Source organism: Bradyrhizobium sp. KBS0727 (assembly GCF_005937885.2).
Lineage (GTDB): Bacteria > Pseudomonadota > Alphaproteobacteria > Rhizobiales > Xanthobacteraceae > Bradyrhizobium.
Window position 1 is genome coordinate 115,343 of record NZ_CP042176.1, and the last position, 224,020, is coordinate 339,362.

The 224,020-nt window shown below is 62.3% G+C and carries 209 protein-coding genes, 4 tRNA genes and 3 pseudogenes (2 of these 216 cut by a window edge); 103 read left to right on the forward strand and 113 right to left on the reverse strand.

Annotated features, from left to right (window positions below):
- From ugpB to FFI89_RS00535, 6 genes are all read left to right on the forward strand, one after another.
- Positions 1-884: the 3' portion of a sn-glycerol-3-phosphate ABC transporter substrate-binding protein UgpB gene (gene ugpB, locus FFI89_RS00505; RefSeq protein WP_138831920.1), read on the forward strand. 430 nt of this gene lie to the left of the window's left edge; 884 of the gene's 1,314 nt are visible here — the last part of the coding sequence; the start codon falls outside the window, past its left edge; the stop codon is at positions 882-884.
- Between the two features lie 63 nt (positions 885-947).
- Positions 948-1,829 carry a sn-glycerol-3-phosphate ABC transporter permease UgpA gene (gene ugpA, locus FFI89_RS00510; protein WP_138831922.1) on the forward strand — a complete coding sequence of 294 codons (882 nt, stop codon included), beginning with the start codon at positions 948-950 and terminating at the stop codon, positions 1,827-1,829.
- Positions 1,829-2,677 carry a sn-glycerol-3-phosphate ABC transporter permease UgpE gene (gene ugpE, locus FFI89_RS00515; RefSeq protein ID WP_138831924.1) on the forward strand — a complete coding sequence of 283 codons (849 nt, stop codon included), beginning with the start codon at positions 1,829-1,831 and terminating at the stop codon, positions 2,675-2,677. Before ugpA ends, ugpE begins: the two co-directional genes overlap by 1 nt.
- Before the next feature lie 16 nt (positions 2,678-2,693).
- Positions 2,694-3,785 carry a sn-glycerol-3-phosphate import ATP-binding protein UgpC gene (locus tag FFI89_RS00520; RefSeq protein WP_138831926.1) on the forward strand — a complete coding sequence of 364 codons (1,092 nt, stop codon included), beginning with the start codon at positions 2,694-2,696 and terminating at the stop codon, positions 3,783-3,785.
- A gap of 282 nt (positions 3,786-4,067) precedes the next feature.
- Positions 4,068-4,493, forward strand: coding sequence for an Hsp20 family protein (locus FFI89_RS00530; RefSeq protein ID WP_028347911.1), 426 nt, complete (start codon positions 4,068-4,070; stop codon positions 4,491-4,493).
- A 51-nt stretch (positions 4,494-4,544) separates the two neighbouring features.
- Positions 4,545-4,811 carry a DUF1150 domain-containing protein gene (locus FFI89_RS00535; protein ID WP_138831928.1) on the forward strand — a complete coding sequence of 89 codons (267 nt, stop codon included), beginning with the start codon at positions 4,545-4,547 and terminating at the stop codon, positions 4,809-4,811.
- A 235-nt stretch (positions 4,812-5,046) separates the two neighbouring features.
- On the opposite strand, the gene FFI89_RS00540 is transcribed toward FFI89_RS00535, so the two are convergent.
- The 3 genes from FFI89_RS00540 to FFI89_RS00550 are packed head-to-tail and all read right to left on the reverse strand — an operon-like array spanning position 5,047 to position 8,605.
- Positions 5,047-6,585, reverse strand: coding sequence for a long-chain fatty acid--CoA ligase (locus tag FFI89_RS00540; RefSeq protein WP_138831930.1), 1,539 nt, complete (start codon positions 6,583-6,585; stop codon positions 5,047-5,049).
- Between the two features lie 58 nt (positions 6,586-6,643).
- Positions 6,644-7,765 (reverse strand): DUF5938 domain-containing protein, encoded by a 1,122-nt coding sequence (locus FFI89_RS00545; protein WP_138831932.1) that lies wholly within the window; start codon positions 7,763-7,765, stop codon positions 6,644-6,646.
- 36 nt (positions 7,766-7,801) lie between these two features.
- On the reverse strand, positions 7,802-8,605 hold the full coding sequence (locus FFI89_RS00550; protein WP_138831934.1) for an SDR family NAD(P)-dependent oxidoreductase: 804 nt from the start codon (positions 8,603-8,605) through the stop codon (positions 7,802-7,804).
- 313 nt (positions 8,606-8,918) lie between these two features.
- On the opposite strand from FFI89_RS00550, the gene FFI89_RS00555 reads away from it, so the two are divergent.
- On the forward strand, positions 8,919-9,557 hold the full coding sequence (locus FFI89_RS00555) for a TetR/AcrR family transcriptional regulator (RefSeq protein WP_138831936.1): 639 nt from the start codon (positions 8,919-8,921) through the stop codon (positions 9,555-9,557).
- A 189-nt stretch (positions 9,558-9,746) separates the two neighbouring features.
- Here FFI89_RS00555 and ptsN read toward each other — a convergent pair whose 3' ends face one another.
- The 7 genes from ptsN to FFI89_RS00590 all read right to left on the reverse strand — a co-directional run bounded on the left by ptsN (position 9,747) and on the right by FFI89_RS00590 (position 16,296).
- Positions 9,747-10,208, reverse strand: a complete 462-nt coding sequence (gene ptsN / locus FFI89_RS00560; RefSeq protein ID WP_138831938.1) for a PTS IIA-like nitrogen regulatory protein PtsN — start codon at positions 10,206-10,208, stop codon at positions 9,747-9,749.
- A gap of 230 nt (positions 10,209-10,438) precedes the next feature.
- A complete protein-coding gene (gene hpf, locus FFI89_RS00565; protein WP_138831940.1) occupies positions 10,439-11,038 on the reverse strand; it encodes a ribosome hibernation-promoting factor, HPF/YfiA family in 600 nt (199 codons plus the stop codon).
- 76 nt (positions 11,039-11,114) lie between these two features.
- Complete coding sequence (rpoN, locus tag FFI89_RS00570; RefSeq protein ID WP_138831942.1) at positions 11,115-12,761, reverse strand: RNA polymerase factor sigma-54; 1,647 nt, start codon at positions 12,759-12,761, stop codon at positions 11,115-11,117.
- A 93-nt stretch (positions 12,762-12,854) separates the two neighbouring features.
- Entirely contained in the window at positions 12,855-13,919 is a 1,065-nt protein-coding gene (gene lptB, locus FFI89_RS00575; protein WP_138831944.1) for an LPS export ABC transporter ATP-binding protein, read from the reverse strand.
- Between the two features lie 176 nt (positions 13,920-14,095).
- Positions 14,096-14,764: an LptA/OstA family protein gene (locus FFI89_RS00580; protein ID WP_138831946.1), complete on the reverse strand. Its 669-nt coding sequence runs from the start codon at positions 14,762-14,764 to the stop codon at positions 14,096-14,098.
- 5 nt (positions 14,765-14,769) lie between these two features.
- Positions 14,770-15,495, reverse strand: a complete 726-nt coding sequence (gene lptC, locus FFI89_RS00585) for an LPS export ABC transporter periplasmic protein LptC (protein ID WP_138831948.1) — start codon at positions 15,493-15,495, stop codon at positions 14,770-14,772.
- 186 nt (positions 15,496-15,681) lie between these two features.
- On the reverse strand, positions 15,682-16,296 hold the full coding sequence (locus FFI89_RS00590) for a ribonuclease D (RefSeq protein WP_138831950.1): 615 nt from the start codon (positions 16,294-16,296) through the stop codon (positions 15,682-15,684).
- A 161-nt stretch (positions 16,297-16,457) separates the two neighbouring features.
- Here FFI89_RS00590 and FFI89_RS00595 point away from each other — a divergent pair, with 161 nt between their 5' ends.
- Together FFI89_RS00595 and FFI89_RS00600 are read left to right on the forward strand one after the other, a co-directional pair.
- Positions 16,458-17,213, forward strand: a complete 756-nt coding sequence (locus FFI89_RS00595) for an NYN domain-containing protein (protein WP_138831952.1) — start codon at positions 16,458-16,460, stop codon at positions 17,211-17,213.
- Between the two features lie 177 nt (positions 17,214-17,390).
- A complete protein-coding gene (locus tag FFI89_RS00600; protein WP_138831954.1) occupies positions 17,391-18,647 on the forward strand; it encodes an MFS transporter in 1,257 nt (418 codons plus the stop codon).
- Between the two features lie 38 nt (positions 18,648-18,685).
- Here FFI89_RS00600 and FFI89_RS34185 read toward each other — a convergent pair whose 3' ends face one another.
- Positions 18,686-18,838: a hypothetical protein gene (locus tag FFI89_RS34185; protein WP_168212735.1), complete on the reverse strand. Its 153-nt coding sequence runs from the start codon at positions 18,836-18,838 to the stop codon at positions 18,686-18,688.
- 371 nt (positions 18,839-19,209) lie between these two features.
- Positions 19,210-19,296 (reverse strand) — tRNA-Leu (locus tag FFI89_RS00605).
- A gap of 148 nt (positions 19,297-19,444) precedes the next feature.
- Between FFI89_RS00605 and FFI89_RS00610 the strand changes: the two genes are divergently transcribed.
- Positions 19,445-20,413 (forward strand): complex I NDUFA9 subunit family protein, encoded by a 969-nt coding sequence (locus tag FFI89_RS00610; RefSeq protein ID WP_138831955.1) that lies wholly within the window; start codon positions 19,445-19,447, stop codon positions 20,411-20,413.
- Between the two features lie 56 nt (positions 20,414-20,469).
- Here the strand turns inward: FFI89_RS00610 and FFI89_RS00615 are convergent, their stop codons facing one another.
- A complete protein-coding gene (locus tag FFI89_RS00615; protein ID WP_168212736.1) occupies positions 20,470-21,276 on the reverse strand; it encodes an undecaprenyl-diphosphate phosphatase in 807 nt (268 codons plus the stop codon).
- A 181-nt stretch (positions 21,277-21,457) separates the two neighbouring features.
- Here FFI89_RS00615 and FFI89_RS00620 point away from each other — a divergent pair, with 181 nt between their 5' ends.
- The 3 genes from FFI89_RS00620 to FFI89_RS00630 are packed head-to-tail and all read left to right on the forward strand — an operon-like array spanning position 21,458 to position 23,675.
- Positions 21,458-22,150 (forward strand): glutathione S-transferase family protein, encoded by a 693-nt coding sequence (locus FFI89_RS00620; protein ID WP_138831957.1) that lies wholly within the window; start codon positions 21,458-21,460, stop codon positions 22,148-22,150.
- Positions 22,099-23,295, forward strand: a complete 1,197-nt coding sequence (queG, locus tag FFI89_RS00625) for a tRNA epoxyqueuosine(34) reductase QueG (protein WP_138831959.1) — start codon at positions 22,099-22,101, stop codon at positions 23,293-23,295. Before FFI89_RS00620 ends, queG begins: the two co-directional genes overlap by 52 nt.
- Positions 23,296-23,330: 35 nt before the next feature.
- Positions 23,331-23,675 (forward strand): thioesterase family protein, encoded by a 345-nt coding sequence (locus tag FFI89_RS00630; protein ID WP_246669343.1) that lies wholly within the window; start codon positions 23,331-23,333, stop codon positions 23,673-23,675.
- 121 nt (positions 23,676-23,796) lie between these two features.
- On the opposite strand, the gene FFI89_RS00635 is transcribed toward FFI89_RS00630, so the two are convergent.
- Together FFI89_RS00635 and FFI89_RS00640 are read right to left on the reverse strand one after the other, a co-directional pair.
- On the reverse strand, positions 23,797-24,267 hold the full coding sequence (locus tag FFI89_RS00635; protein ID WP_138831961.1) for a nuclear transport factor 2 family protein: 471 nt from the start codon (positions 24,265-24,267) through the stop codon (positions 23,797-23,799).
- A 27-nt stretch (positions 24,268-24,294) separates the two neighbouring features.
- Positions 24,295-25,110, reverse strand: coding sequence for a carboxylesterase (locus tag FFI89_RS00640; protein ID WP_138831963.1), 816 nt, complete (start codon positions 25,108-25,110; stop codon positions 24,295-24,297).
- A 226-nt stretch (positions 25,111-25,336) separates the two neighbouring features.
- Between FFI89_RS00640 and infC the strand changes: the two genes are divergently transcribed.
- Entirely contained in the window at positions 25,337-25,876 is a 540-nt protein-coding gene (infC, locus tag FFI89_RS00645) for a translation initiation factor IF-3 (RefSeq protein WP_091977533.1), read from the forward strand.
- 201 nt (positions 25,877-26,077) lie between these two features.
- Here the strand turns inward: infC and FFI89_RS00650 are convergent, their stop codons facing one another.
- Positions 26,078-26,500: a hypothetical protein gene (locus FFI89_RS00650; protein WP_138831965.1), complete on the reverse strand. Its 423-nt coding sequence runs from the start codon at positions 26,498-26,500 to the stop codon at positions 26,078-26,080.
- A 262-nt stretch (positions 26,501-26,762) separates the two neighbouring features.
- On the opposite strand from FFI89_RS00650, the gene rpmI reads away from it, so the two are divergent.
- Both rpmI and rplT read left to right on the forward strand, forming a co-directional pair.
- On the forward strand, positions 26,763-26,963 hold the full coding sequence (rpmI, locus tag FFI89_RS00655; protein WP_027540021.1) for a 50S ribosomal protein L35: 201 nt from the start codon (positions 26,763-26,765) through the stop codon (positions 26,961-26,963).
- A gap of 78 nt (positions 26,964-27,041) precedes the next feature.
- Positions 27,042-27,401, forward strand: coding sequence for a 50S ribosomal protein L20 (gene rplT, locus FFI89_RS00660; protein ID WP_138831967.1), 360 nt, complete (start codon positions 27,042-27,044; stop codon positions 27,399-27,401).
- A 22-nt stretch (positions 27,402-27,423) separates the two neighbouring features.
- Here the strand turns inward: rplT and FFI89_RS00665 are convergent, their stop codons facing one another.
- Positions 27,424-27,840 carry a hypothetical protein gene (locus FFI89_RS00665; RefSeq protein WP_138831969.1) on the reverse strand — a complete coding sequence of 139 codons (417 nt, stop codon included), beginning with the start codon at positions 27,838-27,840 and terminating at the stop codon, positions 27,424-27,426.
- Positions 27,841-27,983: 143 nt separating this feature from the next.
- On the opposite strand from FFI89_RS00665, the gene pheS reads away from it, so the two are divergent.
- From pheS to FFI89_RS00695, 6 genes are all read left to right on the forward strand, one after another.
- Positions 27,984-29,066 carry a phenylalanine--tRNA ligase subunit alpha gene (gene pheS, locus FFI89_RS00670; RefSeq protein ID WP_138831971.1) on the forward strand — a complete coding sequence of 361 codons (1,083 nt, stop codon included), beginning with the start codon at positions 27,984-27,986 and terminating at the stop codon, positions 29,064-29,066.
- Positions 29,063-29,473 carry an ASCH domain-containing protein gene (locus FFI89_RS00675; RefSeq protein ID WP_138831973.1) on the forward strand — a complete coding sequence of 137 codons (411 nt, stop codon included), beginning with the start codon at positions 29,063-29,065 and terminating at the stop codon, positions 29,471-29,473. Before pheS ends, FFI89_RS00675 begins: the two co-directional genes overlap by 4 nt.
- A 212-nt stretch (positions 29,474-29,685) precedes the next feature.
- On the forward strand, positions 29,686-30,120 hold the full coding sequence (locus FFI89_RS00680) for an endonuclease domain-containing protein (protein ID WP_138831974.1): 435 nt from the start codon (positions 29,686-29,688) through the stop codon (positions 30,118-30,120).
- Positions 30,117-32,525, forward strand: coding sequence for a phenylalanine--tRNA ligase subunit beta (pheT, locus tag FFI89_RS00685; protein ID WP_138831976.1), 2,409 nt, complete (start codon positions 30,117-30,119; stop codon positions 32,523-32,525). The genes FFI89_RS00680 and pheT overlap by 4 nt, the downstream gene beginning before the upstream one ends.
- Positions 32,526-32,529: 4 nt before the next feature.
- Positions 32,530-33,822, forward strand: a complete 1,293-nt coding sequence (locus FFI89_RS00690) for a toll/interleukin-1 receptor domain-containing protein (RefSeq protein ID WP_138831978.1) — start codon at positions 32,530-32,532, stop codon at positions 33,820-33,822.
- Complete coding sequence (locus tag FFI89_RS00695) at positions 33,819-34,586, forward strand: sulfite exporter TauE/SafE family protein (RefSeq protein ID WP_138831980.1); 768 nt, start codon at positions 33,819-33,821, stop codon at positions 34,584-34,586. The genes FFI89_RS00690 and FFI89_RS00695 overlap by 4 nt, the downstream gene beginning before the upstream one ends.
- A 207-nt stretch (positions 34,587-34,793) precedes the next feature.
- Here the strand turns inward: FFI89_RS00695 and FFI89_RS00700 are convergent, their stop codons facing one another.
- Positions 34,794-36,212: an NAD(P)/FAD-dependent oxidoreductase gene (locus FFI89_RS00700; RefSeq protein WP_138831982.1), complete on the reverse strand. Its 1,419-nt coding sequence runs from the start codon at positions 36,210-36,212 to the stop codon at positions 34,794-34,796.
- Between the two features lie 192 nt (positions 36,213-36,404).
- Here FFI89_RS00700 and FFI89_RS00705 point away from each other — a divergent pair, with 192 nt between their 5' ends.
- The gene (locus FFI89_RS00705; protein ID WP_138831984.1) at positions 36,405-37,355 is read left to right on the forward strand and encodes a YiiX/YebB-like N1pC/P60 family cysteine hydrolase; all 951 of its coding nucleotides are present in this window, start codon (positions 36,405-36,407) and stop codon (positions 37,353-37,355) included.
- 84 nt (positions 37,356-37,439) lie between these two features.
- On the opposite strand, the gene FFI89_RS00710 is transcribed toward FFI89_RS00705, so the two are convergent.
- Positions 37,440-37,715 carry a metal-sensitive transcriptional regulator gene (locus FFI89_RS00710; protein ID WP_138831986.1) on the reverse strand — a complete coding sequence of 92 codons (276 nt, stop codon included), beginning with the start codon at positions 37,713-37,715 and terminating at the stop codon, positions 37,440-37,442.
- Between the two features lie 50 nt (positions 37,716-37,765).
- Between FFI89_RS00710 and FFI89_RS00715 the strand changes: the two genes are divergently transcribed.
- The gene (locus FFI89_RS00715) at positions 37,766-40,171 is read left to right on the forward strand and encodes a heavy metal translocating P-type ATPase (protein ID WP_138831987.1); all 2,406 of its coding nucleotides are present in this window, start codon (positions 37,766-37,768) and stop codon (positions 40,169-40,171) included.
- Between the two features lie 3 nt (positions 40,172-40,174).
- On the opposite strand, the gene FFI89_RS00720 is transcribed toward FFI89_RS00715, so the two are convergent.
- Positions 40,175-41,122 carry a hydroxymethylglutaryl-CoA lyase gene (locus FFI89_RS00720; protein ID WP_138831989.1) on the reverse strand — a complete coding sequence of 316 codons (948 nt, stop codon included), beginning with the start codon at positions 41,120-41,122 and terminating at the stop codon, positions 40,175-40,177.
- A gap of 7 nt (positions 41,123-41,129) precedes the next feature.
- Positions 41,130-42,293: a CaiB/BaiF CoA-transferase family protein gene (locus tag FFI89_RS00725; RefSeq protein WP_138831991.1), complete on the reverse strand. Its 1,164-nt coding sequence runs from the start codon at positions 42,291-42,293 to the stop codon at positions 41,130-41,132.
- Between the two features lie 308 nt (positions 42,294-42,601).
- Here FFI89_RS00725 and FFI89_RS00735 point away from each other — a divergent pair, with 308 nt between their 5' ends.
- On the forward strand, positions 42,602-44,017 hold the full coding sequence (locus FFI89_RS00735; protein WP_138831995.1) for an MFS transporter: 1,416 nt from the start codon (positions 42,602-42,604) through the stop codon (positions 44,015-44,017).
- Between the two features lie 65 nt (positions 44,018-44,082).
- Positions 44,083-44,835 carry a sulfate transporter family protein gene (locus FFI89_RS00740; protein WP_138831997.1) on the forward strand — a complete coding sequence of 251 codons (753 nt, stop codon included), beginning with the start codon at positions 44,083-44,085 and terminating at the stop codon, positions 44,833-44,835.
- Between the two features lie 322 nt (positions 44,836-45,157).
- Here the strand turns inward: FFI89_RS00740 and FFI89_RS00745 are convergent, their stop codons facing one another.
- Entirely contained in the window at positions 45,158-46,135 is a 978-nt protein-coding gene (locus FFI89_RS00745) for an ABC transporter substrate-binding protein (protein WP_138831999.1), read from the reverse strand.
- A 323-nt stretch (positions 46,136-46,458) separates the two neighbouring features.
- Between FFI89_RS00745 and FFI89_RS00750 the strand changes: the two genes are divergently transcribed.
- Complete coding sequence (locus FFI89_RS00750) at positions 46,459-47,226, forward strand: hypothetical protein (RefSeq protein ID WP_138832001.1); 768 nt, start codon at positions 46,459-46,461, stop codon at positions 47,224-47,226.
- Positions 47,227-47,440: 214 nt separating this feature from the next.
- Here the strand turns inward: FFI89_RS00750 and FFI89_RS00755 are convergent, their stop codons facing one another.
- From FFI89_RS00755 to nth, 6 genes are all read right to left on the reverse strand, one after another.
- The gene (locus FFI89_RS00755; protein ID WP_138835981.1) at positions 47,441-48,919 is read right to left on the reverse strand and encodes a DHA2 family efflux MFS transporter permease subunit; all 1,479 of its coding nucleotides are present in this window, start codon (positions 48,917-48,919) and stop codon (positions 47,441-47,443) included.
- A gap of 74 nt (positions 48,920-48,993) precedes the next feature.
- On the reverse strand, positions 48,994-49,509 hold the full coding sequence (locus FFI89_RS00760) for an isoprenylcysteine carboxyl methyltransferase family protein (RefSeq protein WP_138832003.1): 516 nt from the start codon (positions 49,507-49,509) through the stop codon (positions 48,994-48,996).
- Positions 49,506-50,558, reverse strand: a complete 1,053-nt coding sequence (locus FFI89_RS00765) for a type III polyketide synthase (protein ID WP_138832005.1) — start codon at positions 50,556-50,558, stop codon at positions 49,506-49,508. Before FFI89_RS00765 ends, FFI89_RS00760 begins: the two co-directional genes overlap by 4 nt.
- 171 nt (positions 50,559-50,729) lie before the next feature.
- Entirely contained in the window at positions 50,730-52,358 is a 1,629-nt protein-coding gene (locus FFI89_RS00770; protein ID WP_138832006.1) for an MFS transporter, read from the reverse strand.
- Positions 52,345-53,376: an HlyD family secretion protein gene (locus FFI89_RS00775; RefSeq protein ID WP_371722544.1), complete on the reverse strand. Its 1,032-nt coding sequence runs from the start codon at positions 53,374-53,376 to the stop codon at positions 52,345-52,347. Before FFI89_RS00775 ends, FFI89_RS00770 begins: the two co-directional genes overlap by 14 nt.
- Before the next feature lie 213 nt (positions 53,377-53,589).
- The gene (nth, locus tag FFI89_RS00780; protein WP_138832010.1) at positions 53,590-54,363 is read right to left on the reverse strand and encodes an endonuclease III; all 774 of its coding nucleotides are present in this window, start codon (positions 54,361-54,363) and stop codon (positions 53,590-53,592) included.
- A 22-nt stretch (positions 54,364-54,385) separates the two neighbouring features.
- On the opposite strand from nth, the gene FFI89_RS00785 reads away from it, so the two are divergent.
- Together FFI89_RS00785 and FFI89_RS00790 are read left to right on the forward strand one after the other, a co-directional pair.
- Positions 54,386-54,907 carry a DUF2244 domain-containing protein gene (locus FFI89_RS00785; protein WP_138832012.1) on the forward strand — a complete coding sequence of 174 codons (522 nt, stop codon included), beginning with the start codon at positions 54,386-54,388 and terminating at the stop codon, positions 54,905-54,907.
- Positions 54,908-54,963: 56 nt separating this feature from the next.
- Positions 54,964-55,860, forward strand: a complete 897-nt coding sequence (locus FFI89_RS00790; RefSeq protein WP_138832014.1) for a bifunctional helix-turn-helix domain-containing protein/methylated-DNA--[protein]-cysteine S-methyltransferase — start codon at positions 54,964-54,966, stop codon at positions 55,858-55,860.
- Positions 55,861-55,996: 136 nt separating this feature from the next.
- Here FFI89_RS00790 and FFI89_RS00795 read toward each other — a convergent pair whose 3' ends face one another.
- From FFI89_RS00795 to hisC, 9 genes are all read right to left on the reverse strand, one after another.
- Positions 55,997-56,620, reverse strand: coding sequence for a 2,3-bisphosphoglycerate-dependent phosphoglycerate mutase (locus FFI89_RS00795; protein ID WP_138832016.1), 624 nt, complete (start codon positions 56,618-56,620; stop codon positions 55,997-55,999).
- Positions 56,621-56,663: 43 nt separating this feature from the next.
- The gene (dapB, locus tag FFI89_RS00800; RefSeq protein ID WP_138832018.1) at positions 56,664-57,479 is read right to left on the reverse strand and encodes a 4-hydroxy-tetrahydrodipicolinate reductase; all 816 of its coding nucleotides are present in this window, start codon (positions 57,477-57,479) and stop codon (positions 56,664-56,666) included.
- A gap of 63 nt (positions 57,480-57,542) precedes the next feature.
- Positions 57,543-57,845 carry a DUF1330 domain-containing protein gene (locus tag FFI89_RS00805; protein WP_138832019.1) on the reverse strand — a complete coding sequence of 101 codons (303 nt, stop codon included), beginning with the start codon at positions 57,843-57,845 and terminating at the stop codon, positions 57,543-57,545.
- A gap of 21 nt (positions 57,846-57,866) precedes the next feature.
- Positions 57,867-58,577, reverse strand: a complete 711-nt coding sequence (gene pyrF, locus FFI89_RS00810) for an orotidine-5'-phosphate decarboxylase (RefSeq protein ID WP_138832021.1) — start codon at positions 58,575-58,577, stop codon at positions 57,867-57,869.
- Positions 58,578-58,583: 6 nt separating this feature from the next.
- Positions 58,584-59,162, reverse strand: a complete 579-nt coding sequence (locus FFI89_RS00815; protein ID WP_138832023.1) for an NADPH-dependent FMN reductase — start codon at positions 59,160-59,162, stop codon at positions 58,584-58,586.
- A 51-nt stretch (positions 59,163-59,213) separates the two neighbouring features.
- Complete coding sequence (locus FFI89_RS00820) at positions 59,214-59,822, reverse strand: class I SAM-dependent methyltransferase (protein ID WP_138832025.1); 609 nt, start codon at positions 59,820-59,822, stop codon at positions 59,214-59,216.
- A 211-nt stretch (positions 59,823-60,033) separates the two neighbouring features.
- Complete coding sequence (gene dnaJ / locus FFI89_RS00825) at positions 60,034-61,173, reverse strand: molecular chaperone DnaJ (RefSeq protein WP_168212737.1); 1,140 nt, start codon at positions 61,171-61,173, stop codon at positions 60,034-60,036.
- A gap of 144 nt (positions 61,174-61,317) precedes the next feature.
- The gene (dnaK, locus tag FFI89_RS00830; protein WP_138832029.1) at positions 61,318-63,219 is read right to left on the reverse strand and encodes a molecular chaperone DnaK; all 1,902 of its coding nucleotides are present in this window, start codon (positions 63,217-63,219) and stop codon (positions 61,318-61,320) included.
- Between the two features lie 458 nt (positions 63,220-63,677).
- Positions 63,678-64,754 (reverse strand): histidinol-phosphate transaminase, encoded by a 1,077-nt coding sequence (gene hisC / locus FFI89_RS00835; RefSeq protein WP_138832031.1) that lies wholly within the window; start codon positions 64,752-64,754, stop codon positions 63,678-63,680.
- Between the two features lie 412 nt (positions 64,755-65,166).
- Here hisC and FFI89_RS00840 point away from each other — a divergent pair, with 412 nt between their 5' ends.
- Both FFI89_RS00840 and pncA read left to right on the forward strand, forming a co-directional pair.
- A complete protein-coding gene (locus tag FFI89_RS00840) occupies positions 65,167-66,105 on the forward strand; it encodes a hypothetical protein (RefSeq protein ID WP_138832033.1) in 939 nt (312 codons plus the stop codon).
- Between the two features lie 223 nt (positions 66,106-66,328).
- The gene (gene pncA / locus FFI89_RS00845) at positions 66,329-67,054 is read left to right on the forward strand and encodes a bifunctional nicotinamidase/pyrazinamidase (protein ID WP_138835983.1); all 726 of its coding nucleotides are present in this window, start codon (positions 66,329-66,331) and stop codon (positions 67,052-67,054) included.
- Positions 67,055-67,231: 177 nt separating this feature from the next.
- Here pncA and grpE read toward each other — a convergent pair whose 3' ends face one another.
- Positions 67,232-67,837 (reverse strand): nucleotide exchange factor GrpE, encoded by a 606-nt coding sequence (gene grpE, locus FFI89_RS00850; RefSeq protein WP_138832035.1) that lies wholly within the window; start codon positions 67,835-67,837, stop codon positions 67,232-67,234.
- A 118-nt stretch (positions 67,838-67,955) separates the two neighbouring features.
- The gene (gene hrcA, locus FFI89_RS00855; protein WP_138832036.1) at positions 67,956-69,044 is read right to left on the reverse strand and encodes a heat-inducible transcriptional repressor HrcA; all 1,089 of its coding nucleotides are present in this window, start codon (positions 69,042-69,044) and stop codon (positions 67,956-67,958) included.
- A 157-nt stretch (positions 69,045-69,201) separates the two neighbouring features.
- On the opposite strand from hrcA, the gene rph reads away from it, so the two are divergent.
- From rph to hemW, 3 genes are all read left to right on the forward strand, one after another.
- Positions 69,202-69,918 (forward strand): ribonuclease PH, encoded by a 717-nt coding sequence (rph, locus tag FFI89_RS00860; RefSeq protein ID WP_138832038.1) that lies wholly within the window; start codon positions 69,202-69,204, stop codon positions 69,916-69,918.
- 11 nt (positions 69,919-69,929) lie between these two features.
- Positions 69,930-70,559, forward strand: coding sequence for an RdgB/HAM1 family non-canonical purine NTP pyrophosphatase (gene rdgB / locus FFI89_RS00865; protein WP_138832040.1), 630 nt, complete (start codon positions 69,930-69,932; stop codon positions 70,557-70,559).
- 94 nt (positions 70,560-70,653) lie between these two features.
- Positions 70,654-71,775, forward strand: a complete 1,122-nt coding sequence (gene hemW / locus FFI89_RS00870; protein ID WP_246669344.1) for a radical SAM family heme chaperone HemW — start codon at positions 70,654-70,656, stop codon at positions 71,773-71,775.
- 5 nt (positions 71,776-71,780) lie between these two features.
- Here the strand turns inward: hemW and FFI89_RS00875 are convergent, their stop codons facing one another.
- The gene (locus FFI89_RS00875; RefSeq protein ID WP_138832044.1) at positions 71,781-73,073 is read right to left on the reverse strand and encodes a penicillin-binding protein activator; all 1,293 of its coding nucleotides are present in this window, start codon (positions 73,071-73,073) and stop codon (positions 71,781-71,783) included.
- A 229-nt stretch (positions 73,074-73,302) separates the two neighbouring features.
- Between FFI89_RS00875 and rsmI the strand changes: the two genes are divergently transcribed.
- The 4 genes from rsmI (at position 73,303) to FFI89_RS00895 (ending at position 76,938) form a co-directional block, all read left to right on the forward strand.
- The gene (rsmI, locus tag FFI89_RS00880) at positions 73,303-74,256 is read left to right on the forward strand and encodes a 16S rRNA (cytidine(1402)-2'-O)-methyltransferase (RefSeq protein ID WP_138832046.1); all 954 of its coding nucleotides are present in this window, start codon (positions 73,303-73,305) and stop codon (positions 74,254-74,256) included.
- The gene (locus tag FFI89_RS00885) at positions 74,243-74,671 is read left to right on the forward strand and encodes a YraN family protein (RefSeq protein WP_138835985.1); all 429 of its coding nucleotides are present in this window, start codon (positions 74,243-74,245) and stop codon (positions 74,669-74,671) included. Before rsmI ends, FFI89_RS00885 begins: the two co-directional genes overlap by 14 nt.
- Before the next feature lie 92 nt (positions 74,672-74,763).
- Positions 74,764-75,708, forward strand: a complete 945-nt coding sequence (gshB, locus tag FFI89_RS00890; protein WP_138832048.1) for a glutathione synthase — start codon at positions 74,764-74,766, stop codon at positions 75,706-75,708.
- A gap of 246 nt (positions 75,709-75,954) precedes the next feature.
- Positions 75,955-76,938: an MBL fold metallo-hydrolase gene (locus tag FFI89_RS00895; protein WP_144596274.1), complete on the forward strand. Its 984-nt coding sequence runs from the start codon at positions 75,955-75,957 to the stop codon at positions 76,936-76,938.
- Between the two features lie 86 nt (positions 76,939-77,024).
- Here FFI89_RS00895 and FFI89_RS00900 read toward each other — a convergent pair whose 3' ends face one another.
- Positions 77,025-77,618, reverse strand: coding sequence for a hypothetical protein (locus tag FFI89_RS00900; RefSeq protein ID WP_138832052.1), 594 nt, complete (start codon positions 77,616-77,618; stop codon positions 77,025-77,027).
- Between the two features lie 286 nt (positions 77,619-77,904).
- Here FFI89_RS00900 and FFI89_RS00905 point away from each other — a divergent pair, with 286 nt between their 5' ends.
- The 3 genes and pseudogenes from FFI89_RS00905 to FFI89_RS00915 form a co-directional block, all read left to right on the forward strand.
- Positions 77,905-78,219 (forward strand): hypothetical protein, encoded by a 315-nt coding sequence (locus FFI89_RS00905; protein ID WP_246669345.1) that lies wholly within the window; start codon positions 77,905-77,907, stop codon positions 78,217-78,219.
- Positions 78,220-78,362: 143 nt separating this feature from the next.
- Positions 78,363-79,637 (forward strand): GGDEF domain-containing protein, encoded by a 1,275-nt coding sequence (locus tag FFI89_RS00910; protein ID WP_138832054.1) that lies wholly within the window; start codon positions 78,363-78,365, stop codon positions 79,635-79,637.
- Between the two features lie 127 nt (positions 79,638-79,764).
- Positions 79,765-80,412 (forward strand): annotated as a pseudogene (locus FFI89_RS00915) (magnesium chelatase domain-containing protein); the annotation flags it as partial.
- Positions 80,413-80,457: 45 nt separating this feature from the next.
- Here FFI89_RS00915 and FFI89_RS00920 read toward each other — a convergent pair.
- Both FFI89_RS00920 and FFI89_RS00925 read right to left on the reverse strand, forming a co-directional pair.
- Positions 80,458-83,508, reverse strand: a complete 3,051-nt coding sequence (locus FFI89_RS00920) for a plasmid replication protein, CyRepA1 family (RefSeq protein ID WP_168212738.1) — start codon at positions 83,506-83,508, stop codon at positions 80,458-80,460.
- A 106-nt stretch (positions 83,509-83,614) separates the two neighbouring features.
- Positions 83,615-84,130 (reverse strand): hypothetical protein, encoded by a 516-nt coding sequence (locus FFI89_RS00925; RefSeq protein WP_138832058.1) that lies wholly within the window; start codon positions 84,128-84,130, stop codon positions 83,615-83,617.
- Positions 84,131-84,504: 374 nt separating this feature from the next.
- On the opposite strand from FFI89_RS00925, the gene FFI89_RS00930 reads away from it, so the two are divergent.
- Together FFI89_RS00930 and FFI89_RS00935 are read left to right on the forward strand one after the other, a co-directional pair.
- Positions 84,505-85,029, forward strand: coding sequence for a hypothetical protein (locus tag FFI89_RS00930; protein ID WP_138832060.1), 525 nt, complete (start codon positions 84,505-84,507; stop codon positions 85,027-85,029).
- A gap of 204 nt (positions 85,030-85,233) precedes the next feature.
- Positions 85,234-85,467 carry a hypothetical protein gene (locus FFI89_RS00935; RefSeq protein WP_138832062.1) on the forward strand — a complete coding sequence of 78 codons (234 nt, stop codon included), beginning with the start codon at positions 85,234-85,236 and terminating at the stop codon, positions 85,465-85,467.
- 28 nt (positions 85,468-85,495) lie between these two features.
- On the opposite strand, the gene FFI89_RS00940 is transcribed toward FFI89_RS00935, so the two are convergent.
- Both FFI89_RS00940 and FFI89_RS00945 read right to left on the reverse strand, forming a co-directional pair.
- Positions 85,496-86,266: a M15 family metallopeptidase gene (locus FFI89_RS00940; protein ID WP_246669346.1), complete on the reverse strand. Its 771-nt coding sequence runs from the start codon at positions 86,264-86,266 to the stop codon at positions 85,496-85,498.
- Positions 86,266-87,598 (reverse strand): annotated as a pseudogene (locus tag FFI89_RS00945) (YARHG domain-containing protein). Before FFI89_RS00945 ends, FFI89_RS00940 begins: the two are co-directional and overlap by 1 nt.
- Positions 87,599-88,494: 896 nt before the next feature.
- On the opposite strand from FFI89_RS00945, the gene FFI89_RS00950 reads away from it, so the two are divergent.
- Both FFI89_RS00950 and FFI89_RS00955 read left to right on the forward strand, forming a co-directional pair.
- On the forward strand, positions 88,495-89,052 hold the full coding sequence (locus FFI89_RS00950) for a hypothetical protein (RefSeq protein WP_138832064.1): 558 nt from the start codon (positions 88,495-88,497) through the stop codon (positions 89,050-89,052).
- Positions 89,053-89,176: 124 nt separating this feature from the next.
- Positions 89,177-89,365 carry a hypothetical protein gene (locus tag FFI89_RS00955; RefSeq protein ID WP_138832066.1) on the forward strand — a complete coding sequence of 63 codons (189 nt, stop codon included), beginning with the start codon at positions 89,177-89,179 and terminating at the stop codon, positions 89,363-89,365.
- On the opposite strand, the gene FFI89_RS00960 is transcribed toward FFI89_RS00955, so the two are convergent.
- A complete protein-coding gene (locus FFI89_RS00960; protein ID WP_138832068.1) occupies positions 89,362-89,946 on the reverse strand; it encodes a site-specific integrase in 585 nt (194 codons plus the stop codon). The genes FFI89_RS00955 and FFI89_RS00960 overlap by 4 nt on opposite strands.
- 334 nt (positions 89,947-90,280) lie before the next feature.
- On the opposite strand from FFI89_RS00960, the gene FFI89_RS00965 reads away from it, so the two are divergent.
- The 3 genes from FFI89_RS00965 (at position 90,281) to FFI89_RS00975 (ending at position 94,372) form a co-directional block, all read left to right on the forward strand.
- On the forward strand, positions 90,281-92,608 hold the full coding sequence (locus FFI89_RS00965; protein ID WP_138832070.1) for a S8 family serine peptidase: 2,328 nt from the start codon (positions 90,281-90,283) through the stop codon (positions 92,606-92,608).
- Positions 92,609-92,620: 12 nt separating this feature from the next.
- Positions 92,621-93,712 (forward strand): serine protease, encoded by a 1,092-nt coding sequence (locus FFI89_RS00970; protein ID WP_138832072.1) that lies wholly within the window; start codon positions 92,621-92,623, stop codon positions 93,710-93,712.
- A gap of 150 nt (positions 93,713-93,862) precedes the next feature.
- Complete coding sequence (locus FFI89_RS00975) at positions 93,863-94,372, forward strand: DUF1353 domain-containing protein (protein ID WP_210249059.1); 510 nt, start codon at positions 93,863-93,865, stop codon at positions 94,370-94,372.
- 126 nt (positions 94,373-94,498) lie between these two features.
- Here the strand turns inward: FFI89_RS00975 and FFI89_RS00980 are convergent, their stop codons facing one another.
- Entirely contained in the window at positions 94,499-95,665 is a 1,167-nt protein-coding gene (locus FFI89_RS00980; protein ID WP_138832074.1) for a hypothetical protein, read from the reverse strand.
- A 384-nt stretch (positions 95,666-96,049) separates the two neighbouring features.
- Between FFI89_RS00980 and FFI89_RS00985 the strand changes: the two genes are divergently transcribed.
- Positions 96,050-96,508, forward strand: coding sequence for a hypothetical protein (locus tag FFI89_RS00985; RefSeq protein WP_138832075.1), 459 nt, complete (start codon positions 96,050-96,052; stop codon positions 96,506-96,508).
- On the forward strand, positions 96,505-97,185 hold the full coding sequence (locus FFI89_RS00990; RefSeq protein ID WP_138832077.1) for a hypothetical protein: 681 nt from the start codon (positions 96,505-96,507) through the stop codon (positions 97,183-97,185). Before FFI89_RS00985 ends, FFI89_RS00990 begins: the two co-directional genes overlap by 4 nt.
- A 13-nt stretch (positions 97,186-97,198) precedes the next feature.
- Here the strand turns inward: FFI89_RS00990 and FFI89_RS00995 are convergent, their stop codons facing one another.
- Positions 97,199-97,927 (reverse strand): DNA-binding transcriptional regulator, encoded by a 729-nt coding sequence (locus FFI89_RS00995; protein WP_138832079.1) that lies wholly within the window; start codon positions 97,925-97,927, stop codon positions 97,199-97,201.
- A 205-nt stretch (positions 97,928-98,132) separates the two neighbouring features.
- Here FFI89_RS00995 and FFI89_RS01000 point away from each other — a divergent pair, with 205 nt between their 5' ends.
- Together FFI89_RS01000 and FFI89_RS01005 are read left to right on the forward strand one after the other, a co-directional pair.
- A complete protein-coding gene (locus tag FFI89_RS01000; RefSeq protein WP_138832081.1) occupies positions 98,133-98,396 on the forward strand; it encodes a hypothetical protein in 264 nt (87 codons plus the stop codon).
- A gap of 19 nt (positions 98,397-98,415) precedes the next feature.
- Positions 98,416-100,893, forward strand: coding sequence for a hypothetical protein (locus FFI89_RS01005; RefSeq protein ID WP_138832083.1), 2,478 nt, complete (start codon positions 98,416-98,418; stop codon positions 100,891-100,893).
- Here FFI89_RS01005 and FFI89_RS01010 read toward each other — a convergent pair.
- Positions 100,844-102,067, reverse strand: coding sequence for a DNA methyltransferase (locus FFI89_RS01010; protein WP_210249060.1), 1,224 nt, complete (start codon positions 102,065-102,067; stop codon positions 100,844-100,846). The two genes, FFI89_RS01005 and FFI89_RS01010, sit on opposite strands and share 50 nt — an antisense overlap.
- A 386-nt stretch (positions 102,068-102,453) precedes the next feature.
- On the opposite strand from FFI89_RS01010, the gene FFI89_RS01015 reads away from it, so the two are divergent.
- Entirely contained in the window at positions 102,454-102,882 is a 429-nt protein-coding gene (locus tag FFI89_RS01015; protein ID WP_138832087.1) for a DUF6641 family protein, read from the forward strand.
- Here FFI89_RS01015 and FFI89_RS01020 read toward each other — a convergent pair whose 3' ends face one another.
- On the reverse strand, positions 102,883-103,587 hold the full coding sequence (locus FFI89_RS01020) for a hypothetical protein (protein WP_138832089.1): 705 nt from the start codon (positions 103,585-103,587) through the stop codon (positions 102,883-102,885).
- A gap of 197 nt (positions 103,588-103,784) precedes the next feature.
- Complete coding sequence (locus tag FFI89_RS01025; RefSeq protein WP_138832090.1) at positions 103,785-104,018, reverse strand: helix-turn-helix domain-containing protein; 234 nt, start codon at positions 104,016-104,018, stop codon at positions 103,785-103,787.
- A gap of 92 nt (positions 104,019-104,110) precedes the next feature.
- Here FFI89_RS01025 and FFI89_RS01030 point away from each other — a divergent pair, with 92 nt between their 5' ends.
- Positions 104,111-104,566 carry a hypothetical protein gene (locus FFI89_RS01030; protein WP_138832092.1) on the forward strand — a complete coding sequence of 152 codons (456 nt, stop codon included), beginning with the start codon at positions 104,111-104,113 and terminating at the stop codon, positions 104,564-104,566.
- A gap of 260 nt (positions 104,567-104,826) precedes the next feature.
- Here FFI89_RS01030 and FFI89_RS34190 read toward each other — a convergent pair whose 3' ends face one another.
- From FFI89_RS34190 to FFI89_RS01050, 3 genes are all read right to left on the reverse strand, one after another.
- Entirely contained in the window at positions 104,827-105,096 is a 270-nt protein-coding gene (locus tag FFI89_RS34190; protein WP_168212739.1) for a hypothetical protein, read from the reverse strand.
- A 309-nt stretch (positions 105,097-105,405) separates the two neighbouring features.
- Complete coding sequence (locus FFI89_RS01045; protein WP_138832096.1) at positions 105,406-106,449, reverse strand: hypothetical protein; 1,044 nt, start codon at positions 106,447-106,449, stop codon at positions 105,406-105,408.
- A 251-nt stretch (positions 106,450-106,700) separates the two neighbouring features.
- Positions 106,701-107,942, reverse strand: a complete 1,242-nt coding sequence (locus FFI89_RS01050; RefSeq protein ID WP_138832098.1) for a type II toxin-antitoxin system HipA family toxin — start codon at positions 107,940-107,942, stop codon at positions 106,701-106,703.
- Positions 107,943-108,186: 244 nt separating this feature from the next.
- On the opposite strand from FFI89_RS01050, the gene FFI89_RS34760 reads away from it, so the two are divergent.
- The 4 genes from FFI89_RS34760 (at position 108,187) to FFI89_RS01070 (ending at position 112,933) form a co-directional block, all read left to right on the forward strand.
- Positions 108,187-108,978 (forward strand): recombinase family protein, encoded by a 792-nt coding sequence (locus tag FFI89_RS34760; RefSeq protein ID WP_138832100.1) that lies wholly within the window; start codon positions 108,187-108,189, stop codon positions 108,976-108,978.
- Positions 108,923-110,557, forward strand: coding sequence for a recombinase family protein (locus FFI89_RS01060; RefSeq protein WP_246669570.1), 1,635 nt, complete (start codon positions 108,923-108,925; stop codon positions 110,555-110,557). The genes FFI89_RS34760 and FFI89_RS01060 overlap by 56 nt, the downstream gene beginning before the upstream one ends.
- Before the next feature lie 324 nt (positions 110,558-110,881).
- Entirely contained in the window at positions 110,882-111,163 is a 282-nt protein-coding gene (locus FFI89_RS01065; RefSeq protein ID WP_246669347.1) for a hypothetical protein, read from the forward strand.
- 594 nt (positions 111,164-111,757) lie between these two features.
- Entirely contained in the window at positions 111,758-112,933 is a 1,176-nt protein-coding gene (locus tag FFI89_RS01070) for a hypothetical protein (RefSeq protein WP_246669348.1), read from the forward strand.
- A 22-nt stretch (positions 112,934-112,955) separates the two neighbouring features.
- Here FFI89_RS01070 and FFI89_RS01075 read toward each other — a convergent pair whose 3' ends face one another.
- On the reverse strand, positions 112,956-114,740 hold the full coding sequence (locus tag FFI89_RS01075; RefSeq protein WP_138832104.1) for a recombinase family protein: 1,785 nt from the start codon (positions 114,738-114,740) through the stop codon (positions 112,956-112,958).
- A gap of 77 nt (positions 114,741-114,817) precedes the next feature.
- On the opposite strand from FFI89_RS01075, the pseudogene FFI89_RS01080 reads away from it, so the two are divergent.
- The 3 genes and pseudogenes from FFI89_RS01080 to FFI89_RS01090 form a co-directional block, all read left to right on the forward strand.
- A pseudogene (locus tag FFI89_RS01080) lies at positions 114,818-115,729 on the forward strand (YifB family Mg chelatase-like AAA ATPase); the annotation flags it as partial.
- A gap of 747 nt (positions 115,730-116,476) precedes the next feature.
- The gene (locus tag FFI89_RS01085) at positions 116,477-116,944 is read left to right on the forward strand and encodes a hypothetical protein (RefSeq protein WP_138832108.1); all 468 of its coding nucleotides are present in this window, start codon (positions 116,477-116,479) and stop codon (positions 116,942-116,944) included.
- Between the two features lie 178 nt (positions 116,945-117,122).
- Positions 117,123-119,354, forward strand: a complete 2,232-nt coding sequence (locus FFI89_RS01090) for a response regulator (RefSeq protein WP_138835997.1) — start codon at positions 117,123-117,125, stop codon at positions 119,352-119,354.
- Between the two features lie 33 nt (positions 119,355-119,387).
- On the opposite strand, the gene coaA is transcribed toward FFI89_RS01090, so the two are convergent.
- The 7 genes from coaA to hisB all read right to left on the reverse strand — a co-directional run bounded on the left by coaA (position 119,388) and on the right by hisB (position 124,091).
- Positions 119,388-120,344: a type I pantothenate kinase gene (gene coaA, locus FFI89_RS01095; RefSeq protein WP_138832110.1), complete on the reverse strand. Its 957-nt coding sequence runs from the start codon at positions 120,342-120,344 to the stop codon at positions 119,388-119,390.
- Between the two features lie 15 nt (positions 120,345-120,359).
- Complete coding sequence (locus FFI89_RS01100; protein ID WP_092513116.1) at positions 120,360-120,683, reverse strand: phosphoribosyl-ATP diphosphatase; 324 nt, start codon at positions 120,681-120,683, stop codon at positions 120,360-120,362.
- A gap of 83 nt (positions 120,684-120,766) precedes the next feature.
- Positions 120,767-121,543, reverse strand: coding sequence for an imidazole glycerol phosphate synthase subunit HisF (gene hisF / locus FFI89_RS01105; protein ID WP_138832111.1), 777 nt, complete (start codon positions 121,541-121,543; stop codon positions 120,767-120,769).
- 12 nt (positions 121,544-121,555) lie between these two features.
- Positions 121,556-122,305 carry a 1-(5-phosphoribosyl)-5-[(5-phosphoribosylamino)methylideneamino]imidazole-4-carboxamide isomerase gene (hisA, locus tag FFI89_RS01110; RefSeq protein WP_210249061.1) on the reverse strand — a complete coding sequence of 250 codons (750 nt, stop codon included), beginning with the start codon at positions 122,303-122,305 and terminating at the stop codon, positions 121,556-121,558.
- Positions 122,293-122,943, reverse strand: a complete 651-nt coding sequence (hisH, locus tag FFI89_RS01115) for an imidazole glycerol phosphate synthase subunit HisH (RefSeq protein WP_138832115.1) — start codon at positions 122,941-122,943, stop codon at positions 122,293-122,295. Before hisH ends, hisA begins: the two co-directional genes overlap by 13 nt.
- Positions 122,940-123,470 carry a DUF2628 domain-containing protein gene (locus FFI89_RS01120; protein WP_138832117.1) on the reverse strand — a complete coding sequence of 177 codons (531 nt, stop codon included), beginning with the start codon at positions 123,468-123,470 and terminating at the stop codon, positions 122,940-122,942. Before FFI89_RS01120 ends, hisH begins: the two co-directional genes overlap by 4 nt.
- A gap of 27 nt (positions 123,471-123,497) precedes the next feature.
- On the reverse strand, positions 123,498-124,091 hold the full coding sequence (gene hisB, locus FFI89_RS01125; protein WP_138832119.1) for an imidazoleglycerol-phosphate dehydratase HisB: 594 nt from the start codon (positions 124,089-124,091) through the stop codon (positions 123,498-123,500).
- Between the two features lie 234 nt (positions 124,092-124,325).
- Here hisB and hslV point away from each other — a divergent pair, with 234 nt between their 5' ends.
- The 4 genes from hslV to FFI89_RS01145 all read left to right on the forward strand — a co-directional run bounded on the left by hslV (position 124,326) and on the right by FFI89_RS01145 (position 128,168).
- Complete coding sequence (hslV, locus tag FFI89_RS01130; RefSeq protein WP_074821122.1) at positions 124,326-124,877, forward strand: ATP-dependent protease subunit HslV; 552 nt, start codon at positions 124,326-124,328, stop codon at positions 124,875-124,877.
- A gap of 32 nt (positions 124,878-124,909) precedes the next feature.
- Positions 124,910-125,521: a DUF2585 domain-containing protein gene (locus FFI89_RS01135; RefSeq protein WP_138832121.1), complete on the forward strand. Its 612-nt coding sequence runs from the start codon at positions 124,910-124,912 to the stop codon at positions 125,519-125,521.
- A 51-nt stretch (positions 125,522-125,572) separates the two neighbouring features.
- A complete protein-coding gene (gene hslU, locus FFI89_RS01140; protein WP_138832123.1) occupies positions 125,573-126,877 on the forward strand; it encodes an ATP-dependent protease ATPase subunit HslU in 1,305 nt (434 codons plus the stop codon).
- 166 nt (positions 126,878-127,043) lie between these two features.
- Positions 127,044-128,168 carry a hypothetical protein gene (locus FFI89_RS01145; RefSeq protein WP_138832125.1) on the forward strand — a complete coding sequence of 375 codons (1,125 nt, stop codon included), beginning with the start codon at positions 127,044-127,046 and terminating at the stop codon, positions 128,166-128,168.
- A gap of 4 nt (positions 128,169-128,172) precedes the next feature.
- Here the strand turns inward: FFI89_RS01145 and FFI89_RS01150 are convergent, their stop codons facing one another.
- The 3 genes from FFI89_RS01150 to FFI89_RS01160 are packed head-to-tail and all read right to left on the reverse strand — an operon-like array spanning position 128,173 to position 131,013.
- Positions 128,173-128,766 carry a Smr/MutS family protein gene (locus FFI89_RS01150; protein WP_138832127.1) on the reverse strand — a complete coding sequence of 198 codons (594 nt, stop codon included), beginning with the start codon at positions 128,764-128,766 and terminating at the stop codon, positions 128,173-128,175.
- Positions 128,763-130,328: an MltA domain-containing protein gene (locus FFI89_RS01155; RefSeq protein WP_371722368.1), complete on the reverse strand. Its 1,566-nt coding sequence runs from the start codon at positions 130,326-130,328 to the stop codon at positions 128,763-128,765. Before FFI89_RS01155 ends, FFI89_RS01150 begins: the two co-directional genes overlap by 4 nt.
- Positions 130,306-131,013, reverse strand: coding sequence for a Tim44/TimA family putative adaptor protein (locus FFI89_RS01160; protein ID WP_138832131.1), 708 nt, complete (start codon positions 131,011-131,013; stop codon positions 130,306-130,308). Before FFI89_RS01160 ends, FFI89_RS01155 begins: the two co-directional genes overlap by 23 nt.
- Before the next feature lie 557 nt (positions 131,014-131,570).
- Between FFI89_RS01160 and secB the strand changes: the two genes are divergently transcribed.
- On the forward strand, positions 131,571-132,059 hold the full coding sequence (gene secB / locus FFI89_RS01165; protein WP_138832133.1) for a protein-export chaperone SecB: 489 nt from the start codon (positions 131,571-131,573) through the stop codon (positions 132,057-132,059).
- 154 nt (positions 132,060-132,213) lie between these two features.
- Here the strand turns inward: secB and dnaQ are convergent, their stop codons facing one another.
- From dnaQ to FFI89_RS01185, 4 genes are all read right to left on the reverse strand, one after another.
- A complete protein-coding gene (dnaQ, locus tag FFI89_RS01170) occupies positions 132,214-132,909 on the reverse strand; it encodes a DNA polymerase III subunit epsilon (protein WP_138832135.1) in 696 nt (231 codons plus the stop codon).
- Between the two features lie 92 nt (positions 132,910-133,001).
- Complete coding sequence (gene coaE / locus FFI89_RS01175) at positions 133,002-133,601, reverse strand: dephospho-CoA kinase (RefSeq protein ID WP_138832137.1); 600 nt, start codon at positions 133,599-133,601, stop codon at positions 133,002-133,004.
- 29 nt (positions 133,602-133,630) lie between these two features.
- Positions 133,631-134,239: a Maf family nucleotide pyrophosphatase gene (locus FFI89_RS01180; protein WP_138832139.1), complete on the reverse strand. Its 609-nt coding sequence runs from the start codon at positions 134,237-134,239 to the stop codon at positions 133,631-133,633.
- Positions 134,240-134,249: 10 nt separating this feature from the next.
- On the reverse strand, positions 134,250-135,089 hold the full coding sequence (locus FFI89_RS01185) for a pyruvate, water dikinase regulatory protein (RefSeq protein ID WP_138832141.1): 840 nt from the start codon (positions 135,087-135,089) through the stop codon (positions 134,250-134,252).
- 443 nt (positions 135,090-135,532) lie between these two features.
- Between FFI89_RS01185 and hemJ the strand changes: the two genes are divergently transcribed.
- From hemJ to FFI89_RS01220, 7 genes are all read left to right on the forward strand, one after another.
- Positions 135,533-135,955, forward strand: a complete 423-nt coding sequence (gene hemJ / locus FFI89_RS01190) for a protoporphyrinogen oxidase HemJ (protein WP_138832143.1) — start codon at positions 135,533-135,535, stop codon at positions 135,953-135,955.
- Positions 135,956-136,212: 257 nt separating this feature from the next.
- A complete protein-coding gene (rho, locus tag FFI89_RS01195) occupies positions 136,213-137,478 on the forward strand; it encodes a transcription termination factor Rho (RefSeq protein ID WP_138832145.1) in 1,266 nt (421 codons plus the stop codon).
- A gap of 317 nt (positions 137,479-137,795) precedes the next feature.
- Positions 137,796-139,127 (forward strand): tRNA uridine-5-carboxymethylaminomethyl(34) synthesis GTPase MnmE, encoded by a 1,332-nt coding sequence (gene mnmE, locus FFI89_RS01200; RefSeq protein ID WP_138832147.1) that lies wholly within the window; start codon positions 137,796-137,798, stop codon positions 139,125-139,127.
- Between the two features lie 138 nt (positions 139,128-139,265).
- On the forward strand, positions 139,266-141,149 hold the full coding sequence (mnmG, locus tag FFI89_RS01205) for a tRNA uridine-5-carboxymethylaminomethyl(34) synthesis enzyme MnmG (protein ID WP_138832149.1): 1,884 nt from the start codon (positions 139,266-139,268) through the stop codon (positions 141,147-141,149).
- 187 nt (positions 141,150-141,336) lie between these two features.
- Positions 141,337-142,026, forward strand: a complete 690-nt coding sequence (rsmG, locus tag FFI89_RS01210) for a 16S rRNA (guanine(527)-N(7))-methyltransferase RsmG (RefSeq protein WP_168212740.1) — start codon at positions 141,337-141,339, stop codon at positions 142,024-142,026.
- Complete coding sequence (locus FFI89_RS01215; RefSeq protein ID WP_138832153.1) at positions 142,023-142,874, forward strand: ParA family protein; 852 nt, start codon at positions 142,023-142,025, stop codon at positions 142,872-142,874. The genes rsmG and FFI89_RS01215 overlap by 4 nt, the downstream gene beginning before the upstream one ends.
- Before the next feature lie 181 nt (positions 142,875-143,055).
- Positions 143,056-143,943, forward strand: a complete 888-nt coding sequence (locus FFI89_RS01220; protein WP_168212741.1) for a ParB/RepB/Spo0J family partition protein — start codon at positions 143,056-143,058, stop codon at positions 143,941-143,943.
- Between the two features lie 156 nt (positions 143,944-144,099).
- On the opposite strand, the gene holA is transcribed toward FFI89_RS01220, so the two are convergent.
- The 4 genes from holA to FFI89_RS01240 form a co-directional block, all read right to left on the reverse strand.
- Positions 144,100-145,128 carry a DNA polymerase III subunit delta gene (gene holA, locus FFI89_RS01225; RefSeq protein ID WP_138832157.1) on the reverse strand — a complete coding sequence of 343 codons (1,029 nt, stop codon included), beginning with the start codon at positions 145,126-145,128 and terminating at the stop codon, positions 144,100-144,102.
- 3 nt (positions 145,129-145,131) lie between these two features.
- Positions 145,132-145,683: an LPS assembly lipoprotein LptE gene (gene lptE / locus FFI89_RS01230; protein WP_138832159.1), complete on the reverse strand. Its 552-nt coding sequence runs from the start codon at positions 145,681-145,683 to the stop codon at positions 145,132-145,134.
- Positions 145,670-148,294 carry a leucine--tRNA ligase gene (gene leuS / locus FFI89_RS01235; protein ID WP_138832160.1) on the reverse strand — a complete coding sequence of 875 codons (2,625 nt, stop codon included), beginning with the start codon at positions 148,292-148,294 and terminating at the stop codon, positions 145,670-145,672. Before leuS ends, lptE begins: the two co-directional genes overlap by 14 nt.
- A gap of 130 nt (positions 148,295-148,424) precedes the next feature.
- Complete coding sequence (locus tag FFI89_RS01240) at positions 148,425-150,119, reverse strand: diguanylate cyclase domain-containing protein (protein ID WP_138832162.1); 1,695 nt, start codon at positions 150,117-150,119, stop codon at positions 148,425-148,427.
- A 119-nt stretch (positions 150,120-150,238) separates the two neighbouring features.
- Here FFI89_RS01240 and FFI89_RS01245 point away from each other — a divergent pair, with 119 nt between their 5' ends.
- Positions 150,239-150,916: a YggS family pyridoxal phosphate-dependent enzyme gene (locus FFI89_RS01245; RefSeq protein WP_138832164.1), complete on the forward strand. Its 678-nt coding sequence runs from the start codon at positions 150,239-150,241 to the stop codon at positions 150,914-150,916.
- Between the two features lie 122 nt (positions 150,917-151,038).
- Here the strand turns inward: FFI89_RS01245 and FFI89_RS01250 are convergent, their stop codons facing one another.
- Both FFI89_RS01250 and FFI89_RS01255 read right to left on the reverse strand, forming a co-directional pair.
- On the reverse strand, positions 151,039-151,824 hold the full coding sequence (locus FFI89_RS01250) for a 2-keto-4-pentenoate hydratase (protein WP_138832166.1): 786 nt from the start codon (positions 151,822-151,824) through the stop codon (positions 151,039-151,041).
- A gap of 15 nt (positions 151,825-151,839) precedes the next feature.
- Positions 151,840-152,409, reverse strand: coding sequence for a L,D-transpeptidase (locus FFI89_RS01255; protein ID WP_138832168.1), 570 nt, complete (start codon positions 152,407-152,409; stop codon positions 151,840-151,842).
- A 252-nt stretch (positions 152,410-152,661) separates the two neighbouring features.
- Here FFI89_RS01255 and FFI89_RS01260 point away from each other — a divergent pair, with 252 nt between their 5' ends.
- Both FFI89_RS01260 and FFI89_RS01265 read left to right on the forward strand, forming a co-directional pair.
- The gene (locus tag FFI89_RS01260; protein WP_027540370.1) at positions 152,662-153,348 is read left to right on the forward strand and encodes a response regulator transcription factor; all 687 of its coding nucleotides are present in this window, start codon (positions 152,662-152,664) and stop codon (positions 153,346-153,348) included.
- A gap of 54 nt (positions 153,349-153,402) precedes the next feature.
- Positions 153,403-153,843 (forward strand): cyclic nucleotide-binding domain-containing protein, encoded by a 441-nt coding sequence (locus FFI89_RS01265; RefSeq protein ID WP_138832170.1) that lies wholly within the window; start codon positions 153,403-153,405, stop codon positions 153,841-153,843.
- 6 nt (positions 153,844-153,849) lie between these two features.
- Here the strand turns inward: FFI89_RS01265 and FFI89_RS01270 are convergent, their stop codons facing one another.
- From FFI89_RS01270 to FFI89_RS01285, 4 genes are all read right to left on the reverse strand, one after another.
- Complete coding sequence (locus FFI89_RS01270; protein WP_138835999.1) at positions 153,850-154,665, reverse strand: exodeoxyribonuclease III; 816 nt, start codon at positions 154,663-154,665, stop codon at positions 153,850-153,852.
- A 78-nt stretch (positions 154,666-154,743) separates the two neighbouring features.
- Positions 154,744-155,547, reverse strand: coding sequence for an outer membrane lipoprotein carrier protein LolA (locus FFI89_RS01275; RefSeq protein WP_138832172.1), 804 nt, complete (start codon positions 155,545-155,547; stop codon positions 154,744-154,746).
- Between the two features lie 179 nt (positions 155,548-155,726).
- Complete coding sequence (locus FFI89_RS01280; protein ID WP_138832174.1) at positions 155,727-158,183, reverse strand: DNA translocase FtsK; 2,457 nt, start codon at positions 158,181-158,183, stop codon at positions 155,727-155,729.
- A 12-nt stretch (positions 158,184-158,195) separates the two neighbouring features.
- Entirely contained in the window at positions 158,196-159,422 is a 1,227-nt protein-coding gene (locus FFI89_RS01285) for an aminotransferase class I/II-fold pyridoxal phosphate-dependent enzyme (RefSeq protein WP_138832176.1), read from the reverse strand.
- 171 nt (positions 159,423-159,593) lie between these two features.
- Here FFI89_RS01285 and FFI89_RS01290 point away from each other — a divergent pair, with 171 nt between their 5' ends.
- On the forward strand, positions 159,594-159,824 hold the full coding sequence (locus tag FFI89_RS01290; RefSeq protein ID WP_138832178.1) for an AbrB/MazE/SpoVT family DNA-binding domain-containing protein: 231 nt from the start codon (positions 159,594-159,596) through the stop codon (positions 159,822-159,824).
- A gap of 4 nt (positions 159,825-159,828) precedes the next feature.
- Positions 159,829-160,239 (forward strand): type II toxin-antitoxin system VapC family toxin, encoded by a 411-nt coding sequence (locus FFI89_RS01295; protein WP_138832180.1) that lies wholly within the window; start codon positions 159,829-159,831, stop codon positions 160,237-160,239.
- An 861-nt stretch (positions 160,240-161,100) separates the two neighbouring features.
- Here the strand turns inward: FFI89_RS01295 and FFI89_RS01300 are convergent.
- The 7 genes from FFI89_RS01300 to FFI89_RS01330 form a co-directional block, all read right to left on the reverse strand.
- Positions 161,101-161,502 (reverse strand): GFA family protein, encoded by a 402-nt coding sequence (locus tag FFI89_RS01300; protein WP_138832181.1) that lies wholly within the window; start codon positions 161,500-161,502, stop codon positions 161,101-161,103.
- A gap of 26 nt (positions 161,503-161,528) precedes the next feature.
- Positions 161,529-161,711, reverse strand: coding sequence for a hypothetical protein (locus FFI89_RS01305; RefSeq protein ID WP_138832183.1), 183 nt, complete (start codon positions 161,709-161,711; stop codon positions 161,529-161,531).
- Between the two features lie 6 nt (positions 161,712-161,717).
- Complete coding sequence (locus FFI89_RS01310) at positions 161,718-162,347, reverse strand: DUF3658 domain-containing protein (RefSeq protein ID WP_138832185.1); 630 nt, start codon at positions 162,345-162,347, stop codon at positions 161,718-161,720.
- 201 nt (positions 162,348-162,548) lie between these two features.
- Positions 162,549-163,991: an ammonium transporter gene (locus FFI89_RS01315; RefSeq protein WP_138832187.1), complete on the reverse strand. Its 1,443-nt coding sequence runs from the start codon at positions 163,989-163,991 to the stop codon at positions 162,549-162,551.
- A 35-nt stretch (positions 163,992-164,026) separates the two neighbouring features.
- A complete protein-coding gene (locus FFI89_RS01320; protein WP_008142813.1) occupies positions 164,027-164,365 on the reverse strand; it encodes a P-II family nitrogen regulator in 339 nt (112 codons plus the stop codon).
- Between the two features lie 307 nt (positions 164,366-164,672).
- On the reverse strand, positions 164,673-165,980 hold the full coding sequence (locus tag FFI89_RS01325; protein WP_138832189.1) for an ammonium transporter: 1,308 nt from the start codon (positions 165,978-165,980) through the stop codon (positions 164,673-164,675).
- 78 nt (positions 165,981-166,058) lie between these two features.
- The gene (locus FFI89_RS01330; RefSeq protein ID WP_027540360.1) at positions 166,059-166,397 is read right to left on the reverse strand and encodes a P-II family nitrogen regulator; all 339 of its coding nucleotides are present in this window, start codon (positions 166,395-166,397) and stop codon (positions 166,059-166,061) included.
- Between the two features lie 243 nt (positions 166,398-166,640).
- Between FFI89_RS01330 and FFI89_RS01335 the strand changes: the two genes are divergently transcribed.
- On the forward strand, positions 166,641-167,510 hold the full coding sequence (locus FFI89_RS01335; protein ID WP_138832191.1) for a DUF4339 domain-containing protein: 870 nt from the start codon (positions 166,641-166,643) through the stop codon (positions 167,508-167,510).
- Positions 167,511-167,536: 26 nt separating this feature from the next.
- Here FFI89_RS01335 and tesB read toward each other — a convergent pair whose 3' ends face one another.
- Positions 167,537-168,397, reverse strand: a complete 861-nt coding sequence (gene tesB / locus FFI89_RS01340; RefSeq protein ID WP_138832193.1) for an acyl-CoA thioesterase II — start codon at positions 168,395-168,397, stop codon at positions 167,537-167,539.
- Between the two features lie 245 nt (positions 168,398-168,642).
- Here tesB and FFI89_RS01345 point away from each other — a divergent pair, with 245 nt between their 5' ends.
- Positions 168,643-169,863, forward strand: coding sequence for a ubiquinone biosynthesis hydroxylase (locus FFI89_RS01345; RefSeq protein WP_138832195.1), 1,221 nt, complete (start codon positions 168,643-168,645; stop codon positions 169,861-169,863).
- A gap of 146 nt (positions 169,864-170,009) precedes the next feature.
- Here the strand turns inward: FFI89_RS01345 and FFI89_RS01350 are convergent, their stop codons facing one another.
- Positions 170,010-170,207, reverse strand: a complete 198-nt coding sequence (locus FFI89_RS01350; protein ID WP_138832197.1) for a Trm112 family protein — start codon at positions 170,205-170,207, stop codon at positions 170,010-170,012.
- 71 nt (positions 170,208-170,278) lie between these two features.
- Positions 170,279-170,815, reverse strand: coding sequence for a TetR/AcrR family transcriptional regulator (locus FFI89_RS01355; protein WP_138832199.1), 537 nt, complete (start codon positions 170,813-170,815; stop codon positions 170,279-170,281).
- Between the two features lie 93 nt (positions 170,816-170,908).
- Here FFI89_RS01355 and FFI89_RS01360 point away from each other — a divergent pair, with 93 nt between their 5' ends.
- Genes FFI89_RS01360 through FFI89_RS01370 form a run of 3 tightly spaced genes read left to right on the forward strand, consistent with a single transcriptional unit; the run spans position 170,909 to position 172,970 of the window.
- The gene (locus tag FFI89_RS01360; protein ID WP_138832200.1) at positions 170,909-171,259 is read left to right on the forward strand and encodes a hypothetical protein; all 351 of its coding nucleotides are present in this window, start codon (positions 170,909-170,911) and stop codon (positions 171,257-171,259) included.
- A gap of 49 nt (positions 171,260-171,308) precedes the next feature.
- Positions 171,309-172,112: a crotonase/enoyl-CoA hydratase family protein gene (locus FFI89_RS01365; RefSeq protein WP_138832201.1), complete on the forward strand. Its 804-nt coding sequence runs from the start codon at positions 171,309-171,311 to the stop codon at positions 172,110-172,112.
- Positions 172,113-172,157: 45 nt separating this feature from the next.
- Complete coding sequence (locus FFI89_RS01370) at positions 172,158-172,970, forward strand: SDR family oxidoreductase (RefSeq protein ID WP_138832203.1); 813 nt, start codon at positions 172,158-172,160, stop codon at positions 172,968-172,970.
- A 14-nt stretch (positions 172,971-172,984) separates the two neighbouring features.
- On the opposite strand, the gene FFI89_RS01375 is transcribed toward FFI89_RS01370, so the two are convergent.
- Positions 172,985-173,659, reverse strand: a complete 675-nt coding sequence (locus FFI89_RS01375) for an LON peptidase substrate-binding domain-containing protein (RefSeq protein WP_138832205.1) — start codon at positions 173,657-173,659, stop codon at positions 172,985-172,987.
- An 88-nt stretch (positions 173,660-173,747) separates the two neighbouring features.
- A complete protein-coding gene (gene trxA / locus FFI89_RS01380) occupies positions 173,748-174,671 on the reverse strand; it encodes a thioredoxin (protein ID WP_138832207.1) in 924 nt (307 codons plus the stop codon).
- 419 nt (positions 174,672-175,090) lie between these two features.
- On the opposite strand from trxA, the gene FFI89_RS01385 reads away from it, so the two are divergent.
- Positions 175,091-175,165 (forward strand) — tRNA-Gly (locus FFI89_RS01385).
- Between the two features lie 261 nt (positions 175,166-175,426).
- Here the strand turns inward: FFI89_RS01385 and FFI89_RS01390 are convergent.
- Both FFI89_RS01390 and FFI89_RS01395 read right to left on the reverse strand, forming a co-directional pair.
- Positions 175,427-177,013 carry a hypothetical protein gene (locus tag FFI89_RS01390; RefSeq protein ID WP_138832209.1) on the reverse strand — a complete coding sequence of 529 codons (1,587 nt, stop codon included), beginning with the start codon at positions 177,011-177,013 and terminating at the stop codon, positions 175,427-175,429.
- A 42-nt stretch (positions 177,014-177,055) separates the two neighbouring features.
- On the reverse strand, positions 177,056-178,549 hold the full coding sequence (locus FFI89_RS01395) for a hypothetical protein (protein WP_138832211.1): 1,494 nt from the start codon (positions 178,547-178,549) through the stop codon (positions 177,056-177,058).
- Positions 178,550-178,813: 264 nt separating this feature from the next.
- Here FFI89_RS01395 and FFI89_RS34195 point away from each other — a divergent pair.
- The 4 genes from FFI89_RS34195 to FFI89_RS01410 all read left to right on the forward strand — a co-directional run bounded on the left by FFI89_RS34195 (position 178,814) and on the right by FFI89_RS01410 (position 183,637).
- Positions 178,814-178,885, forward strand: a tRNA-Gly gene (locus FFI89_RS34195).
- Between the two features lie 140 nt (positions 178,886-179,025).
- The gene (locus FFI89_RS01400) at positions 179,026-181,335 is read left to right on the forward strand and encodes a DUF2235 domain-containing protein (protein WP_138832213.1); all 2,310 of its coding nucleotides are present in this window, start codon (positions 179,026-179,028) and stop codon (positions 181,333-181,335) included.
- A gap of 331 nt (positions 181,336-181,666) precedes the next feature.
- On the forward strand, positions 181,667-182,929 hold the full coding sequence (locus tag FFI89_RS01405; RefSeq protein WP_138832215.1) for a sorbosone dehydrogenase family protein: 1,263 nt from the start codon (positions 181,667-181,669) through the stop codon (positions 182,927-182,929).
- A gap of 123 nt (positions 182,930-183,052) precedes the next feature.
- Positions 183,053-183,637: a cytochrome c gene (locus FFI89_RS01410; protein ID WP_138832217.1), complete on the forward strand. Its 585-nt coding sequence runs from the start codon at positions 183,053-183,055 to the stop codon at positions 183,635-183,637.
- A 113-nt stretch (positions 183,638-183,750) separates the two neighbouring features.
- Here the strand turns inward: FFI89_RS01410 and panE are convergent, their stop codons facing one another.
- The 4 genes from panE to FFI89_RS01430 all read right to left on the reverse strand — a co-directional run bounded on the left by panE (position 183,751) and on the right by FFI89_RS01430 (position 186,970).
- Positions 183,751-184,671 (reverse strand): 2-dehydropantoate 2-reductase, encoded by a 921-nt coding sequence (panE, locus tag FFI89_RS01415; protein WP_138832219.1) that lies wholly within the window; start codon positions 184,669-184,671, stop codon positions 183,751-183,753.
- Between the two features lie 94 nt (positions 184,672-184,765).
- A complete protein-coding gene (locus FFI89_RS01420; RefSeq protein WP_138832221.1) occupies positions 184,766-185,503 on the reverse strand; it encodes an SDR family oxidoreductase in 738 nt (245 codons plus the stop codon).
- A 129-nt stretch (positions 185,504-185,632) separates the two neighbouring features.
- Positions 185,633-186,217: a 2-hydroxychromene-2-carboxylate isomerase gene (locus tag FFI89_RS01425; RefSeq protein ID WP_138836001.1), complete on the reverse strand. Its 585-nt coding sequence runs from the start codon at positions 186,215-186,217 to the stop codon at positions 185,633-185,635.
- Between the two features lie 147 nt (positions 186,218-186,364).
- Complete coding sequence (locus FFI89_RS01430; protein WP_138832223.1) at positions 186,365-186,970, reverse strand: DUF2239 family protein; 606 nt, start codon at positions 186,968-186,970, stop codon at positions 186,365-186,367.
- 134 nt (positions 186,971-187,104) lie between these two features.
- On the opposite strand from FFI89_RS01430, the gene FFI89_RS01435 reads away from it, so the two are divergent.
- Positions 187,105-187,770 (forward strand): glutathione S-transferase family protein, encoded by a 666-nt coding sequence (locus FFI89_RS01435; protein ID WP_138832225.1) that lies wholly within the window; start codon positions 187,105-187,107, stop codon positions 187,768-187,770.
- Between the two features lie 139 nt (positions 187,771-187,909).
- Here FFI89_RS01435 and FFI89_RS01445 read toward each other — a convergent pair whose 3' ends face one another.
- From FFI89_RS01445 to ggt, 4 genes are all read right to left on the reverse strand, one after another.
- Positions 187,910-189,289, reverse strand: coding sequence for a serine hydrolase (locus FFI89_RS01445; RefSeq protein ID WP_305764653.1), 1,380 nt, complete (start codon positions 189,287-189,289; stop codon positions 187,910-187,912).
- Positions 189,290-189,327: 38 nt separating this feature from the next.
- On the reverse strand, positions 189,328-190,224 hold the full coding sequence (locus FFI89_RS01450) for an NAD(P)-dependent oxidoreductase (RefSeq protein ID WP_138832227.1): 897 nt from the start codon (positions 190,222-190,224) through the stop codon (positions 189,328-189,330).
- Positions 190,225-190,473: 249 nt separating this feature from the next.
- Positions 190,474-191,772, reverse strand: a complete 1,299-nt coding sequence (locus tag FFI89_RS01455; protein ID WP_138832229.1) for an MFS transporter — start codon at positions 191,770-191,772, stop codon at positions 190,474-190,476.
- Positions 191,773-191,964: 192 nt separating this feature from the next.
- On the reverse strand, positions 191,965-193,707 hold the full coding sequence (gene ggt, locus FFI89_RS01460; RefSeq protein ID WP_138832231.1) for a gamma-glutamyltransferase: 1,743 nt from the start codon (positions 193,705-193,707) through the stop codon (positions 191,965-191,967).
- Positions 193,708-193,972: 265 nt separating this feature from the next.
- Here ggt and FFI89_RS01465 point away from each other — a divergent pair, with 265 nt between their 5' ends.
- Complete coding sequence (locus FFI89_RS01465; protein WP_138832232.1) at positions 193,973-195,361, forward strand: MFS transporter; 1,389 nt, start codon at positions 193,973-193,975, stop codon at positions 195,359-195,361.
- Positions 195,362-195,468: 107 nt separating this feature from the next.
- Here FFI89_RS01465 and purH read toward each other — a convergent pair whose 3' ends face one another.
- The 3 genes from purH to FFI89_RS01480 all read right to left on the reverse strand — a co-directional run bounded on the left by purH (position 195,469) and on the right by FFI89_RS01480 (position 200,510).
- On the reverse strand, positions 195,469-197,061 hold the full coding sequence (gene purH, locus FFI89_RS01470; protein WP_138832234.1) for a bifunctional phosphoribosylaminoimidazolecarboxamide formyltransferase/IMP cyclohydrolase: 1,593 nt from the start codon (positions 197,059-197,061) through the stop codon (positions 195,469-195,471).
- 132 nt (positions 197,062-197,193) lie between these two features.
- Complete coding sequence (locus FFI89_RS01475; protein WP_168212742.1) at positions 197,194-198,909, reverse strand: heparinase II/III family protein; 1,716 nt, start codon at positions 198,907-198,909, stop codon at positions 197,194-197,196.
- A 254-nt stretch (positions 198,910-199,163) separates the two neighbouring features.
- Positions 199,164-200,510, reverse strand: a complete 1,347-nt coding sequence (locus FFI89_RS01480) for an RsmB/NOP family class I SAM-dependent RNA methyltransferase (RefSeq protein WP_138832238.1) — start codon at positions 200,508-200,510, stop codon at positions 199,164-199,166.
- 172 nt (positions 200,511-200,682) lie between these two features.
- Between FFI89_RS01480 and FFI89_RS01485 the strand changes: the two genes are divergently transcribed.
- Both FFI89_RS01485 and FFI89_RS01490 read left to right on the forward strand, forming a co-directional pair.
- Positions 200,683-200,907: a DUF1674 domain-containing protein gene (locus FFI89_RS01485; RefSeq protein WP_371722387.1), complete on the forward strand. Its 225-nt coding sequence runs from the start codon at positions 200,683-200,685 to the stop codon at positions 200,905-200,907.
- A gap of 46 nt (positions 200,908-200,953) precedes the next feature.
- Positions 200,954-201,574 (forward strand): thermonuclease family protein, encoded by a 621-nt coding sequence (locus tag FFI89_RS01490; protein WP_210249062.1) that lies wholly within the window; start codon positions 200,954-200,956, stop codon positions 201,572-201,574.
- 45 nt (positions 201,575-201,619) lie between these two features.
- On the opposite strand, the gene FFI89_RS01495 is transcribed toward FFI89_RS01490, so the two are convergent.
- Both FFI89_RS01495 and acs read right to left on the reverse strand, forming a co-directional pair.
- Positions 201,620-202,132 carry a L,D-transpeptidase gene (locus FFI89_RS01495; protein ID WP_138832240.1) on the reverse strand — a complete coding sequence of 171 codons (513 nt, stop codon included), beginning with the start codon at positions 202,130-202,132 and terminating at the stop codon, positions 201,620-201,622.
- A gap of 362 nt (positions 202,133-202,494) precedes the next feature.
- The gene (gene acs / locus FFI89_RS01500; protein WP_168212743.1) at positions 202,495-204,447 is read right to left on the reverse strand and encodes an acetate--CoA ligase; all 1,953 of its coding nucleotides are present in this window, start codon (positions 204,445-204,447) and stop codon (positions 202,495-202,497) included.
- 368 nt (positions 204,448-204,815) lie between these two features.
- On the opposite strand from acs, the gene FFI89_RS01505 reads away from it, so the two are divergent.
- A complete protein-coding gene (locus FFI89_RS01505) occupies positions 204,816-205,997 on the forward strand; it encodes a DNA topoisomerase IB (RefSeq protein WP_138832244.1) in 1,182 nt (393 codons plus the stop codon).
- A 62-nt stretch (positions 205,998-206,059) separates the two neighbouring features.
- On the opposite strand, the gene FFI89_RS01510 is transcribed toward FFI89_RS01505, so the two are convergent.
- Positions 206,060-206,518, reverse strand: coding sequence for an SRPBCC domain-containing protein (locus tag FFI89_RS01510; protein WP_138832246.1), 459 nt, complete (start codon positions 206,516-206,518; stop codon positions 206,060-206,062).
- 97 nt (positions 206,519-206,615) lie between these two features.
- On the opposite strand from FFI89_RS01510, the gene FFI89_RS01515 reads away from it, so the two are divergent.
- Positions 206,616-207,704 carry an adenylate/guanylate cyclase domain-containing protein gene (locus FFI89_RS01515; protein ID WP_138832248.1) on the forward strand — a complete coding sequence of 363 codons (1,089 nt, stop codon included), beginning with the start codon at positions 206,616-206,618 and terminating at the stop codon, positions 207,702-207,704.
- Positions 207,705-207,708: 4 nt separating this feature from the next.
- On the opposite strand, the gene FFI89_RS01520 is transcribed toward FFI89_RS01515, so the two are convergent.
- Positions 207,709-208,122: an EVE domain-containing protein gene (locus FFI89_RS01520; RefSeq protein ID WP_138832250.1), complete on the reverse strand. Its 414-nt coding sequence runs from the start codon at positions 208,120-208,122 to the stop codon at positions 207,709-207,711.
- Between the two features lie 210 nt (positions 208,123-208,332).
- Between FFI89_RS01520 and FFI89_RS01525 the strand changes: the two genes are divergently transcribed.
- On the forward strand, positions 208,333-209,100 hold the full coding sequence (locus FFI89_RS01525; RefSeq protein ID WP_138832252.1) for a haloacid dehalogenase type II: 768 nt from the start codon (positions 208,333-208,335) through the stop codon (positions 209,098-209,100).
- Positions 209,101-209,107: 7 nt separating this feature from the next.
- On the opposite strand, the gene FFI89_RS01530 is transcribed toward FFI89_RS01525, so the two are convergent.
- Positions 209,108-210,103, reverse strand: coding sequence for an NAD(P)H-dependent glycerol-3-phosphate dehydrogenase (locus tag FFI89_RS01530; protein ID WP_371722392.1), 996 nt, complete (start codon positions 210,101-210,103; stop codon positions 209,108-209,110).
- A 1-nt stretch (position 210,104) separates the two neighbouring features.
- The gene (tsaD, locus tag FFI89_RS01535; RefSeq protein ID WP_138832254.1) at positions 210,105-211,178 is read right to left on the reverse strand and encodes a tRNA (adenosine(37)-N6)-threonylcarbamoyltransferase complex transferase subunit TsaD; all 1,074 of its coding nucleotides are present in this window, start codon (positions 211,176-211,178) and stop codon (positions 210,105-210,107) included.
- Between the two features lie 157 nt (positions 211,179-211,335).
- Here tsaD and FFI89_RS01540 point away from each other — a divergent pair, with 157 nt between their 5' ends.
- From FFI89_RS01540 to FFI89_RS01555, 4 genes are all read left to right on the forward strand, one after another.
- Positions 211,336-212,091, forward strand: coding sequence for a uroporphyrinogen-III synthase (locus FFI89_RS01540; protein ID WP_138832256.1), 756 nt, complete (start codon positions 211,336-211,338; stop codon positions 212,089-212,091).
- 108 nt (positions 212,092-212,199) lie between these two features.
- The gene (locus tag FFI89_RS01545; RefSeq protein WP_138832258.1) at positions 212,200-213,390 is read left to right on the forward strand and encodes a COG4223 family protein; all 1,191 of its coding nucleotides are present in this window, start codon (positions 212,200-212,202) and stop codon (positions 213,388-213,390) included.
- Positions 213,391-213,398: 8 nt separating this feature from the next.
- Positions 213,399-215,141: a heme biosynthesis protein HemY gene (locus tag FFI89_RS01550; protein ID WP_138832260.1), complete on the forward strand. Its 1,743-nt coding sequence runs from the start codon at positions 213,399-213,401 to the stop codon at positions 215,139-215,141.
- 83 nt (positions 215,142-215,224) lie between these two features.
- Positions 215,225-215,297, forward strand: a tRNA-Thr gene (locus FFI89_RS01555).
- Positions 215,298-215,548: 251 nt separating this feature from the next.
- Here FFI89_RS01555 and FFI89_RS01560 read toward each other — a convergent pair.
- On the reverse strand, positions 215,549-216,454 hold the full coding sequence (locus FFI89_RS01560; RefSeq protein ID WP_138832262.1) for a LysR family transcriptional regulator: 906 nt from the start codon (positions 216,452-216,454) through the stop codon (positions 215,549-215,551).
- A gap of 110 nt (positions 216,455-216,564) precedes the next feature.
- On the opposite strand from FFI89_RS01560, the gene FFI89_RS01565 reads away from it, so the two are divergent.
- The 3 genes from FFI89_RS01565 (at position 216,565) to FFI89_RS01575 (ending at position 219,431) form a co-directional block, all read left to right on the forward strand.
- Entirely contained in the window at positions 216,565-217,461 is an 897-nt protein-coding gene (locus FFI89_RS01565) for a sterol desaturase family protein (RefSeq protein ID WP_138832264.1), read from the forward strand.
- Between the two features lie 242 nt (positions 217,462-217,703).
- Positions 217,704-217,901: a bacterioferritin-associated ferredoxin gene (locus FFI89_RS01570; RefSeq protein WP_138832266.1), complete on the forward strand. Its 198-nt coding sequence runs from the start codon at positions 217,704-217,706 to the stop codon at positions 217,899-217,901.
- Positions 217,902-217,985: 84 nt separating this feature from the next.
- Positions 217,986-219,431 carry a coniferyl aldehyde dehydrogenase gene (locus FFI89_RS01575; protein WP_138832268.1) on the forward strand — a complete coding sequence of 482 codons (1,446 nt, stop codon included), beginning with the start codon at positions 217,986-217,988 and terminating at the stop codon, positions 219,429-219,431.
- Positions 219,432-219,633: 202 nt separating this feature from the next.
- On the opposite strand, the gene FFI89_RS01580 is transcribed toward FFI89_RS01575, so the two are convergent.
- A complete protein-coding gene (locus tag FFI89_RS01580; protein WP_138832270.1) occupies positions 219,634-221,073 on the reverse strand; it encodes a short-chain fatty acyl-CoA regulator family protein in 1,440 nt (479 codons plus the stop codon).
- A 147-nt stretch (positions 221,074-221,220) separates the two neighbouring features.
- On the opposite strand from FFI89_RS01580, the gene FFI89_RS01585 reads away from it, so the two are divergent.
- Positions 221,221-222,858, forward strand: coding sequence for an isocitrate lyase (locus FFI89_RS01585; protein WP_138832272.1), 1,638 nt, complete (start codon positions 221,221-221,223; stop codon positions 222,856-222,858).
- A 194-nt stretch (positions 222,859-223,052) separates the two neighbouring features.
- On the opposite strand, the gene FFI89_RS01590 is transcribed toward FFI89_RS01585, so the two are convergent.
- Positions 223,053-224,020: the 3' portion of a polysaccharide deacetylase family protein gene (locus FFI89_RS01590; protein ID WP_138832274.1), read on the reverse strand. The gene runs 49 nt beyond the window's last position; the window shows 968 of its 1,017 coding nt (coding positions 50-1,017); its start codon lies off the right edge, out of view; it ends in the stop codon at positions 223,053-223,055.

Consider the following 224,020-nt stretch of genomic DNA (forward strand, 5'->3'; position numbering starts at 1 on the left):
CTTCCTCGATGGTGATGTGGATCAACAAGGACGAGCTGAAGAAGGCCGGCATTGCCGTGATTCCGAAGACCTGGCCGGAAGTGTTCGATGCCGCCAAGAAGCTGAAGGCGGCGGGGCATGCGACCTGCGGCTTCTCCAACGCCTGGGCGACCTGGGCCCATATCGAGCAGTTCTCGGCCTGGCACAACGTGGCGATCGGCAGCAAGGCTAACGGTCTCGATGGGTTTGACACCGAGTTGAAGTTCAACTCGCCGCTGCACGTTAAGCACCTGCAGAACCTGATCGACCTGCAAAAGGACAAGACCTACGATTACGGCGGCCGCGCCAACGCCGGTGAAGCCCGGTTCGGTTCGGGCGAATGCGCGATCTTCCTGACTTCCTCGGGCTACTACGGGACCGCCAAGGGCACCGCCAAATTCGATTTCACCTCGGCGCCGATGCCCTATTATCCCGATGTGGCCGGAGCTCCGCAGAACTCGATCATCGGCGGCGCCTCGCTGTGGGTGATGGGTGGCAAGAAGCCCGAAGAATACAAGGGCGTGGCGAAGTTCTTCGCGTTCCTTTCCGACACCGACCGCCAGGTCAAGCTGCACCAGGAATCCGGCTACCTGCCGATCACCAAGGCGGCCTATGAAAAGACCAAGGCGTCCGGCTTCTACGAAAAGAACCCCGCGCTCGAAACGCCGCTGAAGGAGCTGACCAACAAGGAGCCGACGGAAAATTCCCGCGGCCTGCGCTTCGGCAACATGGTGCAGATGCGCGACGTCTGGGCCGAGGAAATGGAAGCGGCCCTTGCCGGAAAGAAAACCGCAAAGGAAGCACTGGACGCGGCGGTCGCGCGTGGCAACGCCATGTTGCGGACGTTCGAAAAGACGGCAAAGTAACGACGGACAAAGCTCCCTCTCCGTCCGGAGAGGGAGCATCTCTCGCATCATACAGCGTCCTGAATGGAAAAGTCTGTCGTCTTCAACAACAAGCTGCTTCCATGCCTGCTGCTGGTGCCGCAGCTCATCATTACATTCGTATTTTTCTACTGGCCGGCCAGCCAGGCGGTTTGGCAATCCTTCCTGCGCGAGGACGCCTTCGGGCTGACCTCCGAATTCGTCGGCCTGGAAAATTACCAGTCCCTGTTCGTGCAGCCCGAATATTACGCATCGATGCTGACGACGCTGATTTTCTCGTCGCTGGTCGCGGTGCTGTCGCTCTCGATCGCGCTGTTGTTCGCAACCCAGGCCGACAAGAACCTGAAGGCCGCCTCGGTCTACAAGACCTTCATGATCTGGCCCTACGCCGTGGCACCGGCGGTGGCCGGCGTGCTGTGGTTCTTCATGTTTCATCCCTCGCTCGGCACGCTGGCGCGGCCGCTGCGCTGGATGAATTTCGACTGGAATCCGCTGCTGAACGGCAACCACGCCATGATCCTGGTGGTGATGGCCGCGGTGTGGAAGCAGATCTCCTACAATTTCCTGTTCTTCCTGGCCGGGTTGCAGTCGATTCCCAAAAGCGTCATTGAAGCCGGCGCGATCGACGGCGCCGGCCCGATGCGGCGGTTCTGGACCATCATCTTTCCGCTGCTGTCACCGACCACGTTCTTCCTGCTGGTCGTCAACATCGTCTACGTCTTCTTCGATACGTTCGGCATCATCGACGCCGTCACCGGCGGCGGCCCGGCCGGCACCACCACCACCATGGTCTACAAGGTCTATGCGGACGGACGGCTCGGCGGCGACCTCGGCGGTTCGGCCGCGCAGTCGGTGGTGCTGATGGTGATCGTGATCGCGCTGACCGCGATCCAGTTCCGCTATGTCGAGCGCAAGGTGCAGTACTGATGGTCGAGCACCGCCCGCTCAACGACATCATTGCCTACGCGATCCTGACGCTCGGCGTCTTCATCGTCGCCTTTCCGGTCTATCTGGCGCTGATCGCATCCACCCACGACGCCGCGACCGTGGTCGGCGGCAACATGCCGCTGCGGCCCGGCGGTCATGCGCTGGAGAATTACTATCGCGCGGTGTTTGTCGGCGGCTCGCGCACCAGCCGCGAGCCGGTCGGCCATCTGCTGCTCAATTCCTTCATCTCCGCCACCGGCATCGCCGTGGGCAAGATCTTCATTTCGATCCTGTCCGCCTATGCTGTGGTCTATTTCCGCTTTCCGCTCCGCAAGACCGCGTTCTGGATCATCTTCATCACGCTGATGCTGCCTGTCGAGGTGCGCATCTACCCGACCTACAAGGTGGTCGCCGACCTGCACATGCTCGACACCTATGCCGGTCTGATCCTGCCGCTGATCGCCTCCGCCACCGGCACGCTGCTGTTCCGGCAGTTCTTCATGACGGTGCCCGAGGAGCTGCTGGAAGCATCGCGCATCGACGGCGCGGGTCCGTTCCGGTTTTTCTGGGATACGCTGCTGCCGCTGTCGGTCACCACGATCTCGGCCCTGTTCGTGATCCAGTTCATCTATGGCTGGAACCAGTATCTGTGGCCGCTTTTGATTACCACGCAGGATTCGATGCAGACCATCGTCACCGGCATCAAGAAGATGCTGACGACGACCGACGAACTGGCCGAATGGCAGCTCGCGATGGCAACCGCCATTCTGGCGATGCTGCCGCCGGTCGCCGTCGTCGTGTTCATGCAGCGGTTGTTTGTGCGTGGTCTGGTCGAGACGGAGAAGTGAAGATGGCGAGTGGCGAATGGCGAATGTAACGCTGCGCAACGTCCGCAAGACCTATGCCGGTGGCTTCGAGGCCATCAAGGGCATCGATTTCGACGTCGGCGACGGCCAGTTCTGCGTGCTGGTCGGCCCGTCCGGCTGCGGCAAGTCGACGTTGCTGCGCATGGTCGCGGGGCTCGAAACCATATCCGGCGGCGAGATCGATATCGGCGGGCGCATCGTCAACCAGGTCGAGCCGGCCGAACGCGACATCGCGATGGTGTTCCAGAACTACGCGCTCTATCCGCACATGACCGTCTACAACAACATGGCCTATGGCCTGCGCAACCGCGGCATGAAGGAGCCCGAGATCGACACCCGCGTGCAGGAAGCCGCGCGCATTCTCGAACTCGGCGCCATGCTCGACCGCAAGCCGCGGCAATTGTCCGGCGGCCAGCGCCAGCGCGTGGCGATGGGCCGCGCGATCGTGCGCCAGCCAAAGGTGTTTCTGTTCGACGAGCCGCTGTCGAACCTCGACGCCAAGCTGCGCATCGCGATGCGGGTCGAGATCCGCAAACTGCAGCGCCGCCTGAGCACGACCTCGATCTACGTCACCCACGACCAGCTCGAGGCGATGACGCTGGCCGACATCCTTGTCGTCATGAACGGCGGCCAGGTCGAACAGATCGGCAATCCGCTCGACATCTACCAGAAGCCCGCGACCACCTTCGTCGCTTCCTTCATCGGCGCCCCGCCGATGAACCTGATGCCGTTGCGATCGGATGAACTCAAATCGCAACTGGCCGGCGACAACCGCCTCAACGAGGCCGGCATCCTCGGAATCCGGCCCGAGGATTTTGTGATTTCAAGCGAGAATGCCGCCGGCGGCGTGGCGCTCGGCCTCACCGTGGAAGCGATCGAGCGCGTCGGCGCCGAAACCTTCATCTACGGCACGCGGCAAAAGGACGTGCAGGGCATCGCCGCCAACCCCGGCGAACTGCCGCCCGGCGAGGTGATCGTGCGCATTCCGGGTGCGATCGGGCCTGCCATCGGCGAGCGAATCAGGGCGGTGGCGACCCCCGACAAGTTGCATCTGTTTACCGCCGATGGCCGCAAGCGGGTTGAGGGGTAGCTCTGTCATTCCGGGATGGTCCGAAGGACCAGACCTCAGATGCGCAATTGCGCATCAGGGAATCTCGAGATTCTAGGATGTGCAATTGCACATCCTAGTTCGCTTCGCGCCCCCGAATGACAGCTAGGTAATCCCGCCGCGGCTGATTTACGCAGTTTCCAGAGCCACTTGAAGCCTCCTCGAATCACCCCCATATTGTTCGTTGACCGGACGGCAAACCCGCCTGCCGGTTGCATGGGGCGCCGTAAGGGCCCCTCAAAGTCGCTTCGAGAGGACTTTGTAATGTCTCGTGTTCCTTCGTTATCCAGTCCGTTCCTGCTTGGGTTCGACGAAATCGAGCGTGCGCTCGACCGCGTCGTCAAAGGCGCCGACGGTTATCCTCCCTACAACATCGAGCGCTGCGATCGCGCCAACGGCCAGCCCGAACGGCTGCGCATCACGTTGGCGGTGGCGGGATTTACCCGCGACCAACTCGATGTAACGATTGAGGAAAACCAGCTCGTGATCCGGGGCCGCCAACAGGACGACAAGGCCCGGCAATACATCCATCGCGGCATCGCCGCGCGCCACTTCCAGCGCACGTTCGTGCTGGCAGAGGGGATGCAGGTGCTGGGCGCGGATCTGAAAAACGGGCTGTTGTCGATCGATCTTGCCAGGCCGGAACCTGAGCGGGTCGTTAAGACAATCGCTATCAATGAGCACGAATAATAGGAACCAGTAGCGGACTCGACCGCTTAATCTGACGAAGGAGTCGAGACCATGAGTGAAGTGAGCGTGACGTTCGAACCCGAAAAGGTTTCCACCGAGGCGCTGGCCCATCTTGGCGAAGGCCATATTGCCTACGTCAAACAAGTCCGTTCCGAGGACGTGCCGGGACTGTTTCCGCAGGCGCCGAAGATCGCGCCGGGACTGAAGCTGTTCGCGCTGCATGCCGCCGACGGCACACCGATCATGCTGACCGACAGCCGCGAGGCGGCCGTTGCCAACGCATGGAGCAATGAGCTTCAAGCCGTCAGCGTGCACTGACCCGACGCTGGTCGGTGTCAGTGACGCAGATCTTCTGCTGTCACTGACGCGCGACTGAGGGCGTCATCAGCGAGTTCAAATGCGCGGGCATGCCTCGATATCACCCGAGGCGGCCCGCGCTTTTTTTCGCGAGCCACCTGCGACGTAACGCTCTTCGGGCATCTTCCGCGGTACCGCGGACATCGCCAAGTTCATGGCTCCGCACTTTATGGCTCCGCCCTTTGGAAGACACGCCCTAGTTGCCTGAGCGCTCCGCCAGCCGCGCGCGGATGTCGGGCTTCAGGACCTTGCCGACCCTGGAGCGCGGAAGATCGTCCCAGACCTCGATCTGCTTCGGCGTCTTGATGCTGCCGACCCGTTGCTTGACGAAGGCGGCCAACGCCGTCGCATCGACGCTGTGGCCGGCACGCGGCTGCACCACCGCGACGATCCGTTCGCCCCATTTGTCGTCGGGCAGGCCGATCACGGCGCAATCCTGCACCGACTCGTGGGCCCGCAGCGCGTTCTCGACTTCGATCGAATAGACGTTGAAGCCGCCGGTGATGATCATGTCCTTGGCGCGGTCGACGATGTACAAATAGCCGTCGCCATCGATGTAGCCGACGTCGCCGGTGTGGTGCCAGCCATGTGCCGAGGCTTCGGCCGTGGCCTCGGGATTCTTGTAGTAGCCCTCCATCACCAGCGAGCCGCGGACCACGATTTCGCCGCGCCCGCCGCTCGGCAGCAGATTGCCGTCGGCATCCATGATGCCGGCCTGAACCAGCGGACTGATCCGCCCGGCCGAAGCGAGCCGCGCCATCGCGATCGTGCCGTCGGCATTGTAGTGCTCTTCCGGCGCCATCATCGAGATCATCATCGGCGCTTCGGTCTGGCCGAACAATTGCGCCATCGGCCCTATCCGCCGCAACGCCTCCGCCAGCCGCGCGGCCGATATCGGCGCCGCGCCGTACCAGAAGCATTGCAGCGACGAGAGCTTCGCATCATCGAGCTTCGGATGATCGAGCAGCAGGTAGATCACGGTCGGCGGCAGGAACGTGTGGGTGACGCGATAGCGCTCGATCAGATCGAGGAATTCGCCGATATCAGGGTGGTGCATGATCACGACGCGGCCGCCGAGCGTCATGATCGGGAAACAGAGCACGCCGGCCGCGTGCGTCAGCGGCGCCAGCGCGAGGTAGACCGGGCGGCCCCTGAACGGATAGCCCATCAGCGTCAGCGCGGTCATCGCCTCGATGTTGCGGCCGGACAGCATGACGCCTTTGGGCTTGCCGGTCGTGCCGCCGGTGCCCGGGATCATCGCGAGGTCGTCGACCGTCTCGCGCTGGTAGGGGTCGTCGGCGACGCCCGACAGCCAGCTTTCGAAGGATGGCGCGAACGGCAGTTCGGCATCGAGGCAGACGAGCACACGCAGCTTCGGCAATTCGGCGCGCACCGCCTCGACCATCGCAGCGAAGCTCGAATGGAACAGCAGCAGACTGCAGTCGAACTGGTCGAGGATGAACTTGTTCTCGGCCGCCTCGTTGCGCGGATTGATCGGGCACCAGACCGCGCCGGCGCGCGAAATGCCGAACACGCAGGCGAAGGCGAGCGGGTCGTTGCCGGAGAGGATCGCGACCTTCTCTCCTGCCGCGATCTCCGATCGCGCGAGCCCGCGTGCAACCCGGTAGCTCAGCCGCTGCACCTCGCGATAGCTGAGGTCGCGTCCGTCCATGGTCAGGCACGGCGCATCGGCGCCGAGCGAGGCGCCTTTGTCGAGGTAATCGATGAAGCGCATGGTCGATCCCGCGGCAAGAGGTGGGTGGCGCGATCATCGCGCCACCTGATTTACCTACTCAGTCGTGGACGGTCACGATCGGCTTGCTGACCAGCCCGAAGCTGCGCAACTGACCGAGCAGTTCGCGATATCCGAACGCCTGGCATCCTGAGGCAAAGCCGGTCCGCTTCGGCGGCTGTTGCAGCAGCGCGAACGCCGCATAGGCCTGCAGCATGCCGGTCTGCTTGTAGTTGCAGTTGCCGTGGATCACGCAGTGCGCATGACCGAGCGGCCCGGACGCGTAGACCGAGTCGATCGAGGTGTTGACGCGCGGATTCTCGCGCGGCGGCATCGAGGCCTGCAAGGTGGCGGCGATGTCGGCGAGCGCCTTTTCCTGCTCCGCCGGCGGCAACGGCTTGATCTTCTCCTTCACCATCTGCGTGGTCTGCACCACGCCTTCCATCACCGGGCGGGAGAGAACGCCGCCGAGCACCCGGCAGTTGCTCACGCGCGGATCGTTCTTGAACCAGACTGGATGCGCGGTGCCGCCCCACGGCACCGCGATCGCGGTCTCGTGCTGGCCGGGCACAACGACGTCGGCGCGCGCGGTGACGTCCCATTCGACGAACTTGTTCTGCTCGAGGTAGTACCAGTTCGCCTTGAGGATGGTGAAAATCGTCTGCGTCGAGGCGTAGGTCGGAAAGCCCTTCCAGAACACCAGGATGTCGAGGGTGTCGAGGCCCGGCGTTTCCAGGCAAATGTTGGCGGCGATTTCGCCGGTAGTGTACATCTGCGCGAGGTTCGGCGACAGCAGCAGGCCTTTCTCGGCGAACTTGGCGCCCCAGCGCTCCTGCGCATGCAGGACCCAGTCCTGTTCGCCCGTCGTGTCGGTGTAGTGGCATCCAGCCTGCAGCGCGGCCTCCACGACCTCCGATCCATGCTTGATGAACGGGCCGACCATGTTGCTGACGACCCTGGCGCCCTTGAACAGTTTTGTCAGCGCCTCGACCGTATGCTCCACGCCCACGACTTCGTAGTCGGCGGTCTCGATGCCTGGAATCTTCTCCACCACCGCCTTCACCTTGGCGGCATCGCGGCCTGCCGCAATGAAGGGGATGTTGTACTCGCGCAGATACTCGCAGACCAGACGGCCGGTATAGCCGGACACGCCGTAGACGACGACGGGCTTCTTCTCACTCATGTCGTATCCTCCGAAATGAATTCTGTTGGCTCGTTGTTACATGCCCATGCCGCCGTCGACCGGCAGTCCAATGCCGGTGATGAAGCGTGCATCGTTCGAGCACAGGAACACCGCGGCATCGCCGATGTCGCTGACCTCAGCCAGGCGGCCGAGCGGGGTTTGCTCCACCACCGAACCCACCGCTGCGTTGACGTCAGGTGCGAGCCCGACCTTGACGATGTCATTGGCGAGCTGCATGCCCATGTCGGTCGGTATCAGGCCCGGATAGATGCAGTTGACGCGCACGCCGAAGCCGAGCTTGCCGGCTTCCATCGCCGCGACCCGCGTCATGCGGTCGACCGCGGATTTGGTGCCCGAATAGACCGCGATGCTCGGGAAGGCGATCGTTGCCGCGACGGAGGCGATGTTGACGACCGCGCCGCCCTTGCCCGCAGCGCCGCCGGGCCGCATCGCGCGGAATGCGTGCTTCATGCCGAGCACGGTGCCGACGATGTTGACGTCGCACATCCGCCGCACGTCCTCGGCCCTGACTTCGCTGACCAGAGAGGTGATCTCGATGCCGGCGTTGTTGATGAGGATGTCGTAGCCGCCGAGCGTGGAGACCGTCGCGGCCACGGCCCTCTCCCATTGCGCGTCATCGCTGACGTCGAGTTGGACGAATCCTGTCGCGACACCTTCCTTGGCGATGGCCGCAGCGCTGGCCTTGCCGGCGTCGTCCAGGATGTCGGCGATCATGATCGAGGCGCCGGCCCGTGCCAGCGCCTGTGCAATCGCAGCGCCAATCCCTCGGGCGCCACCGGTGACCAGGGCTTTCCTGCCTGCAAGGCTCTTCCCACTCATGACGTACTCCTCCGTTGCTGGTGATTGATTGGTGCTGCGGCTGATCGGCGACGCATGCCGGCACTGCACGGCTTTGCGCGGTCGCGGCCATGGCCAGGGGTGCCGACCTTGGGCCGCACCCAGCGAAACGTTCCTCCCTGATCGGACATCTTGACGACTGTCCAAATTATTTTCCCGAACCTCCGCCAGAATCTTGACACTTGTCAAGAACCAATTTGACAGTTGTCCAAGGAAGTGGTTGTGAGGGGATGCAGCTATCAGCCGTCGGCGCGGTATAAGCCGTTGAAAGATCGGGGCTGAGGAAAGGGATGCGATGGCGCGGCAGGTGACGGGGGCGGCCCAACGGGTCGCGGTGGCGGCCGAGGCACTGCGCGACGAGAAATTCAACGCGCGGCGGATCGAGCTTGCCGAGGCTGCGCTGGAAACACTCGGAGAGCTTGGCTTCGCACGCACCAGCCTGCGCGAGATCGCGCAGAATTCCGCGTTCACGCACGGCGTCTTTCACTACTATTTCAGCGACAAGCTCGACCTGATCTGCTGCTGCGTCCGCCACTACAAGGCCAAATGCGTGACCCGATATGACGAAGTGGTCACGACTGCAAAGAGCCGCGACGAATTGACCGAGGGCTTCCTTGCCAAGCTTGCGGCGACGCTACAGAACGAAGCCCGCATGCACCGGCTTTGGTACGACCTGCGTTCTCAGGCGATGTTCGAGGCCGCGTTTCGCAAGGACGTGCTCGAGATCGACAAGAGCCTGGAAGCGATGATCTGGCGCATCGCCTCCCGCTATGCCGAGCTCGGCGGCAAACAGCCGGCGTCGTCCCCGGCCGCGCTCTATGCACTGCTCGACGGCCTGTTTCAGAGCGCGTTGCTCAAGCACCTCGCAGGCGACGACACAGCGGTCCCCGACCTGCTCGACGAGGTCAGGCGCCTGCTGCCGACGATCTGCTAGAGCGTTTTCAAGCGAAGTGGTCGCCGGCTCGCGTAAAGAAAACGCGTCAAAGCAAGAGAGTTGAGCCCGGTTCTGATTCAATCAGAACCGATAAGGCTCTAATGACCGCGACCGGCCGGCTGCGAGGAAATTCGCGGCAGCGTCGGCGGCTTGCTTCTCTTTGATGGTAATCGCGCCGAACGCGAAGCGTTACGCCGCGCTTGCCGGCGGCAGCGCCAGCACCGAATAGATCGCCTGGGCATCGCGCGAGGCGCGCAGTTTCTTGGCGACGTCCTGGTCGCGCAACAGCCGCGCGATCCGGGCCAGCGCCTTCAGGTGATCGGCGCCCGCGCCTTCCGGCGCCAGCAGCAGGAAGATCAGGTCGACCGGCTGGCCGTCCATGGATTCGAAATCGATCGGGCGCTCGAGCCGGGCGAACAGCCCGAACAGCTTTTCAAGCTTGGGCAGCTTGCCGTGCGGAATGGCGACGCCATAGCCGACGGCGGTGGTGCCCAGCTTCTCGCGCTGCAACAAGACTTCGAACACCGAGCGCTCGTTCTGCCCGGTCAGCAAGGCCGCCCGCGCCGCCAGTTCCTGCAGCGCCTGCTTCTTGCTGATGACCTTCAAAGCGGGGAGAATCGCCTCGGGTGCGACCAGATCGGTAATCGTCATGGGGCGTTCCGAGGTGAATTGAACCGTCAGGTTGCGAGATAGGTTTTAGAACCGTGGCGTCAAGAAGGTGAGACGGGAGGCGGGCTTAGGCCCGGGTCCCGATTTGGGCGCTTCTACTCCAACGCATGACCGGTGCCAACTCCCGAAGCGCCCGTTCTTGGGCCCTGTGCTTAACGGCGGCGGACCATAGGTAGGGCGGCAGGGGGCGTCAATGCTGTCCGGCATATATGTCAGGGGGTAACCGCCGGCGGGTCGACCCAGCCGACATTGCCGTCGGTGCGCCGGTAAATGATGTTCACCCGGCCGCTGGAACCGTGCTGGAACACGATGCAGGCGGCACCCGTCAAATCGAGTTCCATGACCGCCTCGCTGACCGAAAGCCGTTTCAGCGACGTGGTCGCCTCCGCGATGATGACCGGGCTATACGCCGTGACCTCGTCATCTTCGGTTGGCGCCTCGATCACATAGCTCGGCGCGTCCAGCGTCGGCGCGCCGATCTCGGCGAGCGCCGCGGAGGCTGCGTAGGTCTTGCGGGCCGAGCGGTCCTTCAGCCGGCTCTTGTAGCGGCGCAGGCGCTTCTCGATCATCAGAAGCGCCTGGTCGGCGCTGGCATAGGCGTCGGTGGCGTTCGAATCGGCTTCCAGCGTAATCCCGGAATCGAGGTGCAGCGAACAGTCGGTGCGGAAGCCGAAGCCGTCTTTGCTGAGCGTGATGTGGCCGGAATAGTTGCCGTCGAAATATTTTCGCAGGACCTCATCGGTGCGCTCGTTCACGCGCGAACGAAGCGCTTCGCCGACGCTGATGCTTTTCCCGGAGATTCGAAGGGTCATTGGATGCCTCGCGCTTGATGCCCGGACCAAACCTGTGTCGGGCAACCGACACTATCCCGATTTAGGGCGAACGCAATCAGGCGGGCGCCGTATCGCGGGACCGGTCGGAAGAGGTAGCAGGGGCGGAAAGTGCATTACCGAGCATGCTCTGTTTGTCACGGCGGCGCTGCACCGAGGAGGGGATACGCATCGCTTCGCGGTATTTCGCAACGGTGCGGCGGGCAATATCAATGCCGGTCTCGCGCAATCGTTCCACGATGGTGTCGTCGGAGAGGATCGCGGCCGGAGCTTCCGCGTCGATCAGCCGCTTGATGTGGTGGCGGACGGCCTCCGCCGAATGGGCCTCGCCGCCGTCGGCGGATGCGATCGAGGCGGTGAAGAAATACTTCAGTTCAAAGCTACCGCGGTTGGTCGCCATGTATTTGTTGGCGGTCACCCGCGAAACCGTCGATTCGTGCATCTGGATCGCGTCCGCCACCGCCTTGAGGTTGAGCGGCCGCAGATGGGCGACACCATGGGTGAAGAAGCCGTCCTGCTGGCGCACGATTTCGCTGGCGACCTTCAGGATGGTGCGGGCGCGTTGGTCGAGCGCGCGGACCAGCCAGGTCGCATTCTGCAAGCAGTCTGTGAAATAGGATTTGTCGCCGTCCTTGCGGATCGTCTTCGACAGCTCGGTGTAATAGACCTGATTGACCAACACGCGCGGCAACGTGTCGCTGTTGAGTTCGACATGCCAGCCGCCATCCGGACCAGGCCGCACATACACGTCAGGAACCATGGTTTGCGTCCGCGCCGAGCCGAATTTCAGGCCGGGCTTGGGATCGAGCCGGCGGATCTCGCCGATCATGTCGGTGATGTCCTCGTCGTCGACGCCGCACAGTTTGCGCAGTGCGGCGATGTCACGCTTGGCGAGAAGATCGAGATGCTCGACCAGCGCCTGCATGGCGGGGTCGTAGCGGTTGAGTTCGCGGAGCTGGATCGCGAGGCATTCGCTCAAATTACGCGCGCACACGCCGGGCGGATCGAATTTCTGCAGCACTGCGAGCACCGCGTCGACATTCTGCTGCGAGGCGCCGAGCCGTTCGGCGGCCTGCCCCAGATCGGCCGGCACGTAGCCGGCATCGTCGACCAGATCGATCAGGTACTGCCCGATCATCCGTTCGGCAGGCGAGGCAAACGCCACCGCGAGCTGCTCGGCGAGATGGCCGCCGAGCGTCACTTCGGCGGCGACAAAAGCTTCCAGATTGTAGTCTTCGTCGCTGGAAGCGCCGCCGCCCCATTCGGTGTAGGCGGTGGGCGCGGCATCCTGCGCCACGCGCGCGGCCGCTTCGGCGGGCTCCTCGGTGAAGACGTTGTCGAGCGGGGTATCGAGGGTCTGCTCGATTTCGGTGCGGGTGCCGAGATCGCGGTTCAGCCATTCTTCCTGGCCGGGCTCGAAGGAGCCGCCGGCCATGTCCGAAGCCTCGCCGCCGGAATCATCGCCATAGTTGGAAGATTCGCCGGAATCGGAGAATTCGGCGCGCTCGGGCGCCGGCTCGCCCGCGACCGGGGCTTCGGGGCCGTCGCTGGCGCGCTCCAGCAGCGGATTGCGCTCCAGTTCCTCCTCGACAAAGGCCGAGAGGTCGAGATTCGACAGCTGCAGCAGCTTGATCGCCTGCATCAGCTGCGGCGTCATAACCAGCGACTGCGACTGGCGGAATTCTAATCTCTGCGTCAGAGCCATGGAGGCGAGAACCGATCCAGTGAAAGTTGGTCCGATTCTTGCTTATCCTAGTCCAGACTCCTTGTACACGGCTTGACGCCGACTAAAAAAGGGCTAGAGGCGGAATTCCTCGCCAAGGTAAAGGCGGCGTACATCCGGATCGTTGACGATCTCCTCCGGGCTGCCCTCGGTCAAGATCTCTCCCGCATAGACGATATAGGCGCGATCGGTCAGGCCGAGCGTTTCGCGCACATTGTGATCGGTGATGAGAACGCCGATGCCGCGGTTGGTGAGGTGGCGGACCAGGTCCTGAATATCGCCGACCGCGATCGGATCGATGCCGGCAAAGGGTTCGTCGAGCAGCATGTAGTTCGGACGCGTCGCCAGCGCGCGCGCGATTTCGACGCGGCGGCGTTCACCGCCGGACAGCGCAATCGACGGCGATTTGCGCAAGCGCGTGATGTTGAATTCCTCGAGCAGCGAATTGAGCTCGGCTTCGCGCTTCTTCTTGTTGGGCTCGACGACTTCGAGCACCGCGCGAATATTCTGCTCGACGGTGAGGCCGCGAAAGATCGAGGCTTCCTGCGGCAGATAGCCGATGCCGAGCCGCGCGCGCTGGTACATCGGCAGCTTGGTGACGTCGTGGCCGTCGAGTTCGATCGCGCCGCGATCCGCCTTGATCAGCCCGGTGATCATGTAGAACACCGTGGTCTTGCCGGCGCCGTTCGGGCCGAGCAGACCGACCGCTTCGCCGCGCCGGACATAGATGCTGACGCCGCGCACGACCTGGCGGGTGCCGAAACTCTTTTCCACGCTATGCACAGCCAGATAGCCCGGCCGCTTGATGAAACGCGGGGCGGCGGCGCCGTTGGTCTTGGGGGCCTGGGCTCTGGGCGCCTGGGCCCTTCTTGGGGTCTGGGTATTGGGAACCTGGCTGGTAGGCGCCGGGGCGCGGGCGCGCGGTCCTTCCTCGCGCGACGGCTCGGCGGCCGGCTGCGGTGGCAGTTCCAGCGCCGGAACCGGCGCGGTGCGCGCCATCGGCGGCGCATCGCGCACCGGACTGGTCAGCATGTCACCGAAGGAATCGCCGAGAGCGGTAATGTCATCCCGGGAACGCGCAAATCCTGCCGGCCCGCGTTTCGCGGGTCGTCGACGGAACATGCCAAGTAAATCCACCATCCCGCTTCGCTGAGCCTTTCGCGATGATCCGCGATGCGTGCGCCAGCGAATCGAATCGCCCGCGAACCATGAATGGATGTCCCCAAACACCCCGCCGTGCCAGCCCGTAGATACAGGCTCCCACCCGCCGCTTCAACCACAGGAGGCTTAAATATTATTTAAGCCATTGATATATATCATTTTTTTCCGGGAATCAGCGAGGGGATACCCGGCTTCGCGCCACCCGTGCCGGATCCGCAGTCCTTTCCCGCAGACTGGTCGAACAAGCCCTGCACCCTGCCGCTGTCGGATTCCACCCGCGACACCCCAGTGGTCATGTCGACCAGCAGGCGGTCGCCACGCAGCACGTTCTTGCACTGGGTCAGTACCACCCCGCCCGCCATGGTGATGAGGTTGGCGCGGGTATCGAAGATCGCACTCTCTCCGGTCACGACCTGGTCTTTCTGGGTAACGACAACACTGCCCTTGGCTTCCAGCTTGCGTATCGACGAACTGCCGCCGGGTCCCGGGGACGCGGCTTGCATCGGCGCCGTCTTCGCGCCCTTCGCGGGCGCCGGCGTCGCCGCCGGGCCGGAATCGTAAAATACCACCAGCGACTTTGCCGTCATGGTGGTGTCGCCCTGCACCACCTTCACATTGCCGGAGAAGGTCGCTTCCTTTTTCTTGTCGCGCATCTCCAGCGACGCTGCCTCGATCTGGATCGGCTGGTCGCGGTTTTGCGAAAATCCCTGCATCGCATTCGGCACGCCGGACACGGCGCCTTGGGCATGGACGCCGTTACAGGCGCCGATCGCGAGCGCGAACGCCATGGTTGCAAGACGGCGCGAGAAAAAGAATTGCGTCATCGAGATCACTTCGTGTTGCCGGACTTGGCGGGTGTGGACCGCTGCTTCGGCGCCGGAGGCTCAGGCTCGGGAGAGGGAGCGGTCGGCTGTTCCATGACCAGGTTCATCACGACATTGCCTTCGAAGCGAACCACCTCGCCGCTGTTGATGATCCTGAGCCGATCGGCGGTCAGCGTGCCATTCAGCAGTTTGACGTCGACATGTTCGTCCGACGACACCGCGCCCTTGTTGATGTCGACATAGGCCTGGGAGAGTTTGGCTTCATAGCCCGTGGAGGATTGCAGGAAGATATCCTTTCGAAGGTCCAGCATCTGCGACTTGCTGTCGTAATAGCCGGTACGGGCATCCAGCATCACGGTGCTCTTGTCTTCCATCGCCACCTTGGCGCGCAACTGACTGAGCTCGACATGGTCAGGATCGGTCAGGTCCTGGGTGGCGGCCTTGGCCCACATCTCGTAGGGCCGCTGGTCGGTCGAGAAGCCGGCGAGATGCGGCGTCTCCATCGTGATCTTGGTGCCCGATACCACCAGATTCCCCATGTCGACCGGCACCTTGGGCAGCAGCATGCGAAACGGATTGAAGACGGACACGGCGACGATGCCGGCCATCGCGACAATCACGGCGGCAGGAACCGCGATCCGCAGCACGTGCACCATGCGGCTGTGGCGGGCGGCCGCGGCAAAGCGCGCCTCCATGCCGGCAACATAGGCTGGGTTCTGTACCGAGTTCACCGCCGCTCCAGAGCGCGAGATTGCCCGTCATTGTATCCGGGATTGCCTCAAAACGCAGCCCGGACGTGGTCGCACCAGTGTGACCGAAACAGGGCGAAAGCGGGTTAACGCGGGCTCCATAGCGTTTTCGAGCGAAGTGGACGCCGGTTCGCGTCAAGAAAACGCGTCAAAACAAAAAAACCCTGATTATGAATGCGCGAAAATGTCCTCGGCCTCCCAACCGCCGAGATCGAGCTTGGCCCGGAACGGCAGAAAGTCGAAGCAGGCCTGGGCCAGTTCGGTACGGCCCTCGCGCACCAGCATGGTGTCGAGCCGTTCGCGCAAGGCATGCAGATGCAGCACGTCGGAAGCGGCATAAGCGAGCTGCGCCTCGCTGAGATTCGGCGAACCCCAGTCGCTCGACTGCTGCTGCTTCGACAGGTCGATATTGAGCACCTCGCGCACCAGGTCTTTCAGGCCGTGGCGGTCGGTATAGGTGCGGGTCAACCGCGAGGCGATCTTGGTGCAGTAGACCGGCTGCGGCATCACGCCGAAGGCATTGTAGAGCGCGGCGAGATCGAACCGCGCGAAGTGGAAGATCTTGGTGATCTTCGGATTGGCGAGCAGCGCCTTCAGGTTGGGCGCGTCGGTGTGCCCCTGCGGAATCTGGATCACGTCGGCGCTGCCGTCGCCGTTCGACATCTGCACCACGCAGAGCCGGTCGCGATGCGGATTGAGCCCCATGGTCTCGGTATCGATCGCTACTGAAGTCGTGTAGCGGGACAGATCGGGCAGATCGCCACGATGCAGGCGGATGGTCATTACGTTCGGAACCTCGTCGAATCGATGCGGACCTAAACTAACGTCGAAATCGCCAACAAACGAGGGGCGCGGGGCCCTGGCCGGGCATTTTCTTGGTTCTTTCCATAGCAGGTGGAATCGCGCCAGTATCGACCGGCCGTCGCCACAACCGGGGGTGCCCTGTGAAAGCCGAACAGCAACGACTGCCCCGTTTTGCCGTGCTCATCGACGCCGACAACACCTCGCCGCAGATCGCCGGCGGGCTGTTCGAGGAGGTCGCGAAGTTCGGCGAGGCCAGCGTACGCCGCATCTATGGCGACTTTTCAACCCCTCAGCTCAAATCCTGGTCCGACATCCTGCAGAAATACGCCATCGATCCGTACCAGCAGTTCGCCTACACCAAGGGCAAGAACGCCTCGGATATCGCTCTGGTGATCGATGCGATGGATCTTCTGCACAGCGGAAGGTTCGACGGCTTCTGCCTGGTATCTTCCGACAGCGATTTCACGCGGCTTGCTTCCCGGCTCCGCGAGCAGGGCGCCGACGTCTACGGTTTTGGCGCGCAGAAGACGCCGGAGAGTTTTCGGCAGGCCTGCCGTCGCTTCATCTACACCGAGAACCTGGTGCCGCGGGCCGCGAGTAGCGGCACGAACGCTACGGCGAAGCCGAACTCGTTGGAGCCGCCAAGCGCCGCAATCCCGATTTTGCAAAAAGCCATTTCGCAAATCGAGAGCGAGGATGGCTGGGTTCTGCTCGGCACGGTGGGCGAACAGATCTCGAATTTGTTCTCGGACTTCGACGCGCGGACCTACGGCTCGAGCAAGCTCAGCGATCTCGTGCGAAAAACCGACGCGTTCGAGATCGAGAAGGTGTCCGGCGATCGCATGCGCATCAGGGCCAAACCCACCGGTGGCGGAACGAAGACCAAGGCGCGATAAAATCGTTCGCCAAGTCCTTGCCAAGTCATCGAACTAAGCCAGAAGCACTTTTATGTGATCCCGGGGCGTATCGGCCCACCGATCGATCGCTTGATCCGGCGGCGCTCCACTGCTTGAACGCGCAACCCGCGGGCGCCTCCTGACGATTCTGCCTCCGGCCCCATGTGAATGGACGTCATGACCGATCAAATTGCCGATCAACCTGCGCCGGATAGCGGCTTTACGCGCTACCAGTCGTTGCTCGTCGCGTTGCTGGCGTTCGTCCAGTTCACCGTGATTCTCGATTTCACGATCATGTCGCCGCTCGGCGCCATCATCATGCCTGCGCTCGGCATCACCGCCGGGCAGTTCGGCGTGGCGGTCTCGGCCTATGCGTTCAGCGCGGGGATATCCGGCATCCTCAGCGCGGGATTTGCCGATCGCTTCGACCGCAAGCGCCTGCTGCTGTTCTTCTATGTCGGCTTCACCCTCGGGACGGCACTGTGCGCGCTCGCGCCGAACTACCACCTGCTGTTGCTCGGTCGAATCGTAACCGGATTGTTCGGTGGCGTGATCGGTTCGGTCGTGCTCGCGATTGTCACCGACCTGTTTGCGCTGCAGCTACGCGGTCGCGTGATGGGCTTCGTGCAAACCGCATTCGCCGCCAGCCAGGTGCTCGGAATTCCCGCCGGCCTGTTTCTTTCCAACCACTGGAACTGGCACGTTTCGTTCGCAGCGCTCATCGTGCTGTCGATCGCAGGCATGGTCGCGGTGTCGTTGATGATGAAGCCGGTAAATGCCCACCTGCTGCTCCAACAGGACAAGACCGCGTTTCGTCACCTGATCGCAACGGTTGCGCAACCGCGCTACACGATGGCGTTCCTGGTGACGACGTTGCTGGCGACCGGCGGATACATGCTGATGCCGTTCGGCAGCGCCTACACCGTGCACAATCTCGGCATCGACATCCAGCATCTCCCGACCATCTATCTGGTCTCGGGCCTGTTCAGCATTTTTACGGGACCGCTGGTGGGACGCGCCAGCGACGCTTTCGGAAAATTTCCCACCTTTGTCTTCGGCAGCGCCATGTCGATCGTCATGGTGCTGATCTACACGCATCTCGGTCAGGTCTCGTTGACGACAGCCATTGTGGTCAACGTCCTGATGTTCGTCGGCATCTTTTCGCGCATGATCCCGTCGCAGGCGCTGATTTCGGCGATCCCCGACCCCAGTCAGCGCGGTTCCTTCAGCGCCGTCAGCGCGTCGTTGCAACAACTCTCCGGCGGGCTCGGGTCGGTTCTGGCGGCGGCGATCATCGCGGAAAATGCCGACGGCTCACTGCGGCATTTCGACTGGCTCGGATACATCGTCGTCGCGACGGCGACCATCTCGCTGGTCGGAATGTACTTCGTGCAGAAGTCCGTGGCCCACCGCGCCGGCCAACGCGTCGTCTGAAACGGATCGTTCTCCGGGACGCCTCCCGCCGTGGTGATTCACTTTTGCGCTTCCAGCGTCGGCGGCTGGAGGCCTGCGCTGTTGGCCCAGCGATCGAGATTTTCGATGACGTCCGCATGGCTCGGTCGCAGCGGCGGTTGCGGCTTGGGCTCTTCGGAAAGCTTGCGTGGCAGCTTGACGGTCTCTGTCATGGGCCTGCTCCTGCCCCTGAAATATGCGCCCGCATTAACCCAAAATCAATATCTAAGATATTGTTTTTATTATGCTATTTAGCTAATTTAGAGACTCTGGCCCGTTTTGCGGAACCAGCCCCGAGGTCGCTTCAGGCATCGAATTCCGACGCGCGCGGCGGCGGTGTGTGGGACTGGCTGCGCTGGCGACGGATGGCGGCTAGATGAAATCGCCGCCCGAACGGCCACCGGCGAGGCGGCCGCGATCCGGAGGCTGCGAGTTCACCGCATTTCCCTGAGGTTAAGCCAACATCGTCCGGCCGAAACGCGCGCGAGCGCGGCTCGGCGCATCACGCCAAGCCGGATCGCAACGATTTTTGGGCATGGGCAAATGGTGCCCAGGAAAGGACTCGAACCTTCACGGCCGTTAAGCCACTGGCACCTGAAGCCAGCGCGTCTACCAATTCCGCCACCTGGGCCCGGGCGGGTTAGTAAGGACCGGTTACGCGCTTGTCAAATTGCTTCAATGCATTCCAAATACGCTGTACAGGCACCTCGGCTTGGCGTATCGCGAATCCGCTAAATGCCCCCGCTAACACTCGAATTTGACCGGCAGGAATGGACCCCATGGTATCGAACCAGGAAACGCTCGTTACGGTCTTCGGCGGATCGGGCTTTCTGGGGCGAAACGTGGTCCGGGCGCTGGCCAAGCGCGACTATCGTATCCGGGTCGCCGTGCGGCGGCCCGAACTGGCCGGGCACCTGCAGCCGCTGGGCCGGGTCGGCCAGATTCACGCCGTGCAGGCCAATGTCCGCAATCCGGCCTCGGTAGAGGCCGCGATGCGCGATTCGCAGGTCGCCATCAACCTGGTCGGCATCCTGGCCGAGGGCGGCGCGCAATCCTTCGACGCGGTGCAGGCCAAGGGCGCGGAAACCGTCGCCACGGCGGCGGCCGCCGTCGGCGCCCGCATGGTGCACGTCTCCGCTATCGGTGCCGACGAGAACTCGCTGTCGCACTATGCCCGCTCCAAGGCGGCCGGTGAAAAGGCCGTGCTGGCGGCGGTACCCTCCGCCACCATTCTGCGGCCCTCGGTGGTGTTCGGCCCTGAGGACCAGTTCACCAACCGATTCGGGGCGCTGGCCCGGATGTCGCCGGTGCTGCCGCTGATCGGCGGCGGCGCGACCCGAATGCAGCCGGTCTATGTCGGCGACGTCGCGACCGCGGCGGCCGATGCCGTCGACGGCAAAACCAAGCCGGGCGCTACTTACGAGCTCGGCGGGCCGGAAGTGCTGAGGCTGCGCGAGATCATCGAAATCATCCTCGCCATCACCGAACGCAACCGCATGCTGGTGCCGCTGCCGTTCGGTCTGGCGAAGCTGCAGGCCTTGTTCCTGCAGTTCGCGCCGGGCGCGCTGAAGCTGACGCCGGACCAGGTGGTGCTGCTGCAGTCCGACAATGTGGTGTCGGATGCCGCGAAGGCCGCGGGCCTGACGCTGGAAGGGCTCGGGATCACACCGGATTCGATGGAAGCGATCACCCCGCAATATCTCTGGCGCTTCCGCGCCGCGGGACAGTTCCAGCGCAACGGCGCGTAGGCCGTTCGAAAGCCAAGGCGACTTCAAAAGCCTTCGTCATTGCAATGACGGAGGGCCTACTTCCCCAGCGCCAGCGCGATCAGGCCGAGCGTGCCGACGATGACGCGCCACCACGCGAAGAACGTGAACCCGTGGCGGGTGACGTAGTTGAGGAACGACCTCACCACGATCATCGCCGTGATGAACGAGACCACGAATCCGATGGCGATGATGCCGAGGTGATCGGTCGTCATCTCGCCGCGGTTCTTGTAGAAATCATAAGCGAAGGCGCCGACCATGGTCGGAATCGCCAGGAAGAACGAAAACTCCGCCGCCGCGCGCTTTTCCGCGCCCAGCAACATCGCCGCCACGATGCTGGCGCCGGAGCGCGACACGCCGGGAATCATGGCGACGCACTGCGCGATGCCGATCCACAGATACATCATCAGCGGAAATTTGGTGGCGTCGTCCTCGTGCGGATTGAGATCGAGCTGATCGACCCACATCAGGATCGCGCCGCCGACGATCAGCGTGAAGCACACCACCCACGGATTGAAGAGAAATTCCTTGATGTATTTTCCGGCGATCAGGCCGATGACAACCGCGGGCAGGAACGCCACCAGCACGCCGATCACGAACCGCCGGTCGTCCGGGTTCGAGAACATGCCGAGCGCGACCCGCCACAATTTGGCGAAGTAGAGCACAACGATCGCAAGAATCGCGCCGAGCTGAATCAGCACGACAAAGCTGTTCCAGAAATTGCCCTCGCCAAGGCCGAAGAAGCGCTGCACCAGCAGCATATGGCCGGTCGAGGAAACCGGCAGAAATTCCGTGATGCCCTCGACGATGCCGAGAATCACCGCCCGTACTGCATCAGACATCATGATGTGGTCCATTTTTGCTGCAAAAGCCGGGTTCTTCTCGCTTATTCGCAACCGGCCCGCAATCGCAAAAAAACGCCAAAACACAGGTTGCCTCGTGCGTCTGCTGGGCTATAGCGTCCGGATTCGCACCGAGCGGCCCGGTTGAGGCTTCCTTAAGCGCCGCGCAGCTACCAAGGACTGCATGTACACGCTGTATCATCATCCGTTCTGTCCGCACTCGCGCTTCGTTCGCCTGATCCTCGGCGAACACGGCCTCGATCTGCGTCTGGTGGAAGAGCGGGCCTGGGAACGGCGCGAGGCGTTCCTTGCGCTCAACCCGGCGGGTCACACGCCGGTCATGATGGCCGAAGGCCGGCCGCCGATACCCGGCGCCGGCATCATCGCCGAATATCTCGACGAGGTTCATGGCGCGGATGCCGACGAACGGCGGCTGCTGCCGACATCGGTGGGCGAGCGCATCGAGGTGCGCCGGCTGATGGCGTGGTTCAACGACAAGTTCTTCGAGGAGGCCTCCAACCCGCTGGTGACCGAGCGCATCTACAAGCGCTTCATGAGCGAGGAGAACGGCGGCGGCGCGCCGGCGACTGACGTGATCCGCGCGGCCAAGGTCAATGTGCGCTATCATCTGGCCTATATCGGCTGGCTGGCGCAGACGCGGAACTTTCTCGCCGGCGACCGGCTGACCTACGCGGACCTCGCCGCCGCGGCGCATCTTTCGGCGATCGATTATCTGGGCGATGTGCCATGGAGCGAGGACGACGCGGCAAAGGCGTGGTACGCGCGGGTGAAATCCCGCCCGTCGTTCCGCCCGCTGCTGAGCGAATGGCTGGCGGGGGTGCCGGCGTCGCGGACCTACGTGGACCTCGACTTCTGAACGGGAACGCCAGGCTTTCCGGCGACGAGCTGAAAGCCGCGCTGGCGCGGGAAGCCCGCGCCCTGGGCTTCGACTGCATCGGCGTCACCGATCCCGCCGCGATCGCAGAGGCCGCAAAATACTTCCGCGAATTCCTCGCAGCCGGCGCGCATGGCGAGATGGACTGGCTCGCGGCCAATCCCGAACGGCGAATGGATCCGCACGCGTTGTGGCCCGGCGTCCGCTCGGTCATCATGCTCGGCGTCAACTACGGGCCGGATGAAAATCCGCTGGCGATGCTCGAAAGGCGCAGCCACGGCGCAATCTCGGTCTACGCCCAGGGCGACGACTATCACGACGTCATCAAGAAGCGCCTGAAGGCGCTGGCGCGATGGTTTGCCGCCGTTTCCGGCGAAGAGTTGAAAGTCTTCGTCGACACCGCCGCCGTGATGGAAAAGCCGCTGGCGCAGGCGGCGGGACTGGGCTGGCAGGGCAAGCACACCAATCTTGTCTCGCGCGAATTCGGCTCATGGCTGTTTCTCGGCGCGATCTACAGCGCAGCCGACCTGCCGCGCGACGAACCTGACGGCGATCATTGCGGCTCGTGCAACGCCTGCCAGGAGATCTGCCCGACCGCGGCGTTTCCGGCGCCCTACAAGCTCGATGCGCGGCGCTGCATTTCCTATCTGACGATCGAGAACAAAGGCCCGATCCCGCACGAATTCCGAAAAGCGATCGGCAACCGCATCTACGGCTGCGACGACTGCCTTGCGGTGTGCCCGTGGAACAAGTTCGCGCAGGAAGGCCGCGAAGCAAAACTTGCCGCGCGCGGGGAGTTGCGTGCGCCGTCCCTGGCGGATCTCGTCCGGCTCGACGACGCCGCGTTCCGCGCGCTATTTACAAAGTCGCCGGTCAAGCGCATCGGCCGCGACCGCTTCATCCGCAACGTGCTGATCGCGATCGGCAACGCCGACGATGCCTCGCTCGCGCCCGAGGCCGAGCGCCTGCTCGATGACGCAAGCCCGCTGGTGCGCGGCGCGGCGGTCTGGGCGTTGTCGCAACTAATGGCGCCTGATGCTTTTGCCGCACTGGCGAAGCGAGCCGATGTCGGCGAGACCGACGAAGCCGTTCGCATGGAATGGAAGGATTGCGCCGCGCGCCCTTGATTTCGTCGCACGCTTTCCGTCATGCGCCCCGCGCCATGACAAAGCAATCTTTCTTCGCCAAGCATGGTCGCGTCGTGATCGGTCTCTTGGCCCACGTGATCGAGGAGCATCACGGCTCCGACGAATTCGTACCCGCGCCGCTGACGGTCGACATGTTTCGGTTACCGAACATCCAGACGCCGGTGGAAATCACCACCGGACTTGTCCGCGACGGCAGGCGGATCAAGGTGGTGGAAGCCGAGTTCTTTTCCGGCGGCACCAGCATAGCGCGCCTCGCGATCGGCGAGTGCTGGCTCTATGACGAGAAAGGCCCGATCGGCACCTCGACGGTGGCGGCATTGGCGCAGAAGAAGCCGATGACGAACGTGCCGCCGCCGTAGGCTGTCATGCCCCGCGAAGGCGGGGCATCCAGTATTCCAGAGGCATTAGAGATAGATCACAGCTGTCACGGCGTACTGGATCGTCCGCCTTCGCGGACGATGACAACCAGGAGCGTGAAACTTACTCCACCAAATGCCGCTTCATCTCCGGCCGCGCCTTCAGCGCGGCGCCCTGCCTGGCGATGATCTTGGCGATGCGCTCGGGTGCGAACTTGATGTCGACGAAAGCCGGCGCGGTGTTGGCGACCTCGTGGTACTCCGTGATCCTGCCGTCGCGGAGCTGCATGATCGCGACGCCCTCGAACATCGCCCGCGCGCCTTTCGCCTCCGGCAGCGTCGAGCGGTAGCTGAAGGTGTAGCGCGCATAGAGCGTGTGGCCGTCGCTGACCGGCGTGTGCATGTCCCAGCGGAAATCGGTCGCGGTGCGATAGAACCAGTCGTCGATCAACTCGGCGATCTTGGCGTGGCCGGCGAACGCGCCATAGAACACGTCGTGATAGACACCGTCTTCCGTGAACAATTCGGCGAACGCCTTGCCGTTGCGCTGCTCGACGGCATCGCAGAAGGCGCGGAGCATGGCGGCGGTGGTCATAGCGTTGTCTCCCCTGAAAGGAAAACTCTACCCGATCTCCGCTATCGCTGCGAGAATCCGCGCGATGTCCTGCGGTCGCGACAGGCGGTGGTCGCCGTCCTGGATCATGGTCATCACCACGTCGTCGGCCGGCAGCCGGTGCGCCAGCGCAAAGGCGTGCTGCCACGGCACGTCGGGGTCCTGCGCGCCCTGCAGGATGCGCACCGGACATCCGACCTCGATGGCGCTGCCGAGCAGGAGGTGATTGCGGCCCTCCTCGATCAGCGCGCGCGTAATCGGATAGGGCGTGCCGTCACCATATTCCGACGGCCGCATCCAGACTCCTTTGGTCAAAATCTCCTCGCGGATGTCAGGCGAGAAGCCGTTCCACATCAATTGTTCGGTGAAGTCGGGCGCCGGCGCGATCAGCACCAGTCCGGCCAGCGACGCCGGCGATGCCGCGCGATTGGCGATCGCGCGCGCCAGCAGCAGCGCCATCCAGCCGCCCATCGACGAGCCGATCACGACCTGCGGCCCCCGGCAGAACTGCTCGAACACGGCCACGCTCTCTTCCAGCCAGCGCCCGATGGTGCCGTCGATGAAGGCGCCGCCGGATTCGCCGTGGCCGGAATAGTCGAACCGGACACAGGCGCGGCCATTTTTGGCGGCCCATTCGTCCAGCGCGAGCGCCTTGGTGCCCCGCATGTCGGAATTGAAGCCGCCAAGCCAGAACAGCCCGGGCGCACGACTTGTGCTGCCGGGCGCACTGCCTGCGCGGGCACGCACTGCGATCCGGCGGCGGCCGTTGCCTTCGCCGACCTCGATAAAGGCCGGTTCCTGATCGATTGGCGCTGAATTGGTCATGGTTCCGCTACTCTCGCCCGCTGCTTTGTCCGTGAGCACGCCCGATCGGTCAACGGTCGACCAGGCTGGACTGTCCTTGCGGATCATGTGGGCGCGCTATATTTGCCCGGCGTGACCAAAATGCCTCGCATTTGACGGTTTTCGCGCGCAGACAGCGAGTTCGCTTGCTCGCCGACGCGTATTGCTTCAAAATAAAGCCTTCCTTCACAACTTTGGAGAGTTACCCATTCGCCGTCCCAACAGAGCCCCGCCCGCCGCGACCAAAGACGGGCCGCGCACCAATGATGAAATCCGCAACGCGCAGATCCAGCTGATCGATCAGACCGGCCTCAACCATGGAACGGTAGAGACGGTCCTTGCCGTCAAGATGGCCCTTGAAGCGGGCATGGATCTTGTCGAGATTTCGCCGAATAATAATCCTCCCGTTTGCAAGATCATGGACTACGGGAAGTTCAAGTATTCCGCGCAGAAGAAAGCCGCCGAAGCCCGCAAGAAGCAGAAGGTCGTCGAGATCAAGGAGATCAAGCTGCGGCCGATGATCGACGATCACGACTACGACGTGAAGATGCGCGCGATGCAGCGGTTCTTCGAGGAAGGCGACAAGGTCAAGATCACCTTGCGCTACCGTGGCCGCGAAATGGCGCACCAGGAGATCGGCACCAAGCTCCTGGACAAGGTCAAGGCCGACGTCGCCGAATACGCCAAGGTCGAGCAGGATGCGCGCTTCGAAGGCCGTCAGGTCGTGATGGTACTGGCGCCGCGCTGATTCGAATTTGTGAGATTGCAAGACGGCCCGTCAGATGATCTGGCGGGCCGTTTTCGTTGCGCAGGTTCGTAGCCCGGATGGAACGAAGCGCAATCCCGGCTGCGCGGAGAACCGCGGGCCCGGACACAGGGCCCGGACAAAAATTGCGAAAACAACCCCATGCAAAGTAGAATGGGCCCCAGCCGCGCGGCCTCTCCCGCGCTAGCTTCGCGTCGCCTGCCAGGTGCCGCTGCAGCGATCGCCGGTAATGATGCCGCGCCATGAGCCCGCACCGCTGTTGCCGACCAGCCGGCCGCCGCCGCTCGCTTTCGACGCGCCGACCGATACCCGGACCGATACCGCGCCGCCACGGTTGACCAAGCCCGAGACCCTGCCGCCGCCGGCCGACGAAACCCGGCTACCCCTGACCAAAAACGGCACGCTGTAGCCGGACGAGCAATTGCCGCGCGTGGTCGCGAATACCGTGGTCCAAGTGCCATCATAGGCTCTGCCCCTTGCTGCCGCGTCGGCGGTATCAGGTGCCGCAGCAGTGGCCAGAACGGCGAGGACGGGCAACCAGCGCAGCGGACGGCGCAGGCGGGGAAAAACAGCAGATCGGGCAATCGATTGATTAAAATGGGTCATTTTCTTACCTGTTCCAGGCTGAGGGTGATGCCATCAGGCCATTCGTCCATGCAGGGCGTGTGACGGTTCATCATTGCCAATTCCCGCTTCCTCTGCCATAAGCCCAGCCTTCGTCGCCCGGCTGATTAAGGGCTGCCGTGTCGACGTCCGTGCGGGTTGTTTCGTTTTCGGAAAAACCTGAGCACTTCCAACGCTCTAACGAGCATTTTAAGCCGCAAAAGCGCCCCACGGGCGCGTTTTTCTGTGGCAACAGGAGAGCCAAATGCCCAAGCTGAAGACCAAGTCAGGCGCTAAAAAGCGCTTCAAGGTGACTGCCACTGGCAAAGTAATGGCCGCCCAGGCCGGCAAACGCCACGGCATGATCAAGCGGACGAAGAAGCAGATTCGTCAGCTCCGCGGCACCCGCGTGCTGTTCAAGACCGATGGCGACAACATCAAGAAGTATTTCTTGCCGAACGCCTGATCGCGCACGCGGTCTCAATTAGCCGAGCCGCGCTCGCGCGGCGATCTGTCACCAATTTAAAATTCAAGGATAGCAGTCATGTCTCGCGTCAAACGCGGTGTGACCTCTCACGCCAGGCACAAGAAAGTCTACAAGGCCGCCAAGGGTTTCCGCGGCCGCCGCAAGAACACCATCCGCGCCGCCAAGGCCGCCGTCGAGAAGGCCGGGCAATATGCCTTCCGCGATCGCAAGCGCAAGAAGCGCACCTTCCGCGCGCTCTGGATCCAGCGCATCAACGCGGCGGTGCGTCCGTTCGGCATGACCTACAGCGTGTTTATCAACGGCCTCGCCAAGTCGGGCATCCTGGTGGACCGCAAGGTGCTGTCGGATCTCGCCATCACCGAACCGGCGGCGTTCCAGGCGATTGCCGAGAAGGCCAAGGCCGCCCTCGCGGCTTGAGGCTGGCGTCGGGCACACCGTATCAGCGGGCCCGTGACGGGCTCGCTGCTTTCAATGCATGAGCCGAATTGCGCTGCGAAATCTTGGCGCGGCAGAAGGCCGTGAACGAGCGATACATGGTGCCGGACTCGTTCCGGTATTTTCGGTCGCAGACGGCCATCTCGCGCTGATACGCCTGCTTCTGCGGCGCCTTGAGCCTGCCGAGAAAGTCGCCTTCGCACTTGTTCTCGACGGCGGCTCCCATTCGAATGTCGCCACTGGTGCCGAGCGAGCAATCCTCGAAGATCTTCATCGCACGCTCGCATCCGGGCGCGGCATTGATCACGTCGACGACCTCGTCCAACGACATCGACGTGTCCTGACAGACCACCGCAAGCGCCGGACTGGCGCCGAGCAACAGAATGACGGCCAGAACGGCCGGACCGGCTCCAAAACGCATCGCGTGCTCCTTCCAGAACTCACCTTGGGTCAGAGCACGCCCTGAGCGGGTTCAAAAGCTCCGGTCTCATGACGGGCTTTTTGCTTGACGTTTCGGCCCGGGAGCGGCGACAACCGGCGGCCTTTTGCGAAAGAGATTTGACCGTGTCCGACCTTGCAACACTCGAACAGACCATTCTCAGCCAGATCGCCGGAGCCTCCGACGAGGCCGCGCTCGAAACGGTGCGTGTCGCAGCGCTCGGCAAGAAGGGCTCGATCTCCGCGCTGCTCGCAACGCTGGGCAAGATGTCGCCGGACGAGCGCAAGACGCAGGGCGCGGCGATCAACCTCGCCAAGGACAAGGTGACGGAGGCGCTGACCGCGCGCCGCGACATCCTGAAATCGGCAGCCCTCGACGCCCGGCTCGCCTCCGAGACCATCGACGTCACACTGCCGCTGCGCGAAGCCCCCACCGAGGCCGGCCGCATCCATCCGCTGAGCCAGGTGTTCGAGGAGGTCAACACGATCTTCGCCGACATGGGTTTTGCGATCGCCGAAGGCCCGGATATCGAGACCGACGACTACAATTTCACCAAGCTGAATTTTCCCGAAGGCCATCCGGCGCGGGAGATGCACGACACCTTCTTCTTCAATCCGAAGGAGGACGGCTCGCGCATGCTGTTGCGTACCCACACCTCGCCGGTGCAGGTGCGCACGATGCTGACGCAGAAGCCGCCGATCCGCGTGATCTGCCCGGGCCGCACCTATCGCATCGATTCCGACGCGACGCACACCCCACAGTTCCACCAGGTCGAAGGCCTCGTCATCGACAAGGGCTCGCATCTCGGCCATCTCAAATGGATCCTGCAGGAGTTCTGCAAGGCGTTCTTCGAGGTCGACCACATCAACATGCGGTTCCGGCCGTCGTTCTTCCCGTTCACCGAGCCCTCGCTCGAGGTCGACATCCAGTGCCGCCGCGACAAGGGCGAAATCCGCTTCGGCGAAGGCGAGGACTGGCTGGAGATTCTCGGCTGCGGCATGGTGCATCCGAACGTGCTGCGCGCCTGCGGCATCGATCCTGACGTCTATCAGGGCTTTGCCTGGGGCATGGGCATCGATCGCATCGCGATGCTGAAATACGGCATATCCGATCTGAGGCAGTTCTTCGAAAACGACGTGCGCTGGCTCTCGCATTACGGCTTCAAGCCGCTCGACCTTCCGACGCTTGCGGGGGGACTGAGCACGTGAGTGCTGTCCCTGCGAAATATCAGGGTCTGCGGTCGTTCGCATTCGGCGACGGGCCGGCGTTGGCCGACGAGTTGCTCGACCTTGTCATTCGCGAAGTAAAGACCGCGACCTGCTCCACCGAGGACGAGCCCAACACGTCGACCCCGGGCGAACGCTGGATCGTGCTCGACGGCCGTGGCGTGCCCGCCTGCGTGATCGAGACCCTCGAGGTGACCTACCGCCGCTACAACGACGTCGACGCCGGCTTTGCCTATGAAGAGGGCGAAGGCGACCGCAGCCTGCGTTACTGGCGCGAAGCCCATCGCAACTATTTCGGACGGATGGGCCGCTTCAGCGAAGACATGATGCTGATGTGCGAACGCTTCCGTCTGGTCGAGGTTTTTGCGAAAGCGGAGCAGGCGTCGTGAGCGGCTCGGCTGTCCCCCATCTCGCCACCGCCATCGCGGAGAGAGCCCCCACCCTAACCCTCCCCCGCAAGCGGGAGAGGGAACGGACTGTATTTGGGGCAACGAATTTTCGTCACGTGGATACGTATGCTCGATCCGAGCAAGTGGTCAGACTCCCTCTCCCGCTTGCGGGGGAGGGTTGGGGTGGGGGTGCCGCCGCATCGGAGGTCTCGATGGCTGACGAGAACAATTCGACCTGGAAAGTTTCCTCCAGACTTCGATCCAACGCACGCGCGCTCAGGAAAAACTCCACCGATGCGGAACGCCTGCTCTGGGCCGCTCTACGCGGCCATCGATTGAACGGGGCTTCCTTCCGTCGTCAGGTCCCGATCGAAAACTATATCGCCGACTTCGTGTGTCACGCGGCCTTGCTTGTGATCGAACTGGACGGCGGGCAGCATTTTTCCGATCAAGCAGAGCAGAAGGACGCCGCCCGTTCGGCCGTGATCGAGGCAAAAGGGTTTCAAGTTCTTCGCTTTGCCAACCACGACGTGACGACAAACCGCGACGGTGTCCTTGAAACAATAGCCGCTGCCGTCGCGGAGAGAGCCCCCACCCTGACCCTCCCCCGCAAGCGGGAGAGGGGACAAGAGAAGCAAAGACCATGAAATTCACGCTCTCCTGGCTGAAGGAACATCTCGAGACCGACGAGCCGCTGGAAAAGCTTGCCGACAAGCTCACCATGATCGGGCTCGAGGTCGAGCATATCGAGGACAAGGCGAAGGCGCTTTCGCCGTTTTCGATCGCGCGGGTGATTTCGGCCGAGCAGCATCCGAATGCGGACCGCTTGCGCGTCTGCATGGTCGATACCGGCGACGGCGGTGCGCCGGTGCAGGTGGTGTGCGGCGCGCCGAACGCGCGCGCCGGCCTCGTCAGCGTGTTCTCGCCGCCCGGCACGTTTATTCCCGGCAAGAACATCACGCTCGGCGTCGGCACTATCCGCGGCGTCGAAAGCCGCGGCATGCTGTGCTCGGCCGCCGAGCTGCAGATTTCCGAAGACCATGACGGCATCATGGAGCTGCCGGCCGATGCGCCTGTTGGCGCCGCCTACGCCGAATGGGCGGGGCTCGGCGATCCCATGCTCGAAATCAACCTGACGCCCAATCGTCAGGACTGCACCGGCGTGCACGGCATCGCGCGCGATCTCTCCGCCGCCGACATGGGCAAGTTCAAGGACCACGCCGTCAAGCCGATCAAGGGTGAATTCCCCTGCCCGGTGCAGGTGACGGTGGAGGACGCCACGCTGTGTCCGGGCTTTGCGCTGCGGCTGGTGCGCGGCGTCAAGAACGGTCCTTCTCCGGAGTGGTTGCAGAAGCGCCTGACCTCGATCGGGCTGCGGCCGATCAACGCGCTGGTCGATATCACCAACTTCATGACCTACGACCGCGCCCGGCCGCTGCATGTGTTCGACGCCAAAAAGGTGAAGGGCAATCTCACCGTGCGCCGCGCCAGGGACGGCGAGACGTTGCTGGCGCTCGACGGCCGCACCTACACGCTCGACAGCGGCGTCTGCGTCATCGCCGACGACCACGGCGTCGAATCGCTCGCCGGCATCATGGGCGGTGAAGCCTCCGGCTGCGACGAGAACACCACTGACGTGCTGATCGAATCCGCGCTGTGGAACGAGATCAACATCGCGCAGAGTGGCCGCAAGCTCGGCATCAATTCGGACGCGCGCTATCGCTTCGAGCGCGGCGTCGATCCGGCCTTCATGGTGCCGGGGCTCGAAATGGCCACCAGACTCGTGATGGAATTGTGCGGCGGCACGCCGTCGGAAAACATCGTCGTCGGCAAGGCCTTTGGCGAAGACCGGGTGATCGAGTTTCCGCTGACCGAGGTCAAGCGGCTCGCCGGCATCGACGTGCCGTTCCCGGAAGTGAAACTCATCCTCGGCCGTCTCGGTTTCATGGTGGCCGGCAGCGGTCCGGTGGTGAAGATCGCGGTGCCGTCGTGGCGCACCGACGTGCATGGCAAAGCCGACATCGTCGAGGAAATCGTCCGCATTGTCGGCGTCGACAAGGTGCCGATGACGCCGTTCGACCGCGGCGACGCGCCGCGCAAGCCGGTGCTGACCCAGATCCAGCTCCGCACCCGCCGCGCCAAGCGCGCGCTCGCCGCGCGCGGCATGGTGGAAGCCGTGACCTGGTCGTTCATTTCAAGGCCCGCGGCCGAATTGTTCGGCGGCGGACAGGCCGAGCTCGCGGTCGCCAATCCGATCGCCTCCGACCTCTCCGACATGCGGCCGAGCCTGCTGCCGGGCCTCGTGGCCGCCGCGCAGGCCAACGTCAACCGCGGCTTCGCCGATGTGGCGCTGTTCGAAGTCGGACAGGTGTTCAAGGGCGACAAGCCCGAAGACCAGATGGTCGCGGCGTCCGGCGTGCGCCACGGCTTTGCTTCCTCGAAAGGCATGGGACGGCACTGGTCCGGCTCGGTCATGGCCGACGCGCTCGACGCCAAGGCCGATGCCTTCGCGGTGCTGGCGGCGGCCGGCGCGCCGATGCAGGCGCTGCAGATCGTGTCGGGTGGGCTTGGATGGCTGCATCCCGGCCGTTCCGGCACCATCCAGATCGGCCCGCAAAACGTGCTCGGCTATTTCGGCGAACTGCATCCGCGCGCCCTGGAGGCACTCGGCGCCGACGGCCCGCTGATCGCCTTCGAAGTGATCCTCAACCGCATCCCCGACGCCAAGCAGAGGCCGACCCGCGCCAAGCCGGCGCTCGAACTCTCCGCGTTCCAGCCGGTGTCGCGCGACTTCGCGTTCATCGTCGATCGCAGCGTCAAGGCCGGCGATGTCGTGCGGTCGGCGCAGGGCGTCGACAAGAAGCTGATTACCGACGTGACCGTGTTCGACGTCTATGAAGGCAAGGGCATCGAGGAGGCCAAGAAGTCGATCGCGATATCAGTCACGATCCAACCGCGCGAGAAGACGCTGACCGATCAGGGGATCGATGCGGTGGCGGCGAAGATCGTCGCCGAGGTGACGAAGAAGACCGGCGGCGTGCTGCGGGCATAGTAACATGTCATTTCGGATCACGAAAACGAAAGCCGCTTGGCGTGATCTTGTGCACGAAATGCAAGAGCGTGCTCCCGACCAGAATCGCTACCGCTTTCATAACTTCTCCGGTGACAAGCTAACTAAACACCAGCTTATTAAGCTACTTACTTCTAGCGCTAGAGCGTGGAATGATTTCAAACGGCAACAAAAACATTCAATCGTCTGGTACGGTGACGATGCGAACCATTATTGGCTACCAGGTTATCTAATCAATCTTCGAGACGTTGATCTTCGTAATGCCGACCTAACGGATCGAGACTTATCAAACGTCGACTTCAGCGGTTCAAACCTCAGTAAAGTCGATTTCTCTCGGAGCAGGCTGGACTCGAGAGACATCAACGGAACGTTTACCGGCTACACCGACCTCACGGGCTGCAACCTCACTCGGTCAAAATGGGCACCTTCAAGGCTTCACTACGTTAGAGCAAATAATGCAGACTTCAGTCATGCTGAGTTTAACGGAGTAACCCTCGACCATTGCCAGCTACAAAATGCTAAATTCGCAAAGACGCTCATTGCGGCCGAATTCGATAGCACCGACATAAAAGGTGCCGACTTTAAAGACAGCTACATCTTTGCCTCAAGCTTCTTCGGTATGGACCTTTCAGCGGCCGACAACCTGAATTTGGCCTCATATCATGGCGATAGCCGCATCGACTATCAAACCATTAAGCTTTCCCAGAGCGTGCCACCGCCGCTGCTAGCAGCATGCGGCGTGGCCGCTTTTCACATACCTTACATTGATGCGATTTCAAAAAACTCTGCGAAACATCCGAGTTGCTTCATCAGCTATTCGGCTCACGACCATAAATTTATCGAACGGTTCAGAAACGAACTATCAAACAACGGTATTCGGACATGGTTTGCTCCGAGAGACCTCTCGTTCGGCGCATCAACTCGTGACGTGATCGAAGCACAAATTCGATCACACGATCGACTCATCGTCGTCTTGTCAAAGTCATCCCTTCAGAGCCAATGGGTTCAATTTGAAGTCGAGACTGCCTTGGAGTTGGAACGAAGAAAGAAAGGTGAGATCATAATTCCGGTCTGCATCGATGACTCTCCGTTCAAAAGCCGCGTCTCCTGGGCTCGCCATTTAGTTCGAACAAGAAATATCGCGAGGTACGAAAACTGGGCGCGATCCGACTCGAGCTTCATTAGAGAATTTGTTCGACGAATATCGAAGAAAACTCGTATCCCAAAAAAGGCGCTGGCTGACACTGTGAAAAGTGTCGGCCGCATCACGTCGGCATGATCCTGACCGGTCTCCTGCCGGCTGACAGCCTCAACATAGCGATCGCGATCTGCGCGATCGCACTCATCTCGGGCACTGCGCGCGGGTTTTCAGGTTTCGGCTCGGCGCTGATTTTCATGCCGCTGGCGAGTTCGATCGCCGCACCACGGCTGGTCGCGGCGCTGCTGTTGATCATCGATTTCATCGGCGCGGCACCGCTGGTCCCGAACGCGTGGAGAAAGGCCGACCGCAAGGCGACCGCGATCATGGCGCTCGGCGCGCTGGTCGGCGTTCCCATCGGAACCTGGTTTCTCAGCCGGCTCGAGCCGGTGACCACGCGCTGGATCATCTCCGCCTTCGTCCTCGCCTTGTTGCTATTGCTGCTGTCCGGCTGGCGCTACCGCGGCAAGGATCACACGACGATTTCGATCGGGATCGGCGGCCTATCCGGATTTTGCAGCGGCCTCGCCCAGACCGGCGGGCCGCCGATCGTCGGCTACTGGCTCGGCCGCCCGATTGCTTCGGTGATCCAGCGCGCCAATATCGTGCTGTTCTTCGCCGCGTCGGATTTCTTTTCCCTCGTCAGCTACGCGCTGACCGGGCTGATCACGACGGATGCGATCCGGTTCTCATTGGTGGTCGGTCCGGTCTACGGGATCGGCGTCTGGTTCGGCGCTTCCCTGTTCGGCCGCGCCAGCGAGACCCTGTTCCGCGCCATATGTTACGCCCTGATCGCCGCCGCCGTCCTCATCGGCCTGCCGGCGCTGGACGGCGTGCTGCGCTGATTGCCTTCCCTTGGAGGGCAATCGCATATGAGGTCCAAGATGCGGCGACATCGGCACTGCGCTCCCTCTCCCGCTTGCGGGGGAGGGCTGGGGTGGGGGTGCTTCCACATCGGGATTCCCCGCGTGGAGAGAGCCCCCACCCGCCACGCTCTTCGAGCGCGTCGGCCTCCCCCGCAAGCGGGAGAGGCGAAGTGAGCCAACCGATCATCAATTGATTGGCGAAAACGGTGCCGCATGCCGCGGCGCGCGCCGCTGCGGCTTCGGCGCCCGCACCGGGGCTTCCGGTTCAAGAGCCTTCAACGCGCCGATCCGGCGCAATGCGGCTTCGGCGGCGCGCTCGCCGCTTTCCCAGGCGCCGTCGATCGTTCCCCACAGCGTCTCGTGGGTAGCTTCGCCGGCGAGATACATGCAGCCGATCGGCTCGGTCAGGACCTTTCGCGACGCCTGTCCACCGGGTCCCGCCGCCGACATCGCGCCGAGCGCGAACGGCGCGGCATTCCAGCGCGTCGCGCTCGATTTCTTCACCGCGGCCGCGGCGTCGCTGCCGAACAGTTTGCCGAGCCACTCGACCGCAAACGCCACCATCGCCGCTTCGCCTTGGGCGGAGAGATCGCGGCCGAACGATCCGGCGACATCGATCGAACACAGCGACGAGCCGCCCATATTGGCGAACATCAGTGCGGTCCGGGTCGAATTGCTTTGCTCGATAATGATGTCGTCGCGCGAGAGGCCGAGCGGATTACCCGGCATCTGCAGCGCGATCCGGTCGTAGCTGCCGAGGCTCAGTCGTGCCGCGGCATCGAGCGTGCGCTTGGGAATTTCAGGGGTGAACTTGATGTTGCCCGCGGCCAGCACGTTGCTCGACACGGTGATGATGGCGGCGCGCGCGGCGATCTTGCCGGACGGCGTCTCCACCGTGACGTCGCGGCTGCCCCAAGCGATGCGGTTGGCCGGCGTCGACAGCGACAACGGCACCTGCTCGCCGAGCCTGGCGACCAGCGTGCCGAGCCCCTGGCGGCAGCCGATCGCGGTATTGCGATCCTGCGCGCGGGCCTTGTCGCCGACCGAAACGTCCTTGAGGTCCTTGCCCGAAAAATTGGCGCCGAGCACGAACTCCGCGGTGCCGGCCCAGTCGCCGAGATCCTTCGGCAGCACCGAGGCGCAGGAAACGTCGTTCTTGCGCGAGGCCTCATCGATGGCGCGGTTGGCGCGCACCAAAGCCGCCAGAAATTCCTCGGTCTCGCCCGGGCGGGCGTTGCGGCGGCCGATGCGGATTTTCTGGCCCTGCGGCGCGGTCGTGATCTCGAGGCCGGCCGCGCGCGCCAGCTTGATCATCGGATTGGTGTCAGGGTTATGCATCCAGCGAGCGCCGCGGTCGAACGGCACGTCGAAGCTCGTGACATCGGTCTGGCAGCGGCCGCCGATCTGGCTTGCCGCCTCCACCACGATCACCTTGCGGTTTGCCGCCATGATCCGCCGCGCCGCAGCGATACCGGCCGCGCCGGCGCCGATCACGACGATGTCGGCCTCGCGCGGCAACGGCGCCGCCGTTACCCGCCCCGCAAAAACCGGGGTCACCGCCAGTGCCGCGGACGCCGACAGGAAATCGCGGCGGGTCATTGTCATGGCATGGTTTCCGGGGTCTTGCAGGAAAGAGAACAGCTAGCGAACTGTGCCGCATCTCACGGTGCGCAGCAACACTCATGGTAAATCAATCATGATTGATCCAATTCACGCATGAACTAAATTGAAACGGCTTGCGACCATGCTAAGGGAACAGAAAAAAGCGGACGAACAAGCCGCTCTGGGGAGAGTTTGATGGGCGTAGTGCTCGATACCATCGGCCAGTTGATCGCGAGCTACCTGCAGAAGGAAGTTCCGGGCTATGAGCCGTTCACGCCCAGCGATCCCGACCATCTGCGTGGGGTCATCGAGCCCGGCGACGTGCTGCTGGTCGAAGGCAACAACCGGATTTCCGGCATCATCAAATACCTCACGCAATCGACCTGGTCGCATGCCGCACTCTATGTCGGCGCGGTGGACGGCGCGACCGAGCCCGACGGCGAGCCGCATGTCCTGATCGAGGCCAATGTCGGCGAAGGCGTGACCTCGGCGCCGCTGTCGAAATATTTTCCCTATCACACCCGCGTCTGCCGTCCGGTCGGCCTGTCCTACGAGGATCGCACCACGGTGTGCCGTTACGCCATCAACCGGATCGGCTTCGGCTACGACACCAAGAACATCGTCGACCTGATGCGCTATCTGATCCCGCTGCCGGTGCCGCAGCGCTGGCGGCGCCGCATGATCGCGTTCGGCTCCGGCGATCCGACCAAGATCATCTGCTCGGCACTGATCGCGCAGGCGTTCGACGCCGTGCGTTATCCGATCCTGCCCAAGATTACCCGCGCGGCCTCCCGCAAGGCCCGGCGCGAGATCCTGCATATCCGCGATTCCTCGCTCTACATGCCGCGCGACTTCGACATCTCGCCCTATTTCGAAGTCGTCAAACCCACCATCGTGCACGGCTTCGACTACACCGCCCTGCATTGGGCCGACAAGCAAAAGCCGCTCCCGGAGGTAGCGGGCGAATTCGGTGTGTTTCCAGATGTCGGGTCGCCGCCGCTTGTTCCTGAGAAGATTGACCAAGAAGCGCCGCTTCCGGCTGCGGAAGTGACCCCGGCCGCCGCTGAACCGACCACGGTTGAAAGCGTGACCGTGTCGGGAGATTTCCCCGCCCGCCCACGAAGCAAGGTGTCGGAGGCGGCGTAAACCCGGCATCTTGTGTCACGGCCCGCGTCGCGGACAACATGGTTGAGAGCGGGCTCACGCGGCAATCAATGCGACCCGTAGAATTCACCGGTCGGAGCGGCCGATCACGGCCATCAGCTCCGCGATCTTTTCCCGCTGATCGGCCTTGCTGCCGCTGGTGATGGCGTGTTCGACGCAATGCGACACGTGATCCCGCAACACTTCCTCCTCGACGCGCCGCAGCGCCGCCCGCACCGCTGAAATCTGGGTGACGATGTCGATGCAGTAGCGGTCCTCATCGACCATCTTCGCAAGTCCGCGGACCTGGCCCTCGATCCGGCTGAGACGTTTCTGACAGGATGCCTTGATGTCTTTTCGCATGCGGCCTATATACCCCCATAGGGTATAAGTTTCAAGAGCCGGAGAATGCGATGACCGAGGCCAAACACGCCGACCAAGGCGACCGCGCAGCAAAGTCCGCCTGCTGCGGCGGCCATGATCACTCAGGCCACGTCCATGCCGCCAGCAGCCACAAGGCCGACGATACCGTCCGCGTGCTCGACCCGGTCTGCGGCATGAAGGTCAACCCTGCGACCAGCAAGCACCGCTTCGACTATCGCGGCGAGACCTTCCATTTCTGCTCGGCCAGTTGCCGCACCAAGTTTGCGGCCGATCCCGTCAGCTATCTGGAGAAAGAGAGCAGGCCGAAGGCCGCCGTGCCCGAAGGCGCGATCTATACCTGCCCGATGCATCCGGAGATCCGCCAGGTCGGGCCCGGAAGCTGCCCGATCTGCGGCATGGCGCTGGAGCCGGAGGTCGCGAGCCTCGACGATGCGCCCAATCCCGAACTCGCGGACATGACGCGCCGGTTCTGGATCGGCCTCGCGCTCGCTGTGCCGGCAGTGGTTCTGGAAATGGGCGGCCATCTCGTCGGCGGGCATGGCCTGATCGATCCGACGTTGTCGAACTGGATCCAGTTCGCCTTCGCGACCCCGGTGGTGGTGTGGGCCGGCTGGCCATTCTTCGTGCGCGGCTGGCAATCGCTGGTGACGCGAAATCTCAACATGTTCACGCTGATCGCGATCGGCACCGGCGTGGCGTATCTCTACAGCGTCGTGGCGACGGTCGCGCCGGGGATTTTTCCGGAAGCCTTTCGCGGCCATGGCGGCGCGGTCGCGGTCTATTTCGAATCGGCCGCGGTCATCACCGTGCTGGTGCTGCTGGGCCAGGTGCTCGAATTGCGCGCCCGCGAGGCCACCTCTGGCGCCATCAAGGCCTTGCTGCAGCTGGCGCCGAAGACCGCTCGCCGCATCGCTGACGACGGCACCGACCACGAGGTCGAGATCGACAGCCTCGCGGTCGGCGATCGCCTGCGCGTGCGTCCCGGCGAAAAGGTGCCGGTGGACGGCGTCATCCTCGAAGGCCGCTCCGCGCTCGATGAATCGCTGGTGACGGGCGAATCCATGCCGGTCACCAAGGAGACCGGTGACAAGGTTATCGCAGGCACGCTCAACCAGTCCGGCGGCTTCGTGATGCGCGCCGACAAGGTCGGGCGCGACACGCTGTTGTCGCAGATCGTGCAGATGGTGGCGGACGCGCAGCGCTCGCGCGCACCGATACAGCGGCTCGCCGACCAGGTCGCCGGCTGGTTCGTGCCGACGGTAATTGCCGTGGCGCTGCTGGCGTTTGCCACCTGGAGTTATTTCGGGCCGGAGCCGCGGATGGCGTTCGGGCTGGTCGCGGCCGTCAGCGTTCTGATCATCGCCTGTCCGTGCGCGCTCGGTCTCGCCACCCCGATGTCGATCATGGTCGGCGTCGGCCGCGGCGCACAGGCCGGCGTACTGATCAAGAACGCCGAGTCGCTCGAGCGGATGGAGAAGATCGACACGCTGGTGGTCGACAAGACGGGCACGCTGACCGAGGGCAAGCCGAAGGTCGTCACCATCGTTGCCGCCGCCGGGTTCGAGGAGGCGGATATTCTGCGGCTCGCGGCCAGCGTGGAACGTGCCAGCGAGCATCCGCTGGCCGACGCGATCGTGCGCGCCGCCACGGAGCGCAATCTCGAACTCGGCAAGGTCGAAGAATTCGACTCGCCGACCGGCAAGGGCGTCACCGGCAAGGTCGACGGCAAGGCGGTTGTCCTCGGCAATGCGAACTTCCTCGCCTCTCTCGGCATCGACGCTGGTTCGCTGCACGAGCACGGCGAGCGGCTGCGCGGCAATGGCGCCACCGTCATCAACATTGCGATCGACGGCAGGCTGGCCGGGCTATTCGCGATCGCCGATCCGGTCAAGGCATCGACGCCGGAGGCGCTGAAGGCGCTGGCCGCCGAAGGCATCAAGGTCATCATGCTGACCGGCGACAACAAGACCACCGCCAACGCCGTCGCGCGGACGCTTGGCATTGCCGATGTCGAGGCGGAGGTTCTGCCCGATCAAAAGAGCGCGGTGGTGACAAAACTGCAAAACAGCGGGCGGATCGTCGCAATGGCCGGCGACGGCGTCAACGACGCGCCGGCGCTGGCCGCCGCCGAAGTCGGCATTGCCATGGGAACCGGTACTGATGTCGCGATGGAAAGTGCGGGGATCACACTGCTCAGCGGTGATCTCGGCGGTATCGTCCGCGCGCGAAAACTGTCGCAGGCGACGATGCGCAATATCCGCCAGAACCTGTTCTTCGCGTTCATCTACAACGCGGCCGGAATCCCGATCGCCGCGGGCATCCTCTATCCGTCTTTGGGCCTGCTGCTGTCGCCGATCATCGCGGCCGGCGCGATGGCGCTGTCCTCGGTCAGCGTGGTCGGGAATGCGTTGCGGTTGCGGGTGACGCGGCTGTAGGTCTCAAGCCGCCTTGGCCGCCGCCCCCCGCGGCAGTCCCGCGCGCGCCATGCCACCGTAGAGCGCCTCACCGGGCATTTCCGATTTCAGGATTGAGCGCACCGCGACCAGTTTCTCGATATCGATACCGGTCGGAAAACCCTTGCTCTCGCACAGGAACACCAGGTCCTCGAACACGACATTGCCGGTCGCGCCCGGCGCGAATGGGCAGCCGCCGAGACCGCCGAGCGAGCCGTCGAGCACGCGGGCGCCGGCGTCCAATGCTGCCGACGCATTCGCAATGCCCATGCCGCGGGTGTCGTGCAGGTGAATGCAGATCGGCTTGTTGCCTGCGATCTTCACCGCACCCGCGGTCAATTCGCCGACCTGTTTCGGCCCGGCATAGCCGACGGTGTCGGCAATCGCGACCATGTCGACGCCCGCCTCGAACAGTTTTTCGGTGATCCGCAGCACTTCCGCAGGGTCAACAGCGCCGACGATCGAACAGCCCAGCGCCATCGAGATCGCGGCGTTGACAATCGGCTTGTGGGCGGTCGCATCGCGCAGTTCGCACAGCCGCTTGACGTTGGCGATCGCCGATTCGCGGCTGCGGTTGGCGTTGGCCTGGCTGTGCTCCTCGGTGGCCGACACCACGGTCGCCACTTCGGCAACACCAGAGGCCAGCGCCTCGTTGACGCCGCGCTCGTTCAAGGTCAGCGCGATGCCGTAGGCGCCGGGCAACGCGCCGACGGTCTGGATGATGTCGCTGATATCGACGAATTGCGGAAAGGTTTTTGCGGGCAGGAACGAGCCGACCTCGAAATGTCGCACGCCCGCGGCATACTCCTCCCGGATCCAGCGCTGCTTGGCAGCGGTGGACGGAAACGTTTTGACCAGTTGCAGGCCGTCGCGCAGGCCCACTTCGCGCAGGATTATCTTGTTGTCGGGATAGACGTCTTGAGGGCGGGTCATGATGGCCTCACGCAGCGTTGTCGGTTGAGGAAAGCTTGTCGAGTTCGGCGCGAACGGCCTCGGTATCGGCGCCCAGCACCGGCACTTTCAGCCCTTCGCCGATATTGCCGCCGTTCCATTCGATCGGCAACGCGGGAACACGGAACGGCGCGCCATCGGCGTTGAAATTCTGCACCAGCCCGCCGGGCCGCAGCACGTGCGGATCCGTCAGCAGATCCTCGGGGCGGTTGATCGGCGAGAAACAGATATTGAGCGCATCGAGCTTGGCGGAGAGATCGGCCATCTTCCATTGCTTGACCACCTCGGCGACACGCGGAATGATCCGTCCGCGCGCCAGGATCCGGTCCGTGGTGTTGCGCAAGGTCGGATCTTCAGAAAACTCCTTCAGCCCGAATTCCTTGCAGAAGGTCCACCAGTGACCCTCGGTGACCACGCCGATGAAAATACGGTCGCCTTCGGCGGTCTCGAAAATATCGTAGATCGGCCACGCATGCTCACGCTCCGGCATCGAGCGCGGCTTGTTGCCGGTCATCTCATATTCGACCATGTGTTGGGCAACCAGGAACAGGCAGTTCTCGAACAGCCCGATGCGGATATCGGCACCGTCCTTTTTGCCGCCGCGCTTCTGGTAGAGCGCGGCCAGAATCGAAATCGCGCCGAACATGCCGCCCATGATGTCGTTGGCGGATGAGCCCACACGCTGCGGCTTGTCGCGCGTGCCGGTCATGGCGGCGAGACCCGACATCATCTGCACGACTTCGTCGAGTGCCGGGCGATGCTCATAGGGGCCTGACAGAAAGCCCTTGTGGCCGGCGACGATCAGATGCGGATGCTTGCGGCGCAGCTCCTCCGGGCCGAGCCCCTGCTTGTCGAGCTGGCCATCGCGAAAGTTTTCCAGGAACACGTCGGCACTGGCGAGCAGCCGGTCCATGGTCTCGCGATCTTCGGCCTTGTCGAAATCGAGCACGATGCTGCGTTTGCCGCGGTTGAACAGCGGGAAGAACGCGGTGCCCATGCCGCCGAGCGAGCGGGTCTTGTCACCGGCCGGCGGCTCGACCTTGATGATCTCGGCGCCCAGCTGGGCCAGAACCATGCCGCAGGTCGGGCCCATCACCATGTGGGTCATCTCGACGACCCTTACGCCCTCAAGCGGTAGTCCCGTCCCGGTCATCGTCTTCTCCCGTGCGCGTCTGGTGTTAGGCCCCAGACTAGGCTTTCGGGAGCTTTCGGGAAAACATAATCTGCCGAACGGTGCATTCACTCTTGCATAACGCAAATGCATGGAGGCCGGCGGCCAATGCTGCGGTAGAGCGTTTTCGAGCGAAGTGGAAACCGGTTCGCGTCAAGAAAACGCGTCAAATCAAAAATCTAGAGCCCCGTTCCGATTTCATCGGAACGGAAAAGGCTCTAGGCTTCCAAAGAAGCGGCCGGAAAACAGACCTCGCAGCAAGCGGGTCGCCGGATTAAGGGGAGGATACGATGAGCGCGATCGAGATCGGCGCTGGAACCGATGTGAGCTCGGCCAATAGCGGCAGCGCGGACGCGATATCGCGGCGGCTCGAAGCCCTGCCGGCCTCGCCCCTCGTCTGGAAACTCGTAATCCTGCTGTCGCTCGGCGGCTGCTTTGAGATCTACGACCTGTTCTTCACCGGCTATATCGCGCCCGGCCTGACCCGCAGTGGCCTCTTGACCACGACGACCCAAGCCTTTTTCGGCTTTTCCGGGATCGGCGCCTTCGTCGCCGCGACCTTTGCCGGGCTGTTCGCCGGCACGTTCTTCCTTGGGTTTCTCGCCGACCGCTTCGGGCGGCGCGCGATCTTCACCTACGCGCTGCTGTTCTATTCGGCGGCGTCGGTGATCATGGCCTTCCAAGCGACGCCCGAAGGGCTCTTGCTGTGGCGCTTCATCGCCGGCATCGGTATCGGCGTCGAGATCATCACCATCGACGCCTACATCACCGAACTGGTGCCGAGCCGGATGCGCGGCCGTGCGTTTGCGGTCAACCAGTCCGTCATGTTCATCGCGGTGCCGATCGTGGCCTTTCTCTCCTGGTGGCTGGTGCCGCTCAAACCCTATGGCCTCGATGGCTGGCGCTGGGTGGTGCTAATCGGCGCCGCCGGCAGCATGGTGATCTGGGTGCTGCGGCTATTGGTGCCGGAAAGCCCGCTCTGGCTGGCGCGCCACGGCCGGACCGACGAGGCCCTCAGAATCCTGGCAAGACTGGAAGCTTCCGCAGGCCCCGCCGCGGCGCGTCCGAACGCGGCGCCGCGCGTGGCGCCTACCAGCGCGCCCATGAAGGTCGGCTTCAGCGACCTGTTCAAACCGCCCTATTTGCCGCTGGTCGTGATGTTCATGGTGTTCAATTTCTGCCAGGCCTTCGGCTTCTACGGCTTTGCCAACTGGGTGCCGACGCTGCTGGTTGAAAAGGGCATCACCGTCACCAAGAGCCTGGAATATTCCTTCATCGTGGCGTTCGCCTATCCGATCGCGCCGCTGCTAGCCGCGAGCTTCGCCGACCGGCTCGAGCGCAAATGGATCATCTGCGGCGCCTGCGTCGCGATCATCCTGTTCGGCGCGGCGTTCTCGCAACTGACGGCGCCGGCGCTCCTGATCCTGAGCGGCGTGCTGCTGACGGCTGCAAACATGACGATGTCCTACGCCTATCATGCCTATCAGACCGAAGTGTTTCCGACCGCGATCCGCGCGCGGGCATCCGGGATCGTCTATTCGATGAGCCGGGTCAGCGCGATGTTCTCCGGCTTCATTGTCGCCTACATGCTCAAGGTGGGCGGCGTCGGCGGCGTATTCGGGCTGATCACCTCGGCCATGATCCTGGTCATCATCGTGATCGCGACCTTCGGCCCCAACGTGCGCGGCAAGCCGCTGGACGCCTGACCCCTTGCCGTGACCCTTTGCTATGTCTACCTCTCGCGAGGGTTTTAACGAGAGGTAGCACCGTCATGTTGGACGCCGCCGTCAAGGCGCTATCGCAGATCCTGTCGCCGCCGATGCGTTCCATTCTGTGGCGCTCGATCGGGCTGGCGCTGGTGCTGGTCACGGTGCTGGCGATCGGATTGCAGCGGCTGCTGAGCTGGTTTGCCGAATATGGCGAAGGCTGGGCGGAAGCGATGCTGGGCCCGGGCTTTCACACCTCGCTCAACGTGCTGGCCTGGATCGTCTCGATCGCGGCAGGCCTTGGCGTCGTGCTCGGAGGTATCTTTTTAATGCCGGCGATCACCTCGCTGGTCGCCAGCGTGTTCGTCGACGACGTCGCCGACCATGTCGAGCGTGAGCATTATCCGGCGGAGCGGCCGGGCGCCGCGCTGCCGCTCGGCGTGGCTATCCCCGAGGGCGTCAAGACCGCGCTGCTGACGATCCTGGTCTATCTGATCGCACTGCCGTTCGTGCTGTTCGCCGGCGCCGGCTTTCTGATCTTCTTCATCGCCACCGCTTGGCTGTTGGGGCGCGAATATTTCGAACTCGCGGCCATGCGGTTCCGCTCGCCGGCGGAAGCCAAGGCGATGCGCAAGGACAATGCCGCCACCGTATTCACCGCCGGGCTGATTATCGCAGCCTTCGTGTCGATCCCGATCGTCAACCTGGCGACGCCTTTGTTCGGCATGGCCTTGATGGTTCACATGCACAAGCGATTGAGCGGCCCGCGGCCGGAACTGATCGAACCGAGACGGCAGAGCGGCGTTCCTACGGTCTAGGCATGTATTCATAAAGCTGTCGCTTCAGCTCTGACCGCTTCATCTCCGAATGCGGACAGGACCCCCGCCGCTGGCACGTCCGCTAAGTGCCGATTTTGTTGCAAAAGTCGAAAATCGAATGACCGCAAAAATCTCGCAAGAGCTGATCTTTGGACTTCTCTGCTGCTGCATCGGTCTTCAGCGCCACTACTGAGACCCGTGATCGATTCTGGATGAAACGATATGGTCCCTCACGCCGCGGCGGGTAAAACGCCTCAGTGGCTCTAAGAATTTTTGTTCGCCACCCCAAAAAGACTTTTGCAACAATATCTGCCAGAACCGGTCATTCAATCAACTCGTCGGCGGATGCGATAATCGAATCGGGCATGTTCAAACCGAGGGCCTTGGCGGTCTTCAAATTGACTACAGTTTCGAATTTCGTTGGCCGCTCAATCGGCAATTCCGATGGTGGGGTTCCTTTAAGGACACGATCTACATAGTAAGCCAAACGACGATACGACTCGGAGAGCTTAGGTCCATAACTACAGATGGCGCCACTTCTTGCGAACACCGGCCAACCGGAAATGACGGGTGCACGATGTTTCATTCCGTAATCAATGATCCGCTGCCGATACTGAATGGCAAAGCCGTCGGCAAAAAGAGAAATCGCTTGCGGAGGGATCGGGTCCATGGCGGCGAATGCGGAGGCTAGTTGTCCCTCGGTCGCAGTCCCAAAAAATTCCGTTGTTAGGCCAAGTTTCCGGGCTGTCTCCTCTGAGTAGGTGCGCTCGACCTGGGAACCTGGATGTTCGGGGTTGGCGATGATGGCAACACGCTGCAAACCTGGAATCGTATCCCGCAATATTTCCAAGCGTTTGGCATTCAATTCAGCCGCCATAAACGTTAGACCCGTCATGTTGTCACGCGGATGCGCGAGGCTGTCGGCGAAGCCAGCAACAACGGGATCCCCACTAAAAACGAACACAGTGGGTGTGGATAGTTTCAGTTCGTATACCAAGGGGACCGCAGCGCCTTGGACAACCAACAGATCAACCGGCTTGCGAGCTAATTCGGCCGCTAGTGGCGCTACGCGCAACAGATTATCGTCGCCATAGCGATAGTCGATTTCAAGGTTGTCGTTTTCACGATACCCAAATTCGCGAAGGCCACCTCGAAATGCTTCAAGAAACGGAGTAAGGCTCGGTTCTCGCTGAGCGGTGAGCCATCCGATGCGGAAGACCTTGGCCGCAGCGTGCGCGCCGCGGTAGCCCGCTGCGAATGCGATAACAGCGCTCGAAGCCAGAAACGTGCGGCGGTTCATTTTAGTCCTTCCCCGCAATCAGAGACCGGCACTATAATTGGTCAGGACGATGTTATCCAGCATCCGACCGAAGGCTATGGCCGCTGTGGGTCCAATAGGCGACGTGTCTTTGCGCGAGTCACCGCGGCGCTTCACGATTTTGCGCTGCGTGGGGCGGTGGCGACTAGCTCTATCCATCGGCGAACAAGGCGAGTTCCCGAAACCCGAGGGTACGGCCGGTGAATCTCGTGGTTCCCCGGCCCGAGTAAAGTCAAGGTTTCTCCGCCTTTTGGACCTCGATAGAGGGTACTCCCGACAAGACCACTAAGAGGAGGCATCTCCCAATGCGGATCAAAGACGGTTTTAATCCGGACCATCGTTTGCCTCGCTTTCTCGCCGATGAACCTGAGCAGCAGGTTATGGGGAAAGGTTGGGACAGAGCTGTTATCTCGTCCCGCGTCCTCAATGCGAGTATTTGGGCTGCAGCGGCGACAGCGCTGGGTATTGCGATTCTATCGATGGGAAATCCAGTGACGCTCTTTGCGGACGTCACGGCTTCCATAGCGGACGTCAAGGCTTCGCTGGTCGACAAATCGGCGCTCCAGCCTGGCACCGATCAGTCAGCGCCAACAATTCAATCTACCGCCGATGTTCAGGCTTTGTCGCCGACCGCAAATGACGCGCCACCCCGCGAAGAAATTGCTGCCGCCTCTGAACCCGCCGATCAGAGTCAGACGGAAAATAGTGAGCCAGCATCTGAAGGCCTGTTTAGGCAATTCCAAGCTTGGGCGGCCGAGAAAGATGCGCAGGTCGGCCCCGTACAGTCTGTTCAGGATGCCCCGGCACAGGTTCTGCAAAATGCCCGACCACAGGTTGCGGAAGATACCCGAGCATCTCTCCGGCCCATGCAAAAGCACCGACACGTCCGGCACACCCTTAATGCACGGGCAGAGATGCGGCCCGAGCACAATCCCCGAAAGAAAGTCCGGCGGGAGCAAAATTCACGGGTACAGGACCCGCCCGCACAAGAGGCCCGAGCACAGGAACGGGGCCAGGTTGTGCAAAATGTCCAGGCGCCGTCGTTCCTGCAAACCTTCGGTTGGCGCAATTAGGCCTAGCAGGAAGTAACTTTGTCCGAGCCTCCTTTGCTATGCCCCGCACGCGGGCGGCCGCTGCTACAGGCGCAGCAAAGGCAGAGAGCTGATCGGCACCCACCGGTTAAACTTAAACTCTGGACCGGAATGCCCGCAATGGGGTCAGAAACGGAAGTCAGCCTCAACAGGATTGAGCATCCGGTTTGCGCGCTTGAGAGAGCGCTTTACGGCTCTAGTCTTGCGCATCCGCATCGCGCACGAATGGCACCAGCAGCACACCGACCACCGCCACGCAGGCGAGCATCGCCCAGGCCTCGTTGACGCAGAGCGCCAGCGACGCCTTCTCGACCAGCGGCCGGACGAACGCCACGGCGGCTTCGTCAGGCGGTCCCGGCGGCCGGTTGAGGAGCAGCGCCGGATCGAGCCCGATGGCGGTTGCCGCAGTGAGGTCGCCCGCCAGCAGGCGAATGCGAAAATCCTCGGCATGGATGGGGCTTCGGCCATACAGGATGGTGTCGATCAGCGCGATGCCGATGGCGCCGCCGAGATTGCGCATCAGGTTGAACAATCCGCTGGCATCCGCGACTTCCGCTGGCGGCAGTGCGCCGAGCGCGATCCGGGTCGGCGGCAGCAGGCAAAACATGATGGCGACACCGCGCAGGATTTGCGGCCAGAGCATTTCGTCGAAATCGGCCGTGCGCGGCTGAAATGCACTCAGCCCAAGCCCGACCGCGAACAGGGCAAAGCCGGCGCCGGTCAGCCAGCGCGCGCCGAGCCGGCTTTCCAGCAACGCGGCGACGGGTGTCGCGACGAGCTGCGCGACGCCGGTCACCAGCATGATGGTGCCGATTTCGAACGCGTCATGGCGGCGCACGAAGGCGAGAAACACCGGCATCAAATAGACCGAGCCGAACAGCCCGACGCCGAGACAGAAGCTCAGGCCGCAGCCGATCGCAAACGAGCGCCGCCGCAGCGTCGCCAACTGCACCACCGGATGGCCTGTATGCAGCGAGCGGCGCACGAACCAGGCGATGCCGGCCGCACTCCCGAGCAGCAGGGAAATGCAAGTGGGCGACAGCCAGCCGCGTTGCGGCGCTTCCTTTAACCCGATCTGGAGCGCGCCCAGCGCCGCCGCCAGCAGCACCAGCGAGAGGCCGTCCAGTGTGGCGAGCTCGCCAAAATTGGTCTGCTGCCGCGGCAACAGCAACGGCGTCACGATGGCGGCGATCAATCCCGGAACGACATTGATCAGGAACAGCCACGGCCATGACCAGTTGTCCGTGATCCAGCCGCCGACGACGGGACCGACCGTGGGCGCCATCACCGCGACGACGCCGCCGATGGTGGTGGCAACCGCGTGAAGCCGCGCCGGAAACAGCAGGAACACCGCTGAAAACACCGCAGGGATCAGCACGCCTCCGGAAAAACCCTGCGCCACCCGGCAAGCCAGCAGCTCGGCCAGCGTGCCTGAGAAGGCGCATCCGACCGATGCCAGCGTGAACGACGCGACCGCCACGGCGAACAGCCCCCGCAAGGTGAGCGCGCGCGTGAACAGGCCGGTGAGAGGTATCGCGATGACCTCTGCGATCAAATAGGCGGTCTGGATCCAGCTCATGGCGTCCGGGGAGATGGCGAGCTCAAGCTGGATCGTCGGCAACGACGTCGCAACCACCTGGACGTCGAGAATGGCCATGAACATGCCGAGGCACATCAACAGAAAGCCGGCCCAAGTCCGAGTTGACGGCGTGGTATCCGGCGTATGGGTCCAAGACTCCTGCTGGCCGCTCATGAAGCGGCGCGTGCGAGCTGTCCGCGAACGGCAGATAGCGCGCGTACCTCGGCACGTATCCGGATCCAGAGCACGGCAGCGTTCAGCGCCGTAAAGACCAGCGCCAGGACCGGCAGATGCAATGCGATGGGAAGAAGCGCGATCTCGCCGGCGACGACGGCGTAGTTGGGATGCGAAAAATATCGGTAGGGTCCGGACACCACCAACGGCTCGCCCGGCAGCACGATGATGCGCGTGGTCCACCGCGACCCCAGCGTCGCCAGGATCCATAGCCGCAAGCCCTGCAGTACGACGAAGCCCGCAAGGGCTGTGAGATCGACGGCCTGGTCGCGTCCCCACAGCCACAAGGCGATCAGCCACGCCGCATGGACCGACACCAGCAGCGGATAATGCCGTGCGCCGACCTCGATCCCGCCGCGCGCCAGCAATTTTGCGGTGTTGTGGTGCGCCAGCGCGAGTTCGCCCAGGCGCTGCAGCGTGACCACGGCGAGAATGATGGACGCGAAGCTCACGATACGTGCCGCAGCGCGACACAGCTTGCGGTGAAACCGGGCCCGAGCGCCGTCAGCAGCGACCGCGGCGGCAAGCCCTGCGCGCGCGCGCGTTCCAGCACGAACAGAACGGTCGGCGACGACATGTTGCCGTAATCGGCGATGACCTCGCGCTCGTGGTCGAGCGCACCCTGATGAAGCGCGAATGCCTGCTCCAGCGCACGGATCACCTTGGACCCGCCGGGATGGCAAATGAAGCGATCGATGTCATCGATCGAAAGCTCCATCCGCGACAGCATCTCGGCCACGGCGGGCCGCATGTGTTCGGCGACGAAGCCTGGAATCGTCCGCTGGAAGATGACGCCAAATCCTTCCGCGTCGACACTCCAGCCCATGATGTCGAGCGTATCCGGCCACAGCTTTTCCCCGGTCGCCTCGATCCGGGTTGCGCCACCATCGCCCGCGCGCAGCACGACCGCCGCGGCGCCATCGCCGAACAGGCTGGCGGCGACGACGTTGGCCTTGGTCAATTCGTCATGACGTACCGCCAGCGTGCAAAGCTCAAGCGCGACCAGCAACACATTGGTGCCGGGCCTCGCCTGCGCCAGCCGTGCGGCGATCGACAGCCCCGACACGCCGCCGGCGCAGCCCAGACCGAACACCGGAACGCGCGAAACATCGGGGCGAAAGCCGAGTTTGCCGGCGACGCGCGCCTCCAGCGTCGGCGTTGCAATCCCCGTCGAACTCACCGTCACGACGGTATCGATATCGCCGGCCGAGAGGCCGGCACCCGCGAGCGCCTTGCCCGCGACATCGATGAACAGCTTTTCTGCACCTTCCAGGAAAGCCTGTGTCCGCTCCGGCCAGCCGCGTTGCTCAAGATACCATTCGATCGGCTTGACGCCGTAGCGGTGTCGGATGCCGGTATTGGCAAACAAGCTCGAAAACTGCTCGAACTCCGGGTAGCGATCGGTCAGCACGTCACGCGCGGCGGCCAGGATCTGCTTCTGGTGAAATTGATATGGCGGAACCGAGGTCGCCAAAGAAATCAACGCGGCCGTGTCGCCCATATCACTGTCCCTGCCTATGGCCCCGGTACATGAACCGTTTGGTGGGACGAATATTTCGGCGGCAGTGAATATCGAGCGCCCTGAGCATTCAAGATAAGTTGAATGCCGCCGGTCGAGGTCTCGACCCATCGCAGGCAGAATGGCGGCGCGGTGATGACGGTCCGTCCGCCGTTACGACACCGACACGCCGCACTTCCGCAACAAGCCCTTGGCAAAGCCGAACGGCGCCGGCGTGAACGGGCCGGGCGGTGCGCGGGTGATCAGGGCGGTAAAGCCGAGCGCGGCCATCGCCAGCCAGAAGCACAGCCAGAAGCCGTCGATATAAGCGAGCGTGTTGGCTTCGCGCGCCACTGTCGCGGACAGCGTTCCCACCGCACGCGCGGGCGCGGTCCCAACACCGTGGCTGGCAAAGAAATTCGAAAGCTTCTGCAGCATGCGGGTGACGTTGCCGCTGCCGTTCTCGATATGCTGCCCGAGATAATTGGAATGAATCTGCTCGCGTACCCGCAGCCAGGTGCCCATCAGGGCGACACCGATCTCGGCGCCGCCGAGCCGCATGATCTGGATATAGGCCGCGAACGAGGTGGCGCGGGCCGGATCGGAATTGGACAACGCCATGATGATGATCGGCAGCAGCGTGAGCGCCTGCCCGATCGACGTCAGCATCACGATCCCGACGAAATCCTCCCGCGCCCAGTCGTGACTGAGCTGCGTGCCCCAGAGATTGGCCGCGGCGAACGCCGAAAATCCCAGCACCACCACGGTGCGGGCATCAAAATGGCGCAGCAGATAGATCGCGAACGGCGTCAGCACGAACATCGGCAGCGCGCCGTAGATGAACAACAGCACGCCGGTCTGCTCGGGCCGGAGCCCTCCTACCACCGAGAGAAAATTCGGCACCAGCGACGAGTTGCACAGGCTGGTCAGGGTGTAGAGCAGGATGACGACCAGCGAGAGCCCGATGTTGCGCGAGAACAGCACGTTGAAATGCGCCCAGGGTTGCGGGACCAGCATCTCGTTGATCAGGAACAGAATGAACAACGCGCCGCCGCCGAGCAGCAGCGCCATGACGGTGCCGGATTCCAGCCAGTCCAGCCGGTTGCCCTGATCGAGCCCGGCATAGATCATCGACACGGCGGTGCCGAGCAGCAGCATGCCGCCCCAGTCGGCATCGCGCAGCAACGCGCGATTGACCGGCTCGGAGGGCGTGCCGAGATAGACCATCAGGCCCATCAGCGGCGCGATGACGACGCCCTGCCAGTACAGCCACTGCCAGCCCCAATGATCGACATAGAAACCGACCAGCGAGGTTGAAGTGTCGAGCGCGAAGCCGACGCGGATGGAATAGATCGCAATCGCCGGCAGCCACCAGCGCATCGGCAGGTTACGAAACACAATCATCAGCGTCGCCGGCACGAAGGTGCCGAGCAGCATTCCATGCACGATGCTGAGCGCGATCAGCGTGGGATAATCGTGGACGAACGGGATCGTCAGCGAGACCAGCGCATAGACCAGACTGGGAATGCCGAGCACGCGGCGCAGGCCGAACACAGTCGCGAGCCACGCCACCGCCGGCGCGATGAAGATCTGCGAGCCGATGCCGGCGGTCGAGAGCCAGGCGCCTTCGTCAAACCCCAGTGAAAACGCGCCGCGCAGGTCCGCCAACCCGACCGAGGTCAGGCGGCTGTCGAAATTGGCCAGAAACGAACCGAGCAGCACGGCGCCGACCGCAAATAGCGGTTGAGGGGCAATGCCGCCGCGCGACAGCGGCCCGCGATCGGCGCCGTCATTTTCTGCCATCCGTCCCCGCATCCCCGGTATGGATATTGGTCACGACCGACATGCCCGGCAGCAGGCGCTCGAGCAACGGCTGGTTCTTGTCGAGGACGATCCGGACCGGGATGCGCTGCACCACCTTGGTGAAATTGCCGGTGGCGTTGTCCGGCGGCAGCAGCGCGAATTGCGACCCGGAGGCCGGCGACACCCGCTCGACGCGGCCGTGCAGTTTCTCGTCGGGGAAACTGTCGACGGTGATGTCGACGGGCTGGCCCGGCCTGACCCGCGTCAACTGGGTCTCCTTGTAATTGGCGATCACATAGACATTCGGCAGCGGCACGACGTTGATGAGATTGCTGCCGACATTGACGTAGTCGCCCGGCTGAACCTGGCGTTCGCCGACGACCCCATCGAACGGCGCTATGATCTTGGTGTAGCCGAGCTTGAGTTTCGCCGCCGCCAGCGCGGCCTGCGCGCCCAGCACGTCGGCGGCGCGCTGCTTCTTGGTTCCGGCCAGCACTTCCATCTGGTGCTTTTGCGCGGCGATGACGGCGCGGCTGGCGCGCACGTCGGCCTGCGCTTTGGCATAGGCTGCTGTTGCCTGTTCGAATTTCTGTCGGGTGCCGGCTTCGGTCTGCGACAGCGACTGCTGGCGTTCCTGCTCCTGGCGGGCCTGAACCTCCTCGGCGGCGGCGGAGACCTGCGCCGCTTCAGCCTGCGCGATGGTGGCGTATTGCAACTCGACCTGGTTGCTCAGATTGTCGAGGGCGGCCTGCGCGGCCGCCACGGCGGCATCGGCCTGGGCGACCTGGGCCTGGTAGTCGGCGGGATCGATCTGGATCAAGAGATCGCCGGCCTTGACGCGCTGGAAATCATTGGCGGCAACCGTCAAAACCTCGCCGGCAACCCGGCTGCTCAGCCGCGTCAGCTCGGCGCGAACATAGGCGTCGTTGGTGGTCTGGGTCGTGGCGTTGCCGACCCACGCATCCCAGCGCAGCGTCGCCAGCGCGATGAACAGGAAGGCCACCAGTACCGCGAACAGCGGAAACGCAAACCGGCTCCACGCGCCGCGCTGAAGTGCCGCCGCGCGGGCCGCGGCGACCGCGGCTGCGGTTTGCGAAGGCGCGGTGCCGGTCGAAGCCGATGGTGCCGGGCTGATCTGATCCTGCTGACTCAAGCTGTCCCCCTCAAATCAGTCTTCCCGCATCATCCGCGTAAAGATGACGATACTTCAAGACATAATCATGAGCATGCCTCAGACCGTCTTTTCCGGCCAGCGGCAAAGATCGTTGATCAGGCATACTTCGCAGCGGGGCTTGCGGGCCAGACAGGTATAGCGCCCGTGCAGGATCAGCCAGTGATGGGCATGCAGCATGAACTCGGGCGGAATGATCTTTTCCAGCCCGAGCTCGACCGCAAGCGGCGTATAGCCCGGCGCCATCCCGGTGCGGTTGCCGACGCGAAACACGTGGGTATCCACCGCCATGGTGTGTTCGCCGAAGGCCATGTTGAGCACGACATTGGCGGTCTTGCGCCCGGCGCCGGGCAGGCTCTCGATCTCGGCGCGGGTACGCGGCACCTCGCCGCCGAACTCGGCGATCAGCTTTTCCGACAGCGCGATGACGTTTTTCGCCTTGTTGCGATAGAGCCCGATGGTCTTGATGTAATCGCGCACCGTCTCCTCGCCGAGCGCCAGCATCTTCTGCGGCGTGTCGGCGGCCGCGAATAGCGCCCGCGTCGCCCGGTTGACGCCGGCGTCGGTGGCCTGTGCCGACAGCACCACGGCCACCAGCAGCGTAAAGGGATTGAGATGTTCGAGCTCGCCCTTCGGCTCCGGATTGGCGGCGCGGAAACGGCTGAAGGCCTCGTAGACCTCGGCCGCCGTCCAGGGTTTCGGCTTGATCGTTTTTTTGGCTGATTTTTTTGCCGCCGGTTTGGGCGGCAGCCTGACCGATTTTTTCGCCGACTGCTTCGGCGCGGATTGAACGGACGGTGTTTTTGCGCGTTGGGAACGGATGCTTTTAGCCATGATCCGGGTATACTGATACGCGATGACCGCAAGCAACGATTTTGATCCGGCACTTGACCAGCCCGAGCTGTTTTCGGCGCTGCTGACGCCGCATCGCTCGCTGAGCCGCACCGGCTTTCTGGTACTGATGACGTTCATCAGTACCGTCAGCTTTACCACCGGCATCGCGTTTCTCTTGATGGGCGCGTGGCCGGTGTTCGGCTTTCTCGGGCTCGACGTGCTGGTGATCTACTGGGCGTTCCGGGTCAATTTCCGCCGCGCCGCCGCCACCGAGGAGATCACCGTCACACCCTTGGAATTGCGGGTGCGCCGGGTCAGCCATCGCGGCCATGTCGTCGAATGGGTGCTCAATCCGCTCTGGGTGCAGCTCGACCAGAAGATCCACGCCGAATTCGGCATCGAGCGGCTTTATCTGGTCTCCCGCGGCCGCCGCGTCTCGATCGGCAGTTTTTTGGGAGCCGACGAAAAGGCCAGTTTTGCCAAGGCCTTATTGGCCGCATTGCAGGCCGCCAAGCGGGGCATCACCTATAACCCGGTGTCGTGAGATAGTTGTCGGGAATCGGGTGGTTCTAAAGCCGCGTCCGGCCTACATCGATCAGCATGATGAACCTTGCCATGAATGAGCACCGCCTCACCAAACCGGGACCCCAGAACGCCGCGTTGCGCGACTACGACTCGGTGCGGCGCGCGATCGCCTTCATCTCGGACCACTGGCGCGCGCAACCGACCATCGAAGCGATGGCGGATGCCGCCGCGGTGACGCCGGATGAATTGCACCACCTGTTCCGGCGCTGGGCCGGGCTGACGCCAAAGGCGTTCATGCAGGCGCTGACGCTCGACCACGCCAAGGGCCTGCTGCGCGATTCCGCCAGCGTGCTCGACGCCGCACTCGACTCCGGGCTGTCCGGCCCGGGCCGGCTGCACGATCTGTTCGTCACCCATGAGGCGATGTCGCCGGGCGAATGGAAGAACGGCGGCGCCGGCATGACGCTGCGCTATGGATTCCACCCCTCCCCGTTCGGCACTGCGATCGTGATCGCGAGCGGCCGTGGTCTGGCCGGGCTGGCCTTTGCCGATCCCGGTGGAGAGCAGGCCGCGTTCGCCGACATGAAGCGGCGCTGGCCCAATGCGATCTATGTCGAAGACCGCGACGGCACCGCAGGCCTGGCGCAACGCATCTTCGACACCCGGTTGTGGCGGGCCGACCAGCCGCTGCGCGTGGTGCTGATCGGCACCGACTTCGAGGTGCGGGTGTGGGAGACGCTGCTGAAGATCCCGATGGGCCGCGCGGTCTGCTATTCCGACATCGCCACCAAGATCAAGAACCCGAAGGCCTCACGCGCCGTCGGCGCGGCGGTCGGACGCAATCCGGTGTCGTTCGTGGTGCCCTGCCATCGCGCGCTCGGCAAAGGCGGCGCGCTAACCGGCTATCACTGGGGCATCACCCGCAAGCAGGCGATGCTGGGCTGGGAAGCCGGGCAGGTCGGGGTGCATTGAGTAAGGCCCGCATTTGACCGTCAAACCCTCATGGTGAGGAGGCGCATAGCGCCGTCTCGAACCATGAGGCCCCGCCGGTGCCATTCATCCTTCGAGACGCGGCGCAGGCGCCGCTCCTCAGGATGAGGTCTGACACCTACCCCGCCAGATCGACCTTCGACGCCACGGTGGAATCCGCATTCAGCCGGTAGATCACCGGCGCGCCGGTCGCGAGTTCACGCTTCAGGATCTGCTCCGGCGTCAGCTTCTCCAGCACCATGATCAGCGCGCGCAACGAGTTGCCGTGGGCGGCGACCAGCGTGCGCTCGCCGCGCAGCACGCCCGGCAGGATTTCCTGCACGTAATACGGCAGCGTACGCGCCAGCGTATCTTTCAGGCTCTCGCCGCCGGGCGGCGGCACGTCGTAGGAACGGCGCCAGATCAGGACCTGGTCCTCGCCCCATTTCTTGCGGGCGTCGTCCTTGTTGAGACCGGAGAGATCGCCGTAATCGCGTTCGTTGAGCGCAAGATCGCGCGTGGTCGGGAGTCCGGTCTGGCCGATCTCCACCAGCATCAGATCCAGCGTGTGCTGCGCGCGCGTCAGCACCGACGTGAAGGCTGTGTCGAACGACAGTCCCTGTGCCTTTAACTTGCGGCCGGCTTCCTTGGCCTCGGCCACGCCCTTTTCGGTCAGGTCAGGGTCTTTCCAGCCGGTGAACAGGTTCTTCAAATTCCAGTCGCTCTGGCCATGACGCACCAGCACAAGAAGGCGATCGCTCATTTAAAAAAATTCCGTTTTCGATTCCGACGAGTTTTTTTGAGGTCTAGAAGTCCGTGAGCCCGAGCACGTCGGTCATGGTGTAGAAGCCAGGCTTCTTGCCATGCGCCCACAGCGCGGCCTTGACCGCGCCCTGCGCGAACATGGTGCGGTCCTCGGCCCGGTGCGTCAGCTCGATGCGTTCCATCGGGCCCGCAAAGACCACGCTGTGATCGCCGGTGACAGTGCCGCCGCGCAGCGACGCAAAGCCGATATCGCCGGATCGCCGCGCCCCGGTTTGGCCGTCGCGGCCACGCGCGGAGTGCGCATGCAGGTCGATGCCGCGGCCCGCCGCGGCGGCCTCGCCGAGCAGGAAGGCGGTGCCCGACGGGGCATCGATCTTGGCCTTGTGGTGCATCTCGACGATCTCGATGTCGAAGCTCTCGTCGAGCGACGCCGCGACCCGCTTGACCAGCGCCGCGAGCAGGTTGACGCCGAGGCTCATATTGCCGGACTGTACGACCACCGCGCGCGAGGTCACGCTCTTGATGACGGCCATGTCGGACGCGGAAAGCCCTGTGGTGCCGATGATGTGCACCAGGCCGCGCTCGGCTGCGATCGCGACATTGGCGATGGTGGCGCCGGGCACGGTGAAATCGAGGATGGCGTCGGCGTTGGCCGACAGCTTCCACAAGTCGGCCGACAGTTCGACGCCGTTGGCCGGAAGGCCGGCCAGCACGCCGGCATCCTTGCCCAGCAGGGCCGAGCCCGGCGCTTCCAGCGCGCCGGTCACGACCGCGCCCGGGGTTTCCGAAATAACCCGCACCAGCGCGCGGCCCATCCGGCCTCCGGCTCCCGCAACGATCAAACGCATGTCGGCCATGGCTTCACCTCTTCACGCCCTATAGCGGGGCGAGGCCGTTCCGGCAACCAAAGGCCCGGTATTTCAGGGCTGCGGGCCGTCATAACCTTCGATAATTACTAGATCGCCTTCGGAATGCGGCGAACGGACTTTCACCAGATGGGTGTATTCCGGCGAATTGTAGCAGGCGAGCGCGGTTTCGTAGTCCTTGAATTCGAGCACCACATTGCGCGAACGTGCCGTGCCTTCCCTGACTTCATGCGGGCCGCCGCGCACCAGGAATTTGGCGCCGAATTTGTGAAACACCGCGCCGTTCTGCGCGATGTATTCCTTGTACCCGTCCATGTTGTGAACATCGATACGCGCGATCCAGTAGCCCTTTGCCATTTCCCGTTCTCCTTTTTCAACTCAGGCCAACGCCTGCGCGATTTCGGCCTGGATGGCCTCCGCCGCAGCCCGGGGATCGGCGGCGGCCGAGATCGGGCGGCCCACCACCAGATAATCCGCGCCGGCCGCGATTGCGCGCGCCGGGGTCATGATCCGCTTCTGGTCGCCGACATCGGCGCCCGCGGGCCGGATCCCCGGCGTCACCAGATGCATCTGGTGGCCGACGATCTTGCGCACGCCAGCCGCTTCCTCGGGCGAGCAGACCAATCCGTCGATGCCGAGCACCTGCGCCTGCTGCGCGCGCGCCTCGACCAGGTCGGCGACATTGAGCCGGTAGCCGGCGGCGTGGAGATCGCCGTCGTCGTAGGAGGTCAGCACGGTGACCGCGAGAATCTTCAGGCTCGATCCCGCACGCCCTTCGACCGCGGCCTTCATGGTCTGCGGATAGGCGTGCACGGTGAGGAACGTCGCGCCAAGTTTCGCCACGCTCTCGACGCCGCGGGCGACGGTATTGCCGATGTCGTGCAGCTTGAGATCGACGAACACCTTCTTGCCGGCGTCCGTCAGCCGGCCGACCAGCGGCAATCCGCCGGCGTAAGCGAGCTGGTAGCCGATCTTGTAGAAGGTCACGCTGTCGCCGAGCCGTGCCACCATCGCTTCTGCCTCGGCAACACCGGGCAGATCGAGCGGCACAATCAGGCGGTCGCGGGGAGCGATCTTGGCTGGCTGCATGTCACCTCACATCATGCGTTGGGAAATGTCGATCAACTGCCGCGCCAGCGCTTTCAGCGCCTCGCTGTCGGCAGCGTGCTTCAGGTGGTCCATCTCGTCATAGGCCTGGTCCGCAAACGACAGCGCGAGCTGGTTCGGGACAACTGTCGCGTGGCAGGCCGTCAGGATCAGCCGCAGCGCCGCCAGCGCGCGGCTGCCGCCGAGCCGCCCGCCCGAGGCGGACGCGATCGCAAACACGCGGCCCTTGAAGACGTCGCCGCGACTCTCATGCGCGTCCTGCACCCGGCTGACCCAGTCGATGGTATTCTTGACCAGCGCCGGCACCGAGGAATTATATTCCGGCGTCACGATCAGCACGCCGTGATGCGCGCCGATCATCCGCTTCAGATTGACGGCGTGCTTCGGGACCCCGGACTTCGCCTGCAGGTCGCCGTCATAGATCGGCAGCGGAAAATCCGACAGCGAGATCCGGGTCACCTCGGCGCCCATCTGCGCGAGTTCATGGGCAGCCACAGCGGCCAGCTTCGCATTGAGCGAGCCGGATCGCAGCGATCCCGGGATCACGAGGATTTTCAGTGCGGACATTTTCAGAAATCGTACTCGGGGGCAGATCCTGCCACGCGAATACGCGGCAGCTTAACGCTTGCGATACACCCAGACGCGGGCGGGCGGAAGGTTCATCCAGATCCGCTCGGAAGCTTCTGTGGACACGCCAGGCAGCGATTTCGGAATCGGCGGCGCGACCGAATAGGTGAACTGCACGAACGGCGCGCCCGGCGCCAGCGCCGCAAAGGCGTCGCGGATCAGCTTCAGGCGCATCAGCATCGGTTTGGTGACCAGCGGCAGGCCGGAGACCACCGCGGAGGCCGGCGCATCCAGCGCGCCACTGAGCGAGGCGCGCAGCGCATAGGCATCGCCCTGCACCACCTTGGCCTGCGGATAGCGATCGCGCAGCAATGCGCAGAAGCCCGGATTGTATTCGACCAGCACCAGCCGCTTTTGATCGACGCCATGTTCGATCAGCGCATTGGTGATCGCACCGGTACCGGGTCCGAGTTCGACGACCGGTCCGGTGGAGTTGACATCGACATATTGCGCCATGGTCCGGGCCAGCACCCGGCTCGACGGCATCACCGCGCCCATGTGAAGCGGCTTCTCGATCCATGAACGGAGGAAGCGAACCTCGTCGTCGAGACGGAGAGGCTTCTTCAACTTCAACGCACGCACGGACGATTGCAAAGGCATGTCGCTACCAGGCGGGGCCCGCAACAGCGCGGGGGAATGTCAGAAAACAGTCATAAACACGTATAGGGCGAAGCCGATATGGTCAAGCCAGACGGTAACGCGTCGGATCGGGCAAACTGTCCGCGTTTCCTGAATAAAGCCCTGTGCCGCCGAGATTATTCGGCGCGATCGGGCGCCGTATCGTAACCATCAGTGACGCCGGCGCGAAAGCTTACGTGCCGGCGCGGGTGCCGAAGAAGTCCTTGACCTTGGTGAAGAAGCCTGCGGCTTCCGGCTGGGTTGCGCCCGACGACAGTTTTTCGAACTCGGACAGCAATTCCTGCTGCTTCTTGGTCAGATTCTGCGGCGTTTCGACCATGACCTGGACGTACATGTCACCGGTCTGGCGCGACCGCAGCACCGGCATGCCCTTCGAGGCGATGCGGAAACGGCGGCCGGACTGCGTCCCCGGCGGTACTTTGACCTTGGTCTTGCCCTTCTCGATGGTCGGGACCTCGAATTCGCCGCCAAGTGCTGCCGCCACCATCGAGATCGGAACCCGGCAATGCAGGTCGGCGCCGTCGCGCTGGAAGAATTCATGGGTCGACAGCGACAGGAAAATGTAGAGGTCGCCGGGCGGCCCGCCGCGGACGCCGGCCTCGCCTTCGCCGGCCAGCCGAATGCGGGTGCCGTCCTCGACGCCCTGCGGGATGTTGACCGACAGCGTGCGGTCGCGCGTCACCCGGCCCGAACCCGAACAGCCCGGGCAGGCATCCTCGATCATCTGGCCGCGGCCCTGGCACGTCGGGCAGGTCCGCTCCAGCGTGAAGAAGCCCTGGGCCTGGCGGACGCGGCCCTGGCCGCCGCAGGTCGAGCAGGTCTTCGGCTTGGTACCAGCCTTGGCGCCGGTGCCCGAGCAGGGCTCGCAGGTGACCGAGACCGGAATCTCGATCTGCGCGGTCTTGCCCTGGAAGGCCTCTTCCAGCGTGATTTCCATGTTGTAGCGCAGGTCGGCGCCGCGCTCGCGACCGCCGCCGCGGCCACCGCGTTGGCCGGCCATGCCGAACAGGTCTTCGAAAATATCCGAGAACGACGACGCGAAGCCGGCGCCGAAGCCGGGGCCGCCACCGCCCATGCCCTGCTCGAACGCGGCATGGCCATAGCGGTCATAGGCGGCGCGCTTGTCGCCGTCCTTGAGGACCTCGTAGGCTTCGTTGATTTCCTTGAACTTCACTTCGCTCGAGGCGTCGCCCGGATTCTTGTCCGGATGCCATTTCATCGCGAGCTTGCGGAAGGCCGCCTTCAGCTTGGACTCGTCGGCGGTCCGTTCGACTTCCAGGGTCTCGTAGTAGCAGCGCTTGGTGGTGGACATCAGTCAAACCCGCCCGAAGTTCTTCTTCATGCCGAAGCAACACTCAAAAGAAAGATGCAGCCTTCGGCTTAAAGAAAAATGACCCCCACCCATTGAGACGCTGCTTCGCGCTCTTTGGAGCAGGGGTCATGATCGATAGCCCGCTTACGCCGACTTCTTGTTGTTCTTGTCGTCGTCGACCTCGGTGAACTCCGCGTCGACCACGTCATCCTTGGCAGCGTCCTTGGCCGCGTCGGCCTCGGCCTGCTGCTTGTACATCGCCTCGCCGAGCTTCATCGAAGCCTGCGCCAGCGTGTTGGTCTTGGCCTTGATGGCCTCGGCATCGTCGCCCTTCAGCGCTTCCTTCAGATCGCTGACAGCGTCCTCGATGGCGCGACGCTCGCTCTCCTCGACCTTCGAACCATGTTCGGCCAGCGCCTTCTCGGTGGAGTGCACCAGCGCGTCGGCATGGTTCTTGGCGTCGACAGCCTCGCGGCGCTTCTTGTCCTCGGCCGCATTGGCCTCGGCGTCCTTGACCATCTTCTGGATGTCGGCGTCGGACAGACCGCCGGATGCCTGGATCCGGATCTGCTGTTCCTTGCCGGTCGCCTTGTCCTTGGCCGAGACGTTGACGATGCCGTTGGCGTCGATGTCGAACGTCACCTCGATCTGCGGCATGCCGCGCGGCGACGGCGGAATACCCATCAGATCGAACTGGCCGAGCACCTTGTTGTCGGCCGCCATTTCACGCTCGCCCTGGAAGACGCGGATGGTGACGGCGTTCTGGTTGTCCTCGGCGGTCGAGAACACCTGGCTCTTCTTGGTCGGGATCGTGGTGTTGCGATCGATGATGCGGGTGAACACGCCGCCCAGCGTTTCGATGCCGAGCGAGAGCGGGGTCACGTCGAGCAGCAGCACGTCCTTGACGTCGCCCTGCAGCACGCCGGCCTGGATCGCCGCACCGATGGCAACGACTTCATCCGGGTTGACGCCCTTGTGCGGCTCCTTGCCGAACAACTGCTTCACCACTTCCTGGACCTTCGGCATGCGGGTCATGCCGCCGACCAGCACCACTTCGCCGATCTCGGCGGCGGTGAGGCCTGCATCCTTCAGCGCCTTGCGGCACGGCTCGATGGTCTTCTGGATCAGATCGTCGACCAGCGCTTCGAACTTGGAGCGGGTCAGCTTCATCGTCAGATGCTTCGGACCGGTCTGGTCGGCCGTGATGAACGGTAGGTTGATTTCGGTCTGCGTGGTCGAGGACAGTTCGATCTTGGCCTTTTCCGCGGCCTCCTTCAGGCGCTGCAAGGCAAGCTTGTCGTTGCGCAGGTTGATGCCCTGCTCCTTCTGGAACTCGTCGGCCAGATAACCGACCAGACGCATGTCGAAGTCTTCACCGCCCAAAAACGTATCGCCGTTGGTGGACTTCACCTCGAACACGCCGTCGCCGATTTCCAGAACCGAAACGTCGAAGGTGCCGCCGCCGAGATCGTACACCGCGATGGTGCCGGCCTTCGTCTTGTCGAGACCATAGGCGAGCGCGGCCGCGGTCGGCTCGTTGATGATGCGCAACACCTCGAGACCGGCGATCTTGCCGGCGTCCTTGGTGGCCTGACGCTGGGCGTCGTTGAAATAAGCGGGAACCGTGATGACGGCCTGCTCGACCTTCTGGCCGAGATGGGCTTCGGCGGTCTCTTTCATTTTCTGCAGGATGAAAGCGGAGACCTGCGAGGGCGAATAGGTCTTGCCGTCGGCTTCGACCCAGGCGTCGCCGTTCGATGCCTTGACGATCTTGTAGGGGACGAGCTTCTTGTCCTTCTCGACCATCGGGTCGTCATAGCGGCGGCCGACGAGGCGCTTGACCGCAAAGAAGGTGCGCTCGGGATTGGTCACCGCCTGGCGCTTGGCCGGCTGGCCGACGAGGCGCTCGCCATCGTCAGTGAAAGCAACAATCGACGGCGTCGTGCGCATGCCCTCGGCGTTCTCGATGACTTTCGCAGTCTTGCCATCCATTACGGCGACGCACGAATTCGTGGTGCCGAGATCGATCCCAATGACCTTTCCCATGGTCCTCATATCCTTCTTTTTGCGGCAGGTTGGCTGGGCCCTGAGCGGCGCACCTAACCGAACCCCCAACTATCAAATACTCGCGATATTGCGACGGTGAGCCTCATATAGGAGGGGGGGTTGGGCCTGCAAGGACTGAACGCAACCTTGGGGCCTGAAAAGACTGAGGTTTGAAAGATTGTGTCAGCTCGGGATGCCGGCAGGTTCATGACCTGAGCCGCGTTAAGAGATCGGCAATGATTGCGGCCACGCGGCCGCCGCCTGGGCCACGATGAGGTCGCGCAACCCGAACGGGCGGTCATCCCCAGCGCGGATTCGTCCGCACCGTGGATCGTCCCGGGAGTCGCCGGAAAATCGCAAAATGCTGCGAAATCCGCCGAAAAACTCCCGGTTTCGGAACCCGCTGATAGCAGCGACATTTGCTGGCCGAACGGACCACGAACGGCGAGACTGCGTAATCACGCCGCGGCCGGCTCGCTGCCCAGGATCTCCGACAGCGCCGACAACAGCCGGTCGGTCTGCCCGTCGGTGCCCACCGTGATCCGCAGGTAGTCGGCGATGCGTGGCGCCGAAAAATGGCGGACGATCACCGCCCGCTGGCGCAGTGCCGCGGCCAGCGCCGCGCCTGCATGCGCCGGATGACGCGCGAACACGAAGTTGGCGGAGGACGGCAGCACGTCGAAGCCAAGCCGGACCAAGCCACGATTCAGCCGCTCCCGGCCTTCGATGACGCGCGCGCGGGCCTGTTGAAAATAGGCCTCGTCGCCCAGCGAGGCGATGGCGCCGGCCTGCGCGGGCCGGCCAAGCGGATAGGAATTGAAGCTGTCTTTGACGCGATTGAGCGCCTCGATCAGGTCGGCATCGCCGATCGCGTAGCCGATGCGAAGTCCGGCCAGCGCCCGGGACTTCGACATGGTTTGGACGACCAGAAGATTGGGATGGGAGGCGACCAGCGGAATCGCGGTCTCGGCGCCGAAATCGACGTAGGCCTCGTCGATCACCACAGGGGCGTCGGGATGTTGCTCCAGCAACGTCGCGATCTCGGCCCGCGACAACGCGATTCCTGTCGGCGCGTTCGGATTGGGCAGTATCAGCGCGCCGGCTGGCCTCTGATAATCGGCGATGCGGATTTGCATCGCCTCGTCGAGCGGCACCGCCTCGTAGGCGATCCCGAACAGGCGGCAATAGACCGGGTAGAAACTGTAGGTGATATCCGGGAACAATAACGGCGCGTCGTGTTTCAGCAGCGCGGCGAAGGCGTGCGCCAGCACCTCGTCCGAACCGTTGCCGACAAACACCTGTTCGGGCCGCACCCCGTGGTAGATGGCCAGCGCCATCCGCAAGGCGTTGGCCTGCGGATCCGGATACAGCCGCAACGTATCGGCCGCCTCGTTGCGAATCGCTTCCAGCGCGCGCGGCGAAGGACCGATCGGATTTTCATTGGTGTTGAGCTTGACCAGCTCGGTCATGCGCGGCTGTTCGCCCGGCACATAGGGCGTCAGGCCATGCGTCAAACTGCTCCAGAATCGGCTCATCTCTCGGTCCAGATCTCGTTACGCGTTTTTGGGTTCCAGTATGGCGGCAAGAAGGCGCATGAGAAAGAGAAAGGGTCCTTCGCGGATCGCGCCGCGCAGGCGATAACACACTGAGCAAACTATCGAAATTGGAACAATTGGGAACGCCGCAAAAACTTTCTCCGGACCGTCTGTGCCGGGCTGATTTTCTGCCGTTCGGTCTGTTCATGTGGGTGTCCGGGGCTGATCGCAAGCTGCGTCTTGGCCGCGTCTTGGCCGCGACCCCGTGACGCGCGCCCGTGCCGCCCTGTTCCACGGACATCAAAACCGCTAAAAGCGGGCCGACTGAACCGAGGCCGCCAAGCCTTGGTGCACCACCTTACTGCACCGGCCGACCATTGAACGGCCTCAATGCAAACCCGGTAGATCCTTCATGAAGCCACTTCGATACTTCGCTGCGGTTGCCCTCGCTGTTGCTGCCACCTGTTCCGCCTACGCGGCGGACCCGGTGTTCGCGCCGGGCGCCAGGGTCGGCCTGGTGCCGCTGGTCGGCCTCGTCAAAGCAAAGTCCTTTGTCGGGTTCGAGACCGAGGATCACGGGGTCAAGGTGCTGATGGCGGACCTGCCCGTCGAGGCCTATGGCGAGGTTGCCAGTGCCTTCAAGGCCAATCCCGGCGGCACCGGCGGCGTCAAGCCGGAGAGCATCGAGACCGCGACGGGGCTTGCCTACTACACCGCCGAAAACGCCAAGGAAGGCGCCACCAATGTGCGGCGCTATTCGATGATCCTGCCGGGCCCAACCTTCTCGGGTTATGTCGCCGTGCAGGTCCCGGAAAACGCCTGGAAGATTTATACCGACGAAGCCGTGCGCCAGATGTTTGCGTCCGCCGTGATCCGCAACGAGGTTCCTGTCGAGGAGCAGCTTGGGACGATGCCGTTCAATATGAACGAGCTCAGCAATTTCAAGAATGTCCGCACGCTGGCGCCCGGGGCCGCCGTCATTCTCGCCGACGGCGACGAAAAGACCGGCTTCGAAATCGCGCCCTTCATGATCGTCGGCCTGATCGGCTCCGCCCCGACCTCGCCCGATGATCGCGGCCGTTTTGCCCAGCAGATCGCGACCACGATACCCGGCGTGCGCGACGCCAAGATCACGATGTCGGAGCCGGTACGCATCGATGGCCAGCCCGGCTACGAGACGCGGATCGATGCCACCAGCGGCAAGGACAATACGCCTGTTACCGTCGTGCAGTGGCTGCGGTTCGGCGCCCAGACCTCGATGCGCATCATCGGCAGCTCGCCGCGCGACGACTGGAGCAAGGCGTTTCCGCGCTTCCGCGCGGTGCGCGACGGCATTCAGCCACGCAGCTGATCGGCGTATCGCCGATCGTGCCGAAGATTCAATCGCGCGCCGCCGTTTAGAGCCCGGTTCTGATTGAATCAGACGCGGGCGCTGCTTTTTTGTTTTGACGCGTTGTCTTTACGCGAACCGGCAACCACTTCGCTCGAAAACGCTGTAAGCTGCTTTACGCTCTGAGCCCGACCTGATTTGCTGGCTCCGGTCTTTGACAGGGAGATGCATCATGTTCGACCGAATGTTGGATCGCTGGCAAATTCTCGCGGGACTAGGCACCATCGCCGGCACGGCCGCGATGGCGACGGTTTTCCCGCGCGCGCTGCAGGCTGCTGCGATCAAGCCTGATGACGCATCGGCGCTGTTGGTGATCGACGTCCAGAACTGTTTCCTGCCGGGCGGCAGCCTCGCGGTGAAGGACGGCGATCAGGTCGTGCCCGTCATCAACCGCATCGCCAAAAACTTTGCCAATGTGGTGATGACGCAGGACTGGCACACCGCGGGCCATATCTCGTTCGCCTCATCCCATGCCGGCAAGAAGCCGTTCGAAACCGTCGATCTTCCTTACGGCAAACAGGTGCTGTGGCCCGATCACTGCGTGCAGGGAACCGACGGCGCGTCGCTGTCGAAGGACCTCTCGATCCCGCAGGCCGAGCTGATCATCCGCAAGGGTTTTCACAAGGACGTCGACAGCTATTCAGCGTTCACCGAGGCCGACGGCAAGACCACGACCGGCCTCGCCGCCTACCTGGAGGCGCGCCAGATCAAGCGCCTGTTCGTGGCCGGCCTCGCCACCGATTTCTGCGTGGCATGGACCGCGCTCGATGCGCGCAAGGCCGGCTTCGAGACCTATGTGGTCGAAGATGCCTGCCGCGGCATCGACACCCAGGGCTCGATGGCCAAAGCCTGGGCCGATATGGCCAAGGCCGGCGTCAAGCGCATCCAGTCCGCGGATATCGCGGCTTAGCTTCGCCTTACCTCTCCCGCTTGCGGGGGAGGTCGGATCGCATCGAGAGATGCGATCCGGGTGGGGGAAGCTCTCTCCACACGAACAGTTTGACTCGCGGCGACACCCCCACCCCAACCCTCCCCCGCAAGCGGGAGAGGGAGTGCAGTACCTTCACGGATGCAGCTCGATCTAATCTTAGTTCTGTTCGCTCGCCGCCGCGGCTGCCTTGGCGCCGCCCTTGGAGACGCCGACCAGCGCCGGACGCAGCACGCGATCGCCGATCATGAAGCCGGCCTGCACCACCTGAACCACCGTCCCTGATGGAACCGAGGGATCGGGCACTTCGTACATCGCCTGCTGGAAGTTCGGGTCGAACTTCTGGCCCGACGGATCGAACTTCTTGACGCCGTTCTTCTCCAACGTGTTGAGCAGCGAGCGTTCGGTCAGCTCGACGCCCTCGATGAAGGCCTTGATGCCGGGATCGGCGGTTTCCCTGGCCTCGGCCGGGATCGCATCGAGCGCGCGCTGCAGATTGTCGGCGATATCGAGAATGTCGCGCGCGAAACCAGTGATCCCATAGGTCTTGGAATCGGCGACCTCGCGCCGCGTGCGCTGGCGCAGGTTTTCCATTTCCGCCAGCGTACGCAGCGTCTTGTCGCGCGCGTCAGCCAGTTCCTTGGTCAGCGCCTCGGCTGATCCTTCCTCGGGATCGTCGGGCATGATGTAGGGCTTGGAGACCACGGGCTCGCCGCTCTGGGCCGCGTTCGCCGGGTCTTCATTCGGCCGGTTGGGATCGGTCATAAGGCTGCCTTCTCAAAAAACGCATCTGGTCAAATGGGGATTTGCTGCGGGGGATATCGTGCTTTAGGCGACGAAAATCAAGCGTTCATAACCGCTTTTGGGGGCAGCGGGGCTCGGATTAGCCGCCCAGCATCCGGCTGACGATCCGGGCCGCATAGTCCACCGTCGGAATCACCCGTGCATAGTTCAGCCGCGTCGGCCCGATCACGCCGAGAACGCCGACAATGCGGCCCGAGGCGTCGCTATAGGGCGCGATGATGGTGGAGGAACCGGACAACGAGAACAGCTTGTTCTCCGATCCGATGAAAATTCGCACGCCTTCGGCGCGCTCCGCCCGGCCGAGCAGGTCGATGACGCCGCGCTTGGTCTCGAGATCGTCGAACAGCGATTTGACCCGCTCAAGATCGTCCAGCGCATGCAGATCTTCGAGCAGATTGGCGTGGCCGCGCACGATCAACTGCCGGTCCTCGGTTTCGCCGCCGGACCAGCCGGCGATGCCGGCCGCGATCACCTTCTGCGTCAGTTGATCGAGTTCGGCGCGGCTAGCCGTGAGCGCGGTTTCGAGTTCCAGCCGGGCTTCGGCGAGCGTTCGCCCGCGAATCCGCGAGTTGAGGAAATTGGTCGCTTCCGTCAGCGCCGAAGGGGGAACGCCAGGCGGCAAGGTCAGGACGCGGTTTTCGACCTGGCCGTCCTCGCCGACCAGCACCACCAGCGCGCGCTCCGGCTCCAGCCGCACGAATTCAATGTGTTTCAGCCGCGAATTGGATTTGGCGGTCAGCACCACGGCGGCGGCCCGGGTCAGTCCCGACAGCCGCGTCAGGGCTTCGCCAAGGGCTGCCTCGACCGACTGCGCGCGGCCGACGGCGGCGAGCTGGGTCTGAATCGATGACTGCTCGGCTTCGGTGAGATCGCCGACCTGCATCAGGGCATCGACGAAGAACCGCAGACCAAGCTCGGTTGGAAGCCGGCCGGCCGAGGTATGCGGCGCGTAGATCAGGCCGAGCTGCTCGAGGTCGGACATCACATTGCGCACCGAGGCCGGTGAGAGCGGCATCGCGATCAGGCGCGAGATATTGCGCGAGCCGACGGGTTCGCCGGTCGCGAGATAACTCTCGACGATTTGACGAAAAATGTCGCGCGAACGCTCGTTGAGCTGGGCGAGCCCCGCATTCGGCGCGATCAGACCAATCGGATCGTGGTGGGCCAATATTTATTCCTCCCAGCCCCTCTAATCTGTCCATCCGGGGGGCCGATGACAAGCGCGCATTCCCGCAAAACAGGGGCAAAAACCCTTGCCGCTGCCCATTCCCCCTCCTACAAGCACCGCAACCGGTTTTTGCCTGATTTTTCGAAAGGATTCTCCCATGCGGCCAAGCCGCCGTGCGCCCGATCAGCTGCGTCCCGTGTCGCTGGAACGCGGCGTGGTCAAATATGCCGAAGGTTCCTGCATGGTGAAGTTTGGCGACACCCATGTGCTGGTCACCGCGACGCTGGAAGAGCGGCTGCCGCCCTGGCTCAAGGGTCAGGGGCGCGGCTGGGTCACGGCCGAATACGGCATGCTGCCGCGCGCCACGCTGGAACGTACCCGCCGCGAAGCCGCCGCCGGCAAGCAGGGCGGCCGCACCGTCGAAATCCAGCGCCTGATCGGCCGCTCGCTGCGCGCCGCCGTCGACCTCGAAGCGCTCGGCGAGCGCCAGATCACGGTCGACTGCGACGTCATCCAGGCCGATGGCGGCACCAGAACGGCCTCGATCACCGGCGCCTGGGTGGCGCTGGCCGATTGCATCGCCTGGATGAAGAACCGCAACATGATCAAGGCCAACAACGTGCTGCGCGACAATGTCGCGGCGATCTCCTGCGGCATCTATCAGGGCACCCCGGTGCTCGATCTCGACTATGCCGAGGACTCCGAGGCCGACACCGACGCCAATTTCGTCATGACCGGCGACGGCCGCATCATCGAGGTGCAGGGCACCGCCGAGAAGACGCCGTTCTCGCAGGACGAGTTCCTGGCGCTGATGGAACTGGCGCGCAACGGTGTCGCGCGTCTGGTGGACTTGCAGAAACTGGCCGTCGCGTAGTCTGATCGATCATGCACCGTCGAATCACCGGCCGGCTCGTGATCGCAACCCATAATCCCGGCAAGCTCGCCGAGATGCGGGAACTGCTGACACCGCATGGCGTCGAGGCGATTTCCGCGGGCGAGCTCGGGCTCGGCGAACCCGAAGAGACCGGCGATACGTTTCGCGCCAACGCTGCGATCAAGGCGATGGCGGCAGCGAAGGCCTCGGGGCTTCCGTCCTTCGCCGATGATTCCGGACTGGTGGTCGAGGCGCTGGACGGCGCGCCCGGGATCCACTCGGCGCGCTGGGCCGGCGAGACCAAGGATTTCACCGCGGCGATGACGCGGATCGAACGCCTGCTGCAGGAGCGCGGCGCCACCACGTCCGAGAAACGAAGAGCGCATTTCGTCTCGGCCTTGTGCGTCGCCTGGCCCGACGATCATCTCGAAGAGGTCGAGGCGCGCGCCGACGGAGTTCTGGTGTGGCCGCCGCGCGGCACGGCCGGCTTCGGCTACGATCCGGCGTTCCAGCCCGACGGACATGCGCGTACGTTCGGCGAGATGACCTCGATCGAGAAGCACGGCCTGCCTCCTTTGGGTTTGGGCCTGTCACACCGCGCCCGCGCCTTCGTCAAACTGGCGGAGATCTGCCTTGACTAACGGCAACCGCCCTCACCCTGGCCCTCCAAGAGCGAGCTCTGCTCGTCTCGGCCCGCAAGCGGGAGCGGGAAACAAGCAAGCGTTCGGCGTTTATGTGCACTGGCCGTTCTGCCTGTCGAAATGCCCCTATTGCGATTTCAACAGCCACGTTCGCCACGCACCGATCGACGAAGCGCGCTTTGCCAGCGCCTTTGCGCGCGAGATCGAATCCACGGCCGCGCGGGTGCCGGGGCGGCAGGTGTCCTCGATCTTTCTCGGTGGCGGCACGCCGTCGCTGATGCAGCCGCACACCGTCGGCGCCGTGCTCGACGCGATCGGCAAGCACTGGCAGGTCGCCGATGACGTCGAAGTAACGCTCGAAGCCAATCCGACCAGCGTGGAGGCGACGCGGTTTCGCGGCTATCGTGCCGCCGGCGTCAACCGCGTCTCGCTCGGCGTGCAGGCGCTGGATGACGCCTCGTTGAAAGCGTTGGGCCGGCTGCATACGGCGCGCGAAGCGCTGGATGCGGTTGCGATCGCGCGCACCGTGTTCGACCGTTATTCGTTCGACCTGATCTACGCCCGCCCCGACCAGACGCCGCAGATGTGGGCCGACGAATTGAAGCTGGCGATTTCGGAAGCCGCCGAACATCTGTCGCTCTATCAACTCACGATCGAGGAAGGCACGCCGTTCTTCGGCCTGCACGCCGCCGGCAAGCTGAAGACGCCGGACGAAGCGGTCGCCCGCGCCCTGTATGACGTGACGCAGGAGGTCTGCGCCATCAACGGCCTGCCTTCGTATGAGATTTCCAACCACGCCCGGCCGGGTGCCGAGTGCAAGCACAACCTGGTCTATTGGCGCGGCGAGGAATATGCCGGCGTCGGCCCCGGCGCCCATGGCCGCCTCGACATCAACGGCACCAGGCACGCGATCGCGACCGAAAAGCGCCCCGAGGCCTGGCTGATGCGCGTCGAGGCCAACGGCAACGGCGTCACCACCGACGATCTCCTCAACAGCGAGGAGCGCGCCGACGAATTTTTGCTGATGGGATTGCGGCTCGCGGAAGGCATCGATCCCAAGCGCTACGCGGCGCTGTCAGGCCGCGCGCTCGATCCGGCACGGATCGCCATCCTTCGCGACGAAGGCGCCATCACCGTCGACGCCGACGGCCGCCTGCGCGTAACGCAGTCTGGATTTCCGGTGCTGGATGCGGTGGTCGCGGATCTCGCGGCGTAAAGTTTCTACGCCCCGAAACTCTTCGGCGAACCGGCGACCGCGACGCCGCCGCCGGTCGCAACCTTCATCACCGCCAGCCCGCGTTCGTTGGTGCCATCGGAGCGGAATCGAAACAACCCGTCGATGCCGGCAAAACCCGACGGATTGGTCAGCGTTTCTGCCGCAAAGCGTTGCGCGCCTTGGGTGCGCGCGAGAGCTGCGACCAGCGCGACCGCGTCGTAGGTGAGGGTTGCGGTGCGAACCGGCTCGGCGCCATATTTGCTGCGGTAGCGGCCGGCGAAACTGCGAAAGCCCGACGGGTCCGGCGCGGCGTAAAGCCCGCCCTGCAGTGCTGCGCTCGCGAACACCCGCGGATTGTCCCACAGCCCGGTGCCGAGCAACTGGATGTTGCGCAAGTTCACGCCCGCCGCCGTCAGCGCATCCGCCGTCGCCACCACGGATTCACCGTCGTCGGCGATCATCAGCGCATCGGCCGAGCCGAGGGCTGCCGCCACCGTCCGCACCGCGGCCGAGCGATCGGCGGTGTATTTCTCGAACGCAATGACGCGGCCACCTTTGCGGCCGACCGCCTGCTTGAAGGCGGCTTCCACCACATTGCCATAGGCGTTGTCGGGCACCAGTGCGGCGAACGAGCGCTTTCCGGTGCCGGCGGCGTAATCGATGATCCGGTTGACGTCGGACTCCGGGAGAAAACTCAGCAGATAGACGCCGCGCCCGGCGACGCTGGAATCGGTCGAGAACGCGATCACGGAGGTGCCGCGCGTGCGCGTTAGTTGCGCGGTCGCAGGCACCGAGGCCGCGAACAGCGGACCGAGAATGATTTCCGCGCCCTCGCCGAGCGCCTGCTGGGTGCCTTGCTGCGCGCCTTGCGGGCTGCCGCCGTCATCCTTGATCAGGAGCTGGACGTTCGGGTTCTGAAACTCGGCCAGCGCCATCTCGGCCGCGTTCTTCATCGATTGCGCGGCGACGCCGGCGTTGCCGGCCGCCGACAGCGGCAGGATCAGGCCGACCTTGACCTGGCCGTTGCCGACCGACAACGGCTGCTGCTGCGGGCCGGCGGGTCCGGCATCCGGTTGCGACGAGCTGAACGGGTTGGAAAACTGGCCGAGCGATTGCTGCACGCCGGCGCAGGCGCCGAGCAGCGGCGCGCCGAGAATAAGCCCGACCGCCGTCCGCCGCGTCGCACCTGACGGCTTAGGATCCGAAGGCTTAGGATCCGAAGACTTGGGATCCGAAGACTTGGGATCCGAAGGCTTGGGACCCGGAGATCCAGGCTTGCGATTGAGCGGGCCTACCATCGTGTCTCTTCTCTTGACCGACCAGGATCGGCCAGGACTCCACCCCTGAAGTCAGACGTGGATTTAGCCATATTGTCGGCGAATGGTTAACTAAATCAAAAGGATTATGGCCCCACGGCGGCGCTGCCGGTTGCAGGAACCTGCCCTCCTCCCTCTTTCCGCAGCCATGGCGTTCGTTCAACCCCACCGCGCTGTGGCGCCGAAGCCGCGTCCCCTTTAGATTGGTATTATGCGCGCAAAAACCAGCTCTAACTACGAGACTGAAGGCGAACCGGGTTCGACCATCAGGACATATTCGGTCAGCGGGCATGTTCTGAACGCCCCAAAGCCGGTTCCCGGCCTCTATCTGGTGGCTACCCCGATCGGCCATCTCGGCGATATCACGCTGCGTGCGCTGGAGACGCTGGCCGGCGTCGACATCATCGCCTGCGAGGACACCCGCATCACCCGCCGCCTGACCGAGCGCTACGCGATCTCGGCGCAGCTCAAACCCTATCACGAGCACAATGCCGCACTGGCGCGGCCAAAGATCCTGGAGAAGCTGGCACAGGGCGCCTCGATCGCGCTGGTGTCGGACGCCGGCACGCCCTTGATATCGGACCCCGGCTTCAAGCTGGTGCGCGAGGTCTGCGCCGCCGGCCACGCCGTGATCGCGGTGCCCGGCGCGTCCTCGGTGTTGACCGCGCTCTCGGTCGCCGCCCTGCCCACCGACCGGTTTTACTTCGAGGGTTTCTTGCCGCCCAAGCAGGGCGCGCGGCGCGCGCGGCTCGCCGAGCTATCGAAGATCGACGCCACGTTAGTCATGTTCGATTCCGGCAACCGCGTGCAGGACACGCTGGCGGATTTGGCCCATGTCATGGGCGATCGCGATGCCGCGATCTGCCGCGAGCTGACGAAGATGCACGAGCAGATTACCCGTGCACCCATCGCGGAATTGGCGAAAGCGGCCGATACGCTGGAAACGCGCGGCGAATTCGTGCTCGTGGTTGGCCCGCCGCGTCCCGACTCGCTCATCATGACCGACAGCGACCTCGACGACCTCCTGCGATCGCAGCTTGTGCGCGACAGCGTCAAGGACAGCGTCGCGCATGCGGTCGAATTATCCGGCCGGCCGCGCCGTGAGGTCTATGCCCGCGCGCTCGAGCTGGCCAAAGAGATTCGAGGCGGCGATGGCGAAGACTGACGGCGCCGCGCCATCCGAACCTTCTAAAGTGGATCCTGCCGCCAAATCCGCTTCCCCGGCGCGGGTCGCGGCCTTCCGCACCGGATTATCCGCCGAAAGCCGCGCCGCCGCGCTGCTGATGGCCAAGGGCTACCGCATTCTGGCAAAACGCTTCAAAACGCCCCATGGCGAGATCGACCTGGTGGCGAAGAAACGCAATCTGCTGGTTTTCGTCGAGGTCAAGGCCCGCGCCAGCCTGGATGACGCGGCCTATGCGGTGACGCCGCGGCAGCAGGCGCGCATCATCGACGCCGCGCAGGGGTGGCTGATGGCGCATCCCGAGCATGCGGAATTTGACCTGCGATTTGACGCCATCCTGATTGCGCCGCGGCACCTGCCGCGCCATCTGTTAGCGGCATTCGACGCCAGCAGTTAATTTTCCGACGCGTTTTCTTGACGCGAACCGGTACCCACTTCGCTTGAAAACGCTATAGAAACTCACTTCCCTCCAGAGACCCGGACCCCCCTATGAAATTGAATGTCGCCGTCCAGATGGACCCCATCGCGCGTATCAACGTCCGCGGCGATTCGACCTTTGCGTTATTGCTGGAAGCGCAAAAGCGCGGTCACGGCCTTTCCTATTACACCCCGGACAAACTCTCGCTGCGTGGCGAGGAGCTGGTGGCGCCGGTGCAGATGCTGACCGTGCGCGACGAAGCCGGCGATCACTTCACCCTCGGCGAGCCGAAGCGTACGCCGCTTGCCGCCTTCGACGTCGTGCTGCTGCGCCAGGACCCGCCGTTCGACCTCGCCTACATCACCTCGACGCATCTCCTCGAGCGCATCCATCCCAAGACGCTGGTCGTCAACAACCCGGCCTCGGTGCGCAACGCGCCGGAAAAGATCATGGTGATGAACTTTCCGCACCTGATGCCGCCGACGCTGATCTCGCGCGATCTCGACGAGATCAATTCGTTCCGCGACGAGCACGGCGCCGTCGTCATGAAACCGCTGCACGGCCATGGCGGCGCCGCGGTGTTTCGCGTCATGCCGCAGGACATGAATTTCGGCTCGCTGTTCGACATGTTCTCGGTCACCTTCCGCGAACCCTGGGTGATCCAGCGCTTCCTGCCCGAAGTGAAGCATGGCGACAAGCGCATCATCCTGGTCGACGGCGAGTTCGCCGGCGCCGTCAACCGCGTGCCGGCGCCGGACGACCTGCGTTCCAACATGGTGCGCGGCGGGGCCGCCCACGCCACCGACCTCTCCGACCGCGAGCGCGAGATTTGCGCCACTGTCGGTCCGGTGCTGCGCGAACTCGGGCTTTTGTTCGTCGGCATCGACGTGATCGACGGCAACCTCACCGAGATCAACGTCACGTCCCCCACGGGAATCCGCGCGATCGCGCGGCTCAATGGCCCGGATGTGGCCGCGATGATCTGGGATACCATCGAGGCCAAGCACGCCAAGTAACGCGCCAGGTGAAATGAGTGCGGCGGCAAATAAAGCGCCGCGGCTGATGGAGCGTCGCAGCAAATAAAGCAGCGCGGAAAATAATTTTCCGCGCCGGGTTGTGCTGTCAGTCTATTTCTACTGTGTCACCTTATCCCACTTGCCAATTTCCGGAAGCGGGCGCAGCCTGTAGCTGCGGATGAATCTGTCCGCAAGAAACGCGCGACTAATCAAAAGCGACAAATCAAAATCAGTGGAGGAAGACGCATGACGACGAATCTTTCGCGACGGTCACTGCTTTCGCTTGGTGCGGGTCTTGGCGTGGGTCTTGGCGCCTCGACCATGCTCGGCGGCAGCGCGCTGGCGCGCGCGCCCAAGCTCGGCACCCAGACGCCCTACTGGCACCGCTTCGAACTCGGCGACGCCGAGGTGACGGTTGTTTCCGACGGCCCGCTGCCGCTCGGCGATCCCTCCGGCACCTTCACCGGCGTGCCGAAGGAAGAAGTAAAGAAGATGCTCACGGACAATTTCCTCAACCCCGACAATGTCGTGCTGGAGCAGAACTCGCCGATCGTGAATACCGGCGACAAACTGATCCTGTTCGACACCGGCATGGGCACCTCGAAGGCCTTCGGCCCGACCACCGGCCGCCAGCAGAAGAGCATGGCGGAGGCCGGCATCAAGGCCAGTGATATCGACGCGGTGGTGCTGTCGCACGCCCATATCGACCATATCGGCGGCATCGTCGGCGCCGACGACAAGCCGCTGTTCCCGAACGCGCAGTACTATATCTCGCAGGCGGATTTCGATTACTGGACCGACGAAGGCAAGCTCGGCAGCCCGCTGAAGGACTTCGTGATTCACGCCCGCAAGAACCTGCTGCCGGTGCGCGACCGCATCGTGTTCTTCAAGGACGGCCAGGAATTCGTGCCCGGCGTGCAGGCGATGGCGGCCCCCGGCCACACCGTGGGCCATCACATGTTCATGGTGACGTCGAAAGGAAAATCCTTCGCGTTCCTCGGCGACCTCACCCACCATGCGGTGCTGCTGCTGGAACGGCCGTTGATGGAATTCTCCTATGACACCGATCCGAAGCAGTCGGCGCAGTCACGGGTCAAGATGCTGACCATGCTGGCCGCCAACAAGATCCCTGTCATGTCCTATCACTTCGCCTGGCCGGGCTATGGCCACGTCGCCAAGAACGGCGAGGGCTTTCGGTATTATCCGGAGCCGATGAACATGCTGCTCTGAACCAACGTGCGCGACCCAGGGGGCTGGCCGCTGGCCGGCCCCGAATGCCGGAGCGCCGGATTGAGCCGCAAGTCCACCGACTGCGGCTATTTCATTTGAGCCCCGGAGAAAACAACATTGCCGCCAGGCGACCCGCAAAATTGACCTTTTTTTCCCGGCGCCACCGTCGTGCGCATCGTCATCGACCGCACGGCCGGAGGATTGTAGACGTACGTGAACACCACCGGCCGCGTGCAGGTGTTTGAGAAATCTATGCATGGCATCTCGCCGTTGCTCACCTTGTCCATATGGGTTTTCTGAGCGGCACAAACCGTGGGCCCCTGCGAAGCATCTTTCGCAGGCGCGCCTGGCGCCGCACCAATCCGCACCATCCTGATTGAGCTGTTTGGCCCATCGATCTCCGTCGCCGATTTGCTGGTGTAGGTGAACGGGCCCGCGCTGGTGGTGTAGGTCATCACGTTGCCGTTGCAGGTCCAGCTTCCCTCGGTTCGACAGGCGACGTTCTCATCACATTTTGCCTGTCCATCAGCGGTGAGTGTCGCCTTGTTGGTGATGCCGAACGGACCATAATGGCGCCAAACGCCGATGAATTTCGATGCGCAGCTTGCGGAAGGAGACGCGATGGCGCTTCCCGCAGTCAGCGTTGCGATGGTGACGATAAATGCCTGCGCTATTTTCAAGTAAGTTCTCCTCGAGAGAAGCGAGCCTCGCGATGCCGGAGGCAGCAGCAAAGCCAGGCTCGGCTGTTGGGTACTATTTCTGAAAACTCGCATTTCTCAAACAGATCACGTCGGCCGTGCGACGAAATACACCGGTTGCGTTCGCGGCCATGCAACTCCACGGGCGTTCGAATTTGGTTTCTCTCACCAGGCCACCCGACCTACCCCTATGGGTAGCCCCCCAGATCGCGTAAGCAGGGATCAGCACGCCTGACGCCTGACCTGAACGCGATTCGGAGAGTCCCCATTGGCCGACCAACCGACCACCAAGCCGCCGCCGCCCTTGATCTATGAAGACACCGGCGCTGCGGCGCCTGTGGTCTATTTCGACATCGTCGGCGCCTACGGCACCATGAACGGTTCGATCGAGCTGGAGCTGGCGACCCGCATTCTCGTTCCGAAGACCGACGGTACCACCGAGGTGAAGTTCATCTCGTCCGGCCGGCTGCGCTGCACCGCGAATGCCGCGACCAACTTGCGCAACGGCCTCGATGCGGCGTTGAAGATGTTGGAGCAGCCGGACGCCAAGACGATGGCGATCGCAGCCTCTAAGCTGAATTGAACGCCGCGCGCCGGTTTTCGCCACGCGGAAAAACCATGGTTATCGCACCGGCAAATCTCCAAAGAAGCTAAATATTTACGCTTTGGGGAACTTTGGAACCGGGCTTAAGCACCTCTCAATGCCTGCCGGCCGACATTGCGGCCATGACAGCCACCGTCGCACCGGTCCCCCATTCCACGATTGCCGCGAAACCGCAGCAGACGAAATCGCGCTTTCGCGTCGGTATCGCCTGGCTGCTCGCCGGCATGCATCCGGAGCCCGACGATACCCGCAGCGAGTTGCTGCATCCCCGCGCCGGCAAGACGACGACGCTGGTGGTCGCGATCTTCATGTCGCTGATGACGGCTGTGATCGCCGCAGCCCTGACCGGCGCCGCGTGGGCTTATGCCTGGATGGCGGCCGAGATCGTGCTCGGCGGCATCCGGGTTTACCTGATGCTGAAGGACGTCGCGAAGACGAAGGCCGCGCAACGAATCGGAACGTCCATGGCGCCGATCTGGGCCGGGCTCGCCTCCGTCTTCCTGCTTACCGTCGGCAGTTATCAATGCGTGGGATCGGGCTCTCTGCCGCTGATCCTGATGGCCGGCATCGGCCTCGCCAACCGGGTCAGTGGCGTTTCCTCGCGCAACGCCGGCACGCCGCGTTATGGCGCGGTCATGATCTGCATCCTGACGCTGCCGTTCGGGCTGGCGACGATCCTCTCGCCGATCCCGTACCTGTTCCTGATCGGTTTGCAGACGCCGTTCTACATCGCCGGAATGATTTTCCTGCTGCTCGAGAACCAAAGGAGCTTGCTCAAGCTGCACCGTTCCGAGCACCGCAATCGCCAGATGGCGCATCACGACCTGCTCACCGGTCTGCCCAACCGCGCCATGAACCAAAAACTGTTCGCCGAACTGCTCGCCGGACCGGAGCCTGTCTCTCCCCATTCGAAACTCACCGTGTTCTGTCTCGACCTCGACGGCTTCAAGGCCGTCAATGACGGACTGGGACATGCGACCGGCGACGCCGTTCTGGTCGCGGTGTCCCGCCGCTTGCGCGCCAGCGTTCGCGAGATCGATGCGGTATGCCGCCTCGGCGGCGACGAATTCGTCGTCCTGCTGCCGGATATCGCCGACGACGCAGCCGTCTCGATCGCACAGCGGATCATCGCCGCGGTGTCAGCTCCGTTCGAATTCGCGCCCGCCGCAAAAATCGGCGTCAGCATCGGCATCGCCGCCGCAACCCGCGACGGCAACACCGCCGACGAACTCCTCAGCGCCGCCGACCGCGCCATGTACGAAGCCAAACGCCGCGGCAAAGGCGGGTTCGTGATCCACGCGCCGGGTGTGGAGGGGGTGAGTCTGGTGCCGGCGCTGGATGCGCATGTGGGAATCGCGGCGGGACCGGTCCTTGAACGCGCGAATTCGGCCGCCTAGCCTACCTTTGCCGGGGGATTGCCTGCGCACCAATCGGCGGCGCTGCCGAAGTGCACACCCTATGTTCCTGTAATGTTCTTGACTTGCCACCGGGTTCCGCTACCTTCGATTGCGCAATGAGGGCGGCATGGTTCAGCGGGTTTCCACCGTAGCCTTTGAGGGGATCGAGGCTCGCGCGGTCGACGTGCAGGTGCAGGTAGCACCTGGTCTGCCGGCGTTCGCCGTCGTCGGGCTGGGGGACAAGGCGGTGTCCGAGGCCCGCGAGCGGGTGCGCTCGGCTCTGATCACCTCCGGGCTGGCGCTGCCGGCGCGCCGGATCACGGTCAATCTGGCACCCGCGGATCTCCCGAAGGAAGGCAGCCATTACGATCTGCCGATCGCGCTCGGCCTGATGGCCGCCATCGGCGCGATCCCGCCGGATGCATTGAACGGCTACACCGTGCTCGGCGAACTCGGCCTCGATGGCTCGATCGCGCCGGTCGCGGGCGTGCTGCCGGCGGCGATCGGAGCGAATTCGCGCGACGAGGGGCTGATCTGCCCGGCGGCCTGCGGCTCGGAAGCCGCGTGGGCGAGCCCCGATATCCAGATCATCGCGGCGAAGTCGCTGATCCAGATTGCCAACCATTTCAAGGGCACGCAGGTGCTGTCGCGCCCTTCACCAAGAGTACACGAGCAGGAAGCCACGCTGCTCGACCTGCGCGACATCAAGGGCCAGGAAAGTGCAAAACGCGCGCTCGAGATCGCGGCGGCCGGCGGGCATCATTTGCTGATGTTGTGAACAATTAACCTAGCTGTGGGGACAATAGGCCGGTATCTGTGATCAAAGATGGCTTGAATCTATTGTCCCCTGTTCTGGGGTCCGGTCTCGATCACTGAGGATCGAAGATGATAGAAGACCGGTCTCCGTTTCCGCTGGTGGCGGCGCGTGCATTTCCAAAGGCGCGTTTCTGGAGCGTTTCCTCGCTTGAACCCAGGCTTCTTTTTTCGCGGCTTCTCGTTGCGGTTCGATCGCCAAATAGGACCGGGCAAGGTGCGTCATCGTTCCGAGTGGGTCTGACGGAATCCCGTAATACCGTATTTTGCGGCCGGCTACTTTCTCGATATTTGCCACGCTCAGCTTGAGCCCGACACGCTTGAGGAACATGTTGAGTTGACGCATTGGCTTCTTCTCGAAGTCACTCCTGAACGGTTCACCAAGGATCTCCTCGATCACGGTTCGATTGTCGCGACAAATGCCGACGAATCGATGCAGCATGTCGTCGGAAATCAATTCGGTCGTCTTGAGTCCGTCGACGGTAGTCAATCCGGCGGCCCTCATCAGCACCGCGGTGAGAATTTCGGGTTTGGTCCCTTGCAGTCGTCCTTTCGGTTTTTCTGTCGGTGCTAGTAGAATGTCTACCAATCCGTCACTGCGATCCTGCGACCAGATCATGATAATTCGAGCGAAATTTCCAACCCTGTCGAGAAGCTTACCGTCGGCATTCATTCCGACGAGCGCTTCATCCAGCGGAACTCCAACTACCCGCTCGAAGTGATTGCGCTCGTATGTAACCCGCTCTTCCCTTGTGAGGGCAATTCCCTTGGATACTTTTATATCCAGGTCCATAAAATCGGCATCGCCGATCGTCGGTGCTGACAGCAGCGCTTCCAGGCGCTCCGCATCAAGCGCATCTCTGGCGAGTTGGTGAGGGATGGCCGAAGCCTTGTCCGAAACCCACTCGATCGACCAGCCGTTGGCTTCTCGGAGCGCGCAAAAGAGTTCCACCAGCCGATTCTTGGAAGCGCGCTGGAGGGCAGTGACATGGGCGCAGATCATTAGAAGGGGATCGTCATGGTTATACTCCACCATACCGTCCTCTCGCCGACCTATGACGGCTCGCTTGACGACGTAAGCGCGTGCCAAATCGTCTTTGATAATGTCAGGATGGCAGGTGAAATTAAACGTGGCAGGGCTGATCCAAACATCGATCGCGCCGGGATTGCGAACCCGGGCAAGCTGCTGGTCAATGTCAGTATGGGTGTTTACAAAAGGATAGAAAAATCCGAACACTCGATCGACCCGGCATTCGCCATCGGGAAACGTGATGTCGATACCGGTGCCAATTGACGGCGTGCCTAAGACCGCTTGAACCAGCAGTATCTTCGTCTTGATCTCGGCGAGGAAGCGGACGATGGCTTCGTCACGCGAGTTGTCGCTGGTGATGACCCTTATGACGATACCGTCGCCGCATTCGTTCACAATCATCCTGTGCAGCGTATCAATAAATCTTTTCGAGTTGCTGGTGACGAAGCACCGCTCGCCTCGCTTAATCGCATCGATCACCTGGCTCTCCAAGAACGGTCTGCTCTTGTGAAGCTTCATCACCCGCCTGTTCTCCGGCGTCACCGGCGCGTTGTAGACAATGCGACACCGGGATGCCCAATCCTGCGGACGCATCGTGCGCAGGGCGTGCGCAGTGACGAGCCCCAAGTCCGCGTCGAGCGCAATTACAGCTTTGGCGTTCGCAACTTCAAAGTTCAGTGCGTCGAAGCAACGTTCAACACCTCGATTTTTGCTTATGGTTTCGCCGAAGAGATGCCCGAGCACTTGCTCGCTCTCGTCAATAATCACTAAGTCGAATGCCCGGCGTTTTGACGCCGCCAATTCGCCACCGGACTCGTTGTATTTCGGCAGGCTGTCCAGGGTGACCGCCAGCGTCCGGATGGCTCCGTCCGGCTCCTCTTCGTCGTCGAGATAACAGCGAAGGCCCAATTTCCTCGCCGCTTCCCTGAGAAGCGACTGCCGATGGCCAATCAACAAGATCGATTTCGGACGCTCACCATGGAGAATGTCGCCTCGAAATTGTCCGGCGCGAATGGCACGGATCATCGATAGCAGGGCTTCGGTCTTTCCAGATCCCTTAGGGCTTTTCACCAGCGTAATGCCCGGCTCGTAGGCGACCGGCGGCAAAAACCGCTCCTGCTGCCTCTCGAAGCGCGGCGCGGGTGGGAAAAAGCGATCAAGGCCGGTTGCCTCTGGATCGACTTCATGCTGGCCGGCGAACCGTTGCTCAAAAAGCCGGTCGAACGCCCCAAAATCGTAACCGTCTTGTTCGTCACTTGACCAAAACGTGACCCTGCACGCTGAGCAACGCAGGCCGATCTGTCGTGTCCTTGACATGACCGCGAACGCACTCGGATCAGTATCATCGTGATGGGGGCAGTGCACCCGGGTTCCGACGCCGAGCTCATCGAGCCTGACCATATCACCACCAGCAATCTTCACCAACTCCGGACCAGCTATCTGCCGCACCGAAACCACCGGCAACACGCCGCCGCCGGGCTTTCGAGCTGCGCGAGCGTCGCGACCACGAGCAATCAGGCCGGCAACAACTGCTGCCGGCAAAGTTCGACCTATGTGATAGATCGCCGCCTTGGTGTTGCCGAAGAACATCCGCGCACCGTCAGAGACGGAGGCGTCGCTATTGAATTTGAGCGCGATACCCAATTGAGCGTCGGCCCAGTCACGGGCGCTTTGAATCGGCTCGTCGAGAAGGAATATGATTCGAAGACGATGGCGCTCGGCGGTATGCGACACCGTGGTGTGAACAAGTCCAGCGTGGTGCCGAACAAAGGGATGGTCATTGGCTTCGTCCAGCGTCATGCCTGCGTCTACGTCAGCCGCCAAGAAGCCGACGCCGATGAAGTTGCCAGTCTTACGATGGCCGCCGCGATACTGCGGCGCCATGGCCCACCCCTCGCGAATGGCTTCGACAATCTCGGTCTTGGAGAGCTCGACGGCGTCCCAACCTCTTCCAGAACGCCGACGGCCAGCTTCGTCGGGTTTGTCGACGATGCCGGCATGCACGCTGAGGGGATATTTCCGGTCCATGAACATCACCATTCAGTTAGAAATCGCGCGTGTCTCGCGAACGACTCACAAAGAAATTCGCCGCCCCTTGGGCGGCGAATTGCAGTTAATGGCCCCGTAAGGCTGCCTACGGTGTGATACCGTCGGGTCGGCTCTTCGTTTCTTCCTCGATGGCCTCTGCCAGCTCAGTTTGCAGGTACGCAATATACGTCGGCAGTTTGGCGTCTATCTCTGCCTGCACCTCCTTCGACGGCCGCGGGTAGGGGCGGTCGCCACCTTCGAAATAACGTCGGAAGCCCCGCGGATGGCTGTTGATGAACTTATGCAACGCGGCGATGGCCAGCCCTTGTTTGGTGGCCGCATCAGCTTTCTCGACAACAACTTCCATTGCCGGCAGCAGTGCCGAGTCCAGCTCGCCATCAATAAAATTGAAGCCGAACAGCTCGCGCAACTCCGTTTCAAACTGGAAGGCGTCGTAGACCGTTCGTTCTTCGACACGAAGCAGCTTGTCCTCCACCGACCAGTCGCCGGGCTCGGCACCGACACACTTACCCGCGTCGGGCATCTCCCGAGATTCGGCGGCCAAGTGATGGACATCGACAAGCTCATCCTGGACCCCAAGAACGTGCTCTTGGATGCTCACGAGATGTTCTGTGATAGTGTCCCATTGCGTTGAGGTCATGCGATCGCAGGCCGCTTTCCAGGCTTTAAGCCTGCTGAAGCATCCTACGGCATTGGCATCGATGGAAGCGAGGTTTGACTGGACGCAATTCAGTAGCCCATCAGCGCAAGGGAATGGGTTTGTTACTCTAGCTTCTGGTTCAATGTTATGATGCGGTTTATTCATGGCGTTGGTTTCATTTTGGCGCCTGCCCTATTGCAGACTCCCGAGATGGACCAAATCGCCAATAGTTTTTCCATTGCAAAGACGAAGGCCTTCTTCGCTGCAATTGCGCCGCACTTTGCTCGCGTGTAGCTTCGAGGCGATAACCAGCTATCGAGCGGGGCTTTGATTCGATGTCGAAAGAGTATCCGAAGCTATTAAATGAGCGATTCAAATGGATCGCGAGGCAAGGACTAGTCAGCGATTACAAGGCAATCGATCGTCGCCGCCTCGCCAGGTCATTCAGCTTGGTCGCTGCGATTATCGATTGTGGTGACGATGAAGATAAGCCTGTCTTAGACGCCTTCCGTAAGACCCAACTTAACTACAACGATCCGTTTCATTGGTGGGAATTGCTGCACGCATTCTGCTCTGTTCACTCCAAGCGTCCGAAGAGGCGACTATGGACCGAGAAGAGGAAGAAACAATTGGTAAAGGATGCCGTCGCGGCCGGCAGCCGCGGCATGTCGATATTCGCAATTTGCCAAGAGATGAAACGGCGCAAGCCCAAGGAATGGCTGCAAGTGCCCGAAAATTTACAAGCACAAATTACGCGCTTTGATTTGACGCAGGAAATTCGCCGAAAAATTGAAGCGAAGCGATCTATCCAAAAGTCAGTTCGCTCTTCAGCTCCGCGGAGAACGAAAAACCCGACGTAAATTGCGGCCGAAGGAGAAGATAAAGGCCCGCCAAGTAGAGGCTCGGCAGCCCCATCGATAACCGAACCATCTGCGACTTGTTCGGCGTCGCGAACATGGGCGGCATTCGCGTCAACAAATGGCAACCTGATCGTCCTTAGTTCAAACAACACCGACGCCACCTACTGCAACCAATGGCGAGGCGACGTCCTGCATTTTGTCGGGTTGGGTACGCTCAAGCCGCAGAAGCTCGATCGGCGAAGCAAGACGCTGACTTTCTTGGATAGGGACGATACCATCGGCATGAACGAGATATTCGAGGACGCTCGGCGAAGCGTGCCGATGCCGGATCTGCCGAGGTCCTTACAAGATCAAATCGCGACCGGTCCGATGAGCATCGAGGACATCGAACGGCCGAGCCACAGAACTCGCGCTCGGTTTGATCAGTTCGACGAATGAACTGAGATGGCCATTTCGCAGCCAAGCCTCACTCACTGAGCAGTTCGGGTCGGTATTCGAAGTGCATCGTGTCGTAGTGATACCATTTACCGCCCCAGATGAACCCGTGACGCTCAAAGATATCGACGATCTCCTGAGGCATCCTGTTCTTGTAGGGGATCGTTTTGGCTTTACCAGACCACAGCCAGTAGTCTGAATATTTCAAATTCAGGTCTATCGCCGCAGCGTACCCATGCATGCTCATCTTGCCCGTATCAGCCACAGGGCGGCACGACAGAACGCCAGCTATGGGATACGCGGCTGCCTTTATCTCGGGTTTGAGTTCGTCAATCTCGCCGGAGACCTCCCTTAGGCGATCTGCAATTCCGTTGACCTGCGTCACTTGCACCGGCTTTCCCCACGATCGCGGCAGCCAAGTTATCGTGACGAGATTCTTTTTCACTTCACCAGCATTGCAGTCGCCGTACATCTTTTTGAAAAACGCTTCATTGCGAAACCTGCCTGGATCGGCGTTTGGCGCAGGTGGGGAGGAGTTACCTCTGGGATATGACAAACTAAGCTGATCCATGATGGACGCTTTGCGTAACAGATCATCAAAGGACTTCTGACCAACGCCGTCGTCAGCCAACATAACCGTCCCATCACGCCAGAAGATATGTTTTTCATCGTGGCCAGACAGGGCATCAGGATAGGCACGAACGAGCCGATCGAGACTTTCCGTTTTGCTCTCAGCTCTCACAATTCCAGGCATCAAAACGAGTGCAATCAGCATGGCTTTGACCGCGAAAGAAGAAGCCATTACCGCTTCTCGATCCGATCCATGAGCGCAATGTTCGCTTGCTCGATTGAGTTGAGCCTCGGATTCCAAGTATTTGGCGAATACCATGAGAAGCGTCCAAATCGGGCCTTGAGATCTGCAGCTTCAAAATAACGTCCTCTTCGCGCGAAAATCTCGTTGCGGGCGATCCGTAACTGTTCCTTGGAGAGGGTCATCAGCTCTCCGGCGGTGAGCATACGTCTGTCAGAATCAGGAATAATAAATTCGCTTTGAGGCACGTTGCTGGGCTCTATGCGCTCAATCAAAGCGACGTTTGCCTTCTCGATGTCGTTGAGCTGGGGATCCCATGTGTTCGGCGAGTACCAGGCGAACCTGCTAAATCGCGCCGTCAAATCGGGTGAATTGAAATAGCGCCCCTTCCGGGCAAAGATCTCGTTTCGGGCGACGCGAAGTTCGTCCTTTGAAAGACGCCTCAGCTCTTCGGGTGAGAGCATTCGGCTGTCTGAATCTGGAAATATAAAATCGGATGGTGTCCTCGCGGTTATTGGTGCCGTTGGGACAGGACTCGGCGCTGGTGGCAAAATACTTGTTGCAGGACCCGCTGTGGCGACTTGATTGGCGGAAGTGCCCGAAAAGTAAAATGAGCCATCGATCGGTGACGTGGAGACCCATGGCTGTTGCGAACTTCCCGTCGCGCGTTTAACTATCAATCCCACTTGATTGAATGCCTGAAGCACGTCCAGTCCCGGCTTCTGCATCGTTTCGACGAGAGCCCTCGTAAATGGGCTGTGGCCATCGTCACCATCCAACGCCACGTTCCCAGGCTGAGTCGCATAGGAGAGTAGGGTCCCTTCCGGAGCGCGGATTTGAGCTAGCCCCCCCATCGGAAGCGCGCAGTCCCCGTCCACCGAACGGATTGTTCCTGCACGCATCTAAGATGACGATGTTCAGCTTAGTTCCGGCACCTTCCATCTGGCGAAGCACGAGCGAGACGTCGACCATCTGAAAATCGACATCCGTTTCGCGCGTCGGATTGGCCGTGACGGGAACAAGGTAATTCGTGCCCCGAACTTGCAGGCCGTGTCCGGCGTAATAAAAAAGCGCAACGTCGGCACCGATCAACTGGTTTCCAAAACGCTGGACCACGTTATCAAAGCTTGATTTGTCGAGGTCGACCTGCGCTCCTCCACCCACCAAGGTGAAGCCGAGCTTGCTAAGCGTATCCGCTACTAGTAGCGCGTCACTTTTGGGATTTTCCAGCCGGGACACGCTCTGATACGCCGAATTGCCTATGATCAGAGCGATGCGCTTTTCAGCCGAAGCCGGTGAAACGAAAAATAAGACAAGCAATATCGCAGAAAGACCGTTTCAGCGCATGGTTTGCTTCCACAAAATAAAGCCGGAGAATAGCAGACGAATTACGCGAAATCGATCCTCATCGGACTGCCAAAGGGGAGGAATAATCGCCTTCTCACCCTCACTTCGTTCGGGTGAGCGCCCTTCGGGCGTGTTCAGGATCTTGATAAATCCTACTCGACCAAGCATCATCCTCCACTAACTCCCATGCGTGCGGTTACGGCTGAGGACATCACTTTGCTCCTCAGCAAAATGATCCGTGCGTACTACGGCTGTCGGTATCATCGGGATCAGAAGAACCATTCTCGTGGTCGGGACCGGCAGTGCGGTGAGCCCCTGTTACCTTCCGCTTATCTGCGCGAAGTCGACGACGAGACCGATCCGACGATCTCGTCACCCTTTGACGGTATAAAGCATTCCCGTCTCTCGTCAGGCTTAGTTTAGCGACCGTGCTTGCTTTGGTCGTTTACTCCCAGGACACATCAGGCAGGGTAGCCCGGATGCTCCGACCGGTGTCTCAGTCCACCGGGGTTTCCGCACGTACTCACCTATTCGGAAGGGTGCGGGGCGCTAACATGAGTGCGCCGATACTGAGATGTTGGGTATTTATGGTCGCTTCATATCCAAGAGATACTGCGGATCGATTCACTTCCGGATAGGAAAACAAGAGCATTCCTTTTCGGTAATCGAACGAAAAGTCGGGGTCGTTGGCGTTCTCCTTGTCGGGGAACCCTAATTCAGCTACCCCCAGCCCCGCCCGGGCTAGGGCTGAAGTTGTTTACTTCTCGACGTCCGTTCGCTCCTTAGCGGACACGGACAATAATCACTTAGTGTTGCATTTTGGGAGGGGGTCGAGACCGCCAAGAGGCTGCTGCGTGCCGGAAGGGTTTGATATGATCGATGGCCTGCCAAGCTGGGAGCCGTCATTGTACAACCGTGATTATTATCTTCATCTAAGGCGAGAGCGCCAGCCAGCAGACATCAAGCTGGTCATTGTTGCAGAGTCGCCGCCGGCGTCCGGAAAATACTTTTACGACACGACGGGCTCGCCAAAGGAGCCGTTGTTTGCGGCGCTGATGCTGCAACTCGACATCGCCCCCACCACAAAGGTGGATGGCCTGCTCGAACTCCAAAAGAAGGGCTGGATCTTGATCGATGCCACATATCAGCCGGTCGACAAACTCGCTAAGGACGCAAGCCTTGATCGTGATGCAGTGATCGTCAGGGATTATCCTCTGCTTCTGGGCGACCTCATGGGCCTGACGCCTGATCGATCCGTCCCGTTGGTCCTGATCAAAGCCAACGTCTGCCGGGTGTTGGAGCCACAACTATCAAAAGACGGGTTCACTGTGCTCAACGGCGGCAGGGCCATCTATTTTCCAAGCCATGGTAGGCAGACCGATTTCAAGAAGCAATTTTCTGCTGTCGTATCCGGCTCGCTGAATAGGTGACGGAGGGACAGCCATCGTCTACCCGTTACACCATGCGCGCGCCTCATAATGTCCGCTTGTCTGCGCCTTCGGTTTGCGAAACCGGTACGAGATGTTAGAACGCCGCTCCTGAATTGGAGTAAAAATGACGAACAAGACAAAGAAAAAAACGACAGCACGCCGCGAGTGGACTGCGACTGAAATCCACAAGCTCAAGGGTCTCGCTAAGCAAAAGACGGGTGTCGATAAAATCGCGCGCGCGTTGAAGCGGACGGTTGCTGCCACGACGGTGAAAGCTTCTCTCCTCGGTATCTCGCTAGATACCAGAGGTTAAACCAGCTCGACGATTCGGACTTGAGCTTCCGGATTAGGCTCGATGTATCTCTGCGTCGTCCGGAGGTTCGAGTGACCAGCCAACATCTGGACGTCTCGCAGCGATCCACCGACGGTCGAGATCTTCCGCGCGGCGCTGGTGATAAAAGTGCGTCTGCCGCTATGGCTCGAACAGCCATTAAACCCCACGTATCGATACCATCGCCAGAATAGGTTCACGATGGCCTGTGCGGACATGCTTCTGGATCGTTCGCTCTCGATCATGAATCGCCCACTGACGATCCCGACGGTTGGGGCGTAAGCGACCAATGCGGCTCGAAGTTCTTCGCTGATGGGAACGACGCGTCCCGACTGACCCTTGCTGGCCGCATTCTCCAAGGAGATCGCGTCACCGATTTGTCCCCTAGCGTCCGTAACCATCCTCCAAGTCAGCTTCGCAATTTCCTTGGCCCGGAGGCCGGCCTTGACTGACAGAAGGAAGATCACTCGGTTTCGGGTTGGCCACCGGGTCTTTGCTAGGTAACCGAGGACGGCCTCGGTCTGCCCCTTAGTCAACGTCTTAGCCTGTTTCCCTAAGCCCATGCAGCCCTCCAAACCGATTATTTATCGGCATCAGGACGCTAGACTGTAATCAGTCTGGAAGGGTCGTACATGCCGACCGGAAAATAGTCTTTGGCAGACAGGGGCTTGGAGCAACTGATTACGGAAGGGACATTCTATCATCAGTCGTCATATCTTCTCAGCATATAGCTTGGTCCAATTCCAGCCCAGCGGCTAACACCCCGTTCAGCGAGTGGCGCTTAGATTCAGGAAGCCGGGGCTAATCTAGATTAGAATTCGTATTGCAACCAGGAAGCGGGTTTGTTAGAAAATACAAGCTTAGGCTGGCGCGCGAAGGCTGGCTGGGAGCATCACTATGGCTTACGAATGCCACGCCGACTCAAGTCTCGCACCGTTCGGGCGAAAAGTCCGGAATTCGCTATGGCTGATCGGAGCCGCGGTTGCGGCGAGCCTTCTTCTGCCCCCGCCGATCGCCCTTGCCCAAGAGGCCTCCGGGCGAATTGTGAAGGGAACGATCCCTGATACTCTCAATGAAATCGCCCAATCCTCCCCTGGGCAGAAGGCGGGCGACGTTTCGCTCGTGACTCGCAACCACAATCTGAAGGAACTGGCGCTTGAGCTCAGCCGAATCTATTTGACGTTATATAACTCAAAGCGTCTCTCGGTGAAGTCGGTCGAGACTAGCGAACACACAGTCGAAGCCGTCCTACGCAAGGAACGCCTGTTCTACGGGAAATTCTTCCCGACAGAGATCGACAGCATGATCTGCGATCTCAATAGCGACATCTGTAACCGCGAGCGGACGGAAGCGACCGGAGAGCAGCGTCAGTCGCTAACCTCAAATGTCTCAGGCTTCCTGCCAAGCGAGACGAGATGGAGGCTCGAACCACCAGTCAACAAGCTCTGGGTACCAGATGTCGTGCTGGTCAAAGACACGGGATGGCTTCCTTACGACGTGATGCCAAAAACACAGCTGGCGCCGTTGGTCATCGACGAACTCGGCGGTTGCGAAAAGTTCGACGAAACCTGTCAGAAGCTGATCATTTTTTACAATCCGTCGCTTGGCGGAAGGGTCTTCCAGACGTCATCTAAGGGCCGGCTGGTGCTGCCTGTGCTGACGATCAAGGTTTCGACGAATGTCGCGAATGCGTCGGAAGCCATAAAGCCGGATTCGCTTGAGCCCACCATAAAATCAAACTCACTTGAATTGCAGAAAATCGATGCCCCCGCCGGGCGCGATAGCTATAAGGTCATCTATAACGACGTGATTTCCAAGCAGGTTCCTACACCCTTACCGCTGCCGCCTCAGCCGCCTCTACCCGATCAAGTCGTCAAGGAATTGCAGCGCAATATTCTGCCAGGAATCTCCATCAAGATTTTTGATGTTCAGCCTGGCGCCGCAGTTTTGCCAATGGATGTACAGAACTCGCGGACGCAGCTGAATCAGCTAATCTCGTGGCCTACGCTTTTGTCCCAGTTGCCCTATCCGGCCGAATTTCAAGGCGGGGTGGGCGTTGGGGTGCTGGACTCTCGGGTCGACGACCAGCATTGCGGCCTGGACTACAGCAAGGTCACGATCAGCAATCGTTCGCCCGCACCCATTCTCGGCGCGCGCGCGAACTGCAATCTGCAAGTGCCAGGGACCGAGGAAGTCGACCATGGAACGCATGTCGTCGGGATCATCGGCGGGTTCTACCCGCAACCCGGATCGAGGCTGCCGATTGGGCTGAATCCCTACGCGCAAATCGCAACCATGGAGATCGATTTCGTTCATCCAAGTAGCGATCAAATCGCTAGCGATATGAAACTCATGGTTCAGGAACGACTACTGAAGGTCATCAATATGAGTTTCGGATACTTGATGACGGCGCAAAACCCCGACCTGCAACTAACTGACGCGCTTGAATCCCCGATCGCGGCGTTGAGCAATGCGACCCTGTTCGTCGCGGCGGCTGGCAATGCCGGGATCAACAAATCATATCTCTGCGACATCCGACCGGCCTGTTTTGATCTACCAAATGTGATCGCCGTAGCAGGGCTCGATCGCAACGCCATCGAACCATCTTTCCTAGATTCGGACCAGAGACCGCATTCCAATTTTGGCAACCGGATCCATGTGGCGGCGATCGGCCAGGCCGTGTTCAGTACGCTCGCAAACGGTCGACTCGGTTATCTCACCGGCACGTCGCAGGCTGCGCCGCAAGTCAGCGCGCTCGCATCGCTGATGTTCGCTAAATACAGTGGCGTGATGCCGATCGAGGTGAAAAATCGGCTGATCTACTGCTCAGACATGATGCAGTCGCTAGAAGAAAAGCTGTTCAGCGGCGGCCGAATCAACGCTGATTGCGCGCTTGATGGCGATGCAGGGAGGTTAACGCTCAAGGTTGGAGGTGTACTGCAAAAAGGCAAGCTGGACCTTCGCGCGATCCTTAACCTGACCGACGCGGACAACAGCGACGTCAATATCCCGGTGCAGACGCTGCGGGCGTTGCATTATAACGCGTGGAATGACTCCTACACGGTATTCTACAACGCGAGGAACAACCGGGATTCGACGCTGTTTCGCTTGTCCGGCTTGACATTCAAGGATCCCAACAAGTCGATCGCATTCACTCCCGCGGGGGGCCACGTCGCTTCGATCAATGTCGGTCAGATTGGTAAATTTGTCTCTTCAATGAAATAGTACGGGTCATCAATGCTGGGTCGTCTTTTATTCATTGCTCTTGTGACGGGCTGGCCGTTGAGTGTCAGCGCACAGATCCCACTACCAGAGGGTAATGTCGAACCACTGAATGTCCCGTTAGATCTTGACGCTGGCGGTGGCGAAGCGTCGGTGATCTGGAGTCATCGCGAAGAGCGCGTCGGGTCAAAATATCTGCGGTTTCATCTGAGCGACATCGCTGATGCATCTAGCGTCGATTACGAACTCAAGATCGTCGATCGCAATAACAATGAGGTGCTGACGATCAGCAAGGCAGAGCTTGCCGGCAAGAGCGAGTACTGGAGCGGTGTGATCGACGGCGACTATGCGCGGATAAAGCTAGTCGCAGCGCAGAAGCCGGCCGGTCTGAGGTTCAGGCTGACCGATCTGGCCTACCAGAAGAACATGGGCGCGGCGTTTTCGATCACGCTACCCGATGATCGCGAGCCGATTGTACGTTACAAGGATATTCCAGACATTTACGGACGCGCTCGCTCCATTGCAAAGCTAACCTTCATCGCAGGCCTGAGCTCAGCGATGTGTACCGGCTTTCTGATCAGTGAAGATCGGATGCTGACGAACGAGCACTGCATTAACCAGGCGGCGGTCTGCAATAGCTTGGTCGCTATCTTCGGCTACGAATTGGATGAGCGCAACGCGGTCAAAGTCGGCGAACAGCACCGCTGCGTGAAATTCTTGGGATCAAGCAGCGAACTCGATGTTGCTATGATTCAGCTCGCTGATAAGCCCGGCACTAAATGGGGCTCGCTCGTGCTCAACCAGCGAAAGATCGTTAAAGATGAGCAAGTCTACATGATACAGCACCCGCAAGGCGAGCCGAAGCAGATTTCCCGAAAGGATTGCTCGGTGACAACTGTGCTGGCCGACGGCAATGCCACCGGGACCGACTTTGGACACAAATGCGATACCCTGCAGGGTAGTTCAGGGTCGCCAATGCTGGGAAGTGATTTCACGGTAATCGGCCTTCATCATTTTGGTTTCGACGCCGCCGCCGACCGCTGGCGCGCGGAAAATCGCGCCGTTCGAATGGAGCGGCTGATCGATTGGGTTACTCAGCGGCTATAAGGCAGGCTCAATATGCAAAGTTTCACTAGAAGGCACTTCCTCAACATTTCATCCAACTTCGGTGCAGCCCTCTGCGCCGGTGGCGCGGCGACTTTGCTGCCATGCAGTGTCGACGCCAAACCAAAGCGTTCCGGCTCAGCGGAGCGCTGGATGGATCAATTGATCAGTCAGCAGCATTCATCGCGGTCCGAGGCCGCGGTCGGTGTGCTGTTCGTTGGACGCTTTCGCGACCCGATGTATTTCTTGACATCGCCGATCTCATGGCACCCAAATTCCGGACAGGATGGCGACTTGGCGCCGATCGAAGTGCCCGCCGGCTTTGTCACAGATTTCGCCAGCATTCCAAGAATCTTCTGGTCCATTTTTCGCCCCGACGGTGACTATGCTCATGCTGCGGTGATCCATGACTATCTTTACTGGACCCAATCCCGACCGCGCAACGTGGCAGACCAAATCCTGAAGCGCGATATGCAAGATCTTCGCGTCGATCGAAATTCCGTGGCTGAGATCTACTCTGCAGTCAGAACCTTCGGTAGCGGCGCCTGGAATGATAACGCGACGTTAAAGGCAAATGGCGAAAAAAGGATCCTAAAAATTTATCCAAACGATCCCTCGATCCTGTGGTCAGATTGGAAAAAGAGACCTGATGTTTTCGCTTGATAATTAATAGAACGCTTTTTTTGCTCACCCTGAGATATCCGCACTTGTCATCTCATCTGCGCGCTTAATTCAGGAGCAACGTCCAGTCGGACTCTCAATTATCAACCAAAGGAAGATCAAGGTTCTCTAGTGCTGTTGTTGAGTTAAGGTTTGCAGTATGACGAGGTTGTTTAATTGTCTATTCTGTTCGGTGGCGAGAGCAGCGGGAGAGCCCATTACGATGTTTAGAGTGTGAGTAACCGTTTGCGAACCGGCCAAAAGATTGCCGTTCGCTCCCGGTCCCTTGAAATTCACTAATGTCCAATTCGGTGTCGCATTTCCGTTAATGGCAACGATGAACTGCACACTCTGCGAGAGAGAATCGATTGGCGGATCGTGAGGGAGTCCATCGATCAATGTATCCACAGTAGTCTTCGCCGTTTTCGCAGCAGTTACTGATCTTCCAAGCTCCGTCATTAGTGCAGTAACCTCAGTTTTCTGCGCGCTATCATTTTCGAACTTTTTCGCCTCTGCGTTTGCGATTTGATATTGCTGATCGACCGCTTTGACCGCGCCATAGATTTTTGCTGCGTCATCATATGTGGCCTGGGTGTCGTCTCGATTGGCATTTCTTCTAGCATCGCTAAGGGAATCGTTCGCGATATTGGCATAATATCCAGCAGATTTGACTGCAGTTCGAAGGGCCGTAAGAGGATCAAACAACTCAGTCTTGGGGGGAGCTAAAACTGGAGGGGCAGGCGGAGATTTCGAGCCGGGGGCGGGATGTCGACCAACTTTCAACTGATGCAGGTCTACCGGAGCCAGCGCTGAGCTAATCCATTCGGCAAGACGGAGGTTGCCATACAAGTCATTCCCTTCCGACAAATTACACAACCCTTGTCGCTTGAACTTGTGTAACTCAGACAATGCTACCGTGAAACTCAAAATATCTGTTCGAACAGCGGTCGTGCTTAATCCAGCTCCGACGGAAAGCGTAATCGATCGACCGACATTGCCGACATTCGGAACGGATACTGATGGCAACAATCGTGTGAAAATCGCGGATGGCGACACAGATGATTGCTCATTGACCATTAATGTTAGGTCAGCTTTTGCAGTCCAACTGCGCATCCATTGATATCGGCCCGTTGGCCACGGCGGCTCCGGCTCCGGGATCGCGAACGCCAATTCACACTTCACGCGCTGCACGATGCTCGAAATTGCAATTCCGTCTTCGCGAAGTGCAGGGACCTGTGTGCATGCTGATGTCGCAAGTACGCACAGACCTAGCCCCGTTACCTTTGAAATCAGCATGGCTGCGCCCCCCCCCTACAATCACTGATTGTATAATCGGAAAGGTCTTGATTGCTACTACATTTTGAAGGTTGCCAACGACCCCTAGCAGCTTGGAAGGCTCCGGCAGGTTGCCTTCGCTCCCATCAAGGAGGGTTTCAAACGTCTGAGTTACCTCTGGATATCAAAGCATCTTTAGACGACGGGTGTTCCTGGCGGGCCGCGGTGCAGCGTTACCACGCGGCCTGTTTTCCTCGTACCGTTAGAGGTCTAGCATCGCAGTGACTGATTATAGAGGGGTAATTCCATCATCAGTTCAGAAAACTAGGTTGGCCGTCACGTGAGCCGCCTAACGGCTGCACCCCCCGCAATAAATCGGCTAGGTTGTGGTCGGGGGAAACCGCCATGAAAAAGTTCATGCAGTTAGGCTTGCTGTACATTGTCATGGCCATCGCCATCGTAGTCTGCGGGCTTGTATTCTTGGCGATGGTCATCGCGATGGTCGCGACGCTCCTGGGCAACCTGGCCATCTGGCCCATCATCGGGTCCGCGATCATCGGGTATAAAATCACTTTCCCTATGGCGATCGGCATCGCTGCGGTCATGGCCATCATCATTTTCATGTTTGCGGGCAGTATTTCGAGGCAGACCGAAGACAAGATGGGCGCGATCATGTCGCTCGGGTGTTTCGGCTCGATCCTCATACCCGTCATGGGCTTGCCGATGTGGTTGGTGCTCGTCTACTTCAACGGAGGCCAGCTCACCGGATGGGCGATCATCCCCTGCGGTATCGTCACGGCCCTGCTTATTTGGGCGCGGATAAGCCGGAAAACGCCGGATGACACGACCGGGAGCCGACCATGACATTGATCGAGGAGGAGAAGCACCGGGAGAATCCGTACGAACTCATCGCCGGTCTCGTGGACCTCGTGGCCGAGGAGGTGTGCGAGCGGCACTACGACGCGCCTACACAGGAGCACCAGCTCTCTGCGAAGCTCGCCGATGCGTTTGAGCGGGAGCTCCGTAGCCTGTTCGATCTGCCGTTCGAGATCACCGTGAAGGTGCAGGACTTCCCGGACAAGGGAAAAGGATCGTGGGAGAAGGAGAGCGGCGCGGACCTGTATATCTCACTCGTGATCCACGACGACGAAAAGGGTACCGTCAACAAGGGCATGTTGGTCCAATCCAAATGGGACCACACGTTCAAACCGAACAACAAGGATTTCCGCGAACAGTGCGAGAAAATGCTCGAGCTTTCGAAGTCGTCTTACGTCTGGAAATTCGGTCCGCATGGCGTTGAGAGCGTACAGGCGGAAGACGTACTCAACCCTCCGCAAGAAAGCTCCTTCTCGGAGAGTCCCCACACCGTGGGCAAGCAGATCGCCGACGGGATTAAGTGCACCCAGGGCGACGAGACCATCGGCCGCGATTTAACCCTCCGCGACCCGGAGTCATTGACCGATATCATGCGGCGGCTCTCCGTAGATAAGGTCATGACTATCACGGCCCGAAAGAACCACTCTTTTCTCCGGGACGACTGACCGCAGCTCGTTATTAAGCCGCCGCGAGCTCGATGCCGTGCGCGGCATGAGCGACATCGCCGACCAGCTTGTTCGTCGGGTAGAAGCCGAAATTATGAAGGCGTGAGAGCAGTGCATCAAAATCAGGGTATCCGACGCCGCCTTCCGGAATCCTCACCGCCAGAGCATCCATCTCGTCAGCGACAGCCTCGATCATCGCCTTGGTCTTCTGCATCTCCTTTGCGGTCGCCATCTTCGGGCCGCTTCGGACATGGAACTGCGAATTGGTCCGCACATACTCCGCGACCTTCCTGATGGTGTTCGTGAACGTCGGCGCGCCCTTGTCGCTGCCATCCACTACGCGCATCAGCTCGACCTGATTCCACAGTGGCGCGCCCGACTTCTCGATGATGAACGGATCATGGAAGCCTTCGCGGCCCCATAGATGCTGCACACGCGCTAACGCCGCGGCGTTTGTCGGGAACGGCTCTTGCCGCAGCATCGCGGTGCGACCGCGAGGCCGGTACGGATCAACGAACATCGGTGCATCGGTATAGAACAACGTCAGCGGTCCGATCTCCGCCATCTCCTTTTTCAATCTGTCTTCCCACACGGTGCAGGCTCCTTCGAGTGTTGAGGGGAGCGGCGATGCGCCGGACTCCCAGTTCTGGATGGTGTTACGGCTCAGGTTGAAGCGGGCGGCAACGTCACTCTGGCTCAGCCCGCACAGCTCGCGCCAATTTCGGAATTCTTCTTTCGTCATGTCGGTCTCCGTTATTTGAGCGTTATCGGAAACCGTTTACTGCTGCAATAAGAATTTTGTCATTGCGGTTCCATGAACCCCGCCGGCTCTCCAACGCTAAATTGTCGAGTCTGCAGAATCTTCTAGACTCCAATATTCGTGTAATTTAGAAGAGAAATTATCGAGAAATCGATTAATAAAATTACAAGCCAATTGGAGGGCGTAAATGCTGGATAAATCGAGCGAGAAAACTGCCCCTGCAAAGGTCGGAAAACGCGAGAAATTCGTCGAATTGGCGGAGAATCGGACGGTCAACGCCATCAAGGCGATCCGTGTAATCGGTAAGCTGGGCAACAAGAACGCCTATCAATTCGACGATTCCGACGTGCAGAAGATCGTGCGGGCGCTTACCAAAGAGGTCGATGCCCTGAAGGCCCGTATGTCTACGTCAGGCGGGAAAGAGTCCGTGGATTTCAAGCTGGGTAACTGAAACATCTTGGGGAGGGGACATGTCGAGTAGCGAGAACCCTAAACTGTGCTTTGCGTTGCTTCAGGCCGACACCGAGGCCGATGTGATCTCCCTCTTGAAGAAAGCGGGGTATTGGGACGACCCGGCGGCATGGCGCTACTACGGCGACCAACCCGAGAACTGGGCGACGGTCGGGAACCAGCAGAGCCGGGCTGAGCAGGCGCTGATCGAGAAGGCCATGAACTCGATCGACACCAAGCTGCTCGCCGCGGCGCGCATCAAGGGCATCCCGTTGAACGGTCCCGAGGCGCCGCAGTCGGTTTTCGACGCCCGGAAGCTCCTGTTCCAGGAGGAGCTGAAGGATATGGAGAAGCTGTCGCGGTCCATCACGATCGCGGCGACCGGCAAGCGCACCCGCCCCTCGATAACAATCGCCGACGACGGCGAGGGCCAGACCCCGAGCGGCATGCCCGGCACGATCCTGTCGCTGCACAAGGGAAACAAAAACGCCATCCCGTTCGTCCAGGGCAAGTTCAACATGGGCGGCAGCGGCGTGCTGGAATTCTGCGGCGTCGATCACAACGTCGAGCTCGTCATCAGCAGGCGGAACCCGAAGCTGCTGCCGAAAGACGCGTCCGCTGCAGACAAGGAATGGAGCTTCACGATCATCCGCCGCGAAGATCCCGGTCCGGCATCACCTCGCGCGAGCCGGTTCACCTACCTTGCGCCGGGCACGGCCGACGAGAAGGGCAACCGCGCGCTGCTGTCATTCGCCGCGCCGACCTTCCCGATCTTTCCCATCAAGAACTCCCCGTATGCGCGTGATGCCGAGTGGGGCACACTGTTCAAGATGTATGAGTATGCGATCCGCGCCACCACCAACATGATGCTCGAAGGCGGATTGATGGGCCGCGTGCGTATCCTGTTGCCGGAACCGGCGCTGCCGATTCATTTCCATGAGTGCCGCGACTACGCCGGGCATTCCGGTTCGTACAATACCCCGATGGGGGGCCTGATCTACACGCTCGAAGAGGATCGGAAGAACCCGAAGCGGCAGAACGTCGAGTGGTTCGATAAGTTCGACATCGATCTCGACGGCGAGAAGTTCTCCGGCCGCATCTATCTGTTCCGGAAGCGCGGCAAGGACGAGAAGAAGAACCCGGCCGACACGTACCGGAAAGACGAGGGCATCGTCTTCACCTACAACGGCCAGTGCCAGGCGTTCTTCAGCAAGGATTTCTTCCGCCGAAAAGCGGTGCGGCAGGATTACCTGTGGGATTCACTGCTCGTCTTCATCGACTGCAGCGCGATCGGCGTGCGTGCGCACGAGAAGCTGTTCATGCCGAACCGCGAGAACTTGCGGCACGGTGATCTGAAGTTCCGTCTCGAAAAGGAAATCGAGGAAAAGCTCCGGCATCACGCCGAGCTGGAGCAGATCGCCATGGCGCGGCGCAAGGGCGAGCTGTCCGAGAACCCGGAGGTCTCTGAATCGTTCGAGAAGTTCATCGAGGACATGGTGAAGAAACACCCGCTACTCGAACAGGTGCTCGGACCCGGCTTCCGCATCGCCAATCCGTTCAAGCCGCACGCCGTTGAGGCGGTTGAAAAGGACTGGGAGGGTGTCCGCTTCCCCACCAAATTCCATTTCAAGGATCGCGAACCCGGCAAGAGCCTGCAGCGCGATGCGCACCTGAATTCGCAAACGCGAATCAGTTTTGTCACCGATGCGGAGAACGATTACTTCAAGCGCGACGAGCAGCCGGGCACGATGACGCTGTATCAGGTTGTCGGCAATGAGCTCGTGCCGGCGAAGAATTGGCGGAGCCCGACCTTGTTCGAAGGTAACGTCACGCTGTCGCTGGCGCTGCCGGCCGAAGCCGGTGTCGGCGACATCGTGGTCTATGAAGCCCATGTCACCGATCACAGCCGCCTGGAGCCGTTCATCAATCGGTTCTCGTTGTCGGTGAAGGCGGAGCGCGAAGCGCCGCCGCCCAATCCGAAGCCGCCGACGCCGAAGCCGGATAAGCCCGGCACCGAGACCGGCAAGGATGCGCAGCAGGACACGAAGCTCAACGTGCCGAACCCGGCCGAGGTCTGGGAGAAGGACTGGGGCGCGCAGAACCCGCAGTTCGACAAGTTCACCGCGATGCGGATCAAGCAGCCGCCCGGTGCGCCGGAAGACTCGTCGGTGTTCGACTACATCATCAACATGAACAACGTCTTCATCGATCAGGCGATCAAGGAGAAGCCGCGGCGCGTTCACGAGTTCCGCGACCGCTATAAGTTCGGCATGACCCTGATTACCCTCGCGCTCATCCGCCACGACATCGAGAAGCGGAAACGGGAGACCGCCGTCGATGACGACGACGATGAAAAACCGAAGCATCAGGATGTGACGGATACGGTTGCCGAGGTGACGAGCGCGATCGCGCCGTTCTTGTTGCCGCTCGTCGATAGTCTTTCGCGGATTACGGGGAAGGTCGAAGCTCTGTCCGCAATTGCTGGCGAGGCAGCCTGATATCGGCCTTACGGTGAAGCAGGACGACTTCTTTGCTGCCCGGCGTTGTGCCGCGCTGTTCGCTGTACCAGCGACGGCCCGGCACGCTACGCCATAAGCGACCGTCAGCTTGACCTTTCAAGATCGGCAGGAAGACTTCAGTGAGACCGGCCGCTTCCATGCACTCGATATATTGCGGGAGCTGCCAGCTCGCGTCTGAGAACGCGAGCATTTGCACCACCACGGTTTCCGCGTCGGCGAGCGCGGCGACCGATGACATCGTAGCAGTGATGTTCTCGAAGTATGATGCGAGACCAGGATTTTTCCGATCGCCCATCGTGTAATAGCTGCTGCCCGAGCCATCGAGCTTGTTGGCGATCATGAACGGCAACGGCGCTTCTTTGCGCCCGTCCACCTGCCAACGATGATAGAGCACGTGCACGCCGGGATACGGCGGAGAAGTCACGACCAACCGTGGCGCGCGCAATCCCTGAAGAATGGCATCTTCCTCGATACCGGCGGCACTACGCCGGACGATCGTGACGGGGTGACGCTTATGTGCTTTCGCAGCGGTCCGCAGATCACGAGCGCCGCGCACCATGTCGGTTGCGGTGTCTTGCAGGATACGGCGGAAATCTTCGATCGTCGCGCGTTTGCTCCGGCCGTCGAGCGCCCACTGTGCAGTTCGCAGGACGACGCAGCGGCCGAACGCTTCGAGGCGCGGCGTGCCGAGCCTGATGGCGCTCGCGAGCGATTGCTCGATCGCCTTCCGGAGCCGCCAGCGCGATGGATGATCGAGATGCTTGTAGTACCCGAGCTTCTCATAGTCGGCGAGCGCCGTGGATGGCTTGTGAATATCGACCGACGCGGCGACACGACCCGCCCAGCGTTCAAGCGTTTCGAGCTCGGCTTCAGAGAAAACCGTGCACTTGATGCCGGCGACGAATTCGGAAAGCGTGCTGATGTCCACACCCACGGCTTCCCGGCCGGCGGCGATGGCTTCGACGAGCGTGGTGCCCCCGCCGACATGCGGATCAAGCACGAGGTCACCGGGCCGAGTGAAAGCGTTGATGGCCGCGCTGGCAAAGACCGGTGAAAATCTGGCAGGGTATTTGTAAAAACCGTGCGTTAGCCCGCGCACCGGGGCTGCGTCGCGCGCGCCAACTACCAACGCCGCCTGGGCGTCGTCGGACAAACGCAAGAATCGGTTTTGCCTAGATTCATACATCCATAACTATAGGGCCAAATATGGTTAATGCCCGGTTGATGACCCCTGCGGGTGATCGGATTTGACTCATTGCCCCCGCGCTGACGTGAGATTCGCATAGGCCAGGATGGGATGAAAGCCCTATTCTTCCTGCGGCAAGCTTCGAAACTGCTTTCCGATATAAGCTATCGAAAAGACGCAGCCGCAAACTCATTCCCAAGCTGCATGCCAGCCCGAGCTATGTCTTTCCACTTAGACGAGACTGTAACTATTATTCCACCGACTGTACGCGACGTACTCTGTGAACCCGGCATGTACAGTGTCATGCACCTGAATAGGATCAGCGAGGTTTTATCCATCAACGGAGAACCTCAATGCCAGTCCTCAAGTCACTCTCGTTCACCGCACTGCCCAAGTCCCCGAATGACCCCGTGCAACATCGCCGGACCAAATTCATCGCTAAACTGGAAGAGCAGAAGCTGCTCCTGAACGATTCCAACCACGTCCGGACCGTCCAGCGCTGGACCAAGGTCAACGGGGAGCGGCAGGCCACCACGAAGCAGCAGGCCGTCCGGCCCTGGTGGAAGATCGACCCGTCCGGCCAAGTCGTGATGTCCATCAAGTTCGGGGCCAAGCCCATCGAGTTCGAGAAGGGCAAGGCGGGCATCGCTGTCCCGTCCAAGGACAAGCTCCCGACCGTGATCGATACCCTGATCGCGGCCGTGCGTGCCGGTGAACTGGACGATCTGTTCAGCCAAGCCGCCAAGAACGGCACCATTGGCAAGGCGAAAAAGACTGCTTGATCATACAGAGCCGGGCGATGGGGACCGGTCCCCATCGCCCGGCTTTGTCGTGTTAGCTGATCGTGGAACGCAGATGACAGCCTCGGGCGTTTCCCATGTGCCGAGCAGACCGAGTTCGTATGCCCTGAATGCTCTCAAGTGGTGTCGTATCACCTCATCGTTCTCCGACATCCCGGAGGTTAAGAAGAAATCAATTTCGTCGACGGCATGACACGCAGCTACTGGCAAGCTGGTTTCCAGCCATCCGATCTGGGCCGCGATGGCTCGGGCCTCAAAGACGCCCTCGGCCGATATTCCACCTGTCATCGCTGCGGACTTTGCACGCAGCTTTGGCGCCATCAGAGCCCGGTCATGTTCCTCGACACCTACGATGTCCCAAACGAATTCAAACCGGACGCACCGCTTGTTTTTGAGCGATCGATCGTCAGCGCGCTGCAGTAGCGCTGCACAGCTCCAGAGCGTGGCGGGAGCCATTTTCAGCAGCTCGTCGAGGCCGTGGTGACTCAGGTGCGCGTAGGCGGAAAACGGATCGGGGAGCCATTTTATAACGGGAGGTCTGGCGCAGCCTTGAGCCTCAGACGTTTCGGCGATGATCCGTTCGATTTGTGAGGTATCGACATTTCGAGGACCAGAACTTGCGGCTTCGGCCCGCCAAATGAGGGACCAGGTAAGCGGGTGCCAACCGAGGTCGGGTCGGGACTGCATGCTGTTCGCCGAAGCCGTTTTGCCTTGGGGTCCGACCAAGCCCATTAGGGCCGAGCCTGCTCCGAGCTTCAAGAAATCCCGCCTGTGCATTGCCATACCTCGCTTCCATCCTGGGAAGGTCGGCCATAAACTGAAATCTGGACCGGGGACATGTGGGTCAGACCCAATCCGGCAGACGAACGCGCTCGGCAGACGGGCTAGCCGCCCTTCTTGCGGGGCCGGGTTGGCTGCCGGAAGAATTCCGCCGGGTCCACCTCTAGGACGGCCGCCAGCTTCTCGATGATCTCCAAGCCCACATAGGTCACGGCCCGCTCGACCCGGCTCAAGTAGGCCCGGTCCACCCCGGCGTCATTGGCCAACTGCTCCTGTGACACCCTCCGGTCATTCCGGAGACGTCGAAGATTGGTCGCAAAAAGTTGGCGCAGGTCCATGTACCCAGCCAACCAACCTGTGGTTTATTAGCCCACGGCTTTAAAGCCTCAATCAGATCGACACGACCGGCTGGCATTGAAGGGATATTTTTATGAAGAAGTTCGTTGCGACGCTCACCTTGCTGCTGGTGCTCGGGGTCCCGCTCGCCGTCGCCAATATTCAGACTCTCTACTCGTGGTTTCCGGCGCTCAAGCCCGCGCTTGCACATGCTATCGACGTCGTCACGGGCTATGTCCCGCCGGCCGGGCCATCGCTTAGGGTGACACGTGAGTGCAGATACTTGGACCCAACGGCCACGCAGTGTTGGGACCACTTGAGGATCGTCTCGTTGAGCGATCAGCCAGTCACAATTGAACAAGTTCTTGTTAATGGCCGGCCAGAATGCACGTCGACCAACGGTCTTGTCTTGCTGATTGCAACTCGGGTCATCAACGTGACCAACAAAACCATTAAGACAGGCGACGCTTACGGTGTCGGAATGAGTTGTGAGCCCGTAAGCGTAAAGATCGTCACCGATAAAGGCGTGTGGAGCGGCGGGAACCAATAGTAGGCCGAGTCCAGGACAGTCGATGTAGGCGATCGGCGTTCAAACCGATTACAAGCCGAAGGCTCACGATAGGCACCTACAGCCTAGCCTTGTCTTTCGTCTATTCGATACGCTCAGATGCCTTGGTGTTGGGATTCGGGACGGGCTTATAAGCCTGCTCGCTCAGTGTCTCTCGAGATACTGCTCCTACGCTCCCATGACCGGGTTGTTGCCGAGACCCAGTCCTTCGGGTCCTTTTGGGTGTTGTCTGCCATCGAAATCTACTTTTCATCCCAACGTCGCACTAGACTCTTCGTTCCGCTTTTGTTCTTATGCTCACCTATCGTGATTTTTGGGCGGAACGGATGCCGGACCTCGATTACATCAGGGCTGAGATCGAACACATGCGCGTCCAGGTCGGACGGCACCGAAAGGAGATCCTTCAGCTCCAGCGAGCCGGTATACCTACTGAGGCCGCCGACGCCTTGCTGCAGCGCATGCTGGATAAGATTGACGGACTCTGTGCCGAGCGGGACCGCCTGAAGGCTCAACAGCCGAAGGAGCCAAAGCACAGGGTCCTTGGAGGCCGGAAATGGTAGTGCCGGCCGTCAAATACTTCTCGGATAATCAAGAACAGCCGCCCTTCCTGAAAGCCCTTGCGGAGGTTCGGCGTATCGGAGTGCACGAGGGGGTGGTGTTACCACCACGTCCAAGCAATCATGCTGGCGATCGACCAGTACGCCGAAGCTGCCACCGGCAATCGAGAATTTTTCTGGAACAGGCCCCAAAGCATTGGCGGGAGCCGCAGGAACTCTGACGTCCCTTAATTGTCCGGCGAACCGGCCCCTCGCCTAGTCCCATTAAGCCGAACCCAGCGCCGCGACGAAGTACGGCATGATGTGGTTGAGCGCGATTCCCGCGTTGTGGACCGAGGCGAACTCCTGCGCATAGTTACCCTGGGCTTCGTCCGGGAAGTGAGTGATCCTGTTCGGAATGGCAGTGACATAGATAAACGGCTTCGTATCCCATTGAGCCCGAATAACGCCGTGGGTTGTCTCAACCGAAGTCACGTTGGTTGCGCCGGCTTGCTGTGCGGCAGTGACCGTCTTTTGATCGACCAACGCATAGGGCGTATCGTGCGGGATATTGACCGAGCTGACGGCGACGCCGTCTGCTGCAATGATGAGGCGGGCCTTTTGCGCTGGATTGATCGGCACAGTGAGCATTTCGGAGTTGATCTTCAGTAGGGCCGGTGCGTCGGCCAGAACGCTTTTGAAGAATGTATCGGGCGTCTTACCGGGAATGAGCTTGTCAAAATCTTTCCATGACCAGTTGCTGTGCTCTCCGGGCCCGTCCTTCTGGGCATCGCGAACATAGATTGCGCTGCCGACCGTGGCACAGCCATCGTAGGGAACGATATCCGGGAATGCGGCTGTCCCAAATGCGACAACGCCGTCAGGCGGGTCAAGAACCTGGCCAGAAGGCGCGTAGTTCTTGATAGCATCCATCGCCTTTTCCTTGTTGTCGCTGAAACCGTGATTGATGTTCTTGTCCATCAGATCATCGAGGCACCAGACTTCGACCAAAGCCGTCGTATCGCCCGTCTGCGGCTGCGTAACGATCCGGCAGCGCGGACGCGGATCGACTTGAACAGGCGGGGTAGCCTTGATGTCGGCCACAGGGCGCGGCCAGATCATGTCACCCGGCACGCCAAGTTTCGGGTTGCGCGCCCACCTGTTGCAGAGGACGGCCATCAGGCCGTCGCCCTCATAATATGTGTTGGCGACAATGACTATTCGCAGCGGTTTCCCGCTTATCTTGGGCGCTGGTGTTTGGCCGAACGAAACGTTAGGCGGGGAGACTAGCGTTGCACCAAGCAGGCCCAAAAAATCACGACGTTTCATCGTGTGCCCCTTTAATAAGCAATGGGTCGGACTCAACTATGACGAGCTATTCCTGTCAACTGCCCTCAGATCAATCGCGCGTCGATATTCTCTAGCTGGACGATTTCGATCCGCTGCGGAAGCTGCCACCGGCAACCGTAACTATTTTCTTCGAGCGACCGCAGAGCGTTGGCCGAAGGAATTCCGACGTTCCCTAACCGTTAGGCTCATCTCTCTCGTCCGGGTACCCCAAGTCGCTTCACCCCACCGCCTCAGGACGAAAAGCCCTCATAGACAAAGGCGCCTCTGATCGTTTCGGCATCCTTTTCAGTCACGCCCTGCGCGCGGACGATATCGTACCAAGTAGCCCGCACTTTCATGGTCATGTCAGAGACAACGGCCCTCGCTTCCGCTTCGTCGAGCAGAAAGCGAGCGTGTTGAGACAGAAGGTTTTTTGCGTTGGCAAAGCGGCCCTGGTCTCCGATTATCATAGCAAGGTCACGGTGACCCTGTGAGATCAGGGGAGACGGAGTAAGGTCATAGGTGGGCGAGAGCTTCCATTCGTGTTCCATTGCGATGATGGCGTGATTGCGCGGATGGTCGTCAATGTTCGATATCAGCGCATTGAAGAGCATGCGGCGGAATAGTTCGAGGGTATCCTTCTTTGCTTCGGCTGCGACCCGCCGCAATTCTTCCGCCATCAAGACATAGGACCAACGGTCTCTCGACTCGGGAAATTCTTCTGCGCGAAGCAGCGTGAGGCCACTGATCAGTCGCGCTTTCGTGTAGCCCTTTTCTGTTTGTTCTCGGTCGAAGCGCTTTACAAGTAGAACATCCTTTCCGGCAACGGTTTCAATGCGGCTTGTTGCAACGGTGACGCCGCACATTCTTGCAAGCTCAAGCATCGCACGCTCGACACGCGTGTTGTTCCATCGATCGTTCGGGTGGTTGAATTTTGCTATCCAAAGGCCTTCATCGTCCTCGACAACGACTTTCGGACGCGCACCGCCCATCGATGTGCTGATCAGCAGCAGATCCTCGGTTGTGACTTCCTCCTCGCGCATTAGCGCTTCAGCAATTTCCTGGAGTCTCGCGAGTTCGATGATTCGGCTTAATTTACACCGGAGGGATGATGGCTGCCGGTTAAGGCCGAAGCCAAGCGCGCCGGCACGATCATCGGCTGAATGCAGCAGGTAGTCGACCTCACCGAGCTGCGTGACGCCCGCCAGTTTTTCAATCACGCTGCGCCCCCAAAAATCAGGACTCGAATCGCGCAGCGCACCGAATACGCCGTCCAGACGTACAGTTTCGTAAGTCTCATCCGACAATTTTAGCTCTATTGGATCAACTGCGACAGCGTTGCCACGCTCAAGATAGGATCTATCGTAGACGAAGTGTCCGACTGCGGTACCGCAAGGCTCTTTCGTCAACTCAAACTTGCCCGCCGCGACGGGCTCAGTTTCACCAGGAAGCGTAATGTTGACGAAGCATTCCGTGCTGGCCTTAGAAGTCATTGTCGAGGCCTCTACTGTGCGGGCACGTGTGCACAACTTGTCAGCGTGGGGGATTAGGTTGCCGGCACCGCCGACTGGCCAGTCATGTCGGTGGCGCGAGCGATAATTAAGCCGATACGGCAGCGCGCCTGACCATAACTTTGATGTGCATCTACCGTGGCGCTGACCACCATGTAGGACTTATTATTGCTTATTGCCCTGGAACGAGAGCTCGGCGAGCTCATCGCGGCGCAGGAGGGGCACTATGGCAAACGCTCTTGTTGTTCACAAGGATCGCCTGCCTCAATCCCAAAAGATCCTTCGCGCGGCGCAATACGTCCGCAAGTCGACCGCCTACCAACGATATTCCATCAAAAACCAGGCTGTGGTGATCGCCGCATATGCACAAGTGCACCAACTCTCGATTGTCCGCACCTATCGCGACGAACGCGAGAGCGGCCTAAGAATCAAGAACAGAAGGGCCTTGACCAAATTGCTGGATGACTGCGCTGATTTCGATCATATCTTAGTTTTTGACGTCAGCCGTTGGGGTCGATTTCAGGGTATCGATGAAAGCGCGCACTATGAGTTTATCTGTAAACAAGCGGGGATCAAAGTTTTCTATTGCGCCGAGCAATTCGACAACGATGGAAGCCTTCTTCTGAGCATCGTAAAAAATATCAAGAGAGTGATGGCGGCGGAGTTTAGCCGAGAGCTTTCAGCGAAAGTATACGCGGGCGAGTGTCGCTTGGCGCGGCTCGGCTTCAAAATGGGCGGCCCGGTTTGTTATGGGCTGGAGCGGGTTGTAATAGATGAAAGAGCCCAGCCCAAAGGAACTCTGATCGCAGGTACCCGGGGGCGAGTACGGGTAATATGGGTGATCGACAGCGGTCCTGTATTTCTCGGCTTTGCGCAGATCGAGCAGGGAGAGGAACATGTCCCACCATCCCGCACCCGCACCACACGTCGAGCACCTCATACGCGCGGCCCAATACTTGCGCATGTCATCAGACGTGCAACGCTATTCTACGGAAAATCAGCAGAATGCGATCGTTGAGTATGCCCAGCAGCATGGGTACGAAATCGTCGCCTCTTACAGAGATGCTGGGAAAAGCGGCCTTTCATTAAAAGGCAGGGATGCGCTTAGGCAACTGCTCAGCGACGCACTTTCCGCCCAGCGCGTTTTTGACGCCATTCTGGTTCTTGATGTCAGTCGGTGGGGTCGCTTTCAAAATCCTGATCAAGCCGCACACTACGAGTTCTTATGCCGACAGGCGGGGGTACGCGTTGTCTATTGCGCGGAGCCGTTTGGGGAAGACGTGGCTCCTATTACGACAATCGTCAAGCATTTGAAGCGGGTGATGGCCGGGGAATATAGTCGCGAACTCTCTGCCAAGTTGTGTCGTGCTCACCGTCAACAGGCGGAATTGGGGTTTCGTCAAGGCGGAAGCCTAACCTACGGGTTTCGAAGGCTTCTCGTGAATCCTGCGCGCATTCCTAGACAGATCTTGAACAGCGGAGAGGGTAAAGCCCTAAGCTCCGATAAAGTGATCGTTGTGCCCGGACCACCAGAAGAACTCGCAGTGATTAGGCGTATATTTCGGCTGTATGTATGCCATCAATTGCCCATTCCCAAGATTGCCAAGCGTCTCGCGAATGAAGGTATACGCGGTTACGGAGACAGGCCTCTGGGAGCGCGGTCTATCCGGCACATTCTTTCTTGCGAACTCTGTATCGGGCAGATGACGTACAACGTAACGTCAAGCAGGCTGCAGGGCCGCACCATAAAGAACCCGGAACACACATGGACAAGGTTTTCGGCCTTTGCCCCAATAGTGTCGGTAAGACAATTTAGAAGAGCCCAGGAGCGCCTTTCGCTGGTAAATCGACGTTGGGACCAACAAGCGATAATCAATTCCATGCAGAGACTGCTCTCAGAGAAAGGGCGCCTTACACAGATACTGATCAATGAAGCGGAAGACGGTCCGTGCTCGGAGACAGTAGTCAATCATTTTGGTTCGCTGGACGCTGCTTATGCTGCTATCGGCTATAAGCCGGAACGCAGACTTCCTTTTGGCATGAACGGAAGATATTGGAGCACGAACGCCGTCTTGAAAGGGTTGCAGAAGCTTCACAACGCGCATGGATGGATTTCGAACCGCCTCATAGACGGTTTTGCCGGCCTGCCTGCTCAGGCTCACATCCGACGCTGCTTCGGCTCTATACGCGAGGCGATGAGACAGGCAGGTTTGCCTGCCGTTTCCCATAGCGAAACGCAACGCCGCGCGTGGCGGCGACGAAAGGCAGCCGGATGCGATGAGATTTATCAGGGTGTTCGCTGGACGGACGAGAAGCTTGCCCAGGTGCTACGTCGACTGCAAAAGCGATACGGGTACGTTTCAGCGAATTTGGTCGACAGGAGTGAAGAAACGCCCAGCGTCGGCTACTTTGCCAAACGGTTTGGATCGCTCACCAAGGCGAAGAGTTTTGCAGGACTGCCTGTCCAGACTCACTCGCAGATCACGCTCGCCGCTTGCAAGCGAAAAGAGAGGGCAAGACAATTGGACGGCAGCCGCGTCATTCGGCACAACGCATCGGTCTGCACTATCGTTCGGATCGCATTTTGCTTGGGCTAAAGCGGCTGGCGCAACGGGAGGGCGCAATCTCCGCCCAACTAATAGACGAAGATGCTGCTTTGCCATCATCGGATTGCGTTATTCGTCATTTTGGTTCGCTTTGCGAGGCGTACAAATTGGCTGGCCTGATCCGTTTGAACACAAGGCCCGTGCGATTTGGCCCGCCGCCGCGAAAGTAGCTGCCGGCCGCGAGTCGTGGAAGATGGAGCTCTACCGTTGTGCCTCGGCTACTTCCGAGTAGATCCTCACTGGCGCATGTCAGATCGGATGCCGGTCGCACGACGGGCTGCCCGCACTCGATTATCTTTGCTCTAACGATAAGGGATGGCGGAAATGCTGCACGTAACCGTCGAGATTTGGCCCGGTGGAAGTGAGATCGATGCGTGGACCGTTGCAACCGCCGATATCGCCAACGTGAGTGAGAGCAATTGTGCCAAGCTGAGTCGCTATCACGTCCGTGCGACGGAGGGAGTCAATCCGCTGGCGGGTACCCCCGAGTGGGAGGCAGTAGGACAGATTCTCAACCATGATCGGCGCTCGTCGGTCTGGTCACTAGTTGCAAAGGTTGCTGCCTGGGCGATAGAGCAGCAAAAGACAGGAAGTTAACGGATAGTCCGGCAACGGCTCTTCAAAGGTCCACACGAGGAGCTCTGATGCATGCCTGCCACTTCTAGCCCATCGCGACAAATTGCGCTTCTGCACGAATTTAGTCGCTATAGGGGCAAAGTGGACGTAGCCTTTGTCGCATTACACGGCCTAGCTAGAGAACCTCCATGGTCAGTAAGCAGACGGAGATCGGGGAGCGACGATTTCAAGAACTACATGGTGTCGTCAAACATAAACGCTGGATTACCTTTTAAGCAGGAGCCCGGACTGATGATTTTTGATCTCTTCTATAATCAGTTTTGACAAGCGGTTGGACGAGTTGGGTTATTGCGAGGGGGCGGATCCGGCCCGTTGGCAACTGGTGATGTTTTGTGCCCCTCCCGCCAAAATGATATCAGTCGATCGCGACAGATGGCGTTAGACAGGCTTCGGAGTGATTGCCTCGAAGCACTCGTGGCTCCTTCGTTTTGTGCCCATCCTGCGTGCGCTCCATGGTCACGAGCGAAGTGATCATATCGATCAGACTTGCGGCCCAAGGCTTGTCTGGAGCAAACTGAGCGACGGTTTCCTAAAGCGTAACCGGAGCAAACAACAGTGGAAATCCTGACGCCTTCGCATGCGCGGCGTGTTACGCGCGATGAACTCTACCAGATGGTCTGGGAAAAGCCGATGATTCGGCTTGCTAAGGAATTCGGTATTACCGGGAATGGTCTTGCCAAGATCTGTCACAGGCTGGACGTGCCCTATCCTCCTCGAGGTTACTGGGCAAAGAAGGAAGCTGGAAAACCAGTAGTCACGCTGAAGCTGCCTCCTCGGCGAGATGGGATCCCAAACGCGGAAGATATTTTCCCTACACCCCCGAAAACCGTGCCTCTCGCGGCAGCCGAACGGGCAGCGGCAACTGCGGCCAATCTTGCTCGTGATGTCGCGTTATCCGACAGCAACGATAATCTTCATCCCCGTATAAAGGCTTGGATCGCGGGCCATAAAAAACGACAAAAAGAGCGCGAGCAGGAAAATAGGGGTCGTCGTCGAGACATCGGTTGGGCACCACCCTTAATTCCCGATTTGACTGAACGCGACCTCTATCGTTTCAGGGCCACCAGCGCGATCTTCCACGCCGTCGAAAAGGCCGGCGGTAAAATCGAGAAAGAGTCGGCTTCAGGCAAGGTCACGTTCTTGATAAACGGACACCAGGTCGAGTGCTCGATTGTTGAAAAGATGGTGCAATCCCTCAAGCAATGGGAGGAACAGCGCAAATGGACCGCGTTCACCGAATATTGCAAGTCAGGATTGGATTCTTCGGGTTTCTTGCGACTTAGCGTCACGACCTATTTGCAAGGTCGACGGCCCGAGTGGGTAGAAACTCAAAAGATCAAAGTCGGCCAGCTCATACCAATTTTTGTCGGCGCCGTAGTAGCGGCCGGACCAATCCTAGAGGAAATGAAGCGCGAGCGGGAAGAACAGCAGAAGCGATACCGTGACGAGGAAGCGCGCCGCTATGAAGCCCGGCGATTGCGGGAGATCGATGAAAAGCGCTGGAACAAGTTTCGCGAGTACGCCGTCAATTGGGATGAGCAGCAGACATTGCTGACCTTTCTCGCGGAGATAGAGGCTCGACTTGAAAATGAAGCCGAGGCCACGGTCTCCGACCGTACATTGGCGGAATGGGTGGAGTGGGCAAAGGCGAAGGCGGAAGCTCTCAATCCTTTCAGCGCCGGGGCTGTAAGCATCTTTCAAACCATCGCGAAGGTGACACAGTGGTCTTGAGTATCCGCGGGCGTTGAACAACTCAGTTCTCAGTGAGAGTTGCGTCAGACGGGCTTTGACTGATCACCTCGAAGTAGGCCCTGCCCGCTTCGGAGTTCGGGGGTGCCACGACTTGTTGTTCGAATACGAGGGGATCGTTGTAGGCCGGAAAGACAGCTCGAACGGCAGCGTCCCTAAATCCTACCGCGAAATAGCGCCGAGATTGATCAGGATGGGCAGCAACTTGCTGCATGTGGGCGATCACGTCGGCAACGCTGCTGTCATTGAGTTCGAGCAATTGCTCTATGTTGCGCTTCATCTTGGGCAGATCACCTTGGGGAGCAACGAGTAACGTTTCGACGAGCACCTTCAGCCGGGCGGCTATCTGAGCACGCACCTTATAAGTCTCATCAGAAGCTGGCTTCTGTAACTCTACCACCAGGTCCCTGATATCTTCCCGGCTGGAATAGAAGCGTGAATCTCGCGCGTTAAACTCCAGCTGGTCAGCCTCTTTGGCCGTTAGCCGCTCTGTTAAGTCCGCCTGCCGATCTGTCAGCTCCTTCAGTTTGCCGGCAACGAACTCGGTCGATCCGCCAGTGCTCAACAGTTCGTAGGTCTTTTCCATCAGTTGTTTCACTGACGACAGTTCGCCCGAAATTGCGGCTCGTTCACTCTCAAGGCGCTTTCGCTTTTCTGCATCTTCGTTCGAGTTTACGATGCTATCGAGATCGAGCTCCTCAACGAATGCCAAGAAAGAGGTCTCGAAATCGCGATAGCGCCACCGTGTCGCTTCACAGCCGAGGCCGCGCTGTGCGTCACCGCAAATGAGATAACTACCGCCTCGACTACCCGAGCCCTTGTTTTCGAATGCTATTGTCGATTTGCAATACGCGCACCGGGCCAAGCCGGTGAACAGGTTGGTGTAACCTGGTCCTTTTCGACCAGATCCCGCCCCGCCTGCCTTGCGTTGAGATCGCCCGTGCTTCGCTTGGAAAAATAACTCCTCGGAAACGATCGCCGGAAAATAGTCGACGATCGGGTCTCCCTCGGCGACGCGGCTTCCGTCTAGCTTCACATGAGGCTGAAATTCACCCAGTACGGCGCGGTTGGCGAGCGTCTTGGCAATATAGGATCTATGCCATCCATTTTTTCCAATGAACGCCGGTACACCGGCTTTGTTGAGTCGCGTTGCAATGGAATACATGCCTAGGCCCGCCGCTGAATCGGCGAATATCTGCCGGACGATCTCTGCGCGATCGGGAATTAGCTCGTAAGTTCGTCGATCGGCCGCCAAACGCATCCATGCGGGGCAGCGAGCGGTCATCGGCTGACCTTGCGAAGCCCTCACACGTTTTTGCTTCCACGCAGCTCCTACTCGCAGGCCCTTTGTCTTGGATTCTTCGTGGGCGCGCTCCATGATTACAAGCGAGGTTATCATGTCGACGAGGTTGGTCGTCTTCGCGCTGTAAACGCGCCGATCCGTCAGGGTCACAAGGTTGATCCCAGACTGGACGATGCTGAGGAACAGCGTGTGGGCCGGGAGGATTTCCTCCCGGCTAAGCCGATCAAGTGACTCGACGATCAGGTAGGAGCCCTTGGCGACGGAGCCGGCTTTCACCGCACTCAAGAACCGGCCCAGGGCGCCATCTTTGGCGTTTGCTCCTTTATACGCCGAGATACCGATATCCTCGAGCTGGTCGTCGCTTGCGAGGTCCAACTCGAAATCGTCGGCATATTTTTGGGACGATTCCAGCTGGCGTCGCCGGCTATCCCCCTTAAGTTGGAGGTCGGTCGACATTCGGAGGTAAGAGTAGGCCTTGGGTTTCATGCCTTGGGGGAGCTACTCCAGAACCGGTTAATTGTACACATTATTTTGATGTCATGTCCAATTAACCGGGGTTAATTGGGCACGACATCCTGATGATCGGCTCGCCCGGCGCCGGCAAGTCGATGCTGGCGGCGCGGCTGCCCTCGATCCTGCCGCCGCTGTCGCCGTCGGAATTATTGGAAGTCTCGATGATCGCTTCCGTCGCCGGCGAGATCCGCGATGGCGCGTTGACGGCGCGGCGGCCGTTCCGCGCGCCCCATCATTCCGCCAGCATGGCGGCGCTCACCGGCGGCGGCATGCGCGCCAAGCCCGGTGAAATCTCGCTGGCGCATCAGGGCGTGCTGTTCCTCGACGAACTGCCGGAGTTCGACCCGCGCGTTTTGGACTCGCTGCGCCAGCCGCTGGAGAACGGCGAGGTCGCGGTGAGCAGAGCCAATCACCGCGTCACCTATCCGGCGCGCTTCATGCTGGTCGCGGCGATGAACCCGTGCCGCTGCGGCCACGCCTACGAGCCCGGTTATTCCTGCAAGCGCGGGCGCGTCGACCGCTGCACCGCGGACTATCAGATGCGCATCTCGGGTCCGCTGATGGATCGCATCGATCTGCGCATTGAAGTGCCGGCGGTGACCGCCGCCGACCTGATCCTGCCGCCGCCTTCCGAAGGCTCGGCCGAAGTCGCCGCACGTGTCGCCGCCGCGCGCAACATCCAGCTTAAGCGTTACGCGGCGGCCGGCATGCCGCATGTACGCACCAATGCCGAAGCGCCGGCCTCGCTGCTGGAGACCATCGCGCAGCCGGATCCGCAGGGCCAGAAGCTGCTGCGCGACGCGGCTGAGACCATGAAGCTGACCGCGCGCGGCTATCACCGCGTGCTGCGCGTCGCGCGCACGCTTGCCGACCTCGACGGCGCCGAAAAAATCGGCCGGCTGCATCTGGCGGAAGCGCTGTCGTATCGCGCGCTGGCCGAGGATCTGCGCCGGGCGGCGTAGAGGAAGACGTGTCAAAACAAGCGACGCTTGCCGGGACGGACAAATCACCCACCTGCGACAAATTAGCCCGTCGGGCAAAATATCGCTTAACCCGTCGGGCAAATCAGTGGTTCAACTCCGCCCGTCTACCGCGACAAGAGGGGCGATCGCGATCGTCACGACCGCGCGGTGGGATGCGATGGACGCAAAGGCTGCGACTGACGAGCGCGGCAAAAGCGTACGGCGAAATCGTTTGGGTCCGACGCCCCGGTGCTGGCGTCAAGTCGGCGAGGAGCTAACGCTTCTTGCAGATGATGGTGGCAAGAAAGCCGGTCACCAGGACGATCCCGTATAAGCCGTAAAGCCATTGCGCAGGGAAGGCCGGATGCCTCCGCCAAACCTGTATGCTCGTGTGCGCATTTCTTGATGCACATTGCACGCGAGACCGCGGGTGCGGCGCGCACCCGGTCTTCCCTGCGCCCTCTGTATTTTGGAGGGCCAACGAGATGGAAAACTTCGGGCGCGTCGCGCCGCGAGAATGCAGAATCGTATTCATTTTCGTAGCCCGAATGAGCGAAGCGACATCCGGGACAACTCCAACACCGCCCCGGATATCGCTTCGCTCATCCGGGCTACAAGCGACAACAATGACCACCTCCGCATCGCTTGAGAGCGCCCCCGCCATAAACCCGGTAGTAACGACTTTCGTTTACGCTTCACCAACCATAAGCCGCGCTCCGCGGGCTTGTGCCTGGCGAGTAGCGTGTCATGTTGCGTTTCAATGTTCTGGCCTCGGTCGTGCCGTTGGCGGTTGCCGCCGTGTTTGCGCGCGGCGAGTTCTCTTCGGGGTCCCGCCCCTGCATCGAAGTGGCCGGCACGACGGTCCAGATCGCCGCGCTGTCGTGGCAGGCGCAGCGCCATGTCAGCTTCACCAGCGATCCCTCCCGCGCGAGCGTGCGGGTGCAGATCTCCGACAGCGCCGAAGCGGCCGACTTCACCGTGATCGACGACATCGACAATGCCGAGGCGGGCGCCTGCGCGGCCAACCCGGCGGCCGAACTGGTGGCGATCTCGACCAGGCCGCAACCGTCGGAACCGGTGATCTATCTTTCCGCCGACGGTCCGGCCGATTACCGGATCTTCGTGCAATCGAAGAGCTTTTCGGTGCGCGATGCCGCCGCTTTGATCGTCGGCGCCCGTGGCAGCCACCATCGGCTCCAAGCGGCGTCGCTCTGAATCCGGGACATGATCCGAACCATGCCCGGTTAACCTTTCGTCAACCATGTTCTCATCGCGGGCCGCAACCGCGCGCGGTCTCAAACACTTCGCAAGTGTCGGCGACGCATCGTCTCGGTCAAGCGCGTCGCGCAGTTGAATCGTCCCGGTTCGGGCACAGAATTCAGGATCATTGATGATGGGGCGGACGTTCCGGATCAAACTGCATCTTCGCCGCTTCGCCCGCCGTCATCCCTGGCTTGTCCTCGCCGTCCGCTCCTTCATGGTCTTCTCCGCCACCTTCGGCGGCGCCTACGGATTCATCGCCGGCGCCCGGTCGGAGAATTCGGGCTATGACCCGAACACGTTTGCGATCGGCATCGCCTTCCTGTTCGCGCTGGCCTGCGTCGGGCTCGCCACCATGAGCTTCCGCTTCCGCATGCTGCGCAAGAAGATGCGCAAGATCGCCATGCACAATGAAGCGATGGCGGACCGGAACTGGGAGTTGCAGGAGGCCGAGCAGCGCACCCGCCGCCTGTTCGAATCGCAGGGCGACCTGATCGTGCTGCGCGACGCCAATGACCGCATCACCTTCGCCAACGACGCCTATTGCGAACTGGCGCAGATGGATCGCGACGCCCTGATCGGCAGTACCGCCAGGCTCAGCGTGCTCGAACAAGGCGACACCGCGCTCGAACCGAACGGCACCCGCATCCACGACCAGAAGATCGCAGGTCCGCTCGGGCCGCGCTGGATCGCCTGGCGCGAAGGGCTGGTCCGCAACGATGCCGGCGAACCTGCGGAGCTGCAATGCGTCGGCCGCGACGTCACCGACCGCACCGAAAGCGAACGTGCGCTGACCGAAGCCCGCGACCAGGCCGATGCGGCGAGCCGCGCCAAGTCGCGCTTCCTCGCGATGGCGAGCCACGAGATCCGCACGCCGCTGAACGGCATCATCGGCATGAGCGGGCTGTTGATGGATACGCCGCTGACGCCGGAACAGGCGACCTACGTCAAGGCGGTCAAGAGCTCGGGCGACGCGCTGCTGTCGCTGATCGAAGAACTGCTGGACTACTCCAAGATCGAGGCCGGCAAGATCGATCTCGAACATCGCGCCTTCGCGCTGTCGGGCATGATCGAGGACATCACCGAATTGCTGGCGCCGCGCGCGCAGGCCCGCAAGATCGAGATCGCGGCCTATGTCGACGAACGGCTGCCGATGGAAGTGGTCGGCGACGCGGCGCGGCTGCGGCAGGTGCTGCTCAACCTCGCCGGCAATGCGATCAAGTTCACGTCGAGCGGCGGCGTCGCGCTGATCGTCGAGCCCGGCATCTGGCCGAACGAAATCAGTTTCCTGGTGCGTGATACCGGCATCGGCATCGCGCCCGAGGCGCAGCAGCGGATTTTCCGCGAGTTCGAGCAGGCCGACGACCGCATCGCCCGCAGCTATGGTGGCACCGGTCTCGGTCTCAGCATCAGCGACCGCATCGTCAAGCGGATGGGCGGCCGTATCACGCTGGAGAGCAAAGCGGGGACCGGTTCGACCTTCGAGGTGTCGATCCCGCTCGCAACCGCCGACGGCGTCGCGAAGACCTTTGCGGCGCCGGATCTCTCCGGCCAGTCGATCATGCTGGTTTCGCAGCACGGCATCGAGGCCTCGCTGACCGCGCGGCGGCTGCAGCGCTGGGGCGCCCAGACCTGCATGGTGTCGGACTCCGACGTCGCGCAGGCGCTGTTGCCGGAGCGGTCGTGGCACGCGATCCTGATCGACCATGCGCTCGGAACCGCCGATATCGAAGCCTTGGCCGAGGCCGCGCGCCTCCATGCCACCCAGCGAATCGTGATGTTCACGCCGGCGACGCGGCAGGAGCTGCAGCCCTCCGCCAACTCCGCCTGCACCGGCTACCTGGTCAAGCCGCTGCGCGCGGCCTCGCTCGCCGCCCGCCTGACCGCAGCACCCGATGTCATGGCGCCGGGTATTGCCGGCGATGCGCCGATCGAGATACCGGCCGCGCCGTCGCGCACGGGCCTGTCGATCCTGGTCGCCGAGGACAATGAGATCAACGCGCTCTTGATGCGCTCGCTGCTCGGCCGGCTCGGGCATCACGCGGTCATCACCACCAACGGCGAAGAGGCGCTGGAATCCTGGCTATCGGCGAAATCCGCCGGCAGCCCGTATGACCTGGTGCTGATGGACATCCAGATGCCGCAGCTCAACGGCATCGACGCCACCCAACGGATCCGTCAGCTGGAAGCCGGCCAGTCCGGACGCCGGACGCCGATCCTCGCGCTCACCGCCAATACGCTGGTGGAGGATCGCTACGCCTGCTTCGAGGCCGGCATGGACGGATTCCTGATCAAGCCGCTCGATCGCGACAAGCTTGCCGAGGCGCTGGCGGGGCTGGCGGCGTCACGGCACATCGCCGCGTGAGGCGACTATAAAAGCGTGAGGCGACTATAAAAACTACAGCCGCCGCAGCGCGACGGTTTCGACCAGATGATCGGCGCGCTTCTTCAGGATCAGCGTCGCACGCGGCCGGGTCGGCAGGATATTGTCCTCGAGATTGGCGAGGTTGGTACGTTCCCAGATCGCGATGGCGGTCGCGGTCGCCTCCTCGTCCGAGAGCAGCGCGTAGCGATTGAAATACGACCGCGGATCGTGGAACGCGGTATCGCGCAGCGCGAGGAAGCGCCGGATATACCAGTTGCGCAGCACCGGCTCCTCGGCGTCGATATAGACCGAGAAGTCGAAGAAGTCGGAGACGACAGGCACCGCCTTGCCGTCGCGCGGCAGCCGGCCGGTCTGCAGCACATTGACGCCCTCGACGATCAGGATGTCCGGCCGGTCGATCTCCAGCCACTCGTTCGGAATGATGTCGTAGCTCAGATGCGAATAGACCGGCGCCCGCACCGTCCGCCGCCCGGCCTTGATGTCGGAGAGGAACGACAGCAGCGTCGGCAGATCGTAACTCTCGGGAAAGCCCTTTTTCTGCATCAGGCCCTGCCGCTCGAGCACGACATTGGGAAACAGAAAACCGTCGGTAGTGACGAGTTCGACCTTGGGCCGCGGCGACCAGCGCGCCAGCAGCGCCTGCAGCACGCGCGCGGTGGTCGACTTGCCGACCGCCACCGAACCGGCGACGCCGATGATATAGGGCACCTTGCGATCGCGGATGCCGAGGAACTGGCGCTGCGCCTGGTACAGCCGCAGCGTCGAATCGACATAGATCGACAGCAGCCGCGACAGCGGAAGATAGATGTCCTCGACCTCGCGCAGATCGAGCCGGTCGTGCATCGAGCGCAGCCGCTCGAACTCGCCGGGCTCCAGCGTCATCGGCGTGTCGTCGCGCAGCCGCGCCCACTGTTCGCGCGAGAACAGCCGGTAAGGATTGTACTCTTGGTCGGGGGCGCGAATATCCATGGTGAATCTCTTGAATTAGTCGCGCTTGCGCGAAGCTTTCTCTTCGAGTCCAGACATATTCTGACGCTGGCCCAGCGTGGCTTCGACCTCTTCGAGCGTCACGCCACGCGACTTCAACAGCACCAGCAGGTGAAACAGCAGATCGGCACTTTCGGCGATCAGGTGATCGCGATCGTTCTCGACGGCCGCGATCACGGTCTCGACCGCTTCCTCGCCCAGCTTCTTGGCGCAGTGCTCCGCGCCCTTGTCGAGCAGCTTGCGGGTGTAGGACGCCTCTCCGCCCGATGCAGCCCTTGCATCGATGGTGGCGGCCAGATCGTGGACCGTGAAACGCGACATCAACAAAACTCAACTCACGCGCCCGGCAACAGGCCGATGGCGCCATCCCCGGAAGGACTTAGCACTTTTGTGACAGCGAGTCGTCAGGGATCGAGCCGCATCGGCAACCCGGCCCGCACCATGTGCTCCTTGGCTTCGCGTATGGTAAATTCGCCGAAATGGAATATCGAGGCCGCCAGCACCGCGGTGGCGTGGCCCTGGCGGATGCCGTCGACGAGGTGGTCGAGATTGCCGACGCCGCCGGACGCGATTACCGGTACAGGAACACTGTCGGCAATCGCCTGCGTCAGCGGCAGGTCAAACCCCTGCCGCGTGCCGTCGCGGTCCATCGAGGTCAGCAGGATTTCGCCGGCGCCGAGCGAAACCACCTCCTGGGCGTATTCGATGGCGTCGATCCCGGTGGAATTGCGCCCGCCATGGGTGAAAATCTCCCAGCGGTCGGAGCCGCCGGCGCGCTTGACCCGCTTGGCGTCGATCGCGACCACGATGCACTGCTCGCCGAACTTTTCCGCGCCCTGCCTGACGAATTCGCGGTTGCTGACGGCGGCCGAGTTGATCGAGACCTTGTCGGCGCCGGAGCGCAGCAGGACCTTGATATCGTCGACGGTGCGCACCCCGCCGCCGACCGTCAGCGGCATGAAGCACGCCTCCGCGGTACGCCGCACCACGTCGAGCATGGTGCCGCGATTTTCATGAGTGGCAGTAATGTCGAGGAAACAAAGCTCGTCGGCGCCGGCCGCGTCATAGGCAATCGCCGCCTCGACGGGATCGCCGGCGTCGCGCAGATCGACGAAGTTGACGCCCTTGACCACGCGCCCATCTTTCACATCGAGACAGGGGATCACGCGAACCTTGAACATGGCGAAAAACTCCTACGCCGCGGCGCGCGCGTTGCGGATCAGCGTCAGCGCCGCCGTCGGATCGAGCCGGCCGTCATAGAGCGCGCGACCGGCGATGGCGCCGGCGAGCTTTGCGGCGCGCGGCTGCAGCAGCGCTTTGACGTCCTCGATCGAGGCAAAACCACCGGACGCGATGACGGGAATCGAGATCGCCTCGGCCAGCGCGATGGTCGCATCGAGGTTGAGGCCCTTGAGCAGGCCGTCGCGCGCGATGTCGGTGAAGATGATCGCGGCAACGCCGGCATCCTCGAAACGTTGCGCGATTTCGAGCGCGGTCACCTGCGAGGTCTCCGCCCAGCCTTCGACCGCGACCTTGCCGTCACGCGCATCGAGCCCGACCGCGACGCGGCCGGGAAATTTTCGCGCGGCACTCTTCACCAGCTCCGGATCGCGTACCGCCGCGGTGCCGATGATGACCCGCGCGATACCCTTGTCGAGCCAGGCTTCCACCGTCTTGAGATCACGGATGCCGCCGCCGAGCTGCACCGGCATAGTGACCGCCTTCAGCATCGCCTCGACAGCCAGCGCGTTCATCGGCTTGCCGGCAAAGGCGCCGTCGAGATCGACGACGTGCAGATACTCGAACCCTTGCGCGGCAAAGGAACGCGCCTGCGCGGCAGGATCGAGGTTGAACACGGTCGCGCGCGACATGTCGCCCTGTTCGAGGCGCACGCACTGGCCATTTTTCAGGTCGACGGCGGGAAAGAGAATCACGGCTTCCACTTCAAAAAGTTCGAGATCAGCGCCAGTCCGAAGCGCTGGCTCTTCTCGGGATGGAACTGGGTACCGATCGCGGTGTCCTTGCCCACCATCGCCGTGACCGGCCCGCCGTAATCGGCGCGCGCCAGCACGTCGGCCTCGTTGGCCGCATTGAGGTGATAGGAGTGCACGAAATAGGCGTGACGGCCCTTCGGCCCGAGCGGCAGCCGCTCCAGCACCGGATGCTCCCGGACCATGTCGAGCGTGTTCCAGCCCATGTGCGGAATCTTCAGGTTCTCCTCGCGCGGCGAGATCTTCTCGACGTCGCCGGAAATCCAGTTGAAGCCGTCGGTGGTGACATGCTCCTTGCCGCGCGTCGCCATCAACTGCATGCCGACGCAGATGCCGAAGAATGGCCGCGCCTTGACGCGCACCGCTTCGGTCATCGCTTCCAGCATGCCGTCGACGGCGTCGAGGCCGCGTCGGCAGTCGGCGAAGGCGCCGACGCCGGGCAGCACGATACGATCGGCGCGAAACACGACTTCAGGGTCGCGCGTCACCACGATCTTCTGCGGATCCTGCATGGTCCGCGAGGCGCGCTCGAATGCTTTCGCGGCCGAGTGCAGGTTGCCGGAACCGTAATCGACGATAGCGACGCTCATCGCGACCCTCCCGGCTCTGGAAACAATCCGATGATCCCGCCCTGCGGCAACGGTGGTGGCTTCGAGAACGGCTGCCCCGGAATATTGCGCGTCGGCGGCGGCCCGCCGCGATCGACCGACCATTGGTCGTTGGTGAGGCCGCGTTGCCTGGCGGTCCAGCGATCGAAGAAACGGCGCTCGGCCGATTCCGCGTCGTCGGCCACCACGATATCGAGCTGACGCCAGTTGCGACGCGACAGCGTCCAGCGCTGCAGCGTCGCCGCTTCCAGTCCCATCAGGAAGGCGAGCAGGAGATCGACGAACAGGATCGCGCCACGACCGGCGCCGAGCGCCGTCATTCCAACGTCGATCGCAAGCGTCAGCGCGATCCAGCCGATCAGCGCCAGCCACAGCCGGTTCCAGACCAGCCAGATCACGCTCGCGACCGCGGCCCAGAAATGAAAGCCGTCACGCACGAAGACGAATTTGTCGGTCGCCGCGAGATCGGCACCGTTGGCCACGGGGGCATGCACTGTGTAGACCGGCATCGAAACTCTCCGCCGTGAAGAACGAGGTCAGCCGCCGAGCTGACCCTTGGTGGAAGGCACTTCGCCCGCGGCGCGCGGATCGATCGCAACCGCCGCACGCAGCGCCCTGGCCAGACCCTTGAAGCAGGATTCGGCGATATGATGGCTGTTCTCGCCATATAGGGTCTCGACGTGCAAAGTCACGCCCGCGTTGATGGTGAAGGCGTTGAACCATTCGCGCACCAGCTCGGTGTCGAACTCGCCGACCTTGTCGCGCGGAAAATCGACCTTGAACACCAGCACCGGGCGGCCCGAAATATCGATCACGACGCGGCTCAGCGTCTCGTCCATCGGCATATGGATCGAGGCATAGCGGGTGATGCCGGCCATGGTACCGAGCGCCTGTTTCACGGCCTGCCCGAGCGCGATCCCGACGTCCTCGGTGGTGTGGTGGTGGTCGACATGGAGATCGCCATCGGCCTTGACCGTGATGTCGATGCGCGAATGCCGGGCCAGCAGGTCGAGCATGTGGTCGAAGAAGCCAATACCGGTCGAAACCTTGGACACGCCCGTGCCATCGAGGTTTACCGCCACCTCGATGTCGGTTTCCTTGGTCTTGCGCTTGATGGACGCTGTGCGCATGGAAAGTGCTTCCCTTGGGCCGATCTAGGCTGGTCTTGACTGACTTTGGCTATTCTCAACTATTCCTGGGCCGAAAACGCGGCCCTTTTAACAGGCCGGTGTGGCCTTCGCTACTGCGGGATGACGCCTAAATGACCGACTTCCGCCTATGGTGACCGGATTCATTGGACGGGAAAGCCGCGATTGTAACCCTCGGCGCAAACCCCTAAATCTGGCCGGACAAGAGGGTAATTTATGCAAGCATCCCAGAATGAGCCGGCGGTCTGGCACGGCACCACGATTTTGACGGTCCGCAAGGGCGGCAAGGTCGTGATCGGCGGCGACGGCCAGGTCTCGATCGGCCAGACCGTGATCAAATCCAACGCCAAAAAGGTCCGCAAACTCGGCAAGGGCGACGTCATCGGCGGCTTTGCCGGGGCGACCGCCGACGCTTTCACCCTGTTCGAGCGGCTGGAGAGCAAGCTCGAGCAATATCCGGGGCAATTGACCCGGGCGGCGGTCGAGCTCGCCAAGGACTGGCGGACCGACCGCTATCTGCGCCGGCTGGAAGCGATGATGATCGTGGCCGACAAGGACGTGTCGCTGGTCCTGACCGGCACCGGCGACGTGCTCGAGCCGGAAGCCGGGGTGATGGCGATCGGCTCCGGCGGCAATTACGCCCTGGCCGCCGCCCGCGCACTGGTCGACAGCGACAAGGACGCCGAGACCATCGTGCGCCGTGCGCTCGATATCGCCGCCGACATCTGTGTCTACACCAATCGAAACGTGACCATCGAAACGCTGTAGCAAGCGCGGGGGCCTCTGATGGTCAGCAACCCATGACCGCCGGCAACACGACCGGGAAACCTCCCGTCGCCGGCCATATTTCGCCATGGCACTGGCTGGCGGTTGCGGCTGTCATCCTCGCGGCTCAGGCCTCGATCCTCTACGCGATGGGACGGCTGCCGATCTGCGCCTGCGGGTATGTCAAGCTGTGGCACGGCGTGGTGCAGAGTTCGGAGAATTCGCAGCACCTCACCGACTGGTACACGCTGTCGCATATCCTGCACGGCTTTCTGTTCTACGGCGCGGCCTTCCTCGCCTTCCCGCGCCTCGCCTGGCAGGGCCGCTTGATCCTCGCGATGCTGGTGGAGGGCGGCTGGGAACTGGTCGAGAATTCCAACTGGATTATCGAACGCTATCGCGCCGGGACCATTTCGCTGGATTATTTCGGCGACTCCATTGTCAACTCGGTCTCCGATAATCTGGCGATGATCGGCGGTTTCCTGCTCGCGCGGAGGCTTCCCGTAGCATTCACCGTGGCGCTGGCGCTGCTGTTCGAGCTCGTGCTGGCGCTCCATATTCGCGACAATCTGACGCTGAACATTATCATGCTGATCCACCCTTTCGAGGCCATCAAACAGTGGCAGGCCGGACCGCCGATCATTTGATGCCACGAAATGTGACTTGTTCTCACGACATTCGAGCCCTAGCTAGGAAATATGACCGAATTTTCCCCCCGCGAAATCGTCTCCGAACTTGACCGCTATATCGTCGGCCAGTCCGACGCCAAACGCGCGGTATCGATCGCGCTGCGCAACCGCTGGCGGCGGTTGCAGCTGACCGGCAGCCTGCGCGAAGAAGTGCTGCCGAAAAACATCCTGATGATCGGGCCGACCGGCGTCGGCAAAACCGAAATCGCGCGGCGGCTGGCGAAACTCGCCGGCGCGCCATTCATCAAGGTCGAAGCCACCAAATTCACCGAGGTCGGCTATGTCGGCCGCGACGTCGAGCAGATCATCCGCGATCTGGTCGAAGTCGCGATCTCGCAGGTGCGCGAACGCAAGCGCAAGGACGTCCAGGCCCGCGCACAACAGGCGGCCGAGGAGCGCGTCCTCGATGCGCTGGTAGGTCCCGGTTCCAGCCCGGCAACGCGGGATTCATTTCGCAAGAAACTGCGCGCCGGCGAGCTCAACGACAAGGAAATCGAGATCGAGACGCAATCTTCCGGCAGCGGCATGCCGATGTTCGAAATCCCGGGCATGCCGGGCGCGCAGATGGGCGCGATCTCGCTCGGCGATATCTTCGGCAAGATGGGCGGACGCAGCAAGACCCGCCGCCTCACGGTCGAGAACTCGCACGAAATTCTCATCAACGAGGAATCCGACAAGCTCCTGGACAGCGAACAACTGGTGCAGGAAGCGATCAACGCGGTCGAGAACAACGGCATCGTGTTTCTCGACGAGATCGACAAGATCTGCGTGCGCGACGGCCGCACCGGCGGTGACGTCTCGCGTGAGGGCGTGCAGCGCGACCTGTTGCCGCTGATCGAAGGCACCACCGTCTCGACCAAGCACGGTTCAGTGAAGACCGATCATATCCTGTTCATCGCGTCCGGCGCGTTCCACATCGCCAAACCCTCGGACCTGTTGCCCGAGCTGCAGGGACGGCTGCCGATCCGCGTCGAGCTTTCGGCGCTGAGCCGCGACGACATGCGCCGCATCCTGACCGAGCCGGAAGCCTCGCTGATCAAGCAATATGTCGCGCTGCTGAAGACCGAGGGTGTGACGCTCGACATCACCGACAGCGCGATCGACGCGCTGGCCGACGTCGCGGTCGCCGTCAATTCGACCGTGGAAAATATCGGGGCGCGGCGGCTGCAGACGGTGATGGAGCGCGTGCTCGACGAAATCTCGTTTGCCGCGCCAGATCGCGGCGGCGAGACCATCAAGGTCGACGCCGACTATGTGCAGAAGCACGTCGGCGACCTCGCCAAGAACGCCGATCTGAGCCGGTTTATTTTGTAGCGAAGCCCTGCTGCGGTAACCATCTGTCGTCGTCCCCGCCCAGTGCGCGATAATCAGCAACAGTGGCTATGCGTCCCGGCTCAAGGCCGGGACGACGCCTGGAATAATTGCGCCTCACACGTTCGCCGTGTGATAGTTGCCCGATAACTTCTATTTCGGGTGCCAAATGAACTTCCGTGTCTGGGAAAATCCCTGGCGCTTGATGCTGGCCGTCAATGCCGCCGTGCTGATCGGGGTTTTCTGGCACAAGATCACGCTGCCGCCTTTCGTCCCCTACATCCATCTTTTGGTCGAGTATCACTTCGGCTTCACCAAGCGCGCGCTGATCGGCGCGATTGTGAGCGTGTTCGCAGCGAAGGTGCCGGTGTGGCTGGTATTCGCGCTCGGCGGCGCGGTGTGGCTGCTCACGACGGGCCTGTTCATCCAGCTGTTCCGCAGGACGTTCGGCCTTGATGCGAAGCACTGGCCGCTTTTCGTTTTCATCGCCGGCTCGCCGTTCTTCCTGAAGAATTTTATGCACACGCTCGGCCATTTCGACATTTATGGCTGCCTGTTCGCGATATGCCTGCTGCTGATTCCGGCGCGCTCGCTGGCCTATGTACTGCTCGCGGCGCTGTTCTCGGCCATTCTTATTTTGATCCATCACATCCATCTCCTGATGTATGTGCCGACCATCGCCGCCATCGTGGCGCTGCGTTATTACCTTGTGCAGGGCGCAAGCCGGCAAAACGTAGCCGTCGGCATCGCCCTGCTCGCGACCGTCGGCGTGCTGTTCGTTGCCGCGCAATTCACCGGCACGATGGCGGTGCCGGAGCCGGAATTTACGGCCTATCTGCGGAGCCGGATGGCCGACCCGTCGCGGACCGACCTGCTCAGCTTTGCCTATATCTGGTACCAGCCGCTGGCGAAGGAAGTTTCGGACACCTGGCAACGGCTGCCACACAATCTCCTCGGCATTCCCGTGTTTGCGCTGCTGATCTGGCTACACACGCCGCTGTGGCGCTATTTTCGCGGACTGATCGTAGCCCTCCGCGTCGACGCCCACCGCCGCATCGTCACCTCGGCGATCGCTGCGATCAGCCTCGGCTATCTCGTGATGTTCGCGATGGTGTTCGATTATTCCCGGTGGATTTCGAACTGGGCGGTATGCCTGTTCCTGATCCTGCACGCGGTGAAGATGTTGCCGGCTTCACAGGAGGTGCCGCTGATTTCAACGGACGATCGAACGACGACGGTCTTTGGCTGGATCGTAACGCTGATCCCGCGCGTCGGGATCGTGCGGCCGTTCTGATTGGCTACGACCGCGACCGCCTTACCCGGACATACAGCGCGCCCTCGCCGCCATGGCCGATATGGGCTTCCTCGAAGCCGACCACCAGCGAACGGAATTCCGGCAGGCCGAGCCATTGCGGTACCTGGCGGCGCAACACGCCGCGCTCGGATTCGGACCCCATCTTGCCCTTGCCGGTGATGACCAGCACGAAGGTCAGCCCGTCATGATGCGCGCGCTGCAGAAACCCGAACAGCGCGCGGTGCGCGCGGGTCTGGGTCATGCCATGGAGGTCGAGCCTGGCATCGATCTCCTTGCGGCCGCGGGACAGGTGCGACCGCTCGCGGCGGCCGATCGGCGCCAGCGGCGGCGGTTCCGGTCTTGATGGGGAAATGATCGGCGGTGCCGGCGGCTTTGGCGAGGCAACCGGTTTGGGCGTGACCTTGACCTCGGTTTCCGGCGAAGCGACCGGCGGCTTCGGAGCACGGTGTCGCTTGCGCAGCGGCTTGACCTGCTTGGCCACGCTTTCCCACAGCGAGCGCTCCTCCTCGCTGAGGCCGCGCTTGCGTCGCGGCGGCAACGGCAGGTCCGGGATCAAGCTCGAAGACCGGCGTTTCATCGGCGGTATCGGCGGTGACGACGGCGGGACTTTTCGGGAGCCGGCGCAGTACTCGGGCGCGCTTCCGGCAGCGGCACCGGTTTTGCGACCGTGGCTTTTGCGACCGGGGCCTGGGCGGTTGGAGTGGCCGGCTTTTGCGTCGAGCCTGCCGCCGATGGCGTCACCGCCGGAGCTACAATTTTTTTCTGGTCCTTCAGCGGATCGGTTTGCGGAAACAGCTTTGCGATCTTTTCCGACGGTCGCGCGTCCGGCACCGGCAGCAGGCGGCCGCGCGCCGAAGGATCGAGGCTCTTCGGGACCAGCATGACGAAACGCATATTATTCTTGAGGCGGCCGGCGATCTTTCCGGCATCAACGCCGGCGCCGAAATAGAGATCGGCGCGCGCGGGGCCGACGATGGCCGAGCCGGTGTCCTGTGCGATCATCAGCCGGTGAAACGGCGTCTTCGACTGTTCGGATTCGATCGGCAGTTGGCCTTCAATGAAGAACGGCGTGCCATAGACGTGCAGCGACTTGTCGACCGCGATCGAGCGGCCCGGCGTCAGCGGCACGCCCTGGGCGCCGACGGCCTCGTCCTTGTCTGACAATTGCACCTCGCGGAAGAAGATGTAGGACCGGTTCTGCCGCCGCAGTTCGTCGGCGCCTTCAGGGTTCTGCTCCATCCACTCCCGGATCTTCTGCATCGACATCTGATCCTTGGGGATGATGCCGCGGTCAATCAGGATGCGGCCGACCGGCGTATAGGGATAGCCGTTATGCGCATCGTAATTGATGCGGATGGTCGAACCGTCGTCGAGGTTTACACGGGCGGAGCCCTGGATCTGCGAGAACAGCAAATCGGTCTGGTTCCTCAGCCAGCAGATTTCGAGACCGCGTCCCTCGATCGCGCCATCCTCGATCTCGGCACGATCGTAATAGGGCACCAGCTTGCGGCGACCGATCTTGCGGAACACCTGTCCCTTGTTGGGCAATCCGGCCGAATTCTGGTTGGTGCCCCGGACGAACAGGTTGGAGGGACGGCGATAGACCGGCACATTGTAGACTTCGTTCTGGGTCTTCGAGCCGTCGATCACGGGCTCGTAGTAGCCGGTAACAAAGCCCTCGCCTTCGCCGAGCCGCGAGATCCGCAGCGGCAGAAAGTTTTGCTCGAAGAAGGTTTTTGCCGCGGCGCTGTCGGTAAGATCGAGGCCCTTTGCGGTGCGGCAGGGATCGCGCAGCGACGTGCCCAGCGCTTTCGAATCAGACGGTGCGCCGGTCTGTGCCGCGATCGGCTTGCAGCTGGCGCGAAAGGCTTTGTAGGCGGCGAGATGGTCGTCCTCGCTCCAGCCTGCGATATCGGACCAGGCCAGCGGGGAATATTGGCCGCCATTGATCTGGAACGGCAAGTCGAGCTGCGGGTATGGCAGTTGACGGGGGGCCGGCGCTGGCGGATGCGATCGGGAATGCGCGCGCAAATGGCGGGCGGCAAACGCATCCGAGGCAGCAATCGACAACGCCAAAGCAATCACGCCAATCGCAAGCCCTGCAAGGCTGTGCGCTTTAGCCCGCGCTTCCCGTGCCAACCAGCTTCCAGTTCGGATCGCGAGAAGTGGTATCGCGGGCGAATGTCCAGACATCGGTGATATCGGCGACCTTATCCGGGTTGCCATCGACAATGGTGCCGGCCTTGTCGCGGGTAACCGAGATCATCTGCGACACGAAGCGAACCGTCAGTTGCGCCGCCCGGTCGCGGGCTTCGGCGCCCACGAGTTCGGCCTTGTCGATCGAAACGAACCGGGTTTCGGTTTTCTGCTCGTGCTTCTCGCGATCCTTGATCACGGCATCGAAGCTCTCAAAGACCTCCGACGACAACAGGTCCTTCAACGCGCGGCGATCGCCGTTGGCAAAGGCCAGCACGATCATTTCATAGGCGCTGCGCGCGCCGGAAATGAAATGCTTGGGATCGAACGAGGAGTCCTGGGCGACAATGCCATCGAGGCCCTGCGCCAGCGGCGTGCCCGGCTCGGCAATGCCTTTCCAGCGGTCGGTCGGCGGCACGACATCCGCGGTCGGCGCCAATGGCGCCTGATCGATCACCGCGCCCGGCATCGGAACGACGTTGTTGTCCTGGCTACGCTGCACCACGTTGGGAGCGGCGCGATCATAGGGGGGCCGTTCGCTCCCGGTGCGCTGTCCGAGCACGCTGCGCAGGCGCAGGAAAATAAAGACCGCCAACGCCAGGAAGATGATGGTGTAAATATCGAACACGTCTTATTCGCTTTCTGGTTCTAACGCCGGTAACGGGCCCGGCGGTCGAGTGTTCCGTAGAGCCCGGTTCGGATTCAATCAAAACCCGGCTCTGGTCTTCAGTCTTGACGCGCTTTCTTGACGTGAACCGGTGACCACCTCACTCGAAAACGCTCTAGGGGGCCCTCTTACACGTCTTCCTTAAGAGTTTACCTCGGGGAACGGCAGAGATTACATCTTCAATTGAGTCTGCAGCATGTAGGCATGAAACTTTGCCCAGCCAATGGCGCGTTTTGGCGCGGGTGAAGTGTAGCGCGTTTTGACCGCGAGGGGAAACCCGATACGTGCCTGGAAATCACGTATATTCAACTATTTAGGTGCTGCTGGAGCGGTCGGCCGAGCGGGATTAGCCATATCCGCCACAAATTACCGCCGGCCCGCTTCGCCGCCGGCCCGTCGTCCTTGTGGAATGAGGCGGGGCTATGATAGCCACTCGCCCGGCAAAGGCATTCCCGCCCTTCGAGCGAATTCAGACGAAAATCCGGTCTCCGCTCGCCAGCGCTTCAGGAGAGAGTTTCATGACCAACGGTAACGGCGCGCCTCCCGAGCAGGCCCCTCCCCAGCTCAACGTGCTGGCGCAGTATACCAAGGACCTGTCGTTCGAAAATCCGAACGCCCCCGCCTCGCTGGCGCCGCAGCAGCAGCAGCCGGCGATCAACATCCAGATCAATGTCGGCGCCAACAACCTCGCCGAAAACGAGTTCGAAGTAACGCTTTCGATCGAGGGCAAGGCCGAAAACGGCGGCAAGGTGATGTTCAGTTTCGAGCTCGCCTATGCCGGCGTGTTCCGGATCGTCAATGTCCCGAAGGAAAACCTGCATCCGCTGGTCATGATCGAATGCCCGCGGCTGCTGTTCCCGTTCGCGCGCGAAATCATCGCCACCGCGGTGCGCGACGGCGGCTTCCCCCCGCTGATGCTGGATCCCGTCGATTTCGTCGGTCTGTACCGCCAGAATATCGAGCGACAGGCCGCCGAGCAGGCCGCTTCCGGCGCCAAGCCGAGCTGAAGAAGCGGCGGCAGCGGTTAGCCGCAGACATAGCGTTTTCGAGCGAAGCATGCCCTCGGACTTGATCCGGGGGTGGTCGCCGGTTCGCGCAAAGAAAACGCGTCAAAATAAAAGTGTAGAGCCCGGTTCTGATGCAATCAGAACCGATATGGCTCTAACCTGCGAGAAACTCGTTCCAGATCGGCTTGTCGCCCAACGTGGCCACGAAGGCGCGATGCGCCTCGCGGTCGGCGTCGGTGATGCGCGGCGCCAGGGCAACCTCGCGCTGCCGTCGCGGGGTTTCGCCAATGCCGTTGGTCTGGCTCGCCCGGGTTTCCGACGCCAGAATCAACTGCGACTGCCGCGCCCCGATCAGGTCGATATAGACTTCCGCCAGCAGTTCGGCGTCGAGCAGCGCGCCGTGCTTGGTGCGGCGGGAATTGTCGATCGCATAGCGCGAGCAGAGATCATCCAGCCGGTTCGACACGCCCGGATGCTTTCGGCGCGCCAGCAGCAGCGTGTCGACCAGCCGGTCGCGCGGGATCGGCTGCCGCTTGATGCGGTCGAGTTCGGCATTGATGAAGCTGATGTCGAACGACGCGTTGTGGATCACCAGTGGCGCGTCCGCGATAAATTCCACGAACTCCTCGACCACTTCGGTAAACAGCGGCTTGCTGGACAGGAACTCGGCGGACAGGCCATGCACGGCGAACGCTTCCGCCGGCATGTCGCGCTCGGGATTGATGTAGCGGTGGAAGGTTTGCCCCGTCGGCATGCGGTTGTAGATCTCGATGCAGCCGATTTCGACCAGCCGGTCGCCGCGCAGCGGATCGAGCCCTGTGGTTTCGGTATCGAGAACGATTTCGCGCATGGATTCCTTGGGCCTATAGCGTTTTCAAGCGAAGTGGAAACCGGTTCGCGTGAAGAAAACGCGTCAAATAAAAAACTGGAGCCGTCGGCGAATCAGGTCCGCCGCTGCGGCATCTTAACGACCTCGGCCAGAATGTCGCGGATCCGCGCCCGCACCGGGTCCAGTCCGTGCGAGGTATCCACCACGAAATCCGCGCGCTTGCGTTTTTCGGCGTCGGGCAACTGCCGCGCCAGAATGGCGTCGAGCGCCTCATTCGTCATGGTGCCGCGCGCGAGAATCCGCTCACGCTGGCTTTCCGGGCTGGTCGTGACCACAACCACGGCATCGACACGCTTCTCGCCGCCGGTCTCGAACAATAACGGAATATCCATCACCACGACGGGAACGCCTGACTGTTCGGCGGCTTCCAAGAATTTCTGGCGGGAGGCGCCGAGCATCGGGTGAACGATCTGCTCGAGCTGCTTGATCGCGGCCGGATTGTGCACCACCTTGGCGGAAAGTTTGGCGCGATCGACCTTGCCGTCGACGGTGGTGCCGGGAAACGCGGCTTCGATCGCCGGCGCCGCCTCGCCTTCATAGATTTTGTGAACCGCCGCATCCGCGTCGTAGACCGGGACGCCCGCTTCCACAAACAGCTTCGCGGTGGTGGATTTTCCCATTCCGATCGAGCCGGTCAGTCCAAGGATCAGCATCAAGGTCGCCGTTTTCCTAAAGGAGATTTTCAGATACCGAGCAGCCGCTCGCGGCGCAGAAACTTAAGCAGGGGCAGCAGCGGCAGGCCGAGGATGGTGAAATGGTCGCCCTCGATACGCTCGAACAGATGCACGCCAAAACCTTCCAGTTGATAGGCGCCGACGCTGGTGGTCACCGCATCGCCGGCCGCATCGAGATAGGCTGATATCTCGTTTTCGCTCAACTGCCGCATGGTCATTCTGGCGATGCTGACATCGGCGAACACTATCTTGCCGTCGCGGGCGACCGCAACGGCGGAATGCAGCGCGTGGCTGTTGCCAGCCAGCAGGCGCAACTGCTCGGCAGCCTGCGCCCTGCCCGACGGCTTGCTGAACTGCCGTTCGCCCAGCGCCAGCGTCTGGTCCGCGCCGATCACGTAGCGGCCGGGATTTCTCGACGACACGAACAGCGCCTTCTCGCGCGCCAGAAGGCCGGCAATCTCGCCGGGCGACGTCAGGCCGGAATTCTTTTGCACCGCGCGTTCGTCGATATCGGCAGCAACGGCTTCGAAGCTGATCCCGGCGTTGCCGAGCAGCATCTGCCGCGCGCGGCTTTGCGAGGCCAGTATCAGGGGATCGTTTCCACGCCAGATGGTCATCGCGACGTCACTATTCCGGAAGCCGCTGGCGCTGGCGGTCGGTAAACAGCTTCATGACAGCAGCAGCCGTTTCCTCGATCGATCGTCGCGTCACATCGAGCTGCGCCCAGCCAAATCTGGCGCTGAGCTTTCGTGCATAGGCCACTTCATCGGCGACGGACTGGCGATCGATGTAATCGTCGTTGCCGGATTCGGCGCCCATGCTCAAGAGCCGGTTCTGCCGGACCTGGATCAGCCGTTCCGGCGTCGCATGGAGGCTGACGACCAGCGGCTTTTTCAACGTCTCCAGTTGATGCGGCGGCGGAATGCCCGGCACCAGCGGCACGTTCGCGGTGCGAATCCCGCGATTGGCGAGATAGATCGAGGTTGGCGTCTTCGAGGTGCGGGACACGCCGACCAGAACCACGTCGGCATCTTCGAGGCCTTCGACGTGCTGCCCGTCATCATGGATCATCGTGTAGTTCAAGGCGTCGATGCGCTTGAAATATTCCGCGTTCAGGACGTGCTGGGCGCCGACGCGCCCGGTGGTGGCGGCGCCGAGATAGGCTTCGAACAATTGCATCACGGGGCCGATGATCGACAGGCTCGGGACGTTGATATCCCTGCATTTGGATTCGAGGCGACTGACCAGATCTTTTTCCAAGAGCGTGAAGAGCACGATGCCCGGCGCCTCCTCGATCTCGTCGAGTACGCGATCGAGCTGCTTCTGGCTGCGCACCAAGGGATAGACATGTTCAACCGCCGACACGTTGGCGTATTGCGCAGCCACCGCGCGCGCCACCGTGATCAGCGTCTCACCGGTCGAATCGGAGACCAGATGAAGATGAAAATAGTTGCCGGTCGTGGGCACCAAAACCCCTGTGTAATCTGTGAATCCCTGTGGAGCTTAGCCGAGATAATCGGCCCCGGATCGCCAGGTCAGGGATAACCCGGACTTTTCTTCACAGGGCCGTCCGCGAGGACAACTCAAATCGCAGGTCCCGACGGTAGTGGGAAGATGTGGATTTGTCTCTTCATAACCTGACCACAGAGCGGTGCAAGCGCTTGAAGCCCGTAGCATTATTCGCAACAGCGTATTCACGGACGGAATGGGTGATGAATGTGAACAAGTCCAGCAGAAATATGGGACAGATTTGTGTGAGTCCAATTCACCGCTACTTAGACTCAAACCTAAGATTCTAGAATTATTAGTTTAGAGAAGCGGTGCTTTGAGGATATGTCTCGCTCCCACGCTGGCGAAGGCTCTCTGCGACACCAGCGTGGCCGGAAGGTTTTGGGGCAAGGGCGATCGCGATGTACGAGTGGATCAAGGCGCTGCATGTGATCGCGGTCATCGCGTGGATGGCCGGGATGCTCTACCTGCCGCGGTTGTTCGTCTACCATTGCGAGGCGGAGGTCGGCTCGAAGCAATCCGAGACGTTCAAAATCATGGAACGGCGGCTGCTGAAAGCGATCATCAATCCCGCCATGATCATCACCTGGCTGGCCGGGTTGTATCTGGCTTGGAGCGGCCACTGGTACACTTCCGGCTGGTTCCACGGCAAATTTGCGCTGGTGCTGCTGCTGTCGGGCATCCACGGCTTTTTTTCGCGCTGTGTGAAAGATTTTGCCGCCGACCGGAATGTCAGAAGTCAGAAATTCTATCGAATTATCAATGAGGTACCCACGCTCCTGATGATCTTCATCGTTATCCTGGTAGTGGTGAAGCCGTTCTAGCCGGCGAATTCGTTGGTTGTCCCGCCCCCTCACCTGCTTGCGGAGTGTCAGGCGATTTTCTATATTATCGAAATCCCACCCCACGCAGGCGGATGTGGTCGCGTTCCGGTTTCTTCATTGGACCGGCCGCCGCATCAGGTTTGAAGCCTCACCGGCGCTTTCCTTGCTTAGACCTGCGGACCTTCCCCTTTTCGTGTCCGCCTTTTTCTAAAGCCACCTCGCATCCCTCCCTTAAGACACTCCACAGGACCATCCCAATGCGGGAAATGAAACTCCAGGACCTCAAATCGAAAACGCCGGCCGAGCTCGTCTCGTTTGCGGAAGATAACGGGGTCGAAAATGCCAGCACCATGCGCAAGCAGGAGCTGATGTTTGCCATTCTCAAGCAGCTTGCGATTGCCGAGACTGACATCATCGGCGAGGGCGTTGTTGAGGTTCTCTCCGACGGCTTCGGATTCTTGCGCTCGCCCGACGCGAATTATTTGCCGGGTCCGGACGACATCTACGTTTCGCCCTCGCAGATCCGCCGCTTCGGTCTTCGTACCGGCGACACCATCGAAGGCCACATCCGCAGCCCGAAGGAGGGCGAACGCTATTTCGCGCTGCTGAAAGTCAACACGCTCAATTTCGAAGATCCGGAAAAGTCGAAGCACAAGGTCAATTTCGACAATCTGACACCGCTGTTCCCGGATCAGCGCTTCCGGCTCGAACTCGAAGACCCGACGCGGAAAGACCTTTCTGCAAGGGTTATCGACATCGTGGCCCCGATCGGCAAAGGCCAGCGCGCTTTGATCGTGGCGCCGCCGCGCACCGGCAAGACGGTGCTGATGCAGAACATCGCGCACTCGATCACGGCCAATCATCCGGAATGCTATCTGATCGTGCTTCTGATCGACGAACGTCCGGAGGAAGTCACGGACATGCAGCGTTCGGTGAAGGGCGAGGTGGTGTCATCGACCTTCGACGAACCTGCGGTGCGTCACGTTCAGGTCGCCGAGATGGTGATCGAGAAGGCCAAGCGTCTCGTCGAGCATGGCCGCGACGTCGTGATCCTGCTCGACTCGATTACGCGTCTGGGCCGCGCCTACAACACCGTGGTGCCGTCATCCGGCAAGGTGTTGACCGGCGGCGTCGATGCCAACGCGCTGCAGCGGCCAAAACGGTTCTTCGGCGCCGCGCGCAACATCGAGGAGGGCGGTTCGCTCACGATCATCGCGACCGCGCTGGTCGATACCGGCAGCCGCATGGACGAAGTCATCTTCGAAGAGTTCAAGGGCACCGGCAACTCCGAACTGATTCTGGACCGCAAGGTCTCGGACAAGCGGACCTTCCCGGCGATCGACATCTCGCGCTCCGGCACCCGCAAGGAAGAGCTGATCACCGATCCGCAGCTGCTGAAGAAAATGTACGTGCTGCGCCGGATCCTCAATCCGATGGGCACCATGGATGCGATCGACTTCCTGCTCGACAAGCTCCGCAACACCAAGAACAACTCGGAATTCTTCGATTCCATGAATACCTGAGCCGCGAGGCTGGGTTTGATTGGGGGCGCCTCGTGAAAGCGGGGCGCCTTTTTCATGTTGCAGGCATTGCTGCAGCAAAACTACAGCATGAGGACGAACTCCTGTGCGACGAGCTATTCCCATAAGTATTTGATATTTATGGCCTTTGCTTGGAGCGAGGCCGCGGGGAGGGCGATTGCCCGGAAATTCCGCGGCATGATTGCCACATCACTGCTGCCGCATGAAACCGCATGGGCAGCACCGTTTCTCGCAGATTGGGTGCGGGCGCTTGGGCTGAAATTGCGTTGCCTTTTCAAAGCCTCCCGCACAAATAGGCGATGCATCCGCGGGACCAGACCATTTTTGCGTTGTCGTCAGGCCGGCCGCCCAGCGCCATCGCCATGGTGCGGGTCTCGGGGCCGCAGGCCGGGCCGTTGTTGAACGCCCTGGGTGGCAAAACCCCACCCGCGCGGGCGGCAACTCGGGCGCTGCTCCGCGATGCCGGCCAGCAGCCGATCGACGATGCGATCATGCTGTGGTTTCCAGGTCCGGCCAGTGCGACCGGCGAGGATGTCGCCGAGTTCCACGTCCATGGCGGCCGAGCGGTGTTGGCCGCCTTGTTTGCGGCACTGGCGGGTTTCGAAAATGTTCGCGCTGCCGAGCCTGGCGAATTTACCCGGCGGGCCTTTGAGAACGGCAAGCTCGACCTGACCGAAGCCGAGGGCCTCGACGATCTCATCCACGCCGACACCGATCGCCAGCGCCGCCAGGCGCTGCGACAGCTCAAGGGATTGCTCGGCGACAGAGCGCGGGACTGGCGCGCGCGGATCATTGAAGCGTCGGCACTGATCGAGGCCGGCATCGATTTTTCGGACGAGGGCGACGTGCCGGCGGAATTGATCGCGCCTGCGATGGCGAAGATCCAAACACTGCTGAGAGAGATTGAAGAAGTCCTTGCGGCACAGGGACAAAGTGAGCGCCTGCGCGACGGGCTGGTGGTCGCGATAACAGGCCCGCCGAATGTCGGAAAGTCGACGCTGATGAATCAGCTGGTGCGGCGCGAGGTTGCGATCGTGTCGCCGCACGCCGGCACCACCCGCGACGTCATCGAGGTGCAGCTCGATCTCGATGGTTATCCGGTGACGTTCATCGACACCGCCGGCATTCGCGAGACCGACGATCCGGTCGAGCAGGAGGGCGTGCGCCGGGCGAGGGCGCGCGCGGCGGATGCCGACCTGGTGTTGTGGCTGGCTGATTCGCCGGGAGCCGAGAGCGAGCCCCAGGGCACGGCGCCGGTTTGGCTGGTGCGGAACAAGATCGATCTCGCGGCCGGTGGTCGGCCATTGGCCCATCCAGAAGCGGAAGTCGGGTTCGAGATCTCGGCCAGCCGCGGTGACGGGTTGCCGGCGCTGATTGCTGCGCTGGTCGGTTTCGCGCAGGATTACTTTGGCGGGAGCGAGGGCGGATTGATCGGCCGGACCCGGCAGCGAAAACTGCTGCAAGAAACGGCGGCTGCACTGCGACGCTGCCTCGACGTTGTCGACGCGGGCGAGGAGCTGGCGGCCGAGGAACTCCGAACCGCGGCTCATTCCTTGGGAAGGTTATTGGGCAGGGTCGATGTCGAGGATATTCTGGATGTGATCTTCCGGGAATTCTGTGTTGGCAAGTAATATTTCTTTGTTCATTTTATAGCTACGCTGTTTCACGTGAAACAGGTTCGCGAGCCCGATGTTTCACGTGAAACAATCGGCCGTTCCACCGGCATTTCCAGCTTTCCGGTTTTACGACTTCGGGATAGAAGTCGCGGCATGATTTCCCAAGCGGGTTCATTCGACGTCATCGTCATCGGCGGCGGCCATGCCGGCTGCGAAGCCGCGAGCGCGGCTGCGCGGATGGGGGCAAAGACGGCCCTGGTGACGCACCGCTTCGCGACCGTCGGCGCCATGTCCTGCAACCCCGCGATCGGCGGTCTCGGCAAGGGCCATCTGGTTCGCGAGGTCGATGCCCTGGACGGCCTGATGGGGCGGGTCGCCGATGCCGGTGGCATCCAGTTCCGAATGCTGAACCGCCGCAAGGGTCCGGCCGTCCGTGGGCCAAGGGCCCAGGCCGACCGGAAGCTTTACGCCGCCGCGATGCAGGCCGCGATTACGGAGACCGCCAATCTCAGCGTCATCGAAGGCGAGGCCGATGAACTGATCGTCTCCAGCGGCCGGGTCACCGGCATCCGCTTGGGCGATGGCCGCGAGCTCGCTTGCGGCGCCGTGGTCATTACCACCGGCACCTTCCTGCGCGGGCTGATCCATCTCGGCGAACGGAACTGGCCGGCCGGACGGGTCGACGAAGCTCCGGCGATGGGGCTCTCCGCCTCGTTCGAGCGCGCCGGCTTTACCCTTGGCCGATTAAAGACCGGCACGCCGCCGCGGCTCGATGGGACCACCATCGACTGGTCCGTGGTCGAGATGCAGCCCGGCGACGATCCGCCAGAGCCATTCTCGGTGATGACCGACCGGATCACGACGCCCCAGATCCAGTGCGGCATTACCCGGACGACGCCGGCGACCCATGAGGTGATCCGGGCCAACGTGCATCGCTCGCCGATGTATTCCGGTCAGATCAAGAGCAGCGGGCCGCGCTATTGCCCCTCGATCGAGGACAAGATCGTCCGCTTCGGCGACCGCGACGGCCACCAGATTTTTCTGGAGCCGGAAGGTCTCGACGACTCCACGGTCTATCCCAACGGCATCTCGACCTCGCTGCCGGAAGAGGTTCAGTTGGCGATCCTGGCGACCATTCCCGGTCTTGAGCGGGTCAAGATGGTTCGGCCGGGCTATGCGATCGAATACGACCATGTCGATCCCCGTGAGCTTGACCCAACCTTGCAGACCAAGCGTCTGCCGGGCCTGTTCCTGGCCGGGCAGATCAACGGCACCACGGGATATGAAGAAGCCGCGGCGCAGGGGATTGTCGCCGGTTTGAATGCCGCCTTGATGGCCGGGAGTGCCGATCCGATCGTGTTCGACCGCGCCGATGGCTACCTCGGGGTGATGATCGACGACCTCGTGACCCGGGGGATCACCGAGCCGTATCGGATGTTCACCTCGCGGGCCGAATATCGCCTGACCCTGCGGGCCGACAATGCCGACCAGCGCCTAACCGACAAGGGAATTGCCTTGGGCTGCGTCGGGCAGGCGCGTTCGGAGCGCCATGCCGCAAAGATGGCCGCGCTCCATGCCGCGAAGTCGCTGGCGAAGTCGCTGGCGATCACTCCCAATGAGGCCGCCAGGCACGGCCTGGCGCTGAACAAAGACGGCCATCGCCGCTCAGCGTTCGAGCTATTGGCCTATCCGGAGGTTGAGTGGAGCATGCTGCGTGGGATCTGGCCGGAGCTATCGGCCATTGACCCATCCATCGCGGTTCATCTCGAGATCGATGCCAAGTACGATGTCTACCTGAAGCGCCAGACCGCTGATGTCGACGCCTTCCGGCGCGACGAAGGGTTGGTTCTGACCGATATCGACTACGCCGAGGTGCCCGGGCTCTCCAATGAAGCGCGCGCAAAGCTTGAAGCGGCGCGGCCGCGCACCGTAGGGCAGGCGGGTCGGCTCGATGGTTTGACGCCGGCGGCACTGGGAATTCTAGCGGCCTATCTGCGACGCGAAGCGCGACGGAAAACGTCGAAGATCAGCGCATAGGGTTGTTTCACGTGAAACAGGCGCGGGGCTCGCTTCCTCGGTTGTCATTGCGAGCGAAGCGAAGCAATCCAGCCGACCGCGAGGAAGTATGGATTGCTTCCGCCTTCGCTCGTTGAGCTACGGCGGACAAGTCGTTGCGTGCGCTCCTCGCAATGACAGTTTCAAATCATTGATCGGCAGATCCCCAATGACCAAAGCTTCCGCCTCGCCCATCCTGCCGTCCGACAAGGCCGCAGCCCTGGCCCTCACCCCCGTTTCACGTGAAACAGAGGCGCGGCTGGACCGCTATGTCGACCTCCTGGTGGCGTGGCAGGCGAAAACCAACCTGGTGGCGCCGTCGACGCTGCCGAATTTATGGACCCGACATGTCTCGGACTCGCTGCAGTTATTGAGCCTGGCGCCGTCGGCGAAGACCTGGGTCGATCTCGGCAGCGGCGGCGGCTTTCCGGGCGTGGTGCTGGCTTGTGCATTGGCGGAGACGCCGGGCGCCAATATTCATTTGATCGAGCGCAACGCCAAGAAGGCCGCCTTCCTGCGCGAGGCGATCCGCGTCACATCGGCGGCGGGAACCGTGCACCTGGCTGACATCGGGGATAGTGTGGATAGAATCGCCGGCCCGATCGATTGCGTCACTGCGCGGGCGCTGGCTCCGTTACATCAGCTGATCGGTTTCGCGGAACCGGTGGTGAGAAAAGGCGCAAAAGCGCTGTTTCTCAAGGGCCAAGATGTAGAGGCTGAATTGACCGACGCCACTAAATATTGGAATATTAACCCGCGACTCCATTCCAGCCGCACCAGCGGAAACGGCTGGATCGTCGAACTCGACCGAATCGAGCGGTACAACCCCTCCGCAAAGGCGAATGGCGACCGGGCATGACCGAATTTGATCAGCTATATCAAGAGGATAGGGTACCAACGCCGCCACCCCATCCGCGTATCCTGTCGCTCGCCAACCAGAAGGGCGGCGTCGGCAAGACCACCACAGCGATCAATCTCGGCACCGCACTCGCTGCGATTGGTGAGCGCGTCCTGATCGTCGATCTCGATCCGCAGGGCAATGCCTCGACCGGTCTCGGCATCGATCGCCGCAGCCGCAGCTGCTCGACCTATGACGTTCTGATCGGCGAAGCGCCGCTGCGCGAGGCGGTGGTCGCCACCGCGGTGCCGCGGCTGCACATCGCGGCCTCGACCATGGATCTGTCGGGTCTCGAGCTTGAACTGGGATCGACGCCCGGCCGCGCGTTCCGCCTGCGCGATGCGATCGCCGCGCTGAACGAAAACGCCGCGCCCGAATCCGATTACACCTATGTGCTGATCGATTGCCCGCCGTCGCTCAACCTCCTCACCGTCAACGCGATGGCGGCGTCGGATGCGATCCTGGTGCCCCTGCAATGCGAGTTTTTCGCGCTCGAAGGTTTGTCGCAATTGCTGCAGACGGTGGAGCAGGTGCGCTCGACACTCAATCCGACCCTGTCGATTCACGGCATCGTGCTGACGATGTTCGACTCGCGCAACAACCTGTCGAACCAGGTCGTTGCCGACGTCCGGCAGTTCATGGGCTCCAAGGTCTACAACACCATGATCCCGCGTAACGTGCGCATCTCCGAGGCGCCATCCTACGGCAAGCCGGTGCTGGTCTACGATCTCAAATGCGTCGGCAGCGATGCGTATCTGAAGCTCGCGACCGAAGTGATCCAGCGCGAGCGCGAGCTGAGGACGCATTGATAGAGGACGCCGTAGGGTGGGCAAAGCGGAGCGCGCCCACCAACTTGTTTCGCGACCGAGAGATGGTGGGCACGGCGCAAGAGGCGCCTTTGCCCACCCTACGATCTACGCTCAACACATCCTACCGCAATCAGAGATTTCTAATTCCGGAGTGACCTAAGTGAATCCAAGGGAGTTGGCGATGGCCGACGAAGCGCGTTCGCGACTGGGCCGCGGTCTTGCAAGTCTGATCGGAGATGTCGGCGGCGAGGCCGCGCATGTCGACCGGCCGCGCAACCAGCGCAAGGTTCCGATCGAATTCCTGAAACCGAATCCGCGCAACCCGCGCCGGACATTTTCCGATTCCGAACTCGGCGAGCTCGCCGCCTCCGTCAAGCAGCACGGCGTGATCCAGCCGATCGTGGTGCGCCCGGTCAAGGGCGCGCAGGATCGCTTTGAGATCATCGCCGGCGAACGCCGCTGGCGCGCCGCCCAGCTCGCCAGCCTGCACGAAGTGCCGATTGTCCCCATCGACGTCAGCGACGCCGATGCGCTCGAAATCGCGATCATCGAAAACGTGCAGCGCGAAGACCTCAACGCGATGGAAGAGGCGCAGGGCTATCACGCGCTGGCAGACGAATTCAAACGCAGCCAGGAAGACATCGCCAAGATTGTCGGCAAGAGCCGCAGCCACGTCGCCAACATGATGCGGCTGACCAAACTGCCGCCGGAAGTGCAGGCCTATATCGCCAAGGGCGAATTGTCGGCCGGCCATGCCCGCGCCCTGATCAGCGTGCCCGATCCGCTGACCGCCGCGCAACGCATCGTCGCCGAAGGCCTCAACGTCCGCCAGGCTGAAGCGCTGGCGCATGAGGAAGGCGTGCCGGAACGCAAGCCGCAGAAGGCGCGTAGTAGTGGCGGCGGCAAGGTCAAGGATCCGGACACGATCGCGCTGGAAAAGCGTGTCAGCGACGCGCTCGGTCTGGCCGTGACGGTCAATCACCGCGATCCCGGCGGCAGTGTGCAGATCAGCTACCGCAACCTCGAACAGCTCGACGAGGTGATGCGGCGGTTGGCGAAGGGCGGTTGATTTCCCGAAACTTCTCCTCGTCATTGCGAGGAGCGTTAGCGACGAAGCAATCCATACTTTCCATGCGGGGAGATGGATTGCTTCGCGGAGCCTGTCATCGGGCGGCGCTTCGCGCCGACCCGTTGGCTCGCAATGACGACCCGCACGACACCGTGTCTACCCCCGTCGCCGCGCATTGGCGGCGATCGCGAGCAGGGTGCGTTGCGCGATCGCTGCCGCCAACGACGCCTGCTTGCGCATGTCGAGCGCAGCGGTGGCGAGCTGCTCGATGATTGCGGCCAGCTTGGTCGGGCTGAAATTGCGCAGCGCGATTTCGACATTGGCCTTGCGCGAGAAATGCAGCCGCGGAAATCCGCTCTCCAGCAAGGTCGACGTCGGCGTACCCTCGGCCACCGCCAGCGCCGATTTGTGCAGCCATGCCGCCTGGCGCTGCGCGGCGGAGATGATCACGCCGGGATAAGTGCCGGCGACCATCGCTTTCGCAAACTCGCTCTCGACCAGATCCGGCTTGCCCGCAAACGCGCTGTCGACGATCGGGTCGAGTTTTAGCTCGGACGCGTCGGAAACCACGGTCATGACGTCGTCGAGCGTCACCTCGCCTTGGCCATGGGCGTAGAGCGCGAGCTTGCGAAGTTCGTTGCGCGAGGCCTGCCGGTCGCCGCCGAGCAGCGCCGTCAACACCGCACGCGCGTCAGGCGCGATGCGCAAATCGGAGACGCGCAGTTCGTCGTCGATCAACTTGGCGAGGTCGCGCTCGGTGTCCGGATAGCAGGCGATGGCGACGGCGGTCTTGGCGCGTTCGCAGGCCTTGCGCAGTGGCGATTCCGGCCGCAGCTCGCCGGCCTCGATCACGATGCGGCAATCCTTCAGCGGCATGTCCGCCAGCGTGTCGATTCCGCCGGCGAAACTGCGCGAGCCGGCGCGCACCCGAATGGCGCGGCGGCCGCCGAACAGCGGCACCGTCATCGCTTCGTCGACCAACCGCGAAGGTTCGGCGGCCAGTTCGTCGCCATCGAGCCGGACCAGCGAAAAGGGATCGTTGGGATCGTCGACGGCAGACGCCATCAAGGCGTCGGCGCGCTCGCGCACCAAGCCGGCATCCGGACCGTAGAGCAGGATAATGGGGCGGCCGGCATCGGGCCGGGCGAGAAAAGCGTCGATCTCTTTTCCGCGGAGCGCGACCAAGGATCAGGTGCCGGCGACGAAGAACGACGCCAGCCGGGTCTGGATATTTTCCGCGATTTCGTTGGCCGCGCGATCTTCGGCGTCGCGGAAGGCGCGCGAGCGGGCGAAGCGCTGCAGAGTGCCCGGCATATCATAGGACACGCGCGCGAAGGTGGTGCCGGTCATAACCGATTTGTTGGTGGCAAGCTCGATCAGATTGTATTGCGCATCGATGCCGTAGTTCTCGCTGGTCGGCAGTCCCGTGGCCTGATCGATCATCAGCGAAGAGCGGCTGGAGTTGAAGCGAAGCACCAGCCGATGGGTCGGCGGCATGCCGGTGGCGTTGCCGTACAGCTTGAACGCCAGCGCGTTGCGGATCTCGACCTGGATACGGGCTTCGCGCGACGCATTGTTCTTGTCGACCGGCGGGACTTCGACGCCCATCAGCTTTTCGCGCAGGTCGGGCGTGCCGTCGGCATGCTCGGCATACATCGGCTGGAAGCAGCCGCCTGTCAGCGCCGCCAGAGCGGCTACGGCGAGCAGCCGAGCGACGATCCGGGTGTTAGCCAACGACATTCACAATCCTCATCGGAACGACAATCACCTTGCGGACGGGCTTGCCGCCGAGGGCCAGTTTTACCGCATCAAGGCCCAGAACGGCAGCCTCAATTTCCGGATTTTGGGCGCCCCGTGGCACGTTAACATCACCCCGTTTCTTGCCGTTGACCTGGACCACCAAGGTCACCGTGTCTTCAACCAGCAAATCGCGTTCGATTTGGGGCCAGTTGGCCTCCGAAATCAGTCCGGATTGCCCCAATACCATCCAGCACTCCTCGGCCAGATGCGGCATCATGGGCGCAAACAGTTGAACAAGGATGACGGAGGCCTCGCGGATGGCCCAGGCCAGGTCGGGGGACGGGGTTCCTTCCCGGGCCAGCACCTCGGCCAGCGCGTTGGCGAATTCCCGGATATGGGCAAGGCAGACGTTGAAATGCAGCCGCTCGATCCCCGAGGAGACCTTGTCGAGTGCGCCATGGGCCGCCTTGCGCAGCGCCAAGGCGTCCGGGCCGAACGCCGCCGGCCCGACCGCCGGGGCGGCCTTGGCCAGTTCGGCGGACTCGTTCACCAGCCGCCACAGCCGCTGCACGAAGCGCGAGGCGCCCTGCACGCGCTCGTCGCTCCAGATCACGTCGCGATCGGGCGGCGAGTCCGACAGCATGAACCAGCGCGCGACGTCGGCGCCATAGGTCGCGATGATGTCGTCGGGGTCGACGGTGTTCTTCTTCGACTTCGACATCTTCTCGATGGCGCCGATATGGATGTCTTCGCCTGAGGTGAGCAGCGTCGCGCGCTTGCCGTTGGGGCCGGTTTCGATCTTCACTTCCGCCGGCGTTACGTAGGAGCCATCGGCCTTCTGATAGGTCTCGTGCACCACCATGCCCTGCGTGAACATGCCGGCGAACGGCTCGTCCATGCCGATATGCCCGGTCGCCTTCATCGCGCGGGTGAAGAAGCGGCTGTACAGCAGATGCAGGATCGCGTGCTCGACGCCGCCGATATATTGATCGACCGGCATCATCCGGTTGGCGACATCTGGCGTGGTCGGCGCGTTGGCGTTCCATGGATCGGTGAAGCGCGCGAAATACCAGGACGAATCCACGAAGGTGTCCATGGTGTCGGTTTCGCGCAGCGCTTTGCCGCCGCATTTCGGGCAGGCGACGTGCTTCCAGGTCGGATGATGGTCGAGCGCGTTGCCGGGCTTGTCGAAGGAGACATCCTCGGGCAGCACGACCGGCAAATCCGCATCCGGCACCGGCACCACATCGCATTTCGGGCAATGGATGACAGGGATCGGACAGCCCCAATAGCGCTGCCGTGAGATGCCCCAGTCGCGCAGGCGAAAATTCACCTGCCGCTCGCCGACCGGCAGGTTGCCGCGCGGCTCCGCCTCCAGCCGCTTTGCCACTTCTTCCTTGGCCTGCTCGATGGTCATGCCGTCGAGGAAGCGGGAATTGATCATCCGGCCGTCGCCGTCATAGGCGGTGTCGGTGATGACGAAGCTGTTCGGATCGATATCCGGCGGGCAAACAACCGGTGTATTGCCGAGGTTATATTTGTTGACGAAATCGAGGTCGCGCTGGTCGTGTGCCGGGCAGCCGAAGATCGCGCCGGTGCCGTATTCCATCAGCACGAAGTTGGCGACATAGACCGGCAGCTTCCAGCTCGGGTCAAACGGATGCACGGCGCGGATGCCGGTGTCGAAACCCTGCTTCTCCGCGGTGTCGATGATTTCCTGCGCGGTGCCGATCTTCTTTACCTCGGCGATGAATTCCGCGAGCTTCGGGTTCTTCGAAGCCGCCGCCTGCGCCAGCGGATGATCGGCCGCGATCGCCATGAACCTGGCGCCGAACAGCGTGTCGGGCCGCGTCGTGAAAATCTTCAGCTCAGACTCGCCGGCCGGCGTCGTGGCCGGATCGAGCGCGAAACGCACCAGCAGGCCTTCGGAGCGGCCGATCCAGTTGCGCTGCATCAGACGCACCTTGTCGGGCCAGCGATCGAGGCCATCCAAAGCGTCCAGCAGTTCCTGCGAGTACTTCGTGATCTTGAAGACCCACTGGTTCATCTCGCGCTGCTCGACCACGGCGCCGGAGCGCCAGCCGCGGCCGTCGATCACCTGCTCGTTGGCGAGCACGGTCATGTCGACCGGATCCCAGTTGATCTTGCGCTTCTCGCGTTCGGCCAACCCTGCGCGCAGAAAATCCAGGAACATCTTCTGCTGATGCTTGTAGTAGCTGGGGTCGCAGGTCGCGAATTCGCGTGACCAGTCGAGCGACAGCCCGATCGACTGCAGCTGCTTTTTCATCGCCGCGATGTTGTCGTAGGTCCAGGCCTTCGGCGCCACCTTGCGCTCGATCGCGGCGTTCTCCGCCGGCAGGCCGAACGCGTCCCAGCCCATCGGATGCAGCACGTTGAAACCCTTGGCGCGCATGAACCGCGCCAGCACGTCGCCCAGCGTGTAATTGCGGACATGCCCGATATGGATGCGCCCGGACGGGTAGGGGAACATCTCGAGCACATAATATTTCGGCCGCGGATCGTCGTTTTTGGAGGCGAAGATCGCCTTCTGGTCCCACTGGCGTTGCCAGCGCGGCTCGGAATCACGGGCGTTATAGCGTTCGGAGGTCATGAAATCGCAGGGCTTTTTGTGGATTCGGGGTCCGGTTTGGGGACGGCGGACTAGGCCACAAAAGCGGCAGCGGGGTCAACGGGTTGGGGAGGGTGGGAGCGGACGTTGGCCGGGGCCGCAACGATCGCGGTTACCCCGCCATCGCCATCCCGGCCTCGTCGACCAGCTTGGCAAAGCCGTGTTCGACCACGGTGTTGCGGCCGCGGTGTTTGGCGGCGTAGAGGGCGGCATCCGCGGCCTCGATCAGGTCGCCGGGGCGCTGGCTGTCGTTGGGCAGCGTTGCGGCCACGCCGATGCTGACCGTGACGGTCTGGTGGCAGGAAGTCGCATGGGGCAAGCCCATATCCAGGATCGCCGCGCGCACCGTCTCGCCGACCTCGAGCGCCTTGACCGGGCCGGTATTCGGCAGCAGCAGGCAGAATTCCTCGCCGCCATAGCGTCCGGCAAAGCCCATGGTGTCGGCGGCGATACCTGCCAGCGTTTCGCCGAGCCTGGTCAGGCAGGCATCACCTTCGGGATGGCCGTAGGTGTCGTTGTAGAGCTTGAAGTGATCGACATCGATCATCAATAGCGACAGTTCGCAGTTGTATTGCTGCGCCTTCATCCATTCGAAATCGAGGCGGCTCTGGAAGCCGCGCCGGTTGGCGAGACCCGACAGCATGTCGATCGAGGCCATTACGGTGAGCCGGTCATTGGTGGCGACCAGTTCGCGCTCGCGCTGGCTGAGCTGGGCCGCCATCGCGTTGAAGGCGCGGGCCAGCGGCATGAACTCGGACGGCAGGCGGCTGCGCGTGACGCGCGCCGACGAGTCGCCCTCGCCGAAGCGCCTGGCCATTCCGGTCATGACTTCGATCGGGTTGATGATGAGCTTCTCCGCCGCGATCAACGCGCCGAGCAGCACGAACAGGCAGACGAAGCAAAGCTGGAGATAGGCGGTGCGGATCTCGCGGTTGATTGCCGCGGTGACCTTGGCTTCGTCGATGCTGACGATCAGCCGCGATTGGGTACCGGCAATACGGATAAAGCTGAGGGCGCGCTTGAAGCCGTCGGTCGCCGAAAACGCCATGGAGCCGTCGGTCGCGTCGGAACTCAGCGCCTTGTCGGCGATCGCCGACAGCAGCGGCACATTGTCGAGCGACCGGCCGATCATGCTGGCCTGGTCGGCCGGTGCCGCCATGATGGTGCCGGTGCTGTCGATCAGCGCTGCCATGACACCGGGGCGGCCGCCGAGATTGCCGAGGATCTTCGACATCCAGTCGAGGCTGACGGCAGCGAGAATGACGGAATCGGACTCGTCGTTGATGGCCGACACCGGGTAGGCGGCCATCACGATGGGTGAGTTGGTCGGCTTCGCGAACAAGAAGTCGCTGAGGACGAAGTCGCGGGTTTCGCGCGTCTTCTTCAGATAGGCCCGGTCGCTGAGATCGAGGCCGACAAGGGTGTTGGTGGTTGAGCACTGCACCCGCCCATTGCCGCCGACGATCAACAGCGTGCGAATCCAGGGCAGGTTGGCGGGGAGGCTGGCGCGCATCATGTCGCAACTGCGGGCGATGCCGCCCGCCGAGGCGCGGATATAGGCGGCGGACTTCAGGATGGTCTCGACCGAGGAAATGACCTCGCGCTGGGCGTCGGCGCTGTGCCGGGCGAGGTTGGCGAAATCTTCGGAGGCCTGTGCGATCTGCCGGGCGCGGGTGTCTTCGAGCGAACGGGCGCGTTCCAGCATCAAGGGTGCCACCAGGATCACGGCGAGCAGCGCCAGCCGCGCGCGGATTCCCAGAAGCTTCTTGAGTTTGACCCTGTTGCGGTTGAAACTGACGCCAGACATCTTTGTCCCCTACCCCGCGTGGCAAGGTAGAGCGAAGGGTTCAAAAAGCCTTTCCCGAACTTGGTAAAATTCGAGGAAATCCCGTAAATCTACGAGCCGCATACGAGATAACGCGAGAGATGACAGCACCGCTAACCAAGCCTTTACCAAACGGTCTCGCCACGGTGGAGCAGGAGATCGCGCGCGCCTGCAAGGAAGCGCGCCGCGAGCGCGCGTCGGTGACGCTGATCGCCGTGTCGAAGACGTTCGATGCGGCGGCGATTTCGCCGATTATCGGCGCCGGACAACGTGTATTCGGCGAAAATCGCGTGCAGGAGGCAAAGTCGAAGTGGCCAGCGTTAATTTCCGGCACCTCCGGCATTGCCCTGCATCTGATCGGGCCGCTGCAATCCAACAAGGCCAAGGAGGCGGTTGCGCTGTTCGATGCCATCCATTCCGTCGACCGTCCCAGCATTTGCGAAGCGTTAGCCAAGGAAATCGATTCTCAGAAAAAGCAGCCGGAATTGTTCGTCCAGCTCAACACCGGCGAGGAGCCTCAGAAGGCCGGCGTCGCGCCCGGCGAGGCGGATGCGTTCATTGCGAGCTGTCGCGACAAATACGGCCTGGCCGTTTCCGGGCTGATGTGCATCCCGCCGGTCAACGAGGCGCCGGCGCCGCATTTCGCGCTGACCGCCAAGATCGCCGCGCGCAACGGGCTGAAGAACTTGTCGATGGGCATGAGCGCCGATTTCGCGGTCGCGATCCAGTTCGGCGCCACCCATGTGCGCGTAGGGTCGGCGATCTTCGGGCATCGGTAGCGTCTCGCGTCATTCCGGGGCGATGCGGAGCATCGAACCCGGAATCTCGAGATTCCTCGGGGTGCAATTGCACCCCTGAGGTCTGGTGCTAACGCACCATCCCGGAATGATGCCGAGAGAGTCTACTTGAATCCCGCCGACACCTTTCCGAGCGAACCGAAATCAACCGCACAGAAATCGCCCGATTGGATCGGCAGCGGCGGGTGACAGGTGCCGGTCGTAACGACGCGGCCGGCCTTCAGCGTTACGCCGAGCTGACGCAATTCATTGGCAAGCCATGTCAGCGCCACCCGGGGATCGCCGAGCACGTTCTTGCCGTGTCCGGTGAATTGCTGACCGCGCAGCGCGATGACAGGTTTCTCCTCGACGAGATCGAGCGCGCGCCAATCGGTCGTTGTCGGCGGGCCGAGCACGAACAAATGCGCGCAGGCATTGTCCGCGATGATCTGCGCGGCGCCGGCGCTGACGAAGTCTGCAAATCGCGAATCCGGAATCTCGATTGCGGGATGCAGCGTGTCGACCGCATCGAGAACCTGCTGCAGCGTGTAAGGGGTCGAGCGCGCCGGCAGATCCACGCGCATGCGAAAGGCGAATTCCGGTTCAGCGACGCGCATTTCGTTGCCGGCCATGGAAGCCGTGCCGCCGTCGGGAATCACCGTCTCGGCCAGGATGCGTCCGGCCATCGGACCGTCGACGTTGATGTGCTTCTGTCCGGCCTCGCTGGTCGCTGCGATCTTCCAGCCGAACAAATGTTCCGAAGAATATTTTTCGATCGCCGCCTGAATGGCATAGCCTTCGGCGCGGTCGCGCGGCCGCTGATCGGCGTCGATGCCCGTGAGCTTGGTACCGGCGCGCCAATGGTCGTGCAGAGTCTTCGACGCGGCGGCGATCTGGTTCTTGTCGAGCATGGATTGGATCCCCGGTCAGCCGATGATGATCTTGGTCTGCGGGCCCATCCGTCGCAACAGCCGCAGCATGGCGGATTTCGTCATCGAAACGCATCCCGCCGTCGGTGAAAAATCGAGTCGCGCCAGATGCAGGAACACGGCGCTGCCGCGGCCGGCGATGCGCGGGCCGGCGTTGTGGTCGATCTCGACGATGAAGTCGTAGAGGTGATCCTGGCGCGTCAGCCGGTCTCCGGCCTGGTCGCGGAACAGCCGCACCGGCTGGTTGTAGTGGCGGTCGTTCGGGTCTTCGCACCAAGCGTCCTCGGGCCGGATCGGCCGCGCCGGCAGATAGGTCTGCGGCCGCGGATGCCGGTCGGCCCGCCACCATAATTGCAGGGGGCGGAAGCTGCCTTTGGGGGTGCCGCCATCGCCCTCGCGCTTGTTGGCCAGGATGCCGCCGCGGCCAAGTGCCACCGGGACGGTCCAGCCGTCCGCGGTCAGCCAGCCCCGGCGGGGGTCGCCGGCGGCGCGGTGGACCCGGATCATCGAGACCGGCCGATCACGCACAACTGTCTCATAAGTGATTGAAAAGGTAGTGCTTCCCATGCCCATGCCCAAATCTGGGGTTGCCTGCCCGGCCGCAATTGCTCTATTTGGCGCCATTACAGGACATTCATCCAAATGCCCTCCGAATCTGGGATAGACTGCGGTTCGCCTTGTGAAACTGTAACAATCTCTTACCTGAAGGCGAATGGGTACCGGTAACCCGGTTTGCTCGCTAACAGGTTCATCACCGACCAAGACCCGGCTTGAGACGCTTCCCTTGTGTCCGCCGCCTGCCTCAAGAGGATCGTACCTATGGCCAATGCCCGCAAGATCCTGATCGTGGAAGACGATACCGATCTGCGCGATACGCTGGTCGAGCAATTATCACTGCATGAAGAGTTCGAAGCTTCCGCAGTCGATACCGGCGCCAAAGGTGCCAGTGCCGCGAAGGCCAATTCCCCTGATCTGGTGCTGATGGATGTCGGCCTACCTGACACCGACGGCCGCGAAGTGGTGCGGTCCCTGCGCAAGGGCGGCTTCAAGGCCCCGATCATCATGTTGACCGGCCACGACACCGATTCGGATACTATTCTCGGGCTGGAGTCCGGCGCCAACGACTATGTGGCCAAGCCGTTCCGGTTCGCGGTGCTGCTGGCGCGGATCAGGGCCCAGCTTCGCCAGCATGAGGCCAGCGAGGACGCGGTGTTTTCCGTCGGTCCCTACAGCTTCCGCCCCGGCTCCAAGATGCTGACCGGCGCCAATGCCCGGAAGGTGCGGCTGACCGAGAAGGAGACCGCGATTCTGCGGTTCCTGTATCGCGCCGGCCAAATGCCGGTATCGCGCGAAACGCTGCTGCAGGAAGTCTGGGGTTACAATTCCGGCGTCACCACCCACACCCTGGAAACCCATATCTACCGCCTGCGCCAGAAGATCGAAAAAGATGCAGCCAATCCGGAAATCCTGGTGACGGAAGCCGGTGGCTACAAGCTGGTGCCGTGATACGTTTAGCACCTGCGATTCGTAGATTTTTGCGCATCCCGGTGCCCGGTTCGTATGTCAATCGAAGATGATGTAGCCCTGCTCGAGCAGGTCCCGACATTGCGGCTGTTGGGAAACACGGCTCTGCGCATGCTGGCGATCGGCTCCGAGCAGCGCGATTTCGCGCGTGGCGACCAGTTGTTCAACGCCGGCGACGAGGCCGATGCCGGCTATGTGGTTCAGCGTGGCGCGTTCCGGGTCGAGGACGGCGGCGCCGAAATCATTGCCGGACCTGGCGCCTTGATCGGCGAGCTGGCGCTGATCGTCGCGATGCGGCGGCCGTCCAGCGCCGTTGCCATCGAACATTCCTCGGTGATCCGGGTTGCGCGCAGCCTGTTCCAGCGCGTGCTCGAAAGCGACCCCGCCGCGGCGCGCCGGCTGCGCGACGAACTCGCCACCCGCACCAGCCAGCTCGCCAGCGACATCTTGATGGCCGGCGCCAAGCTGAGCTCCTGATCGACCTCACACCTCCAGCGTCACCGTGACCGGCACGTGGTCGGATGGCCGTTCCCAGCCGCGCGCGTCGCGGGTGATGCGGAAATCGCTGATGCCGTCCTTGAGCGCGCGCGAGACCCAGATGTGGTCGAGCCTTCGGCCGCGGTCGCCCACGGTCCAGTCGGCGGCGCGGTAGCTCCACCACGTATAGACCTTTTCCGACATCGGAATGCGCTCGCGCGCGACGTCGAACCATTCGCCGTGGGTCTGCGCCGCCAGCAGTTTCTCGGTTTCGATCGGCGTATGCGACACGATCTTCAGGAGCTGCTTGTGCGACCACACGTCGTTCTCGTGCGGCGCCACGTTGAGATCGCCGACCAGGATGTGCCGGTCGTCGCCGCGCGGATGCAGCGGCTCGCAGGCTTTCATCTCGTCGAGGAATTTCAGCTTGTGATCGAACTTCGGATTGAGCACGGGATCGGGAATGTCGCCGCCGGCCGGAACGTAGAAATTATGCAGCACCAGCGGCTTCGTCAGTTGCGCCTTCTCGCCGAACGCCACTGAGATATGACGTGAATCGAGCTTGTCGCAGAAGGTGCGGATATCCTGGGTGTCGAACGGCAGCTTCGAGACGATGGCGACGCCGTGATAGCCCTTCTGCCCGTTCAGCGCGACGTGCTCATAGCCGAGACGCTTGAAGCGTTTCAGCGGGAATGCATCGTCGATGCATTTGGTTTCCTGCAGGCACAGCACGTCCGGCCGCACCGATTTGAGGAATTTGGCGACGATGTCGATGCGCAGGCGCACCGAGTTGATATTCCAGGTTGTCAGGGAGAAACGCATGAAGGTGATGTAGCAGCTTTTTGCCGCTGTCATGGCCGGACTTGTCGCGGCCATCCACGTCTTTCTGCCGCGGCGATGTCAGCCCGGCGGGGTCGAATAATTGGTGAAATCGATCTTGAACAAGCCGGGATCGACCTTCTTGGAACTATCCAGATTGTAGACCGCAACCGTGGTGTCGTAGCCCTGCGGGTCGGTCACCGTCCATTGCTTGAGCTGGCCGTCCTTGGCGCCGACCATCAGCATCAGGCGACTGGTGCCGATCAGCGCCTGCTTCTCCTCGATCGTGACGCTGATGAAGACGTCGTCGGCGGTAACGCTGACGACATTGGTGTCTTTCAGCAGATCGATCCGGTCCGACAGCAGGAAGCGCAGCGGCGTTTGCGACAGCGGATAGATGTCCTGGGTCGCGAGCTTCTTGTCGCGTACCGCCAGCGACGATCCGTCGGCGATGATGGCGATCGGGCTCGAGTCATATTCGAAGCGCACCTTGCCCGGCTTCTGGATGTAGAAGTCGCCCTTGGTCTTGCTGCCGTCGGGTCCGACCTGGACGAAATTCCCGACCAGCGTCTGCAGCGACGACAGATAGGTGCTGACTTTGGCGGCTTGTGCCTTCTGGTTGGCATCGAAGCTCGCGAAAATATTGGCAGGCACATTGCGGTGCGGATCTGGGATCACCGGATTGGGCGGCGCCTGAGTGGTCCCGGTCGTGATCGCAGCCTTGTCCTGCGCGCTCATCTGCACGCCGCCGTCGCGCGCCTTGGGCGCGGGTTTCGGCACTGGAACGGTCTGCGCGAACACGGGTGCTGCTGCGCCCGCGATGGACGTCGCGATCAGCAGCGCGAGTCCGCAACGGAAGCCGCGATAGGTGGATAGTTGTGTCATCAGATATTTCGGATCTCTATGCGACGCGGCCCGGTCTGACGAGTCTTGATCTCACCAGTCTTGATCTTACCAGTTTCGCCGCTTCCGGTCATTTTATCGCGCTTTCGACCAAAGGAGGTATCGTTTTTCCGTGAAAATCGTTTCACTTGACCTGGTTTGCCGCATCTAGAAGCGGCCTCCTAGAACCGGCCCTGGCCCTCTTCTTCCTCGACCAGAATTTCACGCTTGCCGGCGTGATTCGCCTGCCCGACGATGCCTTCGAGTTCCATCCGCTCCATCAGTGAGGCGGCGCGGTTGTAGCCGATTTGCAGCCGGCGCTGAATGTAGGAGGTCGAGGCCTTGCGGTCGCGTTTGACGATCGCAACGGCCTGCGAGAACAGGTCGCCGCCGCCATCGCCGCCCATGCCGGTGGCGTCGAATACCGCGCCGTCCTCGTCGGTCGGCTCTTCCGCCGTAACCGCCTCGAGATATTCCGGCTGTCCCTGCGTCTTGAGATGGCGCACAACTTTCTCGACTTCCTCGTCCGACACGAAGGGTCCGTGCACGCGGCTGATGCGTCCGCCGCCCGCCATATAGAGCATGTCGCCCTGTCCGAGCAGTTGTTCGGCGCCCATCTCGCCCAGGATGGTGCGGCTGTCGATTTTCGAAGTGACCTGAAATGAGATGCGGGTCGGGAAGTTCGCCTTGATCGTGCCGGTGATGACGTCGACCGACGGACGCTGGGTCGCGAGAATGACGTGCAGGCCGGCGGCGCGCGCCATCTGCGCCAGACGCTGCACCGCGCCTTCGATGTCCTTGCCGGCAACCATCATCAGGTCGGCCATTTCGTCGACGATGATGACGATGTAGGGCAGCGGCTCGAGGTCGAGCTTTTCTTCCTCGTAGATCGCCTTGCCGGTCTCCTTGTCGAAGCCGGTATGCACCGTGCGCGTCAGCTCCTCGCCCTTGCCCTTGGCCTCGACCAGCCGCTGATTGTAGCCGTCGATGTTGCGCACACCGAGCTTGGACATTTTCTTGTAGCGCTCTTCCATCTCGCGCACGGCCCATTTCAACGCGACCACCGCCTTCTTCGGATCGGTCACGACCGGCGTCAGCAGGTGCGGGATGCCGTCATAGACGGAGAGTTCGAGCATCTTGGGATCGACCATGATCAGGCGGCACTGGTCCGGCCGCAGCCGGTAGACCAGGCTGAGGATCATGGTGTTGATGGCGACCGACTTGCCGGAGCCGGTGGTGCCGGCGATCAGCATGTGCGGCGTACGCGCGAGATCGATGATGATGGATTCGCCGCCGATGTTCTTGCCGAGGCAGAGCGGCAGCTTCGCAGACGACTCGTCCTTCGCGGTCAGCAATTCGCGCAAGTAAACCTTTTCGCGGTGGGCGTTCGGCAATTCGATGCCGATGGCGTTGCGGCCGGCGACCACGGCGACGCGCGCCGAAAGCGCGCTCATCGAGCGGGCAATATCGTCGGCAAGACCGATCACGCGCGATGACTTGATGCCGGGCGCGGGCTCGAGTTCGTACAGCGTCACCACAGGTCCGGGGTTGGCCTTGACGATCTCGCCGCGAACGCCGAAATCCCCGAGCACGCCTTCCAGCGCGCGCGAATTGGCTTCCAGTTCAGCCTTGCTGAGCGGCTGGCGATCCGATGCCTTGGGCGCGGTCAGGACCGAGACCGAGGGCAGCTCGAACTTGTCGGAGGATTTACGCGCGGCGGCACGCGGGGCGGCCTTCTTGCGCGGGGCGCGGGCGACCGGGGCTTCCTCTTCCTCGTCGTCCTCGTCCTCTTCTTCCTCGCCCTCGAAGCCTTCCTCCTGCGGGGCCAGGGACGGCGCGGCGCGGCCGCTCAGGCTTGGTTCCTGGCGCTCAAACGACGACGTGCGGGGCTGCGGCGCGCTGGCGACCAGCGATCGATAGGCGGCGCCCAACAGCCAGGCCAGCCGGGCCTTTGCGCTCATCAGCGCATGAAACACCCATCCGAGCGAAACCGAGCTGCGATCGTCCTCTTCCACGAACGGCGTGTCGTCGTCCTCGATCGGCGTCAGCTCCTCGTCGCGCGGGCGCGAACCCCAGCCGCTCGCGAACAGAAACGTCGCGCACATCGCCGCGAACAGAATGATTCCGAGCACCAGCCGATAGGTGAAACCGGCGGGGCCGAATACCACGGCCGGCGCGCGCACCAGCGCATCGCCGACGACGCCGCCAAGTCCGGTCGGCAACGGCCATGCACCGCCATGCGGCCAGCAACTGGCAAAGCCCGCCGCGATCACGGTGCAGAGAATCCAGCATCCCAGCCGCAGCGCCTCGCGGTCGAAGGTGCGATGGGTCAGCATGCGCCAGCCCCACACCGCGACCGGCAGGATCAACATGATCGCGCCGAGACCGAGAATCTGCATCAGGAGGTCGGCGCCGATCGCGCCGGGATAGCCGACGAGGTTGCGGATGGCGCGCGAGGTCGCGTGGCTCAGGCTCGGGTCCTGCACCGACCAGGTCATCAGTGCCGCCGCCGCCACGCCGGACAATGCGATCAGGCTGAGACCTGCGACTTCGCGCAGGCGCCGCGCCAAAGCGTCGCGGATCGAGGCCGGCAGGTGGCCGACCAGGGGAATGACACGTTCGATCGCTGGCATGCTCATGGGGCCCTGCGATTAATCCAGAATTTCGACCAGCCGGTGCAATGCCTCGGCCGTTGATTCACTATCGGAGACCAGCGCGAGCCGGATGTAACCCGCGCCGGGATTGAAGCCGTCGTCCTGCGGGCGCGACAGATAGCTGCCGGGGATCACGCGCACGCCGGCATCGCGGTAAAGCCTCACGGCCGCGGCTTCGTCGCCACCACGCTCGGAGACATCGAGCCAGACGCAGAAGCCGCCGGCCGGCCTGACATATCCGTAGCGATTGCCGAGGATCTGGTCGGCGAGGTCGAACTTGATGCGGTAGAGCCGGCGATTTTCCTCGACATGGGCTTCGTCGCTATAGGCCGCGACCGCGACATGCTGCAGCGGTACCGGCACCTGCGGTGCGGCGACGTTGCGCAGCTCGTGGAAGGCGCTCAGAAACCTCTTGTCGCCGGCGGCGAAGCCGACGCGCATGCCAGGCAGGTTCGATCGCTTCGACAGCGACTGGAACGCGACCACATTGGCAAAATCGGGCCCGGCACATTCCAGCGCGCTGCCCGGCGCCTGCCTGGTGTAGATTTCCGAATAGCACTCGTCGCTCAGGATCATGAAGCCGTAGCGGTCCGCGAGTTTTTTCAGCTTCGCGAAATAGTCTGATGAGGCGACCGAGCCCTGCGGATTCGCGGGCGACGCAATGAAGATCGCAACGGTGCGCGCCAGCGTCGCATCATCGAGCGTATCGAGATCCGGCAGGAATCCGTTGGCCAGCGTGGTCGGCAGATAGATGGTCTCGCATCCGGCGGCACGGGCGCCGGCGCCATAGGCCGGATAGAATGGATTGGGCACCAGGATCGCGGGCTTGCCCCGGCGCGCGCCGACATAGCGGGCCGCGGTGATGGCCGCGAAAAACAGCCCTTCGCGGCTGCCGTTCAGGACCAGGATTTCGCTCTCGGGATCGACCGGCCGCGGCAAATGAAAGCGGGTCGAAAGCCAGTTGGCGGCGGCGTGCCGGAACGGCTCGATTCCCTTGGCGATCGGATAGCGGCCGAAATCGGCGGTATGCTTTGACAGCACCGGGCCGACGAAGTCTGGCACCGGATGCTGCGGCTCACCTAAGGACAGCGTAATCAATGGCTTAGCGGGCTGATATGGGGCCAGCAGCTCGGCTGTCCGCGCAAATGGCGAACGCTCGGCCTGACCGGCAGGAGAGACGCTGCCGGCGCCCTGCGCCACGCCGGAAGAGGCGGTCATTGCCATGTCTGATACGCCAGCACTTTCAAAGGCGGTCGAAGGATCTGCGTGACCACCGGAAACCGATCAAACCACCATAGATACGGCGAGGTTAAGACGCGATTAACCATCGGCCAAGCTGGACAATTTGAGCGGTAATACCATATTTTGAACAGGTAATACTTCGAGGGATTCGCCATGGCGACAAAGGTCACGAGCAAGGGTCAGGTCACCATTCCAAAGCCGGTCCGCGACCATTTGGGAATCGTGCCCGGCAGCGAGGTGGAATTCCGGCGCGCCGCGGACGGCAGCATCGTGATCGAAAAAGCCGACGGTACACAGCGGCCGAGCCGATTTGCCAAGCTGGTGGGTATTGCAGGGCCCGGTCTTTCCACGGACGAGATCATGGCCATCACCCGCGGGGACTAGTTCCGTGACCCTGGTGGACTCGAATGTCCTGCTCGATATCTTCGGCAAGACTCCTGCCTGGTGGGAATGGTCGCTGATGCAGCTTGAGGACGCCGCTCTGCATGGTCCGTTGCTGATCAACGACGTCATCTTTGCCGAAACGTCGATCCGCTTTCCGAGCATCGACACGTTCGAAGCGGCTTTGACGGATGCCGGGATCACCGTTGCACCGATTCCCCGGACCGCGCTGTTCCTGGCAGGCAAGGCTTCCGTCAAATACAGAGCCTCAGGCGGTATGCGGAGCGGAGTGTTGCCGGACTTTTTCATTGGCGCCCATGCTGAGATCGAAAACCTGCCCCTGCTCACACGCGATGTCAGGCGTTACCGAAGTTACTTTCCGAAGGTGATGTTGATTGCTCCGGAAAGCGACGGATAGTTGTTGCTGCGCCATATCCACGTCATTGCGAGCGAAGCGAAGCAATCCATTTCGCGGAATAACGGATGGATGGATTGCTTCGTCGCTTCCGCTCCTCGCAATGACGCCTAGATACGACTTCGCATTCTCGCGGCATGATCTGCCCGAAGTTTTTCATTTCGTTTGCCCTCGGAATACAGAGGGCGCGGGGAAGACCGGGTGCGCGCTGCACCCGCGGTCTCGCGAGCATGATGCACAGAAAAGTGCGCTCACGAGCATACAGGTTCAGCGGTGAACACACCGGCCTCCCCCACGCAACGGCTTTACGGCTTACTTCGTGCTCACCCCGGTGAACGGGCTTTATTGTCACCGTCATTACGCGGATTGCTCCGCGCAACTTGACGCCAGCGTCGCGGCATCAGGTCCACACGACTTCACCGTACGCTCATGCCGCGCTCGTCAGTCGCAGCCTTTGCGTCCATCGCATCCCACCGCACGGTCGTGACGATCGCGATCGCCCCTCTTGTCGCGGTAGACGGGCGAAGTTGAACTCCTGATTTGCCCGACGGGGCAACGGAAATATTTTTGCACGAAGGTCTGGACAGACTTTGGTGATTTGCCCGTCGGGTTGACTTGTAGCAGAACGGCGGAAGAATTCGCTGTTGCTAGCGCAGGCGACTCACGCCATCCGCACGCTGCCCTCCATCATGCCCGGGCTTGTCCCGGGCATCCACGTCTTAGTAGTCTCGCAGCCAGTGAAGACGTGGATGGCCGGGCATAGGCGAGCGGAAGCGACGCCGTCCTTCGGCCGGCTATGCCCGGCCATGACAGCAACGGTTTCGCGGAGGCGCTCAATCCATCCTACGGCGGCTCGTTTTGGCGCTACCGCTGCGGCAGCCGTTCGAAACTCGGCATGCCCTCGGGAATATGGTGGAAGGGCTGCTTGTCGACCGTGTAGATCGCGATCTGCGGCGTGATCTGGGCGGGGTTATCGAGCGTTCCGACCTTCACGACCACGATCGGCCGCTGTGGCCGCGTCACCACATGCGTGCCGCATTCGGCGCAGAATTCGCGTGTCACCGGCTTCTCCAGGTCCTTGCGCGAAAACTGCTTCGGCGCACCCTTGGTGTATTTGAAGCCGTCGATCGGCATCGCCACGAACATGTTGGGCGAGCCGCCCGTGATGTACTGGCATTCGCGGCAATGACATTGCGCCTGCAACATCGGCTCGCCTTCGGCGACATAGCGCACCGCGCCGCAATAACATCCGCCTTCGAGTTTCATGACGTCCTCCCGATTTTATCGTTGCTTCAGGATAGTGGCTTTCCGGAAAGTCTCACCTTGCCGTTACGCAATTCGCCGCCGGGCTCGCCTTGAAAGTCGAGATGACCACTTTTAACCAATGCCATCAATCGTCCCATGACGAACGTATCGCCAAACTCGATGATCCACTCGTTTGGCCCGCCAACCAAAGCCTTCCCTACGACTCTCATGGCGTTCTACCATTTGTCGTTCACCTGGGATATCACTCGGAAATCAAAGAAGGAAATCGGAGCTGAAACAAGCGTTTCGCTGTCGATGACCCGCAATGGCGCATTCTCCACGAGGAGTTTTTGCCAAAGGTCTTGATAACGCTTTCGAGCTGGTTCCTGCAGCGGCTCTGCTAAATCCCAGAGCCGTTCACGGCAAATGATGTCGGGGTGAAGCATGCCAAGGCTCATTGCCAAGTATGGCGGTCGAGGAGGTTCCTGCTCTGACGGGCTGGATACCATGACCTCGCTCAGGTCGACCACCTCACATGGCGCATCGCCGAGGCGCGATAGCCAATCGAGGAAACCCGCGTACTCCATCGCGGATCGTCGCGTCAGCCAGACGTTCTTGCGTTTGTTGGGTGCGCGAGCGTCATCCGATACTCGCTCGGAGTCGGTGCAGATCTCGATCCAGTCGGGGGCGCCCAATTCATCCGCAACCCACTTCGAGCGCACGTGCGGGTCAGACGAATTGATGGGTCCGAAGCTGAGGTCGTCGTAGATCGTGATCACCGGGTCGGACCGCCCGGCCTTTCGCAGAGCCTGAAGCAGGCATCCCGCGCCCGACGGCGTAAAAACGAAATGAAGATCGGTCTTCATCACGGAGCCTCGATGAAAGTGCCTAGATGGCACTTCCGGAAGTCCGCGTCCACTTCAACGTATGCTTGGCATTGGTGACAAAAAGAAAAAGAAAGGGGCTCCAACTTGCGCTGGAGCCCCTCAACGGTCGGGGCATTGCCGGGTATGTGCCCAAACCGGAGTTGTGGGTGCGAACCTTGGGGGATCGCACCCCGGGAGAACTTACATGTTGTAAGCGCGCTCCGTGTGCTCGGTGACATCGAGGCCTTCACGTTCGGTCTCGACGTTGACGCGCAGGCCGACGATGACGTCGACTACCTTGTAGAGGATCGCCGAACCGATGCCCGACCACACCAGCGTGGTGCAGACGCCCCAGCTCTGCGAGGTCATCTGGGCAACGAAGTCGTAGTCTGCGATCTTGCCGGTGGTGTAGTCCATGATGCCCGTACCGCCGAGGGCCGGATTCACCAGGATGCCGGTGCCGAGCGCGCCGACGATGCCGCCGATGCAGTGGACACCGAACACGTCGAGCGAGTCGTCATAGCCCAGCGCATTCTTCACCACGGTGCAGAAGAACAGGCAGACGACGCCAACCACGAGACCGAGCACGATCGCGCCCATCGGACCGGAATAACCGGCCGCCGGCGTAACCGCGACGAGGCCCGCCACCGCACCCGACAACGCGCCGAGCACCGAGGGATGACCCTTGACGATCCATTCCGCGAACATCCAGGCCATCGCCGCCGCTGCCGTTGCAACGAAGGAGTTGGTCATGGCGAGCGCGGCGCCGCCGTTGGCTTCGAGGTTCGATCCGGCGTTGAAGCCGAACCAGCCGACCCAGAGCAGCGAAGCACCGATCATGGTCATGGTCAGCGAGTGCGGAGCCATCAGCTCCTTGCCGTAGCCGACCCGCTTGCCGATCAAGAGCGCACCGACGAGACCGGCGATACCGGCGTTGATGTGCACCACGGTGCCGCCGGCGAAGTCGATCGCGCCCTTCTTGAAGATCCAGCCGGCGTCGGCGTTCACTTCGTCGAGCTTGGCCTGCGCCGCGGTCTTCGCCGCACCGTCAGCCGCCGCGGCAAGCGCCTTCGCCGCATCCGAGATCGCGTCCGGTCCGGCCCAGTACCAAACCATGTGTGCGATCGGGAAGTAGATCAGCGTCACCCAGAGCGGGATGAACAATGCGATCGCCGCGAACTTCATGCGTTCGGCGAAGGCGCCGACGATGAGGGCGGGGGTGATCGCCGCGAAGGTCATCTGGAAGCAGACATAGACCAGCTCCGAGATGTTGGCGTCGACGCTGAAGGTCGCCGCTTTCGAATCCGTCGTCACGCCCATCAGGAAGGCCTTGGAGAAGCCGCCGATGAAGTCGGAACCGCCGGTGAAGGCAAGGCTGTAGCCGTAGAGAGCCCAGATCAGCGTAACGATACAGACGCAGTAGAACACCTGCATCAGCACCGAGAGCATGTTCTTGGAGCGGACCAGGCCGCCATAGAACAGCGCAAGGCCCGGGATCGTCATCAACAGCACCAGCACCGTCGATGTCAGCATCCAGGCGTTGTCGCCTTTGTTGATAGTTGGTTCGGCGTAGGCAGCGGTCGCCGCGAACAGGCCGACTGCGAGGGCCGCCAATCCCGCGCTATAGGGACGCTTGAACGTCATTTGTGTACTCCTGAGTGGTAAGGTTGAGCGCGAAATCAGAGTGCCGCGGCATCCGCCTCACCCGTGCGGATGCGAACCGCATGGTCGAGGTTGATGACGAAGATCTTGCCGTCGCCGATTTGTCCGGTTTTTGCAGCCGAGGTGATGGCGTCGATGGTCTTGTCGACCTGATCCGAGGCGACAGCGACCTCGATCTTGATCTTGGGAAGGAAGCTCACGGCGTATTCGGCGCCGCGATAGATTTCGGTATGACCCTTCTGTCGGCCATATCCTTTGACTTCCGTCACCGTGAGACCATGAACGCCAATGGCGGTCAGGGCGTCACGGACTTCTTCGAGCTTGAATGGCTTGATGATCGCCATAACAATTTTCATGGGTCCTATCCCCGCTTGGGCCCGGTGCAGACAGACACCGGGCGTTCTCGACTGAGGTTCACCACGCGGAGAAGTTCACTACGCGGGCACAGCCAGGACCCTTAGAGTCAAATACCGTGCCAGATCGGCGGAATTCTCTAACGGTTTATGAATCCGGACCTTTTCGCCCTTGGCGGGAAAAGGCGTGCACTGCGATATTCGGTCGCGCCCAAAGCATAGCCAGGCATGCTCAAAACATGAGCACGTCAGACTACGAACATAATCCTGCCCAGCGGGAGGGCAGTTGAACGGTATTTGGATGGGGGGTTTATTGCAGCGCTTCGCCGTGCTGCGAAATATCCAGGCCTTCGAGCTCCTGCTGCAGCGACACCCGGAGCGGTACGAACACGCTCACCAGCTTGAGCAGCACAAAGGTCACGCCCCCGGACCAGACCAAGGTGACCGCGATCCCGTAGAGCTGAATCAGCACCTGCTGTGGATGGCCTTCGATCAGCCCGGCGGTGCCGCCGATGGCGCTGACCGCAAAGACGCCGGCGAGCAGGGTGCCGGTCAGCCCGCCGACGCCGTGGACGCCGAACACGTCGAGCGAGTCGTCGTAGTTGAAACGGTGCTTGAGCCAGGTGCAGGCCCAGTAACACACGATCCCCGCGACGACACCGATGATGACGCCATGCCACGGTGCTACGAAGCCGGATGCCGGCGTGATCGTTCCGAGACCGGCGACCGCGCCGGAGATCATGCCGAGCACCGAGGGCTTGCGCCGCGTCACCCATTCGATCGCACCCCAGGTCAGCGCGCCGGCGCAGGCCGCCAGATGCGTCGCAATGATCGCCATCACCGCGCGCGAATTGGCGGCCAGCGCCGATCCGCCATTGAAGCCGAACCAGCCGACCCACAGCAGACCGGTGCCCATCACCGCGAGCGACAGGTCGAACGGCGACAGGTTCTCGCTGCCATAGCCGTGGCGCCGGCCCATCACTTTCGCCGCGACCAGTCCGCCGATGCCGGCGGAAAGATGCACGACCAGCCCGCCGGCGAAATCCAGCACGCCCATGGTGGCGAGGAAGCCGCCGCCCCATACCCAATGCGCCAGCGGCACATAGACGAACATGAACCAGCCGATCGAGAACAGAAGGTAAGCCGAAAACCGCATCCGGTCGGCCACCGAACCCGCCACCAGCGCTACCGTGATGATCGCAAACGTCATCTGGTAGAGCATGAAAAGCGCTTCAGGAATGGTCTTTGCCGCCGGGTTGACGCCGTCCATCGTCATCCCGATCAGCAGCCAGCGGTCGAGCGTGCCGAGCCAGGGCCCGTCGCCGACGAAGGCCAGCGAATAGCCGAACGTCACCCACAGGATCGAGATGATCGCGACCGCCGCGAGACTCTGCGCCATGGTCGCGAGGACGTTCTTCTTGCGCACCATGCCGGAATAGAACAGCGCGAGACCCGGGATCGTCATCATCAGCACCAGCGCGGTGGCGACGATCATCCATGCGGTGTCGGCGGGGCTGATGGTCGACGTCTCAGCGAAGGCCGGCGTTGCCAGCGGGCAGCCCGCCGCAAGCGTGATGAGCGCAGCCAGCTTCGCTGCACGAACCGATAGTGCCCCCATGGAAATTCCCCGGCGTGTTGTGGTGTCTTTTCTCGCGCGTCCGGCGTCGTTGCCGGCGCGCCTCGAATTGGATGCGTGTCAGAGCGCGTCGCTGTCGGTCTCGCCGGTGCGAATGCGCAGCGCGTGATCGATCGGCGTCACGAAGATCTTGCCGTCGCCAATCTGTCCGGTGCGTGCGTTCGAGGTGATGACGGCGACCGCCTTGTCGGCGATGTCGGAAGCAACCGCGATTTCGATTCGGAGCTTGGGCAGGAAGTTCACGACATATTCGGCGCCGCGATAGATTTCGGTATGGCCCTTCTGGCGGCCGTAACCCTTGACCTCGGTCACGGTCATGCCGTGGACCCCGATGGCCGTCAGCGCCTGGCGCACCTCGTCGAGTTTGAAAGGTTTGATGATCGCGACGACGAGTTTCATGGTCAGGCCTTCATTTTCCTTGGCTGTTCGCTGTTGGCGGGCCGACCATCCGGTGGTTCGGCTGCCCGTTCAAATCTGGCATTTTTCTGGGCAAATGGCACAAAAAACTTGCAGGTTTAAGGGGAAAACATTTGGAGCGGGTGATCTCGGTCACTGTACAGGGGTTGGGATCACCAGACAGAATGTGGTTCCGTCACCGGCCGCTCGCCGGCCAGCCCTTAATCCACGGCTCAAGGAAATAAAATGTCGGACCGATCGTGGTTTTATGCATCCAACGGCCAGCAACAGGGCCCTTACCCCGAAGCCCAGCTGCGTGACCTCATTGCTCGCGGAACGGTCAGGGCGGATACCCTGGTCTGGTCCGAAGGGATGGCGGGCTGGCAGAAGGCGGGCGAGATTCCGGGCCTGATGTCCGATGGCGGATCGGCGGCTCCCCCCATTCCACGTCCTGGTGGCCCGCCGATGAGCGTCGGTGGCCATGATGACGGTCCGTTGTCGATCGACCTGCCGCTGTTGCCTCTCCTCGGGCGTTTCCTGCTGCTGATCATCGGATATTTGTTGGTGATCCCGGCGCCCTGGACCGCAACCGCCTTCTATCGCTGGATGGCCTCCCGCGTGACGGCGCCGGCCCGGCCAAATTTCGGCTTCGCGGGACAGCCCCTCGATATCTGGTACGTCTTCGTCGCGACAGGCCTGATGTATTACGTTGGCGCCTACGACAACACCCTGCAGCTCATCACCATTCCGGTCTCGGCGTTTCTGAGCTGGATCATGCTGCGATGGATCGTCGGCAATCTCAGCTCGAACGGCCAGCGGCTTCCGATCGCCTTCACCGGCAGTGTCTGGACCTTTCTGGGTTGGCAATTGTTCATGTACGCCTCGTTCATCACCATCATCGGCTGGGCCTGGGTCGTCGCGGCCATGATGCGTTGGATATGCCGCAACGTCAGCGGGACACGGCGCGAACTGGTGTTCAACGGCAGCGGGCTGGAAATTCTGTGGCGGACGTTCGTGTTCTCAATCGCCTGCATCTTCATCATCCCGATTCCGTGGATGCTGCGCTGGCTTAACCGCTGGTACGTCGCGCAATTCGCGCTGGTCGAACGCGCCTGATCAGCAGAGTTCGATGACGTCGGCGCCTACCTGCGCTGGCGCACCGAGCCTTCCTGAACCACCGACGCCACCAGCGTGCCGTCGGGCTTGAAGATCGAGCCGCGGGTCAACCCGCGGCCACCCTGGGCGCTCGGCGAATCCTGCGCGTAAAGCAGCCATTCGTCGGCGCGGAACGGGCGATGAAACCACATCGCGTGGTCGAGGCTGGCCGGCATCATGCGCTTGTCGAACAGGGTGCGGCCGTAGCGCGCCATGATTGCATCGAGCAGCGAAAAGTCCGACGCATAGGCGAGCGCGCACATATGCAGCGCCGGATCGTCAGGCAGTTTGGCCGCGGTGCGAATCCAGACGTGGATACGTCCGTCGTCAATCTTCTGGCCGAAATAGCGGCCGAGTTCGACCGGACGCAACTCGATCGGGCGGTCCGATTCATAATAGCGGCGGATGAATTCCGGCATCTCCTTGAACATCGGTTGCTTGGAGACTTCCTCGGCGGTGAGCTTTTCCGGCGGCGGCACATCCGGCATCTTGTCCTGATGATCGAATGCGGTTTCTTCCTCGACATGAAACGACACGATCATCGAGAAGATCGCGTTGCCGTGCTGGATCGCGGTGACCCGGCGGGTCGAATAGCTCTTGCCGTCGCGCAACCGCTCCACCTCGTAGATGATCGGAATCTGCGTATCGCCGGGCAGGATGAAGTAGCAGTGCAGCGAATGCGGCAGCCGCCCTTCGACGGTGCGGCATGCCGCCACCATCGCCTGTCCGATCACCTGTCCGCCGAATACCCGCTGCCAGCTCGTCTTCGGGCTGTTGCCGCGGAACAGGTTCACCTCGATCGGTTCGAGATCGAGAATGGAGATCAGGTCAATCACGCCTTTGGACATCGCAATGCTTTCGAAGTTGCGGTAGGAGCGCCGGTAACAACTGCCGTCATTCCGGGGCGACACGAAGTGTCGAACCTCAGGGGTGCAATTGCACCCCCGGGGAATCTCGAGATTCCGGGTCTGGTCCTTCGGACCATCCCGGAATGACGATTGGAGAGTTAACGCCCCTTGTTTCAAAACCCTGTTTCGCCCAGCTAATATCAGGTAGCAAGTCCAGTCTGCTGAAGTAACCGGGTAAGGATTTCATGGCGGCACAGCGAAGCATTGTCATCTGCGGCGGCGCCTTTGCGGGGCTGGCGCTGGCGCTGGCGCTCCGTCAGGGCCTCGGGCCCGATATTCCGGTTGTCGTCGCCGATCCGGCGCTTGCCACGCGGCCGAGCCGCGATCCGCGCGCGACCGCGATCGTCGCCGCATGCCGGCGGCTGTTCGAGGTGCTCGGCGTCTGGGATCAGGTGTCGGCGGATTCGCAAGCGATCCTCGACATGGTGGTGACGGATTCGAAGCTGGAAGACGCCACCCGTCCGGTGTTCCTGACCTTTGCCGGCGACGTCGAGCCGGGCGAACCCTTTGCGCATATGGTCGAAAACCGCCGCCTGATCGATGCGCTGGTGGTGCGTGCCGAGGCCGAGGGGGTCGAGCTGCGCGCCACAGCGGTGTCGACCTATGATTCACGCGCCGATGGCATCGACGTGACGCTCGCCGATGGCAGCGTCATCGAGGCAAGCCTGCTGGTTGCCGCCGACGGCGCGCGCTCACGCCTGCGCGAACGCGCCGGGATCGCCACCCATGGCTGGGACTACAATCAATCCGGCATCGTCGTCACCGTCGGTCATGAGCGGGATCATCACGGCCGCGCCGAGGAGCATTTTCTCCCCGCAGGGCCGTTCGCGATTCTGCCTTTGACCGGAAAGCGCTCGTCGCTGGTCTGGACCGAGAACCGCACTGAAGCTGCGCGGATCACGGCACTCAACGAAGAAGAATTTCACGCCGAACTCGAAAAGCGCTTCGGGCTGCATCTCGGCGAGGTCAAGGCGCTGGACAAGCCGCGGGCGTTTCCGCTCGGCTATTTCGTCGCGCGGTCGTTCATCGCCGAGCGGCTGGCGCTTATCGGCGACGCCGCGCATGTCATCCATCCGATCGCAGGCCAGGGGCTCAACATGGGCCTGAAGGATGTCGCGGCGCTGGCCGAAGTGGTGGTCGATGCGGCGCGGCTCGGCATGGATCTCGGCCAGGCCGACGTGCTCGAGCGCTACCAGCGCTGGCGGCGTTTCGACACCATGGCGATGGGCGTTGCGACCAACTCGCTGAACTTCCTGTTCTCCAACGAATCGACCTTGCTGCGCACCGTGCGCGATATCGGTCTCGGCCTGGTCGATCGCGCGCCGCCGTTGAAGAGCCTGTTCATCCGCCAGGCCGCGGGGTTGTCAGGCGAAGTGCCGCGGCTGTTGAAGGGCGAGGCGCTGTAAGGGCGCAGCCTCTAAGGTCGTCATTGCGAGGAGCCAACGGGTCGCGCGAATGCGCGCCCGATGACAGGCTCCGCGACGAAGCTATCCATTCTGCCTTTACGCGGCGCGTATGGATTGCTTCGCTTCGCTCGCAATGACGAGGAGAGTCAGTCGATTTTCCGCGCCTCTTCCGGCAGCATGATCGGGATGCCGTCGCGGATCGGATAGGCAAGCTTGGCCGAGCGCGAGATCAGCTCCTGCCGCGTCGAATCGAATTCCAGCGGTCCCTTGGTCACCGGGCAGACCAGGATCTCAAGCAGTTTTGGATCGACGGTGCTGTCGAGGCGTTCGGGCGAGGCGCTCATGATGGTCTCCGGCTAGGCCTGATCCCTTAGCATATCTGGCGGCGCGATGTCATGACGCGTGCCGTCGCACTTCATGACACGGCCATCCGCAGCAATTCCTCGATCACAGCCTGCTGGCGCGCCTTCGGCAAGGGCTGCTCCGACAACGCATAGCCGACAAACGTCCAATAGAGAATTTGGGCGCGGGCCCGCGCGATCTCGGCGGACAATCCGGCCTGCTTCAACAGCACCTCGATATAGCCGATGCGCCTGATGTCGATGGCCTGCACCGCGGCGCGCGCATCGGCGTCCACGGTGGCCCAGGTGCGGACCGCATTCTCCAGCGCCGGCCGGCTGGAAAACGCCGCGCGCAACAGCACCGACAGCGCGTCGCGGTCCCTGGGCGTCGCCTCAAGCCCGGCGATGACCTGCTCGGTCGCGACATCGCTCCAGTGTTTGAGGATGGCGGCGTGGAACGCACCGATATCGGCGAAATGCCAATAGAAGCTGCCGCGCGACACCCCCATCGCCTTCGCCAGCGGCTCGGCCTTGAGTGCCGTGAAGCCGTTTTTGGTGAGGGTTGCGAGGCCCTGGTCGAGCCAGTCCTTCGCGGAGAGTTGATCGGTCATGCGGGTTCCTGCGACATTCCACCATACACTACTGTATTGACAGCCGCCAGCGCCGGGCTATATTCCATACAGTACTGTATGGAGGGCCGTCAGATGCGCGATATCATCCTGCAATGCGCCGGCGTTGCCGCAATTCTGGTCGCCGTCATCCACGGCGTGCTCGGCGAAACCAAGGTGTTCGCGCGCGCCAAAATCGAGCCGGAGCACCTGCGCACGCTGATCCGACTGGTGTGGCAGGCCGGCACGGTGGCCTGGATCGGCGGTGGCGTGCTGCTGTTGGCGGCGCCTTCGCTGGGATCGGAGAGCGCGCGGCACTGGATCGTCGTCACCACCGTCGCGGTCTACGCGTTCGCGGTCGCCGCCAATGCCTGGTGGTCGCGCGGCCGTGGCTTCGGCTGGAAGGCGCTCGGTGTGGTCGTCGCGCTCGCGGTGGCCGGCTACTAGGCGATCGATCTCTCACGCCTCGTCGGCCGCCGGTGAAAGGAGAGCACCCATGGAACAGCGAATCCAGATCAGCATCGAAGCCGGTGTGGCCGACGTTCGCCTGAACCGGCCGGACAAGATGAACGCGCTCGATCCGGCCATGTTCAGCGCCATTGCCGACGTCGGCGCACGGCTCAAGGACGATCCGAGCGTGCGCGCCGTGGTGTTGTCCGGGACGGGGCGCGCCTTCTGCGCCGGTCTCGATGTCGCGCGGATGATGGCAGCGACCCGCGGCGAGTCGATCCTGCCGTTCGCCGATCTCACAAGGCGCACGCACGGCGTCGCCAATTTTGCCCAGCATATCGTCTGGCTGTGGCGAAAACTTCCGGTGCCGGTCATCGCCGCGGTTCATGGTGCCGCCATCGGCGGCGGCTTCCAGCTCGCGCTCGGCGCCGACCTGCGTTACGTCGCGCCGGGCACGCGTCTGGCCGTGATCGAGACCAGATGGGGCCTGGTGCCGGACATGGCGGGAACCCAGTTGATGCGGCATCTGGCGCGCGACGATGTGGTGCGCGAGCTCACCTTCACCGGCCGGATCTTCTCCGCCGAAGAGGCCCTCGCCTACGGTTTCGCCACGCGCGTGACGCCGGATCCGTTGGCCGCCGCCATGGACACCGCCCGAGAAATCGCGGCCCACAGCCCCGACGCGATCCGCGCCGCCAAGCGGTTGCTCAACCTCGCCGCCGAATGCAGTCCCCATGCCGGCCTCGCGGCCGAGACCGCCGAGCAGGGCGCTCTGCTCGGCCGGCCGAACCATGTCGAGGCGGTCATGGCCAATCTCGAGCAGCGCGCACCGGTCTGGAGCACCGCATGACGGGCGAACGGACATCGAAAACGCTTTAGCCAGGGAGCCTTCAAGATGACTATTGTTCTCGTTACCGGGGGCACCGGCCATTTGGGACAGGACCTCGTGCCCACGCTGCTGCGGCAAGGCAACCGGGTTCGCGTGCTGGCGCGGTCACCCCGGCGCGACGGCGATGTCGAATGGGCGGTCGGAGATCTTGCGACCGGGCAGGGCCTGCAAGCCGCGCTTAGGGGCGTGCACACCGTGATCAACGCGGCGACGTTCTCGCCGATCGTGCGGCGCGGCGGCATCAGGCCGGTGGATTTCCTCAAATCCCCGTCCGATGTCGATGTGGAAGGTACCGAGCGCCTGCTCGCGCTATCCCGCGACGAAGGCATTCAGCATTTTCTCCACGTCTCGATCGTCGGCCTCGACGAGGCGTCGCTGCCCTATGCCCGCGTCAAGCTCCGCGGCGAGCAACGGGTTTGCGAGTCGTCCCTGCCGTGGTCGGTGGTGCGCGCGATGCCGTTCTATTATCTGCTCGAGCGAATGCTGGCCGGTCTCGCCTGGTTGCCGGTGTGGCCGGTGCCGAAAACGTCATTCAATCCGGTCGATACGTCAGATGTCGCCGACTATCTGGCAACCTGCGCGCGCGAAGGGCCGCGCGGCGTGCGGGCCGAGATTGGCGGTCCCGAAGATCTCTCCTGCACCGAATTTGCCCGTCAGTACCAGCGCGCACGCGGCTTGCAGCGTCCGATCCTGCCGCTGCCGCTGTCGGAGACGTCAGCGCGCGGCATGGGCTTCGTCGTCAGCCAGGGCGTGCGCGGAAAGTTGCGCTGGGCGGAATGGCTGCAGCGGCAGATCCCGGGAATCAGTGCCGCCGCATAAAGCCGCCGACGCGATTACTGCAGCCCGGTGTCGCCGCTGGTGCGCTTCTTGGCGAGGTCCATTTCGGTCACCGCGATCAGGATTTCCGCGCGCGTCTTCAGGTCGGCGGCTTCCAGCATCGCCTGCTTCTCCGCCGGCCCATAGGGCGACATCATGGCCAGCGCGTTGACCAGCGCTTCGTTCGGAGCGCTCTCGATGCCTTCCCAATCCACCTTCAGATTGTTGGCCTTGAGAAAATCCGTCAGCACATCGAGCAACGCCGTGCGGTCGACCTCTTCTTCGCCCTTGCGCGCGACGAAATCGTCGACGTAGGAAAAGAAATCCACCTTGCATTGCCGGTACGCGGTCAGCACGGTGAGTTCCTCGACCACCTTGAAGCGCGAGATGCCGGTCAGTTCGAGGATGTAGCGACCGTCGCCGGATTCGGCGAGCTGGGTGATGCGTCCGACGCAGCCGACGCGAAACAGCACGGGATGGGCCTCGTCCCTGCTGTGCGAAATATCCGGCTGGATCATCCCGATCAGCCGGTGGCCGTCGCGCAGGGAATCGTCGACCATCGCCAGATAGCGCGGCTCGAAGATGTTGAGCGGCATCTGGCCGCGCGGCAGCAGCAGCGCGCCGGGCAACGGGAACACCGGAATGGTCTCGGGAAGCTCGCCGGGTCCGCGGTATTCGGCATTGATCGGCATCTGCGGTCCCAGGGTTCGTGCGTTACAGGGTTGCGCGTATTCTGATCACAAAACCGCTGCCCACTTTTGTGGAATACGCGCGGTGTTTTTATGAAAACAGGACCGTCGACAGCCGCTTGCGTCCGTCCACGGTGGCTTCGTCGGTGCCGCCCCACGCCTCGAAGAACTGCACCAGCTGCTTGCGGGCGCCGTCCTCGTTCCATTTGCGATCGCGCCTGATGATTTCCAGCAACTGGTTGGTCGCTTCAGCGCGGTTGCCCTGGGCATTGAGCGCGGTCGCCAGATCGAATCGCGCCTGATGATCGAGCGGGTTTGCGGCGACTTTCTGTTCCAGCTCGGCCACCGGACCGACGGCCTGTGCCTGTTCGGCAAGATCGATCGACGCCTGTACCGCCTTGACGGCGGCGTCGTTGCGCTTGGAATCCGGCACCATCGCAATGGTCTGCTTGGCCTGCTCGATCGCGCCCGTCGTCACGTAGCATTTCGCCAGTCCGGCGATGGCTGCGATATTGGTCGCTTCGAGGGCCAGCACCTCGGCATAGATCTGCGCGGCGGCGGCGGCATCGCCTTCCGCCAGCACCGCTTCCGCCTCCTGCAGGATTTCCGCGATGTTCGGCTCGCCCGGCGCCGCCACGCCCTTGGTGAGCTTGTCGATGAAAGCGTTGACCTGGCTCTCCGGCTGCGCGCCCATAAAACCGTCGGCGGGCTGGCCGTTGACGAAGGCGATCACGGCCGGGATCGACTGAATGCCCATCTGGCCGGGAATGGCGGGATGCTCGTCAATGTTCATCTTGACCAGCTTCACCTTGCCCTTGGCCGCGCGAACCGCCTTTTCAATGATCGGCGTGAGCTGACGGCAGGGACCGCACCACGGCGCCCAGAAGTCGATCAGCACCGGCTGGCGCTTCGATTCCTCGATGACGTCCTTTACGAACGTCTGGGTGGTCGTCTCTTTGATCAGATCGGGTGCTGCCTGCGGCGCCGGGCCGCCGCCTTGCTCAATGATGGTCACGGTATCCTCGCCTGATGTCTCGAGAAGATGGTGAATTTGTCTGGCCGGCCGCTTCTAGCACGGCCGGAGATCAAGTTCTCGTCAGCTAGATGGCGGTTTGGTCGCAAAATTCAATCCGCGCCGGGCTCCGCGGAACGTCCGTCCGGCGCGGCGGACTGGGCCGCGATGCAGCCGATCGCGGTGGCAATCGGGCTCGATTCGTCCCCCGGCCGCCCCCAAGCCTCGATCCCGGGTTCCCGAGATCGGTAAAGGAAGTCGGTTTAGGTCCGTTTAGGCGTCGTTTCGACCCGATTCGTCCTTATTTATTAAGAAAGCCGGATTATTCGGATGTCACCGGATTGCGTTCGCACTGTTGCATTCGCGGTCTGCATTTGGCATAGGTCTGCCGTTGTCGGCGAGCGATCGTCGCCATCTCGGATGCGGGTGTAGCTCAGTGGTAGAGCACGACCTTGCCAAGGTCGGGGTCGAGGGTTCGAGCCCCTTCGCCCGCTCCAATTTACCCCCTGAAGACGGGGGTCTTACGTGGACGACGCATCAGAACGATCCGTTCCCGGGAACACCTGGGGGATACTCCTGTCCCTCGGCGGCACGTTCCAACAATCTAAAACCCAACAATCCCAAACGATGTCGCGCAGTTGCGCGCCAGACTGCCGCGCCCGCGTCGCGAGAGCTGCAAATCAAAGCGGCCTTCGCCTCTGGGTTATTTAGCGGACAAGCGACGCTCTGCTCTCCGGAAACCGCCGCACCGGACTCACTTATTTCCGGGCGTCGCCTTGCTCGGCGGCCACGAGGTCGGCGAGCAATGAAACTTCTTCAAGCCTCTGCCGTGCTGCCAGGCGGATTTGCGTGCCGGGCATGGAGTAACGCCTGGTGAGGCCCGCAGCGTCGGCTATCGCACGTAACCGCTGCGCGTCGTAACCCTCGGCGAAGAAGACCACTGTGTCTGGGGAGGCAATTGCCTCGCTTGCCGCCGTTCCGTTGCCCTGTAGAAACGGCACTTCTCCTTGCGCAAACCCATTTGGGGCGAGGGCGGCAACACTGTTGTCAACCAGCAGCCGACCGAGCATCGGACGTGCTGCGCTTAGTGCCGCCGCGGCGCGATCGGTCGCGGCCTGCTGTGCGCGGGATGGCGGGTCCCAGAACGCCTGAGGAAGCGGCAGTTGTCCGGGATCGTGTATCCCAATGCCGGGCAAGAAGCTCAACGCCAGCAATGTAACGAAACCCACGATGACCGAAGTCGGGTCGCCTGCGCTCGCAGTCCGTCGCCGCAGCGTGCCGATGAGCGGCCAAGCCAGAGCGATAAGAAACGGAAAAGCGTAGTAACTCACGAGCATGCCGGCGAGCGGACTTTTTGCCAACAGATGTACCAGCACCCAAGGAATACCGGCGGCAAACGCCAGCACCACGTAGGGGCTCCGTGCCCGCAGAGCCCAAATGCAGGCACCAAGAGAGGGATACAGGATGTATGGACGGCCAACCAGGAAGGAGAGGATACGATCTGCAATCAGCCCCGCACTTAGATGTGCGAGCGGCGGGTCACCGAGATATACCCGCGCGAATGCGGACGTCTCCGGGAATACGAGGCGCTGCATGGCCATCACGGCGATGGCGTAGAACAGCGCCGCCAGCGCGAAGGTCAATTCCGTCCGCTGCTGCCGCAACGGTACGCCATAGGCAACATTCAGCGTGACCAGTAAGCCGAGGATGGCCACATAGTGAAACCCGGCATCCTCGCGGGCAGCCAGGCCCAGGACGAAAAAGGCGACGGCAAGGCGTGGATGACCGAGCACCCGTGCCACGGCGAACAGCAGGAAGAAGGCCGCGATCAGCGTCTCGAAATGCGGGTAGCGCGCAATCGCGATCGCCAGCCCGCTGAAGGCGAAGCCTAGCGCGGCGAGAGCCGCGATCCACGGTCCGGCGCCGCGCCGCAGGCCGAAGCCCTCCACCAGTAGCCAAAACACGGCGACTGCCAGCAGCGCGTGACTGAATCCAACAAAGCCCGCGAAAAACTGTGGCATTGAAAACGGCAGACACCAGCTAAGCGCCAGGGCAGGCAGAAACAGCAGCGACACGTGCGTGCCGAAGAAGCTGCCTCCGCCAAGGCTTGCCGGTTGCGTGAGCGCAGCATTGCCGTGCCACATCAGCGATGCAAGCAGGCCGGAGTCCAGCACGAAGCTGCCGCCTTCATAAAAGTGGAACAGCACCAGGTTTGCGAATGCCACGAAGGGGATGCCGATGGCGAGTGTTGCCGCCGCAGCAATGCCCACGTATTCCCATCGAGCGGTGATGATGGACGTGCCTATGTGCGGCAAGGCGGCGGATGAGTGGCCCTCAGAATGCATGCTATCGTTTCCGCAATTTCCTGCCGCGCCCATCATGCTGCGCTATGGCTTGACGTAGATGCTCTCAAACAATCCCGCGTATTCCTCTTTCCAACCTCGCTTATCGACGAGAAACCGCCTCAGCTGTTCATGGGCCTTCACCCAGAGCACCGTATCGATCCGGTATTTCGCAAGCGCCGTGTCCCAAGCCGCCTCGTCGACCTCCAGGTCGGCGGACAGTTTGAAATAGTCACGCAATAAATCATCGGGATAGGCGGTAGCCGCCCGGCCGTCGACGAACACGGGTACGGCACCTTGCGTGAGCAAAATCAGAAGCCCACCGACGTTCCAGTTGTTCAGAAGCCGAGCATGCGAAAAATGCTCCTTGAGATAGAGGGCGTCCTGCTCTGAAATCATTTGCGGAAGTTCGAAGGCCGGTTTTGCCTGCATGAAAGTCAATGGCAGAGCGCACGCGCCGGCGATGCCGGCAGCCAGCAACGACTTCTGGACTTCGAAATCATTCAGCCGTTTGGGCAGCAGCCGATCAAGGTGAAGAGCCAGTGGAACGGTGGAGAATATGAAAAAGAAGGACAAGTATCTGAATTGATAGAGCCCCAAAAACAGAAAGAGCCAGGAAAGCAGCCGTGACTCCAGAGGAATAGGATGAGAGCCTCTGAAGCGCAGCTCAAGCCCAACAAATATCAGGATATATACCATGCCAGGAATGCTCCCCGGCATGGTGACGTTCCGATAATAAGACCACCACTCGGTGATGTAGGCTTGCACAAAGTGGCCCAACGTAGCCGTCAAGCCGTCATAGATATGCCAGCCGAGAGGATTGATAAGAATTGCAACGAGGCAACCGGCTCCCGCGAAACTGTAGATTTTGAAACTTGCCCAATCCCGTTTGAGCAAAGCGGTGCCGCCAAAAATGCCGATAATGAGGAACCCGAGCAAAAAGCCGCCATGCAGATTGGCCCAAAGGACCATCATCACAGGCAACAAAAACCATCGTGTTCTTTTCAGGCATTCTACGTAGAAGATGACGCAAAACAGCATCGTGGAAGTGTTTGGCGAAGCGCCGAGATAGACATTCGGAGCCGTGGCGAAGGAAGGGTAGATCAAACACGCGGAGAAAACGGAAATACAAACCGCAGCAGCCGAAGCGCCGCTGCTCAAGCAGACCGACGTCAGATATCCGACGATGACTGCGCCACATGCAGCGACAAAGACGACGAGACCACTCAGTTTCGTATATTGAAATATGACGCTGGCAATCACGTCCCAAAGCCAGGAGAGATTGTACCATTGCTTGTCGCCCAGGGTGAAGGACCACGGATCCTGGAAAGGGATGTTGCCTCGGTCTCGGATCAAGTCTCCGGCGGCGAGGTGCCATCCCAAATCATAGTGGCTAAGCAGGAGCGGCGCGTTCGAAACGTAGTACACACACGCGAATGAAATCAGGAAGATATAGATTCCGGCGCTTTGGAAGTAAGAACTGATCGTCTTCGGCCCGATATCAGGCTGAGAGTCGCCCCAAGCCCCCAGCGTGTCCATCGATGAGCCCCTTACGATCGAAGCGAGCCCCCGGCAGGCTCGGCATGCTTTTGGGTCCGCATGGCCGGATGCAAACCATCGTCGTTTTGAGGTGATCGATTTAAAGTTGAGTAAACGTTCGTTCCGCAATTCGATGGCTGCCCGCTGAAGAATTGTCCTGGTTAACGAATGCGGACGTGGAACCCGCGACCGTCATCGTGGTCGCATAGGGGGAGGGCCGGTAGAAAGCCAATGAAGCTCGGCACATAGCGGCTGTTTCGCCAGGCGTAGCGATGGCCTTGGCCCCAGCCGACCTTGCCAAGGTCGGGGTCGAGGGTTCGAGCCCCCTTCGCCGCTCGAGATTTTCGCGCCTTTTGGCGGCCTTGTTGTTTTTTGATCCGCAGGTGTGATCCAGCTCGCTTTTTAATCCGCTGGGAACGTGCGATGCTTCGACACCTGAGGTTGCATATCCATGCTATACCTCGGCGGAGCGTGCCATGGGCCGAAAAATCGTTCTGCTGTCCGACGGCACCGGTAATTCGGCCGCCAAGGTATGGCGCACCAACGTCTGGCGGACCTTCGAGGCGCTCGATCTCTCCGGCAACGACCAAGTCGCACTCTACGACGACGGCGTCGGCACCTCGTCGTTCAAGCCGATGGCGATCCTCGGCGGCGCGTTCGGCCTCGGGCTCCGGCGCAACGTCATCGCGCTCTACAAATTCGCCTGCCGCAACTACCGCGACGCCGATGACGAACTGTTCGGCTTCGGCTTCAGCCGCGGCGCCTTCACGATCCGGATCGTGATCGGGCTGATCGTCAGTCAGGGGCTCGTCAAGGCCGACAGCGAGGCCGAGCTCGACAGTCTGGCAAAGGCCGCCTACCGCGCCTATCGCAGGGCTCGCTACAAGCACCTGAAGCTCGAGAGGCCCTACCAGGCGATCCGCAACCTGTTTCCTCCGCATTATCCGCCGAAGGGGGTGCGCAAGGACGTCAGGATCCGGTTCGTCGGGGTCTGGGACACGGTCGCCGCCTACGGCATGCCGATCAGCGAAATGACCAGCGGCATTCACAAATACCTCTGGCCGATTGAACTTCCGGACGACCGGCGACCGCACCCCGATATCATGCGCGCCTGTCAGGCGCTGGCGCTCGACGAGGAACGGACGACGTTCCACCCCCAGCTCTGGGACGAAAGAGGCAATGAGAAAACGCTCGATCCCGAAGGGCGGCGTTTGATCAAGAATGAACGCATCAGCCAGGTCTGGTTCGCCGGCGTGCATACCAATGTCGGCGGCGGCTATCCCGACGATGCGCTGGCCTATATTCCGTTCGTCTGGATGATCACGGAAGCGCAGCGCTGCGGGCTCAGGTTCAAGTCGGACTATGCAAACCTGCCAGACAGTCCCGATTTGATGAGGGCCGATCCCGACACGTTCAAGAACGCCATTTCGAAGCGGGACAAGGACGGAAGGCTCTACGATCCGCGCAAGGGCCTCGGCGGCTATTACCGCTATGGGCCGCGCAAGCTTGTGCCCGTCTTCTATCCCGAGACGAAGAAGGAGGAGGATGACGAGATAGAGGTCGAGCACGCCAAGATTCACGAGAGTGTTTTCCGGCGCATCGAAAACCACGCGCAGGCCTACGCCCCGCTGGGCCTCCCGCCCTGTTATGACGTCGTCAAGGATAGCGGCGAGATTGTATCGCCGGATGATTTCAGGATCGCGCCCGGCCGCGAACCCTTCGAAACGCGAGAGGCTGCGGCGAAACGCGCGCTGGCGCAGGAACACGTCTGGAACTGGGTCTGGGCACGCCGCATCGCCTACTTTGCCACCGTCGGCGCGACGCTGTGGCTGGTGATGTTTCCGCTCCTGAGCAGCGCGCAAAAGGTCGATGAGCTCACCAGTCGGTTTCGCATGGTGTCCGATTTCGTCCGCTTCCTCGGCTCGTTCCTGCCGGACTTTGCCTCGACCTGGGTCGAAGGCTATGCGCGCGCGCCGGAGTGGTTCCTTGCCCTGGCCGGCCTCGTCATAGGTCTGCTTGCCCTGTCCTCGAGGATTGCGTCGCACGCCGCAAATCTGATGGCCGCGATCTGGCGAAAAACGCCGCAAGCGCCCACGGGCCTGCCGGATAATTCCGTCTATCGTCTGCGCAGCAGCCGGCTCTACATTGCGTTTCACGAGGGGCTGAAAAAGAAGATAGCGCCGGCATTTTTCGCGGTCATGTTCGTCTACCTGGCAGCCGGGCTTGCCAGCCATTTCCTTTTCGATGTGCTCGACGTTGCCGGCTATACCTGCGAAGGCAGCAAGACTCCGCTGGTTGAGCTGAAGGCGGTCGGTCAGAAGAGCGATCCGGTCGACTTCGGACCATCAGACCTTTGCGTGGCGACGGGCATCCTGCTCACGCGCGGCGCGCACTACCGCGCAACGGTCGTACCGGTCGAGCCGGTCCAGACGTGGAGCAACGGCCTCACGAAGTTCGATTTTCCTATCGGCGGGTTTCCGACCATCGCGCCGCCGCCCTGGTACATTCGACTCTATTACTCGCTGTTTCTGCCATTTCGGCGCGAATTCAACCACGACTGGTTCCGGATCGTGCTGCGCTTCGGCGAAATTGGCGGCGAAGAAACATTTTACGATCCGGACCCCACCGACCCGGTCATCGAGTTTCCATTCAGGCCCACCCGCGATGGCGAATTGTTCGTTTTCGTCAACGATGCCGTGATCGGGCTTCCGGGCCTGTATCGCGCCTTCTACCGCAACAACAGCGGCACGGCACGACTCACCATCGAACGGCTAAAGGGAAGGTAGGGCGATCAGCCGGCAACGGCTGCGATCCCGTGCTCCGGGTCTGGATGCCTCGCCCAGCGGGCACCGCATTCCCCCACGTGCAGCGAGCGTTCGCTTCGGATGAATATTGCGGTGCACACGCACGGCCGCAAAAAAGTCCCAAACGAAATCGCGGGCAAGGATATTTTCGCTCAATTTGTTTCGGTCTGACGGGGCGGCGTATCGTGCGCTTCTCACCCGTACTGGATGTGTTACCATTTTGCCGTCTGTTCCACCTCACCAGACCAAATTCGTCTCTCGAATGTCCAAAAAATAACAGGCGCAGCTATCAGGCTGCATAGGGAGTGACGCGATGAAATCGGCTTTCAATCGATCTGTTCTTGCGCTCACGGCGATCCTCGTTGTCGCGGGGGCCAGTCAGGCCAACGCGCAGCAGAAGCCGCTGAAGAAATACGAATCCGGCACCAAGGAGTTCTGGACCCATCCGCCGGACGACTGGTTCCTCGGCGACGAGACCGAAGCCCAGAAGGGCCTCGCGCCGCCATCCGGTCCGCCGACCGGCTCGTCCGACGCCGAGTTGGCGACGCTGATGAAGAAGATCAAGCTGCCCGCGGGCTTCAAGATCGAGGTCTATGCCTCGAACGTGCTGGCGGCGCGGCAGATGGCCTGGGGCGACAAGGGCACGCTGTTCGTCGGCTCGTTCGGCCTCGGCAACGTCTATGCGATCAAGGACGTCGGCGGCAAGAAAGAGGTCAAGACCATCCTCAAGGGCCTCAACATGCCCACCGGCCTCGCGTTCCGCGACGGCGCGCTCTACGTCATCGCCGTCGACAAGCTGATCAAGTACGAAAACGCCGAGGCCAATCTCGACAACCTCGGCAGCGGCAAGGTGGTGTATGACGACATGCCGTCCTACGCCGCCCATGGCTGGAAATACATCGCGGTCGACAAGGAAGGCTGGTTCTACATTCCGTTCGGACCTCCCTTCAACATCGGCATTCCGCCGACCAGCGTGTCGCAGATCCGCCGCGTCGATCCCAAGACCGGCAATGCCGAGGTCTACGCGCTCGGCGTCCGCAACAGCGTCGGCGGCGACGTCGATCCCCGCACCGGCAAATACTGGTTCACCGAGAATGCCCGCGACTGGGTCAGCGACGATCTGCCGAGCGACAAGCTCAACATGATCAACAAGATCGGCGAGCATTTCGGCTACCCCTATTGCCACCAGGGCGATTTGCCGGATCCGAAGTTCGCGATGGGTCACAAGTGCTCGGAATTCACGCCGCCGGTGCTGAATCTCGGCGCGCATGTGGCTCCGCTCGGCATGAAGTTCTATACCGGCGATCAATTCCCCGCCGAGTACAAGAACAACATCTTGATCGCCGAACATGGCTCATGGAATCGGCATAAGTACCAGGGCGCGAACATCACGCGCGTCACGGTCGGTCCGGACGGCAAGAACGCCAAGAAGGAGGTCTTTGCGTCCGGCTTCCTCGAAGGCGACCAGGGCTACCTCGGCCGTCCCGCCGATATCATCCTGGCCAAGGACGGCTCGATCCTCGTTGCCGACGACTGGGCCGGTGCGATCTACCGCATCAGCTATAGCAAGAAGTAGGGTTTTGCCGAAGAGAGGCTGCGGCTGCTCCAGCAATGGAACTCGCCGCAGCCTTTTTCATTTGAGGTGTTGGCGATCCTGGTTCGATCGTCATGCCCGGCAATGACAGCCAGAGGAGTTGCCATGCGTAAGGAATTTGCCGGAGCGATTGTCGTGGCGCTGATGGCCTGCAGCTCGCTTGGCCATGCCGCCGATATCGCCGCCGGCAAGGAGAAGGCGGAACTGTGCGCCGGTTGTCACGGCGACAACGGCATTTCGCAGACCGAGAACACTCCCTCGCTGGCGGGCCAGCTCGATCAGTTCATCCAGTGGCAACTGGTTTTCTTCCGTGCCGGCACCCGCAAGAACGAGCAGATGCAGCCGATCGTCGAACAGCTCAACAACGACGATATCCGCAACCTCGGCGCTTATTTCGCGCAGCTCGCACCGCCGAAGCCGTCCAGGCCCGACGACAATCCCGATCTGTCGAAAAAGGGCGCCCAGGCCGCCGCCGGGCGGCGCTGCGCCTCATGCCATACCGATAGTTTCGCCGGCACCAAGGCGGTGCCCCGCATTGCCGGCCAGCGCGAGGAATATCTCGTGAAGGCCTTGCGCGACTACAAGTCGGGCGTGCGGGCCGGCGGCGCCATGGCTGTCATGGCCGATGTCGCCTATCCCCTCAGCGAGGAAGAGATCGAGGCGCTGGCGCATTATCTGGCGAATCTCTAGCTGTCGTCCCGGACAAGCGAAGCGCGATCTCAGATGTGCAATTGCACATCGGGAGACCCATAACCACAGGCCTACGTTCGCGGGGACGACGAAGGATAGATAAGCGACCGGAATTACGCCCGCTGCTTCTCATAGGCCTTGAGATGCGTGTAGGCCGTGCGCAGCTTTGCCAGCGGGACCTTGGCGGCATCGCCGCGCGCGACGAGATCGCCGATCACGTGATCCGCCTCGACGGCCGCGCCCGCCTTGACGTCGCGGAACATCGACGCGGTCATCTGCGAGCCTTCTGTTGTCAGCAAGCCGCGGGTACGCTCGAAGAACGGCCCGGTCGGGGCATAGCCGGCCGCTTTCGCGATCGCGCTGGTCTCATCCAGCATGCCGAGCATGAAATCCCTGCCGCCCGGCGCGGCCAGGATATTGCCGACCGACGTGCGCATCAGGCAGGTGGAGGCCGCAAGCGTGGAGAGGAACACCCACTTCTCCCACATCTCCTGCACGATGTTCTCGCTGGCAACGGCGCCGGTGATGCCGTTGGTCATGACCTTTGCAATGGCGCGGACGCGATCCGACATCTTGCCGTCGCGTTCGCCGAAATTGAGCGACTGCATCGGCGCGAGCTGCACGACCTCGCGCTTCTCATTGAGGGTTGCTGCGATCGCACAGAGGCCGCCGAGCACGCGTTCGCGGCCGAATTTCTGGTCCAGAATGTCCAGATGCAGCATGCCGTTGAGCATCGGAATGATCGAGGTCTGCGGCCCGACCGCGGGCGCGAAGGACGCGATGGCGTCCTCGAGGTCGAAGGCCTTGCAGCTCAGCAGGATGATGTCGAATTTTTCGGTGAGTTTGTCGGCCTGCACGGTCGGCGGACTTTTCAGCGTGACGTCACCGTTCGGGCTCTTGATGACGAGGCCGGCGTTGGCAAGCTCGGAAGCGCGTTTCGGCCGCACCAGGAACGTCACGTCGTTGCCGGCCTCAAGCAGCCTGCCGCCGAAATATCCGCCGATGGCTCCGGCGCCGACCACGAGAACGCGCATGATGGGATTCCTTTTGTTGTTGTTCTTGGGGGGCGAATAGCGAGTGGCGAACAGGGAAGACCCATTCGCCATTCGCTACTCGCCATTCGCCCTTCTACCACTTCTCGCCGAACGGGCGAATCTCCAGCTCGAACGTCCAGGCGCTGCGCGGCTGCTGGTAGAGTTGCCAATAGGATGCGGCCACCGAGGCGGGCGGCATCAGCAGGTCCGGATTATCGAGCGCTTCCTTGCCCCAGAGCTGCTCGCGGCGCTCGCGCACCCAGGCGGTGTCGACGCCGGAATCGATGATCAGATGGGCGACATGGATGTTTTTCGGCCCGAGCTCGCGCGCGATCGATTGCGCCACCGCGCGAAGCCCGAATTTGGCGCTGGCAAAGGCGGCAAAGCCGCTGCCGCCGCGCAAGCTCGCGGTCGCCCCGGTGAAGAAGATATTGCCCTTGCCGTGCGGCAGCATCAGCCGCGCCGATTCACGTCCCGCCAGGAAGCCGGCCCAGCAGGCCATTTCCCAGACTTTTCGGAACACGCGGTCGGTGGTTTCCAGAATCGGGAAATTGACGTTGGCACCGACATTGAAGATGCAGACCTCGAGCGGCGCATGCTTGTCGGCGTCGTTGAGGAAGGCCGCGACCTCGTCCTCCTTCCGCGCGTCGAGCGTGCGCGCCACGATCGATCCGCCTGCCGCCTCGATCTCCTTGACCAGCGGCTCCAGCTTGGCGCCGTCGCGCCGACCGGCAAACACGGTGAATCCTTCGGCGGCGAATTTCTTGGCGATCTCGCCGCCGATGTAGTCGCCGGCGCCGATGACGGCACAGGTGGCGTTGCGTTTTTGCATTGAGGTACTCCGTTGCGGCTTCGTCATTCCGGGATGGTGCGTAAGCACCAGACCTCAGATGCGCAATTGCGCATCGGGGAATCTCGAGATTCCGGGTTCGATGCTTCGCATCGCCCCGGAATGACTACGTCACTTCCCCGAAACCATTTCCTCGACTTCGCGCAATTGCTCCTTGCCGAAGAACATTTCCTTGCCGACAAAGAACGTCGGCGAGCCGAAGGCGCCGCGTTCGACCGCGGCTTGCGTATTCTCGATCAACTTCGCCTTTACCTCCGGCTCCTGCGAACGGGCCAGCAGTCTGGCCGCGTCGAGGCCGGAGGCGGTCAGGGCCTTCACGGCGACTTCCGGGTCGTCCATTTTCTTTGGCTCGACCCACATATGATGGAACGCGGCCTCGACGTATTTTTCGAACACGCCCTCGAGCTGGGCTGCGACCGCGGCCCGCATCAGGTTCAGCGTGTTGACCGGAAAGAACGGGTTCATGGTGTAGGGCTTGACGCCAAAACGCTTGACGAAGCGCTCGGTCTCCAGCGCGTGAAATTCGCGCTTGTTCTTGATGCCGGCGAGCGTTTCCGCCGGAGACTTGTTGTTGGTCGCCTTGAAGATGCCGCCGAGCAGGATCGGGACATATTCGAATTTCACGTTCGTGCGCTTTTCGATCGCCGGGATCGCCTCGTGGCTCAGAAAGGCATTGGGGCTGCCGAAATCGAACATGAATTGCGGATTTGAGCTCACGGCGGTCTCCCTGAAGCGATTCTTATATGATCTCTATCATTCCAAGCAGCCTAGCGGCTCGGCTCGGCGGGATCAACCGGACGTGACTCAGTTTCTTGCCTCAGTTTCTTGCCTGAGTTTCTTGCCTCAGATTTCGCTCGGAAATGCCCGCTCGGCCAGTTTGGCGGCGTGGTCGCGGACATCCGTGGGCCATTCGGCGATCAATTTTTCGAAACGGCGCGGGTCGCCGGCGAACAGCGCACGGATCGCCTCCTCGTAGTGCGGCCGGTTGCCGGCCATCACGGACATGAAGCGATAGGTCGCTTCCTGACCGAGGCGGATACGATCGACGCCCTCGTTCACGCGCCGCGCCTCGTCGACCAGCCTGCGGATCGCCACCGAGGCGCCGCCCTTTTGCTGTGCCAGCCAGTCCCAATGCCGCGGCAGCAGCGTAATCTCGCGCGCGACCACGCCGAGTTTCGGCCGGCCCGGACCCCGTGGCGCAACGATCACGGCATCTTCGTCCGCCGGTGGCGTGGTGGCCGGCGGAATGCGTGCCAGGACGTCGTCGACCGAGCCGCGAAGATCGATATCGACAGGCGCGCTGGACAGGCTTTCGAAGACCAGGATCGACGTATCCTCGCGCCGGTCGAGCGCCTCCCTCGCGGCGCGCGCGACGTCGTGAAGAGTTCCCGATCCGATGCGGTGGTCTCCGTCAAAGGCGATATAGGCGGCGTCAGGCGCGGGAGTCATAGGGTTCCTCAGGTTTAAGGTATATTATCCGGGTAAATTAGTTCTGTCAAAGGCCGCGTTATCGGCAGCGATGACGCATCTCGACTTTCACGCGGCCGGCTGGCACCAAAGCGCCATCAATCCGGGGGACGGCCATGCTGACGGTGCATCATCTCAACAATTCCCGCTCGCAGCGCGTGCTGTGGTTGCTCGAGGAACTCGGTGTGCCCTACGAGATCGTCCGCTATCAGCGGCAGCCGGACATGCGTGCGCCGAAGGAGCTGCGCGCCATCCATCCGCTCGGCAAGTCCCCCGTCATCACCGACAACGGCAACACCATCGCCGAGTCTGGCGCGATCTGCGAATACCTGATCGGCACCTACGGCAATGGCCGCCTGATTCCGCCCGTGAGCACGCCGGAGCGGCTGCGCTACACTTACTGGCTGCATTACGCGGAAGGCTCCGCGATGTCGCCGCTGCTGCTCAAGCTGCTGTTCACGCTGATGCCGAAGCGGGCGCCGGCCTTGCTGCGGCCGCTGGTGCGCAAGGTCTGCAACACCGCGCTGACCACGCTGGTCAATCCGCAGCTCAAGCAGCACATGGACTATTGGGAAGGCGAACTGGCGAAAAGCGAATGGTTCGCCGGCTCTGAATTCACCGGCGCCGATATCCAGATGAGTTTTCCGCTGGAAGCCGCCGCCGCGCGTGGCGGACTGGAGCAGGGCCATCCCAAGGCGATGGCGTTCCTCGAACGCATTCATGCGCGTCCGGCCTATGCCCGCGCATTGGAAAAAGGCGGGCCGTACGTGATTGGACGGTAGCTTGGGTCGTCATTCCGGGGCGATGCGAAGCATCGAACTACGATGTGCAATTGCACATCTGAGAATCTCGAGATTCCCCGATGCGCAATTGCGCATCTGAGGTCTGGTCCTTCGGACCATCCCGGAATGACGAAAACTATCAAGGCCGAACCGCCGCGATCACATCCTTCACCAGCCGCGCCAGCCCCCTGATATCGCCGGTCGGGTCGACACTGTCGCCGAGACGCACCACGACCAAGTGCTGCGACGGCATGATCACGATGCGCTGGCCGAGATCGCCCGACGCAAAGAACGCATCGCGGGGAATGCCGAGCCGCACGCGCGCCCTCGCATTGCGGTGTTCGCTGCGATTGGTCCAGAAGCCGGCGCCGTAGTCGGTGTCGAGGGTCGCGGCGGCCGAAAAATCCACCCAGTCCTCGTGCAAAATGCGCTTGCCGCCGACGATGCCGTCATTCAGGTAGAGCAACCCGAACCGCGCCCAGTCCCTGGCGCTGGCCAGCATGTAGGTCGATCCCTGCAGCGTGCCCGAGGCGTCGAACTCGAGCGTGACATGGCGCATCCCGAGCGGATTGAATAATTCGCGCCATGCAAATGCCAGCGTCTGTTCGGGGCCACCCACCGCATCGCGGACGATCCGCGCCAGCAGTTGCGTCGTCGGGCTGGAATAGGCCCAGCGCGAGCCCGGCGGAGCGACGACGGCGGCGTTGACCGCGAAGCCCGCCATGTCGTTGTGCAAATACACCATCTGGCTGGAGGGATCGAAACCGCTATTGGTCTCGTCGAGCGCCAGCCCGGTGGTCATGCGCAACAGATGCTCGACCTCGATCTCGCGCCTGAGGTCGCCGCGCCATTCCGGGATCGGCGCCGGCATCGACGGCGTCACCAGGCCTTGCTGTGTCAGGATGCCGATCAACGCATTGATCACCGACTTGGTCATGGAAAAGCCGAGCAGCGGCGTGTCGATGCCGATGCCGCCGGCATAGCGTTCGGCAATCACCTTGCCGTCATGCACGACGACCACCGCCTTGGTTCGCCGCAACGGCGGCACGGCAGGCTCCTCAAAGGCATGATCGAGCGCGGTCTTCAGGGCGGGATCGGACGGCTGCACGATGTCGGGGCCGGCAATCTCGCGCAGCAGCGGCGGCGCTTTCGATACCTTGAGCGCGTCGATGTCGCTCTTGAGGATATAGGGCTCGGTGCCGTGCAGCAGCACGCAGCCGAGCCCGTCATGGAAGACCGCGCGGCTGGCGAGCAACCCCGCCGCCGATGCATCGACCGTTCGCGCGGCACGATCGACCTGCATCCGAAGCACCGGCCGCAAGCGGCGCAGACCGTCGCGCTCGATGGTTTCCGCGAACACAGTTGGCGGATCGAGGCCGGAGACGAATGTCTTGGAACAGACATTATGCGCGACCACGCCGGTGGCGACCCGAATGGCGCGATCGGGACGGGTGACGACGCCGGCGGCCGCCAGTGCAGCCAGAACCAAGCCGACGGCCACCCATTTCAGCCAGCGCACGCGCGTCTCCCGCAAGCCGATCCGTCGGCGAGGTGGTTCTAGCGCGACTCCTTCGCCGCACCAACCGAGGGCAGGGCCTGCACGCCGACGCCGGGCGGCGGCACATCGTCGTCGGGCACGAAGAAATCCGACATCAGCGACACCGTGGGGTCGACGCGGTAATGCTCGAAATCCCTGACGCCGCTGACATAGAGAATCTTGTCGTCGATGCAGAACTGCCCGGTGAATTCGCGCGAGGGCTTTGTTAGAATGGCGTGGGCGGCGTCGCCCATGATTTCCGGCGTGCGGCTGGCGCGCATCATGGCATCGCCGCCGAGCAGATTGCCGACCGCGGCGGTCGCGATCGTGGTCCGCGGCCACAGCGCGTTGACCGCGACGCCGGCTGATTTCAGTTCGCCGGATAGCCCCAGCACGCACATGCTCATGCCGAACTTCGCCATCGTATAGGCGGTGGAATGCTCGAACCATTTGGCCTTCATGTCGAGCGGCGGCGATAGCATCAGGATATGCGGGTTGGCGGCCTTTTTCAGGTGCGGGATGCAGTATTTCGACACCATGAAGGTGCCGCGGGTGTTGATGCCCATCATCAAATCGTAGCGCTTCATGTCGGTCATCTGCGAATCAGTCAGGCTGATGGCGCTGGCGTTGTTGACGCAGATATCGATGCCGCCGAATTCGGCGACGGTCGCATCGATAGCGGCGATCACCTGCGCCTCGTCGCGGATGTCGCACAGCACCGGCAGCGCCTTGCCGCCGGCGGCGCGAACCTCGTCGGCGGCGGTGTAGATGGTGCCCTTGAGTTTCGGATGCGGCTCTGCGGTCTTGGCGGCAATCGCGACATTGGCGCCGTCGCGCGCGGCGCGCAGCGCAATCGCAAGCCCGATGCCGCGGCTCGCGCCCGAGATGAACAGCGTCTTGCCTTTGAGGGATGTCATGAGCCGAACCCCAGTTATGGACGCACAGACAGATGGCACCCTACCCCACGCACCCGGGGTTTACCCCGGTTGCGCATTTTATTTATGCGCAAGTCGGGCAGGCCCGACTTGCGTCGGGGGAGGGTGGGGTGGGTGGCGAGCCACGAGCACCGAACTCGCGGCTTACCCCTCTCCCTAACCCTCCCCCGCAAGGGGGGGGAGGGAACGACGGAGCAAGCCAACACGCTCCGGCCTCGCAAAGCGCGCTACCTACCCATCCGCATGCAGAACCTTGCCGCGGGTTTCCGGCAGCGCGAAGGCGGCAATGAAGAAAACGCCATAGGCGGCGACGGCAAAGATTGCGATCGCGTTGGCGAGTGTCGTCGAGGTCGAGAGCCATCCGACCAGGAACGGAAACAAGGCGCCGATGCCACGGCCGAAATTGTAGCAGAAGCCTTGTCCCGATCCGCGCAGCCTGGTCGGAAACAGTTCGGTGAGGAACGCGCCGACGCCGGAGAAGTAGCCCGAGGCGAAGAAGCCGAGCGGGAAGCCTAGTACCCACAGCATCTCGTTGGTCAATTGTAACTGCGTATAGAGGATCACGATGGCGATGGCGCCGAGCGAGAAGGTCAGGAACAGGTTGCGCCGTCCGATGCGGTCGGCGAGCCAGGCGCCGACGAGATAGCCGGCGAACGAGCCGATGATCAGCGCCGAGAGATAGCCGGTCGAACTGACCACCGAAAGCTTGCGCTCGACGGTGAGAAAGCGCGGCACCCAGAAGGTGATGGCGTAGTAGCCGCCCTGACAGCCCGTGACCATCAGCGACGCCAGGATGGTGGTCTTCAGGATCGGGCCTGAAAAAATCTCCCACAGGGCCGGCCGGTCGCCCGACGCAGCCTGCTTGACCCGCGTTGCCGCAGCGATCTCCGGTTCGGTGACGTAGCGGCGCAGATAGAACACCAGCAGCGCCGGCAACGCGCCGATCGCGAACATCCAGCGCCAGGCGAGCTCGGGCGGCAGATACGAGAACAGGATCGCCTGCGAAAGCACCGCGAGGCCCCATCCGACGGCCCAGCCCGATTGCACCGAACCGACCGCGCGGCCGCGATATTGCGCCCGGATCGCCTCGCCCATCAGCACCGCGCCGGCAGCCCATTCGCCGCCGAAGCCCAGGCCCAGCAGCGCGCGGGCGATGATCAACTGATCGAAATTCTGCACGAAGGCGCAGACCAGCGAGAAGAACGAGAACCACAGGATGGTGAGCTGAAGGGTCCTGACCCGGCCGATGCGATCGGCCAGATAGCCGCCGAGCCAGCCACCGACCGCGGAGGCCAGCAACGTCACCGTGCCGGCAAGCCCGGCGCTGCCCGGATCGACCTTCCACATCGCGATGATGGTGCCGATCACGAGCGGATAGATCATGAAGTCCATGCCGTCGAGCGCCCAGCCCGCCGCGCAGGCCCAGAACGTCCGGCGCTCCGGCTGGTTCATATCGCGATAGAAAGCGAGAAGGCTGGTGTCCTCGATCGCTACGGTTTCGATCGTGCCTGATGGTTCGGCCGTGCTCATGCTTGTTCCCCCCGGAATTCTGAACCGGCCTTGAGTCACCCCACGCCCGCCGGCTGACGTGGGGCGGCAGCATACGACGATGCCGTCGTCCGGCAAATCCCGATCCGGATTCTTCTTTTGACGCGTTTTCCCAGCGCGAACCGGTGTCCACCCCCGGATCAAGTCCGAGGGCAAGATTCGCTGGAAAGCGCTCTATTGTCCCGCCGCTGCTGCGCCGCGGGTGCGCGGATCGGGCGCGCCGAGCGGGCCATTTGGCGTAATAGCAATCGAATTGGCCGACGTCTGGCCGAGCGGCTCGATCACCTGATGTCCCCTGGCCTTCAAGGCATCCAGGACTTCTCCGGGGAAGCCGCGTTCGACCCGAACCACGTCCGGCATCCACTGATGATGCACGCGTGGGGCTGCCACCGCCGCGGCCACGTCCATCTTGTAGTCTAGGACGTCGACGACGATCTGAACCACCGCCGAGATGATGCGGCTGCCGCCCGGCGTGCCCGTTACCAGCACCGGCCTGCCGTCTTTCAGCACGATGGTCGGCGACATCGACGATAGCGGCCGTTTGCCCGGGCCGGGCAGGTTGGCCTCATAGCCGACAAGGCCAAAGGCGTTCGACGCGCCGGGCGCCGCGGTAAAATCGTCGAGTTCGTTGTTGAGCAGCACGCCGATGCCGTCGGCGACCAGACCGACGCCATAGGGAAAATTCAGCGTGTAGGTGTTGCTGACCGCGTTGCCGCCGGAGTCGACGACGGAGTAATGCGTGGTGTTGCTGCCCTCGCGCGGCGGCTTCAATGCCAACGCATCCGCCGGTGTCGCGCGCGCGAGGTCGATACCGGCGCGCTGCTTGGCGGCGTAGTCCTTCGATATCAGGACGTCGGCCGGCGCGTTGACGAAAGCGGGATCGCCGAGATAGCGCGCGCGGTCGGCGTAAGCGCGCTTCATCGCTTCGATCAGCAGGTGCAGCGAGGTTGCGGAACCTTGCTTGATGTCCTGGAGCGGAAACCCTTCGAGGATGTTCAACGTTTCCAGCAACACCGTGCCGCCGGACGACGGCAGCGGCATCGACACGATGTCGTAGCCGCGATAATTGCCGCGCACGGGACTGCGGATCACCGCCTGATACGATTTCAGGTCTTCCGGCGTCATGATCCCGCCGGCATTGCTGACGGCCTTCGCCAGCCCCTCGGCGATCGGCCCTTCGTAGAAGGCGCGCGATCCGTTTTCGGCAATCGCCGACAGCGTTGCCGCAAGGTCGGGCTGGATCAATCGGTCGCCGTCATGCAGTGGCGTGCCATCGACGTGCGAAAAGATCTTTGCGGAATTTGGCCAGCGTGCCATCCGACGGTACATGTCCGGCAGGGTATCGGCCATGTCATCGGTGACCACGAAGCCGTCGCGGGCCAGCTCGATGGCAGGCTTGAGGATTTGCGCCAGCGTGAAACGGCCGGAGCCGTATTTCTCCAACGCCAGCGTCAATCCCGCAACCGTGCCGGGGACGCCGATGCCGAGCGCGGAGTTGCGCGACTTGTCGGTATCGGGTTTGCCGTCCGGTCCCAAATAGATGTCGCGTGTGGTCGCAGCCGGGGCGGTCTCGCGATAATCGATCGCGACGTCTTCATGGCGCTCGGCCGAGTGGATGACCATGAAGCCGCCGCCGCCGATATTTCCGGCACGCGGATAGGTGACGGCCATCGCGAAACCGGTCGCGACTGCGGCATCGACGGCATTGCCGCCCTGCCGCAGAATGTCGGCGCCGACCTGGGCGGCAAGCTTCTCCTGTGCGACCACCATGCCGTGTTCGGCGGGAACGGCATGAACGGCCGTGAGGTCCGGCGGCGAATAGACCTGGCGCTCCTGCGCAACGGCCGCGACGCTGCAGACAAACGCCAGCACGAGCGCCGAAATTGTTCCGCGCCACCCGGATGAAAAGACAGCCATCAAAAATCCGCCGCAGTTGGAGCCCGTGTGACGCTTGGCAACCGCGCAAGCGCAAGTGACGCATGCTATATGGGTTCGCACGCGATGGGCAAAACGCCTTCGCGTGACTGGATCCCCATCTCGCTTGCATCGAGACGGGGCTCCTGACTCTTTATTTTGACGCGTTTTCTACCGCAGATAAGTCTACGCAATCTGCGCAAGCTTGATTGCTATGCGAACCGGGTCCACTTCGCTTGAAAACGCTATGCAATAGGAAATCCGGGATATGGCGGTAATCGCTTCCGAGGCCATTGGCGGCGTAATCCCGCAGCGATATCCGCGCCGGTCGGCGGTCATCAGCTGGATCTTCTTCGACTGGGCGGCGCAGCCCTATTTCACGCTGATCACGACGTTTGTGTTTGCGCCCTATTTCGCCAGCTTCGTGGCGCCGGATCCGGCAAGCGGGCAGGCGCTGTGGGGGTTTGCCACTGCGGCCGCGGGGCTGATGATCGCGCTGATGTCGCCGGTGCTGGGGGCGATTGCCGATGCCAGCGGCCGGCGCAAGCCCTGGATCGCGGGCTTCGGCGTGTTGCTGGTGATCGGCTCCGGCCTGATGTGGTTCGGCAAACCCGGCGACCCCGGCGTGATCCCGCCGCTGCTGCTCGCCTATGCGATTGCCAGCGTCGGCGTCGAATTCGCCACCGTGTTCAACAATGCGATGATGCCGACGCTGGTGCCGCCGGACCGGATCGGACGATTGTCCGGTACCGGCTGGGCCACCGGTTATGTCGGCGGCATCATCAGCCTCATCCTGGTGCTGGGCTTTCTCGCCGCCAATCCCGACACCGGGCGCACGCTGTTCGGCCTCTCGCCGCTGTTCGGTCTCGACCCGGTCACGCATCAGGGCGACCGCATTACCGGTCCGCTGACCGGCATCTGGTTCGTCATCTTCGTGCTGCCGATGTTCCTGCTGACGCCGGATTATCCGGCGCGGCGGCCGCTGCGCGCGGCGCTGCGCGAAGGGTTGACCGGTCTCTGGCAAACGCTCGGCGAACTGCCGAAGCAGAAGGCGATGGCGACATTCCTGCTCGCCAACATGATCTACACCGACGGCCTGGTATCGCTGTTTGCCTTCGGCGGTATCTACGCTGCCGGCACCTTCGGCTGGCAAACGATCCAGATCGGCACGTTCGGTATCATTCTCGCGATTGCGGGAACCTTCGGCGCATGGCTGGGCGGCAAGCTCGACGACCGTCTGGGGCCGAAGCAGGTGATATCAGGCAGTATGCTGGTCCTGCTGTTCGCCATCACCGCGATCCTCTTGGTCGACAAGGACTCGATCTTCTTCGTGCAAGTCGCGCCGCCGGCGCCGGGCGCCGCCTTGTTCTCCGGCGCGGCCGAGCGCGCCTATCTGGCGCTCGGTTGCCTGATCGGCGCGGCCGGTGGTCCGCTGCAGGCGGCGTCGCGCACGCTGCTGATTCGTCTCGCGCCGAAAGATCGCATCGCGCAATACTTCGGACTGTTCGCGCTGACCGGAAAAGTCACCTCGTTCATCGGGCCGCTGTTGATCGGCGCGATCACGGCGATATCAGCGAGCCAGAAGGCAGGCATGGCGACGCTGGTGCTGTTCTTCGTCGCAGGGCTGGCGCTGCTGGCGCGGGTGAGGGAGGCGTAATGGTCTTTGTCATTCGGGGGCGCGCGTCAGCGCGAACCCGGAATCTCGCGCCTCATCTCCAGATTCCGGGTTCATCGCTGCGCGATGCCCCGGAATGACAATGGAGGTTAATGCCGGAAGTGTCGCACGCCGGTGAACACCATGGCGATGCCGTGCTCATCGGCGGCCTTGATCACTTCTTCGTCGCGGAGCGATCCGCCGGGCTGGATCACGGCGGTGGCGCCGGCCTCGATGCAGGCCAGCATGCCGTCGGCGAACGGGAAGAACGCGTCGGATGCGACCACCGAGCCCCTGGTCAGGGGTTCCGCGAGCTTCATCTCGGCAGCGGCATCCAGCGCCTTGCGGGCGGCGATGCGCGCGGAATCGACCCGGCTCATCTGGCCGGCGCCGATGCCGACGGTGGCGAGATCCTTGGCGTAGATGATGGTGTTCGACTTCACGTGTTTGGCGACCCGGAATGCAAATTTGAGGTCGCGCAGTTCGGCATCTGACGGCGCGCGTTTGGTCGCGACCTTCAGCGCCATGTCATCGACCACGGCGTTGTCGCGGCTCTGAACCAGCATGCCGCCGGCCACCGTCTTGGCGGTCAGGCCCACCGTGCGCGGATCGGGCAGGCCGCCGGCCAGCAACAGCCGCAGGTTCCGGCGGCCGGCGATGATGGCGATCGCCTCTTCGGTCGCGTCGGGCGCGATGATGACTTCGGTGAAGATTTCAGTGATGGCGCGCGCGGCTTCGGCGTCGAGCGTGCGGTTCAGCGCGACGATGCCGCCATAGGCCGAGGTCGAGTCGCAGGCCAGCGCCATGCGATAGGCGCTGACGAGATCGGCGCCCTCGGCGACGCCGCAGGGATTGGCATGCTTGACGATGACGCAGGCCGCGGTGCGCTTGGCATCGAACTCGCCGATGCATTCATAGGCAGCATCGGTGTCGTTGATGTTGTTGTAGGACAATTCCTTGCCCTGCAACTGCCGCGCGGAGGCGACACCCGGGCGCTTGTCCGGCGTTGCATAGAAGGCCGCGGTCTGGTGCGGGTTCTCGCCGTAACGCAGCGACTGGATCAGGCGGCCGCCGAAGGCGCGGTAGTCCGGCGTGTCGTTCTTGAGCTGAACCGCGAACCAGTTCGAGATCGCGGCGTCATAGGCCGCGGTGCGCGCATAGGCCTTGGCGGCGAGCCGGCGGCGCAGCGTCAGCGTGGTGGCGCCCTTGTTGGCGGCGAGTTCGTCGAGCACGGCCTGGTAGTCGGAGGCTTCCACCACGACGGCGACATCGTCGTGGTTCTTGGCCGCCGCGCGGATCATCGCCGGGCCGCCGATGTCGATGTTCTCGATGCACTCCTCGTAGCTGGCGCCTTTGTCGACGGTGGCCTCGAACGGATACAGGTTCACGACCAGGAGATCGATCGGCGCAATGCCGTGCGCCTTCATTGCGTCCGCATGTTCCTTGTTGTCGCGGATCGCGAGCAACCCGCCATGCACCTTGGGGTGCAGGGTCTTGACCCGTCCATCCATCATTTCCGGAAAACCCGTGAGGTCGGAAACGTCGGACACCTTCAGCCCTGCCGCTGCAATCGCCTTGGCGGTGCCGCCGGTGGAGACGAGGTCGATGCCGTGGCCGGCCAGGGCGGTTGCAAATTCGATCAGGCCGGTCTTGTCGGAAACGGACAATAGAGCGCGGGTGACGCGTCGCGGATGGTCGGTCATAGGGAAAATCCTGGCTGGTAAGCCAGCCCGGTAGCACGGTTTTGGCGGCCATGAAACCGGTCAGAAACCCGCCAAATCCGTGTGTGGAAATCTCCCTTGCCCCAGGGGGAGGCAAGGGCTGGAAAAAGGGGCCTACAACGGCAATTCCGGCTCGCGCCGGGCGTTGCGCCGGGCTGTGGTGGCCGAAGCCGACGTCGTCGAGCGCACGAAACTCCAGCGGATCGAAGTGGCGGTCCGCGAATCCTGCCGGATCACGATCTGGGCGGTGCGGCGGGGGCCGTCATTGCCGGCCAGGAACACGCTGTCCTCGAGATCGACCTTGTCGTCGAGTGCCTCGAAGGTCCAGACATCGCGGTTCGGCAATACCAGCATGACGCCGCGGGCGTCGCTGAGCCGGCTCGCCTTCACCGAAGGATGCAGGTGAAACCGCACGGCAAAGTCGGTCTGGTTGCCCTTGATTCGCGCCCCCGGCGCCGGCGACACCGTGTCCTCGCCGTCGAGCCGCGCGCCGTCCTGGGCAATCATCAGTACCCGGCGATGCACGACGCCAAATCGGGCGAGGTAGCCGTCATGCGACGTGTGCAGCAGATCGCCGCTCGCCACCGCCTCGCGATAGCTCTCCACATTGGACGGGCCGCTGACGATCGGCGCGCCCTGCAACAGGCGCTTCATCGCCGACAGTTCGACGAACTGGCACGACGAGGTCTCGCGATAGGTCATGGTCGAATGCGCTGCGGTGCTGCGCGCGAAGGCACGCCAATTGTCGCGGCCGGTCGAGGGCATGCCGCAATTGACGACGATCCGGCTCGGCCCGGAGGAAAGTTCGAACGAGAGGCAGCCGGCATGCGCGTCCTGACTGACGTTCGGCGGCGGCGGCGGACCGGTGTCGATGATGACGGTGGTAGTACCGGCATCGAGGCGCTGAAATCCGGTATGCGGCATGCTCGACATCGGCACGCCGTGGGTGTCGTCATAGGCGAGCAGGGTCGCGACCAGGTCGGACGGCGCGTTGCTCATGCCGTTGAACAGCGCAAAGCTGCCGTCGCCGTGGCGGAAGAAGCGCAGCATCGGCATCATGCGATCGATCGCGTTCAGGAGCGCCGGCGGCGGCGCGATATTGCGCGCGGCAAAGGTCTGGCGCAGCGGCAGCATGTCGCTGAGCAGTTCGACCAGCGCGCCGGGATTGCGCGAGATGTGGCCGCCGTCGGGCAGGATCTGCCGTTGCAGTTCGTCGGACAGCCGACGCGTCGCGGAGCGGATGTGCTTTGCCTGGTTGGCAAGGCACAGCGAGGCGTAGCAAAGCGCGATCAGCACCTGCAGGCGCGGCACGCCGTCGGCGATGTCGATCATCGTGTAGCGCAGGTAGCGAATCTCGCGGGTTAGCCCGCGCAGATATTTGCGATAGAACTTGTTGTCGGTGTCGCCGAGCACCAGAGGCGCCTGCGACAGCAGCGAGATCACCCGGCGCGCCAGCACGTCGGCGCGGCGTTCGAGCGGCCGCCTGCGCGTCGGATTCGAGATCCAGTCGTCGACCAGCGAGCGGGCGTTGGCGCGGGTCAACGCGGTATCGGCCGCGCGCAGGTGCCGCAACCATCCGAAGCCGAGCAGCGCCACCTCCCAGTCTTCCGAGGGCGGCTCGAGGTCGAAGATCGACCGGCCATGGCAGGTCACGATCTTGCCGGCGAAGACGAAGCGGCCGGCATAGATTTCGGCGGCACGGGTGGCGTCCGCGGTCCGCAGATCATGCGGTGCGATGATCAGGCGGTCGGCCCGGCCCGGCCACAGCCGCGACAGCGCCACCGTCCCGCCGCTCGCACGCGCAGCCATGCTCCGCGCAAAGCGGCCCATGATAAGCGTCGAGATGCGTCTGCGTTGAGCGACCGACACGCCGTGCCTTGGGAGGGAGGGAATTGTGGCGAATCCTTTTAATCCGGAAACGCCGGCATGACACCATCTTGAAAGCGCGCGAATCACCCTAAAGCCTTATCGGTTCTGATTGAATCAGAACCGGGCTTTACTTTTCGTTTTGACGCGTTTTCTTTCCGCGAACCGGTGTCCACTTCGCTTGAAAACACTGAAAGCCGCGGAATTCCGGTTTAGAATCAGGATTTAACCAGCCGCGCCGCGTAAAATCCATCCAACCCGCCAAGTCGGGGGTCCTCGTGAGGCAAATGGCTGGGCAGGGTGCGCAAATCGCCGTCCGCGGTGACGATTTCGCTGAGGCCCGCGACCTCGCTGGCCGTGACGGGCGCACGGCGCACGGCGGATTCGGCGGCCAATAGCGCCGCGATCGCCTGCTCGCCTTCCTCGGGTTCCAGCGAGCAGGTGCAATACACCAGCGTGCCGCCCGGCTTGAGCAGGGCGACCGCCTTCTTTAGCAATTTTGCCTGCAGCGCCGACAGCGCCGCGATATCCGCTTCCTGCCGCAGCCAGGCGACATCCGGGTGACGGCGGATGGTGCCGGTCGAGGTGCAGGGCGCATCGACCAGGACGCCGTCGAAACTGCCGTCGCCGCCTTGCCATTCGGCGGCATCGGTCACGACCTCGGTGGCCGGCAGCGACAGCCGCGCGAGATTGTCGCGCAGCCGCGACATTCGGGCCGGCGAACGGTCGACAGCGGTGACGTCGGCGCCCGCCAGCGCGAGTTGCGCGGTCTTGCCGCCGGGCGCGGCGCAGAGATCGACGATCTTCTTGCCGCTGATGTCGCCGAACAGCCGCGCCGGCAGCGCGGCGGCGGCATCCTGCACCCACCATTGGCCTTCGGTGAAACCGGGCAGCATCGTCACCGAGCCCTGCAGCAGGGTGCGGACCGTTCCGCTCGGCAGCGTTTCGCCATGCAGTCGCGTCGCCCATTGGGCTGCGTCTGCCTTCACGGTGATGTCGAGCGAGGGCTCATGGCCGATCGCCAGTGCCATCGCGCGCGCGGTCGTCTCGCCATAGGCCGCGATCCAGCGCGCCAGCAGCCAGGGCGGAATATCCAGCGTCTGCGCCTTGACCTCGTCGATCAAAGGCTGGCCTTCGCGGGCGCAACGGCGCAGCACGGCATTGACGAGCCCGGCATATTTCGCGGCCCGTCGGTCCGACTGCACCAGCCGCACACTGAGGTCGACGGCCGCATGATCGGGCACGTCCATCCAGAGAATCTGCGCGGCGCCGATCAACAGCGCGCTCTGCGCGCGCGGCGCATCGGTCGGAATACCGCGATCGAGCAGGCGCGAGAGCAAATGACCGAGCGTGCCGAGCCGCCGCAGGATCGTCGCCACCAGGCGCCGCATCAGCGCGCGGTCGCGATCGGCAAGCGCCTTCAGCCCGGGATGCGCGCCGGCGCCGTCGAGCTGGTCATCGAGCGTGCGGTGCTTGTGCAGGACGCCGTCGAGAATGTCCGCAGCGATCCGCCGTGCGGCGAGACCAGGCACTTCGGAAGGTACTGCGAATCTTGAAGGGGGCATGAATCAGGAACGTCTCGGGAGGCGGGAAGGCTTCGGCTTATGCCTTTGAAATGAAAAAGTCCTTTGGCATGCGAATATGCCAAATGTAAGAATCGCCATGACGATTTTACGATTGTGATGTCGTCTCGACGTCGCTATCTCGGATACCAACCGTGCCGCGGAAGAATTTGAGATGACCGACGATGCTTCACCCTCTTCTGTGCCAGAACGCAAGTCTGTGCCAGAACGCAAGCCGCTGACGCCGGCCGCCGAGCGGGCCCTCGCCGAAGCCGAGGCGCGCCGAAAAGCCGCCGAAGTCGCCGCCACGGCGCAGCCGAAGGAATTTCAGGGCCCGAAAGGCCCGGAACCGACCCGCTACGGCGACTGGGAGCGCAAGGGCATCGCCTCGGACTTTTGAGGCATTTGCCTTGCCGATTGACCCGACTCAGCCCTAGTCCGGGAATATGTCCCGATACGACAGAATAAATCCGTACAGGGCGCGGCATCGAGCCACCCGGCATCGCTGGTTTGCGGCGGCGCTGCCTTGGCTGTTCGTGATTGCCGTCGCGGCGGGGACGATGCTGCCGGTGCGGCACTGGGTACGCGGGTTTTGGCCGCATCCCGCCGAACAGTGGTCGCACCCGGCCGACAGCCCGGCCGCGCGCGACGCCGAGATGGTCTGGCGGCGGGCCGGCAATCCGGACCTGCGCCATCCGGTCGACGTGATCCGGACCATCGACGGCGACACCTTCGAGGCGCGGGTGCATTTGCAGCCCGGCCTCGACCTGACCACGCGGGTTCGCCTGCGCGGCATCGATGCGCCGGAACTGAAGGCGTCCTGTCCCAGGGAATTGCAGATGGCCGAAGCCGCGACCGATGCCTTGCGCGCGCTGCTCGGCGAAGGCGAGGTCACGATCTCAAATATCGGCCCGGACAAATATAACGGCCGGGTCGATGCCGATGTCGCGACCCGGAAGACTCCAAACGTTTCGACCGCGATGCTCGCGGCCGGTCATGCGCGCAGCTACAGCGGCGGCCACCGCAGCGGCTGGTGCGCGAACGCCGATCAACTTCTTCCAAAATGAAAAAGCCGCGCGGTGGCGCGGCTTTTTGTATTCAGTGTGCGAAGATCAGCGGCTCACTGTGACGCTGGTGCCGACCGAGACGCGTTGATAGAGGTCGGTGATGTCGGCGTTCAGCATGCGGATGCAGCCGTAGGACACGAAGCCGCCGACTGAGCCCGGCACGTTGGTGCCATGGATGGCGTATTCGCCGCCGGCCAAGGTCATTGCCGCGACGCCCATCGGGTTATGCGGCGAGCCACCGGGAATCAGGTCCGGAATGTTCGGCTTGTCGTGCTTCACTTCCCTCGGCGGAGCCCAGGCCGGGTTGCGGTACTTGCCGTCGATCCGGGTGGTGCCTGCCCACTGCTTGCCGGACTTGCCGACGCCGACCGGGTAACGCATGGCGTGGCCGGAATCGAGGATGAGATAAAGGCGGCGCTCGTTGGTCTTCACCACGATCGTGCCCGGCGTGTAGTCGCCGCGAATGCCCACCATCTCCGGCCGCGCCTCGGCAGCCTGCGACATCAAGATGCCCGCCCCGATGGTGGCGGCCAGCGCTATCGCAATCCTCATCGACATGATCAGCTCCAGTTTCCGCAGCGCCCTTCCGGGGCCCTCAAATTCCCTGCAAGCCCGGCCCATGGCCGGCCTGCCGTCTCACCCACGCATTGTTAACCGCGTGTCTTAACCGGGTGGTTTGCACACCCGGCTGGCGACGTGTTTCGATGGGGGGAAGAAAGGAAATGTTCGAGTTAAAGTAAATGACTTGAAAACAACACTTGGTTGCGAAATGCGCCACAAGGCGGCCACGCCGCTGACAAACGCGTGACCGGCTTGTGGCAGGAGTCCGGACGACGCATTTGCTGCTGTGGGGTTGTTAGCCGCGCGCGCCCCGCGCCCGGGATGTTTGGGCGCGAGGCGGCATGGAAATCGACGGTCGCCTATGCCGACGCGCCCTTTTTGTTCTGGCGGTTCTCGACGAGATCGTCGACCACGGCGGGATCCGCCAAAGTCGAGGTATCGCCAAGGCTGCCCGGTTCGTCCTCGGCGATCTTGCGCAGGATGCGGCGCATGATCTTGCCGGAGCGTGTTTTCGGCAGGCCCGGCGCGAACTGGATCTGGTCGGGGGAGGCGATCGGACCGATGTCCTTGCGCACCCAGGCCACCAGTTCCTTGCGCAAGGCCTCGCTGGGCTGGGTGCCGGCCATCAGCGTCACATAGGCATAGATGCCCTGGCCCTTGATGTCGTGGGGATAGCCGACCACGGCGGCTTCCGAGACCGCTTCATGCGCCACCAGCGAGCTTTCGACTTCGGCAGTGCCCATGCGGTGGCCCGAGACGTTGATGACGTCGTCGACGCGGCCGGTGATCCAGTAATAGCCGTCGGCGTCGCGGCGGCAGCCGTCGCCGGTGAAGTACTTGCCCTTGTAGGTCGAGAAGTAGGTCTGCTCGAAGCGGGCGTGGTCGCCATAGACCGTGCGCATCTGGCCCGGCCAGGATTTGGCGATGCAGAGATTGCCTGACGTTTCGCCTTCCAGCACCTTGCCGTCGGCATCGACGATTTCGGGCACCACGCCGAAGAACGGCCGCGTCGCCGATCCCGGCTTGAGCTTGGTGGCGCCCGGCAACGGCGTAATCAGGATGCCGCCGGTCTCGGTCTGCCACCAGGTATCGACGATCGGGCAGCGGCTGTCGCCGATGACGCGGTAATACCATTCCCAGGCTTCCGGATTGATCGGCTCGCCTACCGAGCCGAGCAGCCGCAGGCTGGCGCGCGAGGTCTTCGTCACCGGTTCGTCGCCCGACTGCATCAGCGCGCGGATCGCGGTCGGGGCGGTGTAGAAGATGTTGACCTTGTGCTTGTCGATGACGTTCCAGAACCGCGAATTGTCCGGATAGTTGGGCACGCCCTCGAACATCAGCGTAGTGGCGCCGTTCGCCAGCGGGCCGTAGAGAATGTAACTGTGGCCGGTGACCCAGCCGACGTCGGCGGTGCACCAGTAGACGTCGCCGTCGTGATAGTCGAACACGTATTGGTGCGTCATCGCCGCGAACACCAGATAGCCGGCCGAGGTGTGCAGCACGCCCTTGGGCTGGCCGGTGGAGCCTGACGTATAGAGAATGAACAGCGGGTCTTCCGCGTGCATCGGCTCGCACGGACATTCCGTCGTCACCATCTTGGCGGCGTCGTGATACCAGAGGTCGCGCGTCGGGTTCATGTCGACGGCGGCACCGGTGCGCTTGACCACGACGACCCAGTCGACGCCGCTGCTCTTTTCGATCGCGGCATCGACATTGGCCTTCAGCGGCACCTTCTTGCCGCCGCGCAGACCCTCGTCGGCGGTGATGACGATCTTGGACTGGCAATCGGTGATGCGCTGGGCGAGGCTGTCCGGCGAGAAGCCGGCGAACACGACCGAATGGATCGCCCCGATCCGCGCGCAAGCCAGCATGGCGTAGGCGGCTTCCGGAATCATCGGCAGATAGATCGTGACGCGGTCGCCCTTCTTGACGTTCCGGGTGCGCAGGATGTTTGCCATCTTGCAGACTTCGTCATGCAACTGCCGGTAGGTGATGTGCTTCGACTGCGAGGGATCGTCGCCCTCCCAAATGATGGCGGTCTGGTCGCCGCGCTTCTCAAGGTGGCGGTCGATGCAGTTCCAGGCAACGTTGAGGATGCCGTCCTCGAACCATTTGATCGAGATATCGCCGGGGGCGAAGGAGACGTTCTCGACCTTGTGGAAGGGCTTGATCCAGCCGATGCGCTTGCCCTGATCGGCCCAAAATCCGTTGGGGTCGGAGACCGAGCGGGCATACATTTCGCGGTACTTGGCGTCGTCGACGAAGGCGCGCTTGGCCCATTCCGCGGACACGTCGTAAATCTTCTCGGACATCTTTCCCTCCACTCACCGCGACGCCGCATGTCTGGCAGCCGCAAGCCATTTTGATTGGCGCGATTATGCGTCGCGGGGCGTTCCCCGGACAAGGCGGAAACGTCTGCGACCTTGGTCGGCCCGGAGGCTCACCGACTTGCCCTAGGTCAAAACGGTGATCATTTTCGCGTTTTCGACGAGGCTGAAATCAACGTTATCGCGCGAATGGCTCCCATGACCGGTATCCAGTAACCGTAAATAACGGAATCGGGACTCGCAAAGCCGTCCCTTACCCCCTAAATGGCTTTCCCGAGGCCAGACGGCCCTCCGGAACCAAGCCCGAGAAGAGGCATTGCCGGAAGAACAGGTGGAGCAAGGCAACGACGGTCATGATGGATCAGCAGAATTTCGAGGCTACGCGGCCCGTTTCCGCCGATCCTGCCGTTGCTTTGGCAGAAGCGCTCGGGCAACTGCCCAAAGCGACCATCAAGACCTCCTTGAAGGCGCCTTCCAGGATTGCCGCGCCGAAGGCCAAGATCGAAACCCGGGCGACGGTGGAATCGCTGGCGCAGGGGCACGGCCTCAAGCTCGGCGATCAGAACGGGCTGACCATCCGCCGCATCAAGCGCGGGAAGGGCTATTCATTTATTCGCGCCAACGGAACGCCGATCCGTCATGTCGGCACCATCAAGCGCCTGCACTCGATGGCGGTTCCACCGGCCTATCGCGAAGTGCGCTATTCGGCCGATCCGGCCTCGCATCTGCAGGCCGTCGGCCTCGATGCCGCGGGCCGGCTGCAGTACCGCTATCACGCCGACTGGGAAAAGGTCCGCGAGCACCGCAAGGCGCATCGCCTGGCGCGGCTGGTCGCAGCGCTGCCGAAGATCCGCCGCAACGTCTCGATGCACCTGTCGGGCGATGAGCCGACGCGGGAATTCGCGCTCTCTGCCGTGATCGAACTGATCGCGCGCACCGCGATCCGGCCCGGTAACGAATCCTATGCCCGTCTCAACGGCACCCGCGGCGCCACCACACTGCTGAAGTCCAACGTCACGCTGGAAGACGACAGCCTGGTCCTGACCTTCAAGGCCAAGGGCGGCAAGGCCGTGCGCAAGGAGTGCGACGCGGCGAAACTGGTTCGCGCCATCGGCATCCTGCGTGGCGTGCCGGGCAAGCGGATGTTCCAGTACCGCGACAATTCCGGCACCGTGCGCACCGTCTCCACCACCACGGTGAACGCGTTCCTGCGCGAGATCGCCGGCATCAAGATTTCGCTGAAGGATTTCCGCACCCTGATGGCATCCGCCGTGGTGCTGGAATCGCTGTCGCGGATTTCACCGGCGGCCAGCGAGCGCGGCCGTCGCAAGCAGGTCCTGGACGCCGTGCGCGCTGCCGCGGACGAACTGTCGAACACCCCCGCGATCTGCCGCAAGAGCTACGTCCACGACACCATCGTCACCGCTTTCGAGGACGGCATCCTCGAGCGCTTTGCCGCGACGATGAAGGGCTACCGCACCCAAGCCAAGCGCGAGGCGCTGCTGGCGCAGGTGGTGACGGCGGCCGCGGCCTGAGACGCGCAAACGCGCGTCGCATTTTTCTGCCTCGCCAGGGGGCAGCCTGAACCAATCCCCGATTACATCTTGCCGGGCGGTAGGCGCGCATCCGGGCCGGGATCTCGTCCCGCAGCCGCAATCGTCAGCCGCCCCAGATAATGCGCCCAACCCTTGTCATGGTTGGCGCACTGTGTCGCGTTCGGCAGGCCGCTATGGGTCATGCGCAGCAGGGTGCCGCCATCGCGGTCAATCAGATCGATTTCGATCAGGCTCGAGCCGGGCGGCACCTCATCGTTGCCGTCCCACCCGAAACTGTAGGCCAGACGGTGGACCGGTACGACCTCGCGGAACGTTCCGCGGGCCGAATTGCCGCGCTCACCGATGCCTTTGACAAGGTAGAGCCCATCCGGATGCGGCTCGGTCGCGGCCTCGGTGCCCATCCAGCTCAGAATTTTGTCAGGATCTGTCAGGAAGGCGAAAACGGTGGCGCGCGGGGCCGCAATGTGGGTCTCGCGTCGAACGATGGAAGGCTCGGTCATCCGTGCTGCTCCAGGCTGAATTGGCAGATGGCGGCGCCGTGGCCGGTCGTCAAGGTTAGGTCGTGACAAGGTTGGCGCGCCAACCCATGATCGCGCCATGCAGCTTTCCGCGACCCTCGCCTGGCTGGTCGATACCGCTGCCGGGACCACTGGCGCCGACCGGCTGCTCGCGGAACTCGGTGCGCATCTTTTGGCCGACGGATTGCCGCTGATGGCGGGCGCCCTGACGCTCGACGTGCCGCACCCGCTGATTGCCAGGCGCACCTGGCTGTGGCGCGCCGAAAGCGGCGAGGTCATCGAAGCCCTGGGCTTCGCGCCGGGCGCGGCGGCACCGGCACCGGATGCGCGCAACCATGCCGGCCGTCGCTGGTTGAGTGAGATCGCTGAAGGCGGCGTGCACGAGGACATCATCGGGCCGGGACCGAATGGGCCATCACTCGGCTGGATCGGGCCGCGTCCCTTCACCCCCCAAGAGATGGACCAACTCCGTCAGGCCGCGCGCTTCGCGGCTTCGCCGCTTTCGGTCCTCGCCGTGCGGGCCACGTTGACGGCTACGCTCGAAGCCTATCTCGGACGGCGCAGCGCGGCGCGGGTGCTGGCAGCGCCGTTGCGACGTGATCGCGGCGAAACCATTCAGGCCGCGCTGCTCTATGCCGATCTGCGCAACTTCACCGCGCTCTCCGAAAGCAATCCTCCCGCGATTGTCATCGCGGCGCTTGACGCCTGGTTCGATCGTATTGCCGGTGCGGTTCATGCGTTCGGCGGCGAGGTGCTGAAGTTCATCGGGGACGGCATGCTGGCGATCTTTCCGGTGGTCGACGAGGCGCCGCGGCGCGCCTGCGCGGCGGCGTTGCGCGCGGCGTCGGCCGCGCGAGCCGGGATGGTACATCTGGATGACGAACGGTGCCGGCAAGGGCTGCCGTCGCTGTCGTTCGGCGCGGCGCTGCATCTCGGCGAGATGCTCTGGGGCAATATTGGCGCCGCCAATCGTCTCGACTTCACCGCGATCGGTCCTGCCGTCAATCTGGTAAGCAGGCTCGAGGGGTTGTGCCGCCCGCTCGGCAAGACGGTGCTGGTATCCGGTGCGTTGGCGGCGGAGTCCGATATTCCGTTGCTTCCGCTTGGGACGCATCCGCTGCGCGGCATCGCATCGCCATGCGCGGTCTTCGCGCTTCCGGAGGGGTGATTGCCTACAGCCCGCCCATCTTGCAGACCATCTTCCACTCATCGGCCGTGACCGGCTGAACCGACAGCCGCGAATATTTCACCAGCGCCATGTCCGCGAATTTCTTGTCGGCCTTGATCGCAGCCATCGTCACCGGCGTCTTCAGCGGCTTGTCCGCCTTGATGTCGACGCAGACGAATTTGCCGGTCTTGTCGGTCGGATCGGGATAGGCCTCCTTGATGATCTCGGCGATTCCGACGATCTCCTTGCCTTCGTTGGAGTGGTAGAAGAAGGCGCGGTCGCCCTTCTTCATGGCCACGAGATTCTGTCGCGCGGTGAAATTGCGTACGCCGGTCCAGGCTTCGCCCTTGGCGCCCTTGGCGACCTGCTGGTCCCACGACCAGGTTGAGGGTTCGGATTTCACCAGCCAGTACGCCATTGCATCTTCCTCTGTGCCACGGCGGCAATTTCCGCCGGTTCATCGTCGTTGACGATATCGTTACGTTCGTCCGATCGCAACGGCGGCAGGCTAGCGCCCACGCGTTGCGCCGATTTATTCCCGGCCACGGGAACAAGATGTTTTGAACGTTGTCCCATTGAAGGCGCTCGTTGCAGGTGACATTCGTCGCTGATGTCTGGAGGTCTTCACATGTCAGCGCGTCGTCGGGATTTTCTCCATCTGGTCGCGGGAGGCGTCGCCACCGCTGCGATCGCCGCGCCGTCGGTCCGGGCGCAAACGCCAGGGCCAAGGAAAATCAGGGCCGTCGCCTTCGACGGCTTTCCGATCATCGATCCGCGCCCGGTCTTCGCCAAGGCCGAAGCGATGTTTCCCGGCAAAGGCGGGGAATTGAGCACTGCCTGGCGCACGCGGCAGTTCGAGTACACCTGGTTACGGACCATGAGCGGCAGCTATGTCGACTTCTGGCAGGTGACGGAAGAGGCTTTGGTCTTCGCCGCCAAACTCGTGAAGCTCGAAATGTCAGGCGCGCAGCGCGACCAGCTGATGGAATCCTATCTCAAACTCAAGGCCTGGCCCGATGCGGCGGCGGCCCTGAAGCAATTGAAGGATGCCGGCATCCGAATCGCATTCCTGTCCAACTTCACGGCCGAGATGCTCGATGCGGCGGTCAGGAATTCGGGGCTTGAGGGAATATTCGAAGCGCATCTCAGCACCGACCGCGTGCAAGCGTTCAAGCCGGATCCGCGGGCTTACCAGATGGGCGTCGACGCCTTCGGGATGGAGCGGGAAGAAATCGCCTTCGCCGCGTATGCCGGCTGGGATGCGGCCGGCGCCAAACGGTTTGGATATCCGACGTTCTGGGTCAATCGTGCCAATGCGCCGCTCGAAGAGCTTGGCGTTGCCCCCGATGGAACAGGCGCCGGCCTTCAGGACCTCGTTGGCTTTGCCGGCGTGTAGCTGCGGATCATTCCTCGGCCTTGAACGGCCGCGTCAGCAGTCCTTCGATCGCCGCGTCGATCGTCACCTTGCCGCTCAGGATCGCCGCGACGGCATTTGACACCGGCATATCGACGTTTCGCGACGCCGCCAGTTCGATCAGAACCGGTGCGGTGAATTCGCCTTCGGCGAGCTTGTCGCGCGCCGGGGTTTCACCGCGGCCCAACGCGATGCCGAACGCGAAATTGCGTGACTGAAGACTTGAGCAACTCAGGATCAGATCGCCGAGGCCCGATAGCCCTGCGAGCGTTTCGCTGCGCGCGCCGCAGGCGCGGCCGAGCCGGGCGAGTTCGCTGAATCCGCGTGTGGTCAACGCCGCCTGCGCCGAGGCGCCGAGTTTTCGGCCGACGACGATTCCGGCCGCGATCGCCAGCACGTTCTTGGCGGCGCCGCCGATCTCGACGCCGCGGACATCCGTGGTGTGATAGGGCCGGAAGGTGGACGAGCCCAGCATCTGCACGAGATGGCTCGCCAGCGTTTCATCCCTCGCCGCGAGCGTTACGGCGGTCGGAAGGCCCCGCGCCACGTCGTCGGCGAAGTTCGGGCCCGACAGGATCGCAGGCATCGCATGCGGTATCGCTTCGGCAATGACCTCGGTCATGAACAGGTGCGTGCCGCGTTCGATGCCCTTGGCGCAGGCGACGACCGGCGTTTGCGGTTTGAGGCATGGTGCAAGCGCGATCGCCGCCTCGCGCAGATTTTGCGCCGGCGTTGCCATCAGGATGACGTCCGCGCGCGCCGCGATCGCGATATCGCCGGTAATGCCGATCCGCTCATCGAGGCTGATGCCGGGCAGCCTCGGATTGTTGCGCGTCGTTTTCATCCGCGCCGCATTGTCGGTGCCGCGCACGTAAAGCAGGACGTCGCGGCCGGCGCGCGCGACCGCACAGGCCAGCGCGGTGCCATAGGCACCGGCGCCGATCACGCCGACCGAGTTGCCAGACGCCACCCTACCAAGCGCCATGTCAGAATCCCGCGCGGGTGTTGGTGAAGCCGGCCGGTGCTGCGGCCGTGGCGTCGAGCAACCAGCGCGCCCGCGGCGGCGCGTCCATGCTGTCGATCAGTCCCAGCGCCATCCGTTCCGCGCCGGCCCAGGCGATCATCGCGCCGTTGTCGGTGCACAGCGCCGGCGGCGGCATGATCAGCGTGGTGCCGGCCTTGGCGGCAACCGCCTGCAACGCATCGCGGATGGCATGGTTGGCGGCGACGCCGCCGGCGGCCACCAGCGCGCGGGGCGGGCCGAACCGTTCGTGGAACAGCCGCAGGCCCACGCTCAACCGATCGGCCGTCGCTTCCAGCACGGCGGCCTGAAAACCGGCGCAGAGATCGCAGATGTCCTGCGGCTCCAGCGGCGTCATCCGGCTGGCTTCGCTGCGGACCGCGGTCTTCAATCCCGACAGCGAGAAATTCGCATCCGGCCGCCCGAGCATCGGCCGCGGAAAGGCAAATCGCTTTGGGTCGCCGTTCGCGGCTGATCGTTCGACCTCGGGTCCGCCGGGATAGGGCAGCGACAGCATCTTCGCGACCTTGTCGAAGGCTTCGCCCATCGCGTCATCTACGGTGGTACCGAGCCGGACATATTGGCCGACGCCGACCACGGCCACGATCTGGGTGTGACCGCCGGAGGCGAGGAACAGGCAATAGGGAAAGTCGAGCGCGTCGGTCAGGCGCGGCGTCAGCGCGTGGGCCTCAAGATGATTGACCGCAATCAGCGGCGTATCATGCACCATCGCGATCGCCTTTGCGGTGGTGAGGCCGACGATCACGCCGCCGATCAGGCCGGGGCCGGCAGCGGCCGCCACCGCCGACAACTGCGAAAACTCGACGCCGGCCTCCTGCATGGCGCGGGCGACGATGCCGTCGAGCAGGTCGACATGGGCGCGGGCCGCGATCTCCGGCACCACGCCGCCGAAGCGGGCGTGTTCGGCGGTCTGCGAGTGGACGATATTGGACAGAATTCTGCCGCTGCCGTCGTTGCCGCGCTCGATCACGGCGGCCGCGGTTTCATCGCAGGTGGTTTCGATACCCAGTACCAGCATCGGCATGTCGTTTGATTTCAGGTCTTGTAATTTCAGGTCTTGCAATTTGAGCCCTTGTGCTACGGCCTGTCACAACGCCTCCGTAACCGGGTAGCATTACGAGGTCTCAAGGTGCAATCGTCCGGTTGCGCCGAAGTCGTTTTAGCGGAGATCTTTCATGGCCGTTCTCGTGACCCGCCCGCATCCGGACGACGAGGCGACAGCGTCGGCGCTACGCGACCGCGGCTTCGAGGTCTTGTGCGCGCCGATGCTGCGGTTCGAGCCGGTCAAGTTCAGCGATGACGAGGATGCGTCCTATGGTGCCGTCATCGTCACGTCAGCCAACGCGTTGCGTGCCATCGCCGCGCAGCTTGCCGCCAGCCGGCTGGTCAATTTGCCGCTGTTTGCAGTCGGGGAACATACCGCCGCGGAGGCCCGCGCGGCCGGATTCACGCTAGTGATTGCGGCCAAGGGCGATGCCAGCGCCTTGCGCGATCTCGTGCTGGCGGGCGTCAAGGCAAAGCAACTGAAGAAGGCCAGCACGTTGCTGTATCTGGCCGGCGCCGATCTGGCGCGCGATCTCGCCGGCGAGCTGGGCGAGAAGGGTTTCACCGTGGTGACGCACACGACCTACCGAATGGTTCCGGCGTCCAGCCTGCCGCGCGACGTTTGTGACGCTTTCGTGGCGCACCAGATCGAAGCGGTGCTGCACTACTCACGCCGCAGCGCGCGCGCGTTTCTGGAGGCGGCACGCTTCGGCGGCGTGGAAATATCGGCATTGGCGCTGCCGCAATGCTGTATCTCCTCCGCGGTCGCCGCCGTCCTCCGGGACGCCGGTGCGACCCAGGTCACGACGGCCGCTCAGCCGGACGAAAATGCCTTGTTCGAGGCCCTGGGTCGTGCTTTGCGACCGCGATCGGGCTCTAATCTCTAAGTCTGAGCATGGCCTTACCGGAAAACCGGTGCCTGCGCGCCGGGATCGTGCTCTATACGTCCCGATTCTGCTAAGTTCCGCCACCTAACCGCTGAGGGAACCGCTGTGATGGTCGATGACAGGCCCGAAGAAACTGGATCGCTACCCGACCAGGAGCGGCCCAAGCGAACGCCGCCGACAATCGACCTCGAGGCGACCGACGTGTCGACCGCGACATCGCATGCCGATGGTGCCGCCAAATCCGAATCCACTGCCGAAGCCGCTGCCGAGCCGGCTTCGGAGGCACCGGTTACGCCGCCGACCGCTGCGCCGATTTCCACTCCGATTTCCCCCTGGATCGTTGCGCCCGTCTCCGGCGCAGTTGCGGCTGCGCTGGTGATCGGCGTCGGCTGGATGCTGGGTTGGCCCGCGGTTCAGCCGGCCGTTGTGCCGTCAGCGCCGGCGCTCAATGCCGCTGCGATCGACGATCTCACCGCGCGCATCGCGGGCCTGGAGTCAAAGGCCGGCAAGCCTGTGACCGATGCCGCGGCCGCGGCGCGTGTGGATGGTCTGGAAAAGTCGCTCGCCGCGTTGCGCGCACAAGGCGACAAGCTTGCCTCCGCTCTCAACGACGTGAAGTCCGCGCCGCGTGCTGACGGTGCGCCGTCGCCGGATCTGTCTGCGATCGACGCGCGCATCGCCAAGGTCGAGAACCAGATGCAGGCGCAGAACGCCGAGATCGTGCAGCAAGGCAGCCGCATTGCCGATACAAAAACGGCTGACGCCAAACCGGCGGACGATTTGCCACTGCGTCGCGTCGTGGCGGCGGCCCTGCTCGATGTCTTGGTCCGGATCGGCGATCCCTATCCGGCAGCACTGGCGGCGGCAAAAGCGCTGGCGCCCAGCGCCGACGTCTTGAAGCCGCTCGATCAATTTGCCGAGAAGGGCGTGCCCAACGCCAACAGGCTGAGCACGGAATTGCTGGCGCTGGTGCCGAAATTGCTGCCGGCGCAGCAGGACAACACGACGACCGGTTCGGGTGTTCTCGAACGGTTGCAGGCCGGCGCGGCAAAGCTGGTCAAGATCGAACGCACCGACACCGTTGGTAACGATCGCGGCGCCGTGGTGGCGCGGATCACCGCGGCGGCGCTGCGCAACGATTCCAATGAAGCCCGGCGCGAGCTGAAGACGCTGGAGCCTGCCGACCGTGCGGTTGCGCAAGCCTGGCTGGAAAAGGCCGATGCGCGCGATGCCGCGCTGGCCGCGTCCCGCCAATTCGCCGCTGATGCCATGGCTGTGCTCGCCAAACCGGCGCAATAGGGATTCCGATGGTCCGGATCATTCTGTTTCTGTTGTTGATCGCGTTCGGTGCGGCGGGCGCCGCCTGGGTGGCCGATCAGGCCGGCGATGTCGTGCTGACCTGGGGTAATCTCCGTGCCAAGACCACCTTCCCGGTGTTCGTGCTGATACTCGGCATCGTCGTCGCCGCGGCCGTCATGCTGTGGACGGTCTTGCGCGGCTTGTGGCGCACGCCCGAACGTATCAGGCGCGGCCGTCGCGAACGCCGTCACGCCCGCGGCCGGCACGCCATCACCCAAGGTCTGCTTGCGATCGGCCATGGCGATTCCTCGACGGCGCGCATGCACGCCGAAGTCGCGCGCAAACATGCCGCGCACGATCCGCTGGCGCTGCTGCTGCACGCGCAATCCGCGCAGCTCGACGGCGACCGCGACGGCGCGCAGCGCGCCTTCCGCGCCATGGCCGAGCGCGAGGATACGCGGCTGCTCGGCCTGCGCGGCCTGTTCATCGAGGCGCAGCGCGCCGACGATCCTGTCGCCGCGGTGATGGTCGCCGAGGAGGCGTTGAAACTGTCGCCGTCGTCGTCGTGGGCGTCGCATGCCGTGCTCGGCTTCTGCTGCGCCAAGGGCGACTGGACCGGCGCGCTGACGATACTCGACAACAACCAGTCCGCCGGACTGATCGACAAGGCGACCTATCGCCGCCAGCGCGGCGTGCTGCTGACGGCGCGGGCGCTGGAGCTGCAGAATGTCGATCGCGACCTGTCGCGCGAGAGCGTGGTGGAAGCGGTCAAGCTGGCGCCGACCCTGGTGCCGGCGGCGGTGCTCGCAAGCAAATATGAAAGCGAGGCGCATCAGGTGCGGCGTTCGATGCGCCTGGTCGAGACCGCGTGGCTGGCGCAGCCGCATCCCGATCTCGCCGACGCCTATGCGCATGTGAAGCTCGGCGACTCCGCGCGCCAGCGGCTGGTGCGGGTCGAGACCCTGGCGGCGAAAGCGCCGGGTCATATCGAGGGCGCGTTGGCGATCGCGCGCGCCGCGATCGACGCAGCCGAATTTACCAGGGCGCGCGAGGCGCTGGCGCCGTTTGTCGCAGCACCGACGCAGCGGGTGGCGATGCTGATGGCGGAGATCGAGCGCACCGAGCATGGCGATAGCGGCCGGGCGCGGGCCTGGACGTTGCGTGCAGTGCGGGCGCTGCACGATCCGGCCTGGACCGCGGACGGCTATGTCAGCGATCGCTGGCGTCCGGTGTCGCCGGTCACCGGACGGCTCGATGCCTTCCAGTGGCAGACGCCGGTCGCAAGCCTGCCGTCCGACAAGGGCGCTGCGATCGAATCATCACCGTTTGAGGAAGCCATGCTGGCGACCCCGCGCCGGGCGGTCGTGCTCGAGCCGCCCGCCGCCGAGAGCGACCTCGATGCCGAACCCGCAACCACCGCCGCCCAGGACAATGCGCCATCCGCCACCGTCGAGCCGGCTGCGGTTGAGGCGGCGCCCATCGCGGCAGCCCCGGTCGCGGCGCCTGCCGCGTCACCGCTGCCGCCAGCCGAATCGGCCCCCACAGCACCCGCTCCCCTGTTCCGGGCCCGTCAGGATATCCCGAAGGCCGCGCCAGCGCCGATTCCGGCCGTGATTCCGATCATCCGGGCACCCGACGACCCCGGAATCGACGAGGACGGCGTGCCGGATGAATTCGCGGAACAAATCGGCCCGCCAAAGGCTCAGGCCGGCGGCTGGCGGGGATTTTTGTCGCGCTGGGGTGGCGAATAACCGCGTTTTTCTTGCCAATCGGGGCCGTGCCCGATATCAGGTGCGGGCGTTTCGGGCGGTTGCCCGAGGCTAGCGTTCGGTCCGCCGCAATAGCTCAGTTGGTAGAGCACGTCATTCGTAATGACGGGGTCACAGGTTCGAGTCCTGTTTGCGGCACCGGCTTTTCCAATGAGTTGGCCGAACTTTGGCTGCATCCAATCTCGAATAATCAGTGCAATAATCAATATTATCGTTGAAGATGTGCTGCGATGCGCGCGGACGTTTTGTCTACGCACGATGGCCTTGAATGATCCGCATCGCTCGTCTGAGGCCCCGCTTGCTGTCGAACGAAATCGGATGCGATCTGTCTGCGGCGCGCACGGTGTCAAAAAAACTAGAACGACCATGCGTCGGGTTCTGTAAGGCGCCTACACGTTGATCTCGCCCGCGGCCCGCACAATCGCTGCAATGGCTGCCTTGGCTGCCGGCGACGAGGTTCTCCCTCGCAAACGCACAATGCCCGTGGTCGACGGCGGCGACAGCCAGCCGTGCACGACAAGTCGGACGAGCGTGCCGGATTCCAGCTCCTCCCGTACCGCCGCGTTCGTCGCACCCAGAACGGCATCCGTGGTGAGCGCGACCGTCTTGAGCATGCCATAGTTGTCGCACTCGAGCGCAATGGTGGCCTCCTGGCCCTCAGGCAGGCCCAGCAGGGCGGCCAGTTCCACCTTTGAGGGGCTCAGCAGCTTCGGTACCGCGAGACCGTACGACCAGACTTCCTGCAGCGTGTGCTCGCGCCCGGCTAGCGGATGGCCTGCCCGCACATAGAGGTTGGCCGGCTGCCCCCCGATCAGCTGGATGTCCAGCGCGGCATCCCTGGGCATGTCGCGCACATCGGCGGCAAAGAACTCGATGTTCTCGGTACGCAGGCTCTCCAGCAACTGCACCCAGTTGCCGACCTCCATGCGCAGCGCCAACTGCGGGTGCTGGCGGCGCAGCGCCACAAGCGCGCGTGGCATCAAGGTGGCCGTCAGCAGCGGTCCGACACCGAAGGGCGTGTCGCCGAGCTGGCTGTCGCGGTAAAGATCCACGTCGCGCTGCAGGCAACGTGCCTCGAACAGCAGCTTGCGGGCCCTCTCGATGACGAATTTGCCGGCCGGGGTGGGGCGGACATCACCAACGTCGCGGTCGAACAGGCGGATACCCAGGTTGCTCTCGATGGCCTGGATGCTTCGGCTGAAGGCCGGCTGGCTCAGGTGGGCGGCTTCGGCGGCGCGGGCGAAGTGCAGAGTGTCGGCAAGGGCGACGACGTGGTTCAGGCGGCGCAGATCCATGGCATTGCTCTCCATGCATTAAAACAATGCGAACTATGCATTGGACGCATCATGATGGCACTCCTAAGATCGTTCTCGCAATACAAAACATGAGAGCGGAGACGCCCCACATGAGCTCGCAACTGCAATACCTCCTGATCGGCGCCTGCATCCTGGGCTTTGCGGCCATGGAGTTGATCACCCGGCGCTACCAGGCCGCCGTGCGCGGCAACGCGACAGCCAACGACACCTGGCTGGAGGTGCTGATGTTCGTCAGCCTGATCGCCATCACCCAGCCAATCGCACTGCTGGGCAGCAACGCGCTGTGCAACTGGCTCATGCCCGCCCAGCACAACGCCTGGGCCAACCTGCCGTGGTGGGCCATGGCCGGCCTGCTGCTGATCGGCGATGACCTCACGCAGTACCTCTGGCACCGCGCCTCGCACACGCCGCTGCTGTGGCCGCTGCACCGCGCGCACCACAGCGCGGCCTACATGAGCGTGCGCATTACCTACCGCAACAACTTCTTCTACTACCTGATGATGCCGGGCCTGTGGATCGGCGGCGTGGCGGTGTACCTTGGTTTCGGCCCGGTCTACGCGGCGTACCTGGTGATCAAGCTGGCGGTCATCCTCGGCGCGCACTGCGCCTGGGCGTGGGACGCGCCGCTGTACCGCATCCGCGCGCTGCATCCGCTGATGTGGGTGCTGGAGCGCACCATCTCCACGCCGGCCACGCACTGGGCGCACCACGCGCTTACCAACGAAGATGGCATCGGCCACTACAAGGGCAACTTCGGCAACCTGCTGTTCTTCTGGGACGTGCTGTTCGGCACGGCGCATATCACACGCAAATATCCGGGCAAGATCGGCCTGCAGGACGACATCCTGTTTGGCTCGGAGCGCTGGACGACGCAGATGTTCTACCCGCTCGTCCACTCCAAGCGCGAGCATTCGGCGCTGCGCCCCGGCGGCTATGGCTTCACCGAAGCCGACCTACAGACCGAAGCTAAACAGGAGGCCGCATGAACGACCGCGCCAGGTTCGACGTGCTGGTTTGCTCCCGCCCGTGTGGGTAGCGTAATCGAGGCGCAGCAGCAGGCGTTCGCGATGCCTCGGAAGGAGCTAAAATGCGTGACCATCTAGTCCGCGAGCGGCCTCTTGGCCACGCCGAGATGACCCGAATGGAAACCATCATGCTTGCGGCTGGGTGGAGCACCGCGCTTGTGGCGGTCTTCATCCGACTCATTGGTGTTGGTTAGGAGAAGGCGATGATCGTCTGTTCTTGCAATGTGTTCAGCGACCATCAGGTGCGGTCAGTGGTCGTAAAAGAGGCGCGACGGCCCCGTATGAGCGAGGTGTATGCCTGCCTCGGATGCAGCGCTCAGTGCGGCCGCTGCGCTCACGCTATCAAGCGGATCATGGATGAAAGGCCCGGCTCCGTTCATGCGAACGCAAGCATGCACTAACTTGGAGTTGATACAGTCACAGTCACACGCGCCCTCGCTATTTCGCTTGGAGGACCCGCGAAAAACCAAGAGAAAGGGAGCATCATGAACGTGCCTGTCAATTCCCGTTCGATCCACATTCCCACTGAATTTCAGTCCTGCTTTGACAAGCAGCGTGCGGCTTACCTGGCGGCGCCGGAGCCATCCTATGCTCAGCGCATTGCTGACTTGAAGTCGCTGACGCGTCTCCTGAAGGACAATAAGGACGAGTTGGTGGCAGCGATCAACGCCGACTACGGCAACCGGTCTGAATTCGAAACCCTGTTCGCCGAATATTTCGTTGTCCTGGAGACCGTCGCCGACGCAGTCAAACATTTGAAGAAGTGGATGAAGCCGCAGCGCAGACACGTCGACTTCATGACCTATCCGCTCGCGCGAAATCGTGTCATCCCGCAGCCGCTCGGCGTTGTCGGGGTCATCGTTCCCTGGAATTTCCCGCTTAACCTCAGCTTCTGCCCGCTCGCAGCGATTCTGGCGGCCGGCAATCGAGCGATGGTCAAGATGTCGGAAAATTCGAAAGCGCTCGCAAAGGTTCTCATGCGCGTTTCCCCAAAGTATTTTCCGATGGAGAAGCTTGCCTTTTTCGAGGATGGCGGCGGGCGAGGACCGGGATTCTCGTCATTGCCCTTCGACCACCTGCTGTTCACGGGATCCGGTGCGACCGGTCGCTCGGTCATGGCCAACGCGGCCCGCAACCTCACCCCTGTCACGCTTGAACTGGGCGGCAAGGCACCTGCGATCGTTGGGCCTGACTTCCCGGTCAAAACGGCGGCGGAGCGCATTCTCTGGGTGAAGATGTTCAATGCCGGTCAGATCTGTACGAATGTCGACTACATGTTTCTGCCCAAAGGGAGTGAGGACGAGTTCGTCCGCCATTGCCGGCGACTGTTTGCCGAGCGCTTCCCGGACATCAACGGCCAGGACTACACGTCGATCATCGATGAACGGTCTTTCACGCGGCTGCAGGCGACGCTGGAGGATGCCCGTGCAAAGGGCGCGGTCCTGGTCAATCTTGCGGAACAGCAGATTCCGGACGCGGAGCGTCGCAAATTTGCACCGCATCTCGTGCTAAATCCGACAGAAAACATGATTGTCATGCAGCGCGAGATCTTTGGCCCGATCTTGCCGATCAAGACGTATGCAGATCGGCAGGAGGTCGCCGACTATATCAATAGTCACGACCGCCCGTTGGCAATCTATCCATTCACTCACAATGCCGAGCTGCGCGACTTCTACATCTCGCGGGTCATGTCGGGTGGCGTATCGGTCAATGAAGCTCTCCTTCACGTCGGCCAGCACGACCTGCCATTCGGTGGGGTCGGGGCGAGCGGCATGGGCCATTACCACGCACGCGAGGGGTTCAACACCTTTTCAAAATTGCGCCCGGTCTTCTACCAGGGCCCTCTCTCGCCGATCCAAATGCTATTTCAGCCGCCCTACGCCGGCCGCGCAATGAGCGTCCTGCAGACGATGATCAAATGGAAGACGTGATGCGTGACGTGAGCATGTCTGGGGCAGGCGGACATGGCCACGCGGGGTTCGAAGGCCCGCTGTCCGTGCGGGGCTGAGGCGCAATCACTCACGTGCACCGAAGTGTGCCCTCCTGAGGACGGTTCGGCGCCTGAGTTGGATTCCCTGCTTTTCCGCTCGGAACCGTGCGCGCCTCCCGACGTGCGCCGCCTCCCCACAATCCTCAATCCGCCGAAAACCCGAACGGCACGCTGAGCGTCCTGAAATCATCCGGCAGCAGTTCTCTACCGATCGGAAGCGCTGAGCGCGCGGCGCAGCGCGGGCGGTGACAGACGCGGCAGGCGACGCCGACCGGCGTCGGCGTGTCCGCAGCCGGGTCCTGTCCATCGTGGGTATAAATCAGATGCTTGGCATGTTCGGCGGCGCAGCCGACCGCGATGGCGCGCTCCACGCGCACGGCATCGAACGAACCGCCGCCGGCGGTGACGGTGCGGGCGATCGAAAAGAATCGCTGCCCGTCCGGCAATTCCAGCCATTGCGTGACGATCTGGCGCGGCGTTTTGAAAACGCCGTGCACCGACCATAGCGGACAGGCGCCACCGTGTTTCGCAAACGGGAATCCGGCGCCGTCGAGCAGCTTGGAAATATTGCCGGCCGGGTCGACACGGATGAGGAAGAACGGGACCTTCTCCTGACCCGGCCTCTGCAAGGTCGTGATGCGATGCGCGGTTTGCTCGAAGCTGGTGCCGAACTGACGCGCCAACGCCTCGAGATCGTAACGGCGCGTGTCGGCGGCCTTCGCGAACGCCGAATACGGCATGATGATCGCGCCGGCGGCGTAACCGGCAAGCGCGCGGCGTGCCAGCAACTCGGCGCTCTTGGTGGCGAACTGGCCGGCTTCGAGTGCGGCACCGATCTCATCTTCCATTTCGAGATAAGCGAGTTGTTTGGCCAATTGAAAATTGAGGCTCGCGGTATCCAGTGAATCCTCCAGCAGCAGTTGCTTGCGATGCAGATCCAGCCGTCGGATCGAGCCGAGCATGACGTCGGGAGGCAGATAGCGGACCTGAAGGTTATGGCGCTCCTTCAGAAGCTCGATGAAGCCGCTCGGGCCGGAAGCGAGCTGGGCAATGCGTTCGGCGGCATCGTCGAGGGTTGGGAAATTATTGCGGCGTGCGGCGAGAAATCGCCGGACCTCGGCGACTGAGTCGTTGGCGTCAAAGCCGTCCGGATCCGATGCCGATGCGGCGCCACTGAGTGCGGGAGAGCGCCGGTCCGCGAGCGCAAGCTGTTCCTCGCGATAGGCGGTGTAGAGCCGCAGGAAAGCTTCGGCCATCCCGGAATAGCTGACGGCGAGGTCGCTGATTTCGAGCGCGGGGATATCGATGTCCGAAAACATCGGCTCCTTCAGGATCGACTGCATCCGCGCCGTGTTGTCGGCGCCGCCGTCGCCCGCCAACGCCGCGAGGTCGATCTTGTAGGTGCGGGCCAGGCGAAGCAGCATGTCGGCCGTCACCGGCCGCTGATTGCGTTCCAGCAGCGCGACATAGGGGGCGGAAATATCGAGATCGGCCGCCATGTCGGCCTGGGTCAACCCGAGGTCGCGCCGCAGCCGTCGCAGCCGGGGCCCCATGAAGATCGAGCGGGCATTCGACGTTGTCATGACCGGTTACCCATGGTTGTAAGGTAGTTACAACTATACAACAGGATATTGTAAAGTATGACAAGTTATCTTCGCCATGTCTAGCGATTTGCGCTGCGGTGCGTTCAATAGGCGGCAGGTTTTGTCGTCACCGAAGGGATCATGGACATGAATTTCCAGCCACGTGGGATCAGCGATCTGGCCATCCAGAAGCCGGCCTCCTATCAGAGCCAAATCGAAGCGGCCGAAGCGCTGCTCAAGGGCAAGGACACGTGGAACGGCGTCAACGCCGAAGCCGTGGCCCGCATGCGCTTGCAGAACCGCTTCAGGACCGGCCTCGACGTCGCGCGCTACACGGCCGCGCTGATGCGCGCCGATATGGCGGCCTATGACGCCGACAGCACCAAGTACACCCAGTCGCTCGGCTGCTGGCACGGCTTTATCGCCCAGCAGAAGCTGATCTCGGTGAAGAAGCATTTCGGCACCACCGATCGCTGCTATCTGTACCTCTCAGGCTGGATGATCGCAGCCCTTCGCTCCGAGTTCGGGCCGCTGCCGGATCAGTCGATGCACGAGAAGACCTCGGTGCCGGCGCTGATCGAAGAGCTCTACACCTTCCTGCGTCAGGCCGACTCCCGCGAGCTCAACGACATTTTCCGCAACCTCGACGCGGCCCGCAAGGCCGGCGACAAGGCGAAGGAGAAGGAGCTGATCGAAAAGATCGATAACTTCCAGACCCACGTCGTGCCTGTCATCGCCGACATCGACGCCGGCTTCGGCAATGCCGAGGCGACCTATCTGCTCGCCAAGAAGATGATCGAGGCAGGCGCCTGCGCCCTGCAGATCGAAAACCAGGTCTCCGACGAAAAGCAGTGCGGACACCAGGACGGCAAGGTCACCGTGCCGCACGAGGTCTTCCTTGCAAAAATTCGTGCCTGCCGCCACGCCTTCCTCGAACTGGGCGTCGAAGACGGCGTCATCGTGACCCGCACCGACTCGCTCGGCGCCGGCCTCACGCAGCAGATCGCCGTCAGCCACAAGCCCGGCGACCTCGGCGATCAGTACAACAGCTTCCTGGATTGCGAAGAAGTGACCGCCGCCAACGCGCGCAACGGCGACGTCATCATCAACCGTGACGGCAAGATGATGCGTCCGAAGCGGCTTGCCAGCAACCTCTACCAGTTCCGCGCCGGCACCGGCGAAGACCGTTGCGTGCTCGACAGCATCACCTCGCTGCAGAACGGCGCCGACCTGTTGTGGATCGAGACCGAGAAGCCGCATATCGAGCAGATCGCCAAGATGGTCGACCGCATTCGCGAGGTCGTTCCGAACGCGAAGCTGGCTTACAACAACTCGCCGTCGTTCAACTGGACGCTCAACTTCCGCTGGCAGGTCTACGATGCGATGAAGGAAGCCGGCAAGGACGTCAGCAAGTATAACCGTGCCGAGCTGATGAAGGCGGAGTACGATGGCACACCGCTGGCGCTCGAAGCCGACGAACGCATCCGCACGTTCCAGGCGGATTCGGCCAAGCGCGCCGGTATCTTCCATCATCTGATCACGTTGCCGACCTATCACACGGCAGCACTGTCGACCGACAATCTCGCGAGAGAGTATTTCGGCGAACAGGGCATGCTGGGCTATGTGAAGAACGTTCAGCGTCAGGAAATCCGTCAGGGCATCGCCTGCGCGAAGCATCAGAATATGGCTGGATCCGACATCGGCGACGATCACAAGGAATACTTCGCCGGTGAAGCCGCTCTGAAGGCGGGCGGCGCCCACAACACGATGAACCAGTTCGGCTAACTGGCCGCGCTAATCTCTGACTAAAGAACAGGCGTCATGGCCGGGCTTGTCCCGGCCATCCACGTCTTTCTTTGTCGCTATATCTCAAGAACGTGGATGCCCGGGACATCTAGCGCGAAGACGCGCTTCGCGCTTCTGCCCGGGCATGACGGCGTAGGTGTATGTGGACGCGCGACGCCAGCCAGCGCCGCTTGTTACTGCGAAACCGTCTGCACCACGCTGCTGAGCGGACGCGCGCTCACCGCCGGGACCTTCAGGTCCTTGACCAGCAGCGCGTCGTACTCCGGCAAGGTTTCCAGTTTCTCCTTGGCTTTCATCTCCACCACCTTGTAGCCGCCGGCCTTCAGGCGGCGCAGCAGCGTCGGCAACGCCTGCGCGGTGTGCTTCTGCAGATCGTGCATCAGGATGATGCCCTTGCCCTGCTTGTCGAGCTTGGTCATGACAGTCAGGAGGACCTGATCGGACGAAGAGGACTTGAAGTCGAGCGAGTCGATATCGACCGAGAACATCGCGATGTTCCTCGTGCCGAGATAGTCCAGCGTCGCCTGGGTATGGGCCAGCCCGGGGAAGCGGAAGAACGGCGAGGGGTTGGTGCCGATCGCCATCTTGATGGCACTGAAGCCTTTCTCGATCTCGTCCTTGCCTTGCTGTTCATTCAGCTTCTTGCTGTGGAGATCAGCGTGCGACCAGGTGTGGGCGCCGATGGTGTGTCCGGCCGCGGCGACCTGCTTGAGAATGTCGGGATGATAGGTGCTGTGCAGGCCGATCGGGAAGAACACCGCCTTGGTGCATTCGTCGGCCAGCGCCCTCAGCACCGCAGGCGTGGTCGGCCACGGACCGTCGTCGAAGGTCAGCACCACTTCCTTGTCGGCGAGGAAATCGAACTGCTTGTACTGCAGGAAGCCGAAGCCCGGTCCGCCTGTGGTGTCGATCACGACGGTGCGGCTGACGCCGAGCGCATCGGGATTGGCGCAGGTGGATTTGGCAGGCTGCGGAACCGGTGCGGGCGCCGGCGCGGGCTTCGACAGCGCGGCCGTGACCTCGACGTCGTCCTTGGCTTTGGCCGCGGCGGGCAGCGGCTCGGCCTTGCGGGCGGCAACGGTTTGAGGTGGGGCCGCGTCGGCGCGCGGCGACGAGGTCCAGAACCAAACTCCGGCGATCG

What these genes read in the sequence shown, in the direction of transcription:
- ugpA (WP_138831922.1), top strand. Translation starts at nt 948, where the DNA reads ATGGAAAAGTCTGTCGTCTTCAACAACAAGCTGCTTCCATGCCTGCTG.
- ugpE (WP_138831924.1), top strand. Translation starts at nt 1,829, where the DNA reads ATGGTCGAGCACCGCCCGCTCAACGACATCATTGCCTACGCGATCCTG.
- FFI89_RS00520 (WP_138831926.1), top strand. Translation starts at nt 2,694, where the DNA reads ATGGCGAATGTAACGCTGCGCAACGTCCGCAAGACCTATGCCGGTGGC.
- FFI89_RS00530 (WP_028347911.1), top strand. Translation starts at nt 4,068, where the DNA reads ATGTCTCGTGTTCCTTCGTTATCCAGTCCGTTCCTGCTTGGGTTCGAC.
- FFI89_RS00535 (WP_138831928.1), top strand. Translation starts at nt 4,545, where the DNA reads ATGAGTGAAGTGAGCGTGACGTTCGAACCCGAAAAGGTTTCCACCGAG.
- FFI89_RS00540 (WP_138831930.1), bottom strand. Translation starts at nt 6,585, where the DNA reads ATGCGCTTCATCGATTACCTCGACAAAGGCGCCTCGCTCGGCGCCGAT.
- FFI89_RS00545 (WP_138831932.1), bottom strand. Translation starts at nt 7,765, where the DNA reads ATGAGTGAGAAGAAGCCCGTCGTCGTCTACGGCGTGTCCGGCTATACC.
- FFI89_RS00550 (WP_138831934.1), bottom strand. Translation starts at nt 8,605, where the DNA reads ATGAGTGGGAAGAGCCTTGCAGGCAGGAAAGCCCTGGTCACCGGTGGC.
- FFI89_RS00555 (WP_138831936.1), top strand. Translation starts at nt 8,919, where the DNA reads ATGGCGCGGCAGGTGACGGGGGCGGCCCAACGGGTCGCGGTGGCGGCC.
- ptsN (WP_138831938.1), bottom strand. Translation starts at nt 10,208, where the DNA reads ATGACGATTACCGATCTGGTCGCACCCGAGGCGATTCTCCCCGCTTTG.
- hpf (WP_138831940.1), bottom strand. Translation starts at nt 11,038, where the DNA reads ATGACCCTTCGAATCTCCGGGAAAAGCATCAGCGTCGGCGAAGCGCTT.
- rpoN (WP_138831942.1), bottom strand. Translation starts at nt 12,761, where the DNA reads ATGGCTCTGACGCAGAGATTAGAATTCCGCCAGTCGCAGTCGCTGGTT.
- lptB (WP_138831944.1), bottom strand. Translation starts at nt 13,919, where the DNA reads ATGGTGGATTTACTTGGCATGTTCCGTCGACGACCCGCGAAACGCGGG.
- FFI89_RS00580 (WP_138831946.1), bottom strand. Translation starts at nt 14,764, where the DNA reads ATGACGCAATTCTTTTTCTCGCGCCGTCTTGCAACCATGGCGTTCGCG.
- FFI89_RS00590 (WP_138831950.1), bottom strand. Translation starts at nt 16,296, where the DNA reads ATGACCATCCGCCTGCATCGTGGCGATCTGCCCGATCTGTCCCGCTAC.
- FFI89_RS00600 (WP_138831954.1), top strand. Translation starts at nt 17,391, where the DNA reads ATGACCGATCAAATTGCCGATCAACCTGCGCCGGATAGCGGCTTTACG.
- FFI89_RS34185 (WP_168212735.1), bottom strand. Translation starts at nt 18,838, where the DNA reads ATGACAGAGACCGTCAAGCTGCCACGCAAGCTTTCCGAAGAGCCCAAG.
- FFI89_RS00610 (WP_138831955.1), top strand. Translation starts at nt 19,445, where the DNA reads ATGGTATCGAACCAGGAAACGCTCGTTACGGTCTTCGGCGGATCGGGC.
- FFI89_RS00615 (WP_168212736.1), bottom strand. Translation starts at nt 21,276, where the DNA reads ATGATGTCTGATGCAGTACGGGCGGTGATTCTCGGCATCGTCGAGGGC.
- FFI89_RS00620 (WP_138831957.1), top strand. Translation starts at nt 21,458, where the DNA reads ATGTACACGCTGTATCATCATCCGTTCTGTCCGCACTCGCGCTTCGTT.
- queG (WP_138831959.1), top strand. Translation starts at nt 22,099, where the DNA reads ATGGCTGGCGGGGGTGCCGGCGTCGCGGACCTACGTGGACCTCGACTT.
- FFI89_RS00630 (WP_246669343.1), top strand. Translation starts at nt 23,331, where the DNA reads ATGACAAAGCAATCTTTCTTCGCCAAGCATGGTCGCGTCGTGATCGGT.
- FFI89_RS00635 (WP_138831961.1), bottom strand. Translation starts at nt 24,267, where the DNA reads ATGACCACCGCCGCCATGCTCCGCGCCTTCTGCGATGCCGTCGAGCAG.
- FFI89_RS00640 (WP_138831963.1), bottom strand. Translation starts at nt 25,110, where the DNA reads ATGACCAATTCAGCGCCAATCGATCAGGAACCGGCCTTTATCGAGGTC.
- FFI89_RS00650 (WP_138831965.1), bottom strand. Translation starts at nt 26,500, where the DNA reads ATGACCCATTTTAATCAATCGATTGCCCGATCTGCTGTTTTTCCCCGC.
- rpmI (WP_027540021.1), top strand. Translation starts at nt 26,763, where the DNA reads ATGCCCAAGCTGAAGACCAAGTCAGGCGCTAAAAAGCGCTTCAAGGTG.
- rplT (WP_138831967.1), top strand. Translation starts at nt 27,042, where the DNA reads ATGTCTCGCGTCAAACGCGGTGTGACCTCTCACGCCAGGCACAAGAAA.
- FFI89_RS00665 (WP_138831969.1), bottom strand. Translation starts at nt 27,840, where the DNA reads ATGCGTTTTGGAGCCGGTCCGGCCGTTCTGGCCGTCATTCTGTTGCTC.
- FFI89_RS00680 (WP_138831974.1), top strand. Translation starts at nt 29,686, where the DNA reads ATGGCTGACGAGAACAATTCGACCTGGAAAGTTTCCTCCAGACTTCGA.
- pheT (WP_138831976.1), top strand. Translation starts at nt 30,117, where the DNA reads ATGAAATTCACGCTCTCCTGGCTGAAGGAACATCTCGAGACCGACGAG.
- FFI89_RS00690 (WP_138831978.1), top strand. Translation starts at nt 32,530, where the DNA reads ATGTCATTTCGGATCACGAAAACGAAAGCCGCTTGGCGTGATCTTGTG.
- FFI89_RS00695 (WP_138831980.1), top strand. Translation starts at nt 33,819, where the DNA reads ATGATCCTGACCGGTCTCCTGCCGGCTGACAGCCTCAACATAGCGATC.
- FFI89_RS00700 (WP_138831982.1), bottom strand. Translation starts at nt 36,212, where the DNA reads ATGACAATGACCCGCCGCGATTTCCTGTCGGCGTCCGCGGCACTGGCG.
- FFI89_RS00705 (WP_138831984.1), top strand. Translation starts at nt 36,405, where the DNA reads ATGGGCGTAGTGCTCGATACCATCGGCCAGTTGATCGCGAGCTACCTG.
- FFI89_RS00710 (WP_138831986.1), bottom strand. Translation starts at nt 37,715, where the DNA reads ATGCGAAAAGACATCAAGGCATCCTGTCAGAAACGTCTCAGCCGGATC.
- FFI89_RS00715 (WP_138831987.1), top strand. Translation starts at nt 37,766, where the DNA reads ATGACCGAGGCCAAACACGCCGACCAAGGCGACCGCGCAGCAAAGTCC.
- FFI89_RS00720 (WP_138831989.1), bottom strand. Translation starts at nt 41,122, where the DNA reads ATGACCCGCCCTCAAGACGTCTATCCCGACAACAAGATAATCCTGCGC.
- FFI89_RS00725 (WP_138831991.1), bottom strand. Translation starts at nt 42,293, where the DNA reads ATGACCGGGACGGGACTACCGCTTGAGGGCGTAAGGGTCGTCGAGATG.
- FFI89_RS00735 (WP_138831995.1), top strand. Translation starts at nt 42,602, where the DNA reads ATGAGCGCGATCGAGATCGGCGCTGGAACCGATGTGAGCTCGGCCAAT.
- FFI89_RS00740 (WP_138831997.1), top strand. Translation starts at nt 44,083, where the DNA reads ATGTTGGACGCCGCCGTCAAGGCGCTATCGCAGATCCTGTCGCCGCCG.
- FFI89_RS00745 (WP_138831999.1), bottom strand. Translation starts at nt 46,135, where the DNA reads ATGAACCGCCGCACGTTTCTGGCTTCGAGCGCTGTTATCGCATTCGCA.
- FFI89_RS00750 (WP_138832001.1), top strand. Translation starts at nt 46,459, where the DNA reads ATGCGGATCAAAGACGGTTTTAATCCGGACCATCGTTTGCCTCGCTTT.
- FFI89_RS00755 (WP_138835981.1), bottom strand. Translation starts at nt 48,919, where the DNA reads ATGTGCCTCGGCATGTTCATGGCCATTCTCGACGTCCAGGTGGTTGCG.
- FFI89_RS00765 (WP_138832005.1), bottom strand. Translation starts at nt 50,558, where the DNA reads ATGGGCGACACGGCCGCGTTGATTTCTTTGGCGACCTCGGTTCCGCCA.
- FFI89_RS00770 (WP_138832006.1), bottom strand. Translation starts at nt 52,358, where the DNA reads ATGGCAGAAAATGACGGCGCCGATCGCGGGCCGCTGTCGCGCGGCGGC.
- nth (WP_138832010.1), bottom strand. Translation starts at nt 54,363, where the DNA reads ATGGCTAAAAGCATCCGTTCCCAACGCGCAAAAACACCGTCCGTTCAA.
- FFI89_RS00785 (WP_138832012.1), top strand. Translation starts at nt 54,386, where the DNA reads ATGACCGCAAGCAACGATTTTGATCCGGCACTTGACCAGCCCGAGCTG.
- FFI89_RS00790 (WP_138832014.1), top strand. Translation starts at nt 54,964, where the DNA reads ATGATGAACCTTGCCATGAATGAGCACCGCCTCACCAAACCGGGACCC.
- FFI89_RS00795 (WP_138832016.1), bottom strand. Translation starts at nt 56,620, where the DNA reads ATGAGCGATCGCCTTCTTGTGCTGGTGCGTCATGGCCAGAGCGACTGG.
- dapB (WP_138832018.1), bottom strand. Translation starts at nt 57,479, where the DNA reads ATGGCCGACATGCGTTTGATCGTTGCGGGAGCCGGAGGCCGGATGGGC.
- FFI89_RS00805 (WP_138832019.1), bottom strand. Translation starts at nt 57,845, where the DNA reads ATGGCAAAGGGCTACTGGATCGCGCGTATCGATGTTCACAACATGGAC.
- pyrF (WP_138832021.1), bottom strand. Translation starts at nt 58,577, where the DNA reads ATGCAGCCAGCCAAGATCGCTCCCCGCGACCGCCTGATTGTGCCGCTC.
- FFI89_RS00815 (WP_138832023.1), bottom strand. Translation starts at nt 59,162, where the DNA reads ATGTCCGCACTGAAAATCCTCGTGATCCCGGGATCGCTGCGATCCGGC.
- FFI89_RS00820 (WP_138832025.1), bottom strand. Translation starts at nt 59,822, where the DNA reads ATGCCTTTGCAATCGTCCGTGCGTGCGTTGAAGTTGAAGAAGCCTCTC.
- dnaJ (WP_168212737.1), bottom strand. Translation starts at nt 61,173, where the DNA reads ATGTCCACCACCAAGCGCTGCTACTACGAGACCCTGGAAGTCGAACGG.
- dnaK (WP_138832029.1), bottom strand. Translation starts at nt 63,219, where the DNA reads ATGGGAAAGGTCATTGGGATCGATCTCGGCACCACGAATTCGTGCGTC.
- hisC (WP_138832031.1), bottom strand. Translation starts at nt 64,754, where the DNA reads ATGAGCCGATTCTGGAGCAGTTTGACGCATGGCCTGACGCCCTATGTG.
- FFI89_RS00840 (WP_138832033.1), top strand. Translation starts at nt 65,167, where the DNA reads ATGAAGCCACTTCGATACTTCGCTGCGGTTGCCCTCGCTGTTGCTGCC.
- pncA (WP_138835983.1), top strand. Translation starts at nt 66,329, where the DNA reads ATGTTGGATCGCTGGCAAATTCTCGCGGGACTAGGCACCATCGCCGGC.
- grpE (WP_138832035.1), bottom strand. Translation starts at nt 67,837, where the DNA reads ATGACCGATCCCAACCGGCCGAATGAAGACCCGGCGAACGCGGCCCAG.
- rph (WP_138832038.1), top strand. Translation starts at nt 69,202, where the DNA reads ATGCGGCCAAGCCGCCGTGCGCCCGATCAGCTGCGTCCCGTGTCGCTG.
- rdgB (WP_138832040.1), top strand. Translation starts at nt 69,930, where the DNA reads ATGCACCGTCGAATCACCGGCCGGCTCGTGATCGCAACCCATAATCCC.
- FFI89_RS00875 (WP_138832044.1), bottom strand. Translation starts at nt 73,073, where the DNA reads ATGGTAGGCCCGCTCAATCGCAAGCCTGGATCTCCGGGTCCCAAGCCT.
- rsmI (WP_138832046.1), top strand. Translation starts at nt 73,303, where the DNA reads ATGCGCGCAAAAACCAGCTCTAACTACGAGACTGAAGGCGAACCGGGT.
- FFI89_RS00885 (WP_138835985.1), top strand. Translation starts at nt 74,243, where the DNA reads ATGGCGAAGACTGACGGCGCCGCGCCATCCGAACCTTCTAAAGTGGAT.
- gshB (WP_138832048.1), top strand. Translation starts at nt 74,764, where the DNA reads ATGAAATTGAATGTCGCCGTCCAGATGGACCCCATCGCGCGTATCAAC.
- FFI89_RS00895 (WP_144596274.1), top strand. Translation starts at nt 75,955, where the DNA reads ATGACGACGAATCTTTCGCGACGGTCACTGCTTTCGCTTGGTGCGGGT.
- FFI89_RS00910 (WP_138832054.1), top strand. Translation starts at nt 78,363, where the DNA reads ATGACAGCCACCGTCGCACCGGTCCCCCATTCCACGATTGCCGCGAAA.
- FFI89_RS00920 (WP_168212738.1), bottom strand. Translation starts at nt 83,508, where the DNA reads ATGGACCGGAAATATCCCCTCAGCGTGCATGCCGGCATCGTCGACAAA.
- FFI89_RS00930 (WP_138832060.1), top strand. Translation starts at nt 84,505, where the DNA reads ATGTCGAAAGAGTATCCGAAGCTATTAAATGAGCGATTCAAATGGATC.
- FFI89_RS00940 (WP_246669346.1), bottom strand. Translation starts at nt 86,266, where the DNA reads ATGGCTTCTTCTTTCGCGGTCAAAGCCATGCTGATTGCACTCGTTTTG.
- FFI89_RS00950 (WP_138832064.1), top strand. Translation starts at nt 88,495, where the DNA reads ATGATCGATGGCCTGCCAAGCTGGGAGCCGTCATTGTACAACCGTGAT.
- FFI89_RS00955 (WP_138832066.1), top strand. Translation starts at nt 89,177, where the DNA reads ATGACGAACAAGACAAAGAAAAAAACGACAGCACGCCGCGAGTGGACT.
- FFI89_RS00960 (WP_138832068.1), bottom strand. Translation starts at nt 89,946, where the DNA reads ATGGGCTTAGGGAAACAGGCTAAGACGTTGACTAAGGGGCAGACCGAG.
- FFI89_RS00965 (WP_138832070.1), top strand. Translation starts at nt 90,281, where the DNA reads ATGGCTTACGAATGCCACGCCGACTCAAGTCTCGCACCGTTCGGGCGA.
- FFI89_RS00970 (WP_138832072.1), top strand. Translation starts at nt 92,621, where the DNA reads ATGCTGGGTCGTCTTTTATTCATTGCTCTTGTGACGGGCTGGCCGTTG.
- FFI89_RS00975 (WP_210249059.1), top strand. Translation starts at nt 93,863, where the DNA reads ATGGATCAATTGATCAGTCAGCAGCATTCATCGCGGTCCGAGGCCGCG.
- FFI89_RS00980 (WP_138832074.1), bottom strand. Translation starts at nt 95,665, where the DNA reads ATGCTGATTTCAAAGGTAACGGGGCTAGGTCTGTGCGTACTTGCGACA.
- FFI89_RS00985 (WP_138832075.1), top strand. Translation starts at nt 96,050, where the DNA reads ATGAAAAAGTTCATGCAGTTAGGCTTGCTGTACATTGTCATGGCCATC.
- FFI89_RS00990 (WP_138832077.1), top strand. Translation starts at nt 96,505, where the DNA reads ATGACATTGATCGAGGAGGAGAAGCACCGGGAGAATCCGTACGAACTC.
- FFI89_RS00995 (WP_138832079.1), bottom strand. Translation starts at nt 97,927, where the DNA reads ATGACGAAAGAAGAATTCCGAAATTGGCGCGAGCTGTGCGGGCTGAGC.
- FFI89_RS01000 (WP_138832081.1), top strand. Translation starts at nt 98,133, where the DNA reads ATGCTGGATAAATCGAGCGAGAAAACTGCCCCTGCAAAGGTCGGAAAA.
- FFI89_RS01005 (WP_138832083.1), top strand. Translation starts at nt 98,416, where the DNA reads ATGTCGAGTAGCGAGAACCCTAAACTGTGCTTTGCGTTGCTTCAGGCC.
- FFI89_RS01015 (WP_138832087.1), top strand. Translation starts at nt 102,454, where the DNA reads ATGCCAGTCCTCAAGTCACTCTCGTTCACCGCACTGCCCAAGTCCCCG.
- FFI89_RS01020 (WP_138832089.1), bottom strand. Translation starts at nt 103,587, where the DNA reads ATGCAGTCCCGACCCGACCTCGGTTGGCACCCGCTTACCTGGTCCCTC.
- FFI89_RS01025 (WP_138832090.1), bottom strand. Translation starts at nt 104,018, where the DNA reads ATGGACCTGCGCCAACTTTTTGCGACCAATCTTCGACGTCTCCGGAAT.
- FFI89_RS01030 (WP_138832092.1), top strand. Translation starts at nt 104,111, where the DNA reads ATGAAGAAGTTCGTTGCGACGCTCACCTTGCTGCTGGTGCTCGGGGTC.
- FFI89_RS01045 (WP_138832096.1), bottom strand. Translation starts at nt 106,449, where the DNA reads ATGAAACGTCGTGATTTTTTGGGCCTGCTTGGTGCAACGCTAGTCTCC.
- FFI89_RS01050 (WP_138832098.1), bottom strand. Translation starts at nt 107,942, where the DNA reads ATGACTTCTAAGGCCAGCACGGAATGCTTCGTCAACATTACGCTTCCT.
- FFI89_RS34760 (WP_138832100.1), top strand. Translation starts at nt 108,187, where the DNA reads ATGGCAAACGCTCTTGTTGTTCACAAGGATCGCCTGCCTCAATCCCAA.
- FFI89_RS01060 (WP_246669570.1), top strand. Translation starts at nt 108,923, where the DNA reads ATGTCATCAGACGTGCAACGCTATTCTACGGAAAATCAGCAGAATGCG.
- FFI89_RS01065 (WP_246669347.1), top strand. Translation starts at nt 110,882, where the DNA reads ATGGCGGAAATGCTGCACGTAACCGTCGAGATTTGGCCCGGTGGAAGT.
- FFI89_RS01075 (WP_138832104.1), bottom strand. Translation starts at nt 114,740, where the DNA reads ATGAAACCCAAGGCCTACTCTTACCTCCGAATGTCGACCGACCTCCAA.
- FFI89_RS01085 (WP_138832108.1), top strand. Translation starts at nt 116,477, where the DNA reads ATGTTGCGTTTCAATGTTCTGGCCTCGGTCGTGCCGTTGGCGGTTGCC.
- FFI89_RS01090 (WP_138835997.1), top strand. Translation starts at nt 117,123, where the DNA reads ATGGGGCGGACGTTCCGGATCAAACTGCATCTTCGCCGCTTCGCCCGC.
- coaA (WP_138832110.1), bottom strand. Translation starts at nt 120,344, where the DNA reads ATGGATATTCGCGCCCCCGACCAAGAGTACAATCCTTACCGGCTGTTC.
- FFI89_RS01100 (WP_092513116.1), bottom strand. Translation starts at nt 120,683, where the DNA reads ATGTCGCGTTTCACGGTCCACGATCTGGCCGCCACCATCGATGCAAGG.
- hisF (WP_138832111.1), bottom strand. Translation starts at nt 121,543, where the DNA reads ATGTTCAAGGTTCGCGTGATCCCCTGTCTCGATGTGAAAGATGGGCGC.
- hisH (WP_138832115.1), bottom strand. Translation starts at nt 122,943, where the DNA reads ATGAGCGTCGCTATCGTCGATTACGGTTCCGGCAACCTGCACTCGGCC.
- FFI89_RS01120 (WP_138832117.1), bottom strand. Translation starts at nt 123,470, where the DNA reads ATGCCGGTCTACACAGTGCATGCCCCCGTGGCCAACGGTGCCGATCTC.
- hisB (WP_138832119.1), bottom strand. Translation starts at nt 124,091, where the DNA reads ATGCGCACAGCGTCCATCAAGCGCAAGACCAAGGAAACCGACATCGAG.
- hslV (WP_074821122.1), top strand. Translation starts at nt 124,326, where the DNA reads ATGCAAGCATCCCAGAATGAGCCGGCGGTCTGGCACGGCACCACGATT.
- FFI89_RS01135 (WP_138832121.1), top strand. Translation starts at nt 124,910, where the DNA reads ATGACCGCCGGCAACACGACCGGGAAACCTCCCGTCGCCGGCCATATT.
- hslU (WP_138832123.1), top strand. Translation starts at nt 125,573, where the DNA reads ATGACCGAATTTTCCCCCCGCGAAATCGTCTCCGAACTTGACCGCTAT.
- FFI89_RS01145 (WP_138832125.1), top strand. Translation starts at nt 127,044, where the DNA reads ATGAACTTCCGTGTCTGGGAAAATCCCTGGCGCTTGATGCTGGCCGTC.
- FFI89_RS01150 (WP_138832127.1), bottom strand. Translation starts at nt 128,766, where the DNA reads ATGAAACGCCGGTCTTCGAGCTTGATCCCGGACCTGCCGTTGCCGCCG.
- secB (WP_138832133.1), top strand. Translation starts at nt 131,571, where the DNA reads ATGACCAACGGTAACGGCGCGCCTCCCGAGCAGGCCCCTCCCCAGCTC.
- dnaQ (WP_138832135.1), bottom strand. Translation starts at nt 132,909, where the DNA reads ATGCGCGAAATCGTTCTCGATACCGAAACCACAGGGCTCGATCCGCTG.
- coaE (WP_138832137.1), bottom strand. Translation starts at nt 133,601, where the DNA reads ATGCTGATCCTTGGACTGACCGGCTCGATCGGAATGGGAAAATCCACC.
- FFI89_RS01180 (WP_138832139.1), bottom strand. Translation starts at nt 134,239, where the DNA reads ATGACCATCTGGCGTGGAAACGATCCCCTGATACTGGCCTCGCAAAGC.
- hemJ (WP_138832143.1), top strand. Translation starts at nt 135,533, where the DNA reads ATGTACGAGTGGATCAAGGCGCTGCATGTGATCGCGGTCATCGCGTGG.
- rho (WP_138832145.1), top strand. Translation starts at nt 136,213, where the DNA reads ATGCGGGAAATGAAACTCCAGGACCTCAAATCGAAAACGCCGGCCGAG.
- mnmE (WP_138832147.1), top strand. Translation starts at nt 137,796, where the DNA reads ATGCATCCGCGGGACCAGACCATTTTTGCGTTGTCGTCAGGCCGGCCG.
- mnmG (WP_138832149.1), top strand. Translation starts at nt 139,266, where the DNA reads ATGATTTCCCAAGCGGGTTCATTCGACGTCATCGTCATCGGCGGCGGC.
- rsmG (WP_168212740.1), top strand. Translation starts at nt 141,337, where the DNA reads ATGACCAAAGCTTCCGCCTCGCCCATCCTGCCGTCCGACAAGGCCGCA.
- FFI89_RS01215 (WP_138832153.1), top strand. Translation starts at nt 142,023, where the DNA reads ATGACCGAATTTGATCAGCTATATCAAGAGGATAGGGTACCAACGCCG.
- FFI89_RS01220 (WP_168212741.1), top strand. Translation starts at nt 143,056, where the DNA reads ATGGCCGACGAAGCGCGTTCGCGACTGGGCCGCGGTCTTGCAAGTCTG.
- lptE (WP_138832159.1), bottom strand. Translation starts at nt 145,683, where the DNA reads ATGTCGTTGGCTAACACCCGGATCGTCGCTCGGCTGCTCGCCGTAGCC.
- leuS (WP_138832160.1), bottom strand. Translation starts at nt 148,294, where the DNA reads ATGACCTCCGAACGCTATAACGCCCGTGATTCCGAGCCGCGCTGGCAA.
- FFI89_RS01240 (WP_138832162.1), bottom strand. Translation starts at nt 150,119, where the DNA reads ATGTCTGGCGTCAGTTTCAACCGCAACAGGGTCAAACTCAAGAAGCTT.
- FFI89_RS01245 (WP_138832164.1), top strand. Translation starts at nt 150,239, where the DNA reads ATGACAGCACCGCTAACCAAGCCTTTACCAAACGGTCTCGCCACGGTG.
- FFI89_RS01250 (WP_138832166.1), bottom strand. Translation starts at nt 151,824, where the DNA reads ATGCTCGACAAGAACCAGATCGCCGCCGCGTCGAAGACTCTGCACGAC.
- FFI89_RS01255 (WP_138832168.1), bottom strand. Translation starts at nt 152,409, where the DNA reads ATGGGAAGCACTACCTTTTCAATCACTTATGAGACAGTTGTGCGTGAT.
- FFI89_RS01260 (WP_027540370.1), top strand. Translation starts at nt 152,662, where the DNA reads ATGGCCAATGCCCGCAAGATCCTGATCGTGGAAGACGATACCGATCTG.
- FFI89_RS01265 (WP_138832170.1), top strand. Translation starts at nt 153,403, where the DNA reads ATGTCAATCGAAGATGATGTAGCCCTGCTCGAGCAGGTCCCGACATTG.
- FFI89_RS01270 (WP_138835999.1), bottom strand. Translation starts at nt 154,665, where the DNA reads ATGCGTTTCTCCCTGACAACCTGGAATATCAACTCGGTGCGCCTGCGC.
- FFI89_RS01275 (WP_138832172.1), bottom strand. Translation starts at nt 155,547, where the DNA reads ATGACACAACTATCCACCTATCGCGGCTTCCGTTGCGGACTCGCGCTG.
- FFI89_RS01280 (WP_138832174.1), bottom strand. Translation starts at nt 158,183, where the DNA reads ATGAGCATGCCAGCGATCGAACGTGTCATTCCCCTGGTCGGCCACCTG.
- FFI89_RS01285 (WP_138832176.1), bottom strand. Translation starts at nt 159,422, where the DNA reads ATGGCAATGACCGCCTCTTCCGGCGTGGCGCAGGGCGCCGGCAGCGTC.
- FFI89_RS01290 (WP_138832178.1), top strand. Translation starts at nt 159,594, where the DNA reads ATGGCGACAAAGGTCACGAGCAAGGGTCAGGTCACCATTCCAAAGCCG.
- FFI89_RS01300 (WP_138832181.1), bottom strand. Translation starts at nt 161,502, where the DNA reads ATGAAACTCGAAGGCGGATGTTATTGCGGCGCGGTGCGCTATGTCGCC.
- FFI89_RS01305 (WP_138832183.1), bottom strand. Translation starts at nt 161,711, where the DNA reads ATGAGAGTCGTAGGGAAGGCTTTGGTTGGCGGGCCAAACGAGTGGATC.
- FFI89_RS01310 (WP_138832185.1), bottom strand. Translation starts at nt 162,347, where the DNA reads ATGAAGACCGATCTTCATTTCGTTTTTACGCCGTCGGGCGCGGGATGC.
- FFI89_RS01315 (WP_138832187.1), bottom strand. Translation starts at nt 163,991, where the DNA reads ATGACGTTCAAGCGTCCCTATAGCGCGGGATTGGCGGCCCTCGCAGTC.
- FFI89_RS01320 (WP_008142813.1), bottom strand. Translation starts at nt 164,365, where the DNA reads ATGAAAATTGTTATGGCGATCATCAAGCCATTCAAGCTCGAAGAAGTC.
- FFI89_RS01325 (WP_138832189.1), bottom strand. Translation starts at nt 165,980, where the DNA reads ATGGGGGCACTATCGGTTCGTGCAGCGAAGCTGGCTGCGCTCATCACG.
- FFI89_RS01330 (WP_027540360.1), bottom strand. Translation starts at nt 166,397, where the DNA reads ATGAAACTCGTCGTCGCGATCATCAAACCTTTCAAACTCGACGAGGTG.
- FFI89_RS01335 (WP_138832191.1), top strand. Translation starts at nt 166,641, where the DNA reads ATGTCGGACCGATCGTGGTTTTATGCATCCAACGGCCAGCAACAGGGC.
- tesB (WP_138832193.1), bottom strand. Translation starts at nt 168,397, where the DNA reads ATGTCCAAAGGCGTGATTGACCTGATCTCCATTCTCGATCTCGAACCG.
- FFI89_RS01345 (WP_138832195.1), top strand. Translation starts at nt 168,643, where the DNA reads ATGGCGGCACAGCGAAGCATTGTCATCTGCGGCGGCGCCTTTGCGGGG.
- FFI89_RS01350 (WP_138832197.1), bottom strand. Translation starts at nt 170,207, where the DNA reads ATGAGCGCCTCGCCCGAACGCCTCGACAGCACCGTCGATCCAAAACTG.
- FFI89_RS01355 (WP_138832199.1), bottom strand. Translation starts at nt 170,815, where the DNA reads ATGACCGATCAACTCTCCGCGAAGGACTGGCTCGACCAGGGCCTCGCA.
- FFI89_RS01360 (WP_138832200.1), top strand. Translation starts at nt 170,909, where the DNA reads ATGCGCGATATCATCCTGCAATGCGCCGGCGTTGCCGCAATTCTGGTC.
- FFI89_RS01365 (WP_138832201.1), top strand. Translation starts at nt 171,309, where the DNA reads ATGGAACAGCGAATCCAGATCAGCATCGAAGCCGGTGTGGCCGACGTT.
- FFI89_RS01370 (WP_138832203.1), top strand. Translation starts at nt 172,158, where the DNA reads ATGACTATTGTTCTCGTTACCGGGGGCACCGGCCATTTGGGACAGGAC.
- FFI89_RS01375 (WP_138832205.1), bottom strand. Translation starts at nt 173,659, where the DNA reads ATGCCGATCAATGCCGAATACCGCGGACCCGGCGAGCTTCCCGAGACC.
- FFI89_RS01390 (WP_138832209.1), bottom strand. Translation starts at nt 177,013, where the DNA reads ATGCATTCTGAGGGCCACTCATCCGCCGCCTTGCCGCACATAGGCACG.
- FFI89_RS01395 (WP_138832211.1), bottom strand. Translation starts at nt 178,549, where the DNA reads ATGGACACGCTGGGGGCTTGGGGCGACTCTCAGCCTGATATCGGGCCG.
- FFI89_RS01400 (WP_138832213.1), top strand. Translation starts at nt 179,026, where the DNA reads ATGGGCCGAAAAATCGTTCTGCTGTCCGACGGCACCGGTAATTCGGCC.
- FFI89_RS01405 (WP_138832215.1), top strand. Translation starts at nt 181,667, where the DNA reads ATGAAATCGGCTTTCAATCGATCTGTTCTTGCGCTCACGGCGATCCTC.
- FFI89_RS01410 (WP_138832217.1), top strand. Translation starts at nt 183,053, where the DNA reads ATGCGTAAGGAATTTGCCGGAGCGATTGTCGTGGCGCTGATGGCCTGC.
- panE (WP_138832219.1), bottom strand. Translation starts at nt 184,671, where the DNA reads ATGCGCGTTCTCGTGGTCGGCGCCGGAGCCATCGGCGGATATTTCGGC.
- FFI89_RS01420 (WP_138832221.1), bottom strand. Translation starts at nt 185,503, where the DNA reads ATGCAAAAACGCAACGCCACCTGTGCCGTCATCGGCGCCGGCGACTAC.
- FFI89_RS01425 (WP_138836001.1), bottom strand. Translation starts at nt 186,217, where the DNA reads ATGTTCGATTTCGGCAGCCCCAATGCCTTTCTGAGCCACGAGGCGATC.
- FFI89_RS01430 (WP_138832223.1), bottom strand. Translation starts at nt 186,970, where the DNA reads ATGACTCCCGCGCCTGACGCCGCCTATATCGCCTTTGACGGAGACCAC.
- FFI89_RS01435 (WP_138832225.1), top strand. Translation starts at nt 187,105, where the DNA reads ATGCTGACGGTGCATCATCTCAACAATTCCCGCTCGCAGCGCGTGCTG.
- FFI89_RS01450 (WP_138832227.1), bottom strand. Translation starts at nt 190,224, where the DNA reads ATGACATCCCTCAAAGGCAAGACGCTGTTCATCTCGGGCGCGAGCCGC.
- FFI89_RS01455 (WP_138832229.1), bottom strand. Translation starts at nt 191,772, where the DNA reads ATGAGCACGGCCGAACCATCAGGCACGATCGAAACCGTAGCGATCGAG.
- ggt (WP_138832231.1), bottom strand. Translation starts at nt 193,707, where the DNA reads ATGGCTGTCTTTTCATCCGGGTGGCGCGGAACAATTTCGGCGCTCGTG.
- FFI89_RS01465 (WP_138832232.1), top strand. Translation starts at nt 193,973, where the DNA reads ATGGCGGTAATCGCTTCCGAGGCCATTGGCGGCGTAATCCCGCAGCGA.
- purH (WP_138832234.1), bottom strand. Translation starts at nt 197,061, where the DNA reads ATGACCGACCATCCGCGACGCGTCACCCGCGCTCTATTGTCCGTTTCC.
- FFI89_RS01475 (WP_168212742.1), bottom strand. Translation starts at nt 198,909, where the DNA reads ATGGGCCGCTTTGCGCGGAGCATGGCTGCGCGTGCGAGCGGCGGGACG.
- FFI89_RS01480 (WP_138832238.1), bottom strand. Translation starts at nt 200,510, where the DNA reads ATGCCCCCTTCAAGATTCGCAGTACCTTCCGAAGTGCCTGGTCTCGCC.
- FFI89_RS01485 (WP_371722387.1), top strand. Translation starts at nt 200,683, where the DNA reads ATGACCGACGATGCTTCACCCTCTTCTGTGCCAGAACGCAAGTCTGTG.
- FFI89_RS01490 (WP_210249062.1), top strand. Translation starts at nt 200,954, where the DNA reads ATGTCCCGATACGACAGAATAAATCCGTACAGGGCGCGGCATCGAGCC.
- FFI89_RS01495 (WP_138832240.1), bottom strand. Translation starts at nt 202,132, where the DNA reads ATGTCGATGAGGATTGCGATAGCGCTGGCCGCCACCATCGGGGCGGGC.
- acs (WP_168212743.1), bottom strand. Translation starts at nt 204,447, where the DNA reads ATGTCCGAGAAGATTTACGACGTGTCCGCGGAATGGGCCAAGCGCGCC.
- FFI89_RS01505 (WP_138832244.1), top strand. Translation starts at nt 204,816, where the DNA reads ATGATGGATCAGCAGAATTTCGAGGCTACGCGGCCCGTTTCCGCCGAT.
- FFI89_RS01510 (WP_138832246.1), bottom strand. Translation starts at nt 206,518, where the DNA reads ATGACCGAGCCTTCCATCGTTCGACGCGAGACCCACATTGCGGCCCCG.
- FFI89_RS01515 (WP_138832248.1), top strand. Translation starts at nt 206,616, where the DNA reads ATGCAGCTTTCCGCGACCCTCGCCTGGCTGGTCGATACCGCTGCCGGG.
- FFI89_RS01520 (WP_138832250.1), bottom strand. Translation starts at nt 208,122, where the DNA reads ATGGCGTACTGGCTGGTGAAATCCGAACCCTCAACCTGGTCGTGGGAC.
- FFI89_RS01525 (WP_138832252.1), top strand. Translation starts at nt 208,333, where the DNA reads ATGTCAGCGCGTCGTCGGGATTTTCTCCATCTGGTCGCGGGAGGCGTC.
- FFI89_RS01530 (WP_371722392.1), bottom strand. Translation starts at nt 210,103, where the DNA reads ATGGCGCTTGGTAGGGTGGCGTCTGGCAACTCGGTCGGCGTGATCGGC.
- tsaD (WP_138832254.1), bottom strand. Translation starts at nt 211,178, where the DNA reads ATGCTGGTACTGGGTATCGAAACCACCTGCGATGAAACCGCGGCCGCC.
- FFI89_RS01540 (WP_138832256.1), top strand. Translation starts at nt 211,336, where the DNA reads ATGGCCGTTCTCGTGACCCGCCCGCATCCGGACGACGAGGCGACAGCG.
- FFI89_RS01545 (WP_138832258.1), top strand. Translation starts at nt 212,200, where the DNA reads ATGGTCGATGACAGGCCCGAAGAAACTGGATCGCTACCCGACCAGGAG.
- FFI89_RS01550 (WP_138832260.1), top strand. Translation starts at nt 213,399, where the DNA reads ATGGTCCGGATCATTCTGTTTCTGTTGTTGATCGCGTTCGGTGCGGCG.
- FFI89_RS01560 (WP_138832262.1), bottom strand. Translation starts at nt 216,454, where the DNA reads ATGGATCTGCGCCGCCTGAACCACGTCGTCGCCCTTGCCGACACTCTG.
- FFI89_RS01565 (WP_138832264.1), top strand. Translation starts at nt 216,565, where the DNA reads ATGAGCTCGCAACTGCAATACCTCCTGATCGGCGCCTGCATCCTGGGC.
- FFI89_RS01570 (WP_138832266.1), top strand. Translation starts at nt 217,704, where the DNA reads ATGATCGTCTGTTCTTGCAATGTGTTCAGCGACCATCAGGTGCGGTCA.
- FFI89_RS01575 (WP_138832268.1), top strand. Translation starts at nt 217,986, where the DNA reads ATGAACGTGCCTGTCAATTCCCGTTCGATCCACATTCCCACTGAATTT.
- FFI89_RS01580 (WP_138832270.1), bottom strand. Translation starts at nt 221,073, where the DNA reads ATGACAACGTCGAATGCCCGCTCGATCTTCATGGGGCCCCGGCTGCGA.
- FFI89_RS01585 (WP_138832272.1), top strand. Translation starts at nt 221,221, where the DNA reads ATGAATTTCCAGCCACGTGGGATCAGCGATCTGGCCATCCAGAAGCCG.